The following is a 224,518-nucleotide window of genomic DNA, read 5'->3' as shown; positions in this document are numbered from 1 at the left end:
TCTCGGTAAAATCCGTCACAAGGATAAGATCTGGAACGGACAACACCCGGCGATCATCGATCAGGACGTTTGGGACTGCGTACAGGAGAAAATGCGACAGGCCTCGAACCGCTCCCGGGCACGCGGCCGCTCCGATGCGCACCAACACTCCAATGACCCCGGCGCCTGGCTCACGGGTCTTTTGAAGGATGAGACAGGTGATCGGTTGACGCCAACCCACACCACGCGCAAAGGCAGACGGTTGCGCTACTATGTGTCCAACAGATTGATCTCGGGTGGCATGGATATCTCCGGTTGGCGATTGCCCGGCCCTGCGCTGGAAAACGCAGTCATTGATGTCATCGTCAGATATCTGCAAGACGCCGCCGCCGCGCATCGGGTACTGGCGCAGCCGGAGGCCGGATCAGCCGAGGTGGTCCAGGCCTCGATTGCGGATCTGGTAAGCCGGCTTCGAGCCCAAGGCTGTCAGGTAGGCGATGACATTCTGGCCAGCGGCAGAATTGCACGAGGACAAATTGACCTCGAATTGAACCGCAAAACCCTGGCAAGCACGCTTGGCATCTCTGCCGATCATCTGCACCCGGATCTCACGCACATCACCGCACCCTTCGATCTGCGCCGCCGCGGCGTCGAGGCCAAGGTCATCGCCGGAGACATGGCACCCCAACCCGATCCCCACCTCCGGTCCATGCTGATCCGCGCCCATGGCTGGGCCCGAGATCTGAAAGCCGGGGTTCAACTGATGGAAATTGCGCGGCAGGAAAACCTCCCCGGCGCCTTCATCCGCACCCGCGCCCAGCTAGCCTTTCTCTCACCGAAGATTTAAACCGCGATTCTCGACGGCACACAGCCGCCCGAACTCACACTAAAGCGTCTGGTCAGCGTGACCCACCCACTTGATTGGTCCGAACAGGAACGCCTGTTCGGCTTCTGACATCTCCAGATCCTGCGTCCCTGATACGGGGTTCGCCCTCCCTGATCCGTCGGCACAATTCCCTGTTCCCGCGAGAAAATTCCCTGTTCCACTTTTTAGGGAATTTGCAACCTAAGCTATTGGAAAAAATAGAGTTGTGACATCTGAAATCTAGGGTTCCAGACTTGTTTTGCAGAAATTCCCTGTAAATTGCCGGGTATCAGGGAAATCCCGCCCAAAGCGACCCCGCCAAAATGCGGCACTGAGACTGGGGATTGGATTCTACTCAGAGCGTGCGATCCGCTCCGTCTCCGATTGAAAGCCCACGTGCCAACGCGCGGGAATTGCGGCACAATTCCGGATCAGAAAATACAACTGAAGTGAGACAGGTATGAGTGGCGGGGAGACAGGGATTCGAACCCTGGGAACGCTCTCACGTTCAACGGTTTTCAAGACCGCCGCATTCGACCACTCTGCCACCTCCCCGCGTGGAGCAGGGTCTAAGGCCATCTTGAAACGGTGGCAAGAGCAAATAGGGAAATCTCGCCTAAGCGGCCCTAGCGGTCTTTCCATGAGCCCCTGCGCGCGTTATGATTCCAGCGAGGACCGTAACAGACCGGCAAAATAGAACCGGCAATTAGCGGCGGGGTCTTGGAAACGAGTCCCCTTCAGGCAAGGGATGACAAAATGAAACGAGCGACTGAGACACGCGCAAAACCGCGATCGTTTGCGGTACTGGCCGTAGCGTTGGCAGTTCTGGCCGGTTGTGAAGAGACGTTGTCACCGGATGGGGCTTCGCCTGATGCTTCGACAGAGGACTCACTAGACAACAACCCAGTTGAATTGTTCCCATCTGCTTCGGCAGGATCTGGAAAAACCGTCGAAGCACCAGATGCCTTCAAGGTGACAGAGGCCGGCCTGTGGGATGGGCGCCCTTCTCTGGGGGGTATATGGGTGGCACATCCGGACGTGACTCAGCCTGAACGTGTGGTCATCAAGAACACGACGAACAACAAGTCCATCACTGGCGCTCTATTCCGGCGGGAGAGAAACCTTCCCGGACCGGCGTTGCAACTGTCATCCGCAGCCGCGGAAAAGCTTGGTATCCTAGCCGGCGCTCCGACAAAGGTCGAGGTCGTCGCCCTTCGGCGCAAACCAGTTGAGAAAGAAGAGCCTAAGCCGGAAGAGGCACCCGCGCCTCAGACCGCTGAAATTGAACCTGCAGATGAGGGCACAAAACAGCAGGACAACGAGGTCGAAACGGCATCCGCGGAAGCAGAAAAGCCTGCCAAGCGTAAGTGGTGGCAAAAGAAAGAAACGGTTGCAGCGGCCAGCGTAGCGGGAGCCGCGGCATCTGCGGCAAGCGATACAACAACCGAGGCGGCCACCGAAGCGGCAGAAGAGGTCGTTGCAACCACAGCCGAGATAACCCCGACTGCGACCCTGTCGGACCCCGAGGTCACTCCACCTGAAGAAAAGCCCGCGAAACGCAAGTGGTGGCAGAAGAAAAACTCCGACGAGATCACGGAAACGCCTCTGGACCCTATTGAAGGAGCCGCTGCCGCCATAGAAGCCTCTAACCCCACCCCGGTCAGTGCCAACACTGCCGCCACAGAAACGGCACCTCGCGGTTTGACCAAACCGTTTGTTCAGGTTGGAACTTTCAATGTAGAGGCCAACGCCAAAAGTGCGGCTAAAAAAATCGAACGAAACGGAATACCCGCGCGTGTTCGCGAGTTGAAGACAGGCGACAAAACGGTCTGGCGTGTGCTGGTTGGCCCCGCCGCTAACCGCGCAGAACGAAACGCACTGCAGAGCGACGTCAGAGACCTTGGCTTTAACGACGCGTTCACTGTCAAAAACTGAAACAAAGGAGGCCCCTCGTGCTGTCCTCACTGCGATCATCTGTTTTGACCCTCGGGCTGGCTATGTTTGCCCTGCCCGCCTATGCCTTTGATACAACGGCTCGCGCCGCATATGTGATGGATCAGACGACTGGTACGGTCCTGCTGTCCAAAGAGGCAGACCAACCGCTGCCCCCCGCGTCGATGTCCAAGCTGATGACGCTGTATGTGGCGTTCGAGGCACTGCGCGATGGTCGCCTGACCTTGGATGAAACCCTGCCAGTTTCAGAACACGCGATGAGCTATGGCGGTTCGACCATGTTCCTGAACACCCAGGATCGCGTCCGTGTCGAGGATTTGCTGCGCGGCATCATCGTGTTGTCTGGGAATGACGCCTGCGTGGTGATTGCCGAGGCGCTCAGCCCCGATGGGACCGAATCTGGATTTGCCCGCTATATGACCCAGCGCGCCAAGCAGATGGGTATGGACAACTCGAATTTCGCCAATTCCAACGGCTGGCCTGCGGCAGGGCATATGATGTCCGTCCATGATCTCGCCGTGCTGGCCAATCGGCTGATCATGGACTTCCCGGAATACTACCCCCTGTTCGCCGAGGAAGAGTTTGAATTTGACGGTCGCGCGCCCTCGAACAAACGCAACCGCAACCCACTGCTGAAACTTGGGATCGGTGCCGACGGTTTAAAAACCGGCCACACGCAAGAGGCCGGGTATGGCCTTGTCGGCTCGGCCAAGCAGGGCGATCGCCGGGTGATCTTCGTGCTCACCGGCCTCGACAGCACCGGCAAACGGGCAGAGGAGGCTGAGGCCGTAGTTAACTGGTCGTTTCGAAATTTTGTCGAGAGGACAGTTGCCAACGCGGACACGCCAATAGCCAACGCGCAGATTTGGATGGGCGCGCAAAAGACCGTGGGTCTGGTGCCCGAAGAGGACTTATCGCTATTATTCCCGGTATTAGGCGACAAGAATATCGAGGCCGAGGTGGTCTATGACGGCCCCATCAATGCCCCTGTTGAAAAAGGTCAGCAACTGGCCGAACTGGTGATCAAGCCCGAGGGCCTGCCGGAAATCCGGCGTCCACTGGTGGCGGCTGAAAGCGTTGCCACCGGAGGCTTCGTTGTGCGCATGATGGCCGTAGGCGGTATCGTCTTGACCGACGTGATCGGCAACCCTCTGGACGCGTTGTGACAGGATCTGGGTTGTTTCTGACCTTCGAAGGCATTGACGGATCGGGCAAATCCTCGCAGGCGCGCATGTTGGCCGAGCGTTTGCGCGATCTTGGTCATGACGTTGTTTTGACTCGCGAACCCGGTGGCTCTGCCGGGGCCGAGGAAATCCGGCGTCTGGTGCTGGAAGGTGATCCAGACCGTTGGTCGGCCGAGACTGAACTGCTTCTGTTTACCGCAGCCCGGCGAGATCATCTGGAGCGCACCATCGAACCAGCGCTGGCTGCGGGCAAAGTAGTGATTTGCGACCGGTTCGCCGATAGCACGCGCATGTATCAGGGCCTCTCGCGGGGTAACCTACGCGAACTGGTCGATCAGCTGCATAAAATCATGATCGGGCGCGAACCCGACTTGACCCTTCTGATCGACATGGATCCACAAACTGGTCTAAACCGCGCCAAGGGACGACAAGGCACCGAGGAGCGGTTCGAAGACTTCGGCATTGACCTGCAGCAAAAGATGCGTGCCGGCTTTCTGGCGCTGGCCAAGGAGTTCCCGGACCGCTTCCGGGTCATTGACGGCAACCGGGACATGGACAGAGTTGCACAGGATGTGACAGAAATCGTCCTGCAAGCCTTGTAACAGACGATAGATGAGCGACGAAACCCCAACCCCGGATCAGGCCCCCGGAGCCCCGCACCCGCGCGAAACCCAACAATTGTTTGGGCAGTCTGCGGCCGAACAGTCGTTTCTGAGCGCCTATACCTCGGAACGGTTGCACCACGGCTGGCTATTGACCGGTCCGCGTGGCGTGGGCAAAGCCACGCTTGCGTGGCGGATCGCACGGTTTCTGCTGGCGACGCCTCCGATCGAGGAGGAGGGGTTGTTCGGTGCACCTCCACCGCCTGAGACACTCGAGATTGATCCTGAGCACCCCGTCGCTCACCGTATTCAGGCAGGCGCGGAACCGGGACTTACCGCCATCACCCGTTCCCTGAACGACCAAGGACGACTGCGGAATGAAATCGTGGTCGATGACATCCGCAAACTGGGCAAGTTTTTTGGATTGTCCTCGGCCGACGGCGGGCGGCGGGTTGTGATCGTGGACTCGGCAGATGAGATGAATGTCAGCGCGGCCAACGCCTTGCTGAAAATGCTCGAGGAACCTCCTGCACGCACGACGCTCCTGCTGGTCTCGCACCAGCCTTCCCGCCTTTTGCCAACGATCCGGTCGCGCTGCCGAACCCTGCGCCTGTCGCCATTGGGCGCCGAGGATATGCAGGCCGCCCTGACACAAACCGGCGCGGAGCTACCCGGCAAGACCGACCACCTGGCCGCACTAGCCGCCGGGTCTGTAGGTGATGCGGTGCGGTTGATCAATCTGGGTGGGTTGGAGATTTACGCCGAACTGATCGCTATTCTGGGCACCCTGCCCCGGATGGATCGCCAACGCGCGCTGGCCTTGGCGGAAGCTGCCGCCCAACGTGGAGCGGCGGACCGCTTCGACCTGTTGCTCAACTTGATCGACGTCGCCCTGTCCCGCCTCGCTCTGACCGGCGCTACTGGTGCGTCACCCAGCCCCGAAGCCGCCCCAAATGAGGCGGAAACGCTGGCGCGCCTATCCTCTTCGCCGCAGCAAGCCCGCCTATGGGCCGAGGTCGCGACGACAATCACAGCCCGTGCGCGTCATGGTCAGGCGGTGAACCTTGACCCTGCCGCTCTGGTCCTAGATACGGTGTTCAAGATACAGGAAACCGCCGGTCAAAACAGATGAGCGACACGCCCCAGATCACCGACAGCCATTGCCATTTGGACTTCCCCGATTTCGAGGGGCAATTGGACCAGATTGTTGGCAACGCCGCCGATGCCGGCGTGACCCGCATGGTCACGATCTGCACCCGCCTGCGCAATGAACCCACTGTCCGCGCCATCGCCGAGGCCCACGCACCCGTTTTTTACGCCGCTGGAACGCATCCCATGAGTGCGGCGGACGAACCGATGGCGACTGTCGACGAACTGGTCGCACTGTCTCAGCACCCGAAATTCGTGGGCATCGGTGAATCCGGTCTGGATTACCACTACACGGCCGACAGCGCTGTGGTGCAAAAGCAATCGCTGCGTATCCATATTGAGGCCGCCCAGCGCACCGGCCTGCCGCTGATCATCCACGCTCGCGCGGCCGACGACGATATGGCCCGCATTTTGGCTGAAGAACATCGCAACGCACCTTATTCCTGCGTCATGCACTGCTTCTCCTCATCAGCGGAACTGGCCAAAGCCGCGCTGGACTTGGGTTTTTACCTGTCTATGTCCGGTATCGCCGCCTTTCCCAAAAGCCAGGAACTGCGCGACATCTTTGCGGCCGCGCCGGTCGAACGCATTCTGGTCGAAACTGACGCGCCTTACCTTGCCCCGCCGCCATACCGGGGCAAGCGTAATGAACCGGCATACACCGCCCACACAGCCCGTAAAGGCGCAGAAGTGTTCGGGATGGACTACGCCGGTTTCGCAGCCCAAACTCAGGCCAATTTCGATAGGCTATTCACCAAGGCCGCGACCTACAAGGCGGCTGCATGACCGAACTGCGTTGCACCATCCTTGGTTGCGGATCCTCTGGCGGCGTGCCCCGGCTTGGCGGCCATTGGGGAGACTGCGATCCGGAAAATCCCCGCAACATCCGCCGCCGCTGCTCGATGCTGGTTGAACGTGATGGCCCCGAAGGTACAACATCCGTTCTGATCGACACTACGCCCGACATGCGTAGCCAATTGCTGAGCACCGGTACGGGGCGGCTGGATGGCGTAGTTTACACGCACTCGCATGCCGACCACGTCCACGGGATCGATGATCTTCGGATGATCGTATTCAACATGCGCGAACGCGTCCCGGTCTGGGCCGATGGCGATACGCAAAATGCGCTGCTTGGACGGTTCGGGTATGCTTTCATTCAGCCTGAAGGCTCGCCTTACCCCCCCATCCTGGACCTAAAATCCATCGACGGCCCGTTCGAGATTGACGGCCCCGGTGGGCCGATCCCGTTTCATCCTTTCAAGGTCAATCACGGCTCAATCGACGCGTTGGGCTTCCGGATGGGCAAAATGGTCTATCTTCCGGATGTCGCTGAGATTTATGACGACGCCTGGCCGTTAATGGAGGGGCTGGACTGTCTGGTCATCGACGCCCTGCGGCGTTCGCCGCACCCGACACACGCACATCTTGAAAAAACCCTGGGATGGATTGAACAACTGCAACCTAAACGCGCGGTGCTGACCAACATGCATATCGACCTCGACTACGCAACAGTCGAGGCAGAAACCGCCGACCATATCACCCCTGCCTATGACGGCATGGTGATCCATCAGACTCTGTAGGTCCCTGGTAATGCGGGCTGCGCGATCACCCCGGATAGCAAGATGCTGCAAGGCCTGATCGACGTTATCCTACCCGTTTTCCTTGTGATCGGAGCCGGTTACGCTGCGACGTATCTTGGGTATTTCAAGGAAATCCATGTCGACGGGTTGATGAAGTTTACGCAGGGCTTTGCCATCCCTTGCCTGCTGTTTCTGGCCATTGCCCATCTGGATCTGAGCTCCAGCTTTGACCCTCGACTACTGGTCAGCTTTTACGCCGCCGCCGCGCTGTGCTTCACCGCTGGCCTGATTGGTGCCCGCCTGATCTTTAAGCGCGAGTGGGAGGACTGCATAGCCATCGGGTTCTGCTGCCTGTTTTCAAACTCGGTACTATTGGGCTTGCCGATGACTGAGCGTGCTTATGGTCCTGATAATCTAGCAGGGAACTATGCAATCATCGCCTTCCACGCCCCGTTTTGCTACTGCATCGGCATCACCGTGATGGAGGTTGTTCGAAACCGTGGCAATGGCGGCAGACACATGGCCCGGTCGGTTCTGTCCGCGGTCTTTCGCAACGCGCTGATCCTCGGTATTGCTCTTGGTTTTATCGTCAACCTGTCTGGCATCGGCATGCCGTTGGTCGTGGACGAAGCGCTTGGCCTAGTAACCGGTGCCGCCCTCCCCGGCGGCCTATTTGCGCTGGGGGGAGTACTGGTCAAATACAAACCCGAGGGAGACCTACGCGCGATTGCTTATGTCTGCGGTATCTCACTGTTGTTGCACCCCAGCCTCACTTGGCTGTTCGGATCGTTGGCGGGGCTGCCGCAGGATCTATTCCGCTCTGGCGTTCTGACATCTGCTATGGCACCCGGTTTCAACGCCTATATCTTTGCCAATATGTATGGTCGAGCCAAACGGGTCGCAGCTTCATCAGTCCTGATTGGAACGGCGGTTTCGATTCTTTCGGTTTGGTTTTGGCTGAGTCTTTTGGGCTAACGTTAGTTCTGTGCGGATTGACTTTAACGCAGCGGGAAACACCTATCGGAGAACCAGACAGGACATACGCATGCCCCAAGCCTTAATCGTTGCCCACGGCCAGCCGTCGGATCCGGAGCCAGCGGAACAATCTCTGGCCACCTATGCCGCTGAGGTACACGCCTTATGTGAAGGCGTCACTGTGCGATCGGCTACGCTTGCAGCACCGGACATGTTCGAACAGCGCGTATCTGAATTGACAGACACTGCCGTGATTTATCCCCTCTTCATGGCGAAAGGGTGGTTCGTCACCAGTGCCCTGCCTAAACGTCTTGCTGGGCGGGCCCTTCGCATTCTCGATCCGCTGGGCGTCGATCCTGACTTGCCCGTTCTAGTCGCCACGGCCCTGTATGGCAGGTTGCACGAAAACCAATGGAAGCCAGAGGAGACCGATCTGGTTTTGGCCGCCCACGGGTCTGGACGCAGCCGCAATCCGTCTGCCGTGGCCCGGTCCTTTGTCGCTGAATTGGAAAAGCAACTAACCTTCCGATCGATCCGCCCCGGATTTGTCGAAGAGCCTCCATCTATTGCCGACGCCGCATCCGGCTTGTCAACTCAAGCCCTGTGCCTTCCCTTTTTTGCCTGTAAGGGCGGCCATGTGCTGGATGACGTTCCACAAGAACTGGAAGCAGCTACATTCAAAGGCCAGGTCATGCCGGTTGTTGGAGAATTGCCCCAGATCAAGCAGCATATAGCAATCACTCTGACCCGCGCGTTTCATAGTGTTTGATTGCGCAGTCGGGAATAAAATAAAGGGTTAACCCGAAGAAACACCCGAAGTTGCATCACCCTGCTGAAGGTCCGCAAGCGTCGAGTAGAGACAGTGCCGAGATCTGCCTTTCCTTTTCGCTTCATACAGCGCCAGATCGGCAGCATTCAGAATTTCGGCGGCTTTGGGAGGGGTAAATTGTGTCGACAATGCAGTTCCGATGCTGGCTGAAATCTGGCAGCTATTATTTTCGAAAATCATTGGTTGCTGCAGCCGCTCAATTAAACGTTCGGCAATTGCCGCCAGGACACCCTCATCTGACAGCCCTTTAAAAATAATTACGAACTCATCTCCACCTATGCGGGCCACTGTGTCGTCATTGCGTGTTTCCTCAACCATAATGTGCGCAGCCTGTTGCAATACAAAATCACCGGAAGCGTGCCCGTATTGATCATTGACCGACTTGAAGAAATCCAGGTCCAGATGCATCAGTGCAAAAGGTGAATTTCCCGAGATCAAATGTCCCAAAAATACATCCATCGCCCGCCGGTTTTTTAGTCCGGTCAGCATGTCGGTAAAGGCTTGCTCCTCGGCCGCCAGCATCGCTCCCTGCAGCCGCAGGTTCAGCGACCGCGAAGCTTCCATTGCGGCAGATTTAGCCTCGACTAAATACAACAGTTCAATGGCCAGATCGGTACCTGAGAAATCCGCGCTGGTCAGAGAATAGTCACGCACCGCATCCAGAATCGAGATGCCGAACGACAGGTTAATGACCGCGCCCTTTCCCTGCGGCAGCGGCGCGATCAATCCCTTAAGCGCCGTACGCGGTGTGTGATGAAGTTTCAGATGCAGCTTGGTTCCGACCAATGACATCAGTGCCGAAAGGCTTGTGACAGTGCGCGGACGAACCAGTTCGAATACCTCCAGAAACTCTTTTCCCGCCATCGGTTGGTCAGGGCGCAGTTTCTGCAAGGTCGGGCCAACGCGTGTTATTCGGCCATCTTCGTTCACCAGAACGAACATCGGACAAAGCGTCTCTAGCAGCCCGGCCAGATCACTGGTATCCATCATGACTTCCGCGCCCCAAGGTCAAAATGACGTCCTTCAGCAAACGCGCTTTCCACAAGCATGACTGAAATCACTTCGGCCTCGCCGTCTTGTCCGTCATGTGACAGCATAGCCAAAGCGCCATAATCGTCGGCCATGGCACGTAGAACCCCGACCATCACACTGGAATATCCCGCCAGCCCTGAATGGCAAATCAACTGGTACTCAGTTGGGCTCAGTTCAATGAGTTCCAACGTCGGCAGGCAAAGGTCAGAAACTGCTAGCCGCACACGGTCTGACAAATCGTCCAGAGAATGTAGAAACTCCACATAGGTTACGCCGCCGAACCGTAGCAGGCGGCGCAGGTCTTCCATTTTGGGGTGCGAGACCAAATAGGTCCCCAAATCCTCAAGAACTTCGGCGCGCGGGCGCTTCAGATCGGCGCACAACGCATCCAGCACCCGCATTGTCATCTCGTCGTCGTAAACAAGCATGGCTTCGAACTCGACGAATCCCAGTTCAGCCACCTCGGTCACACGCAACCAGCATGACTGCCCGTAAGTCGCGCATACAAATGACTGTACCGCCCGATTGATCAGACCATGCATCAAATGCCCCAGATTGATTTCCACTCAATCTGGCATGAGATTCCTTAACAAAACCCCAAGATGGGCCGCGAGATGCAGTTAATTTGAACAAACATCACAGTGGAAACCATTGTTAGAAAACTAGAAATCCGTCGGCGCCCCACCCTCGGCCTTACGGCGCTCGACGAAGTCGGCCAATTCGTCTCGGATCGCATCATCCATCGCCGGAGGTTCAAAACTGGTGATGATTTCCTTGAACATGTGATGGGCGCGTTCCGCTGTCCAAATGCCACCTGCCACATTCCAACCTTCGAAGTTTTTCCAATCGCTGAGGAACGGTTGGTAAAACGCCGTCGTGTAGCGATCTTGCGTGTGCTGGATGCCGAAGAAATGGCCGTCATTACCCACCGCGCGGATCGCATCAAGCGCGATTTCATCAGGGCCGGTTGCTGTGATTTCTGGCTCCATATACCGCTGAATTTGCTGCAAAATCTCGCAATCCATGATGAACTTCTCGGGGCTGGCGATCAGGCCACCCTCAAGCCAACCGGCCGCGTGATAGACCATATTCGTGCCCGACTGAACGGCCGCCCAGAGTGAGTTCGATGTCTCCCAAACCGATTGCCCATCAGGCACATTTGCGGCACACACCCCCGATGACCGCATCGGCAGGCCATAGAATCGGGCCATCTGCCCCGTCATTTGGGTCGAGCGCATGTATTCCGGTGTCCCAAAAGCTGGGGCCCCGGATTTCATGTCTACATTGGACGTAAACGTACCGATAACGCAGGGAATACCCGGGCGCACGTATTGAAACAGAGCAATCGCACAGAGCGACTCGGCCAGAGATTGCGCCACGGCACCGGCCATCGTCACCGGCGCCATCGCACCGGCCAACGTGAACGGCGTTACTACGATTGCCTGTCCGCGCCGCGCCAAACGCAAGCACCCGTCGATCATCGGATGGTCGTGTTTTAACGGTGAGGTCGAGTTGATGTTAGAGTACATCCGAGGCGTTGCTTCGAATTCCTCATGGCTTAGCCCGCCGGCGATGCGGACCATCTCCATCACATCTTCGACGCGCTCTTTCCCGAGGCAATAGGCATGCATCGCCTTGTCAGTCAGGGTCAGCTTGTCATAGAGCACGTCCAGATGGCGTACGCTGGCATGGATGTCCACCGGCTCGACCGGATAGCCTCCTGCGAAGTGAATGCAATTGAAATACTGAGTCAGTTTCAACAGGTTGCGACACATGTCCCGGTTTCCCGGAACCTTGGTGCCGATCTCCATATCCCAGTAGTTCGGCGGAGAAGACACGTTGCCGAACACCATGTTTTTGCCGCCGATCTCAATCGTGCGGTCGGTGTTTCGCGGCGTGATCGTAAAACTTGATGGTGCTTTGCCCACCATCTCCATGACAAAATCCCGACCCATGCGGACGTTGTCACCTTCGACAGTACACCCTGCTTCGCGCAGAATGCCCTTGGCTTCTTCGTTGTAGAACTCAATCCCGATCTCTTCGAGGATGCGCATGGCCCCTTCGTGGATCGCCTCAACCCCGTCCTGATCCAGTGGCTCGGTCGGGCGGTCGATATTGACCGGAGGGTTGAACGGCATCTGATCGATCACCGCGCTGCCCCTGCGTTCGGCAGCTCCAGCCCGTCCGCCCCCACGACGTCTGCGAGTTTTTGTGTCAGCCATGTGATCCTCCGGAACTTGCTTAAACCTATGCAAGCCCCGAAGCCGGGCGTCTGGCCGCTCTGTCTGCGACAGGTTATGTCGGTTTTTTATTTCGAAGCGCCGAAATTGATCCGGGTGTGATCAGTTTTTTGCCAACCAGCCGGGGATGTGTCCGATATCCGGCAGCACAACATCCGCCATCGGCGCCAGTGCCTCGGCCCCTGCTATCCCCGTCAGAACGCCAATCGTGGTCATCCCGGCAGCGCGCCCGGCTTGCAAATCGTGCAGGCTGTCCCCGACCATAGCCACGTTCTCTGGCGCAACGCCAACATGAGTGGCAAACGCCAGCAACTGACCGGGACCCGGTTTAAATCCGTGGCCACTGTCATATCCGGCGACAAAATCGAAATGCTCGTGAACTCCGACCGAAGCCAGGTGCTGCAACGCGGGTGCCTCGCTGTCATTGGTCGCCACACCAAGCTTGAACCCTGCTTGCCGCAAACCTTCCAGAAAAGGCACCAACGGTATGGCTTGTGCCTGAGGTGCCGCCGCCGCTTCGGTGTTCAGCACATCGAGCATTTCCTCAAACGACATGCTTGGCACATGTTCAGCAAGAACCTCAGCGATTTCCTCAACCGTTTCAGCGATCACGATGCTGTCTTCAGCATAGGTTGCCGTTTCAAGATCAAATCCGATGACGCGCCCCAATTCAGCCGCCCGCGTATGATCTCCGTCCGCCAAGCGCAGCACCAAGTTGCGTCCGAAAGCACCCCAAGTGTTCGCAAAGTCAAACAGGGTTCCGTCCTTGTCGAACAGGATGGCGTCGATGGGCATGGTTTGCTCCTGCAGAGTTGTTGAATTAGGTCCAGTGGACGTCAGCGCCACCGGACAATACCGCGCGAGCCTGACCCGGCAGGTCATAGGGCACGGAACTCGCGTCACAGAAAGCGATCACCCACGAATCGTCAAGGATCAGAAACTCCAACACAGACCCGAGGAATTCAGGCTCTGCCGCTCGGTCCCGCAGGTCCTGCGCCGATGCTCCGGTAGAGCTTAAGAAAACAGGCAACAATTCCTCATTGCCGACCAGCCAACCTAGAACATTCAAAGCCAAGGTTTCGGCAGATTGGGCAGAGATTGACATAAAGTAGCCCCGGATCAGGTCTTGGAAAGGGTTTGTTAACCAGACTCATAAACACTTTAGCAACGCATGCAATCAATGGTGACCGAAATGTCCGCGCAAGGCACGATCCTTGTCCTCGACGGGACCGCAACCAATCGCATCATGCTGAAGGTTCAGCTGACCGCGGCGTGGTATCACGTCGTGCAAGGCGAACGTCTTCAGGGCTTGGCTGGGCTTTTGCGGCGCAGCAAGCCTGACCTCGTGCTGACCTCTCAGACATTACCAGATGGCACTGCTGCGGATGTCAAAAAATTGGTTATGGCCAATCCCGACCTGATTGACGTTCCAGTTGTCGCTGTCGCACCTCAAAACGACAAGGCAGCCCGTTTAAAAGCCTTATCTGACGGGTTGGATGATGTTCTGGCATATCCTTTCAAAGATACATTCCTATTGGCCCGGGTGCGTAGCCTACTACGCACACGGGCCGAGACGCAGGAACTTCAGGTTAGCAGCCCATCAGATCCCATTGGCTTTGCCGAGCCCACTGCAGCGCAAATCATGCCAGCAGAGGCAGCGCGCGTCGCCATTCTGACGCAATCGCCAAATACCGGGGCTTTATGGCGAAACGCCTTGTCACAACAAACTCAGTACAAATTGTCCGCACATACTCCGTCAAACCTTCATGGGTTTCTATTAGGACCCGTGCCGGATGCCATCTTGTTTGAGGTCAGTGCCTGCCCGTCAGGGCTGAACCTGCTGGCAGATCTGAAATCGCGCGGGATTACACGGCACACCGTATTGATCGGCGTTCTTGAGGACGACAATGCAGAGTTGGCTTCGGAAGCACTGGATCGTGGCGCAGATGCAATTTGCTTGACTGGTTTCTGTCCGGAAGAAACGCTTCTACGCTTGGAGAACCAGATTGCGCGTAAGACCCGGAGAGATCAGATGCGCGCCTCACTGCGGCGGGGGGTGGTCGAGTCCTGGGTCGACCCACTTACCGGGCTGCACAATCGCCGCTATGCGATGAGAGCGATGGATCAAATTGCCTATCAGTCGGCACAGGCCGGACAAGGCTTAGCTGTGATGCTAGCCGATCTTGATCATTTCAAAGCGATAAACGACACATTCGGCCACTCTGCCGGGGACTGCGTTCTGGCTGAGGCTGCAACACGAATGGCAAAGGTCGTTGGATCGGCCGGGTTCATTGCTCGGGTCGGGGGCGAGGAATTCATGATCGGCCTTTCCAACACGACACAGACCAAAGCGTTGGAGCTGGCGCGGCACCTGTGTGAGTGTATTCGAGAAAAATCGTTCGACCTGCCGGATACACTCGAACCAATCTCTGTCACCGTGAGCATCGGCTTGATTACCACCCACCCCAACGAATCTTCGCACCCACCCGAGCCTGTACAGCTGGAAGGGCTAATAAAGTCGGCCGACTCTGCGCTATATGCGGCAAAGTCGGGCGGCCGCGATCAGGTTCAGCAAAGCGCTGCCTGACCCAACTAGTCCTTGTGTTTGCGCCCATGTGGTTTGCGCTTCACCACCTCTTGTAGCCTATCTGCATAGACCTGACGTTCAGCATCTGTCATCTCTGTGATGCGCAGAAGCCATCTTTCTTGCAGCGCGCTTTGCAACTCTGCCATCGACTGCGCCTGTTGCTGCAACAAAGCCTGCACGACGGCCGGATCAAAAGGGTTAGCGCGCAAAGCAGCTTCTAACTTCGCAAAGTCCTCAGATCGCAGTTTTGCGCCCTTAACGTGCCGCTCGGACAATTCACCGCGCAGAGCCTTGCGATCCTCCTTAGGCAGTGCTCGATACAACGCCGGTCCGAAACCCGGCGGCGCCTTGCCATGATCCCCGCCCTTGACCCGGTAAACCGTGCCCAAGGCAACCCCGGCTACCAACAAGTTCAGCGCCAGCGATACGGTCAACAGAACCGTTACCCACCGTCTTTTGGGTTTGGGATTGTCGCTCATTCGGCGTCCTCCAAAAATGTTGTGTCCAGACCAAGGTCAGCAACCGCAAAGCTGGTATCCTGTGGATAGAGAATCGTAGCCGGGTCAGGCAGGAAGTCAGGTGCAGCAAAACCGATCCAGACACCTGCCGCGCTTGCAGCGACCAGTCCGCCCATACTTTGCCAGCCTCCGATCCCATCCAATATACGTGCCCAAACAGACCGTTGGGGCGCGGCAGGTTTCAACCGATCAAGGCGTACCGTTTCGGCATCCGTCAGGATGCGCACCGCGAGGTCATCGGACAAGTCCGGACGGGCGCTCCGAGCCTGAGCAAACAACTGATCCAGTTCCATATCGTCTTCAGCCATCATCATACCCCAGTTCATCTTGCCGTCCGGCCAGTATCGCCGCCAAGGCGCGTTTTCCGCGCGCAGTCAAACTTTCCACTGCTTCCGTCGAAATGCCCATGATCCCGGCGATCTCGGGGTTGGGCAATTCCTCGATATGCCGCAATATAACTGCTTGCCTCTGACGGTCCGGCAATTGCGACAAAGCCATCTGCAAGGCATCCTTGCGCGCTGCCTCCTGCAACCGGTCCGCCGCGCTGAGATCTTCATCCTCAGGCTCGGGCACATCATCCAGACGATCCGGCCGTTTCTTGCGCAAGACATCCACACACAGATTCAACGTAACGCGATACAACCAGGTGGATACCTTGGCCTGCCCTGCCACCCATTTCGGTGCCATCTGCCACAGCCGCATCATGGCGTCCTGCGTCACGTCCTCGGCCTCAGCCCGGTTTCCCAGCATCCGCTGAGCGACCGAAAAACACTTTGGACCCAGCCGATCCGTCAATGCGCGCGCCGCCGCGGCATCGCCTTCCGCGAATTGCCGTAGCAGCGCATCATCCGACGCGTCCGCGGCACAATCGGTGCCGCGAACATCCTGCAAGGGGGAGGTCAGATCCTCCATCCTTCATCAGCTGTCGTCGGAGTCCGCCTTGCCGTGCTTCCTATGCTTCCGGCCCATCCGCTCTTTCGCATCGCTATATTCCTGTTCCGAGATCGTCCCGCTGTTATCTGCGTCGATACGGTCAAACATCTTGCCAGCGCGGCGCGGCTTGGGCAACTCGTCCTCGCTCAGAAAACCGTCCTTATTGGCGTCGTGCTTTTCGAACATCTTGGTTACACGCTCATTGGCCTTTTGCTGAGCCGCGGCCTGCATTTCCTCGACGCTCAATTTACCGTCGCCATCGGCGTCGGCTTTCGAGAATCGCTGCGCGCGATGGGCTTCCATTTCTTCCTGTGTCAGTTGACCGTCGCCATTGGCGTCCAGTTCCTGAAAGCTCACAGGTTCGCGATCTTTCGGTCCAGCCGCCAGAACAGAGGTGCCTGTGATGGCCACGGCCGAGATCAAGATGGCCGGAATAAATTTGGCGCTTTTCATATCGTTTTCCCTTTGTTTTGCGGCCCCATCGCCGCTGCTCACATAGGTTCAAACGGTGACCTGCACGCGTTCCGTCGAAAAAATCGCAAAAAAGTTTGACAGCCTTTCTCAAACCCTTCACGTCACAAAGCGACGCACCCCCCTTTTCTAAGTGACAAAACAAGCGCAATATCCGGCGCTAACGAACGCGCGAGTTTCAATATGACAGATCAGACGATCGACACCACGACCGAGAGCGACCGCCCGACTTGGCCTGCCTTGGCCAAAGGCTTCCGTTGTCGTTGCCCGAAATGCGGCGAAGGCAAGATTCTGAAGGGCTACCTGAAAGTTCGGGACAATTGCGACAATTGCGGGCAAGAACTGTTTCACCACCGTGCAGATGATGGCCCGGCCTATTTGACCATCCTACTGGTTGGTCACTTGCTGGCCCCAGCGCTGCACGTGACATATGTGGAATTTCGCCCCGAGCCGCTGACCATGTTCCTGATTTTTGCCATCGGCTGTACCGCCCTGTCGCTGTTCCTACTGCCCCGGCTGAAAGGTGCTGTTGTCGCCTATCAATGGGCGCGGCGCATGCACGGCTTCGAAAAAGCTCAGTGACCTGACACAAAGTATGGCAGAAGACAAATCAGCGATACGGGATGCGGCGACAGTAATCGTGCTGCGAGACCGGTTGAGCGAACCGTCAATCCTGATGGGGCAACGGGGCGCGAAAGCTGTTTTCATGCCCAACAAGTTCGTCTTTCCCGGCGGCGCAGTGGACGCTGCGGACGCAGACGTGCCCTTGGCCACCGGACTGCCCAAACTGTGCAGCGAACGACTGGAAGAGAAGTCCGCACCGGGTATGCAAAATGCGCTGGCCGCAGCAGCGGTCCGGGAATTGTGGGAAGAAACGGGGTTGGTCCTCGGCGAACCAAACGCTTGGGACGGAGCGGTTCCAGATGACTGGCAGGAGTTTGCGGCCATGGGGTTCCGCCCTTCGGCCCGGGCACTTCAGTTTGTGTTCCGCGCAGTGACCCCACCGGGCCGTCCCCGCCGGTTCGATGCGCGGTTCTTTCTGGTCGATGCCCAGGTGATTCAGGGCGATTTGGACGACTTCAGCCGCGCCTCGGACGAGCTGTCCCATCTGCAATGGGTGCCGTTGAACCGCGCACGCGAACTAGACCTGCCATTCATTACCGAGGTCGTTCTGGCCGAGGTGGCAGCCCGGGTGACAAACCCCGAGCCGCCCGCCACCGTACCCATGTACCTGCATACCGAGGAACAAAGCCTGTTCCTGCAGCTTAAGGGCTACCCGATGCCCGATGTGGACTAAGCGTCACTTCATCCGACTGATGACTGTCGTCACCTCGGGCTTTTTGCCAATCTCTGCCTTGGCGGTCTGGCGCACGATGCGGCGCATCGCCTCTTCCAGCTTGTCATCGTCGCGCAAGGTCTTGGCGTCCGCCCGCATCAGAAATTGGTTCAGGTCCTCTTCCAAAACCTCGACCAGTGCAGCCCGGGATGTTCCAATCTCTGGCAGACCCATCGTGTCACACCATGGCTCGCCCAGTGGTTCATCTTCCTCGTCCAGAATGACCGTCACTGTCACATGTCCGTTCAAAGCCATGCGGATACGATCGCGTACGACACCGTCCAGCGCGCCAACCTTCACGGTTCCATCTAGGTAGGTCCGACCGGTTTCAATGTAATCCACCACCTGTGGCGTTTCACTGGTCAGGTCCAGCATAGTCCCGTTCACGGCCAGAATGCCTGTGCGGCCGCCCGCCTCGGCCAATTTGGCGTGTTCGCGCAAATGCCGGTGTTCACCATGCATCGGGATAACCATCTGCGGGTCGATCAGTGCATGCACCTTCTCAAGATCAGGCCGGTTAGCGTGACCCGAGACGTGATACAGACCCGAGCTGTCATCCACCACATCCACACCCTTTTCGCTGAGCTGGTTCATGATGAAGATCACACCACGTTCATTTCCGGGGATCGTCTTGGAGGAAAACAGGAACAAATCGCCCTCTTTCAACTCCAACCCGCGATACTTACCCCGCGCCAATTGAGCACTGGCAGCACGACGTTCGCCCTGACTTCCAGTGACGATCAGCATCAGGTTTTGACGCGGCAGATCAACGGCTTCTTCCGCGCTGATAACCTTTGGAAAGTCGAAAAGGATGCCCGTTTCCGTTGCAGCCTCAATCATCCGCCGCATAGCGCGACCCAGCAATACGACCGAACGTCCAGCACGCTGACCTGCCTCGGCCAGCGTCTTCACTCGCGCCACGTTCGAGGCGAAGGTGGTAGCCACGACCATGCCCTCGGCGTTTTCGACCAGTTTGGTGATCTCTGGACCCACTTCCGATTCCGAGCGGCCTGCATGGCTGGAAAACACGTTAGTGCTGTCACAGACCAGCGCCTTGACGCCTGGTTTAGCAACCTCTGCCCACAAATCGGGGTCGAATGGCTCTCCCACTACGGGGTTGGCATCCAGTTTAAAGTCACCGGAATGCACAATTCGTCCGGCGGGCGTATCAATCACCAGCCCCGCGCTTTCAGGGATCGAGTGGGAAACTGGCAAAAAGCCGACGGTGAAGGGACCTACCATTACCTGCTCGGGCCAGGCTGACACAGTCTGTACGGATTCCCGGGGATGACCGTGCTCTTCCATCTTGCGTCGCGCGATATTGGCGGTGAATGCCCGCGCGTAAACCGGCGCACCAAGCGCCTCATAGCAATGCGCCACAGCGCCCACGTGGTCCTCATGCGCGTGCGTGACGAACACCGCATCCAGCCGGTCTGCCCGCTCCTGAAGCCACGAAATATCGGCGTGGATCAGATCAACCCCCGGGGTCGTATCCATATCCGGGAAGGTTACCCCCAGATCGACGAGGATCAGACGCTCCTGCCCCGGCTTGCCGTAGCCATAAACATAAGCGTTCATGCCAATTTCGCCGGCACCACCCAGCGGCAGATAGATCAGTCGTTCACTGCTCATGTCGAGCCATTATCCTTGTTATAGCGATGTATCACGGTCAACCCGTGCATCGTCAGATCATCTTCGATCGCATCAAACCCGACATCCGCCTGATCGAACAAAGGCGCAAGCCCTCCGGTTCCAACGACTTTCATCGGCATTCCGTATTCCGCCTTGATGCGGGCAATCAGCCCCTCGATCAGACCGGAATAGCCCCAATACACGCCGGATTGGATACAGCCAACCGTATTCGTACCAATCACTTTTTCTGGGCGGGTGATGTCGATATGCGGCAATGCAGCCGCCCCCTGATGCAGCGCTTCGAGGCTGAGGTTCACGCCCGGTGCGATGATGCCGCCGACATAGGCCCCGTCCGAGGCCACAACGTCGAAATTAGTCGCCGTCCCGAAATCCACAACCACAACGTCACCGCCATGACGATCAAACGCGCCCACCGCGTTGGCCAGACGGTCCGGGCCGGGAATCGTGCCTTCGTCGATGCGCGGAGCCACGGGCAGAAGGCATTCTGGTTTACCCACCACCAGCGGTCGGCAGCCAAAGAACCGGTCGGCAAAGATACGCAGGTTGAACACCACGCGCGGCACGGTCGAGGCGATCACGACATCGGTGATATCTGCCTCGATCCCATAATGTTTCACCAGTGTTGAATACCAGGTGAAATATGCGTCCGCCGTACGAGAATGGTGGGTCGAGGTGCGCAGGGTACAAAGAAACTGTTCGCCGTCCCAAATCGAGAAAACGGTGTTTGTGTTGCCGCAGTCGATAGCCAGAAGCATCTGAGCCTCCTTCAGAAAAACACATCCGCCGCAGGAATGCTGACGCGGCCCTTGGCGGTCTTTAAGACAAGGTTGCCGTTGGAGTCCACGGTTTCAAAGGTTCCCACAGTCTCGGATGTCGAGGTTCGGGCGGTAATGACTTCCCCCAACCGGGCAGCTCGGGAAAGCCAGGCGGTCCGGATCGGCTCGAACCCGTATGTCACAAACTGGGTTTCATAGCGCGCATAAGCGGCGGCCAATTCCGTCAGAAAATCCTCGGGGATCACAGCGGCACCGGTTTCCGACAGCAAAGATACGGGCCTTACCGCGCTTTGCTCAACGGCATAGGCCGGAGGCGCTTCGGAGAGGTTTACACCGATCCCAATTGCCAGATGTGAAACGCCCCGCCCCTGCCCGGTGCTTTCCAGCAGAATGCCCGCCAGCTTGCCGCCGTTCAGCAGCACATCATTGGGCCATTTCAGAGACAGTCCCGACGCACGCCCGGTCACCGCGACACAGGCATCGAATAATGCAAGTGCTGCCACAAAACTACGCAGCGCCGATTGTTCCGGATTGCCTTGGGGTCTCATCAGTAAGGTTGCTGCCAGGTTACCCTTTGGGTTGGCCCATGCCCGACCTCGCCGGCCACGTGCGGCTGTCTGGTGATGAGCCATTATCCAAACCGGACCCGGCGCGGTCGGAGCCAACCGTGCGGCCTCGTTCAGTGTGCTGTCGACTTCCTGCACGATGTGCAAGCCGTATCCTGTAGGCCAGTCAATCATGTCAAAAAGGCTCGGTCCTTCGACCGAGCCCCCCGCAATTGTATGTTAAAGTCATCAGTTGACAAGCGTTGCCGCCGCCGCTGCCGCCGCACCTTCGACACCGAACTGATAGAACACTCCGACCAGCATCAGTGCAGCAGACCCCATCAGGGCCACCCATAGAACCGGTGTGGAGTGCGTTTCGATTGGATCTTCGTTCTCTTCCCCGAAATACATGTAAAACACGATCCGCAGGTAGTAGAAGGCACCGATGACCGAGGCGATGGCCGACACGACAACCAGCCCGGTCAGACCTGCGCTGACGCCAGCCTGCCAGACGCCGAACTTGGCGAAAAAGCCCAGCATCGGTGGCACACCGGCAAGCGAGAACATCAGGATCAGAACAGCCAGCGCCTTGCCCGGATCACGCTTGGAGTACTGGCGCAGCGCGTCGATATCAGTGACGGGCTTGCCGTCACGCTCCATCATCAGGATGAAGGCAAAGGTGCCGATATTCATGGTTACGTAGATCGCCAGATACATCAGCATCGCCTTGATGCCCATCTCGGTTCCTGCAGCCAGACCAATCAGCGCATAGCCCATATGGGCAATCGATGAAAATGCCATCAGCCGCTTGATATTGCGCTGACCAATCGCAGCCACCGCGCCCAGCAGCATCGACAGCACGGATAGCAGTACGATCACCTGCTGCCAGTCCTTGACCACGCCGCCAAAGGCATCGTGCATCAGGCGGGCAAACAGCGCCATCGCCGCCACTTTCGGTGCGGTGGCAAAGAAAGCAGTGATCGGTGTGGGCGATCCTTCGTAAACGTCCGGTGTCCACATGTGGAACGGAACGGCCGAAACCTTGAACGCCAGCCCCGAAATCAGGAAGATCAGGCCGAACAGCAGTCCAACCGAGACATCTCCGTGATGGACCGTCTGGATAATGCCCGAAAACAGCGTGGTGCCGGTAAAGCCATAAACCAGAGACGCACCATAGAGCAGCAGACCCGAGGAGAGCGCGCCCAGCACGAAGTACTTCAGACCGGCCTCGGTCGATTTCGCACTGTCACGGCGCAGAGCAGCCACGACGTAGAGCGACAGCGATTGCAGCTCCAGCCCCATATACAGAGACATCAAATCGCCTGCGCTGACCATCATCATCATACCCACGGCGGCCAATGCCACCAGCAATGGGTATTCAAACCGCAGCAGATCGCGGCGGGTCATATACTCCTGGCTCATCACCAGAACCGCAGCGGCAGAAAGCAGGATGGCAACCTTGGCAAAGCGTGAGAAGCCATCGTCCACGAACATGCCGTTGAAAGCCACGTTGGTGCCGTCTCCATTGGTGACAATCCAGAAGGACAGCAGCACCATCAGGCCCGCCGTGGCCCACACCAGAACCGGCGCAAGCGCGTCTTTCGTGGTGTAGACGGCCCCGATCAGAGCGGCCATCGCATACACGGCCAGTACAATCTCTGGCAGGATTATTGTCAGATCAGCCTGGATCATGTCTCCAAAGCTCCCTTAATGCGAGGCGGCCGTCTGGGTCGCAGCCTCAGCCGCGGCCAGAGCCGTGTCATAGTTCGAAATCAGCGCGGCGGTCGAGTTGCCGATTACATCTGTCACCAGCGAGGGGTAAACGCCCAGCAGGATGGTCATCACGATCAGCGGCGCAAAGATCAGCCGTTCGCGCGAACTCATGTCGGTCATCGCTTTCAGGCTTTCCTTGATCAGGTCACCGAATACGACCCGGCGATAGAGCCACAGCGCGTAAGCCGCCGAAAAGATCACACCCGAAGCCGCCACAGCCGTCACCCACGTATTCACCTGGAATGCGCCCATCAATGTCAGGAATTCCCCAATGAAGCCCGACGTACCCGGTAGGCCAACGTTGGCCATGGTGAACAGCATGAAGACCAACGCGTAGGCTGGCATGCGAATAACCAGGCCACCGTAAGCCTCGATATCGCGAGTGTGCATCCGGTCATAGATCACACCCACACACAAGAAGAGTGCCGCCGAGATGAACCCGTGGCTCAGCATCTGGAAGATCGCGCCGTCGATACCTTGCTGGTTCGCTGCGAATATGCCCATGGTCACAAAGCCCATATGCGCGACCGAGGAATATGCGATCAGCTTTTTCATATCCTCCTGCACCAGCGCCACCAGCGAGGTGTAGACGACCGCAATCGCCGACATCCACAGCACCAGATCGGTCATCACTGCCGAGCCCACAGGGAACATCGGAAGACTGAACCGCAGGAAACCGTAGCCACCCATCTTCAGCAGGATCGCCGCCAGCACAACCGAACCAGCGGTTGGCGCCTGTACGTGCGCGTCCGGCAACCAGGTGTGCACCGGCCACATCGGCATTTTTACGGCAAAGGACGCGAAGAAAGCGATGAACATCAAGGTCTGCATACCGCCAACGATGTAGATACCTAGAACGCTGAACCCTTCCGAGGAGAACTGATGGCTCATCAGCGCCTCGATATCCGTGGTGCCCGCATCCGCATACATCGCAACCATCGCCACCAGCATCAGCACCGAGCCGAGGAAGGTGTAGAGGAAGAACTTGAAGCTCGCGTAAATCCGATCTTTGCCACCCCAAATGCCGATAATCAGGAACATCGGGATCAGACCTGCCTCGAAGAACAAGTAGAACAGCACCAAATCCAGCGCCATGAACACGCCCAACATCAGCGTTTCCAGCAGCAGGAAAGCGATCATGTATTCTTTGACGCGATCCGTGACCTGCCAGCTGGCCAGAATGGTCAGCGGCATAATGAAGGTGGTCAGCAGCACGAACAGGACACTGATGCCGTCCACACCCATCTTGTATTTCAGACCCAGCAGCCACTCACCTTCTTCCACCATCTGGAAGCCGGTGTTGGACGGATCAAAGCTGGTATAAATACCGATCGAGACAAAGAAGGTCACCGTGGTCGCCACCAGCGCAACCCATTTCGCGTTGCGCTGCGCGGCCACGTCCTCACCGTGTAGGAACAGGGCCAGAATGCCTGCAGCCACGGCGGGGATAAAGGTGACGATGGAGAGGATATTGTCCATTAGTGTGCGCCTCCGCCAATCGACATCCAGGTGACAAGGGCCGCAATGCCCAGAACCATCCAGAAGGCGTAAGTAAATATGTACCCCGTCTGCGCTTTCCCAGCGAGGCGGGTAAAGAAGGGAACAACGCCCATGGCGACACCGTTCAGGAAGCCGTCGATGGTGTTGCCATCTCCGCGTTTCCACAGGAACCGGCCGAGCGCAATCGTGGGTTTGACGAAGACCGCGTCGTAGATTTCGTCAAAGTACCATTTGTTTAACAGGAACAGGTAAAGCGGACGCTGGTTCTGTGCCAGACGACCCGGCAGGGACGGGTTCACTATATAGAACCAGTAGGCCATGACAAAACCCAGCACCATCGCCACGAAGGGCGAGACCTTGACCCATTTTGGGGCTGCGTGCGCGTCGTCCAGAATGTGGTTGTCCGGCGCGATGTATATAGCACCCTCGCCGGGCTCACCTGCAAAGACATAGTGGTGATCGCCGCCATACGCAGCCTCGTCACCGTGCGCTGCCTCATCCCCATGACCTTCATCCGCGTGACTATCTTCCGCGTGGGCGGTATCAGCATGTGCTTCTTCTTCGCCATGCGCATCCGCCTGACCATGATCGCCCGCCTCAGCGTGCTCGGACGCCTCGGCAACTGGAATGCCATAGAATTTGCCGACCTTGTCCGCGTGACCAAAGAAGTTGCCGTACCAGATCATGCCGGCAAAGACCGCACCCAGAGACAGTACGCCCAGCGGCACCAGCATGCTCATCGGGCTTTCATGCGCGTGATCATGCGTGTGCTTGTTGCCACGCGGCTCTCCGTAGAAAGTCAGGAATATCAGACGCCAGCTGTAGAACGAGGTGAACGCAGCCGCGACCACCAGCAGCCAGAAACCGTAGGCAGAACCACCTGCATAGGCGCTCTCGATGATAGCATCCTTGGACAAGAAGCCCGCGAAGCCAATTGTCGTCAGCGGGATGCCGACACCGGTAATAGCCAGCGTCCCTATCATCATTGCCCAGAACGTATAGGGAATCTTCTTCCGCAGGCCGCCATATTCGGTCATCTCCTGCTCGTGATGCATGGCGTGGATCACAGAACCCGCCCCAAGGAACAGAAGCGCTTTGAAGAAAGCGTGGGTGAACAGGTGGAACATTGCAGCCGAGTACATGCCGACACCGGCAGCCACGAACATGTAGCCCAGTTGCGAACAGGTCGAATACGCGATGACGCGCTTGATGTCGGTCTGTACCAGACCAACGGTCGCAGCAAAGAACGCAGTCGAGGCACCCAGCACGGTAATGAAACCGGTTGCGCCCGGCGCGAACTCCATCAGCGGCGACATGCGGCAGACCAGGAACACGCCCGCTGTGACCATGGTCGCGGCGTGGATCAGTGCCGATACGGGCGTCGGGCCTTCCATCGCGTCCGGCAACCACGTGTGCAGGATCAGCTGCGCCGATTTACCCATCGCGCCGATAAACAGCAGAACGCAGATCACCTCAATGGCGGTCCATTCGCCCCACAAGAAATGCAACTGCGTTTCTGCCAATTCCGGAGCCGACGCGAATACATCCGAGAAGTTGATGCTGTCGGTCAGGAAGAACAGCGCAAAGATCCCCAGTGCAAAGCCAAAGTCACCCACGCGATTAACAACGAACGCTTTGATCGCCGCAGCGTTCGCAGACGGTTTGCGATAGTAGAAACCGATCAGCAAGTAGGACGCGACGCCCACACCTTCCCAGCCAAAGAACATCTGCACCAAGTTGTCTGCCGTCACCAGCGCCAACATCGCGAAGGTAAAGAAGGACAGGTAGGCGAAGAACCGTGGCTTGTAGCTTTCCCCTTCACGCCATTGTGGATCGTTGTCCATATAGCCGAAGGAATAGAGGTGCACGAAGGCCGAAACCGTTGTCACCACAATCAGCATGATCGCAGTCAGCCGGTCCAGACGGATCGCCCATTCGGTCGACAACGATCCGCTTTCGATGAACCGCAGAACAGGCACCGAGTAGGAGCCACCGGGATAAGCCGACGGATCGAAGCTGAAAAAGATGATCCAGCTGAGCAGACAGGCCAGAAACAGCAGGCCCGTTGCGGTCCACATGGCGGCCTTCTCGCCAATGAATCTCCAGCCGAACCCGCAGAGCAGCGCGCCCACCAGCGGGGCAAAGAGGATGGTAGTTTCCATGTTCTCTTACCCCTTCATCATATTGACGTCTTCAACCGCGATGGTGCCGCGGTTGCGGAAGAAGCAGACCAGAATGGCCAGACCAATCGCCGCCTCGGCCGCCGCTACGGTCAGCACGAACAGCGTGAACACCTGCCCGACCAGATCGCCGAGGAAGCTGGAAAACGCCACGAGGTTGATATTCACCGCCAGCAGCATCAGTTCGATGCTCATCAACAGGATGATGACGTTCTTGCGGTTCAGGAAGAGACCGAAGATGCCGATGACGAACAGCGTCGCCGCGACCGTAAGATAGTGTTCAAGTCCGATCATCGTCTCAAAGTCCCTGCCCCGGTTTCACGTCCTTCAATTCCATCGCCTTGGCGGGGTCGCGCATCATCTGGCCGACGATGTCCTGACGCTTGATGTCCTTACGGTGGCGCAGCGTCAGCACGATGGCCCCGATCATGGCCACCAGCAGGATCAGGCCCGCCAGTTGGAACAGAAGGAAGTATTGATCATAAAGGATGACGCCGAGCGCCTCGGTGTTGTGGCGGTCGGCCGGGACCGGTTGCGCTAGATTGGCCGCCGCGCCCTCGGCGCTGTCCCAGGCACCGATCGCCATGACGAACTGCATCAGAATCACCAGACCTATCAGCAAGGCCAGCGGCATATAGCGCGCCATCTCAGCCTTGAGTTCGGCAAAGTCCACGTCCAGCATCATCACCACGAAGAGGAACAAAACCGCGACCGCGCCGACGTAGACAATGATCAGCAGCATCGCCACGAATTCCGCCCCCAGCAGAACGAACAGCCCTGCCGAGGACAGGAACGCCAGGATCAGCCACAGCACCGAGTGCACCGGCTGGCGGCTGATCACCGTGAACAGCCCGCCGGTGATGACGCAGATGGCAAACAGATAGAAGGCAAAGACGGTCATTGATCCTCATCCTCGTTATCGCCCATGACCTCTTGCGCCAGATCCAGCGCGCGGGTCATGGCCGGGATGCCGGCAAAGACCGACATCTGACCGATCGTTTCCACGATCTCTTGTTTCTTTGCGCCCGCTTCCAGAGCATGACGCACGGTCTGACGTACCGCCGAGTCCGCTTGCGCGCCCTGGCAAGTCAGCCCTGCCAGCGTCAGCAGCAGGCGGGTCTTGGCATCCAGTCCGTCCTTGTTGACGGTATTGCCGAACATCATCTCCATGACCTCTTTGGGCATGGTTGGCCACAACGCCTCAAACCCTTTGGGCGAGAAGCTTTCCATCGCCGGGTTCATCGCCTTGGCCATGTCCTGAGCCTGCTTCATCATCAGTTCAAACGGATTTGTCGGGCTGTCACTCATCTGTACGGCGCGTCCATTTCCAGATTGCGGGCGATTTCGGCTTCCCAGCGTTCACCGTTATCCAGCAGTTTTTGCTTATCGTAGAACAGCTCTTCGCGGGTTTCCGTGGCGAATTCGAAGTTCGGACCTTCGACGATGGCGTCAACCGGGCAGGCCTCCTGACAGAAGCCGCAATAGATGCACTTGGTCATATCGATGTCATAGCGCGTGGTGCGGCGGCTGCCGTCTTCGCGCGGTTCGGCGTCGATGGTGATCGCCTGCGCCGGGCACACCGCCTCGCACAGTTTACAAGCAATGCAGCGTTCTTCTCCGTTCGGGTAGCGACGTAGGGCGTGCTCACCCCGGAAGCGTGGCGACAGAGGGCCCTTTTCGTGCGGGTAGTTCACGGTGGCCTTGGGGGCAAAGAAATACTTCAGCCCCAGCTTCATGCCGACCCAGAAGTCCTGCAGCAGAAAATACTTGGCGGCGCGGGTGTAATCGATTTGCGTCATGATCAGCCTCCTACGCTCCAACGGGCGAATGCACCCCAGAACCAGTCGAATTTCGCCGCAAAGGCCACGAAGACCACCCAGACCAACGAGAACGGCAGGAATACTTTCCAACCCAACCGCATCAGCTGGTCATAGCGGTAGCGGGGGGTGATCGCCTTGACCATCGCGAAGATGAAGAAGAAGAATGCCATCTTGGCGACCATCCACAGCACGCCATCGGGCAGGCCCGGGATCGGCGACAGCCAACCGCCGAAGAACAGTAGCGAGGTCAGCGCGCACATCAGGAAGATGGCGATGTATTCGCCCGCCATGAACAGCAGGAAGGGCGTGGCCGAGTATTCGACCTGATAACCGGCAACCAGTTCCGACTCCGCTTCCGGAAGGTCGAACGGTGGGCGGTTGGTCTCGGCCAGCGCGGAGATGAAGAAAAGGAACACCATCGGGAAGTGCGGCAGCCAGTACCAGCTGAAGAAGCCGAACGAGCCGTCCTGAGCGCGCACAATATCGCCAAAGTTCATCGACCCGGTCGAGATGATCACACCGATAATGATCAAACCGATGGAGACTTCGTAGGAAATCATCTGCGCCGCGGAGCGTAGAGAGCCAAGGAACGGGTACTTTGAGTTCGATGCCCAACCGCCCATAATCACGCCATAAACCTCCAACGAGGATACGGCGAAGACATAGAGGATCGCGACGTTGATATCCGACAGCACCCAGCCATCGTTGAACGGGATCACCGCCCAGGCAATCATCGCCAGAACGAAGCTGGTTAGCGGCGCGAGCATGAAAACGGTACGGTCGGCGCCCGCCGGGATCACAACCTCTTTCACTACATATTTCAGCGCGTCCGCTACAGATTGCAGCAGGCCGTAAACGCCTACCACGTTTGGTCCGCGGCGCATCTGAACCGCAGCCCAGATTTTGCGGTCGCCATAGACGAGGAACAATAGCGAGATCATCACAAAGGCAACGACAGCAAGCACTTGCGCCAGAATGATGACGGCTATTCCGCCTGGGGTGTTAAAGAAATCAGCCATTGGTCCTCACACCGTGGGTATTCCGTTTTCCGCGCGTGTTGCTAGGGCCAAATGCCTGCGCATACTGCGGCTGGGTCGGCGCGTTGGTGTAAACAGCATATGCCGCCATCACGCCACCCTTTTTGTTACGTTCCACACGCATTTCTCTGGCCACGCTATCGCAGGGCCCCGAGCGCGGTATGAAACAGGTCTGGTTCATTCCGCTGCGATCTTCTTTGCTTTGCGTGCTTGCGCCTGTGCCGAAAGCTCGGCCATCAGTTGCGAAGCGCGCGCAATCGGGTTTGTCAGGTAGAAATCCTTGACGGCGTTTCGGAAAGTGGCCTTGCCCAGAGGACCAGCCTCCAGCGCCTGAACCTCATTCTCGATCACCTCATCAACGCGGGCCAGATGCGGAACTGCCTCGATCAATGCGGTGCGCAGTTGCGCTAAAGAGTCATAAGGCAGCGTTGCGCCCAACTCGGACGACAAGGCCCGCAGGATCGCCCAGTTTTCCTTGGCGTCACCAGGAGCAAATCCGGCGCGCATGGCAAGTTGCGGGCGGCCTTCTGTATTCACGAACAGGCCATTTTCCTCGGTATAGGCCGCGCCCGGCAGGATTACGTCGGCGCGATGCGCGCCTCGGTCGCCATGGCTGCCCTGATAGATCACAAAAGCGCCTTCGCCAATTTCGACCTCATCCGCGCCGAGGTTATAGATCACGTCCGCAGCGCTGACTGCATCCATGCCACCTTCATTAGTGGCATCCACATCCATCGCTCCCACGCGTGAGGCGGCAGTGTTCAATACCATCAGGCCACTTTCGGTATTCGCAGCTATGGTTTGCGCCGCAGCCAGAACAGCAACGCCATCAGCCTCTTGCAGCGCACCCTGGCCAACGATCACCAGCGAGGACTTACCCTTAATGGTGTCATCGCCGCCCATGTCGACGACTTTTTGCAAAGCCGCGCGGTCATCACCAATATGGTGATAGTTGTATGTCAGATCGACGGCCGAACCGACCAGAGCAACCTCGGCCCCGTGCGCCCACGCCTTGCGGATGCGCGCGTTCAACACCGGCGCTTCTTCACGCGGGTTGGTGCCGATCAGGAGGATACGTTCGGCGCTGTCAATGTCCTCGATCGCAGCAGTTCCGGCGTAAGCACCACGATTGCCAGACGGCAGTTTCGCCCCATCGGTGCGGCATTCGACAATGCCGCCCTGCCCCTCGATCATCTGTTTCAGCGCAAAGGCCGCCTCAACCGGAACCAGATCTCCGACTATGCCCGCAGGTTTCTCGGCCCCTTTCAGCGCTTCAGCGGCTTTGGTCAAAGCCTCGGGCCAAGAAGCCGGGCGCAGTTTGCCGTTTTCGCGCACATAAGGCTTGTCCAAGCGTTGACGGCGCAAGCCATCCCAGACAAAGCGGGTCTTGTCGCTGATCCATTCCTCGTTCACGCCGTCATGGTTGCGCGGCAGGAAGCGCATGACTTCGCGCCCCTTGGTGTCCACGCGGATGTTCGAGCCCAGAGCGTCCATGACATCGATGCTCTCAGTCTTGGTCAGTTCCCAAGGCCGCGCGGTGAAGGCGTAAGGCTTGGACGTCAGCGCCCCAACCGGGCACAGATCAATGATGTTGCCCTGCAGGTTCGAGTCCAGCGTCTGGTTCAGATACGAGGTGATCTCGGCATCTTCGCCGCGCCCGGTTTGACCCATCTGTGTGATCCCGGCGACCTCGGTTGTAAACCGCACGCAGCGGGTGCAGCTGATGCAGCGCGTCATCGCAGTGCCAACCAGCGGGCCCAGATCCAGATCATCCACCGCACGCTTTGCTTCCTTGAAGCGCGAACCCGAAAGACCATAGGCCATCGCCTGATCCTGCAGGTCACACTCACCGCCCTGGTCACAGATCGGGCAATCCAGCGGGTGGTTGATGAGCAGGAACTCCATCACCCCTTCGCGGGCCTTCTTGACCATGGGTGAGTTCGTTTTGACCTCAGGCGGCTGACCTTCCGGTCCCGGGCGCAGATCGCGGACCTGCATCGCGCAGGAGGCCGCCGGTTTCGGCGGGCCGCCTACAACCTCAACCAGACACATCCGGCAATTGCCAGCAATCGACAGACGCTCATGATAGCAGAAGCGTGGCACCTCGACCCCGGCCTCTTCACAGGCCTGGATCAGGGTCATCGCACCATCGACTTCAATTTCCTGCCCGTCGATGTTTACTTTGCGGAGGTCAGACATGGTCTAGTTCGCCCTCAAATACACGCCAATGGCGCTGTTTCTTTCGATTTCCGACCGCCCCAACGTGCAGAAGGAATTCGGTTTGTCATACGAGACGCCATGCTGCGCCAGATACGCTTCGCCCTTGGCTCGCATCCGGTCTTTTTCGGCATCCGATTCCACATAGGCCCGGATTTCTTTGTCCGAGTACCCCAGTTTGTTTGCTTTGGACCGCAGGTCCCACATCACACCAATTGCCTTTAGGCGGCGCCCGCTGATCGACGGACAATATTCCGAAATTTCATTTGCGATGGCGATGTAATAGAGCTCGTTGTCGATTTCCTTGACTTCGCGCAAGGGCGGTTTGGCCTCAGCAACCGTCGGTAGAGCCAGCACAGACATCAGAGCAAGTATTTTCACACCAGACATGACCATTCCTTTCGTCTTGGGACTCCCAAGACGAGTGGCGAGCGAGGCGCTATGCAATATCACCTCCCGCTTCGCGGCCTGATATGGGTAAAAACGCGTCATGGTCGCTGGCAGGCCCCGGCAAATGTCAATTTGTCATCGCTGATGCGTAGGTTTTGAGGCTCAGTATCAGGGCCGACCTTCCATTCGATGCTGGAAGACCCGAAGTTCTTAATACAGAACTTTGTTCCTTCGTAACGCCCCGCCTCTCTCGCGCCATCTAACGAGGCCGAGACACCGGTTACTACTACGGTGAAGTCGGTGGGCATCGCTTTCTTGTCTACATGCTTTGCCTTGGCGCGAAAGAATTGACCGTCAAATAGGACACGGTCACTGGACGAAGAGACTGTGCACGCAGAAATAACCGATAGCGCGGCAGCTGCACCCAGAATGGGTCCACGGCAAATAAAATGCTTTAGCCCGACCACCCGCTTTTTCTCACTCGCCAACATCAAAACGCCGCCACCAACGCCATAAGCCCCATCACGAACATGCAGGCCCATGCAACAACATAAAAAACCGAACGCAGACCAGCACTGGGTTTGCCGATACCACGCAGGTGAACGACCAGCATCACCAGGCGCGCAACCAGCGCGATGGAAGCCAACAGGTTGACCCAGAACGGGCTAACGCCCATCAAAATGGCTGCCACCGTGACCGTTAGGTAGGCGGGCAGCGTCTCAGTCCCGTTCAGATAGGCCCGGTTCAGACGATAGGCCTTATCGTTATAGTCCTGATCCGGCGTTGCGCCCGGTGCCAGCCCTTTACCCTGCTTCGCGAGAGCGGTGAAAGGAGACATGAACAGAACCACGAGCGTGAAAAGCACCACCGAGGCAACTGCGTGACCATATTCAGCGAACATTTCCATGTCGATCACTCCGCTGCCATCGCACCCATACGGCCCGACTTCTGAGCCTTGATGCGGTCTTCGATCTCTTCCCGGAAGTTGCGGATCAGACCTTGGATCGGCCAGGCGGCAGCGTCACCAAGCGCACAGATCGTATGGCCTTCAACCTGCTTGGTCACGTCGAACAGCATGTCGATCTCTTCCAATTCGGCCTCACCGCGCACCAGACGATCCATGACGCGCATCATCCATCCGGTGCCTTCACGGCAGGGCGTGCACTGGCCACAGCTTTCATGTTTGTAGAATTTCGACAGGCGCCAGATCGCTTTGATGATGTCTGTGGATTTGTCCATCACAATCACAGCGGCCGTCCCCAGCCCCGAGCCCAGATCGTTGCGCAGGTGGTCGAAATCCATGATCGCATCACGCATGTTTTCACCGCGCACACATGGCACTGACGAGCCGCCGGGAATCACGGCCAGCAGGTTATCCCATCCGCCGCGGATACCACCGCAATGGATCTCGATCAGTTCTTCAAAGGGGATCGACATCGTCTCTTCGACGACACAAGGGTTGTTCACATGACCCGAGATCGCAAATAGCTTGGTGCCCGCGTTGTTCTGACGGCCAAAGCCCGCGAACCAATCGGCTCCACGGCGCAGGATGGTCGGTACCACAGCGATCGATTCTACGTTGTTTACCGTGGTCGGGCAGCCATAGAGCCCCGCGCCTGCCGGGAACGGAGGCTTCATCCGCGGCATGCCCTTCTTGCCCTCAAGGCTCTCGATCAGAGCCGTCTCTTCACCGCAAATATAAGCCCCGGCCCCGTGATGCAGGAACAGATCGAAATCCCAGCCCGAGCCAGCAGCGTTCTTGCCCAGCAGACCCGCATCATAAGCTTCATCAATCGCAGCCTGCAGTGCCTCGCGCTCGCGGATATATTCGCCGCGCAGGTAGATGTAGCAAGTGTGTGCGTTCATCGCGAAGGATGCGATCAGGCAACCCTCGATCAGAGTGTGCGGATCATGGCGCATGATCTCGCGGTCTTTGCAGGTGCCGGGCTCGGATTCATCTGCATTTACAACCAAGTAAGCCGGGCGACCGTCGCTTTCCTTGGGCATGAATGACCATTTCAGACCGGTCGGGAAACCCGCGCCACCACGACCACGCAAACCCGAGTCCTTCATCGTCTGGATGATCCAGTCGCGCCCCTTTTCGATCAGGCCAGCAGTGCCGTCCCAATGCCCCCGGGTCTGCGCGCCCTTCAACGTGCGCTCATGCATCCCGTAGATGTTGGTAAATATCCGGTCCTGATCCTTCAGCATCGCGTGTTACCTTCAGCTATCCTGACGCATGCGCCAGAGTTGAAATATGTTGACGCCCGCATAGATAAATCCCGCTAGAGCAGCGAAATCAAACAGCAGCGCATAGCGCCCCGGCATTCCCAGCGCGGGGCCGATGAACAGTGTCATGGCAAGCCAAAACAGCATGGTCACGGCGATGACCACCCCGATATGTCGGCCCTTGCGGGCTATGGCTTGTTCTTTGTCCTTGTCCATCTCACCCTGATGCCCCGGATGGGCACCGTCGTTTAGTCTTCGTAAGTGCCGTCTTCCTTGGCACGTTTGGCAAACTCGGTCTCTTCACCGGTCGCCAGTTTGGCTGCCTGTTCGATCCAGCCATCGCGTTCGATCCGGCCCTTGAACTTCAACCGCGCATCCACCCAGGCCACTTGCTCGGGCGTCCAGGCGGAAATCTGGTCGTAGTGGTAGAAACCCAGTTCGTTCAGCGTCTCTTCCAGCTTTGGCCCCACGCCTTTCAGCAGCTTGAGGTCATCCGGCTTGCCGTCCCGCGCTGCAGTCAGCGTCTCGGGCTGATCTTCCTTTACCTCTTCCGATTTGGGCTTGGCGTTCGCCTCCTCTGCCTGCTTCACAGCCGGCTTCGGCGTTTCAGGCGCTTTCGGAGGTTTCGCCGCGGCGGAAGCACCCGCCTGTTTGCCATCCTTGCCCAGCCAAGGGGTCAAGATAGGAACTTCGGTCCCGTCAATCCGCTTGACCGTGTCGCTTAGATCAGTCGCCAGTTCGACGCTCGCGTTGTACTTAGGTTTCCCGGCGTCATACTCGGCCAAACTGCTCAAACCCTTCAGCGGTTCCGCCGCATAGCGCCCGTTCTGCGGCCCCGGTGTCGGTACTTTCCCGGCAGCCAGATCGTCGATGATCTTGCCAAAGCTTTCGGCGGTCAGGTCCTCGTAGTAATCCTTGCCGATCTGCGCCATCGGCGCGTTGGTGCAGGACCCGAGGCACTCCACCTCTTCCCAGCTCAGTTTGCCATCGGAGGACAGTTCATGCGGTTTGGCCGCGATCTTTTCCTTGCAGACAGCAATTAGATCCTCGGCCCCGCAGATCATGCAGGAGGTCGTGCCGCAGACCTGAATATGCGCAACAGATCCAACCGGTTGCAGCTGGAACATGAAGTAGAAAGACGCAACCTCAAGCACGCGAATATAAGCCATACCCAGCATGTCGGCGACGGATTCAATCGCCGGGCGGCTCAGCCAGCCCTCTTGTTCCTGCGCACGCCACAGCAGCGGGATAACCGCACTAGCCTGGCGACCCTCGGGGTATTTGGTGATCTGCGCTTCGGCCCATTGCTGGTTGGCAGCAGTGAAGGCAAAGCTTTCGGGTTGTTCGGGATGAAGACGGCGGAGCATTAGCGGTCAATCTCTCCAAATACGACATCCATGGTGCCGATGATGGCGGCGACGTCGGCCAGTTGGTGGCCCTTGGCGACGTGGTCCATGGCTTGCAGGTGCAGATAGCCCGGCGCGCGCAGCTTGGCGCGGTAGGGTTTGTTGGTGCCATCGGCGACCAGATAGACGCCGAACTCGCCCTTGGGGGCCTCGACAGCGGCATAGACCTCGCCCGCGGGCACGTGGAAGCCTTCGGTATACAGTTTGAAGTGATGGATCAGGCTTTCCATCGAAGTCTTCATGTCCGAGCGTTTCGGGGGCGTGATTTTACCACGGGCCAGAACATCTCCGGGGCAGTCGCGGATTTTGGCGACGGCCTGACGGATGATGTGCAGCGACTGGCGCATCTCTTCCATGCGGACGAGATAGCGGTCATAGCAGTCGCCGTTCTTGCCAACTGGGATCTGGAATTCGAACTCATCATAGCATTCATAGGGCTGGGCGCGGCGCAGGTCCCATGCCAGCCCCGATCCGCGCACCATCACGCCCGAGAAGCCGTATTTCTGGATGTCATCCTCGGTCACGACGCCGATATCAGCGTTGCGCTGTTTGAAGATGCGGTTTTCGGTCAGCAACCCATCAATGTCGTCCAGAACGGCCGGGAATTCGTGGCTCCATGCCTCGATATCGTCCAGCAGTTCCGGCGGCAGGTCCTGATGCACACCGCCCGGGCGGAAATAGGCCGCGTGCAGGCGGGCACCGCAGGCACGCTCATAGAACACCATCAGCTTTTCACGCTCTTCAAAGCCCCACAGCGGCGGGGTCAGCGCGCCGACATCCATCGCCTGCGTCGTCACGTTCAGCAGGTGGTTCAGGATGCGCCCTATCTCGGAATACAGAACCCGGATCAGCGAGCCCCGGCGTGGCACCTCAACGCCCGTCAGCTTTTCGATGGCCAGACACCAGGCGTGTTCCTGGTTCATCGGCGCCACATAGTCCAGACGGTCGAAATACGGCAGGTTCTGCAGATAGGTCCGGCTTTCCATCAGCTTTTCGGTGCCACGGTGCAGAAGGCCGATATGCGGGTCGCATCGCTCGACGATCTCGCCGTCCAGCTCGAGCACCAAGCGCAAAACCCCGTGTGCCGCAGGGTGTTGCGGCCCGAAGTTAATGTTGAAATTGCGGATCTTCTGTTCTCCGCTCAGCGCGTCCGTGCTGCCGTCATCGTATCTTGAGCCGTCCATCAACGCCCTCGTTTGTTCTTTTTCGCCTCAGCCCTGACCCGGACTCTTTCGGCTTCGGCCGCTTTCGCTGCAGCCCCCGCAAGCAAGACGCCTAATGCGCCCAAAACAATCAGTTCACCCATCATGTCAGCGTCGCTCCATCTCTTGCAGCTTCATCGCCATCATCCACAGCAGGACAATCACGACCGGAGAGATGATGCATGCAAACGCCCAGTTCTTGTTGATCCCGAAATGCGGCAGCAGCTTGATCATCGGAACGACCGTTGCCACTACCAGAACAATCCAGATCAGGAACTCAAACATGATGGCTACTCCTGTTTCTCATCCCCCGGCAGAATGTAATTCGCGCCTTCCCACGGGGACATGAAATCAAACTGACGGTATTCCTGCACCAGGCTGACGGGTTCGTAGACCACGCGCTTCTGCGCCTCGTCATAGCGGACCTCGGTATAGCCGGTGGTCGGGAAATCCTTGCGCAGCGGATAGCCGCGGAACCCATAGTCGGTCAGGATGCGCCGCAGGTCCGGATGACCCGAGAAAAGTATGCCGAACATGTCAAACACTTCACGCTCGAACCAGTTGGCTGAGGGGTGAACATCCACTATCGAAGGCACCATATCTTCCTCACGGATCGACACCCGCAGGCGGATACGCTGGTTCTGGTACATCGAGAGGAAATGATAGACGACGTCGAACCGCTTGGCGCGTTCGGGGTAGTCCACACCGGTGATGTCCACCAAGGTCGAAAACTTGCAGTTCTGGTCAGACTTCAGGAACTCGACGAATTCCACGAGGCTAGACGGGGCCACGTCGACGTTCAACTCGCCATGAGTGACATCCCAAGACAGAACACAATCGACCCGCTTTAGTTCTAGCTGCGCGCCGAGTTCTTTGAGTGCATCGCTCATCAGCTCTCTCCTCAGCGTACAATAGTGCCAGTGCGGCGGATTTTACGTTGCAACTGCATCAGACCGTACAGCAGCGCCTCGGCCGTCGGAGGGCAGCCCGGCACGTAGATATCTACGGGAACGATGCGGTCACAACCGCGCACAACGGAGTAGGAATAATGGTAGTAGCCGCCGCCATTCGCGCAGGAGCCCATCGAGACCACGTAGCGCGGTTCGGGCATCTGATCGTATACTTTCCGCAGGGCCGGCGCCATCTTGTTGGTCAGCGTACCAGCAACGATCATCACATCGGACTGTCGCGGGGAAGCGCGAGGAGCAATCCCGAACCTTTCCGCATCATAGCGTGGCATCGAGGTGTGCATCATCTCAACCGCGCAGCAGGCCAGACCAAACGTCATCCAGTGCAACGAGCCGGTACGCGCCCAGTTGATGATGTCCTCAGTCGAGGTAAGCAGGAACCCTTTGTCCTGCAGCTCGGCATTCAGGGCCTGGGTGGCGACTTCTTTGTCGACGCCAGCGGTGTTTGCGCCCGTCATCACTCCCATTCCAAGGCCCCTTTCTTCCATTCATAGGCAAAGCCGATGGTCAACACCGCCAGGAACACCATCATGGACCAGAAACCCACATCGCTGATGTCCTTGAAGCCAACGGCCCATGGGAACAGGAACGCAATTTCGAGATCGAAGATGATGAAAAGAATCGAAACCAGATAGAATCGGACGTCGAATTTCATTCGCGCATCGTCGAAGGCGTTGAAGCCGCATTCATATGCGCTGACTTTTTCGGGGTCGGGGTTGCGAACTGCCAAAACCACAGCCGCTAGAATCAGGACGATTCCAAGGCCTACAGCAACGGCCAGAAACACCAGGATCGGGAGATACTCCCGCAACAGGTCTTCCACGAAAAGCTCCTTTCCTGCGCACCCCTGAACCGAGGGCGCCGTCAATTGGCGTGTCGACTGGACATTCTCTATCCGCGCGGGGTCAGAGGGTCAACCGAACACAAACGCGCAGGGGCTTAATATTCCTCTTGCTTTAGCAATCAGAAGGCTATGGGTTTTGGCGAATCTGCAACTTCAATGTCGTGCGCTAAACCTGACTATTCCATGCAGGTTTTCGCTTTTCAAAAAACGCGCCGATTCCCTCCTTTGCCTCTTCCGTTTCCCATCGTTCGACCAGCGCTCGGATCGTCTGGTCGATCACCGCGTCGTCGATCGTCGGACCCAGTTTCTGAACCAGCCCTTTTGCCGAGGCCACAGCGCCTGGTGCGCAGGACAAATAGGGTAGGATTTCCGCCTCAACTGCATCGTCCAGATCGGCAACCGGGACGGATTTGGCCAACAATCCAAGTGCCACTGCCTCGTCGGCCTCAAACACCCGGGCCGACATGAAAACCCGCCGTGCCCTCGCCTCGCCCATGCGGGCGACGACATAGGGGCCAATCGTGGCGGGGATCAGCCCCAGCCGGGTTTCCGTAAGGGCCATCTTCACGCCATCCACGCCGATGGCCGCATCACAGACCGCCGCCAAGCCTACCCCACCCCCGAAGGCATTACCCTGCACCGCTCCGATCAGTGGTTTAGGCATGGTGTTCAGCGCGTGCAGCATCTCGGCCAGCTTACGTGCTTCGGCGAAGCGTGTTTCGGGATCAGCGGCCATCTGGTCCTGCATCCAGCCCAGATCGCCGCCTGCACAGAAACTTTTGCCAGCCCCTGTCAGAACCACCACGCGCACTGCGTCATCCGTGCCCAGTTGATGGGCCACTTGGGTTAGTTCAGAGATCATAAGCGCTGACATCGCGTTGTGTTTCTCGGCGCGATCCAAGGTCAGCGTGGCCACCCCTCGCGCATCGATGCTGACCGAAATTGTTTCAAACATGCCAGCCCCTCACTCTGATCGCATAGACCGCGCCATCTGCGCGGCCTCTTCCACAATCGTCAGATCCAAACCGGTCTCATAGCCCAGACGCTCCAGATGGGCCGCGACGGCCTCAGTAGCGACATTTCCCGCGGCACCGGGGGCATAGGGGCAACCGCCCAACCCACCAACCGCTGCGTCAAAGCTACGCACGCCCAGCGCCAGCGCCGCGTCAATATTGTCGATGGCCCGCCCGTTCGTATCGTGGAAATGCCCCGCCAACCGGGTAACAGGCACGCGTTCGCGCACTGCCAACAGCATATGCGCGATAGTATCCGGCGTCCCCTGCCCGATGGTGTCGCCCAAAGATACCTCATAGCAGCCCAATGCAAACAGCCGATCGGCAACCTCAGCCACTTTCTCGGGCGGTGTCGGGCCGTCATAGGGGCAGTCGGTCACGCAGGAGACATAGCCGCGCACCGGCAGATCAATGTGCCGGGCAGCTTCAAGGATCGGCGTAAACCGTTCAATGGACTCGGCAATCGTGGCATTGATATTGGCCTTCGAGAACCCCTCGGAAGCCGAGGCAAACACCGCGATCTCATCCGCTTTTGCCGCCAGTGCATCATCATAACCGCGCATGTTCGGCGTCAGCGCGGCATAGCGCACCCCATCCGCCCGTTTGATCCCGGCCAACACTTCGGCGCTACCCGCCATCTGCGGCACCCATTTGGGTGAAACAAAACTGGCCACCTCGATCCGGTTGAACCCTGCTCGGCTGAGACAATCGACCAGAGCTATTTTCTCGGTCACCGGGATATCACGTTTTTCATTCTGCAGGCCGTCCCTCGGCCCTACCTCGAAAATCTCAACCCGCTCGCCCATTCCAGTGCTCCTTCCGGTTTTGTCTCGTTTTTTAAACGGATGACCCGACTGTGCCACGCAATGCGGCGCACGGATAGGTCACTCCTCTTCTAACCGAACCAGAGCAACCCCGGCTTCGACCTGTGCGCCGTCCTCGGCCAGTACCTCGGCCACCACGCCATCACGGGCAGCCAAAAGGGAATGCTCCATCTTCATGGCCTCCAATATGGCCAGCCGATCCCCCTCGCGAACGGTCTGACCCACTTGTGCAAATACGGCTTTGACCAATCCGGGCATCGGAGCCTCAATGACATTGGTATCCCCGGTCGCGCTCGTATCCCGATCCAGAGGGTCAATTATGTCAAACGACTGCCCGTAATCCTCAAACACTGTTATCTGCGTGCCCGCCTTCGCGACACGCGGCATCGCGCTCCCGGCAACTGACCAGCCCTCGGCAGTCCGCTCGGCAAGGATCGTGTCTTCACCAACCTGCCATACCTGACGATCCGGGCCTTCAACCTGCACGTCCAGATCAATGACATCCCCGGCCATCAACTGGACCGCCCGATGCAATGGCGACCAAAGGGAAAAACCGGTCTCTTCACCGGTCTCAACCAGATTCAGCGCGGTCATAGCAGCGGCCACACAGTTCGCAGAAGACACCGGAGCGTCCTGCGTCAACATCTCAAGATCCCGCCCGATCAGCCCGGTATCCACGTCGCCTGCGGCGAAACCCTTATGCCGGGTGAGCGCCCCCAGAAAGGCAAGGTTGGTGACCGTGCCCGCAACCTCGGTCTGTTGCAGCGCTCGGTGCAACTGCTCAAGTGCAATCGCGCGTGTGGGGCCGTGGACAATGACCTTGGCGATCATCGGGTCATACCACGGACTGATTGTGTCTCCCGCACGCACGCCGCTGTCAGAGCGGCAGGAAGGCGGGAATTTCAGATGCGTCAAGGTGCCGGTGGCAGGTAAGAACCCCTTGGGAACATCTTCGGCGTATAGCCGGGCCTCGAACGCGTGGCCGTTGATCGACAGATCTCCTTGCCGTTTCGGCAGCGCCTCACCCGAAGCGACCCGTAATTGCCATTCAACCAGATCGACGCCGGTGATGACCTCGGTCACCGGGTGCTCCACCTGCAGGCGTGTGTTCATCTCCATGAACCAGAACCGATCCGGGCGCAGGCCCTCCGAGGCATCAACGATAAACTCAACCGTCCCTGCCCCCTTGTAACCAATCGCCTCGGCCGCGCGCACGCCCGCCTGCCCCATCGCCTCGCGCATCTCATGCGTCATACTGGGGGCGGGAGCTTCTTCGATCACCTTTTGGTGGCGACGCTGCAGCGAACAGTCGCGTTCGAACAGGTGCACCGCATGAGTCCCGTCGCCAAAGACCTGCACCTCAATATGGCGCGGCTTGGCGACGAATTTCTCGACCAACACTGCGTCATTGCCAAATGCCGTCCGCGCTTCGCCACGGGCACTGTCTAGCGCGGCTGCGAAATCTTCGGGACGCTCAACCAGACGCATCCCCTTGCCACCACCACCTGCCACAGCCTTGATCAGTACCGGGTAACCTATGGTGTCCGCCGCCCCTGCTAAATGCTCGGGGTCCTGATTTTCGCCGTGATAGCCCGGAACAACGGGCACCCCAGCCTGTTCCATCAGTGCTTTGGCCGCATCCTTCAAACCCATTTTCCGGATCGCATCCGCCGAGGGGCCGATGAAGGTCAGCCCTGCGGCTTCAACCGCATCTACAAAATCCGGGTTCTCGGACAGAAACCCATAACCTGGATGGATTGCCTGCGCGCCTGTGTCGAGCGCAGCCTGAATGATCACATCGCCCTTCAGATAACTCTCCGCTGGGGCCGCGCCACCGATATGAACAGCCTGATCCGCCATCCGCACATGTTTGGCCAGAGCGTCCACCTCGGAATACACCGCAACACAAGACACTCCCATACTCTGAGCAGTTTCGATCACACGGCAGGCGATTTCACCGCGGTTGGCAATCAGGATTTTGTTAAACATTTCCACGATTCCAGTTTCTGATTGCGTTGTTTAGGTGTTGCTCGCTGCCCGCATCGAATGCGACGAGGCTTACCTCGAGATCGCTTTTGGCTACTGCTGCTACTGCAATCTGCGCAGCCCTATCCTGAGGAAAACCATATACACCCGTTGAGATTGCCGGAAAGGCAATGCTTTGGCAGTTGTTTGTTGCCGCCAAATGCAAGCAGTTGGCGTAACAGCGCGCCAGAAGATCATCTTCGCCCGACGTTCCATCCCGCCAAATTGGACCTACCGTGTGGATCACAATACGAGAGGGAAGATTGTAGGCACCGGTTACTTTGGCCTCGCCGGTCTCGCACCCTCCAAGCCCACGGCATTCTTCGAGCAATCCCGGCCCTGCCGCACGGTGAATGGCGCCATCTACGCCGCCTCCACCCAGCAATGACCGGTTTGCGGCGTTCACAATTGCATCCACCTGCAATCGTGTGATGTCGGACTTGACCACCAGAAATCCCATGATCACATCCTGAACACGCCGAAACGTGTCTCCTCTATCGGGGCGTTCAGCGCGGCTCTCAGTGATAATGCCAGCACATCGCGGCTTTTGCGCGGGTCGATGATACCGTCATCCCACAGCCGCGCCGAGGCGTAAAGCGGGTGCGATTGTTCCTCGAACGTCTCCAGCGTCGGGCGTTTGAATTCGGCTTCTTCCTCGGCGGACCATTTACCGCCCTGCCGTTCGATCCCGTCGCGTTTGACCGTGGCCAGAACACCTGCGGCCTGTTCTCCGCCCATCACCGAAATCCGTGAGTTCGGCCATGTCCAAAGGAAACGCGGCTGATAGGCCCGACCCGCCATGCCGTAGTTTCCGGCCCCGAAGGACCCTCCGACCAGCATGGTGATCTTCGGCACCGAGGTCGTTGCCACCGCCGTCACCATCTTGGCCCCATGCCGCGCGATGCCTTCGTTTTCATATTTGCGGCCAACCATAAAGCCGGTAATGTTTTGCAGAAATACCAGCGGGACACGACGCTGAGAGCACAGTTCCACGAAATGTGCACCCTTCTGCGCGGCCTCGGAAAACAGTACGCCGTTATTGGCGATGATCCCGACCGGGCAGCCTTTGACATGGGCGAAGCCGGTCACCAGCGTCTCGCCAAAGCGCGGTTTAAATTCGTCGAACCGAGAACCATCGACCAGCCGTGCGATTACCTCACGGATATCGTAGGGCGTGCGCAAGTCGGCCGGAACAACGCCGAGGATTTCTTCGGGATCGTAGGCCGGGTCTTCCGGGCTGGCCCAGTCCATGGTCTGCGGTTTGCGCAGGTTTAGAGACCCCACCGCGCGGCGCGCCAAGGCCAGCGCGTGGGCGTCGTCCTCGGCCAGATAGTCCGCCACACCTGACAGGCGGGTATGGACGTCTCCGCCTCCCAAGTCCTCGGCACTGACCACCTCACCCGTCGCGGCCTTGACCAGAGGCGGCCCGGCCAGAAAGATCGTGCCCTGCTCCTTCACAATAATCGTCACGTCCGACATCGCAGGCACGTAAGCCCCTCCCGCCGTGCATGAGCCCATCACCACGGCGATCTGAGCTACCCCCTTCGCACTCATCCGCGCCTGATTATAGAAGATACGGCCAAAGTGGTCGCGGTCGGGGAAAACCTCATCCTGATTGGGCAGGTTCGCACCGCCACTGTCGACCAGATAGATGCAGGGCAGATGGTTTTCCTCAGCAATCTCCTGCGCGCGGAGGTGTTTCTTGACTGTCATAGGATAATAAGTGCCGCCCTTCACGGTGGCGTCGTTGCACAGCACCATGACCTCGCGCCCCTGCACCCGACCAATCCCAGCGATCACACCGGCACAGGGCGCGGCGTCGCCATACATCCCATGCGCCGCCGTCGCTCCGATCTCCAGAAACGGAGACCCCGGGTCCAGCAGGTTCGCCACCCGACGACGCGGCAGCATCTTGCCCCGCGATTCATGCCGCGCGCGGGATTTCTCACCACCGCCCATCCGGGCCGCTTCGGCAGCGGCTGAGATTTGGGCCAGCGCGTCGAGATGCGCCGCGCGGTTTGTCTTAAAGCCCTCGGAGGTGGGCATGGCTTTGGATGTGAGTTTCATCTTATTTCGCCTTCTAAAAGCCGGTTAGCAAATCGCAAGTCCAGCCATTTCATAGTCACATCTAGTAATAGGCACTCTCTTTCTGACATGTCGGTGCCGCATTGTATTTGAGCAGCTTCCGACGCACGTCGCAGAGCATTTGTATAGGAGGAAAGCTTGAACCCTTTGAGGTCTGGTTTCGACGGCAACAAACGTGAAATTTCAGCGCTTCTGAGGACAATATGATCTATCAATATTTCATGACAAATGTCCTGGAAGGAGTTTGTCTGTTTTTGAGTGCAATAGTCCAATGCCAACGCAACGCAATCAGCATCCAGATTCATCTTTGAGACCGTCAATACCGTTTCTTGGCTGAGTTGCGCACAACCATCGAACCAATCTTCAACTCCAATGATCGGCTCCAAATTTTGACTAGGGCTCTCTTCAGCCCAAACTACAGCCGTCGAAATGAGCAATGCAACCAACACGAACCAGAGTATCCTGCTCATGACGTTGGTCTCTCCGCCGCCGCCCGCGCCTTCAATTCCTTCCGGATCACCTTCCCCGTCACCGTCATTGGCAGTTCCTCCAGAAACGCCACCTCGCGCGGATAGGAATACTGCGCCAGACGGTCCTTGACCCAATTCTGCAACTCCGCGCTCGTCGCCCCGGCCCCCGGTTTCAACACCACATAGGCCTTGACGATCTCGGTCCGCAGCGGGTCGGGCTTGCCGACCACGCCCACCGTCGCCACCGCCGGGTGGGTCAGCAGGCAATCCTCGATCTCTGCGGGGCCGATGCGATACCCAGCGGACGTAATCACATCATCATCGCGGCCAACGAAGCGCAGATAGTCGCCCTCCCACACGCCGCGGTCGCCGGTGATCAGCCAGTCGCCGCGGAATTTCTCGGCCGTTGCTTCGGGTCGGTCCCAGTATTTCAGAAGCATCGAGGCCGAGCCGCGCCGGATGGCCACGTCGCCCTCTTCGTTAGTCAGTTGGCCATTCTCATCAATCAACGCCACCTCATGCCCTGGCACCGGCTTGCCAATGCAGCCCGGCTGAACCGGGAAATCCTCGGCGCAGGAGGACACGACCATGTTGCATTCGGTCTGTCCGTAGAACTCGTTGATCGTCAGGCCAAACGCCTGCCGCCCCCAAGCCAGCATCTCGGCTCCCAGCGGTTCACCACCCGAGGCGACTGAACGCAGACCGGGGATTTCCTGACCCGCCGCCTTCAACATCCGCAGAGCGGTCGGCGGGAGGAACACATTGCGTGCCCCGCCGCGCGCCACCACGTCGGCGCAGGCTTCGGGTGTGAATTTATCCAGACGCGCGGCGACCACCGGAATACCCAGCGCCAATCCCGGCATCAACACATCGAACAGCCCTCCGATCCAGGCCCAGTCGGCGGGCGTCCACAGGCAATCACCTTCGCGCAGATGGTTGTGGCTGATCGAAACACCCGGCAGGTGGCCGGTCAGCACCCGGTGCCCGTGGAGTGCACCTTTAGGGCTACCTGTGGTGCCGGATGTGTAGATCAGCACCGCCGGATCCTCTGGCCCGGTATCGGCAAAGGGCACCGGATCATTCGACGGTTCAATCTGGTCGACCCGAATGGGTTGGGCCAGATCGCCAAGCAACGCGGCACCGTCTGCATCCGTCAGAACCAGTTGTGCGCCCGCGTCCCCGATCCGCGACGCCAGCGCGTCATGTTTGAACAGCTTAAACAGCGGAACCGAGATCGCCCCGAGCTTCCAGATCGCCAAATGCACCGCCGCACACCAGGGAGACTGGCTCAACAAAACACCAACACGGTCCCCCGGTTGTACCTGCGACCGCATTACCCGCGCGATCCCGTCGGTCAGACTTTCGAGCTGACCAAAGGTGATCTTGTCCCGGCCTTCCCCAGTTAGCTCGATAAGGGCAATGCGGTCACGGGGATGAGACAGACATTGCCGCGCCATGTTGAGGCGATCGGGCATCTCCCACCCTCCATCCTCCCGCATACCGGGTATGCGCCTAGCGGGACACATGCGCAATACCCCTTGTTTTCCTTACTCTTTCAGAAGGCAACACATCCGGTTCAATCACTGAAACTTGATGCAGATCAGAGTTCACGGCTTGCCCCTTCGGCAAAAAAGCTCCGTCAACAAACCCAAAGGCCATAAAATGACCAAAACACTCGCCGCTTTGACCCTTTCCACCGCGCTTGTTGCGCTTGCCGCCCCCGCGATGGCCCAGAACCAAGGTGACTGGACCGTCGGTATTGGTATTGGCTACCTTGACCCGAAATCCGACAACGGCACCTTGGCTGGCCTCGACGCCGAGGTGGATTCGGACACCCGCCCGATCTTTACCGCCGAATATTTCGTGCGCGACAACCTGGGCATCGAACTGCTGGCCGCAACGCCGTTTAGCCATGATGTTACTCTCGGTGGCAGCATCGATGCCGGCAGCGTCAAACAGCTGCCGCCTACCCTGTCGCTGAACTACCACTTCCCGACCAACAGCGCGTGGAAGCCTTATGTCGGCGCGGGTATCAACTACACTATCTTCTTTGACGAACAGTCCGATCTGGGCGATCTCGAGTTGGACAACTCGGTTGGCATCGCATTCCAAGCCGGTCTGGACTACATGGTTACCGAAAAAGGAGCGGTTCGTCTGAACGTTCGCTGGTTCGACATTGATTCGGACGTCACCCTGGACGGCGTTGATATCGGCACCGCAGAGATTGACCCCTGGCTTGTCGGCGTATCCTACGTCCATCGTTTCTGATCCTCCTCAACAACGCCTCGCCACCCTCTGGCGGGGCGTTTTTTCAGACCATTTCGCTCATCAATTCCCGCCCGATCAGCATTCGGCGGATTTCGCTGGTGCCCGCTCCAATCTCCATCAGTTTGGCGTCCCGGAAAATCCGGCTGACCGCCGAATCCGACAGGAACCCAGCCCCACCCATCGCTTGCACCGCCTGATGCGCCTGCGTCATTGCCTGCTCCGAGGCATAAAGGCAGCACGCCGCCGCATCCTGACGGGTCACGTCCCCCCGATCACAGGCCTTGGCGACCTCATAAACATAGGCGCGTGCTGAGTTCATCGCGGTGTACATGTCGGCGATCTTGCCCTGCATCAGTTGGAAGCTACCAATCGGTTTTCCGAACTGCTTGCGTTCGGCCAGATAGGGCATGACTTCGTCCAGACAGGCAGCCATGATGCCCGTTCCGATCCCGGCCAGAACCACGCGCTCATAGTCTAGGCCGGACATCAAAACTGCGACGCCTCTACCCTCTTCGCCCAGCACGTTTTCGAAGGGCACCTCGACATCTTCAAAGATCAACTCGGCGGTGTTCGATCCGCGCATACCCAGCTTGTCGAAATGCGGGGAGGTCGAAAATCCCTTCATCTCTTTCTCGATCAGAAAGGCAGTGATCCCCTTCGATCCCGCATCCGGATCCGTCTTGGCATAAACGACCAGAGTATCCGCATCCGGTCCGTTGGTAATCCAGTACTTGCTTCCGTTCAGGCGATAGTGGTCGTTGCGCTTTTCCGCGCGCAGCTTCATCGACACTACGTCAGAACCAGCCGACGCTTCGGACATTGCCAAGGCACCCACATGCTCCCCCGAAATCAGACGCGGCAGGTATTTTGCCTTCTGCTCATCCGTACCGTTCAGCTTGATTTGATTGACGCACAGATTGGAATGCGCCCCATACGACAATGAGACTGAGGCCGAGGCCCGCGCGACCTCCTCCACGGCAACGGTGTGGGCCAGATACGACATCCCTGCCCCACCATATTCTTCAGCCACTGTGATCCCGAGCAGACCAAGATCCCCCATCTCTTTCCACAAGTCATTGGGAAACGCGTTGGATTTGTCGACCTCGGCCGCCATTGGCTTGACCCGATCTTGCGCCCAGCGGTGCACCATCTCTCGCAGGGCATTCACGTCCTCACCCAGATCGAATTGCATTGTGGCTGTGAACACGGTGCGACCCTCCCGTCGAATTAATGAACACTTGTTCAATAACTAGGTAGCAGCGAATCCTCCGCGGGTCAATGACAAGGCACCGCAAAGAAAATGCCGCCCTGTTCAGGACGGCATTACTTAAGAACAAAGCGTGCGCCAAAGGCGCACTCAATTGGATTATGATTGGAATACAGACCCAACCTCTGACCGGATGATACGCGCGATTAGTCGGCAATCGTCCAGTGAGAAAGTCAGAGGAACGCGCATATCCATCACACCGGCAAGAATGCGGTCACTGGAGGGCAGCGGCTCACTGTCCGCATAACGCCAACTGTCATAGCGCGAGGTGAACCCGGTCGGCTCAGCACCGCCGAACCACTTCAGTTCAACACCCCGTGCTGCACAGCGTCGTATCACCTCGGCGATGTGTTCAGGTGACCAGTCAAGCAGCAGGAACTGAATCGATGAACCAACATAGGTTTCTTCCTCCGGGCGCTCCACGATGGTCAGCCCGGGGGTATCGCGCAGGCCGGCTTCGATCTCGTCATAGCGTTCGTTCCAGCGTTGCACCTGCCGGCCTAGATCTCGCAATTGCGGGCGAAGGATGGCCGCACGCAGATTGTCCATACGTCCGGATACGTTAGGGGTGGTGTACTTGATCTTCTCGAACGCCTCTGGCGCGGGTGCGGCAAGGTGGCGTTCATACAACATATACGAGCCCGACAGCATCGTCGCCTTGGCCGCCAACTCTTCGTCATCGGTGATCAGCAGACCGCCTTCACCGGAGTTCACATGCTTATATGTCTGGCAGGAATAACAACCAATCGCGCCCTGCCGACCGGACAGTTGCCCGCGCCACGCGGCTCCCATCGTATGGGCACAGTCCTCGATCACGACGACACCCGCCGCGTCGCACATCTGCATCAACCGATCCATGTCGCAGAGATGCCCGCGCATATGGCTCAGCATCAAAACACGCGCCTGGTTCAACTTGGCCTCAAGATCATCCAGATCAATCGTAAGGTTTTCAGTCACCCCCACGAAAACCGGCTTTGCCCCGACAGAGGCAATCGACCCCGGCACGGGCGCCAATGTGAAGGCGTTTGTCAATACCGGGTCACCCGGTTGCACGCCAACTGCCCGCAAAGCAGTCGCCAGCGCATAGCCGCCAGACGACACCGCCAGACAGTACCTTGCACCCATTTGCGCCGCAAACTCCTGTTCGAGCAGAGCGGTTTCGCCCGGTTCACCGGGCACAACATTATAGCGGTGCAGCCGTCCGTGGCGCAGCACGGCCAAAGCGGCCTCGACCGCCTCTTCGAGGATGGGTTCTTGCTGGGTGAAACTGCCGGTGAATATCTCGGTCATAAGCTTTTCTGATGTCGCAAAAGGTTCAGGTCAAGAGATCACGCCGCCGCACCGATCAGGCCGGTAACCAGATCGGGCAGGTCGTCGAAATGATGCAACAAGGCTTCGGGCTCCAGCGCGGCCATATCGCCACCGGACGGCCCAAAGGTTACCAACACCGAAGGCACCCCCGCTGCCCGCGCCGTGTTGCGGTCGGTATCCGAGTCTCCGATCAGCACGCATAGGTCCGGATGCCCACCGGCCCGGCGCGCTGCCTCTCGCAGCGGTTCGGGATCGGGTTTGCGCACCGGCAGAGTGTCCGCCCCAACCAGAGAGGCAAAATGATCGCGCACGCCCATCTGGCTCAGCAGTTGATCCGCCAGCGCCTCGGGTTTGTTGGTACAGATTCCAACGCCATAGCCAGCAGCCCTTAACCCTTCGACCGCTTCAAGCGCGCCGGGGTAGAATTTCGTGTGGGTGTCGATGGCCTGCGAATAAGCCTCAAGCAGCGTCGGGTAATAGGCGTGGACGGTATCCTCGTCATAAGCACCGACCCGCTTAAGCCCGTGGGTCAGCATCATCAGCCCACCGCGCAGTGCAACGGCTGCATCCTGCCCGTGAACCAACACATCCCCATGACCCATCTGGCGGAAACAATGGTTCGCGGCGGCTAGAAGATCGCCCGATGTATCGGCCAGCGTTCCGTCCAGATCGAAGATAACTGTGCGCATTGTGCCTCCTGCTTCGGCGGGTTTTTGCCGTGTCGTGTTGCAAACGGCAATCTAGTTTGATCCCCGAACCGCTTGCGCCTTTGCCCTCAGCGGATAAAACGGACCGCGACAAAACACAAAGAGAAATCGTCTTCATGAGCACCGCCTTAGTCATCCTTGCCGCCGGAATGGGCACCAGGATGCAATCGGATATCCCCAAAGTTCTGCATCCTATTGCACAGGCTCCGATGCTGGTTCACGCCATGCGCGCCGGAGCCGTATTATCGCCCGAGCGTACCGTGATCGTCACTGGTCACGGGGCCGAAGCCGTAGCCAAGGTTGCCACAGCCGAGGAAGGCTCGGCACAGATAGCTGTGCAGGAAGAGCAATTGGGCACTGCCCATGCTGTCGCGCAGGCCCAGCAGGCGTTGGACGGGTTCACAGGCGATGTGGTGGTTCTCTATGGCGACACTCCCTTTCTCCAGCCCGACACACTGGAACGCATGATTGCCGCACGCGCGGAAAATGATCTGGTCATTCTGGGTTTCGAAGCCGCCGATCCCGGTCGCTATGGCCGTCTGGTGATGGACGGTGAAACGCTGGAACGGATTGTGGAATTTAAGGACGCTTCTGATGAAGAGCGCGCGATAACCTTCTGCAACTCTGGGCTTTTGGCCTGTGACTCAAAAACACTGTTTTCACTGATCGACGCTGTAGGCAACGACAACGCGGCCGGTGAGTACTACCTGACGGATGTCGTCGAAATCGCCCGTGAACGCGGCTTGAAAGTAACAGCTGTAGCCTGTGACGAAGCACAGACTTTAGGCGTCAACTCCCGCGCAGATCTGGCCGCAGCGGATGCCGTTTTTCAGGCCAATGCCCGCGCCGAACTGTTGGACCTCGGCGTAACCCTTATGGCGCCGGAAACCGTCTATCTCGCCGCCGACACGATCATCGGCCGCGATACGACAATTGAACCCAACGTGGTCTTCGGCCCCGGTGTCACTGTCGAAAGCGGCGCGACAATCCGGGCGTTTTCGCATCTGGAAGGCTGCCATGTCAGCCGCGGTGCAATCGTCGGCCCCTATGTCCGCCTGCGCCCCGGTGCGGAACTGGCTGAAAACACCCGTATCGGCAACTTTGTCGAGATCAAGAATGCCGAGATCGCCGAAGGTGCCAAGGTCAATCATCTCAGTTACATCGGCGACGCTTCGGTCGGCGCAGCCTCGAATATCGGTGCAGGAACGATCACTTGTAACTACGACGGTGTAATGAAACACCGCACGACGATTGGTGAGAATGTCTTTGTTGGCTCGAACACTATGCTCGTCGCCCCGGTGACATTGGGCGATGGCGCGATGACCGCAACCGGCACAGTGGTAACGCGCGATGTGGAGCCTGACGCGCTGGCCGTGGCCCGTGCCAAGCAGGACAACAAGCCGGGATATGCGCGCAAATTGTTTGACATGTTGAAGGCGAAGAAGGCTCGCCGCGACAAAGGAGCCTGATCCATGTGTGGAATTGTAGGTGTTTTGGGCGAACACGAAGCCGCCCCCATTCTGGTCGAAGCGCTGAAGCGGTTGGAATATCGCGGTTATGACAGTGCGGGGATCGCCACGGTGAACGATGGTGCGCTAGGGCGGCGTCGAGCAGTGGGTAAGCTGGTCAACCTCAGCGATTTGCTGGTGCATGATCCGTTGCCCGGAAAGTCCGGTATCGGGCACACCCGCTGGGCAACCCACGGTGTGCCCTCGGTCACCAACGCCCACCCGCATCAGGCCGGGCCTGTGGCTGTCGTCCATAACGGTATCGTTGAAAACTACCGCGAATTGCGCGCCGAACTGGCAGAGCATGGCGTGGATTTCGTGACCGAGACCGACACCGAGACCGTGGCCCTGATGGCTGCTCATTACCTGAACACCGGTCTGTCACCGATCGAGGCTGCCTTCAAAACCATTGATCGACTCGAGGGTGCCTTTGCACTGGCTTTTCTTTTCGACGGTCAGGACGATCTGATCGTAGCCGCCCGCAAGGGCTCGCCTCTGGCTATTGGGCATGGCGACGGCGAGATGTATGTGGGCTCTGACGCCATTGCTCTGGCTCCACTGACCGACCGCATTACGTATCTTGAGGAAGGCGACCGGGCGATTCTGACCCGCACCTCGCTGGAAATCCGCAACGAGGCCGGAGAGCTGGCCAACCGCGAAACCCGACGGATAAAGATGGATGTGACGCGCGCTGACAAAGCAGGTCACAAACACTTCATGGCCAAGGAAATCGCCGAGCAACCCGTGGTGGTGGCCGAAGCGATCCGATCCTACCTGCCCACTGGCGGGGATGAGGTCATCTTGCCGGGCGATCTGGACTTCACCAAGCTGGACCGCCTAACCATGGTCGCCTGCGGCACGGCCTTCTATGCCTGCCTCACCGCCAAATACTGGTTCGAGCAACTGGCCAAAATGCCCGTCGAAGTCGATATCGCCAGCGAGTTCCGGTATCGCGAACCTCCGATCCCTGGCCGCACGGCTGCACTGTTCGTCAGTCAGTCGGGCGAAACGGCAGATACGCTGGCCGCGCTGCGATATTGCGAGGGCAAAGCCGACAAGATCGTGTCGGTGATCAACGTACCCGAAAGCTCGATCGCGCGGGAAAGCGACGTGGCCCTGCCAATCCATGCAGGGGTAGAAATAGGCGTGGCCTCGACCAAGGCGTTCACCTGCCAGCTAAGCGTATTGCTGATGTTGGCACTAAAAGCCGCAGCGGATCGCGGAACGCTGACCGATGAAGCAATCGCCGATCATGCCGCCGCCTTGCGCGGGTTGCCAACGGCTCTGAACACTGCTCTGGATCAAAACCATGCGATCAGGACATCCGCCCAGCGCCTGTCCGAAGCCCGCGACGTGCTGTTTCTAGGCCGGGGCCTGATGTACCCGCTGGCAATGGAAGGTGCGCTTAAGCTAAAGGAAATCAGCTACATCCACGCCGAAGGTTATGCGTCGGGTGAACTTAAGCACGGCCCCATTGCTCTGATCGACAAGCAAATGCCGGTTGTTGTTATGGCTCCGCGTGATGCGGTCTTCGACAAGACGGTGTCAAACATGCAGGAGGTCATGGCTCGCAAAGGCAAGGTTATTCTGGTTTCAGACGATGACGGAATTGCCGAGGCCGGAGATGGAGTCTGGAGCACAATCAGAATGCCCCATGTACACCCAAGCCTGGCTCCGATCCTGTATTCGGTTCCAGCGCAGCTGCTAGCCTATCATACGGCGGTCGCTAAGGGCACGGATGTGGATCAGCCGCGCAATCTGGCGAAATCCGTCACGGTGGAGTGATACATGGCCAAGCAATTCCCGGAACTGGACACCACTCAGCGCAAGTTTATCGGAGAGCAACACATCTTCTTCGTTGGAACTGCCGCGCCTGATGGGCGGGTGAACATCTCGCCCAAAGGGATGGACTCCCTCCGCGTTCTGGGACCCAACCGGATTGTTTGGATGAACCTGACCGGCAGCGGCAATGAAACCGCGGGGCATTTGCTGGAAACCAATCGCATGACGCTGATGTGGTGTTCCTTCACCACCCGCCCGCTGATCCTGCGCACATACGGGACCGCCCACACCTTGCATGTCGGCGACAACGGCTGGGACGAACTGGCGGATATGTTCCCTGACCATCGCAGCGCGCGGCAGATATACGATCTGAAGATTGATTTGGTTCAGACCTCCTGCGGCTATGCAGTCCCGTTTTTGGAGTACCAATCGGACCGGGATACGATGCAGAAATGGGTAGACGGCAAGTCGGATGACGATATCCGTGCCTATTGGGTGGAAAAGAACCACCAAACCATCGACGGCAAACCCACCCGACCTGCCGACTGAACGACAGATGCTGAATACCTTTCTCGACCAGATCAAAGCGCATGCTTGCCCCGAACGCGCGGAACAGATGTTGGCCTACCACAAGGTTGACCGCCCCTATCTGGGCGTTGCAAATCCTGTCCTGAACGATCTCACCAAAGCCTGGCGTCAGGAACTGGACATAGCCTCGCGCGTGGAATTGGCGGACGCCCTCTGGCAGACCAACATTCATGAGGGTCGTGTGGGGGCCGCAAAACTGCTGACACAGGCACGCATTCGGCCCGATGAGGACGTTTGGGAACTGCTGCAAAGCTGGCTGCCCGATTTCGACGGTTGGGCCGTGGCTGATCACGCCTGTATGGCGATGCAGAAACGCCTCTCGGCCGACCCGACCCGGCTGGATCAGGTGGAAAGTTGGACAACCTCAGACCATATGTGGACCCGCCGCGCGGCATTGGTTGCCACTCTGCCTTGGACCAAGCAGAACCACCCCAAACCTGACGATTTAGCGCGACGAGACCGTATTCTCGGATGGGCAGCGGTCTATGTGCCCGACCGAGACTGGTTCATACAGAAAGCTATCGCCTGGTGGCTGCGCGAACTGTCAAAGCACGACGCCCCGAGGGTTATTGCGTTTCTGGCTGCGCACGGCGACGCTATGAAACCCTTTGCCCGTCGCGAAGCCGGAAAATACCTGAAAAATCAGTTGGAATAGACCTCAAGTTCGACAAGCTCGTCGAACGGCAGCAACAAAGCCCGCATCGCGTCCAGCGACAAACGACTGCCTCCGCTTTCTGGTCCCGGCGCGGGCACCAAGGTTATATACGCCTGCGCGCCGGTTCTGGGCACGACCACGCGACCGGTGAACTCGGTATCGACCAACGGAGTCTCTAACCAGCGCCCCAGTGTACTCGGATCACCCAAGGATGCAATCGTTGTCTTTGCGCCAACCCAACTGGCAGCGGTGGCTGCCACGGGCTCAGGCTCAAACACCTCTTCTGCCACGATCTCTTCTGCCTCGGCAGGAGCGTCATCGCCGCCGAAGACACGGTCGTTTGCCGACCGCACAGAGTCGCACCCCGCAACCAAAACGCACATAGCAATAAGCGTATATCTCATATGGCCAGCCTATCCCCCTGTGCGCATCTGTACCAGCGCAAAGGAAAGTTCGCCCTTGTCGCAGGCAGGTCACGGCTTTACCTATGTCGCATGACTGCTCCTCTTATCGACCCATTCGCACGTGCGATCACCTATCTCCGCGTCTCCGTCACGGACCGCTGTGATTTCCGTTGTGTCTACTGCATGTCCGAGGACATGAAGTTCCTGCCCAAAAAGGACCTGCTGACGCTGGAAGAGCTGGACCGCATGTGTTCAACCTTCGTGAAGCTGGGGGTTGAAAAGCTACGAATTACCGGCGGTGAACCACTCGTGCGCCGTAATATCATGACGTTTTTCAACAGCATGACCCGGCATCTCGAGAGTGGCGCGCTGAAAGAGTTGACGCTAACCACCAATGGCTCGCAGTTACATCGCTTTGCCGAAGACCTTTATGCCGCTGGTGTACGTCGCGTGAATATCTCGTTGGACACTCTGGACGAGGACAAGTTTGCCCAGATTACCCGCTGGGGGCGCCTGAAACAGGTGCTGAACGGAATCGACGCGGCACAGAAGGCAGGTCTACGGATCAAGATCAACGCGGTCGCCCTGAAAGGTTTCAACGAAGTTGAGCTGCCCACGATCACAAAATGGTGTGCAGAGCGCGACATGGACCTGACCTGGATCGAGGTCATGCCCATGGGCGATATCGGCAACGAAGACCGCCTGGATCAGTACTGGTCGCTGAAAGACGTGCGCAAGGAATACGAAAACCACTACACCGTAACTGATCTGGCCGAACGCACCGGAGGACCGGCGCGCTATGTACGGCTTGAGGAAACGGGGCAAAAGATCGGCTTCATCACGCCGCTATCTCATAATTTCTGTGAAAGCTGCAATCGCGTGCGCCTGACCTGTACCGGCGAACTATATATGTGCCTCGGTCAGGAAGATATGGCCGATCTGCGCGGTGCCCTGCGCGATCACCCTGAAACCGAGCAACCGCTCGAAGACGCGATCCGCGCGGCAATCAATCTCAAGCCCAAGGGTCACGATTTCGACTATTCCCGCCAGGCGGTCGACGGCAAGATGAGCCGTCACATGAGCCACACAGGCGGCTGATATGCCAGATCAATCTGGCCGACCAACACTGCTTTACTATCTGTATTGCGGTCTGACCTCTGTTGCAGCCCCTCTGGTCTGGCGCACGGTGCGGAACAAACTGCAAGCTGCCAACGTCCCGGAACAACGCCAACAAGAGAGGCTGGGTCATGCCAGCCTGCCCCGCCCTGCAGGGCAACTGATCTGGTTTCACGCCGCCAGCGTTGGCGAGACCCTCTCGGTCATCAGCCTGATTAAACGATTGGGCGAACGCCTGCCCGAAGCCGAATTTCTGATCACTTCAGGAACACCTACCTCAGCCGCTCTGATCGAAAAACGCATGCCACCAAGGGCGCGCCATCAATACCCTCCTTTGGACACCGCAGGCCCCGTACGACGATTTCTGGACCACTGGCGTTCGGATGCGGGTATTTTCGTGGAAAGTGAAATCTGGCCCCGTCTGATTGTCGAGTGCGCTACACGTGGCACTCCCCTGGCGCTGCTCAACGCCCGCCTCTCAGATAAATCCGTCGATGGCTGGAAAAAGCGCCCGAAAACAGCGCGGTTCATTCTGGACCACTTCCGCCTGTTCCTGACCCAAAATGACAAGACGGCCCAGAACCTGATTTCGATGGGAGCGCACCCCGACCTTGTCCAACCTGGCACGAACCTCAAGGCTATGTCCGATCCTCTGCCGGTCGATCAGGCCACCCTGTCGGACATCCGCGCACAGATAGGAAACCGCCCTGTGTGGATCGCCAGTTCCACCCATGCAGGCGAAGAAGAAACTGTTCTTGCCGCACATGCCGCACTGATCAAACGTTGGCCTGATTTACTGTTGCTACTAATCCCACGTCACCCTGAACGCAGTGCCGACGTGGCGGCTTTGGTAAAGCAGGCTGGGTTCAACGCAGCCATTCGGTCAAAAGGTGACGAGATCACCGACCATGCACATGTTTATGTGGCCGACACCCTGGGTGAAACTGGCACATGGTATGCCCTTTGCCCCATCGTATTCCTGGGTGGCTCACTGAAGGAAATCGGCGGCCACAATCCGTTTGAACCTGCGCAGGCCGGTGCCGCTGTCATCACCGGGCCGGGCTATTTCAACTTCGCCGAAACCTTCGCGCCGCTGATCGAAACCGGCGGGGCCCTGCAAATCCAATCCGCCCCCGAACTGGCTGAGGCCGTGGCCACGTGGCTATCTGACCCGGCCGCGTTGGATACCGCTCGCACCGCCGCCAATTCCTGCGTGAACACCCAGAAATCTGCACTGGACGCGATCGTCGACACTCTTTGTATCAAACTTAACCTGACAATCCCGGATTCAACTTCCTCTGGCTAAAAATATCCCGGGGGTGCGGGGGCAGAGCCCTCGCCCAATTGGTTAAGCCGCAGGCATCCGCTGTTCAACAATTTCAGCCCACCAGCTGCACCCGGCCGGAATAGCTTCATCGTTGAAGTTGTACTCTGGATGATGCACCGCCGCCGTATCTCCATTGCCGACCAGAATATACGCCCCGGGGCGCTCTTCGAGCATAAAGGCAAAGTCCTCACCGCCCATGATCAACGGTGCTTCGTCGCACTTGCCGGACACGGACCGCGCAACATCTGCGGCAAAATCGGTCTGCTCATCGCTGTTCACCATAACCGGATAACCCCGGTAGTAGGTTACCTCGACCGCACCGCCAAACGTCACCGCGACACCGTTGCAGATCTCTTTGATACGCTTCTCCGCCAGGTCCCGCATCTCTGTGCTCATCGTGCGGACAGTGCCTCTGAGATGTACAGTCTGTGGGATCACGTTGAACGCCGTGGACGAGGTCTCAAAAGACGTGACCGAGACCACAACCTGATCCACCGGATCGGCGTTGCGCGCCGCAACCGTCTGCAACGCAAGAACCGCCTGCGCGGCCATCACGGTTGTATCCACCGTTTCATGCGGTTTGGCGGCGTGCCCGCCCTTGCCTTCGAAGGTGATGTCGAACTGATCTGTGGCAGCAAAAAACGCACCCGGACGAATGGCAAAGCTGCCCACGGGCCGACCGGGCCAGTTGTGCATTCCATAAACTTCCTGAATGCCCCAGCGGTCCATCATGCCGTCTTCGCACATCTCCCGACCGCCACCGCCGCCCTCTTCCGCCGGTTGGAAGATCACCACAACGGTCCCGTCGAAATTCCGGGTTTCCGAGAGGTACTTCGCCGCGCCCAACAACATCGCCGTATGCCCATCATGGCCACAGGCATGCATCGCACCGTCTGTCTTCGAGGCATAGTCCAGCCCCGTCGCCTCATGAATCGGTAGAGCGTCCATGTCTGCCCGCAGACCAATTACCTTGCCGCCGGTATCGACCTTTCCCTTGATCACCCCGACAACCCCGGTTCGACCAATGCCAGTCACGACCTCATCGCAACCGAACTCTTTGAGTTTCTCAGCCACCAGGGCGCTGGTGCGATGCGTTTCAAACAGAATTTCGGGGTTTTCGTGAATATCACGCCGCCATTCAGTGATTTCATTCTGCAATTCGGCAAAACGGTTTTTGATCGGCATAGTCTTCTCCCATCTTTCTCTCTTGGCCGGGATTCTGGCCCCAGAGGCATAGTCGTAAGGTCAGTCCAAAGAGGCAGGCCTAAGCGCGCCGGACAACAGGACAATCAGGACGGCCAAAGGCAACAAAGCCGCGAACGCCAAGCGTAATGTAAGCATCTCGGCCAGAAACCCAATAAGCGGCGGACCAATCAGTAACCCTCCGTACCCCAATGTCGCCACACTGGCGATGGCCTGCCCCGGCGGCACGTGCGGATCACTGGCAGCCCGACTAAAGGCCAGCGGCATGATCACGGCATAACCGACACCCATCAGGGCGAAACCCGCCAGCGCCAATCCTGCTTCGGCTGCGGAAACCACAGTGAACACACCCAGAGCGGCGCAGATACCCCCAAAACGTGCGGTCGAAACCGGACCGAACCGGGCGATGGCAAAACCACCCGCCAATCGAAAAGCAACCATTGTCACCGAAAACACCGCGTATCCCAGCGCCGCGACGCTCTCAGCGGCTTCGGTCACATCGCGCAGGAAGATTGCGCTCCAATCCGCCACTGCCCCTTCCCCCAACGCGCCGCACAATGCTGTAAACCCGACAAGAATCAGCGCACCGGACGGCAAGGCGAAGACAGCACCACCCTTGGAAGCGGCCTGGCGCGAGGTCCATCGCACCCACGACAGGGCCAACGCCAACGCCACGACGACGCCACCGGCCAGAAGAAAGTGCTGCATCACCGTCAGCCCCATCTGAACCGCCCCGTATCCGCTGAGGGCTCCCAGCCCAGCCCCAAGGCTCCACATGGCGTGGAACGAAGACATGACGGGTTTGCCATAGGCCTGTTCAACCTCAGCCGCCCAGGCATTCATGGCGACATCCATTGAACCATGAAAGGCACCGAACACGAACAGGAATGCCGCCAGTGCCCAAAACCCGTCAGCCATGGCCAGCAGGATCAGAGACAACGTGTAAAGCACGGCGATGACCCGAGTGATCGTCACGGCACCGAACCGGTCAGTCAGCCGCCCCGTCACCGGAAATGAGCACACGGCCCCCGCTGCCATGAACAGCAAACCATAGCCCAACGCTTCATGCGACAGGTCCAACCCATCTCGTACAGCGGGGATGCGCGACGCCCAGATGCCAAACAGCGCTCCATTCAGGATGAACATGGCCGAAACGGCCCGCCAAGCAGCCAACAGTCCAATCACCGGGAACCCTTCGCAGAATGCGTCAAACTCCCCTGTTCTACTGCCTTGATGCAGTTTGGCAATCGCTGATCATTCCAAGCGTTTGCGGATTTGGCGGATAGCGAACCAAACTGACAGGACGACCGGGATCGTCACAACTGCGGTCAGCATACCTTTGCTGATCCCAGCCTTTGTAAGCGGGTAAAGAAGATAGGCAACCAGCGACACGGCGTAATAACTGATGGCAACGACCGACAGCCCCTCGACCGTATGCTGCAAGCGCAGCGCCAGATCAGCTCGGCGATCCATGCTTTCCAGCAGCGCCTGGTTCTGAGCACTTCGCTCTACATCCACGCGGGTCCGCAGCAACTCCCCCGCACGAATGGCCCTATCAGACAACGCCTGTAGGCGGCGTTCGGTCGATTTTACCGTCCGAATGGCCGGGTCATAGCGGCGCATCATGAAATCGGCAAAACTCTGACCGCCGTGAAACCGCTCTTCTCGCAAGACCTCAATCCGCTGGTTTACGATCGCCTCATAAGCCCCTGTGGCGCCGAAGCGGAAAGAACATTGCGCTGAGAGGGTCTCAAGCTCGGTTGACGTAGACAACAGATCAGGCAGCAGCTCATCCGGAAGGGCTGCATTGTCGGTCATCTGTCCCATCAGCTCGGTCAGTTTCCCGTCCAGCTCACCAATCCTGGGGGTCAGTTGCTTCACGCGGGCAAAGCCCAGCATAGACATGGCCTTGTAGGTCTCGATCTCGCACAGGCGCTGGATAACGCGCCCTGTCCTGCGCCGCCCGGTGCCCTTGGTGACAAAAAGCGCGAACCGCATATGCCCGGCCGGATCGATGCGGAAATCACTGGCGCAGATTGCGGAATCGTCAAGTACGCGCGCAACCGCAAGGCTTTCGGGCTCGAACCAATCCCCCAGAGAAGACCTGATCACGTCATCCTCTTGCCGCTCGATCACACGGATCATAGCTGAGGTAACACGCTGACCTGGGCTGGCCATCAGCCAATCAGGAGGGAAGACCTCAAAATCCGCTGGGTTGAACGGGCGGTCGCTGACGTTCTGGGTAATCGCCGTATAGGTTACAAACTCCGTGTGTTGTTCCCACTTCAGCCAATGGCGCCCAATTTGCCCAGCATAGTGCGTGGCCTGAGGCTGCGGATGCTGAGCGCCGTGGCGATCCAGCAGGCTGATAAGATGCGCCAGATCCTCATCCCGATCCCGAGCTACTGCGGCCACCGGTTTTTTGATCGCCAGGAAAACCACAGTACAAGGCGTATCGGCCACCGGAAATGGACGTGCATGCAGCTCATTGGCCAGTGAATAGCGCAGGGGATGGTCGTCAATGGGCGTCATTATAGGCTCCGTTTCGTCCGGGGCACTATACGACACACCAAAAATACATCAATTCTCTTTTTATTTCATATACTTACAGGGATACATCGGTATACAAACCCGCTATCTCATTGATTTGGCTGCCACAGTTCGATGGGATTGCCCTCGGGGTCGTGAATGCGGGCGAACTTGCCGACCTCGCTATCCCATTCGGGATTGGTTTCCACGGCGATCCCGGCGGCCTCAAGTTGAGAGATTAACGCCGCCAGATCATCCACTCGGAAATTGATCATCCACTGCTGTTCGGGCCGTCCGAAATACGCAGTATCCTGTGCAAAAGGGGCAAAGACCGTATGCCCCTCGCGCTGCATCCAAGGCGCGCGGTCGAAGTGGATGACGCCCAAGTGTTCTTCGTACCACGCGCTCAACGCCTTTGGGTCACGGGCGCGAAAGAACACGCCACCTATACCATTCACTCTCTCCATGGGGCACCTCCTGAATAGCAGGATACAGCAAAACAAAAAAAGGCGCCCGGTGGGGCGCCTTTTGGTTACATTTATCCTGTCGCTCAGTCGATCATGGGCAGCAGCTTGTCGAGCGACTGTTTTGCGTCGCCGTAGAACATGCGGGTGTTCTCTTTGAAGAACAGCGGGTTTTCGATGCCCGAATAACCGGTGCCCTGACCACGCTTGGACACGAACACCTGCTTGGCCTTCCAGCATTCCAGAACCGGCATCCCGGCAATGGGGCTGTTAGGATCTTCCTGTGCCGCCGGGTTCACGATGTCGTTCGACCCGATCACGATAGCCACATCCGTATCCGGGAAGTCGTCGTTGATCTCGTCCATTTCCAGAACGATGTCGTAGGGGACCTTCGCCTCGGCCAGCAGAACGTTCATGTGGCCCGGCAGGCGACCGGCAACCGGGTGGATCGCAAAGCGCACCTCTTTGCCCTTGGCACGCAGTTTGCGGACCAGTTCACTGACCGACTGCTGCGCCTGCGCCACGGCCATCCCGTAGCCCGGGATGATGATCACGCTGTCAGCATCGTTCAAAGCGGCCGCAACTCCATCTGCGTCGATGGCCACCTGCTCGCCCTCAACCGCCATCTGCTCTCCCTGAGGACCACCAAAACCACCCAGGATCACGCTGACAAAATGCCGGTTCATCGCCTTACACATGATGTAAGACAGGATCGCACCTGACGAGCCGACCAGAGCTCCAACCACGATCAGCAGGTCGTTGCCCAGCGAGAAGCCGATAGCAGCAGCAGCCCAGCCCGAGTAGCTGTTCAGCATCGACACAACCACCGGCATGTCGGCGCCACCGATACCCATGATCAGGTGATAGCCGATGAACAGTGCCGCCAGCGTCATCAAGAACAGCGGGAAGAAACCGCCCGAGCTGGTGTACCAGATCAGACAGATGAACGACAAAGCTGCAGCACCCGCGTTCAGCGCATGGCCGCCGGGCAGCTTGGTTGCGGCAGAGGTCACCTTGCCCGCCAGCTTGCCATAGGCCACGACCGAGCCGGTAAAGGTGATCGCACCGATGAAGACGCCCAGGAACAGTTCCACATGCAGGATCGACAGTTCCGCCGGAGTTTTCTTGGCGATCAACTGCCCAAACCCACCGAGACCGGTGTACAGCACCTCTTTCGAGGCATCTGCAACGGCCATTACTTCGGCGACGTTCAGAACTTCGAAATGCGCGTTGAAGCCCACGAACACAGCCGCCAGACCGACCAGCGAGTGCATCGCGGCCACCAGTTGCGGCATCTCGGTCATCTGCACGCGCTGTGCAACATACTGGCCAATGAAACCGCCACCGGCGATCAGCAGCAGCGACAGCAGCCACAGGCCAGACCCGGGGCCAACCAGCGTGGCAAAAACCGCCAGCGCCATACCGACGATACCGTACCAGACGGCGCGCTTGGCGCTTTCCTGGTTCGACAAACCGCCGAGCGAAAGGATGAACAGAACAGCCGCAACGACATAGGCGGCAGTGGTGAAGCCAAATTCCATGTGCCCGGCCTCCTTAAGATTTCTGGAACATGGCGAGCATGCGCCGGGTTACGAGGAAGCCGCCGAAGATGTTGATCCCGGCCATGAAGACGGACAGCGCCGCCAGCAGAATGACGAGGAACGACCCCGATCCGATCTGCATCAAGGCCCCAACGATGATGATCGACGAGATCGCGTTGGTGATCGCCATCAGCGGCGTGTGCAGGCTGTGCGAGACGTTCCAGATCACCTGGAAGCCCACAAAGATGGCCAGCACGAAGACGATGAAGTGCTGCATGAAGCTGGCCGGAGCAATCAGCCCCACCAACAACATCAGCGCGCCACCGACACCCAGAAGGGTAAACTGCTGTTTGGTCTGCGCTTTGAAGGCTGCAATCTCTTGCGCCTTTTTCTCTTCCGGGGTCAGTTCCTTGACCTCGGGCTTTTTCTGCGCCGCGATCGCCTGCACCTTGGGCGGTGGCGGCGGGAAGGTGATCTCACCCTCATGGGTCACGGTTGCGCCGCGGATCACGTCATCTTCCATGTCGTGATTGATCTGACCGTCCTTCTCGGGCGTCAGGTCGGTCATCATGTGACGGATGTTGGTCGCGTACAGAGACGAGGACTGCGCCGCCATCCGGCTGGGGAAGTCGGTATAGCCGATGATGGTCACGCCATTGTCGGTCACGATCTTCTCATCCGCCACTGTCAGCTTGCAGTTGCCGCCCTTTTCCGCCGCCAGGTCTACAATGACCGAGCCCGGCTTCATCGCCTCGACCATATCCTTGGTCCACAGCTCGGGCGCTTCGCGGTTCGGGATCAGCGCCGTGGTGATGACGATGTCCATCTCCGGCGCCAGTTCGCGGAACTTGGCCAGCTGCGCTTCGCGGAACTCCTCAGACTGAACCGACGCATAGCCGCCAGTGGCCGCGCCGTCCTGCTGGTCTTCCTCGAAGTCCAGATAGACGAACTCGGCGCCCATGGACTCGACCTGCTCGGCGACTTCGGGGCGCACGTCGAACGCATAGGTGATCGCACCCAGCGAGGTCGAGGTCCCGATCGCCGCCAGACCGGCCACACCGGCACCGACAATCAGCACCTTGGCAGGTGGCACCTTACCGGCCGCCGTCACTTGGCCAGTGAAGAACCGGCCAAAGTTGTTGCCCGCCTCGATCACTGCGCGGTAACCGGCAATGTTGGCCATCGAGCTCAACGCATCCATCTTCTGTGCCCGGGAAATCCGTGGCACCATTTCCATTGCGATGACATTCGCGCCCTTGGACTTGGCAGCCTCCATCCCCTCTTCGTTGCCCGCAGGGTTGAAGAAGGAAATCAGCGTCTTGCCCTTAGTCAGACGCTTCAGCTCGGCCTCGGTGGGTTGCCGCACCTTGGCAACGATATCGGCCGCCTTCCACAGCGCCGCTGCGGTCTTGACCACCTCAACACCGGCAGCCTCATAGGCCGCATCCGAAAAACCGGCAGCAGCACCCGCCCCTTTTTCGATGGCGCAGTCATAGCCCAGTTTCTGCAATTGCACAGCAGAGTCCGGCGTCATCGCAACCCGGTTCTCTCCGTCCAATATCTCTCTCGGTGTGCCTATCTTCACTGGCAGTCCCCCTATTTCTCGCTCAATAAGAGCGCTGGTCGGTTATGTTCGTTAAGCAAACATGTATCTTGCGCAACATTATTTCGCAAGTGCAGCATTTATTACGTGGTGTCATTGGTGCGCGCATCTTAAACCCACCTGCGCGTCTTGCGTTCATAACGGGCGAAATCGGCACGGAATGTACGGCGCAGCCGGTCTTCTTCGGGCAGTATGAAGCGGCGTTCCAGCACCCAGACGAAGATTGGAACAAGGACCAGAGAAAGCACGGCGTCGAACCGCAATATCAATCCTGCCAGTATCAGAACATCGCCCACATAGATCGGGTTGCGGCTGCGCGTGTAGATACCCGACTGCACCAGCGCCGAAGGTGTTTCATGCGGGATGACGGTTGTTTTGTGACGGCGAAACTCGACGATCGCCAGAATCGCAACCAAAATTCCGCCCCCGATCAGAATTCCGCTCAGCAGGTCAGTCAAACCGCTGTCCAGTGACAGACCCAGAGGAAAATGTCGTGCCTGCAGCCATGCCAGCAGTGCAAATCCGACAAGCCATACGGGCGGTATGTCGATCCGGCGCATGCGTTTTCCTCGCAACTGACGACACACATGGACATGTCGTTTCTGATCGATGTCCTACCGCTTTCGAACCGAATTGGCAAAAGTTCAGTATGTCGCATCAATGGACACAGAAATTTGGATCGGGTAGGCCGAATGAAACCACCGGAACACAACACAAGGTAGTGAGCCACACATGACCGACTTTGCCGCAACCAAAGCCATGTTCGATCTGCCCGAAGGCGTTATCTATCTGGACGGGAATTCTCTGGGCCCCCTGCCACGGGCTGCAGGCAACCGGGTGGGTGAGATGATGGCCAAAGAGTGGGGTCAAATGCTGATCACCGGCTGGAACAAGGCCGGCTGGATGGCGCTTCCGACCGGGCTGGGGGATCGGATTGGGCGTCTGATCGGGGCCGAGCCCGGAACCGTCGTGACCGGCGACACCCTTTCAATCAAAGTGTATCAGGCCGTCGCTTCCGCCTTGGAACTTTGCCCGAACCGCAAGGTTGTCCTGTCGGACAGCGGCAACTTTCCGTCCGATCTGTATATGGTGGATGGGCTGCTTCGTTCGCTGGGGCCGGAATATGAATTACGCGTGGTAGCACCGGAAGACGTCGCCTCTCACATAACCGAGGATGTTGCCGTACTGATGCTGACCGAGGTCGACTATCGCAGCGGTCGTCTGCACGATATGAAAGCGCTGACTAAACTCGCGCACTCCAATGGCACCGTCACCGTTTGGGATCTGGCTCATTCGGCAGGCGCGATTCCGGTGGACCTGTCGGGTTGCAACGCCGATTTCGCTGTAGGCTGCACCTACAAGTACCTCAATGGCGGGCCCGGAGCGCCGGCCTTCATCTATGTCGCCCCGCGTCTGGCCGATCGCGCCCGCCCCGCCCTGTCGGGCTGGCTGGGACATGAAGCCCCCTTTGCCTTCGATCTGGATTACCGCCCCGGCAGCGGGATTGAGAGGATGCGGGTCGGTACTCCTCCTATCCTTCAGATGACCGCATTGTCCTCCGCGATGGATATCTGGGATAGGGCCGAAATTGCGGAAGTGCGCGCAAAATCGATTGAGCTGACCGAGTTGTTCATTGCTCGCGTCGAAGCCTCCTGCCCCGAGTTGGAACTGGCGAGCCCGCGGGATCCAAACCAGCGCGGCAGTCAGGTTTCGTTCCGCTTTTCCGAAGGCTACGCGGCCATGCAGGCCCTGATCGCCCGTGGTGTGATCGGAGACTTCCGCGCGCCCGATATCATGCGGTTCGGATTTACTCCGCTTTATATCGACGAACAGGATGTGGAAGGCGCAGTCGATATTCTATCCGACATTATGGGCAACCGCCTTTGGGATGCACCAGAATACAAGGTGCGCCAGAGGGTTACCTGACCTCAAGCCCAGCGCCAATCAACGCTGCAATCTGTGCAACTTGCTGTTCATAGACTTCAGCCCCTGCGCCAATCAGCTTGAGTCCCTTCAACGTGGCAGTGATGGTCCGCCCCGTCTCTGCAGCATCGGCCATCAGTCGTACCCGTCCAGCCTGTTCCTGTTGCGCCAGCCAGTCGGCATAGAGCCCTGCCAGCCTGGCCTCACCTTCCCGGATTATTTCTGAGGACAAGGACTTGGTGTTGTCCAACATCTCAAGCCCGTGGGGCGAGGCCAAAATTCTCGCCATTCCCTCCGTCTGCGCCCGAATTGCGCGGGTCAGAACCTCTGGCACCGAACCGGCCGTCGCAAGCGCCTCCGCAACGGCCGCACTTTTTTCGACGTAGTAAGCTTCGGTCAGTTTGCTGACGATGGCTTCCTTGTTCCTGAAATGCAGATAGACAGCAGGTCGCGACATTCCCGCCCCGCGCGCAATGTCATCCATCGAGGTTTTGCGAAACCCATAAGTAGCAAAGGCCTGAAAAGCTGAATTCAGAATCGCCTTTTGCCGTGAATCGTCAACTGTTTCCGTCATAACTGAACTCGTGACATTTTTTGTTTATTTTGTCAATTGACATACTGACACTTTACGATAATTATGTCAGAAACCAGCCACAGCTACGAGAGGTCCCCATGGCGACCGCCCTTAAGATCAACGGAAAGCAACATCAGGTTGACCTGCCCGATGACGTCCCCCTGCTTTGGGTTTTGCGGGATGAGGTCGGCCTGACCGGAACCAAATTCGGCTGCGGAGTCGCCGCCTGCGGTGCATGCACCGTGCATATTGATGGTGAAGCCGTGCGCTCCTGCCAAGTGGCGCTGTCGGATGTGTGGGGAGACGTCACAACGATCGAAGGGATCGGCTCGCCGGATGCGATGAATGCGCTTCAGCAAGCATGGGTCGATCATCAGGTGGCACAGTGTGGTTACTGCCAGTCAGGCCAGATCATGCAGGCCGCCGCTCTGCTGGCAGAAAACCCCACCCCCTCAGACGCCGATATTGATGAGGCGATGCAAGGCAACCTGTGTCGTTGCGGCACCTACCCCCGTATTCGCGCCGCGATCCATGATGCGGCTGACAAACTGAAGGAGGCGTGACCGATGGCTTCTGTTGGAAAAATCCTGCGCCGTACTTTCTTGATCGGCTCGGCTGCAATTGTGGGCGGTGTGGCGTTCGGCGCCTACTATGTGAGCCGTCCTGCCGCGAACCCGTTGAAACCCGGCGAGGGTCAGGCGGCGCTGAACCCGTTTGTTCTGATCGACCAGAACGGCGTCACCCTTTTCGCGCCTCGCGCCGAGATGGGCCAGGGTGTCAAAACCACATGGGCCGCGCTGATTGCCGAGGAACTGGACGTGGATTTGGATCAGATCACCGTTCTGCACGGCCCGGCGGCAGCGGCCTATTACAACTCGGCCCTGATGGGAGAGAGCCTGCCCAACAAGGGGTACGATATCTCTGACTTCCAACACAATTTGGGCGAGGCATTGGGTGTGCTTGGCAAAGCACTTAGCCTACAGGTCACCGGTGGATCGACCTCGATGAAAGACGGGTTCGAGCGGATGCGCCAGGCCGGAGCCTCGGCGCGTGAGACGCTGAAGCGCGCGGCAGCCAGCCGTTTGGGTGTTGATCCGTCTGAACTGAAAACCGCCTCGGGACATGTGATCGCGCCAAATGGCGACAAGATCGCCTATTCAGATCTGGCTGTTGATGCGGCAGAGCTTGAGCCGGTCGACGTTCCCCTGCGCGATCCATCCGAGTGGCGCTATCTGGGCCAGACCCAACCGCGTCTGGACATGGTCGAAAAGGCAACCGGCACTGCCGAGTTCGGCGTTGACGTCCGCCTGCCCGGCATGAAATTCGCGGCCGTGCGCATGAATCCCAAGTTGGGTGGTGCAATGAACGGCTTTGATGACAGCGCCGCGAAAACCATGCCCGGAGTGGAGAAAATCGTCGATCTGGGCACCGGCGTTGCGGTCATCGCCAATAACACATGGCTCGCCAATCAGGCCGTTGAGGCCATCGACGTAGACTGGGGCGATGCCCCCTACCCACCGGAGACCGATGGTATCTTTGCTAAGATTGCCGAGGCGTTCGGCGACGCTCCGAATTCGACCATGCGCGACGATGGCAATGTCAGCATCACACCCGTAGGCGCAACCGAGATTGCCGCAGAGTACCAAGTGCCCTATTTGGCCCATGCCACGATGGAGCCGATGAACGCCACCGCGCTATATACCGGCAATGCGTTGGAACTGTGGTGCGGCAACCAAGCCCCGACGCTGATCCGCTTCCGCGCGGCCAACACGGCCAATCTTGATACTGAAGCGGTGCAAATCCACACCACCTATCTTGGCGGTGGCTTTGGCCGCCGGGGAGAACTGGACTTCGGCGAGATCGCCACCAAGGTCGCCATGGCCATGCCTGGCACTCCGGTTCAGACCACATGGAGCCGCGAAGAAGACATGCGCCATGACTACTTCCGCCCCGGCGCCATAGCCCGGATGCGCGGCGCGGTTCAGGACGGCAAAGCGGTTCTGATCGACGGTAAAGTTGCCGCCCAGTCTTGCACCCAGCAAGCGGTGACGCGTTACACTGGCATGCCCGGAGCCGGGCCGGACAAGGTGTTGGTCGAAGGCTTTTTCAACCAGCCTTACGCGGTGCCGAATTACCGGATGAGCGGCCACATCGCCAAGCTCGACGTCCCCGTCGGGTTCTGGCGCTCAGTCGGCAACAGCCACAATGGGTTCTTCCACGAGACCTTCATGGATGAGATGGCCCATGCCGCTGGTCGCGACCCGCTGGAATTTCGGCTGGAGTTGATGAAGAACGAGCACGCGCCCTCCGCAGGTTGCCTTGAAGCTGTGAAAGAGATGTCGGGCTGGACAGGTCAGACACCCGACGGTGTTGGGCGCGGCGTGGCCTTTACCTACAGCTTCGGTACTCCGGTCGCTCAGGTGATCGAAGTGGTCGACGAAGACGGCACCATCCGCATCAACAAGGCTTGGATCGCCTGCGATATGGGGCTGGCGCTAGACCCCGAAAACGTCAAGGCACAGATGTTCGGCGGCATGATGTACGGTCTGTCTGCAGCCTGCTACGGCGAGATCACCTTTGCCGAGGGCGAGGTCGAGCAGTTCAACTTTCCCGACTATGACGCGCTGCGTATGCACACAGCGCCACAGGTCGAAGTCCGCGTGCTGGAAACCAACCGTCATATGGGTGGCGCGGGTGAGCCCGGCACGCCACCATCCATGCCCGCACTTGGCAATGCGCTGTTTGACCTGACCGGAAAACGCGCCCGCACCCTACCGCTGGTCAGTCAGTTCAACCTTCTGGTCTGATCGCGTTGCGCCGGTCCGGTCCCTCTCTTACGGGCCGGCGCGAAATTCACGCCGTTTGCTGAATCAATCCGGCATCCGATCCTGTTGCCCATGCGCGGACGGCCGCGCCGAACGCCTCGAAAAGCGGCCGAGAGACCGGGTCATTGATCGCATCCCATTCCGGGTGCCACTGCACGGACAAAGTAAATCCGGGGGCATCCTTGATATAGATCGCCTCGGGTGTGCCATCTGGCGCGTGCCCTTCGATAACAACCCGTTGCCCGATGGTCTTAATGCCCTGACCGTGAAGCGTGTTAGTCATCACCTCGGGTGCTCCGAACAGATTGTGGAACACGCCCCCTTCATTCAGTGTCACCACATGGCGCAGAGCAAATTTCTCTTCCAATGTGCCATCCGGCGGCATCCGGTGGTTCATCCGCCCCGGCAAATCGCGGATTTCGGGATAGAGCGTTCCGCCCATCGCCACGTTGACTTCTTGGAACCCCCGACAGATTCCCATGAATGGCTGCCCCCGTTCAACGCAGGCCCGGACCAGAGGCAGGGTGATCGCGTCACGCGCCCGGTCGAACTCGCCATGCGCATCGGTGGCGTCTTCGCCATATTCCTCAGGGTGAACATTCGGGCGCCCGCCGGTCAGCAGGAAACCGTCGCACACCTCTAACAATTCCTCGACAGTTACATAGCGAGGGTCGGCGGGAATAAGCAGAGGCAAACAATGTGAAACATTTGCCACGGCTTCAGAGTTCATCGTTCCACCCGCATGGGTCGGATACTCATCGTTCATGAGATAAGAGTTGCCGATGATACCGACGACAGGTCGAGACATTCCGCTTTCCTTGCTGTTTCTTTGATTAACAAGAAAGCTATCCGCAGCAGAAGAAACGTGCAACAGAACACGCCCTGCATGACAGCGCAAGGACGTGTTCAGCTGCGCACATAAAGCCCCAGATTCCCCGAAAAACTCGAAACAACATCCCCGCAAAGCTCATATCAACGGGAAATTTTCCCGCAATACGGCGAGAACGGCCGTTTAATGAAATGGCAGGGTCAGATCTCGCCGATCAGGCCTGCTGCTTCGATACCAGCCATACCTGCGACCGCATCGTTGTCCGAAGTATCACCTGTCACGCCGATCGCACCGACAACCGAACCCTTCCGATCCCGCAATAGAATTCCGCCTGGAACTGGCACGACTTGCCCGCCATAGACACCGTTCACCGCAGCCATGAAATAAGCCTGGCCCTCCGCACGCTGCATCTGGGCAGTGCCCGCCATACCAAGCATGACCGAGCCATACGCCTTACCATGCGCGATTGAAAACCGACCCGGAGCCGCGCCATCTTCACGCTCGAACGCGATAACGTGGCCACCGGCGTCCAGCACGACGACTGACAACGGCTTCAGTTCCAGTTCTCGCCCTTTTTCCAGCGTTTTGCGAATGATCGTCCGGGCCTTACGCAGAGAAACCGCCATGATATGTCCTTGCTTGCTTGAGTGTAAAAGGGCGGAGGGTTTGTACCCTCCGCCCGTAGTGATGATTTATGCTTAAGCGGCTTTGAATTCTAGGCGCCGCGCGTGCAAGACCGGCTCTGTATAGCCCGAAGGCTGCAGTCGGCCTTTAAAAACCAGATCGCAAGCGGCTTGGAAGGAAACACCGTCAAAGCCCGGCGCCATCGGAATATAGGCCGCATCGTCCGCGTTCTGACGGTCGACCACCGCGGCCATTTTCTGCATCGCGGCCATCACCTGCTCTTCGCTCACCACATCATGGTGCAGCCAATTGGCCAACGCCTGACTGGAAATCCGGCAGGTCGCGCGGTCCTCCATCAGGCCAATATCATTGATATCCGGCACTTTCGAACAACCCACGCCCTGATCGACCCAGCGAACCACGTAGCCCAGAATACCCTGCGCGTTGTTCTCAATCTCGCGGGTGATTTCTTCGTCGCTCAGGTTACGGCCGCCCAGCAGCGGAACGGTCAGCAGGTCCTCAAGCGTGCCACGTGCGCCACCGGCGGCAATTTCGTCCTGACGGTCCAGCACATTGACTTTGTGATAATGCGTGGCGTGCAGGGTCGCGGCGGTCGGCGACGGCACCCAGGCGCAGGTGGCACCCGATTGCGGGTGGCCGATCTTGGCCTCCAGCATATCGCCCATCCGGTCGGGCATGGCCCACATGCCTTTACCGATCTGCGCCTTGCCCTTCAGGCCGCAGGCCAGACCGATATCAACGTTGCGGTCCTCGTAGGACGCAATCCACGGCGTGTTCTTGATGTCACCCTTCGGCAACATCGGACCTGCCTCCATCGAGGTATGAATCTCATCCCCCGTCCGATCCAGGAACCCGGTGTTGATAAAGGCCACACGCGATTTCGCGGCACGGATACACTCCTTGAGGTTCGCCGAGGTGCGGCGCTCCTCATCCATGATGCCCAGCTTCACGGTGTTGCGCGGCAGGCCGAGGATGTCTTCAACCATGTCAAAGATTTCAACCGCGAAGGCGACCTCTTCCGGCCCGTGCATCTTGGGCTTCACCACATAGACCGAGCCTTCGACCGAGTTGCCGCCCTCGCGCTTCAGGTCATGAATGGCGATCAGCGTGGTGCAGAGCGCATCCATAAGGCCCTCGCCGATCTCATTGCCGTCGCCGTCCAGAACGGCGGGGTTGGTCATCAGGTGGCCCACGTTCCGCACCAGCATCAGCGAGCGGCCTTTCAACGTGGCCTGCTCTCCGCCAGCGGTGGTGTATGCCACGTCGCCTGCCAGCTTGCGGGTGAAGGTCTTGCCGCCTTTGGAAACCTCTTCCGTCAGGTCGCCTTTCATAAGACCCAGCCAGTTGCCGTAAGCTATGACCTTGTCGGCTGCGTCGACGCAAGCGACCGAGTCTTCGCAGTCCATGATCGTGGACAGCGCCGACTCCAGCCGGACATCCGCGATGCCAGCCGGATCGGAGGACCCAATATTGCTGCTTGGGTCGATCATGATCTGCACATGCAGACCGTTATTCTTCAGCAGTACAAACTCCGGCTTTTCCGCCGCGCCACCAAAACCAACGAAGCCCGTGGGATCAGCCAAAGCCGGAACCATTGCATCGCCTTCGACGCTCAGGCCGGTGACGTCCGCCCACGACCCCTCGGCCAACGGCGCGGTGTCGTCCAGAAATGCTTTGGCCCAAGCGATCACGCGTGCGCCGCGCTCAGTGTTATACGCGCCTGCCGGGGGCAGATCACCCATCGCATCGGTGCCGTAGAGCGCGTCATACAGGCTGCCCCAGCGTGCATTGGCGGCGTTCAATGCAAAGCGGGCGTTTGTGATCGGCACCACCAACTGTGGGCCGGGAGTCAGCGCAATCTCAGGGTCGACATTGGCGGTTTCAATCTGGAACGCCTCGCCTGCTTCGACAAGGTAGCCGATCTCGCGCAGGAAAACCTGATAAGCGGCAGCGTCATGGTCCTGACCCTTGTTGGCCAGATGCCAACCGTCAACCTGGCCCTGTATCTCAGTGCGTTTGGCTAGCAGAGCTTTGTTCTTTGGTCCCAGTTCCTCGACCATGCGGGACAGGCCTGACCAGAAGGTTTGGGACGAAACGCCCGTTCCCGGCAGCGCCTGATTCTCGATGAAATCCGCCAGTTCAACGGCAATCTGCAAGCCGTTCCGGGTTTCTCTGCTGCTCATTTTCGACATCTCCCGCATTGTACGCCACTGTATGCAGCATCCAATTAGGGTGGTTGTTTCCGATAGGCAACTCTTCTTGGCTCATTTCACTGCCAATCCACGCGCCACAACGGAAATCATCACGTACCCGATGCCGCGCCCCTGCTTGCAGGCCGGCGCTGCACCCCATAACGTCGCGCCAGACATCTACCGTTACGAGGCCCCCGATGCGCGACGCTGCCCCTACCACGATCTACCTGAAAGACTACACGCCCTTTGGCTATCTCGTGGATAGCGTGCACCTGACCTTTGATCTGGCCGATCACGCCACCCGCGTAACCTCACGCATTGCTTTCCGCCCGAACCCCGATGCCACGGACCATACATTTTTCTTGCACGGTGAAGAATTGACCCTGATCCGCGCGGTCATCGACGGGCTCGAGATCACACCCGAAGTCACCAACAAGGGCCTGACCGCAGATGTTCCCAGCGCGCCCTTCATCTGGGAAGCCGTGGTCGAAATCGATCCCGGCAACAACACTGCCCTTGAGGGGCTCTATATGTCGAATGGCATGTACTGCACCCAATGCGAGGCCGAAGGGTTCCGCAAGATCACTTATTACCCTGACCGTCCCGACGTGATGTCCACCTTCACCGTGCGTATCAATGGCGACCTCCCCGTTCTGCTGTCCAACGGCAACCCTACGGGCGAAGGCGAAGGCTGGGCGGAATGGACCGATCCCTGGCCCAAACCCGCCTATCTGTTCGCGCTGGTCGCAGGCGATCTGGTCGCCCATCCTGACCAGTTCACCACCTTGTCGGGCCGCGATGTTGAGCTGAACCTTTGGGTTCGTCCCGGTGACGAGGGTAAATGTGCTTTCGGCATGGAAGCTCTTAAAAAGTCGATGAAATGGGACGAAGACGTCTACGGCCGTGAATACGATCTAGACGTGTTCAACATCGTGGCGGTGGACGATTTCAACATGGGCGCGATGGAGAACAAGGGCCTCAACATCTTTAACTCCTCTGCTGTTCTGGCCAGCCCCGAAACATCGACCGACGCCAATTTCGAACGAATCGAGGCGATCATCGCGCACGAATATTTTCACAACTGGACCGGCAACCGCATCACCTGCCGCGATTGGTTCCAGTTGTGCCTTAAGGAAGGTCTGACGGTGTTCCGCGATGCGCAGTTCACTTCGGACATGCGCTCGGCACCGGTGAAACGTATCCAAGACGCCATCGACCTGCGTGCGCGGCAGTTCCCCGAAGACAATGGGCCGTTGTCACACCCAGTCCGGCCCGAGAGTTTTCAGGAAATCAACAACTTCTACACCGCCACAGTTTATGAAAAAGGCGCCGAAGTAATCGGCATGCTCAAGCGGCTGGTCGGAGATGAGGCCTACTCCAAGGCGCTGGATCTGTATTTCGAGCGCCACGACGGGCAAGCTTGCACCATCGAAGACTGGATCAAGGTGTTCGAGGATACGACAGACCGCGATCTGACCCAATTCAAACGCTGGTACAGCCAGTCTGGTACACCGCGCGTATCGGTTTCCGAAGATTGGCAAGACGGCACCTACACCCTAACCCTTTCACAACGTACCGAACCAACCCCCGGCCAACCTGAAAAACTTCCGCAGGTGATCCCGGTGGCCGTCGGTCTGTTGGGACCAAACGGGGATGAGGTGCGTGCGACCGAAGTACTGGAGTTGACTGAAGCAGAACAGAGCTTCGAGTTCTCCGATCTTTCCGCCAAACCTGTGGCTTCAATCCTGCGCGATTTCTCGGCTCCGGTCATTCTCGAGCACGATCAGACGGACGCAGAACGCGCGTTCCTGCTGGCCCACGATACCGATCCGTTCAACCGTTCGCAGGCCGGGCGATCTTTGGCGCAAGACACGCTGCTGCGCATGATCCGTGAAGACAAATCGCCCAGCACCGACTATCTGGACGGTATTCTGGCCGTACTGCGCGACGCCGAATTGGATCCGGCTTATCGTTCGTTGATGCTTGGCCTTCCAACGCAATCCGAACTTGCTGCGGCCCTGTTTGACGGCGGCGACACCCCCGATCCTATGGCAATCTGGACCGCGGTCGAGACTCTGCGGCAAGCCACGGCGCAGCATGTTCAGGATCTGCTGCCCAGATTGCACAGCGAAGCGCTGATCGAAGCTCCGTTCAGACCGGATGCTGAGCAGGCGGGCAAACGCGCACTTGGCGGCGCGGCATTGTCTCTGACATCTCGGCTGGATGGCGGTGCCAAAGCAGCCGAGGAATATGCCTCCGCCGACAACATGACCCTGCAGCTGACTGCCCTGTCCTGCCTGCTCCGTGCAGGGAAAGGGCAAGCTGAACTGTCCGCCTTCTATGACCAGTGGCGGCATGATCGTTTGGTGATGGATAAGTGGTTTGGTCTGCAAGTCTCGATGTTTTCACCCCAGGTCACAGCGGACACGGCTCGCACCCTAACCGAACACGCTGATTTCAATTGGAAAAACCCTAACAGGTTCCGTGCAGTGATGGGGACACTTGCGATGAACCATGCCGGTTTCCATCGCGCGGACGGGGCCGGTTATGCGCTATTGGCCGATTGGCTAATCCAACTGGATCCTGTGAACCCGCAGACCACGGCGCGGATGTGTTCGGCCTTTCAGACGTGGAAACGCTATGACGCGGACAGGCAGGATCTGATCCGGACACAACTGACCCGGATCGCTGAAACGCCAAATCTGTCACGAGATACCACGGAAATGGTGTCACGCATTCTCAACGCATGACCCCGTACAGCTATACGCGCCACAATCGGACGCCGCGTACAGTTCTGATACTGGTTTTCGTCTACGCGGCTCTGATCGCGCTAATCATCCTGTTCGATGCAGCTTGGTGGTTGATTGGCTTGCTGGCGCTGGCCACTCTACCCGCGCTTTGGGACATTGCGCGCGGCACCCGTGCTGGGATCTCCCTAGACCATGACGGGATACGGTGGTTCTCGGGCAATCGCGAGGGGCAGGTCGCTTTGGCTGATATAGACTACGTTAGGCTAGACACGCGTTGGGACTTTTCAGTGCGCGCGTCGCTGGTGCTGCAGTCTGGCAAGCGGATTCGGTTGCCGGATGAATCCACGCCGCCCCACAGGGATTTGGAAACGGTTCTGGAGCAGGCTGCACTGCGCGTTGAACGCCACCATTTTAACGTTTTTTGAAACTATCTAGCGAAATATGATTCATTGACCCCAAAATGACACTCAATCTCCCATGAAAAGCTTGAGTTTGAGGTGCCTTTGGGTAAAAATTTAAATCAGCCACCTGTTTGTTACGGTTTCGAGTTTTACCATGTTTCGTTTTTTCAGGGCACGTCATGCCCGATCTTCATTGTCCTCTAGTCAATCAACGCAAGAAATGCGCGTGCTGAATTGCCCCGTGAACGCGGCAATGCCGGACAAAGGGCAGCTGAATATTCCACTTGCTGATATCCAGGCTGAAGATTTCGGTGCGCATGAAACCATTGAGCGCGGTCGCAGCCTGGCCAGACAGGATCGCTGGTCAGAACTGTCCCGGCAGATGCGCGAGGCTGATGAAGCGCGCACCTGTACGCCAGATGGTACGCCGGTCGCAGAATTGCTGGCCTTTGGCGCTCGGTCCGACGTTGTTCTGGCGGTTGAGCACGCCCTGACGGACATGAACGCCCTGTGTGAGTACGACGTGCTGTGCGGCATTTCCGAGCTTGAAGACGAAATGCGCGCGCATCCGGATGACTCTATGATCGCTTTGGTGGTCGCCTTAGCACATATCGATCTGGCTTGGGCATGGCGAGGAACCGCAGCGGACGCAACATTGCCGCCGCTACACCGGTCGCGCTGCGCGGCACATTTCGACAGGGCAGCGGCGCTTTTGCCGAAGTGCCGTGCCGCCGCTCCGAACAGCCCCATGATCGCGGCAGCGGGCTGCGCCCTGCTGGTTGGTCAGCGGAATACAAACCTACGTGTAGCGGACGAATATGAACGGCTGATCACATTGGACCCGCACAATCAACGCCACATGCGAGCCATGGGCACCCACCTGCTGCCTCGGTATTTCGGAAGCTATGATGAGCTCGAGGTTCAAGCGCTGCGCAATGCGGCGCGCACCCAGGAGATCTGGGGCGCCGGAGGATATACGTGGGTGCAATTTGATGCCATTGCACTGGACGAAGAGGCCTGCGCACGGCTGGATGTGGAGTACTTTCTGGAAGGTCTGCAAGACATCCTGCGCCGTCGACCAGACCAGCCGACCGTAAATATGCTGTCGGCTTATTGCGCGATCACAATCCAAAACGGATTGGGTTTGAATGAAAATGCCGATCTGGTGCGCGCACAGATTCATGATGCAGCCAATTGGTTGATCCGTGATCATTTAACTGAACTACACCCTCTGATCTGGGCTCATGCCGCGAACGGGTTCAACAACAGCGCCCGCGTCAACTCGGCCGAGCGGTTCGCGGCCCGGGGTCAGCGCGATGCGCTGCGCGCCATCAGAGATCTGTTCCGCGAAGAACTGCGCAGCGGCATGGACGTGACCTTCACCCCGTCGGGATTGCGCCTGTCTCAGCACTGAATTCCCCCTTGCCCCTAGATCGCGCCGGGCCTAATACGCTGGCTTAGACTTCTGCGGATATGAGGCGCGCCATGCTCGACCTGACATACGAAATGCCCAAACCCAAAACCATTGCCGGGGCCAAGCACGATTGGGAACTGGTGATCGGGATGGAGGTGCACGCTCAGGTCTCATCCAATGCCAAGCTGTTTTCGGGTGCGTCAACACAGTTTGGGGCCGAGCCGAACTCGAACGTGGCCTTCGTGGACGCGGCGATGCCGGGAATGCTGCCGGTGATCAACGAATACTGTGTTGAACAGGCCGTACGTACCGGTCTTGGCCTGAAGGCGGATATCAACCTGAAATCGGCCTTTGACCGCAAGAACTACTTCTACCCTGACCTGCCGCAGGGCTATCAGATTTCGCAGCTCTACCACCCCATTGTGGGCGAAGGCGAAGTGCTGGTCGAGATGGGTGACGGCACCGCACGCATGGTCCGCATCGAACGCATCCACATGGAACAGGACGCGGGCAAATCCATCCACGACATGGACCCGCATATGTCCTTCGTCGACCTGAACCGGACCGGCGTTTGCCTGATGGAGATCGTCAGCCGCCCTGACATTCGTGGCCCCGAAGAGGCCGCCGCCTATATCGCCAAGCTGCGTCAGATCATGCGCTATCTGGGCACCTGCGACGGCAACATGCAGAACGGCAATCTGCGGGCGGACGTGAACGTTTCGATCTGCTTGCCCGGTGCCTATGAGAAGTATCAGGAAACTCAGGATTTCTCGCATCTGGGCACCCGCTGCGAGATCAAGAACATGAACTCGATGCGCTTTATCCAGCAAGCGATCGAGGTCGAAGCCCGCCGCCAGATCGCCATCGTTGAAGCCGGTGGCGAGGTCGAGCAGGAAACCCGCCTGTACGATCCGGACAAGGGCGAGACCCGCTCAATGCGGTCCAAAGAAGAGGCGCACGACTACCGCTATTTCCCTGACCCCGATCTGCTGCCGCTGGAGATTGAGCAAGCGTGGGTGGACGATATCGCCGCCAACCTGCCTGAACTGCCCGACGACAAGAAGGCGCGCTTCATCAGCGAATTCGGCCTGACCGACTATGACGCCTCGGTTCTGACCGCCGAGGTGGAATCCGCAGCTTATTTTGAAGAAGTCGCCAAAAGCCGGAGCGGTAAGCTGGCCGCGAATTGGGTTATCAACGAGTTGTTCGGCCGTCTGAAAAAAGAAGATCACGACATCACCGAGTCGCCCGTTTCGCCCACGCAGCTGGGCGGCATCATCGACTTGATCTCGTCGGACGCCATCTCGGGCAAGATCGCCAAGGATCTGTTCGAAATCGTCTATACCGAAGGCGGTGACCCGGCGCAGATCGTCGAAGAGCGGGGCATGAAGCAAGTGACGGACACTGGTGCGATTGAGGCCGCTCTGGATGAGATCATTGCCGCCAACCCGGCACAGGTTGAAAAGGCCAAGGTGAACCCGAAACTGGCGGGCTGGTTCGTCGGTCAGGTGATGAAAGCCACCGGCGGCAAGGCCAACCCGAAGGCGGTGAATGAGCTGGTCAGCCAAAAGCTAGGATCGTAATCCGGTCCGAGATTGACACGCTGACGGCGGGGTTTGCGCAAAACCCCGCCGTTTTTCTTTTCCGCCTCTTTCCGCGCGATGATGACTTTCCCAAAATCGCCAGCATGTTAGATTGCCGGGAACCGACAACCAGGAAAAACCGATGCAGCGCTACGAATACAAAGTTGTCCCCGCCCCGCAAAAAGGCATCAAGGCCAAGGGTGAGAAAACCGCTGAAGGCCGGTTTGCCGCATCGGTCGAACAGGTGCTGAACCAGATGGGCCAGGACGGTTGGGAATACCAGCGCGCTGAACTTCTCCCCAGCGAGGAACGCGCGGGTTTGACCAGTTCGACCGTAAACTGGCGCAATGTTCTGGTATTCCGACGGGCGGTTGAGGCCAGCGTAACACCAGATCCGGAGGAAGTGTCCGAGGACGTGGCACAGGCGCGCCCGATTGCAGGTCCGGATACGGTTGTCGCACCTGCACCGATTTCTGAGGAAGTCAAAGAGCCACCACTGTCTTTGAAAGGCAGTGAAGCCAAAGCGGAGCCGCTGATAATTGACCCTCAGGACAAAACCTGACCCTCAGAAACCAACGCATAGCCTTCACAGGAAGGCGCACGGTCATTGACAGCAGGATTTACCCTCTTGTTTTGGCGGGCATGGCGCTGTGCCAAAAGAACAGTACACACAGCAATCGCCCTCCAAAGGCTTTAGAAGCTCATTGCACGACTTGCATTCGTAAAACCACTGACACGCGTCCGTAGGCATCATTTCAGATTCAACGTGTCCGCACAGTGGGCATGTCAATGTGGTTTCGAGTGTGATGTCGGCCATCTGAAAAGTCCTTTTTCATCCTCGGCCCTCAGCGAAATTCCATTGGCGAGCAGAATTCAGACTCCGATATCCAGCGCCAAGGCGTGAATGCGCGGCACGATATCGCCCAGCGCCTTGTGGACCGCGCGATGGCGGGCGACGCGAGATTGGCCCTCGAACGCACTGGCGCGGATGCGGATGTTGAAATGGCTTTCACCACCCTCCTGATACCCGGCGTGACCACGGTGGCTTTCGCTGTCATCGACAACTTCCAGCTCGCGCGGGTCAAACGCTGCCTGCAGGCGGGTTCGGATTTCATCGGTAACAGTCATTTTTTCGCTCAGCGGTAAAAATTTTACCGCCTCCCCTCTTCTACTTTCGGCTGCTTAGACTAAACTGCTGCCTCCGAGTCGAAAAGATGTGTTCGTAAGGATCAGAGCATGACGAAATCAGACCCCTTTGGATTCGATATGTCCGTTTCCAGCGCCAAGAAAAAGAACCCGCGCGGGCGTCGGGGTATGTCCGGCGCGTCTGAAACCTCGACGCGTATCTGCGATCACGAGGGATGCAACGAACCCGGCAAGTTCCGTGCACCCAAAGCACCTGATGTACTGGACGACTTTTTCTGGTTCTGCCAGCAGCACGTCCGCGAATACAACAACAAGTGGAACTTCTTCGACGGCACCACCGAAGCCGAGCTGAACGCGCAGCGCTCCAAGGACAAAGTGTGGGAGCGAGAGACCAAACCCATGGGCGACCCCGAGGCGCGCGCCTGGGCTCGCTTGGGCATCGAGGACCCGCATCAGGTGCTTGGTGCGAACAGCACACAGAACAAGGGCCGCACCTCTGGCGGCGGCGGTCGTCGCCTGCCCCCCACCGAGCGCCGCGCGATTGAGATTCTGGAGGCCAACGACAGCTGGACCAAAGCCGAGGTGCGCAAGGCCTACAAGAAGCTGATCAAGGTCTTGCACCCGGACATGAACGGCGGCGACCGCTCGCAGGAAGAGCAGTTGCAAGAGGTCGTCTGGGCCTGGGATCAGATCAAGGACAGCCGGAACTTTAAATAAACTCCGCGCTACTCTGAGAACATGCCCCTTAGCGCTTGCGCTTCGGGGCGTTTCAGGCAGCGTAGTCTGGTTCTCTGTGTTGCCACTCCTTCGGTCAATTCCGGAAAAAGCGCGCGGAGTTCATCTAGGTCTTTCTTACCAAAAGAACTTGAGACCCTGTCACCAAGATACAGACTCTCACTACGCAATCCATGTGAGGTCAGAATGGTGTGTCGTTCACAAGCTATATGAAAGTAGGTCACAGGGCCATCAACCTGAATCTGGCGAATTGTATCATCATTGACCAGATGGATCGCGGCAGAGAAGACCATCGGCTCGCCGAACAGCAACTCGGCCCGCCATCCTTCAATTACGATCCGATGCTGCGGCGACACGTACAGATCACGGTCAGGCAAGCCTTTGCCCAGTGCGTTGCGCTTGATGAGTACAGGCCGGAACTTTGGTTGGAGGCGCAAAGTCTGCGCGCTGAGTGTTCGTTTCCCGATCCACATTATCGGCAGTGTTTGGCCATTGGACACGCAAACCCTGTCGCCAACTGACAATTCTTCGACCGGTCGCGGGCCTGCCTCAGTTTCGATCAGAGTACCGGCTACAAAACACGGTGGACTATCCGGGTTGAGATCGCCCTCGGTAATTTTCCAGTTGCCTGTAGACATCGAGCCTGTTGGGTTGTCGGTATCCCAAGCGTAAATTTGTCCATTGACCTGAATGAACTCCCCGGATTCTCCCGAACCATCCCTGAAACCTTGCCCAAGGTAGGTATAGGTCTGAAACGTAAGGCCTCCGTCAAACGAGATCGTGTCTCCATCAACAATTGCCGCCTGAGTCGTGTCCTGAACGACCAAGTTGCCCGGACCGGTTGTGTGCACGGTATGGAGAAGAACATCAAACGCCATCGAACGCGCCCTCTTTACGAACTGATGTCAGAAAAGGCGCGCCAATTTGCACGAACGGGGCGAACATGCCTCCACGGCTGGTTCTTTTACTCATTAACTCTCGCACAAAAAATTCCCAGTCAGACCCGTTTCGGGCAGCCTACAAAACTTCAAATTAACCCAAATTTAACATTTTGGTTTTCTCATCTAACAACTCAAAAAAATTTTGCTCGTAACGCGCTTAAGATTACTTTGACCGCGCTCGTTCTGCAGCTGTTCACTAAATTTGTTACAAATACCCGTTACGGCTTGTCACATGGGCCAAACCATTGCCCCATATCAGATAGTAACCTGCCCCGAGCGGAACGCGATATGTAACACGCCATTTACCCTGTACACGCGATTGCTTTGTTATCAGCCATGAGCACAGCCCTGTTGCTGAGCACCTATCTAACTCTGAACCTGCGCCTGCCCCAACTATGCCTGTGGCCCAGCGCCCACAGTTGGCGGCATCACACGGCCTTTGGTCAATTCCGGCTGTTTTGCGGGGCCACGGTTGTCTTCGCGCTGTCCGCGGTTTGAATGAACGGCTGGAGCCACTGGATGCGGTATGCAATCGGCATGCCGGTCATGCTTTTTTCTTTTGGGATAATCGTTTCCCTGGCATCGACAACACCTATTGTGAAAGCGATGGGCTGATAGCAAGTGGGATGAACGCCTATTCGCGCAACCCGCAATGCGTAACCTCGGTTCTCGCCGCGATAGGGTTGGGCATTGCGAGTGGATCGTTGGTAACGTTGGGCCTCGCTGCGACCCTCTTCGTGACTTACTTCCTATTTGTTCTCAACGAGGAACGCTGGCTGTTGCAGGCTATGGCCGGATGCTTCAAGACTACATGCAATCCACCCCATGCTTTTTGATGAACGAAGCCTGATACGGGTACGCGATGCGCTTCTTGACTGATCAGAGCGCGCGCCGATAAGGCCAGTTTCAAAGAAAGACTTGCCGACTTTATGGCGCGGGCGGCTTTCCCTTGCCCTTGCCCGCAATATGTTGCACCACACACGGGTTCAGACCCGGCAATACGGGCCAAAGGATAAGGACAAGACGAATGGCTGACGGATCGATTGATATCAACGCAAAACCCACCGAAGAGATCTCGGTCCGTGACGTGTTCGGTATTGATACCGACATGAGCGTCAAAGGCTTTGCTGAAGCCAGTGATCGCGTGCCGGCCATCGACCACACCTACAAGTTTGACCCTGAAACCACGTTGGCGATTCTGGCAGGCTTTGCCCATAACCGCCGCGTAATGATTCAGGGTTATCACGGCACTGGTAAGTCGACCCATATTGAACAGGTCGCGGCCCGTCTGAACTGGCCCGCTGTACGTGTGAACCTGGATAGCCACATCAGCCGGATCGACCTGATCGGTAAGGATGCAATCAAACTGCGTGACGGCAAGCAGGTGACCGAGTTCCACGAAGGCATCCTGCCCTGGGCTCTGCGCAACCCTGTCGCTATTGTATTCGACGAGTACGACGCGGGCCGCGCCGACGTGATGTTCGTGATTCAGCGCGTGCTGGAGCACGACGGCAAGCTCACCCTGCTGGACCAGAATGAGATCATCACGCCAAACCCGAACTTCCGCCTGTTTGCGACCGCCAACACCGTCGGTCTGGGCGACACCACCGGCCTCTATCACGGCACGCAGCAGATCAACCAAGCGCAGATGGACCGCTGGTCGCTGGTGTCGACGCTGAACTACCTCAGCCATGACGCCGAGACGATGATCGTGCTGTCAAAGGCACCGCACTATAACACCGAAAAGGGCCGCAAAACCGTCAGCCAAATGGTCACCGTAGCCGATCTGACCCGAACCGCCTTCATGAACGGCGATCTGTCCACCGTGATGAGCCCGCGGACCGTGATCAACTGGGCCCAGAACGCCGAGATCTTCCGCGATGTCGGCTATGCCTTCCGCCTGTCCTTCCTGAACAAATGTGACGAGTTGGAACGCCAGACCGTGGCCGAGTTCTATCAGCGTTGCTTTGATGAGGAACTGCCGGAAAGCGCGGCAAGCGCAAGTTTGGGGTGAAAAATCTCTTTGTCATAGCTTCCAGTTGGGTCGCTCTTGATTCAATTTGGCTTTTTGACAAAGTAGATTGGAAGAAGACATCACCGGCGGACATGACAGCGTCTCAATATGTCCACCTGACACGGCTGCGCTGGGAGTACCTTACACTCTTTATTGCAGCAATGATCTGGAGCACGTTCATTGTCTAAACCAAACGACAACCCCGCTGATCCGTTCAAGAAAGCTTTGGCCGAAGCCACCAAAGTGATGGCCGATGATCCCGAACTGAACGTTTCCTACACAGTCGATCCGTCGGGCTTGTCGGGCGAGTCCATGCGGTTGCCTCAGGTTTCGCGTCGGATGACACGAGAAGAGGTTCTGCTGGCCCGTGGCACGGCTGATGCCCTTGCTTTGCAACGCAAGTACCATGATGACGCGACACATGCGCGCTATGCTCCTCCGGGCGATATGGCGCGCGATTTGTATGAAGCGATGGAAGTAGCCCGGTGCGAAGCGATGGGCGCGCGGGATATGCCCGGCACAGCCTCGAATATCGACGTCAAGATCGGGCACGAGGCGCTGCGACGTGGGTATGACCAGTGCAAACAGCCAGCAGATGCACCTCTGTCGGTTGCTGCGGGCTTTTTGATCCGTCATCTGGCGACAGGGCGCGATTTGCCGCCTGCGGCAGAGAACATCATGAACCTTTGGCGTGGGTTTATCGAAGAACAGGCTGGCGGAACGCTGGAGAACCTCGACGAAATCCTCTCGGATCAGGCAGAATTCGCCAAGTTTGCGCGCCAGATGATCAAGGATCTGGGCTATGGCGATCAGCTGGGCGATGACCCAGATGAGCTTGACGACGAGCAGGAAGATCAGGCTGAAGAAAACGCCGAAGAGCAGCAGGATCCCGACAGCACCGGTCAGGACGATCAGGACGAACAGGACGCCGACGCGACACCTGAGCAAACTCAGGAAGAGCAGCAGGATCAGTCTCAGGCTCAGGTTTCAATGGACGATATGTCCGAAGAAGAGCTGACGGATGAGGCCGAGATGCCGGATGGCGAGGCCCCGATGGAACCGCCTGCCCCGCCGCCGGCCTCTGAAGCCGACCCGGATTACAAGGTTTACCTGAACAGTTTCGACGAAGAGATCGCGGCCGAAGACTTGGCGGAAGCCGCCGAACTGGAACGGCTGCGCGCCTATCTGGATCAACAGCTGGATCAATTGAAGGGTGCCGTCAGCCGCCTCGCCAACAAACTGCAACGCCGATTGCAGGCACAACAGAACCGCAGCTGGGAGTTCGACCGTGAGGAAGGAATTCTGGATGCTGGCCGTTTGGCTCGTGTTGTCGCAAACCCGACCACTCCGCTGAGCTTCAAGGTCGAGAAAGACACCGAGTTCCGCGATACGGTGGTGACCCTTCTGCTGGACAACTCCGGGTCGATGCGCGGGCGCCCGATCTCGATTGCAGCGGTCTGCGCCGATGTTCTGGCGCGGACGCTGGAACGCTGCAATGTGAAGGTTGAGATTTTGGGCTTTACCACGCGGGCGTGGAAAGGTGGTCAAGCGCGTGAGGCTTGGTTGAATGACGGCCGCCCGCAACAGCCGGGGCGCCTGAACGATCTGCGCCACATCATCTATAAGGGCGCGGATGCGCCATGGCGGCGGGCGCGGGCCAATCTGGGCCTGATGATGAAAGAGGGGTTGCTGAAGGAAAACATCGACGGTGAGGCACTGGAATGGGCGCACCGCAGGATGCTGGCGCGGCGCGAGCAGCGCAAGATCCTGATGGTGATTTCTGATGGCGCGCCAGTCGATGACTCAACGCTCAGCGTCAACCCAGCGAACTATCTGGAAAAACATCTTCGCGATGTGATTGCGATGGTGGAAAAGCGCAAGATGGTGGAACTGTTGGCCATTGGTATCGGCCACGATGTGACCCGTTACTACGACCGCGCGGTGACGATCACCGATGTCGAACAGTTGGCTGGCGCGATGACCGAGCAACTGGCAGCTCTATTCGACAGTGACCCCCGTGCGCGGGCGCGGGTGATGGGGATGAAAAAGGCCAGCTAAAGCTGGCCTTGCCTCCGGCGGGAGTATTTTCCAAAAGATGAAGGGGTGAAGCCCCACTTGGGAGAGGTATGTGATGTTTCAGTCCTTTGAGGTGACGGCGCGCCCGGAACAGGGTCCACCAAGGCTGGCTGCTCTGCGGGGCGTCATGGCAAGAGAAGGACTGGATGGTTTCCTGATCCCTCGCGCGGATGCCCATCAGGGTGAATACGTGGCACCTCGGGATGAGCGGTTGGCATGGTTGACGGGATTTACCGGCTCGGCAGGTTTTTGTGCGGTATTGACTGATGTGGCCGGTGTGTTCGTTGATGGACGCTATCGAACACAGGTCAAGGCTCAGGTCGCGACCGAATTTACTCCCGTACCGTGGCCCGAAATCAGCCTGAGCACTTGGCTGAATGAACAACTGCCTGACGGCGGCAAGATCGGCTTTGACCCTTGGTTGCACGCTGCAAGTCAGATCACGAGCGCACAAAAAGACCTCGCGGACAGCAGTATCCAGTTGGTGCGCTGCGAAAACCTTGTGGATCGGGTATGGGAGGATCAGCCAGCCCCTCCGATGAACCCGGTCAAGTCGCATCCGATTGAATTTGCAGGTGAAACTGCGGACAGCAAGATTTCGCGCCTAGCCGAAGGTCTACGCGAGGCAGGGTGTTCAGCAGCCGTGATTACCCTGCCGGATTCGATCATGTGGCTGCTGAACATTCGTGGCTCGGACATAGGGTACAACCCGGTGGCGCATGGGTTTGCCATTCTGCACGCCGACGGCCGAATCGATTTGTTCATGGCCAAGGAAAAGCTGACCGTGAACTTGGGAAATCAGGTTTCTCTGTACGAACCGGAGTCTTTTCTAGACGCTGTCGCGGCGCTGGAGGGGAAAGTTCAGGTCGATCTTGGAATACTGCCCCAGGCGGTTGCGGATGTGCTTTCGGGTCGGATGGTCGATGGCGGGGACCCTTGCGCTCTGCCCAAGGCCTGTAAGAACCAAGCAGAAATCGCTGGCAGCGCCGAGGCGCATCTGCGAGACGCCGTAGCAGTCGTGGAAACGCTCTGCTGGCTGGATGCACAAGCCCCTGGCACCCTGACTGAGACGCGGGTGGTCACCCGGCTTGAAGAGAACCGCCGCAAGGATAACGCGCTGCAGGATATCTCATTCGACACCATCGCTGGCACTGGCCCGAACGGCGCGATCATGCATTACCGCGTGACCGAAGAGACCGACAGCATCCTGGAAGATGGGCACATTTTGGTCCTGGACAGCGGCGGACAGTATCTGGACGGCACCACTGACATTACGCGTACCATTGCCATCGGCGACGTGGGGGATGAGGAAAAAGCCTGTTTCACCCGGGTTTTGAAGGGCATGATCAACATGTCCATGCTGCGCTGGCCGGTCGGGTTGGCTGGGCGTGACATCGAAGGAGTAGCGCGGGCACCGCTTTGGGCCGCGGGGCAGGATTTCAACCACGGCGTCGGGCACGGTGTTGGCGCATACCTAAGCGTTCACGAAGGCCCCCAGCGCCTTTCCAAAACCAGTCATGTGCCCTTACAGCCCGGCATGATCCTGTCCAACGAACCGGGATATTACCGCGAGGGTGCCTTTGGCATCCGCATCGAGAACCTCGTGGTTGTACAAGAGGCCCCTGCCCTGCCGGGTGGTGACGACGAACGCGCCATGCTGAACTGGCGCACGCTGACCTCTGTTCCGATTGATCGGCGCCTGATCGTGGTCGAGATGCTCACGTCGGCAGAACGTGATTGGTTGAATAACTACCATCGCGACGTTACGGAAAAAATCAGGCCAAGGCTGGGCGATGACGCACAACTGTGGTTGGATGCCGCAACCGCTCCGATCTGACACCGATCTGTTACATATACCGGGCAGAGGAGAGGCCCAAAGAAGACGAGGTAAGAAAAATGACTGAGATCACGATCCGCAAGGCTCCGGGTAAATGGAGCGTCCGTTCAGGCGGCGCCGTACTGGGCGAAAGCAATGACGCGCTGGAGCTGGCCGAGGGCGATCTGCCCCCCGTGATCTATTTCCCCCGTTCAGACATTGCCATGGCATTTCTGGACTCAAGCGACAAGGTCACCCATTGCCCTCATAAAGGGGACGCTACGCACTTCTCGATCGTCAATAAGTCGTCGGTGACTGAAAACGCTGCGTGGAGCTACGAAAATCCGGTCGCCGCTATGGCCGAGATCAAAGGCTATGTGGCGTTCTATCCAGTGGAGTCGGTTAAGGTCGAGCAAATCTAGACCCTTGCCTCAACCGACATTGATTTTCTGACAACCGTTGTACCGAAGGTTCTTAGCCGCGGCGGCGATTAGGTGTGCAGCCCGAGCGGTGAAAGAGGGTCTACAATTTGCCGCCGCAAGCTTCAAAAATGAGATTTGTCGGGCAGCGCCGTAAAAGCTAGGAATGCTCCTCAGCCGCCGTCGCTGCCAGCGCTCGGTTATACGCTTTGAGCGCATCAATGTGATATAAAGCACCGACAGGATTTTCATTGCCTTCGCCATCGATCACCACGACCGGGATGCACGGTATCTCATCATGATCGAAATAGGGCATCGCGGCCTCCAGCGTGGCGCTGGCCTGCACGCAGAGGCCTTGTTCGATCAGTTCATTTGCCTGCTCTCTTGTGATCGACCGCGCATCTCCGATGGGCCGCATCACTGCCCCGGCGCGCAACATCGCGAGCAAGTAAGCCTGCGGACCTGCTGCCAGATGCACATTGCGTCGTTCCAGCTGAGTCAGGAAGAAAGACCGATCCACCAGGCGCGAGGACAGCGCCGTGGACATTGAAACAGAGACCATCACCGCGATACCGATCTGCCAATCTCCGGTCAGTTCGAAAACGATCATGGTGGTGGAGATCGGTGCGCCCAAGACGGCGGCGGCCACAGCGCCCATACCGGCAAAGGCATAGAGCGTATGCGTGCCCGACACATCCGGCAGCAGTCCGGTAGCGATGAGGCCGAAAGCCAACCCGGTCAACGCTCCGATCATCAGCGAGGGCGAAAACACCCCGCCACCCATGCGACCTCCCATGGTAATGGCAAGGGCCACTGTCTTGATCACTGCAAACAGAATTGCAACGGTTAGCGTAAGGTCGCCTGCCAAGGCGCGGGTGGTCGTTTCATACCCCACGCCGATGATGTGCGGGAACCAGATCGCCAGCAGGCCCAGCATCGCCCCGGACACTGCCGGACGCAACCAGCGTGGTAGGGACAATCGGTTTTGGATATGGGAACCAATATCCTCGGCAAAGAAAATCGAACGCATCAGCAGCAGAGAGACTAGCCCGCATATCAGGCCGAGGATCAGAAACGCAGGAAGTTCGACATAGAATTGCAGTGACCCAGGGGTTTCCAGAACGAATTCGGTCACATCGCCATATTCCAGCCGGTTGATCACCGTCCCCGCGACCGAAGCGATGACGATGGGGGCAAAGGCGTGCACGGCAAAGTGGCGCAACACGACCTCAAGCGCGAACAGTGCGCCCGCGATGGGTGAGTTGAAGCTGGCCGACACAGCCGCCGCCACGGCACACCCCAATAGATCGCGTCCCGTAATACCATCCGCATGGATACGTTCGCTGACCCAGGTCGAGATTACACCGGCCATATGCACCACCGGGCCCTCTCGCCCACTCGATCCACCAGTGCTGAGTGTGATCAGCGAAGCGAAGAACGAGGCAATCCCTGCCTTCCCCTCGACCCGGCCATTTGTCAGCGCGGCACCTTCGATCACGTCCGCAACTGAGCGTACACGCCCGTCATCGGTAAATTTGTGCAAGATGATGCCAACGACGAGGCCACCAATTATCGGTGTTATCAGGATCAGGAACCACGGCAGTTTCTCAGCGTGGCTGTGCAGCAGCAGGATGTCATCAGTATCGTAGACATAAGCTTGCAGCGCGCTGATCGCCTTGCGAAACCCCAGCGCCATGAAGCCCGCCGCGATTCCGATGGCCAGCGCAATGAACCAAAATTGAATCTGGCTGGGTCCACGCCGCAACATCACCCGCCACGCATCCTTCATCGCGGCCAGAGCCTGATTGAGTTGGTTGCGCAAAACGGTGCGGGTCGATTGGGTCATTGGCCCTCGGGGATCAATACATAACCCTTAGTAAGCCACGGAGCGCCCTTATAAAAGTGGGATCGCGACGGATTGCGAACTGGAAAGCGGCAGAATGGCGTCAGGCATCCAACAGGGCCCGGGCGGCGGCACGGGCTTCGTCGGTGATTGTGTCACCGGCGACCATGCGTGCGATTTCGTCCACCCGGTCGGGATCGGCCAGCGGAATCACCGTCGACAGCGTCTGCCCGTCACTCACCTGTTTCTGCACCCTCCAGTGGTGCGCTGCACGAGCAGCGACCTGCGGTGAATGCGTGACCACCAGAACCTGTCCGCCCTGCGCCAGCGACGCGAGACGGCGACCCACCGCATCGGCAGTGGCTCCACCGACGCCCCGGTCGATCTCGTCGAAAATCATGGTACGAGCGCTATCGTCACCGGTCAGACAGACCTTGAGCGCCAGCAGGAAGCGGCTTAGCTCGCCGCCCGAGGCGATCTTGTTCAGCGGCCCGGACGGCGCACCCGGATTGGTAGCAACGGTGAAAGCAACCGCATCCTTGCCTTCTGGGCCAGCATCTGAGGCAGTGATTTCAGTCTGAAACACCGCACGTTCCATTTTCAGCGGTGCGAGTTCGGCCATTACGGCCGCGTCCAGTTGTCCGGCCGCCTGCTGGCGCGCGGCGCTGAGTTCAGCGGCGGCCTTATCATAAGCAAACTGAGCGGCGTCAACCGCTGCACGTTGGTCAGCCAGGTCGGCGTCTCCCGCGTCCAACCGGTTCAGACGGTCGCGCAGCGTGTCGGCAAATGCCCCAAGATCGTCCGGGGCCACATCATGCTTGCGTGCCAACGCGCGAATGGCGAACAGGCGCTCTTCAGCCGCCTCAAGCTCTGCCGGGTTAAAATCCAGCGCCTGAAGGCACGCATTCACACCGTCCTGCGCCTCACCTAATTCGATCAAAGCACGACCGAGCGCGGCGATCGGACTCTCAAGTTGCCCACCTGCATTTTCAGAGACACCTTCCAGCCAACGCACGGCATCGGACATTGCGCCTTCGGCCCCCTCGCCACCCAGCAACTCAAAGGCGCGCGCTACATCATCACGGATGCGTTCTGCCCCTTGCATCATCCGACGGCGGGCGTCGAGTTCCGCGTCCTCACCCGGCTGTGGGTCCAGCTTGTCAAGTTCGGCTACGGCATGACGCAGGAATTCCTCCTCGGCCCGCATCGCCGCAAGAGTTGCCTCGGTCTCGGCCAGAGCCTTGCGCACGCGGGACATTTCGGCCCATGCAGCACGCACGGTGGCAATGTGCTCCCCCGCCCCAGCATAGTCATCCAGCATGGCACGGTGGCCGCGCGGATTTAGCAATCCGCGATCATCGTGCTGGCCGTGTAATTCGATTAGCGTCTCGGACAGAGCTCGCAGCACCTCGCCGGAACAGCGGCGGTCATTCACCCAAGCCGTTTTGCGCCCTTCAGCCGTGTTTATCCGACGCAGGATCAGTTCCTCGCCACCGGGCAGACCGGCCTCCGCCAGAACCGCGTGGGCGGGGTGATCGGGATCCAGTTCAAACTCGGCGACTACCTCACCCTGCGCTGCCCCCTGGCGGACCAGTTCAGCCCGCCCACGCCAGCCCAGTACAAAACCCAGTGAATCCAGCAGGATCGACTTGCCCGCGCCGGTTTCGCCGGTCAACGCATTCAAGCCCGGCTGAAACGTCAATTCCAGCCGGTCAATAATCAGCATGTCGCGAATATCAAGGGCACGCAGCATCGGGTCTTAGCGTCCCACGCCTTTAGTCATGGCGATTACAACCATTCACCTTTGACCGTCTGGCGGTAGATCTGGCTGAGCCAGTTATTGCCCCGACTCTTAAGCTCCAACCCACGTGAGGTCAGCAGCTTATAACCCGCGTCGTACCACTCGGACGATTGGTAGTTATAGCCGAGAATGGCACCAGCCGACTGCGCTTCATCCACCAACCCCAGAGACAGATAGGCCTCGATCAGACGATAGAGCGCCTCAGCCGTGTGCGAGGTGGTCTGGAAATCCTCAACCACTACGCGGAAGCGGTTGATGGCCGCAGTGTAATGGTCCTGACGCAAGTAATAACGGCCGATCTCCATCTCTTTTCCGGCCAGATGGTCAAACGCAAGATCGAACTTCAGCACAGCCGAGGTCGCGTATTCACTGTCGGGATAGACCTCAATGACCGTGCGCAGCGATTGTAGCGCCTGAAAAGTCAGACCCTGGTCGCGTCCGACCTCATCAATCTGGTCATAATAGCTGAGTGCAAGAAGATATTGCGCATAAGCCGCGTCTTCATCCGTCGGATAGAAGTCGATATAGCGCTGTGCAGCAGCCCGGCTTTCCTCGTAATTCTTGTCTGTGTGATACGAGAACGCTTGCATGATCAGCGCCCGTTTCGCCCAATCGGAATAGGGATACAGACGCTCGACCTCTGAGAAGTACCACGCTGCATCGTCCGAGCGATTCTGCGACAGCTCGTATTCACCGCGCGTGTAAATCTGTTCGGGGGTGAACCCTTCCAGGTTCTGATCGCGGTCTGCGCCTTTGTCGCCGCATGCCGTCAAAACTGCTGCCAGAAGAATCGCGCCTGCGAATCTGACTGCCGCTTTGGTGCCAACCATTCCGCCTATCCTTGTCGTCTTGCTTAGCGGGGCAAACCCCGGATTGGCCCTTGGTCTAGCATATATAATTCCGGGGCAAAACGCCTTAGTAAGCCCACTAGCGGAATTGTCGGCCGAGTTGATCTACTTAAGCAACTTCGGGGATTTCGTTCCAGACAAGACCCTGCCCCGGCAACCGCGCAGCCATTTCGGGGGTGCACAGAACCGGACGCACAGCGCCGGGTGTTTCAAACAGCTTACGCAGCAGCGTGTTGGTCATCGCGTGGCCCGATTTATCACCGGTGAAATGACCAAGAATAGGACCACCTGCCAAATACAGGTCACCCAAGGCATCCAACATTTTGTGACGAACAGCTTCATCCGCATGGCGGAACCCGCCCGGAGTCAAAACTTCGTCGCCTTGAACAACAACCGCGTTTTCCAACGTGCCACCCAAGGCCAAACCGTTTTCGCGCATCGCTTCAACATCGGTGCGACGGCAGAACGTGCGGCAATCGCTGAGTTCACGCGCGAACGAGCCATTGCGCATATCCAGAGTCTTGGTCTGCGTCCCGATGGCGCCGTCATCAAAGTCGATATGGAAGTCGATGATTAGCCCATCCGCTGGTGCGATTGACGCTCTGGCCCCCTCGCGCGAGGCAGTCACAGGCTTAAGCACTTCAAACGCCAGAACCGGGCTGGCCTGGCGGCGCACACCCTTTGCCATAATACCACGCACAAAATCGATCGAGGAGCCGTCCATGATCGGAACTTCAGGGCCGTCGATCTCGATCAGCGCGTTGTGCACGCCGCATCCTGCAAGGGCGGCCATGATATGCTCGACAGTCGACACCGATACGTTTGCATCATTCACCAGACGGGTGCAAAGCGGGGTGCGCTCCACAACATCATAGATCGCGGGGATCAACGCATTGCCCAGCTCGATATCCGTCCGTTTGAACCAGATGCCGTGACCGGCAGCTGCCGGTTTCAGGATCATTGTCGCAGGCTTACCGCTGTGCAGCCCGACGCCTTTAAACGTGATCGGAGATTTGAGCGTATGTTGCAAGGTGAACCTCGGTGAGTGGTGTCCGGCCTATACGGTCCGTGTTGGACACTCAGTTAAGGAAGCAAGCGTCAAGGCTCAACTCACTCTTTGCAACTGAATGAAACATGAATGTAACAGATCGGCAAAAGCCTGCTTACAATCAGTTAAAGCCAAGTAATTAAAAAGAAAAGGGTCGCCAGATGGCGACCCTAAATCGCTAATTTGTTACCGCGATCAGTTAGCCTGACGGCGCAGGAAGGCGGGAATTTCGATCCGATCCTGCTCAGGGTCAGCCTCATCATGCGCAGGTGCCGTAGCGTCAGCTTGGCGCATTGGAGGCTGCTGACGAACCGGCTGAGCCGGAGTATCGGCGGCATGACCGGTCATGCGATCAATCAGGCGGTTAAAGCCGAAACGTGGGCGATCCTGCGCATCAGCATGCGGAGTAGGAGCCGGCTGCGGAGCCTGCGGACGGGGCGCGGTATGGCCACGTTCGGACGCAGGAACGTTCTGTACAGCTGCTTGCAGTCGCTGAAGCGCCTCCGGTGACGGCGTACCCGCGGCAGACTGAGGTTGCGGCGCAACAAAGCTTTCCGGAGCAGGCTCGACAGGCTCGGGTGTAGGCTCAAACTCGGCGACGCGCGGCTGATAGGCTGGCGGTGGCAGGCCATCGTCATCCTGTTCAACTTGTCGTTGGAATTGCGCCGGTTCTTCTGCTGTTTCGAACAGCGAGGGCTCACGATTTTCCTCGATCTGGGAGGGCGGTGAAACCTCTTCAGCCGCGACAGCGGGGGTCTCATCCTGCTGCGGCTCTTCTGCGGAAACGGTGCGTGTCAGCGGAGCCGACATGGTGCGGCGCGCAACAGGGACATCTTCGCTCTTTTCGCTGGCATCGATTCCTGTGGCAACAACCGAAACGCGCATACCACCTTCCATTGCGGTATCCAGCGTCGAGCCTACGATGATGTTGGCTTCGGGGTCCACTTCCTCACGGATGCGATTGGCGGCCTCGTCCAGTTCGAACAAGGTCAGATCGTGCGAGCCGGTGATGTTGATCAGCACGCCCTTTGCACCCTTGAGGCTGATTTCGTCCAGCAGCGGGTTGGCAATGGCCTTCTCGGCCGCCTGAACTGCACGGTCTTCACCAGTGGCCTCGCCAGTGCCCATCATCGCCTTGCCCATCTCGTCCATCACGGCCCGAACGTCAGCAAAGTCGAGGTTGATCAGGCCAGGACGAACCATCAGGTCAGTCACACCCTTAACGCCCTGATACAGAACGTCATCCGCCATCGAGAACGCCTCGGTGAAGGTGGTTTTTTCGTTCGCCAGACGGAACAGGTTCTGGTTCGGAATGATGATCAGCGTGTCGACAACTTTTTGAAGCGCATCAACACCGTCTTCGGCCTGACGCATCCGCTTGGCACCTTCAAACTGGAAGGGCTTGGTCACGACGCCGACGGTCAGCACACCCAGCTCACGGGCGGCTTGCGCGATGATCGGAGCCGCACCGGTACCGGTGCCACCACCCATACCGGCGGTGATGAAACACATATGCGCGCCAGCCAGGTGATCGACAATCTGTTCGATGCTTTCTTCGGCAGCTGCGGCACCAACGGTCGGACGGGCCCCTGCCCCCAGACCTTCGGTGACTTTCACGCCCAGCTGCACCCGCGCCGAGGACTGGCTTTGCTGCAGTGCCTGCGCGTCTGTGTTGGCGACCACGAAATCGACGCCGTCCAGCTGTTTCTCAATCATGTTGTTGACAGCGTTGCCGCCTGCACCGCCAACGCCAAATACTGTAATCCGAGGCTTCAGTTCGTCGTGCCCGGGCATCGAAAGATTCAATGTCATGCTCTGTCCGCCTGTTTTATTGACCCGCCAAAGCGGTGTTTTTCTTACCTATCCGCCTACAATCCTACCGCTCGAAACCTAAAAGGTCACGCCAAAAATGGTCAGATTCCACAAAATATGGAGGAATTAAGGCAGTCGTTACCAGTATTTTGCATTGATAGCGACATGTTGCGGAAAGAACTCAATCCACCACAATTGGTGCGACGCATGTGCCGCAGCTGACATGCTTGTCACTTGAGGATTCTACAGTTTTAAAATGCGGAAAACTGCTCAGGTCCTGCCGCAAGGCCTCTGACGGGCCTTGTGGATATCTTGATGGAAACTGCAGCCAGCTGCAACCCATTTCTTTAGCTAATTGGGGCACTTGGGCAGTTTAAACCGTCTTCGGTGATGCTTCGAACTTCCTGAATTTCACGCCGATTGAAACTGGCTAATCGTACCATCAGTCGACCTTCGTGCTCGAAGGTCCACCAGCATACTGGTACGCCATCCGGATCATCGTCGTACAAAAAGCAGATTTGACCGTCCGGAGTTGTGATCTGACCATAAACGCAACCTCGCCCCTCCATCCGCCAGACCGAGAGCGTCGGGCTAAGAAATTCCTCAGTGCCTACGAGAAGCCCGCTGGGATAGTCATGAAACATGACCGTCTTGCCCTGAACGGCATCGAGAAAGGCTTCGGGCGTAATTCGGGTTTGGGCATCAACGGCAAATGGGGCGAAGACGGTAATCGCCCCAAGCCCTATCTCCTTACCAATTGTCACGGAACCAGCGCATCGCACGCTTGAAAGGCCGCGCGGCGTAGGTGTCGACCGGGATTTCGAAATCCCACCATTCGTCCTGCGGATGCGCCGCGAACAAGCTGAGACCGACCGCGGACGAGAAACCAGGCCCGGTCGCAGATTGCGGCAGGCCATGCACGCGCAGCGGGCGACCCAGACGGACGCGTTGACCTAGAATGCGGGTAGCAAGGCCATCCAGCCCCATGATCTGACTACCGCCTCCGGTCAGCACGATCTGCTGGCTGGGCATATGCTCAAACCCCGCAGCATCCAGGCGGACGCGTACTTCTTCCAGAATCTCTTCGACGCGGGGGCGCATGATACCGATCAATTCGGCGCGGCTAACGGTGCGGCGGTCGTGTTCCCAATCGCCGGTATCGCCACCGATATCAATCAGATCGCGATCGTCCGCACCGGTTGCGTGAACCCCACCGTTGAAGGTCTTGATCCGTTCAGCCACCGAGGCCGGAACGCCCAGCCCCATCGAGATATCGGCGGTCACGTGATCGCCGCCCATTCGCACACAGTCGGCGTAGATCATGTGTTTCTTCATGAAGATCGAGACGCTGGTGGTACCACCACCCATATCAATACAGGCCGCGCCCAGTTCCTGCTCATCCTCGACCAGTGCGGAAATCCCCGACACGTATGCCGAGTTCGCAATCCCTGCCAGTTCCAGATCGCAGCGCTTGATGCAGCGCACGATGTTTTGGATCGCCACCGCATCGACAGTCAGCATATGCATATCCACGGCGAGGCTCTGCCCCATCTGCCCGCGCGGATCGATAAGACCCGAGCGGTTATCCAATGCAAAGTTCACCGGCTGGGCGTGCAAAACTTCGCGACCCACTCCGTAATCGGGCACATCGCAAGCGTTCAGGACACGGCCGACTTCGGCCTCGGTGACCTCTTGTCCATCAAGATCGACTTGCGCATCCAACCCATATGAACGTGGGTTCGCCCCCGAAAAGCAAGCAATTACGTGATCGACCCGAATATCTGCCATCTTCTGCGCAGCTTGCAGAGCGGTGCGAATGGCTCGTTCGGTTTCCTGCATGGCGGTAACTTCACCAAACTGTACGCCGCGAGACCGCGTAGTGGCCGCACCAATGACCCGAAACCCGGTCTGACCAGCCAGCGATCCGATACTGTTATCCTCGCTCAGCCGATCTGTACCATCGAACCGCAGCACAAGGCAGGCAATCTTGGAACTGCCCACATCAAGAATAGCGACGACACCGCGTTGCATCGCCTGTCTGCGCATCTGCCGCATGGCCCGTTGGGACTGATAAAGATCGGTCATCATGGTCGTTATTGCCCGTTACCCACTGTCACTTTTGTATTCCACCAGTCTTCGCTGGCGGCTTTGGTCATTCTGATGGTCGGTCGCTGACCGAGGCGCATGTCCACCACGGCCACATCACGTTCCAAAAGGTCCTGCACTTCGTTCACGGCCAAAACGCGCTCTAACGCGCGCACCGGACGTTCGGTCGGCAGCATGATGCGCTGGCCTCGGTCTAGAACCAGATCCCAGCGCCGCTCGCCAATCCGCACCAAGCCTCGCACCCGAGCGCCCAAACTGCGGGCGGTGGTCAACAAAGCCAATGCCTCGGTCACGTGCTCATCCGCCCCCCTGCCCGCGATCAGAGGTAGGTTCGGATGATCTTTACGAGAGGCAATCCGCTCAACATGCGAGCCGGTATCGTCCAGCAACTCAATCCCGCGCCGTGTACGCCAGACGATAACCGGCTGGCGCTCCACCACGTCCACTTGAAGGATACCACCCGGGCGCACGCGTACGGTGGCGGATTTGACCGGATTTAGTCCGGTGATTGTGTCACGGATCTGCTCAACATCCAGATCCCAAGAACTGATCGGGAAATCCAGTGGTACAACTTCGCGGATGTCTTCAGACAGGTTCGTGCCAGCACCATCAATGGCCATCAGGTTGACCATGAATTCCGGCCGCTGCTGGATCGAAGTCTTGATGCCCGTAGCGTAAGCCAACACCGCTTCGCGCCGCTCTTGCGAGCCGAAATAGATGCTGGCGGCGGCACACACCGCCAGAACCGGCAATCCGATCTTCAAGCCCCGCCGCACACCTGGCGTAAGCATCCAGCGTTGCAAACGGTAATTCAGCCGTGACGGTGCCGGATCGAAGTGCCGCGCCTTACGACCGAACAGCTTCACACCGCTCAGACGCAGTTTGGGTTCGGCCTCGTGCCGCGTGCCCGAGGCGAAATCCGCATCCGGACCGGCCAGCGGTTTGGAACGGTGGATCACCGGTGCACGGGTGGCTCTCAGCGGTTGCACGAGGCGTCCTCCACCATCCACGCGCAGAGTTGGCCGAACGTCATACCGAAATGCTCAGCCTGCTCAGGCACTAGAGAAGTCGGCGTCATACCGGGCTGAGTGTTGGTCTCCAATAGGAACAACCCGTCTGCGCCTTTACTGTCGTCCCAGCGGAAATCCGTACGAGTCACTCCTTTGCACCCCAACGCAGCGTGCGCACGCAAGGCGTAGTCCATGCAGCGATCAAAGATATCCTGCGGGATATCGGCTGGCAAAACATGCCACGACCCACCGGGCTTGTACTTGGCGTCATAGTCGTACCAGCCGCCATCAGTCATGATCTCGGTTACGGTCAGGGCACGGTCACCCATCACGGTCACAGTCAGTTCGCGGCCCGCCACGTATTTCTCTACCATGACGAACTCGGGCATCTCATCCGACAACTGCGGAGGACCGTTGGAGCCTTCGTGCACGATATAGATACCGACGCTGGAGCCCTCGTTGTTGGGCTTGGCCACGTATGGGGGCTCCATCACGTGGGCTTCAATTACTTCGACCTTGGCTACGATCACGCTTGGCACAACCGGCAGGCCCTCGGCCTGATACACTTCTTTGCTGCGCTGCTTGTCCATTGCCAGGGCCGAGGCCAGCACACCGGAATGCGTGTAGGGAATACGCATCCACTCAAGTAAGCCTTGCACGCATCCATCCTCGCCCCAGCGGCCATGCAGGGCGTTGAAAACCACATTCGGCTTGATGTCCAAAAGGCGCGCGTAGAGGTCGGGACCTGCGTCCAGCTCAACCACTTCAAAGCCTTCTCCCCTGAGGGCGGCTGCGCATTCGCGCCCAGAGCTGAGAGACACCTCGCGTTCCGCCGAGGGGCCACCCATCAATACCGCCACTTTGGGGTTTGTCCTGCTCGACTTACCCACTTCGTGCGCCTCAATATCTTCGGACCTTATGTGGTGGTCCGTACTGCGTTATGCCTTTGATCCGTCGCCTGAATTTTTATGTTTTGGTCTGACGGCTGGGGCATTATTCTTTCAGCGGATCACCGACCCGCATGATTTCCCACTCTAGCGTGATGCCGCTTGTTTCGTAAACCTTTTTTCGCACCTCTTCGCCCAGACCTTCGAGGTCAGCAGCCGTGGCAGTACCCGTATTTATCAGGAAATTCGAGTGTTTTGGACTCATCTGCGCCCCGCCAAGCGTCGCGCCGCGCATCCCCGCATTATCGATCACTTTCCATGCCTTTAGGTCGTGCACATCGTCTGCACGCCCGGTCGAGGAATACCCCGCAGGATTGCGGAAGGTTGAGCCTGCACTGCGGTCCTTGGTGGGTTGGGTTTCGTCGCGTTTTTGCAACTGCGCCGCCATGCGTGCATGCAGTTTCTCGGGGTCACCGACAGGGCCTTCGAACGAGGCCGAGATCAACACCGCGCCTTCAGGCAGGTCGGATTGGCGATAGCGGAAATTCAACTCTTCAGGGCTGAGGTCCACAACCTCTCCCTGCCGGGTAACTATAGTGGCCTTGCGCAGTACATCCGCCGTGTAGCTGCCGTAGCAGCCCGCATTCATCCGCACCGCACCACCGACAGAACCAGGGATTGTGCGCAGAAAAGTCAGGTCTACCCCCGCATCGGCTGCCTTACGCGCCACATGGGCGTCCAGCGCCGCCGCGCCCGCGGTTACGATATTGCCGTCAACCTCAATACCGTTGAACCCCCGACCCAATCGGATCACCACAGCGCGCAGGCCACCGTCCCGGACGATCAGGTTCGAGCCAACGCCCATTGGGAAAACCAAGACATCGCCGGGTAATCCTTTTAGGAAACCTTGCAAATCCTCGATATCAGCGGGCTGAAACAAATAGTCTGCAGGTCCTCCGACGCGCAGCCAGGTGAGATCGTTCAAGGGGCGGGCCTGCGTAAGACGCCCCCTGACCACTGGCAGATCGGTCATGTGTTTGCTCTTCCGGCCATGCTGCGTCCACCGACGCCGCCCATGATGACTGCGAACAGGAAAGGCAAAACCGCTCCGGTGAGCCAGACGAAGGGGCCAAAGGCCTGTTCTTCTTCGCCGGTCCCGACCCCTGTCAACAGCACGATCAGCACCAGCGCAAGGACTGAGGTCAAACCGATCAGCCACAGCAGACCCCTGGTGCCGATCCAGCGCCCGGCAACAAAGCCGGCAAAGGCGCCAAAGATGAGGGATATCAGCGGCAGATAGGCGAAGGTAGCGATGTCGACCATAGGGGCCTCCTGAATATGGCCATTACTTGTTGGTCGCCTTCATGCCCTGCATTTTCGACTTTGTCCAACGGGTGAGGTAAATCACCGGCCAGCGCAGCACAGACATGCCAGCCACCAATACGATTAAGCCGACCCAAGGACCATTCTGCAAAGTGACATAGCCCAAAATCGGGATACCGGCTGCGATCAGGAAATAGGCGCGCGTCCAGTGGCTGTCTTTGCTCGGGATCATTGCCAGCACATTTGCCGCAATTCCCCAAAGGGCGGCAAGGGCGATGGACCAGTTCATTCCCTAACCTCCCGGCCCGTCCAGCGGCGCCAGTAATGACGGATCGGATTACGGAACATGGACGCAAACGCCGCGGATGCCAGCAGAGAGACGAACCAGCCAAAATCATGACCCAGCCAAACGATCAACGCAGGCGCTGACACGAACAGCACAATACCCGGCGGGAACTGCAGACGCATCGGCAGCATGGCCACGATAGTAGCGGCCACCACCCACAAGGCAGCGAACAGCACCGAATCTTCCAATTTCCCCTCCGAGGACGCAATTCCGTACGTGCAGCGTCACACTTTATAGTTGCAACGCACGAATGTCTATTGACTCAAACCGCCTGTTTTTGTTGCAGCCGCGCAGGCAGCCCGTTGGCCCAAGCGCTGATTGTACCGGCCCCTAGACAGACAACCATATCCCCGGGGCGGGCCTGCTCGCGGACCAGCCGCTCCAGATCGTTCTCATCCAGCAGAGCGCGGGCGTGGCGGTGACCGTGGCGGATCAAGCCCTGCACCAGATCATCGCGCGAGGCTCCCTCGATCGGGTCTTCCCCAGCGGCGAAGATTTCAGCGATCGCGACCACATCGGCGTCGTTGAAACAGGTGCAGAAATCGTCAAACAAGTTGGACAGGCGAGAGTAACGGTGCGGCTGATGCACGGCGATGACGCGTCCTTCGGTCGCCTGACGAGCGGCTTTCAGAACGGCAGCGATTTCTACGGGGTGGTGGCCGTAATCGTCGATGATTGTAACGCCATCGACTTCTCCGACCTTGGTGAAGCGGCGATTGACCCCTCCGAAGTTCGCCAGCGCATCGCGGATTTCCGAAGCTTTCATTCCAAGATGGCGCGCCACAGCAGCAGCAGACAACGCGTTCGAAACGTTGTGATCTCCCGGCATCGGCAGAGTACACCCTTCGATCACCGAGTCCTCGTATTGCAGGTGAATATCGAAATGCGCGATGCCACCTTTGTAGGTCAGGTTCACCGCCCGTACGTCGGCCTGGGCGTTGAACCCGTAGGTACGCACACGACGGTCGGTGATGCGTCCTACCAGCGTCTGCACCTCGGCGTGGTCGGTGCAGCACACGGCGAGACCATAGAACGGCAGGTTTGACACGAACTCGTAGAATCCGTCGCGCAGTTTATCGAAGTCGCCCCAATGCTCCATATGCTCGGGGTCGATATTGGTGACGATTGCGATGGTCGCAGGCAAACGGTTGAACGAACCATCGGATTCGTCAGCCTCAACCACCATCCATTCGCCCTGCCCCATCCGAGCGTTTGAACCATAGGCGTGGATGATGCCACCATTGATCACGGTCGGGTCGAAATCACCCGCCACCATCAGCTCTGCCATCATTGTGGTGGTTGTGGTCTTGCCGTGCGTCCCGGCGATGGCGATGTTCGAGCGCAACCGCATCAGTTCAGCCAGCATGTCCGCGCGGCGTACCACCGGCAGGCCTCGTGCGCGGGCACCGTCCAGCTCTGGGTTGCCCGGTTTGATCGCGGTGGAAACCACCACAACGGTTGCATTTTCCAAATTTTCAGCGCGCTGGCCAACAAAAATCTCAGCCCCCAAACCAGCCAAGCGTTCAGTGATCTTGGACGCCTTCAGGTCAGATCCCTGCACCCGGTACCCCAGGTTCAGCAGCACCTCGGCGATGCCCGACATCCCGATCCCACCGATACCAACAAAATGGATCGGCCCTACGTCTTGCGGCAGTTTGGTTGCGGGATTCATGCGGTCTCCTTCTGCGCCAGGTCTTCGACAAGGTGCACCAGACGCTCGGTCGCGTCGGGGGCACCGGTCGAGAGGGCGGCATGGGCCATCTTTTGCGCGGCTTCGGGGTTGGTCAGAACCGTGGTGATTTGCTCGGTCAGCGAAGAAACGTCAAGGGCGTTTTCGGGGATCATGATTGCCCCGCCCGCCTGCACCAACCCGCGAGCATTGGCGGTTTGGTGATCGCCAGCGGCGGCGGCGAAGGGGATCAGGATCGAGGGCCGTCCGATCACCGAGATATCGGCAACACTGGAAGCCCCCGAGCGCGAGATGACCAACTGGGCGTCGGACATGCGGCGGGGGACGTCCTGAAAGAATGGCTTAACCTCGGCCCGAATTCCGTGATCGGCGTAGAACGCCGTGACACGCTCGCCATCCTCATCGCGTGCCTGATGGGCCACGCGGATATGAGTGCGCAGATTGTCAGGCAAAGCCGCAATCGCGCCAGGCACCATGTCACTGAGAATGCGCGCACCCTGGCTGCCACCCATAACAAGGATCGACATCGGATAGTTGCCGGGGGGGATATAGCCAGCAGCGGCGCGCTCTAACACGGCGGCGCGAACCGGATTACCAGTGTGAATGCCTTTTGCCCCTTCGGGTAAGTCCGTGGGCCAGATACCACAAGCCACCTGAGACACTCGGGTTGCGAACAGTTGGTTCACCCGGCCCAAAATACCGTTCTGTTCATGGATCATGCGTGGGATTTTCAGCATTGTTGCCGCACCCAGCGCCGGGATCGACGGGTAACCGCCAAAACCCACAACCACATCCGGACGATCGCGCATCATCTGCATCACCATGCTGGTGACACCGCCTGCAATCTTAGGCCCGACCATCGCCTTGGCAGCCAGACCACCGCGGGCGAACGTGGCCGAAGACGCCTCGACAATCTCAGTCGAGTGCGGGAAGCCACTGGTATAACGCGCGCCACGTGGATCCGTGGACAGGCGCACGCGCCAGCCTTTGTGCAGCATCGCCTCGGCCAGCGCCTGCGCCGGGAACATGTGGCCCCCGGTGCCGCCAGCCGCAATCAGAAGGTAGGGTTTCTTCATTAACCTCGTCCGCGAAGAATATCACCAAGCTCGCCTTGTGGGCGCGTTCGGGTAAAGGCCAACAACATACCGACCGCAATCCCGCCCGCGATCAGCGACGACCCGCCATAGCTAACAAAAGGCAATGTCATGCCCTTGGCGGGCAGTAGGCGCACTGCGACGCCCATATTGATCATCGCCTGAACGCCGAACATGCAGGCCAGCCCGGTTCCGGCCAGACGAATGAACATATCCCGCTCACGCATCAGGCGCAGCAGCGACCGCACCACAATCAGCGAATACAGCGCAATGATAATCAGCACGAGGATAAGCCCGTATTCCTCGGCCGCCACAGCGATAATGAAATCGGTATGGGCGTCAGGCAAAGACCATTTCACCTGCCCTTCTCCCACGCCGACGCCAAATAACCCGCCTTCGCGGATCGCGTTGGTAGCATAGCCAAGCTGGGTGGTGGGATCGACCTCTTGATTGAGAAAACCGTCGATGCGACGGGCGAAGTGTTCCGAGTTGGAGTAGGCAAACATGCCGCCCAAAACAACGGCCCCTGCCATACCGACCAGCAGAAACATCGGGGCTCCGGCGACGAAATACATCACACCCCAACCGAACAGGATCAGACAAGCCTGACCAAAGTCAGGTTGCAACACCAACATACCAACGATGGCCATACACAGTGCGAACGACCATAACCGCCCCGGAGGGCCGTTGATTTCCTGCGACGCGGCCAGCAACCATGCCGCCACAACGATAAAGCCCGGTTTCAGAAATTCTGACGGTTGCAGCGAAGCGAACCCAAGTGAATACCAACGCACTGCCCCCTTGCCGAAATCGGTGCCAAAGACAGGTAAAAAGGCCAGCGCTACAAACGCGCCCAAAAACCCCAGCACCGCGAGACGGCGCACCAGCGTCGGCGACATCATCGAGGTCAGCAGCATCGCGATCAGCGCCAATCCGCCGAAAAGCGCCTGACGCTCGACATAGTGGAACGGATCAAACCCGTTGCGCCCGGCCAGCGGCGGCGATGAGGCCAGTCCCAGCAACAGCCCGATGACAAACAGAATCAGCACGCAGGACATCGTCCAGCGATCAATTGTTCGCCACCACTTTGGTAGAATCGGTTCACCGCGCTGGTCCTGGACCGCGCCATACACCATCTCAGTCATGAGATACCGCCACTATCTGCCTCGTTAACGCCCCGTTTTCGGGGTCTGATTGAGACTCTACAGGGATTTTGGCGTTTGGGCTAGCAGAATGACGGGTCGACCGGCGATATCGGCGCGATGGAGCAGTTCCTCTGACTTAAAGCGCAGTCTTTGAACTTTCGGTCTACTTAAGCAACTAGGTCATAGTGCTTGATCAGTCGCGCTTCGACCAGCTCAGCCTCGGCCGGATCGATGTGCGGGCTATTGTAGTCTTCACCGACAAAAGCTTTCAGCGCATCGAGGCTTTCCCAAATCATCACGAAGCTGAATTCTCGCGGTGTGTCAGGACGCGGTGCGCCTGGCAGGACCTGTACGATGCCCTCTGTGTTCTGCATCAAAGGGATTGCAGTTTCATGGAAGAATTTCGAAAACTCTGCCTCTTTGCCGGGCCGCACTGTCACTTGGAAAATCCGCATAATCATTGGGGCGCCCTCCTTTGCAATGAAGAATGAGGTTCCTTAACGGCAGTAGTTTACCACAAGGCTTACAAGTCCGTTGCCCCACCTCCCGGATCGGCATGTCACTCCCCCTTGCCATCTCTGCCAATTCACGCCATGCGCAGCAAATGACTTTTGACACGATCATCCTTGGTGCCGGTGCAGCCGGTATGATGTGCGCTGCCCATTGCGGCGGACGCGTTCTGGTGATCGATCACGCAAAAGCTCCGGGTGAGAAAATTCGCATCTCGGGCGGCGGGCGCTGCAATTTCACCAATATGTATGCGGGACCGGGTAACTTCCTGTCACAGAACCCGCATTTCTGTAAATCCGCACTGGCACGTTACACACAGTGGGATTTCGTCGATCTGATCGGGCGCCACGGCATCGCATGGCATGAGAAAACGCTGGGGCAGCTTTTCTGCGACGGGTCGTCGAAACAGATCATCCAGATGCTGCTAGCCGAGATGGACCGCACAGGGGCCGAGCTGTGGGTGCGGACCGAGGTGAAGGACCTGCGCAAGACCGAGGCCGGGTTCGTACTGGAGGTTGACCGCGAAGGGCAGCGGGTCAGCCTCTCTTGCGCCAATCTGGTTCTGGCCACAGGCGGCAAGTCGATCCCCAAGATGGGCGCGACCGGGCTGGCCTACGATATCGCCCGTCAGTTCGGGCTGCGTTTGACCGAAACCCGCGCCGCTCTTGTGCCATTCACCTTCTCGGACGGGAAATTCAAGGACTTGTCCGGCGTTTCTCTGCCCGCGCGCGTATCAAACGACCGTACCCGCTTTGATGAAGCACTGCTGTTCACCCATCGCGGCCTCAGCGGGCCGTCGGTGCTGCAACTGTCGTCATACTGGCGCGAGGGCGAGGCGATCCGGGTCAACCTGATCCCTGACATACCCCTATTCGATCTGTTGCGGGATCAGAGGCAAAACGGTGGACGGAAAGCGCTGACCACGGAACTGGCTCGGCACCTGCCCGCACGACTGGTGGACTACCTCAGCCAGCGGATCCCCATGATCGGCAATCTGGCCGACCAGTCCGACGCCGCGCTGAGCGACCTGACCGCAGCGCTGTCCCACTGGCACCTGACCCCTTCGGGCACCGAAGGTTATCGCACCGCCGAGGTCACTCTGGGCGGGATAGACACCGATGATCTGTCGTCGAAAACAATGGAGGCCAGGGACGTCCCCGGCCTCTATGCAATTGGTGAAGCGGTGGATGTCACCGGCTGGCTAGGCGGCTACAACTTCCAATGGGCGTGGTCCTCGGGCCACGCCGCAGGAAGTGCAATCGCAGGCCGTTAACCTACGACGTTGTAGCCGCGATTGCGCATGCAGTTGCGAACAATCACTTCCTTGTTCTGGTTCTTGGCTACGACATCCGCACCGGCGCCCAGCAGCGCACCAGCAGCGGCCGCGCGACCCAGGTTGTCGCTGCTGTCCTGAATGATCGCAGTCGTCGCAGCTGTACCCGCAGCCGCGAGCGCCGCATTACCAGCAGTACTTCCGTCCACAGCAGGTTGAGATGCCGCAAGTTGTTGGCACTGCTGCAGATCGAAGTTGTAGTTCGGACCGACCGGACCATCGACCACAGGCTGATAGTTTGCACCGGTATTTGCACAGGCACCAACCAATGCAATTGCAGGAAGGATCAGAAAACATTTACGGTTAAGCATATCCGTGACCTCACGTTGAATTTCCGGACACCAAAACAATTTCTTAGGGCGCGTCAAGCCGATAACTCCGGACTGCCGTCCAAGCGGCAGTTATTCGCAAACACCACTGTCAGCTAGCCGTTTTTCCACTTCCGCCACGAAGTCGTCCCCGCGCTGCTCGAAATTGTCGTATTGGTCAAAACTGGCGGCAGCTGGGGCTAGCAGCACAGTTTCTCCCGGTTGGGCATCTTCCATGGCCTGCGCGACAGCGGCATCCATGGTGGTGCAGACCTGCGCCTCAGCCTCAAGCTGCATTGCAAAACCAGCCGCCTCGCGCCCGATTACGTATGCTTTGAGCACCCGATCCGCTGCACCGTTCAATGCCGCCAAACCGCCCTCTTTCTCAAGCCCCCCGCAAATCCACCGGATCTTTTTAAAAGCAGTCAGCGCCTTCAGTGCGCTGTCCACATTGGTGGCCTTGGAATCGTTCACATATGTCACGCCGCCCGCCTCGGCGATAATCTGGCTGCGGTGCGGAAGGCCGGGGTAACTGTGCAACGCGTCTTCGATAACGCGCGGCGCCAACCCCAGTGCACGGCAGGCCGCATATGCGGCGCACGCGTTTTGATGGTTATGCGCACCGGGGAGCCCTTTAATCTCGCGCAGGTCAATGGAGCCAGCCTGACGCCCCTTGCGGTACTCTGCCAAGAACCCCTTGCGCGCGAATACCTGCCAGCCCGGTCCGGTCAACTTTCGCGCCACAGAGACACGGATCACCCGGTCATCCGTAGGCCCTTCGGACAGTTGTCCGGCCAAAAACGCACCTTCATTCTCGTCCACGCCAATCACCGCGCGATCCGGTCCGCCCTCGGCGAACAACCGGCGCTTGGCTGCAAAGTACCCTCCCATGCCGCCATGTCGATCCAAATGATCTGGAGACAAGTTCGTAAACACAGCCACATCAGGCGTCAAAGCCCGCGCGAGTTCGGTCTGATAACTGGACAGTTCCAGCACCACCACTGAACCATCTTGGCCGGGATCAATGTCCAACACACCGCGCCCTATATTCCCGGCCAATTGCACCTCGCGCCCGGCCTCGGTTAGGACGTGATGAATAAGGGCCGCCGTGGTCGATTTACCGTTCGATCCGGTCACTGCTATCACGCGCGGGGGGGTGTCGTAGTGGCTCCACTCAGGTCCTGCAAACGACCGAAAGAATAGCCCAATATCATTGTCGACCGGCACCCCCGCCTCTAGCGCCGCGGCCACAACCGGATTTGGTTCCGGATAGAGGTGCGGGATGCCGGGCGACACGATCAGCGAGGCAATTGCATCAAACGCCCCATGGCGGCGCAAGTCGGTACAGTTGAATCCCTCAGCTTCGGCCTTTTCCCGTGCGGCAGGGTTGTCATCCCAGCACACCGGCTCAGCCTTGCCCGCCCGCAGCGCGCGCGCCGTTGCCAGACCCGACCGGCCAAGCCCCAGAACCGCAACTTTCTGCCCTGAAAACCCTTTGACCGGGATCATGTCGCCCACCTTCTTCTGACGCCCAATTGGCCGCCACACTGCGCAGAAGAACCCACTGATGGCAAGGGTGGCAAAAGGCTCGCGCGCAAGCGCGAGCCGGGCCCAACAGGTGGCAGGTGGGCCGCAGGTTCACCGAACCTGGCGGGAGCGTTACCGGACCTTCAACGTCGCCAGACCGATCATCGCCAGGATCAGAGAGATGATCCAGAAACGGATGACAATGGTCGGCTCTGCCCAGCCTTTTTTCTCATAGTGGTGATGGATCGGCGCCATCAGGAACACGCGGCGTCCGGTACGTTTGAAGTATAGAACCTGAATGATCACGCTCAGTGCCTCGACCACGAACAATCCGCCAACCACGGCCAGTACCAACTCGTGCTTGGTCGCCACAGCAATCGCGCCCAGCGCACCACCCAGAGCCAGAGATCCGGTGTCGCCCATGAACACCGCCGCAGGCGGCGCGTTGTACCAAAGGAACCCAAGTCCTGCGCCAAACAGCGCTGAGGTGAAGATGAAAATCTCCCCGGTCCCCGGCACATAATGCACGTCCAGATATTCGGTGAAGTCGACTCGTCCAACCGCATAGGCAATCACGCCCAGTGTTGAGGCCGCAATCATCGCCGGCATGATCGCCAGCCCGTCTAGACCATCAGTCAGGTTCACCGCATTCGCGGCGCCTACGATCACGACAATCGCAAACGGAATGTAGAAAATCCCGAGATTAACCAACGTGTCCTTGAACACCGGAACCGCCAGTTGGTTCTGCAAAGCTTCGGGATGGTGCAGCGTTGCCCATAGCGAAGCCAGCACCGCAATAATCACACCCAGCGCCAACCGCATCTTGCTAGACACGCCCTTGGTGTTCTGTTTCGAGACCTTGGCAAAATCATCCGCAAAGCCAATCGCCGCATAGGCCAGCGTCACGAACAGCACCATCCAGACATAAGGGTTGTCCCACCGCGCCCAGACCAGTGTCGACGTCACCAGCGCGCCAACGATCAGCAACCCGCCCATGGTCGGGGTTCCCGCCTTCGAGAAATGCCCCTCTGGCCCGTCATCCCGGATCGGCTGGCCCTTGCCCTGTTTGCGGCGCAGCACGTTGATCAGAGGTTTACCAAAGATGAAACCAAAAATCAGTGCCGTCAGAAAGGCTCCGCCCGCACGGAAAGTGATGTAGCGGAAGAGGTTGAAGAAATCCCCTCCATCCGACAGGGCGGTCAACCAATAGAGCATTTCAAAACCTTTCTCGTGCGGCGATCATGGGTCAAGCGCGCTCCCTTGCCCCATTTTCCGCAAACCGTCAACAATCTGCGCCAGTGCCATGCTGAGCGAACCCTTGGCCAGCACCGTATCCCCCGCTCGGATCAATTCCGGCAGGTGTTTGACCATCTCGGCGCTTGTCTCACTCCATAGCCCGCGTTTTTCCTCGGGCAGCGCCTCGTGCAGCGCTTTCATCAGCGGTCCGATGCAGTGAACCTGATCCACCTGCGCCATCGCGGGCACATCCGCCATACCGGCGTGCATCGGAACTTCCTGCGCACCCAACTCTTTCATATCGCCCAGAAAAGCGACGCGGCGTGTGCCTTGAGTGGCGGCAAGCACGTCAAGCGCGGCCTCCATCGAAGTGGGATTGGCATTATAGCTGTCGTCCAACAACTCGATCTGCCCACCTAAGGCGAGCGGTAGCACCTCGCGCACGCCTCGACCTTTGACCGGAGACCATTGACGCAGCCCGGCGATGGCTTCATCCAGATCGACGCCCATCTCAACACAGGCCGCCAGAGCACCCAACGCATTCATAGCGAAATGAGTACCGGCCGACTTCACGTCATAAGTGATGGATGCATCACCCACTGTGGCCCTCGCGTGGACCGAGTCGCCCCCTTGCGTCACCTCACTCAGACTGTAATCCACCGCTTCACGCCCGAAATCGACGATCCCGGCTCCGTGGTCCAACGCTGTTTGGCACAGGATGTCCGCGTGTTCGATGTCGGCATTCACAATGGCTGCGCCGCCGACCTCTAATCCCTCGAAAATCGCGGCCTTTTCATGGGCGATACCCGCTACAGATTCAAAAGCCTCGAGGTGCACAGCCGCCACGGTTGTCACCAGCGCCACATGCGGGCGGGCCTGGCGGGCCAATGGAGCGATCTCACCGGGGTGATTCATGCCAATCTCGATCACCGCGAATTCTGTGTCGCGCGGCATCCGGGCCAGTGTCAGAGGTACTCCCCAATGATTATTGTAGCTGGCCACACTTGCGTGGGTTTTGCCTTGTCTTTCCAGGATGGTCGCCAACATTTCCTTGGTCGAAGTCTTGCCGACGCTGCCCGTTACGCCGATCACGCGCGCGTCCGTGCGCGCGCGGCCTGCCTGGCCCAAAGCCTCCAGCCCGGCTTGAACGTCGTCTACAATCAACAACGGAGCATCTTCGGAGACTCCTTCTGGGACATGCGACACCAACGCGGCACCTGCGCCCTTTTCCAAGGCTTGTGCCACGAAATCATGCCCGTCCCGTGCGGCCTTGAGGGCAACGAACAGATCTCCGGGCTGGAGGGTTCTTGTGTCGATCGACACCCCATTCACCACCCAATCGGTCGTGGCGCGCCCACCGGTAGCTTCGGCAGCCTCGGCTGCGGTCCAGAGCGTCATGCCACTCTCCCATCCAGCGCGGCCACGCTGATACTGGCTTGCTCCACGTCATCAAACGGCAAGACCTGATCGCCGACAATCTGGCCTGTTTCATGCCCCTTCCCTGCAATCAACAGCGCGTCGCCAGGTTGCAACGCATCAATTCCGCGCAAGATGGCTTCGGCCCTGTCGCCCACTTCAGTGGCCTCCGGTGCACCCAGCAGGACGGCAGCGCGGATTGTAGCCGGGTCCTCGCTACGCGGGTTGTCGTCGGTGACAAAGACCACGTCCGCATTGTCTGCTGCAGCTTTGCCCATCAAAGGTCGCTTGGTGGCGTCCCGATCCCCCCCCGCACCGACGATAGCGATCAGTCGCCCCATTACATGCGGGCGCATCGCCTTGAGCGCGGTGGCCACTGCATCCGGTGTATGAGCGTAGTCGACAAACACCGCCGCGCCGTTTTCCCGCGTGGCGGCCAACTGCATACGGCCGCGAACGGTTGTCAGATGAGGCAGAGTTTCGAAAACGCGCTCGGGCTCTTCCCCAGCCGCGATGACCAGACCGCAGGCGAGCAGGATGTTCTCGGCCTGAAACCCCCCGATCAGGTTTAGGCGGGTTTGAAACACTTTACCCTTCCAGGAAAAGCGCAAATCCTGCCCGGTTGCGTCAAAGCGTTGGCTTAATAGGCAAAGGTCAGTGTCATCCTGCCCAACCGTCGACACCGACTGCCCCCTGGCTTCGGCGATTCTAAGAACTTCAACTCCCTTAGGGTCGCTCATGTTGATCACGGCCGAGCCGTCCTGAGGCAGAACCCGGTCGAACAATCCGGCCTTGGCGGCAAAGTAAGCCTCGAAAGTTTCGTGATAGTCCAGATGGTCCTGCGTGAAGTTTGAAAACCCAGCGGCTGTCAGATGTACCCCATCCAGACGACGTTGTTCGAGGCCGTGTGAGGACGCTTCCATCGCCGCGTGAGTCACACCGTTCTCGGCGGCCTTGGCCAGACAACGATGCAAGGTGATCGGTTCCGGTGTGGTGTGGGCCAACGGCGCGGTCCAGGCACCTTCAACACCCGTGGTGCCAAGGTTCACTGCAGCGTGGCCGAGTTCCATCCAGATCTGACGCACGAACGTCGCGACCGAGGTTTTGCCATTGGTGCCGGTGACGGCAACGATGGTTTGGGGCTGCGTGCCGAACCACAACGCGGCGGCGCCAGCCAGCGCTTGACGCGGGTCCTCGACCACGATCAGCGCAGCGTCCGATGACGCCAGTTCCTCAGAGGCGATTTCAGCACCTTCGGCATCTGTCAGAATAGCCGCTGCGCCCATGCGCAAAGCGAACTGAATAAACTCTCCGCCGTGAACGCGCGTTCCGGGAAGCGCTGCAAAGAGGTAACCGTCCTTCACCTCGCGACTATCAACCGCCAGACCGGTGATGTCGGGATTCGCGCCGCCTCTTGCGGTAAGGGCCAGTTGGCTAAGTGTTTTCGTCCTTGCGCCCATGACCCACCTCTTTCCGGACAGCCTAATTCGAGGTCAGGGTTATAGCAGCGCTCGCCTCAGGCTCAAGCCGGGGACGCAGCCCTAGCAGCGGCGCGATCCGGGCGATCAGCTCTGACGCGACCGGAACTGCCGTCCATCCCGCCGTCCGGCGCTTTTCGCCATAAGCGACAATGGAAGGCTCATCCAGAGTGACAATCAGCACATATTTCGGATCATATGCCGGGAAGATCGTCGCAAAGGTCGCAATGACCTTGTCATCATAGTATCCGCCGCGCGGTTTAGGCTTATCGGCTGTTCCAGTTTTACCGGCCACATCATACCCCGCCACATCGCCGAAGCTGGCCGTACCGTCCGTCACCACCTTGCGCAGCATCTTCTGCGCCTGCGTCGCCGCACTGTTCGACATCACCCGGGGTCCGTATTGAGGCCCATTTTTGCGTAGAATAGTTGGGCTGACATAGTGCCCGCCATTGGCAATCGCCGCATAGCCTGCGGCCAGATGCATCGGGCTGGTCGACAGACCGTGACCATAGGAAATCGTCACCGTGCTCAACTCGCCCCATTTCTTGGGCTTCAGCGGAGCGCCGCCTGCCGCCTCGACAATCTCGAACGGCGTGGCTTCGAACATGCCCAGCGCCTCAAGGAAATCCTGCTGCCGTTTTGCACCGATCTGCAGTGCCAGTCGCCCGGTGCCCCGGTTCGAGCTGTGGACGATCACATCCGCAACACTGATCTTGCCGTAATTCTTGCCGTTGAACTCACCGATCGGGAACCGCCCGATCTTCATCGGGCCGGAGGTATCGATGATGGTCTCGGAGTTCACTAGCCCCAGTTGCACGGCCTGCGCTGCGGTGAAGATTTTGAACACCGAGCCCAGCTCATATACGCCCTGCACATAGCGATTGAACAAGGGGCTGTCCGACGGGTCGAACCCCGAGGTCGGCGGGCGCGGGCGGTCATTGGGGTCGAACGAAGGCAGCGACGCGGCCGAGATCACCTCACCCGTATGCGCGTTCATCAGAACCGCCGAGGCACCCTTGGCGTTCATGATCTTCATACCGCCATACAGCACTTGTTCCACCGCGGCCTGAACGGTCAGGTCAAGCGACAGTTGCAGCGGTTTGTTGCCATTGGCCGGGTCGCGCAGATAGTCGTCGAACTGTTTCTCGACACCAGCCACACCAATGACTTCGGCGGCGCTTACGCCCTCACGACCGAAACCGGAACCGCCCAGAATATGCGCGGCGAGGCGACCATTCGGGTAGAGCCGCATCTCACGCGGGCCAAACAGAATGCCGGGATCGCCGATATCATGCACCGCCTGTTTCTGTTCGGGCGAGATGCGCTTCTTGATCCACAAGAACTTGCGCTTTCCGGTGAAATCCTTGACCAGACGCTCTTTGTCCAGATCGGGGAAGATCGCCACCAGTTGATCCGCCGCGGCAATCGGGTCGATCATCAAAGGTGGCTGGGCGTAAACGGAATAAGTATCCAGGTTGGTCGCCAAAATGCGCCCCTCACGGTCCACGATATTGGCCCGCTGCATGGCAATGGCGGCACCAGGGGCACTGGCCAGCGGCTCCTGCGCCTCGGACGTGGCCAACATGCCCATACGGACACCCACCACCGAGAAAGCGCAGAAAAAGAACAGGCCCAAAACCAAAAGGCGCCCTTCGGCGCGGGCGCGGGCACGGTCCTTCATATCTTCGTGACGTTGTCGGATGTTTTCCCGTTCAATCGCCTTTGGGTTCTCGCCCCGGGCGCGGGCGTCGAGGATTCGGGCCAGAGGGCGCAGGGGCGTGCGGGTCATGGAATCTGCACCTCGCCCAGCGCCTGAGTACTGTTGATGGCCTGCAACTCAATCGGGTCGACGATGGGCAGGTCCGGGTCCTCGGCATATGAAATCTGGTCGGCGCGTCCGAATTGTTCCGCGCGCAGGGGTAGCAGCCCCAAACGTTCGAAATTCAGATCCGCCAGTTCGCGCAATCGGTCGGGCCGGTTTAAATAGGCCCATTCCGCGTTCAGAACGGCCAGCCGAACCTGCGCCATACCGATCTCGCGCTGAAGCTTCTGCGTTTCTTTCACGACCTGTTGGGTGCGGTAATTCTCCTGATACGCCCAAAGCGCCAGCCCGAATACGGCCAGAGCGGTCAATACATACAAAACACTCTTCATTTCGCTCTACCCCCAAGTTGCGGCATCCCAATAGCGCGGGCATCAATTTCCCCCGCTGGAGCATCAGTCCGCACCGCAACGCGCAGCTTGGCCGAGCGCGCGCGTGGGTTTTCCTGCAATTCCTGATCGTCCGGACCCACGGCCTTGCGGGTCTTTAGCGTGAATTGCGGCTGCTCTTGCTCCAACTCAGGCGCGTATCGGTTGGCACGACCGGTCTTGCCCGCCCGGGACTGAAAGAACCGTTTGACCATCCGGTCCTCGATAGAATGAAAGGTTACAACTGCCAGTTGGCCGCCCGGTTTCAGTGCACGCTCAGCGGCCATAAGCCCTTCAAACAACTCTTCGTATTCCGCATTTACGGCAATCCGCAGACCCTGAAAGCTACGCGTCGCTGGATGCGATTGGCCGGGCTTTGGGCGCGGCAGGCAGGACTCAATGATCGCAACCAGCCGAAGCGTCGTGGTGATCGGTTCCTCGGCCCGCGCTTTCACAATGGCCTTGGCGATGCGGCGGCTGGCACGCTCCTCACCGTAGTGAAACAGGATGTCCGCCAGTTGTGCCTCGGTCGCGGTGTTGACCAGATCGGCGGCGCTTTCACCCTCCTGGCTCATGCGCATGTCCAGCGGGCCGTCCTTCATGAAGGAAAAACCGCGCTCGGCCTGATCCAGCTGCATCGAAGACACACCGAGGTCCAACACGACGCCATCCAAGTCCTGCGCATATTCATCCATGCGCGAGAACACACCGGGCTGCATCACCAGCCGGTCGCCGTAGTCACCTGCCCAATCTGCCGCCATCTCAAAGGCCAGAGGATCGCGATCGACACCGATGACCTTGTCGGCTCCAGCATCCAGCAAACTACGGGTGTATCCACCCGCCCCAAAGGTGCCATCCAGCCAAACGCCCGACACCGGAGCCACGGCTGCCAGCAGTGGGCGCAGCAAAACGGGAATATGAGGTTTGTCGGAAGGAGTTTCAGCGCCGGCCATGCCGTTACGCGTCCCCGACGCCATCTAGGAACTCCAGAGGATCGAAGTCCTCGGGCTGTTCGTCCAGCCATTCCTCAGCTGCGGCTAACTCTTCGGATTCGTACGTCTCGGGTTTCCAGATCTGGAACGTGTCACCAGCGGCGATAAAGAACGCCTCGTTTTCAAGTCCGACCTTATTGCGCAGCTTGGCCGGCAACACCAGACGCCCGGTCTCATCAACAGTGGTCGGGAAGGACTGACCATGGAACATACGCTGCAGCATCTTCCGCTGCATCGAGCCGCGCGGCAGCGCATCAATCTTGTCATCGACCTCGTCGATCGCTTGCATGGTATAGCATTCTAGGAATTTGCGGCGGTGATCGCCATAGACGATTACCAGTTCAGGAGTATCTCCGGGCTGCCAGTTAGGATCAGAAGCCTCAAGCACACGGCGAAACGAGGCCGGGATCGACACCCTGCCCTTCGCATCCACCTTGTGGTGGCTTTCACCTCTAAACCTGCGCGCCAAGACGATTGTCCCTTTCGCTTGCGCCCCACCAAGAAATTCCGTTCCCCCCGGATGAAAAACGGCGGGTTGATCTGCTGCCACCGATCAACCCGCCGCATTGACCCGCTGAGCGGGATGTCCAGCTGCGCGCGCCACCTGGGGGGATGTCTGCTCGCCCGCGCGCCGGATCTCTAGAGTGATGAAAGCGAGATGCCTGTATGAAACCTGTTTTTGTTGGTTCGGGGTCGTTTGGCGCCCCATGTGCCTCGTCCTCATCGGATAAACAAGGGATGACATGGGAAATCATGGAAATCAACAGGAAATTTCACAACCTGACCCACGGAGTCGCAACATACCCAAACACAATTTAAAAGAAAACCACCTTACCCACACATCAATTAGACTAAATGAAATTTTTATACACCATATATTGTGCCCCCGACGCACCACCCAGCATGTCCCATGTTTTCCCAATATTTTTCACGGAATCACAATATCCCCTCTCAACGCACGAAAATATGCGGCCTTCTGCGCCGAATCACCCAAAGCCAGAAGGCTTGAGGAGGCTTCGCAGATCCCGTTCCCACCCCAAGCCCATGAATTCCCATACGCTGAAAGCCCCAATCAGAGGCATCATGCATTCCTCTCCGATCTCGAAGCGCACAAATTCAAATCAATGGGCGTAAAGAAGTAGCAGCTCCAAGCATGTTGCTACTTCGAGACTGGCGCCGAAATGGAAAGAAGGCCGCCAAAACCCATGTTTTCAAGGCCTTTGGGCGACGAGATACCCAACAGCTTGATATCTATGCAATTGCTGCATAGCGGCATTGACGACGCAGGCTATTGTGCAAGCGCAGCATTTCCTTATTTTCATCCTCAAGCAAACGCCGAAACGCTTCGGCAACAACGAAAACTATCGAGTATCGCAGATGGCTGCAGCAACACATCAGACCGCTCTGAAGAGCGCACCGGCAACCGGCCTGGCTTCGCTGATCGAAGCTGCAAAGACTCGGTTCGTTCGCTACCGAGTTTACCGCCAGACAGTAACCGAACTGTCCGAGCTGTCGAACCGCGAACTGGCTGATCTGGGCTTGCACCGTTCGATGATCCGTCGCCTGGCAATGCAAGCGGCCGAAGAGCACACCGCGTAAAAAAGCGCGAGACGACATACCGAGATCAGGTTCTTCCTCCTCCCTTAGAACCTGTATTTCAGCGGCGATATCTCTCCTCCTCCCTGATATCGCCGCGATCTATACCGGCTCTAAGTGCCGGACACAGACACACCGGGTACTCCTCCTCCCTTTCCTGGTGTTGAAAGCGCGCGGCGACGTCTTCCTCCTCCCTGACGTCGCCGCGACTTACAAATACCGGGATCAGACCCGGGTTCGGATACATCGGGGCTCTCCTCCTCCCTGCCCTGATGTTGAAAAGAACGGCGGTTCCCTCTCCTCCTCCCTGGGAACCGCCGTTTTTCATTTCCCCAGCATGAAAAAAGGCGCCGCAGTCATGGCCGGGCGCCGATAAAGAATCGAGTATGTGCCGTCAGGCACATTCCATTTGATTAAAACGGGACGTCATCCTTGGCGGACAGAAACCGCGAGACGACCTTTTTGGTCCCCGCCTTGTCGAAATCCACTTCGACCTTGTCCCCTTCGATACCAATGACTGCGCCATAGCCGAACTTTTGGTGAAACACGCGTTCACCCAAGGTAAAACTGGCCACAGCAGTTGCGTCGATCACCGTGTTGCGGCTTTCGCGTGGTTGCGACATTCCGTATTGCCCCTGCCGTGCCTGCATCCGTTTCCAGCCCGGAGAGTTATAGACATTCGCCTCGGCCGCACGGGTTTCGATCCCCGCCGCTGGCTGACCGCCGCCATAGAGGCCCGGAGGCGTCAACACCTCCACATGATCCTCGGGCAGTTCGTCGATGAAACGTGACGGCATCGCATTCTGCCATTGCCCGAATACCCGCCGGTTGGCTGCAAAGGAAATGGTACAGACCTCTTCGGCACGCGTGATGCCCACATAGGCCAGTCGCCGCTCTTCCTCGAGCCCCTTGATCCCAGACTCATCCATCGACCGCTGCGAGGGGAACAGACCGTCCTCCCACCCCGGCAGGAACACGGCAGGAAACTCCAACCCTTTCGCCGCGTGCAGTGTCATGATCGAGACCTTGGCTCCGTCGCCCTCCTGCTCGTTGTCCATGACGAGGCTGACATGCTCCAGAAAACCCTGAAGGTTTTCGAAATTGTCCAGCTGGTTGACCAATTCCTTGAGGTTTTCCAGCCGCCCCGGAGCCTCGGGCGTCTTTTCGTTCTGCCAATGGGCGGTATAGCCAGACTCATCCAGTATGATCTGAGCCAGTTCTATATGTGACACTTCGGGTTCGCCGAACCGCATTGGGGCGCCGTCATCAATGACCGACTCGTCATCGACCTCGATCCGAGGCCCACGCGTCATCGCATTCCACCGCGCCAGCCCGTCGATCAACTCGCGCAGCGCCTTTCCGCCTTTACTCTTGATCAACCCGTTATCAACCGCAATCCGCGCCCCATCGACCAAGGACACGCCATTTTCCCGCGCTGTCATCTGGATCGTCTGTTGGGCTTTGTCGCCTAACCCGCGTTTCGGTGTATTTACGATCCGCTCGAACGCCAGATCGTCGCCGGGGCTGACCACCAGCCGGAAATAGGCCATGGCATCGCGGATTTCCATCCGCTCATAGAACCGAGGGCCGCCAATCACCTTATACGGCAAGCCAATGGTCAAAAACCGATCCTCGAACGCGCGCATCTGATGAGATGCGCGAACAAGAATGGCGATTTCATCGAGATTCATCGGGCGCACACCACGGGTGCCACCCTGCATCGCGTCAATTTCCTCGCCGATCCAGCGCGCCTCTTCCTCGCCATCCCAATGACCGATCAGGCGGACCTTCTCGCCCTCTTCCGCGTCGGTCCAAAGCTCTTTACCAAGACGGCTTTCATTCCCGCGAATGACGTTCGAAGCAGCGGCCAGAATATGCGGTGTCGAGCGGTAGTTCTGCTCCAGCCGCACCACGAAAGCTCCGGGGAAGTCTTTCTCGAACCGAAGGATGTTGCCCACTTCGGCCCCGCGCCAGCCATAGATCGACTGATCATCATCCCCCACGCAGCAGATATTCTTATGCGCCCCGGCCAGCAGACGCAGCCAGAGGTATTGAGCGACGTTGGTATCCTGATACTCGTCCACCAAGATGTAGCGGAACCAACTCTGGTATTGTTCCAGAACGTCCTGATGAGTCTGAAAGATCGTGACCATGTGCAGGAGCAGGTCACCAAAATCCACCGCGTTCAGTTCGCGCAGTCGGGTCTGATACTGGGCGTAAAGCTCAATACCTTTGTTGTTATAGGCAGCGGCATCCGCAGCGGACACCTTGTCCGGCGTCAGCGCGCGGTTCTTCCAATCATCAATGATCCCGGCCAGCATGCGCGCAGGCCAGCGTTTGTCGTCGATATTCGCCGCCTGAACCAACTGCTTGAGCAGGCGCAGTTGATCATCCGTATCGAGAATGGTGAAGTTCGATTTCAGGTCGACTAGTTCAGCATGACGACGCAGCAACTTGACGCAAACTGAGTGGAACGTACCCATCCATTGCATCCCGCGCTCAACATTAACAGGATACTGCTGAACCCGATCTTTCATTTCCTTTGCAGCCTTGTTTGTAAACGTTACCGCAAGAATTTCGTTCGACCTTGCTCTCCCTGTGTGGAGAATTTCAGCAATTCGCGAAATAAGTGCTCTAGTCTTGCCCGTACCAGCCCCAGCAAGAACAAGCACCGGACCGTCGAGCGTCTTTACTGCCTTCATCTGTTCGCTATTCAACCATTCAAGATGAGGCGTGGGCCGCGCGGCCATAGCCCGCGCGGACAGCGATGCGCCCTCAAAGGCGTCCATATCGTCGAAACTGCTCATCCCCCCAAACTACGCCGGATATGCGCCAAGGGAAAGAGTTTGTTCACGGCTTGTTCGCGTAAAATTTTCAAAGGCGTCACACCCAATCTGGTCCATTCGATGGATATAGTCTGCGGGGCGGCGCAGGCATGACGCTCCGCCTGAGATTTGCGATTTTGTTATAACAAAGAGGGACACTGGCGGCCCCGTATGGCAGAGACTCCCCGCGATTCCTGCTCCTGTGGCCGTCAGGATGCTTGAGTCCGACCGCCCTACGCGGCGACGCAATTGTCCGCAAGCTGTGTCTTATCTCGAATACGTTGGTGCTCCCCGTCCGACGCATTGGCCCATGCACGCCTCGGATGACGTGTTGCACAGGCCCAATGACAAGGGTCGGTCCAGCAACCTGAAAACCTTGCAGAATCGCCCGACAGGTCGGATCAATTCATATGGACCTGCACAGCACCTTTCCCGGCCTTGCCGATCTGAAACGCCGCGGACGGCGCAGGGTGCCACATTTCGTCTGGGAGTATCTGGACAGCGGGACAGGATCCGAGGTCACATTGCGCCGGAACCGCACCGCTCTGGACAGGGTCACGTTTCTGCCCTCAATCCTGCATGGTCCGATTGAATTTGACACCGGCACGCGGTTTCTGGGTCATGACTATCCCCTGCCGTTCGGGATTGCGCCTATTGGCATGTCGGGGCTGATCTGGCCCGATGCGGAAAGGCTGCTGGCGCGCGCAGCCGCAGAGGCCGGGCTACCCTATACGCTGTCGACCGTAGCGAGTCAGAGCCCTGAAGACCTGGCCACAGATATCGGACAAAACGCCTGGTTTCAGCTTTACCCGCCGAAAGACCCGGAAATTCGCGCCGACTTGCTGAACCGCGCCCGATCAGCGGGGTTCTCGACGCTTGTGCTAACCGTTGATGTCCCGGTCGCCTCGCGGCGAGAACGGCAGGTCCGTTCCGGCCTGACACATCCGCCCAAGCTGACCCCCCGCCTGTTGGCCCAGATCATCCGGCGCCCGATTTGGGCTCTGGGTATGGCTCAAACCGGGATGCCGCGGATGAGAACGTTGGACAAATACATCGACGATAACAGCGCCCTATCGCCGACGGCTCACGTGGGATATTTGCTGCGCACATCCCCGGACATGGAATACGTCAATTGGCTACGAGACGCATGGCACGGGCCGTTCATCGTGAAAGGTGTAATGCGAGCAGAAGACGCTGACCGGCTACAGCGGGCCGGAGTTGATGCTATCTGGGTTTCGAATCACGGCGGTCGACAGTTTGATGGTGCTCCAGCCAGTATTGAGGTTCTTCGCGCCATTCGGGCGTCTACAACCTTGCCGTTGATCTTCGACAGCGGGGTAGAAAGCGGTTTGGATATTCTGCGTGCCATGGCACTGGGTGCGAATTTTGTCATGCTGGGACGCGGATTCTTGTATGGTCTCAGCGCCTTGGGTGCGCGAGGGCCAGCTCATGTCATAGACATCCTATGCCAGGACATGATCGCCAATATGGGACAAATGGGGCTCCCGAATCTGCAAAAAATCCCATCTGCGATTACAAACGTTGATGCTGCAGTGCAGCGTGTGTAAGACAATCATGCCAAAAGGCGGCGTTTGCGAGCGATAACATGCCGGTTCTACCCAGAACGACTGATATACGTGCGCGTATTGTCCGCCTATTAACACGGCCACACAAATAAGACCGGGACCTGACATGACCGACTTCAACAAGATCCTGATTGCCAATCGCGGCGAGATTGCCATTCGCGTGATGCGCGCAGCAAACGAGATGGGCAAACGCACCGTCGCGGTGTTCGCTGAGGAAGATAAGCTGGGGCTGCACCGCTTCAAGGCGGATGAGGCCTATCGCATTGGCGAAGGGATGGGGCCGGTTGCGGCGTATCTGTCGATTGACGAGATTATCCGCGTTGCCAAGGAATGTGGCGCGGATGCGATCCATCCCGGCTATGGCCTGCTGTCCGAGAATCCTGATTTCGTGGACGCATGTGTTCAGAACGGCATCACTTTCATCGGTCCCAAGGCAGAAACCATGCGCGCGCTGGGTGACAAGGCGAGCGCGCGGCGTGTTGCCATCGCGGCCGGTGTCCCGGTCATCCCTGCGACCGAAGTGCTAGGCGATGACATGGACGCCATCCGGGCCGAGGCCAAGGAAATCGGCTATCCATTGATGCTGAAGGCCAGTTGGGGCGGCGGCGGTCGTGGTATGCGCCCGATCAACTCAGAAGATGAGCTGGAAGAAAAGGTACTGGAAGGCCGTCGTGAGGCCGAAGCCGCATTCGGCAACGGCGAGGGTTATCTGGAAAAGATGATCACCCGCGCCCGCCACGTCGAAGTCCAAATTCTGGGCGACAAGCATGGTGAGATTTACCACCTCTACGAACGCGACTGCTCGGTCCAGCGCCGGAACCAGAAGGTCGTGGAACGCGCCCCTGCCCCGTATCTGTCGGAAGAACAGCGGGCCGAGATTTGTGAGCTTGGCCGCAAGATTTGCGCCCATGTGAACTATGAATGCGCGGGCACGGTTGAATTCCTGATGGATATGGAAACCGGCAAGTTCTACTTCATCGAAGTGAATCCCCGCGTGCAGGTGGAACACACCGTCACTGAGGAAGTCACCGGAATCGACATCGTTCAGGCTCAGATTCTGATCGCTGAAGGTAAAACTCTGGCCGAGGCCACCGGTGCGGCCAGCCAGGCAGATGTGCATCTGACCGGCCACGCGCTGCAGACCCGGATCACCACAGAGGACCCACAGAACAACTTCATCCCCGATTATGGCCGCATCACAGCCTATCGCTCGGCCACTGGTATGGGCATTCGTCTGGACGGCGGCACGGCCTACGCAGGTGGAGTGATCACTCGGTATTACGACTCGCTGCTGACCAAGGTGACCGCCAAAGCGCCGACGCCCGAGGCTGCGATCGCCCGGATGGACCGCGCCCTGCGCGAGTTCCGTATTCGCGGCGTCAGCACCAATATCGACTTTGTCATCAACCTGCTGAAACACCCGACCTTCCTGTCAAACGAATACACCACCAAGTTCATCGACACGACGCCGGACCTGTTCACCTTCAAGCGCCGCCGCGACCGGGGCACCAAGGTTCTGACCTATATCGCGGACATCACCGTGAACGGTCACCCTGAGACCGCAGACCGCCCCGAGCCGCGCGCCGACCTGAAAGAGGCCAAGCCGCCCGCGCTGAAGGGTGAACCCAAAATGGGCACCCGCAATCTGCTGGAACAAAAAGGTCCGCAGGCCGTCGCCGACTGGATGAAGGCCCAACGGCAGCTGTTGATCACCGACACAACCATGCGCGATGGCCACCAATCTCTGCTGGCGACCCGAATGCGCTCGATCGACATGATCAAGGTGGCACCGACCTATGCGGCCAACCTGCCGCAGCTGTTCTCGGTTGAATGCTGGGGCGGAGCGACCTTCGACGTCGCCTACCGCTTCCTGCAGGAATGCCCGTGGCAGCGTCTGCGCGACCTGCGCGAGGCGATGCCGAACCTCATGACACAGATGCTGCTGCGCGGTGCGAACGGGGTTGGCTACACCAACTACCCGGACAACGTGGTGCAGGAGTTCGTCCGTCAGGCCTCGAAGAACATCGATGTGTTCCGCGTCTTCGACTCGCTGAACTGGGTCGAGAATATGCGCGTGGCGATGGATGCGGTCGTCGAGAACGGCAAGATCTGTGAGGGCACCGTCTGCTACACCGGCGACATCCTTGACCCGGATCGGTCGAAGTACGACCTGAAATATTATGTCGGCATGGCGAAAGAACTGCGCGACGCAGGCGCGCATGTTCTGGGACTGAAGGACATGGCGGGCCTGCTGAAACCGGCCTCGGCCAAGATCCTGATCCGTGCTCTGAAGGAAGAAGTCGGTCTGCCGATCCACTTCCACACGCATGACACCGCCGGTATCGCCAGCGCGACCATCCTTGCGGCCTCTGAGGCTGGCGTGGACGCGGTAGACTGCGCGATGGACAGCTTCTCGGGCAATACCTCGCAGGCGACGCTGGGCACTGTGGTCGAGGCGCTGCGCCATACCGAGCGCGACACCGGTCTGGACATTAAGGCAATCCGCGAGATCAGCGATTACTTCGAGGCCGTCCGCGGCCAGTACGCGGCCTTCGAATCCAGCCTGCAGGCTCCGGCGTCCGAGGTCTATCTGCACGAGATGCCCGGCGGTCAGTTCACCAACCTTAAGGCGCAGGCGCGCTCCTTGGGTCTGGAAGAGCGCTGGCACGAGGTCGCTCAGATGTATGCCGACGTGAACCAGATGTTCGGCGATATCGTCAAAGTGACGCCGTCCTCCAAAGTGGTTGGTGACATGGCGCTGATGATGGTCAGCCAGGGGCTGACACGCGCCGATGTGGAAAGCCCCTCGACCGATGTGGCCTTCCCCGACTCGGTCGTCGACATGATGCGCGGCAATCTGGGCCAGCCTCCGGGCGGGTTCCCTGACACCATCATCAAGAAAGTACTGAAGGACGAGGCCCCCAACACCGAGCGCCCCGGCAAGGATGTGCCCGCTGTCGATCTGGAAGCCACCCGAGCCGAGCTGTCAAAGCAGTTGGAAGGCAAAGAGGTCGATGATGAAGACCTGAACGGCTACCTGATGTATCCCAAGGTGTTTCTGGACTACATGGGCCGCCACCGGGTTTACGGTCCAGTCCGTACTCTGCCTACGCGCACCTTCTTCTACGGCATGGAGCCGGGTGAGGAGATCACCGCTGAGATCGACCCGGGCAAGACGCTGGAAATCCGCTGTCAGGCCATCGGTGAAACCGATGACAAGGGTGAGGTCAAAGTGTTCTTTGAACTCAACGGCCAGCCCCGCGTGATCCGCGTGCCGAACCGTATGGTCACCTCGACCACGCAGGCGCGACCCAAAGCCGAGCCGGGCAACCACGATCATGTCGGCGCGCCGATGCCGGGTGTGGTGGCCACCGTGGCGGTTACGGCTGGCCAAGAAGTCAAGGAAGGCGACATGCTGCTGACCATCGAAGCGATGAAGATGGAGACCGGCATCCACGCCGAGCGGGACGCCACAGTCAAAGCCGTCCACGTGCAGCCGGGCGGCCAGATCGACGCCAAAGACCTGCTGGTCGAACTGGAATAACAAAAAAAGGCGCGCAGATTGCGCGCCTTTTTTCTTTTGGGCGAGTGGACGTTTTAGCCGTCAACGACCTCATCGACTTCCACCTCGTCTGTCTCAGCTTCCACCGCGACTTCGTCGAGTTCTTCCGGCTCAGGAAGGCCCAGAAGATCATGCAACTCATCCATCGCATCCGGCGACAACTCGCGGCCATCAGTCAGCGTATCCAAGGCCTCTTGCGGATCGGCCGCGTCGGCCAACGTGGTTTCGGCATCCTGAACAGCCTGCTCAGCATCGGCCACGGCATCACTGTACTTATCTTCCGCAGTGATGCCCTGCTCCGCCTCTTCCTCTGTGGGCGCGAATTGCTCTTGGATTTGCTCGTCAGTCAAATCTTGCAGGTCCGATAGTTCTGTTTGTTTCTCTTCCAGATCCGCTGTCGCGCCCGAGTAGCCTAGAACGCTTTGCTGATACGAATAAAGCTTACCTGGCATACTATTCGGTGCAGCATTCCTTAGCGCCGTTTGGCTGGCATGCGCTGCGTTGAGTTCCTTCAACTCTGATGCGATCTTTCCGTGCTTGTTAGGAGGCACGGCTTCTTCATCAAGCGTGACCACCGCTTTGGGGGTCGCACGCGTCACAGCTTTGGTCTTATTTTTATTGCCTTTAACCATGTTTTCCAGCTTGGTCACAAAAGCTGGCTTGTTCTTATTTGTCGAACGGGATTTCGTAGATTTTTGCCGGTCGGTTTTGTTGATGCCCAATTTGCCCAGCAGCCCCTTGCCTTTACCGGCCGATTTATTGCCCGAGCCACTGTTACCCTTGGCATTGTTTTCGCCGGATTTGTTGCTGGCTTGGCTGCTATTGCCTTTGTCGCCGCTATTACCTTTGCCTCCGCCGTTACCACCACCGTTACCACCGCCATTGCCGCCACCGTTTCCACCGCCATTGCCATTCTTGGCAATGGCCATGTCCGGCGCAGCGACAACCGCAACAAAACTGGCCGCCCCAGCCAGCATCAAAGAGGTCGCAAACACGCGCGATATCAATAGTACACGTTTCATTTAATTCACCTTTTCCTTTCGCCATTGGCAGCACCAGCCAAGGAATTGCATGTGCAAAACATAGTATTTGAATAGTTTTAAACTGAATTTTGGCAAAACTGCGGCAAAAAACAACCCGCGCCAGATTCCGCCGATACCCCCGAGCACCCGAAATCATACGCTCCCAACTGGAACAACTTGAGAAACTGCGTAGTGTCTCAGGCAATGTGCGGGCAATTGCACGGCGTTTTATTTGATCAAAGTGAGGGCTTTATGCTGACCACCACCCCCATCTATGCCGCTTTGCTGGCGATCCTGTATGTCGCTCTCAGCTTCAAGGTCATTGGCCAACGTCGCACCGACAAGATTTCTTATGGGGATGGCGGCAACCAGAACATGCTCAAAGTTATGCGGACGCATTCTAACTTTGTTGAATACACGCCGTTTGCCCTGCTGCTGATCATAATAGTTGAGCTGCAGGGCGCGGGTGGTCTGCTGCTGAACCTGCTGGGGCTGACTTTGCTGGGTGGACGGCTGCTGCACGCCTATGGCTTTGGGCGCAGTCCTCAGATTGTGATTCTGCGCCAGATCGGAATGCTGCTTACTTTCACAGCCATTCTGGTGGCTGCGGTTGCGATTCTGGTGCTGGCGTTCTGATCTGGTTAGCGGGCTTATCCCGCTAAAATCTGCGTCTGAATCGTCGGAGCATGCATTAGAACAGGCTCAACTTCGACAACCCTGCCCTCATCACGTGCGCAGATAACCGTGGTCAATACGATGAGCACCGCCAAAAGTGCCATTTTAATGTCTGCAATACGTGCCATTTCGTCACCTCGAACCTTATTATTTTGTAGTGCTCTGTTTCTTGAACGCGCCGCCTTTGGATTTCCGTCGAAAGATTTTTCATCTTTTTTGTGTTTTTCCGCTTGCAGCCCTGCGTGGGAATTTATAAATCCCTCCTCACTCAACGGCGCGGGCGTAGCTCAGGGGTAGAGCATAACCTTGCCAAGGTTAGGGTCGGGCGTTCGAATCGCCTCGCCCGCTCCATTGAGAGGTCTTCGGACCAACATATGTATCTGATGCGGGCGTAGCTCAGGGGTAGAGCATAACCTTGCCAAGGTTAGGGTCGGGCGTTCGAATCGCCTCGCCCGCTCCAGATACCAAACTCTCCGAACATGCTGGTTCTTCGTGACGCATTGCGTCATTCTGGTTGTGCTGCGCAACACAGGGTTCACTCATGTCTGAATACGTTATCCGCCCTCTCACCGCTGACGAGTTGCAGCAGGCCGTGGATTGGGCCGCACACGAAGGGTGGAATCCGGGCCATCATGATGCCGCGTGTTTCCACAGTACGGATACTGACGGGTTTCTGGGCGGATTCATGGATGGTGAGATGATCGCCTCAATCTCGGTGGTCCATTACGACGATGGGTTTGCTTTCCTCGGGTTCTACATCGTGCACCCCGAGCATCGTGGCGCGGGACACGGGCTGAAGCTTTGGCAGGGTGCATTAGCCAACTGCACTGCCCGCAACGTCGGGCTGGATGGGGTCGTCGATCAGCAGCACAATTACCGCAAATCGGGCTTTGCCTTCGCGTACAACAACTATCGATTCACCGGGACTGTAGCGGATATTCAGCGGGCGTTGCCACCGTCAGCCGGCACCGAAGCTTTGACTACGGTTTCTGATGAATTACAGGCGTATGATCGCCAACTGTTCCCAACCCCGCGTGACACGTTCCTGCAGGGCTGGATCAGCGCACCAACTCATGTCTCACGTGTGTATTCCGAGGACGGACAGATCAAAGGCTATGCCACGTTGCGCCCATGCAAAAACGGCTACAAGATCGGGCCGCTATTCGCGGACCGCGCCGACATTGCCGAAACCTTGCTGGCCAGCTTGCTGGAAACGTTACCGGAAGATCAAAGCGCGCAAGAGGTCTTCATCGACATGCCACAACCCAACCAGGCCGCATTTGATTTGGCAGCAAAGCTTGGGTTGGAAAAGGTTTTCGAAACGGCTCGGATGTATTCCAGCCATCAACCGGACATAGACCTGAACCGTATCTTTGGCGTGACGACGTTTGAGCTTGGTTAAAACGCTTTGAACGTCATTGTGGTCAGCGACCGCTCGATATTGGGAATCACCAGCAGGTTTTCGTTGATGAAATGCCCCACATCCTCGGTTTCGGGGATGTAGAGTTTCAATAGCAGGTCATATTCACCACTGGTCGAGTAGAGTTCGGAGTGGATTTCGCGAAGAGCGATTTCCTCGGCCACCTTATAGGTGGTGCCGGGTTTACAGCGGATCTGGATGAAAACGCAGGTGGACATGGGCCGGACCTTGTTGATTGAGTTGTCCGCAGGCTGGCATGGGCTGCGCCCGGGTGCAATCCCCCGCAACACTTTGCATTGAATGCCACGTGTGGACTGGATAAGCCGCCCCAACCCCGTCTATAAGCGCGCCTGTAGCAAAAGGAATTCGCCCATGCGCAGCGCAAAGATCAGCCGTCAGACCGCCGAGACCGAGATCTCGGTCGAGGTCAATCTGGACGGCACTGGCACTTACGACAACCAGACCGGCGTTGGCTTCTTTGACCACATGCTGGACCAGCTGGCGCGGCACTCGCTGATCGATTTGACGATCCGCGCCAAGGGCGATTATCACATCGACGACCACCACACGGTTGAGGACACCGGCATCGCGCTGGGTCAAGCGCTGACACGGGCCTTAGGCGACAAAAAGGGCATTCGACGCTATGGCGAATGTCACCTGCCCATGGATGACGCTCAGGTGCGCTGTGCTCTGGACCTGTCGGGGCGTCCATTCCTGATCTGGAACGTGGACCTTCCGACCCCCAAGATCGGCAATTTCGACACCGAGTTGGTGCGCGAATTCTTTCAGGCGCTCAGCACCCACGGTGGCATCACGTTGCATATCGACCAGTTGCACGGTTTCAACAGCCACCACATCGCCGAAGCCGCCTTCAAAGCGGTCGCCCGTGCGTTGCGTCTGGCGGTTGAAACCGACCCGCGCAAAGCTGATGCGATACCCTCCACCAAGGGTGCGCTGTAAATGCTGACTGCCATCATTGACTACGAGAGCGGCAACCTCCACTCGGCCGAAAAAGCGTTCCAGCGCATGGCGCGCGAAATGGATGCGGGTACGGTCGTTGTGACCTCGGACGCGGAAGTTGTAGCGCGCGCCGACCGGCTCGTGCTGCCCGGCGATGGCGCGTTTCCCGCCTGTGCAGCTGAACTGCGCGGGCACAAAGGCATCTATGACGCGATGGTTGAGGCGGTCGAACAGAAAGGCCGCCCCTTTCTAGGAATCTGCGTTGGGATGCAGTTGATGGCCTCGAAAGGCCATGAGTACAGCGAAACGGACGGGCTGGACTGGGTGGCCGGCGATGTGGTTCGGATCGAGCCGTCAGACACATCGCTGAAAGTGCCGCATATGGGCTGGAACGATCTGGTGCTGGAAAGCGATCACCCGGTGTTCGAAGGTGTTAAGTCAGGCGATCACACCTATTTCGTTCATTCCTACCATTTCCGTGTCAAAGACCCGGCGCAACGACTGGCCTATGTCGATTATGGGCAAGAGGTCACGGCCGTGATTGGCCGCGACACGATGGTCGGCATGCAGTTCCACCCCGAGAAAAGCCAGGATGTGGGTCTGCGCATGATCGGGAACTTCCTGACCTGGGCCCCTTAACGGCTACTGAACCCGTGTCCAGGTCTGCCCACGGCAGACCAGACCTCCAACCGCACACCCTTTGACAGTCAGCTTGTTCTGGCTGTCCAAGGTCATCTTCGAATTGTAGGTCTTGTCCCGGTCCGGCGCCCAGATTTTACCGCTGTCGTACTGACCATCACCCTCGGGCACCATGTCCCAGATGATCTGTTTTCCTAAGTTTTCATATTCCAACTGCTGATTGCCATCGCCGTCAAAGGCGCTGTCGATGGTGCCGCAAATTGCGCTGCCGCATTCCGCGATGGAAACGTGCAAATAACCCCCGGTATCGCCTGGCTGGGTCTTCCATAGCCCGTCCACCGGATCGGCGGCAAACGCCGTCGTTGCCATGCCGGCAAATCCTGCTGCGAGTAGAAATTTCTTCATAATGCTCTCCCTGTTTTGCCCTCACTCTGGCCCGCTGACGAGCTTCGGGCAAGAATGACTTTGCGTCGCGTTGCATCCCCTGCCCTGACTGTGCGATATCCCGCGCGACTGACCAAGATATAGGGCCGCCTGACATGATCCTCTACCCCGCCATCGACCTCAAAGACGGCAACGCTGTGCGCCTGCTGCGTGGTGAAATGGACAAGGCCACCGTGTTCAATGAGGACCCTGCAGCGCAAGCCCGCGCCTTTGTCGAAGCCGGGTGCGAGTGGTTGCATTTGGTGGACCTGAACGGAGCTTTTGCGGGTGAGCCGGTTAACGCCGCGCCTGTCGAGGCGATCCTCAAAGCCTGCAGCGTACCCGCCCAATTGGGCGGCGGCATTCGTGACATGGCAACGATCGAGACCTGGATCAACAAAGGGCTGGCCCGGGTCATTCTGGGCACCGTGGCGGTCGAGAACCCCGATCTGGTTCGCGAGGCGGCGAAGGCCTTCCCTGGCAAGGTCGCCGTAGGCATCGACGCTCGCAACGGCATGGTCGCAACCAAAGGCTGGGCCGAAGAAACCGACGTACAGGTGACGGACCTCGCCCGCAGTTTCGAAGACGCAGGCGTGGCAGCAATCATCTACACCGACATCAACCGAGATGGCGCGATGCAAGGTCCGAATATCGAAGCGACCGCAGATCTGGCGCGCGCCGTGTCGATCCCCGTGATCGCCTCGGGCGGCGTAAGCTCTCTGGACGACCTGATCGCCCTGCGTGATTGCGGTGTGGAACTGAACGGCGCCATTTCAGGCCGCGCGCTCTATGATGGCGCGATTGACCTGAATGCGGCCATTCGCGCCCTTTCGTAACAAGCTTACTGCGCGGCGACCGAGGTCAATTTGGCCAGCGCGCCGCGCATCTTCTCGATGACCGGAGAGTTCTCGACATCGTCGAGCTCGTCCATGGTCTCTTTCGGGTCCTCATAGGCCAGCCAGACCTGACCGTTCTCATCTTCATACGCCTGCACTTTCAGCGGCAGAAATAGCCCTGCGCGCGGATCGATCTGCATGGCGGGCGTGCCCAGCGCCGGGTTCCCGAAGATCAACACCTGGTTGGCCGGAATGGTCAGCCCAACCTTTTCCGCGCCCGCCGCATGGTCGATCCGTGCAAAGACAGTTGCGCCCGAATTCCCAACGGCCGCTTCCAGCGCGTCCAGTGCCTCGGACACTGATTTGTCGGTGTTTACCTTGATGATATCGTCAGCCATTGCGGCAACTGCTCCTGCAAAAATGAAGGTGGTTGTCAAAAAGAGGTTTCGCATCTCATTGATCTCCTGATGAATTTGGGAACAGATTTCACAGGTTTGAAAGCAGTGACAATCACAAGTCTGGCATCGGCGAGGCTTTGCCGGTACAGGTGCGGACAACAAAGGAAAGCCCATGCTGAAAACCCGCATCATTCCCTGTTTGGATGTCGCCGATGGCCGTGTGGTCAAGGGCGTGAATTTCGTTGGCCTGCGCGATGCGGGCGACCCGGTGGAATCGGCCAAGGCCTATGACGCCGCCGGTGCGGATGAGATTTGTTTTCTGGACATTCACGCCACCCACGAAAACCGTGGCACCATGTTTGACGTGGTCCAGCGCACGGCAGAACAGTGCTTTGTCCCTCTGACCGTGGGTGGAGGCGTCCGCACCAAGGACGACGTGCGCGCGCTGTTGCTGGCAGGTGCCGACAAGGTCAGCTTCAATTCAGCTGCGGTGGCGAATCCCGATGTGATCGCGGAGTCGGCGGATCAATTCGGCAGCCAGTGCATTGTCTGCGCGATTGACGCCAAGACCGTGAGCCCCGGCAAATGGGAAATCTTTACTCACGGTGGCCGCAAACCCACCGGCATCGATGCGGTGGAATTCGCCAAGACCGTGGTTGCCAAGGGCGCAGGGGAAATCCTGCTAACCTCGATGGACCGCGACGGGACCAAGGCGGGGTTCAACCTGCCCCTGACGCGTGCGATTTCCGACGCGGTGGATGTGCCGGTGATCGCCTCGGGCGGTGTCGGCAATCTCGACCATCTGGTCGAAGGCGTGACCGAGGGCGGGGCCAGCGCCGTACTTGCTGCCTCGATCTTCCATTTCGGTGAATACACCATCCGCGAGGCCAAAGAGCACATGGCCGCCGCAGGCATTCCGATGAGGCTGACATGAGCATTCTCCACGATCTGGCCGCCACCATCGAGGCCCGCAAAGGTGCTGATCCTGAAAGCAGCTGGACTGCCAAGCTGTTGGCCAAAGGCCCCGAAAAATGTGCCGAGAAATTCGGGGAAGAAGCCGTAGAGGCCATCATCGAAGCGGTCAAGGACGACAAGGCTGGGCTGACAGCCGAGGCTGCAGATGTGCTCTATCACCTGCTGGTCATGCTGGCCGCACGTGACGTGGCGCTTGAGGATGTTCTGGCGGAACTGGCCCGGCGTCAGGGCATCAGTGGGATCTCTGAAAAAGCCGCGCGCCCCAAGGGGTAAGCGCAGGGTTTCTTCGCAGCGCTCTGCCCTTTATGATCGGCCTTCATGGTCCACAGATCGAAGGGCATTAGGATGATCAGAGCTTTGGCCTGCGTGCTGGCCCTTGTGACAATGTCGGCCTGCGCTACCCCGCCAGCGTCGACCGGAGACGAGGTACAACGGCTTGCGACGGAAATCCGCAGCCTAGGCCCCGATATCGACCCCGAAGAGGCCGACCGCGCCGCCCGTATCGCCTATTCCTATACCGCGCAGCTGGTGCAGGAATATGAGATTACCGATCCCCCCCTGATCCACAACGCCAAGGTCAACAAGGGCCTGCGCCCGCGCGGGCTGTGCTGGCACTGGGCCGAGGATATCGAGCGCCGTCTGAAGCAGGAGAACTTCCAGACGCTTGATCTGCACCGCGCCATCGCCAATGCGGACAACCCGTTTCGAATTGACCACAGCACCGCCATCATCAGCCGCAAGGGTGAAACAATGTATGACGGCGTGGTGCTGGACCCGTGGCGGTACGGTGGAGTGCTTTTCTGGTCGCCCCTGATCGACGACACTAAGTACGAGTGGGTGCCGCGCGAAGTTGTTTTGGAAAAGCGCCGTGTGGAACAGTATGGCGAACTTTTACCCTATGTCAGCAGCTAGAGTTTAGAGCTTCGACGAGATCACTCCGGTCGCAAACCCACCCATGCGCAACTCACCGAACAAGCGCTGAAACTCGATCTTGGGGCAGCGGTTCATTACCACATCGACCTCACGCGCCTGAGCGGCAGCAGCGGCATCAGTGTGTTCGACGCCGATCTGCATCCAGATCGTACGCAGGTTCGGGAATGCAGCCAGGGCCTCGTCCACAATCGGCGGCACAGTTTCGGATCGGCGGAAGATATCGACCATATCCACCGGCTCGGAAATCTCTGACAACGACGCCCGGACCGACTGCCCAAACATCTCTTTGCCCGCGTGGCCCGGGTTGACCGGGATCACCGTGTACCCTTTCAACGAAAGATACCGCGCCACATAATAACTGGGCCGCACCGGGTTCATCGAAACACCCACCACTGCAATCACTTTAGTGCGTTGCAGGACCTTTTTCAGAAATGCGTCAGAGTAGTCAGTCATGGCCGCACCCTATTCTGGACGCCCCAAAGAAAAAAGCGCTCAGGTCGAACCTGAGCGCCAGTTGTTGGAACGAGGGACAGTGAAATGACCCGCGGCAGTTCCGTTCCGCGGTCACTGTGACATTTAGGCATAAGTTGAGAGAAAAAAAGAGGGGGTGCGCATTTTTGTGATGACAGATCACGAAAAGCGGAAAGCCGCCTATTGTTCGTAGAGGATTACCGGCCAATGCGCCTCTGCCATGCGGATATATTCGGCACTGGCTTCGCGCCACATTTCTTCGATTTCCAACGAATGGGTCAGATACAGGCGGCCATCCACCACCTGCCAGGCCAAGGGATCCGTGCTGATCAGAACGCCTTGCGCCATAGCATAGGCGCAATACCCACCGAACTGAGGCGCAAAGGACCGCGGGTCACGTTCGAACGCGTCACGGTTTTCAGCCGAGGCGAAATGCCACTCAGCCCCTTTCCAGACAACCGAGTATTCTGGTTGACCACGCACAGGTGATTCACCGTCGAAATAGGAGACCACATCGTACCCCGCCATCGCGGCGCCGTCGGTCGCGAAATACACAGGCATCTCCTGCGCTTTCACAGCAGGAGTGATGAAGGAGGCGACCATTGCGCCCAGCAGAAAACGTCGAGTCAGCATCTCGGACTTCAGATCAAAAAACATCAGGGTCTCAAGATGCAATATTTCGGCCCAAGTTGAACCCCAATTAACGGGGTTGTGATCACCTGTGTCGCCCGGACACCATGTCAATCAAAGATGTCTTCGATTGCGTCCCACGCTTCGTCCAGAACGCGCGAGAACATAGTTTTTTTCTTTTTCGGCTTCTTTTTCTTGTACGAGCTGGCAGATTTCCTGCTGTCATGCCTGACCTTGCTCTCGGTCAGTTTGCGCTTAGGCACCATCTTGAGGTCGTGCAGCGGCGCACCGCAGCTTGAACAGCTCAACTCATGACGTTGCTGCCCTTTCAGAACCAGCGCAGCGCGGGTCCCGCAATAGCAGCAGGTGGCGATTTTGGACGGGCTGGGAATGGGTGCCTCCTGTCTATCTGTGCCTTGAGGCATATAGGGCAATTGCAGCCGCATTTGAGACGTTGAGCGACCCGAACCCGCCAGCTGCGTCGATTTTCACCAACCGGTCAACAGTCTCTTTGGTTTTCTGCCGCAATCCGGGTCCTTCGGCTCCAAGCACCAGCGCAACCGGCCGATCCAGCTTGGCCCCCAGAGCCGTTTCGATCGTCTCATCAGCTTCACCATCCAAGCCCAGAACCAAGAAACCCATATTCTGCAACTCAACAATGGCATCAGCCAAATTGCGTACGCGCAAATAGGGCTGACGCTCCAGCGCACCGCTGGCCGTTTTTGCCAGGGCACCGGTTTCGGGCGCCGAGTGGTGCCGTGTGCCGATTACTGCGCTTGCGCCAAGAACTTCTGCCGAACGCAGAATCGCCCCAACATTATGCGGGTCGGTCACGCGGTCCAACAGAATCACGCGGGGATGTTCGCGACCGATACAGGTCTCGGCCAGCCCACCCCAGTCCAGAGGCTTCACCTCAAGCGCCGCCCCCTGATGAACCGAGCCCGGGTCAATTGGCGCTGTGAATTTGCGCGGGTCAACCATTTCGGCCTCAATCCCTGCAAATTCAATCGCTTCGGCCAGTTTATCGCGCGCGTTCCGCGTTACGATCAGGCGCAGTTTTTGCCGCTTCGGGTTCATCAATGCGTCCCGCACAGCGTGCAGGCCGAACAGCCAGACGGTTTCCGCGGCAGCCGCTTTGCGCGCCTGCTCCTTCTCAACGACCCACTTGGGTTTCTTCATTTTCTTGGGCCTCCGGACCGGGAATTCGGTTTCCTGCGCCAAAGCGGAATTTTCCTGTTGACGCTCCTTTAAGGCGCTAGTAATCACGCCTCCACGTCAGGTGCAACGCCTGACAGTGGGCGACAGGCCGCAAGGTGTGGCAGGGGACTGTAACTCCCTCGCGGAGACGCACGCCTGGTTCGATTCCAGGGTCGCCCACCATTTCTCTGACAGATTAAAGAGTTATGGTGCAGAAATCGCAGTAAGCGGTTATGCTAGTTTGTGCTGATTTCAATGGATGCAATCACGCCTGAGATTCCGAGAACTCTAGTACAACAAATTGAGCATCACCAAAGAAACGATGAGGAACAGCACCGTCATCACTCCACCCGAACGCACGAAATCCATCACCTTGTACCCGGCCGGCCCCATGATCAGGGCGTTTACCTGGTGCGTCGGGATGATGAAGCTGTTGGACGTCGATATTGCGACGGTCAGTGCAAAGACAGCGGGATTAGCCCCGGCTGCGACTGCGATGGACACGGCAAGTGGCACGAGCAACACTGTGGCCCCAACATTTGACATCACAAGCGAAAAGGCTGTCGCCAGAATCGCGACTCCGGCCTGCAGCGACCAGATCGGCCAGCCGTCGAGGATGATCATGATCTGCTGCGCGATCCAGGCCGCTGTGCCCGTGTTTTGCACCGCCTGCCCTAAGGGTATCAGGCAGGCCAGCAGGAAAACAGTGTTCCACCCCACGGCCCGATACGCCTCATCCACACTCAGCACACGACTCAGCATCATTCCAGCCGCGCCAGTCAGCAGGCAGAGCGACAGACGCACATCCGTAAACAGGATCAGAGACAGCGAAATGGCGAAAAACGCCAACGCCCAGCCAACTTTCTTTGGTCGCAATTCGTCCTGCGGGAAATCAGTTGTGACCACCACAAAATCTGGATCGCGCTTGATGCGCATCAGGTTGTCCCAGCGGGTATGAGCTACCAGCATGTCGCCTGCCTGGAAATTCTCGAGCCCGATTTGCGTGGATTCGTGATCCTCGGTTTCCACATGGCTTAGCGTTTCTTCTCCCCGGTGAATGGCCAGCAGCGACATGCCATAGGTCTTGCGAAACAACAGCTCGCGCGGACATTTGCCGATCAGCTTGCTGTCGGGCGTGACGACCACCTCGGCGATCCCGGCATTGGTTGGGGCAAATTCTTCCACGAAGACATCCAGATCCGGCAGAATCTTTAAACCGAATTTCTTGGCGAATTCTTCGATATCCCAGCGCCGTCCGATGATGGCCAACCTGCACGGTGCTGCGATCTCGGCTGTCAGCACTTGAACCATCGAGGTCTTGCCCCGATAAAAGGTCGAGATAATGTAAAGGTGGTTCTCTTGGTTGATGTCGGCCAGAATCTGCCCGACCAGCGGGCTGTCGGCTGGCACGACAACCTCAAAAACATCGGCCTTGAGCCCGTAAACCCGCTGAAGATATTCCTGCGTCCCCTGACTAGACCCCGTGTTCTCCGAACCCGCATCCCCGGGCAGAACCCAGCGACCAAGCAGAAGGAAGTAGGCAATGCCGGTAAGAATCAAAGCCAGACCAATGGGCGTGACCGAGAACAGGCCATAGGCCTGCATTTTCTGCCCCTCAGGCAAACCAGCGTTCGCGGTCTGGATCAGATCATTCAGTAGGATCAGTGGAGACGATCCGACCATGGTCATCGTGCCACCCAGAATGGCGCAAAATCCCATCGGCATCAGTAGGCGCGACAGTGGAATGCCCGATCTTGTCGAGATACGACTGACCACCGGCAGGAAAAGGGCAGCGGCTCCTACGTTCTGCATGAAAGACGAGATTACACCAACTGTCCCAGAAACGATGGGTAAAACCCGGTTTTCCGCAGTACCGCCGTATTTCAGAATGATCGCCGCGACCTTGTTCATAATGCCAGTCTTGTCCAGGCCGGCTCCGACTATCATGACGGCTATAATCGAGATCACAGCATTGGATGCAAAGCCATCGAACAAATGCGGCACGTCGGCGAGATTCTCAAGCCCCGGCGCATAACTAAGCAATCCGATCAAAACCAGAACCAAAATGGCAGAGAGGTCTATTCGGACAACTTCAGAAACAAACAGAAAAACGGTGAAAGCCAAAAGCGCGCAAACGACGCCCATCTCGAAAGTAAAGGCCAGTTGCTCCAATATGCCCACCCGCGTCTTGTATTATCAGTTTAATAAGTGACTTTAGGCGATTGACCTTCGATTGTCATGAACTTTCATTTTGGGGCATGAAAACGAAACAATGTTGCGCTTCAAATATTTTTGTGATGCCAAAGTATCACGCCCGGCGCCTTCTCCTGAACGCCAGAATGAATTGCAGCACAGCTTTCTTGAAACACCTTAATTCACGGATCCACACGTCAGGCAGCAGCCGCGCGCTGCGAACTGACGCGCTCGAACCACGCTATGATGGCCTCAAGATCGGGTTCGATCTGTTCGGCGGCACCGTCCGTGAAAGTCTGAAACTTGTCGTTGTTCAGACCATTCACACCAACCAGAACCGGGATGTCATGAGCCAGTGCCTCGGCGATCACGGGACGAAAACCCCGGCCGTCGGATTCATGCTTACCAAACTTGTTGATGATCAAAAGTTCCGGTGAATCTTTCAGCGAACTGGTAACCAGCCCCACCGCTTGTTCCAGAGCTGCCGGGTCCAGACGGCACCCTCGCGCATGTTCACCCAGCGATTGGGATATGCGGATGGTCTCTCCGTCGGGCAGAACGCGAACATCCATGTCGCACTTGCTGCTGTCGGCGCATTCAGTGTTCGTCTGCACCACACCGGCCAGCCTGGCACCTTTGGCCAGCAAGTGTTCGGCAACCGTGCTCAGCAAGCGATCAGTCGCACCGCGATCGGTGGTGGTGACATAGGCCAGATACATTTAAAGACCCTCATAGTCTAAAGTGTGACATTCCAGATAGCACGCATGGCCCAGTCCGACCACTCCTTGCGTTACGGCAGGGGCGAAAGGCCGATCACAGGTGCGTGCAGGTGAAGCAGAACGACAAAGACAGCAAGCGCTAATATACCGATCCAAAGGCTGGGCCAAGGGGCCGGAGCGCGCAGGGAAAATCGCGAAGTGTTCCGGGACAGGCGCGTCCATTCGATCCCCATGTCGCGCGCCTTGCGCCGGTCGATCAAAGCCATACCCCAGGCTGCAAATCCCGCAAACAGGCCAAACAGAATGACGTGAGACAGACTGCCATTGGCCAAAAGATGCGCCAGCGCCCACAGCATCAAGGCAGCTAAAAGCGGGTGGCGTGTCGTCCGCAGAATGCCCGGCTTTTCAGGGTCGAATCGTTGATGTCCCAGCCCGCCGAAGGAAAACGGATTTTGGATCGTTAGCCCAGCCACGGCCAGCCAGCAAACAACCGGCATAACCAGCAGCGGCACCCAGCGCAGGACGGCGAGCGGCGGAATCACCTCGACATAAGGCGCTTGTGCCGCGGCCACGATCAGCCAGCCCAACACCAATAGAGATAAAGCGGAATAGGCTGCAAAATACCTCTTACGGCCCATCATCTCGATCAGACGCCCACGCATGGCGGGCCGCGCCGGGATGGCGTGGGTTAGCAGAAAGGTGATCAGTGCGGCAAGAAATAGGGCCCAACCCAGCATTGTAGTCTCCATTAGCGTTGATCCCGATTTAAGCCCGACATTCAGTATGGTCTTTGTCCAAAATCAAGTGGAACACGACGTTGGATTGTTCCCTGCAAGCCGAGGGCTCCTTGCAACCCGACGAGGAACACGCAACTCTGCGGGCGGAGGACCCCGATGCACCATTTCGATGAGATATTCTCTATGGCCGCCAACCGGCACGGCGGGCCAGACGCTCTGGAAGCGAAGCTGACCAAACCCAGAAGCGTTGCAGAGCTTGCCGCCCTGCCCGATGATCGTTGGCTTTCGATCATCACCAAGTGTATCTTCCAGGCCGGGTTCAATTGGAAGGTTATTGAAAACAAGTGGGGCGGATTCGAAACCGCCTTTGACGGGTTCGATGTTGGGCGTTGCGCGTTCATGGATGATGAGAAGTTCGACGCCCTGCTTCAGGACAAACGCATCGTACGCAACGGCACCAAGATCGCCACTGTTCGGGACAACGCGGCCTTTCTGCTAGAGCTGCGTCAGGAAGGTGGTGTGGGTCATGTTCTGGGAGGCTGGCCTTCGACCGATTACATTGGTCTGCTCGCGATGTTGGCCAAACGCGGGTCACGTCTTGGCGGGGCTTCTGCCCAGTACGCAATGCGGTTCGCAGGGCGCGACAGTTTCATCCTTTCGCAGGATGTAACCGCACGCCTGATTGCCGAAGGCGTAGTCGATAAGTCTCCGAGTTCAAAAAAAGCGATGGCAGCCGTGCAAGACGCCTTCAACACATGGATGGACCAGTCCGGGCGGTCACTGACGGAAATAAGCCGCGTATTGGCGATGAGCCTGTGAAAACCAGTTGCAGAGCGGATGCATCGGATTAGGCTTCAAGTATGGCTTGGCGCATTTTGATGACGTTTTTTTTGCTGTTAGCCTCCTGCGGTCGTCCGCTGACGGATCAGGAGCGCGCCTTTGCGGGCACCGTTCAGGGTGACACACTGAATCTGGACCGAGTACGCCTTGTCGAGGGCGCACCGGTCGCGCCGATTACCTATTACCGCAAGTCTCGTCCGCGCCTTGCATGCCGCGAACGTATCCTGCCGCCCCCGAAAGAGGGAATTGTGACGGGAAAGCCTGCCGCTGTGGCGCTGTTCAACAAGGTCTATTTCACGCAAGAGTGGTACCTTGAGGACTATATGTCCGACTTCCCCGAACAGATGAACCTAATCGGGGCCATGTTGCTGGCGCATGAGCTAACCCATGTTTGGCAATGGCAGAACCGAAAAGTCACCGGCTACCACCCCTTGCGGGCTGCGGCCGAGCATAGCGGCAACAAAGACCCTTACCTATTCGATCTGGACACATCGCCCGACTTTCTGTCCTACGGCTTTGAACAACAAGGCGCGATAGTCGAGGAATATATCTGTTGCCGGGCTTTGGATCCGCAGGCCCCTCGAACCCAGCGCCTGCACGACATGCTGGGTGTACATTTCGATCTGTCGCCACTGCCGGACCGGCCGCGCGAGCGCGATATCGTGATCCCGTGGGGCGGCGCCGAGATCGAAGGCATTTGCCGCTAGGACCTACTGCCCCTGAAGGGTCTCCAGATAAGCAACCAGATCCACTATCGGCTGGCTGGTCAGGATAGGCTGCCCTTCGGGTGTTTTCATTGAGGTATCCTGCCCATCAAAGTACGGCCCATAGACCGGCATCGGGCTGCCGTGGCTCACCAGCGGGTCGCGCCCGTCTATCCGCGCCACAACGCGGGCAACGGGGAAAACGCCGTTCTCATCTGCCAGCTTGGTCAGGTCAACCGGTTGAATGACCAGCACACCCGCCATCGGACCATGCCCGGTCGCCTCGAGCCCGTGACAGGTGGCACAGTAGTGCTGATACAATTCGGCCCCGGTATCCACGTCTTGCGTTGCGGCTTGTGAGGCCGCCATGAGCACCCCGATTGAAACTACGCCAAGTAGTGGTCTGATCATCGCATCCTCCTGTCAAGATTGACATTTGCAGCTTGCCCGACGGTCGGCTTGGCGCAATGATCCAGATCAACGAAGCGGGAGGATACAGGCGATGACACAATACGCAGCCATCATGCTGGCAGCCGGGATAGGTGTGCCGATCCTTGCCGCGCTGAACGCAGCCCTCGGCAGACTTATCGGTTCACCGACCGCCGCCGCCGTCGTGCTTTTCGCCATCGCGTTCGGAGCTTCCGCGCTGGTGATGATCCTGTTTCCTGGAATGAGCGCTCTGTCCAAAGTCGCGCAGGCCCCCAAACACCTGTTACTTGCGGGTGTCCTGATTGCCTTTTACGTGCTGTCGATCACCCATGTCGCGCCTCATTTCGGCGTCGGCAATGCGGTGTTCTTTGTGCTGCTGGGTCAGTTGATCAGTACGGCAGCCATTGACCATTTCGGCCTGTTCGGCGCGCAGGTCACGCCGCTGACATGGGTGCGCGCTGGAGGAATCGCCGTGATGGCCGCAGGCGTAGCCATCACTCAACTGGCTTGAGCGCACCGCCCTCCAACCGCAGCTTTCGATCCATCCGTGCCGCCAGATCCATGTTGTGCGTGGCGATCAGCGCCGAGAGCCCCTCGTCCCGAACCAGCGCCATCAGTGCGTCAAACACCTGATCCGAAGTTTCGGGGTCAAGGTTCCCCGTCGGCTCATCCGCCAGCAACACGCGCGGTTTGTTAGCCAGTGCCCGGCAGAAGGCGACACGCTGTTGCTCACCTCCCGACAGAGCGGCGGGGCGGTGATCCGCGCGCGGCGCAACGCCGACGCGGTCCAGCAATGACATGGCTCTGTCTTGCGCAGCCTTCTCGGAAACGCCATTAGCCAGTTGCGGCAGAGTGATGTTTTCCAGCGCTGTAAATTCCGGCAGCAAATGGTGAAACTGATACACAAACCCCACATCTCGCCGCCGCAGAGCGGTACGGGTACGATCCCCCTTACCAGTTGCGTTTTGTCCCGCAATCTCGACCGAGCCATCATCGGGTGTGTCTAGCAGACCAGCAATGTGCAAAAGGGTCGACTTACCCGCGCCGGAGGGCGCAACCAGCGCCACCGCCTCGCCCGCGCGCAGTTCCAGATCGGCGCCGCGCAGCACCTGTACCTCGCCCGGCGTACCCTTCAGATAGGTCTTGGTAAGACCGTTCAACCGCATCGTCACATCATTCATAGCGCAGCGCCTCAACCGGGTTCAGCCGCGCCGCGCGGCGGGCGGGGAAATATGTGACAAAGAAGGATAGACCCAACGACAGCCCAATCGCCTTGAGCACGTCCGACAGGTGCAACTCAGCGGGCAGCGCATAGATGCCGCGAATGGACGGGTCCCAGACGCCGCCTCCCATGACGTAATTCACGAACGAGAAGATCGGGTCGATATAGATTGCGAACAGACAGCCCAGAACCACACCCATCACGGTGCCGATGATCCCTGTGAATGCGCCACAAATGAAGAACACGCGCAGGACCGAGCCTTCACTGAGGCCGATGGTCCGCAGGATACCAATATCGCGCCCCTTGTTCTTCACCAGCATGATCAGACCCGAAACGATATTCATCGCCGCAATCAGCACGAGGATCGACAGGATGATGAACATCACGTTGTCCTCGACTTCCAGCGCACGCAGGAATCCGCCCGAGGCGTCCTGCCACGTCCAGATCTGGCTGCGCTCTCCCGCGGCCTCAAGGATGGGGATCAGGATCGGTGTAAGTTCCTCGGGGCGATCAACCATCACTTCGATCTCATCGGCCACACCCTCGCGGTTGAAAAAGCTCTGCGCCTGATTGAACGGCATGTAGACGCGCGTGCGGTCGATATCATAGCGCCCGGCCGAGAACACATAGACCACCCGATACGCATTCACCCGCGGTGAGGTGCCAAAGGCCGTCTTCACCCCGTTAGGCGATGTCAGCTTAACCGTATCTCCGACCGTTGCCCCGATACTACGCGCCACGCCCGAGCCTATGGCGATCACGTCCTCTCCATTTTGGAACAGCGACAGGTCACCGATTGCTTGCTCGCTTTCAGCAACCCCCGGCAAGTCCTTCAGATCGTCGGGCCGGATACCGAATACTTCGACCCCGCTACTGCGCTCTCGATTGGTGATCAGCACTTGTCCTTTGATCAAGGGCGCAGCGCGCTGCACGCCCGGTACCTGCGCTATGCGGTCGGCGACGCTGTCGTAATCCTCGATAGTGCGATCCAATTGCCCCTGCGCATCGAAATTGCCGGCCGAATAGACGGTAACATGCGCGTTGGCTCCAAGAATTGTACCCACGAATTCTGACCGAAAGCCAGACCGCACCGCCAGCGTCGCGATCAAGGCAAACACGGCCAGTGTGATCCCGATCAGTGAGATCCAGGTCATAACGCTGACGCCGCCCTCAGCCCGGCGTGCGCGCAGGTATCGCCAGGCGATCTTCCATTCGAAGGGGGCAAAGGGCGGGGGCGTCTTGGCCATATCTGCTCCGGGCTTTTTTGGTTTGAGGCGACCCTTTCGGCATTTCGCCGGATGGTCAAGCAGGTTATGCGAGCTGCTCATTCTGACAAGCAACGCTGTGAGCAACACTCGAATCACTCACCAAGTCGGACGAATGCTCTGGCACAGGGAGATGGAGAAATTTCGGGATACACTATTGGTTGTGACGCCCTTCACAGACAAATCCAGATTGTTTCAGATATGTTGCCAATAAGGTTATTGCGTGAGTGACTGAACTCGAAATGCAACAGTATATAAGTAATTATATTTCGCCCCTTACTTATTTTTGGTAACATTGTCACCCTATCATTAAGGGGGATACAATTTTTAGAGCGGGAGACGCTCATGTTTGTAAAGAGTAGTACAGAAATACTGGACCCGATTTTGGTCCGAAACGCATCAACAGATCTGGATTGTGAGACCGCAGCGCTTTTGCGTGCAACAATCCGCCCCGTCTTCGACAAAGCAGCAAGCTGGGCCAGTTTGGCCGACATCCTAAAAGACAAAGGATACCGACTGGTTTTCCGTCAGGGGCGGTTGTGCATCACGGATCGCGCAACCGACGAAAGGGTCTGTGGGATACGTTTTCTGGGCTTCGAACTCAGGGATCTGGTCAGACGCCTAGGACGTCCGATTGTAGTGGCACGAGGCAACAGTGCGGATGGCGACATTCTTGCGGAACGACCAGAATCGCAAAGGACCTGATAGCTCTCCCTGAACTGGACCTTGCGTTGCAAAGTCTTTGTCTGTCGGCGGAGGTGACCGCGGTTACTTTCTTCATCTAAAAAGACAGTCTCGCCTAATACAAAGTCGAACTTGTTGGGCTCGGTAATCTTTTTGACGTTCAGTTGTCTATCGGCGTCTGCAACCAAGACATTCGAGTTGAGAAACAGAAAATACTCGCTGGCACAGCGCTCAACCGCTTGGTTCATTCCGTCCTTATGAAATTCCTGAGAACCGTGGTCGGACTGGCCGGTGCAGACAACGTGCTCGACGTCACGAAACCTCTGAATCTGATCTCTGTCGAGGGCCGCTAAGACTTGCTCTCCACGCCCCTACTTCAATCAGTTTCCGGTTACCGTGACGACCGAGGTCTGCGGAAATCCGCCTTGCTCAGACGGTGCGCTCATAGATTTCGGCGACTTTCGTGACTGCGGCCTCGGGGCTCAGTTCTTCGCTTTCGCCAGTGCGGCGGCAGGTCAGTTCAACCACACCATTTTTCAGACCGCGCGGACCAACGGTGATGCGCCACGGCAAACCGATCAGGTCCATGGTAGCGAACTTACCCCCTGCCCGTTCGTTACGGTCGTCATACAGCGGCTCCAGCCCCAGCGCTGTCAGCGCGCCGTAGAGCTTCTCACAGGCAACATCCGCTTCGTCGTCGCCTTGCTTGAGGTTGACGATACCGCAATGGAACGGCGTCACACCCTCTGGCCAGATGATGCCTTTGTCGTCATGGCTGGCCTCGATGATCGCGCCGATCAGGCGGCTGACACCGATGCCGTGGCTGCCCATATGGACCGGTGTTGGTTTGCCATCGGGGCCTTGCACGGTCGCGCCCATCGCCTCGGAATACTTGGTGCCGAAGTAGAAAATCTGACCAACCTCGATCCCACGGGCCACGCGGCGGCGCTCTTCGGGGACCTGGTTGAACAGAGCCTCATCGTGTGTTTCGTCCGTGCGGGCATATTTCGAGGTGAACTCTTCCAGAATGGCCTGGCACTGTTCGCGATTGTCATAATCAATCTGACGGTCACCGAAGGTCAGGTCAGTGACGGCGCTGTCGTAAAACACCTCTGACTCACCGGTATCTGCCAACACCAGGAATTCGTGTGTGTCATCACCACCGATGGGGCCGGAATCGGCGCGCATCGGGATGGCTTGCAGGCCCATGCGCTCGTAGGTGCGCAGATAGCTGACCAGATGGCGATTGTACGCGTGCAGCGCGTCCTCTTTGGTCAGGTCGAAGTTGTAGCCGTCCTTCATGTAGAACTCGCGCCCCCGCATCACACCAAAACGCGGGCGGATTTCGTCACGGAATTTCCACTGGATTTGGTAGAGCGTCAGCGGCAGGTCTTTGTAGCTGCTGACATGGCCGCGGAAGATGTCGGTCACCAACTCCTCGGCTGTGGGCGTATACAGCATGTCTCGACCGTGACGGTCCTGCATCCGCAGCATTTCCTGACCGTAATCGTCATAACGACCGGACTCGCGCCACAGGTCCGCCGATTGCAGGATTGGCATCTGGATCGCGATATGACCTGCCTTGGCCTGCTCCTCATGCACGATGTTTTCCAGCTTGCGCAGGACTTTGAAGCCCAGCGGCAGCCATGAATAAATCCCGGCAGACGCCTGCTTGATCATCCCCGCGCGCAGCATCAGCCGGTGGCTGACAATCTGAGCCTCGGAGGGGTTTTCCTTGAGAACGGGCAGAAAGTAACGGCTGAGGCGCATTGGTGAACCTTTAAAGGTGAATTTGGACTTCAAGGGTCCTTATTCCAAAGCCCCGCCGGGGGCAATCGGCCATTGGCGATTTTGCGACCTCAGGTCAGTCGGTTTTTTGATTGACCCGCCAGTCAGGGTTTTCAATTGTGACAGGAATGTAAATTCCAAGAGGCGCCGATGGAGACCATTCAGGAACCCGCCCGTCAGATCCCTGTTGTTCACCAAACCGACGTTCTGGTCGTTGGCTCCGGTCCCGCCGGGCTGTCCGCTGCGCTGGCGGCAGCGCGTGCCGGGGCCGAGGTGTCTCTGGTCGACCGCTTCGGATGCATGGGTGGCAACATCACCGCCGTGGGCGTCGAAGGGTTCGCCTGGTATCGCCACGAACAGACAGTTGAGGCCGGCGGCATCGGAATGGAGTTCGAAACCCGCGCCAAAGAGATGGGCGCAGCCGTGCCCGAAAGCCAGTCGCTGAGCTATGAGTTGGACAGCGAAGGGTTCAAATTGGTGGCCGACAAACTGGTCGAAGAGGCGGGTGTTCACCCGATGCTGCACCGACAGTTCGTTGCCCCGATCCTTGAAGGCGACCGGATCACTGGCATCATCACCGAATCCAAGGCCGGGCGCGAAGCGATCCTGGCCAAGGTGGTGATCGACGCAACTGGCGACGCCGACGTGGCCCATCGAGCGGGGGCTCCAACGCACAAAACTCCGCGGGAAGAAATGATGGCGGCCTCAGTCATGTTCCATCTGGCTGGTGTCGATAAGCGTGCGTTTATGGAGGGCGTGAAGGCCGACCCACAGACCTACAAAGACTGGGGTGGCGGCGGTGAGTGGAACATCGAAACCTCGGGGAAAGAGGACGACATGTTCTCGCCCTTCGTCAAGAAACCCTTCGCACAAGCCATCGAAGAGGGTCTGATCCCGCCGCATCTGAACACCATCGCAGGCACTTGGGGCGCTATGCATGATACTGGTGAGCTGACCTATATGAACCTCATCCACCTCGCCGAGATCGACGGTACTGATCCCGACAGCCTGACACGGGGAGAAATCGAGGGCCGACGCCAGACCATGCTGGCGATCGAAGCGCTGCGTCGGTTCATGCCCGGCTGTGAAAACGCCCGGCTGCGAAACTTTGGCATGACCATCGGCATCCGCGACACCCGCAAGATCAACGCGATCTACAACATGACCGAGAACGACGCCCGCCATCAGGGGCGGTTCGAGGATACGATCGGCATCTACCCCGAGTTCATCGACGGCTATGGCATACTGATCCTGCCGACCACCGGGCGGTATATGCAGGTGCCCTATCGCTCGATGCTGCCGAAGGGGATCAAGGGCTTGCTGGTCGCAGGTCGCTCGCATGGAGCGGACAAGGTGGCCCATGCCGCGACGCGAAACATGGCCTGCTGCGCGGTCATGGGTCAGGGTGCCGGGATAGCGGCGGCGCTATCTCTGAAAAGCAATCAGGAGTTGGATGAGCTGAACCTGGCCGCAGTCCATGCCGAACTCGACCGTCAAGGCGTTAGGATTCACTGATGCAACGTATACCCACCATCGACATCACTCCGCTGCACGATACGGCGCATGTGGACTATGATCAGACTGTTCAGAAGGTGATGAATGCCTGCACCGAAATCGGGTTTCTGTCGATCACTGGAACGGGCATTTCGACCGAAACCGTTCAGGAAATGCGATCTTGCGTTCAGGCGATCTTCAGCATTGAGGAAGACGTTAAGTGGCAACAGGCGATAACCCGCGAGAACTATCGCGGGTTCATTCCCATGGGGTTCTTCACGCCTAATGACGGATCAGGCAACGCGGATAAATACGAAGGCTACAAGCTGCATTACGATGTGGCTGAAGACGCTTCTATCCGCAGCGATTGCGCACTTTACGGCCCGAATGTCTGGCCACCACAGGTGCCGGACGCACGCGATGCCATTCTTCACTATTGGTCCCAATTGGATCGCGTTGCCGACATGCTATTTGGCGCACTTGAAATCGGCCTCGGGTTAGCGACCCGCCAGTTGCGCGACGCCTTCCGCGACCCGATGACCAATATGACCCTGTTGCACTATCCCCCTCAGGCGCCGGATGAGGGCGGCTACGGCATCCACCCGCACAAGGACACCGACGCGTTGACCATCATCTCACCGGACCCTGTTGGCGGGCTTGAGGTGCAAACCCGCGATGGAGGCTGGATCACCCCTGATTGCCCGCCGGGCGGCTTTATCGTCAATATTGGCGACATGCTGGAGCTTTGGTCCGGCGGGAGGTTGAAATCCACGCCACATCGGGTGGTCAACCGCTCGGGCAAGGAACGTTATTCCTTTCCTTATTTTGCAGTCCCACGCCACGATGTGGTGGTCGAACCCCTCTTGCCGCCTCTGCCCGGCTTTGACCGCCCGTCCGTACATTGCGGACACTGGTCGGCTGAGATCTGGCGCACAAACTGGCCGGACGAGGCGGCCGATAACAGCACCCCTGAACTGGGCACGCTCAGCGACTAGCGGCGGGAATTCGTCCGAGGCATGAAGCGCTTGCATCGCCGGGCCGCATACGCCAAGAACATCAGCAAGAGCCGAAAACAAGAGGACAGCCATGGCTTTGCCGGTGAAGGATCAGCTCAGGTACTGGGGGATTGCTGCTGCGGTCTTTGTGCTGCTTCTGTGGGCCCTTGGCGATGTTCTGCTACCCTTCGTGATCGGTGGAGCCATTGCCTATTTCCTTGACCCGATTGCGGACCGGCTGGAAAATATGGGGCTGTCGCGAATGGCCGCCACGGCGATCATTACCGTTGTCGGTGTGCTGGGTTTTGTACTGGCGATCCTGATGGTCGTACCAGCGCTGATCACTCAGTTGATCGATCTGGTTGAGTTCATGCCGAGCCTTGTCAAGCAACTGCGAGGCTTCATCGAACAACAGTTCCCGTCCCTTCTGGACCGTGAATCCAACTCGCACCAGTTCCTCGTTTCGCTCGGTGAAACACTTCAATCCAAGACCGGAGACGTGCTGCAATCGGTTGCCGCTTCTCTGGGCTCAGCCATCAACGTCGTGGTGCTGATGGTGATCGTGCCCGTTGTGGCTGTGTACCTGCTGCTGGATTGGGACCGGATGATCGCCCGCATCGGAGAGCTGTTACCACGCGATCACGCGCCCACGATCAAGCGTCTTGCGAGCGAGATTGATGACGTTCTTGCCTCGTTCGTTCGCGGTATGGGGACTGTGTGTCTGATCCTCGGCACCTACTATGCCGTGGCGCTGATGATTGTTGGCTTGCAGTTCGGCCTGATCGTAGGCTTCATTGCCGGGCTGGTCACTTTCATCCCCTATCTCGGTGCACTGATCGGTGGCACACTGGCCATTGGCCTCGCCCTTTTTCAGTTCTGGGGAGATTGGGTTCACATTGCGCTGGTTGCGGGCATCTTTGCGCTGGGTCAGGTCACCGAAGGCAATTTCCTGACCCCCAAACTGGTCGGCCACTCAGTCGGCCTGCACCCTGTCTGGCTGCTGCTGGCCCTGTCGGTCTTTGGCGCATTGTTCGGCTTTGTGGGCATGCTGGTCGCAGTGCCCGTTGCCGCCGCGCTGGGAGTGGTGGCTCGGTTCCTCACCTCAATTTATCTGGACAGCCGTTTGTACACCGGCTTAGACGGGCTGAAACAGGAAGACGAATAAATGGCCCAACAGCTGAGCTTTGATCTCCCGGCCAAAACTGCGTTGGGTCGCGAGGATTTTTTTGTCTCCCCAGCCAACGCATTGGCCGTTGCGATGATCTCGGCCAATTCATGGCCCGGTAACAAACTGGTGCTCAGCGGCCCTGCCGGGGCGGGCAAGACGCACTTGGCCCATGTTTGGGCAGCCGAAACCGGTGGCCGGATCATCCAAGCCAGAGACGTCCAGTATGAAGACGTACCCAATCTGGCCCGCACACCGATTGCGATCGAAGACGTCCCCATGGTCGCGGGAGACCTCGATCAGCAGAAGACCTTGTTCCATCTGCACAATCTCGTGTTGGCGGAAGGTCATGCGCTGTTGATGACCGGGAGGTTGGCACCGAAGCTGTGGGAATTGCCGCTACCCGATCTGCAAAGCCGTATCGAAGGCGCGCACCACGTGGCCCTTGATCCGCCCGATGACGCTTTGTTGGGGGCCGTTCTGGCCAAGCTGTTCGTTGACCGCCAATTGAACCCCGGCCCGGACGTGATTGCCTATCTGGTCAAACATATGGACCGACGTTTTGAAACCGCGGCCGACGTGGTGGCGCGGCTGGACCATCTCGCCTTATCGGAAAAGCGCGAAATCACCCGCGCGCTGGCCATTCGGGTGCTGAACACGGACACAGCGGATGATGAATCCGACAATTGACCGACACCCGACGATTTCGCATTCTGGCACCGGAATACCAGGAAGAGATATGGATCAGACTGCCGAACCCAACATCCCGGACTGGGGGCCTTTCGGAAAACCGTTGTTCGACAACCCAGAGGCCCGCGCCCTCTCGCGGGTGGGTGTGGTCGACGTCGGATCAAACTCGGTCCGGATGGTGATCTTTGACGGCGCAGCGCGGTCCCCCGCCTATTTCTACAATGAAAAGGTCATGTGCGAATTGGGTGCAGGGCTTTCGGAAACCGGACGCCTCAACCCGCGCGGGCGCGAACGTGCGCTGGCTGCGCTGCGCCGTTTCCAGCGCTTGTCTGACGACCTTGGCCTGCCGGGATTACATGTTGTTGCCACTGCTGCCGTACGCGAAGCTGAGGATGGTCCGGATTTTTGTGAAGAGGTCCATTCCGAAACCGGTCTGACTGTTGAAGTCATCGACGGTGGGGAAGAGGCCCGCCTGTCCGCGCAGGGCGTTTTGCTGGGCTGGCCCGGAGCATATGGACTGATCTGCGACATCGGCGGCTCGTCCATGGAACTCGCCGAGATCGGCGACGGAGAGGTCGGGCGCTGCCTGACATCCCCGCTAGGTCCGTTGAAACTGCGCGATATCAAAGGCGGGCGGCGTGCCCGCAAGAAACATATCAAAGCTACGATGGAAGATCTGCGCGCCCAGATGGGACCGCAGCGCGACCGTCTGTTCCTTGTGGGCGGTAGCTGGCGGGCCTTTGCCCGTTTGGACATGCTGCGCCGGGGCTACCCCCTGAACGTGCTGCATGAATACCGCATGACTAGAAAACAGGTTCACCAAACCATCAAGTTTATTGAAAAGGGTGATCCGGACAAACTGCGCAGCCTGGCTGGTGTTTCCAGCTCTCGCATGTCGCTGATCCCCTATGCCATGGATGTTCTTGCGCGGCTGATCCGAACCTTCAAACCCAAGGATATCGCCATCTCAAGCTATGGCATCCGTGAAGGCTTGCTCTACGAACAAATGCCGCAAAACCTGCGCGACTGCGATCCCCTGATCGAGGCCAGCCGGTTTTCCGAGGCGAAAGATGCCCGTCTGCCTGGCTTTGGCAAGCATTTGTACGACTTTGTCATGCCGCTATTCAAATCGGCCCCAGAGACACGTGTGCGCCTCGTCAAAGCAGCCTGCCTGCTACACGACGTCAGTTGGCGCGCTCATCCTGATTACCGCGCCGAAGTCTGTTTCGACTATGTCACCCGCGCCAATTTAGGCGGTTTGAAACACTCCGAGCGAGTCTTCATCGGCCTCGCACTGCAACACCGATACCGCAACAAACGCGAAGGCAACCGGTTTGCGCCCTTGTACGAGCTACTGGACGAAAAAGATCAGAAACAAGCTGAGATCCTGGGTAAAGCCATGCGGTTCGGCGCCATGCTCTGGATGCAAAACGATGCGACTATGGGCACCCTGCGGTTCTACCCCAAAAAGCGCGAGCTTGAGCTGCTGCTGCCAGAAGCTGGTCGTCCACTGTTTAACGAAGTTGCGGAGGCCCGTCTGAACTCTCTGGCAAACGCGCTGAATTCTGAAATCCGTGTGATCGTAAGGGGTTAAACGTCAAATTTCCGTCGCGCCGTCATCGTCATCCGTTTGTTCAGGCGTCTCCGGCTGATCCTGCGGTGGTTTCTTGCGGATGATGATGTCACCATTGGGCAGCATCTCGGGCGCTTCATAGGCGCTCCAATCCTCGATCTCACCCGCCAGTTCTGCAAGGGCTGGCCCCATCTCCTCAAAGAAGGACTGCATTGCTGGGCCAAACTGGCTGACCAATCCCTGCAGATCCTCTAGCGCGGGTTCCATTTCCTGCCGTAGCCCCTCAAAGAACAGCTCGGTCCCCTGCTCCATCAGAGATTTACCGGTGTCTTCTTCGGCATAGGCTGGCAGCGCCAACGCAACCGATAACGCACAGATCGGAATGAAATGTTTCATAACAGGAAATATAGGCCGAGCTGCGCGTTGATGAAAGGTCACAGATCTATATCCAGTGTGACGGGAAAATGGTCAGATGCGGTCAACAAGGCCTGATGCAGGTCCGCCGAATCCCGGCACCCGGCATCTTTGAACGGGTGCCAGATACGCCAGACAGGACGCCGGGCGCACAGGTTTTCGCTGATCATGATGTAATCCAGCAAGGCCTCAAGATATTGCCCACCCTCGCGGGCAAATCGGGCCGTTGACGGGTTCGTGTCAGAGCCGGCACCATGCGGGTCGAACAATCCGGCCTGCAGCAGAATCTCAACCGAGGATCGACCAAACAGATTTTCGAACTCATCCAGCCCCGGCCCGTCATTCAGATCGCCCAAAAGGATGACTTGTTCTCCGGCAGCCATATGCTCGGCAGCCCGTCGAGACAACCACACCGCCTGCGCCAGCTGCTTACGGCGGTTCGCAATTGATATGCGGATCGCTTCGTCCCGAGAGCCAGCTCCGTGTGGCGCCTTGGACTTCAGATGCGCGCCGATCAGACGGAACCGCGCTCCGGTTCGGGTCTGCACGGCCAGTTCCATCGGAGGCTTGGAAAAGCGCACATGATCTTCGGTGGCATCGATATCGAGATCAATGTGAAACGCATCGTCGAACCGCGGGGCCGATCTGTCACCCGCGACCGGATCGTGCCGTGCTGTCAGCGCATCGGGATCGTAGAGCAGGGCCAGTTCCTGATGGGTATCGTTAGGGAATCCCATCACCGCGTGCGTTGTGCGCAGATCGAACGCCTCGGCAAAGTTCTGCAACGCGCGGATGGAGTCCTGTGATTTACCGGTATTTGGGGCCTCGACGATCAGGATTGCATCGGCGTCGACCGCTGTTAGCACTTTGGCGATGGCCTCAACCTGCTGCGCTTTGGTGACGTTGTGGCGACCCGACCAGCTGTCGTCGACGACCAAATTGTCGTTGCGGTCGAAAAGATTGGCGAACCATTCAATGTTGTAAGTCGCCAACCGCATCCCATCAGGCTCGCGCGCCGTTGATCTCATCCCATGCGCGGTTGATGTCGATCATCTTTTTCTCGGCCAGACGAATGGCTTCCTCGGGCACGCCGCGCGCCATCATTGCATCGGGGTGCGTTTCACGCACCAGCCGCCGCCAGACCTTGCGGATATCGGGCAGAGGCATGTCATGCGGCACGCCCAGCACCGTGTACGGATCTTTGGGCGCATCCGGAACAAAGCGTTCGCGTAGGGCCATAAACTGCGCTTCGGACTGGCCGAAAATCCGACTGACTTCTTCCAGAAACTCGTTTTCGTTGGGGTGATAGAACCCGTCAGCCATTGCAATGTGAAACAGCCCCTCCATCAAATCGCAGAGGGTAGTGCTGTCGTCGGCAAACATTCGGGCGATCTTGCGTGCATAGTCCTGATAGCCGGCCACATCCGTCCGGGCCATGTCGAACACGCGGGCCGCCCCGGCCTCGTCCTCACGAGCGATTTGGAATACGTCGCGGAAGGCCGTGACCTCATCCCGTGTCACTTGCCCGTCGGCCTTGGCCATCTTCGCGCCCAGCGCGATTACGGCAATCGCAAACGCAACCGAGCGTTCTGGCGGCGTACGCAGTTTCTCAAAAACAGCCGTCAGGCTTTCGCCTTGGGCAAGTGCGCTCAGCGCATCGGATATACGGGTCCAGATCGACATGTGGGCACCCTAACGCCCCAAATCGCAACTGTCAGGTGCGACAGATCACTCCGAAGAAAGAATTTTCTGCATCAGCACAAGATCCAGCCTTTTGCCCCATTTGAAACCGACCTCGGGCATGTGCCCGACTTGCACAAACCCAAGCGCGGCATGAAAGGCTATCGCATCTGGATTGGCAGAGGATATCCCGGCCACCAACACGTGAACACCGTCTGCGCGTGCGGCACCTTCGAGCGCTGCCATCAGAGCCCGCCCTGTACCCTGCCCACGTGCTTCGGATGCCAGCTGGATTGTGTGTTCGCGGCAGTGGGCATAGCCCGGGCCGGTGCGAAACGGGCCATAGGTTGCGAACCCTTGCACTTGTCCGTCACTTTCCGCCACGAGAAAACCAGGGCCACGGGTTTCGATGTCCGCGGCGATGCTCTGTACGGTGCGTTCGTCGGTTGTGAAGGTGACAAGCGTATCGCGAATGATCGCGTTGGTGATGGCCGCGATTGCGGCAGCGTCCCCCAACTCAGCCCGCCGGACAATCATTCCAGCACGCGCGGTCCATGCGGCGTTTCGAACTCAGCCCGAAGCGCGGCGGGCCCGGTATCAAACACCACGATTTCCAGATCGCCCAGCAGCCGCGCCAACTCCAAAGCGTCAGGGTGATAGACTACTAGGCGTTGCAAGCGGCAACCACTGCCCCGCAACATCCGTGCCGGGTGCAAATCGCCATGCCATTGGATGAGCGCCGGGAACAGGTTGTCGAAGGGCAGCCGTCCATTGGGAGGAACTGCCATTTGCCACCTCAGCGCGCCCCGGCTCAGTTCAATCGGCTGTCCCACGCCACCGGGGAAAACGGACAGCGCAGCCTCGATGTCTGAAACTCGGCAAATCCAGTTGGTCAGACGAGGTTGACCTGAAAACCGGTCGAGGTCGAACCACCGCGTGCGCTCCACATTCTGCGCCTGCGGATCGATTGCGATAGCCTCAAGATACAACCCATCCCGCAACCCCAATAGCCGGTTGTGCGTGCCAAAGGCGTCGTGTTTGCCGCCGTCTTGCAGCGGCATCCCCAAGGCCTGTTCAATGTGGGCAGAGGCTTCCTCCAATGTTTCGCCAGCAACGGCCAAATGATCCAGTAACACGTGCGCCCTCCAAACTATTCGACCAGACCCTTACGGATCTGGTCGCATGTTTTCGCCAATGATACGGGATCACAAGATTTTTTGTCGAAAAATCTTGGCAGACCTCAGCTTTTGGCTTCGCGGATCAGACGCAAAATATCCTGCGCCGCGTCCGGGATATTGGTGCCCGGACCAAAGATCGCTTTGACGCCATGATCATAAAGGAACTGGTAATCCTGCTGAGGGATCACGCCACCGCAGATAACGATGATATCCTCGGCACCAGCTTTCTTCAGTTCCTCCACCAGTTGCGGAGCCAGCGTCTTGTGACCCGCCGCCTGTGATGAGATACCAACCACGTGAACATCATTGTCCACCGCATCCTGCGCGGCCTCGGCGGGTGTCTGAAACAGCGGGCCAACGTCTACATCGAATCCGATATCCGCAAAGGCGGTGGCAATCACCTTGGCGCCCCGGTCGTGACCATCCTGCCCCATCTTGACGACCAGCAGACGCGGGCGGCGACCCTCGGCCTCGGCGAATTCCTCGATGGATTTCTGAATGGCGGCAAAGCCTTCGTCACCTTCGTATGCTGCACCGTAGACGCCGGCCAGCGTTTTCACCTCGGCGCGGTGGCGACCGAATTCCTTCTCCATTGCCATGCTGATCTCTCCTACGGATGCGCGGGCGCGGGCGGCCTCGACCGCGGCAGCCAGCAGGTTGCCACCCTCGCGGGCGGTGGTGGTCAGGGCGTCCAGCGCAGCCTGACAGGCGGCCTCGTCACGGGTTGCTCGGATACGTTCCAGACGCGCGACCTGAGCTTCACGCACGGCGACGTTGTCGACGTCAAGAATGTCGATCGGGTCTTCCTGTTCCTTGCGGTACTTGTTGACGCCGACGATCACTTCGTCGCCCCGATCGATCATCGCCTGACGACGAGCGGCGCTTTCCTCGATCCGGAGTTTGGGCATGCCCGAGGCGACGGCCTTGGTCATACCGCCCATCTCCTCGACCTCTTCCATCAGCGCCCAAGCCTTTTCAACCAACTCGTTAGTCAGGCTTTCGACATAATAGGAACCGGCCAGCGGATCGACCACATCGGTCACGCCGGTCTCTTCCTGCAACACCAGCTGCGTGTTCCGCGCGATGCGGGCCGAGAAATCGGTGGGCAGCGCGATCGCCTCGTCCAGAGCGTTGGTGTGTAGCGACTGGGTCCCGCCCAGAACCGCACTCATCGCCTCATAGGCAGTACGGATCACGTTGTTGTAGGGGTCCTGTTCCTGCAACGAAACGCCCGACGTTTGGCAGTGGGTCCGCAGCATTTTGGAACGCTCGGATTTTGCACCAAAGTCAGTCATCACCCGGTGCCACAGCGTACGGGCGGCGCGCAGTTTGGCGATCTCCATGAAGAAGTTCATGCCGATGGCAAAGAAGAACGACAGACGGCCCGCAAACTTGTCCACATCCATCCCGGCCTCAGTCGCGGCGCGGACGTATTCACGTCCGTCGGCCAGCGTATAGGCCAGTTCCTGCACCAGGTTCGCCCCGGCCTCTTGCATGTGGTAGCCCGAGATCGAGATCGAGTTGAACTTGGGCATCTCGTTCGAAGTGTATTCGATGATGTCCGAGATGATCTTCATCGACGGTTCAGGCGGGTAGATATAAGTGTTTCGCACCATGAACTCTTTCAGAATGTCGTTCTGAATGGTTCCCGCCAGCAACGATTTGTCATGCCCCTGCTCTTCACCCGCAACGATGAAGCTTGCCAAAATCGGTACTACCGCGCCGTTCATGGTCATCGAGACCGAGACCTTGTCCAGTGGGATGCCGTCGAACAGGATTTTCATATCCTCAACGCTGTCGATGGCCACACCGGCCTTACCAACGTCGCCCACCACGCGCGGGTGATCACTGTCATAGCCGCGGTGTGTCGCCAGATCGAAAGCAACCGAGACACCCTGCTGACCGGCAGCCAGATTGCGGCGGTAGAAGGCGTTTGATTCCTCGGCAGTCGAAAATCCCGCGTATTGACGGATCGTCCACGGACGCCCTGCATACATCGTTGCCTTCACGCCGCGCGTAAACGGGCCAATCCCGGGCAGAGAGCCCATATGCGGCAGGTCAGCGGTGTCTTCCTGCGTATAGAGCGGTTTGACGTCGATACCTTCCAGCGTTTCCTTGGTCAGATCTTCCAGTGGTCGACCACGCAGCTCTTTTACAGCCAGCGCCTGCCATTCCTTCTTATCGGTCATAGCGTATTCCTCTCGTCCATCTTTACAGCGGGTGTGTCGACACCACGCTCTGTTTCCTGTCGAAGGCACAGCCGGGCCAGCCCATCTGCCCCCGATTCCAGCCACGACAAATCATCTGCAAACTTCATCATCAGGCTCATTTCCTGAGCACTGTTAGGCCCTTGAATGTCTTCGTTTCCGTCCTTGTTGATCCACAACTGCACCGCATCGGACGGCACTGGGACATCAAGCACAGTCGCCAGTTGCCAATCAGGCCGACCGGCGAATTCTTCGAAAGGAAGCACCAAAAGTGGCACTTGCGGGAAAGCCGCGTTTAGATCGGTGATCACGTCCCGCCAGCTACGAGGGTGCTGCGCGACCTTTGGCCAGCGCATGTTTCCGCCAAATCTTTTCTTGTTGCGAACCGCATAGCTAGCGACTGAGGTCCAATAGGTGTTCAGCGCCCGGATATTCAGGACAAGCTTGGTCACACGCCCGCCAAAGGCCTCTGACACCAGCCGGGCGCGTGCTCCGGCATTGGGATAAAGCTCACCCTTGCTGAAGTTCTCGGGCATCATGCCCAAAAAATTCTCTTCGGTGACAAGCAAGTGTTTGACGCCCTGGTCCTGGTGTCGGTCCAAATCCCGCTGCAGCGCGGTACAGATATCTGGCGTCACGGACCTGAGCGCGTTCAAACCCGTTTCCTGTATTTTTTCACGCCCCCAGACCGCTATATCTTGTCGCGCCAGTATTGCTGCATTGTGGCGCAAATACTCCTGAAAACTGGTGGTCGCGCAACGATGAGCCCCGAAATGAATGGTGATGTCCATGCGTCTAGCCCACCATACAGACGTGCGAACGACCGCGCGCAGCCAATTTGAACATTTTTTTGAATGTCAGCTGCATTCCAATGGTCGCATTACCCGACACAGAGGCTATATTCGATTCAACAGGAGGCCCTATGACACGAACGCTTGCCTTTGTTTTTTCGGCACTATTCCCGCTGGCTGCCTTGGCCGCTGACGGGACTGCACCAGTGGGAGACGAATTTGTCCGGCCTGTCGGTGACAGCGACCTCAACGAGTTTTTGTGGGTCAACCGGCCCATCGTCGTCTTTGCCGACACGCCCGCCGACCCTCGGTTCCAGCAACAGATCGACATGCTGGTCGAGGGCGAAGCGGCGATGCGCGACCGTGATGTCATTGTACTGACCGACACCGATCCTTCCGCCCGGTCCCCAATCCGCTCGCAGCTACGACCACGCGGGTTCCAGATGGTGTTCGTTGACAAGGACGGCGTGGTCAAACTGCGCAAACCGTCCCCGTGGAGCGTGCGCGAAATCGGCCGCTCGATCGACAAGACGCCCCTGCGCGAACGCGAGATTCGTGAACGACGCGAGGGCGGCTGAGCGCTTTCGCCACGCACAAAGGCCCCGGCGCGGAACGCCGGAAACCTTGTGTGATATAACAAAAGCGCCGTCATGATCACTCGAACTCGATGATCACATCGTCCACGGCGAGACTGTCGCCGGGGCCTGCGTTGATCTTGGCAACGGTGCCCTTCTTCTCGGCGCGCAGGATGTTTTCCATCTTCATCGCCTCGATCGTGCACAGCGCCTGACCTTCCTGCACCTCCTGTCCCACTTCAACGTCGATCTTCACGATCAGGCCCGGCATCGGGCAAAGCAGCATTTTCGAGGTATCGGGCGGCAGCTTCTCGGGCATCAGCTTGGCCAGTTTGGCCTGATGCGGGCGACGCACATGCACTTTCAGGTCGGCACCCCGATTACGAATGCGGAACCCGCCCGAGATTTTGTCAACCTTCAGAACCAGCGGGCTGCCGTTCACATCCAAAACCGCCAATTGGTCACCCGGCGTCCATTCAGAAGCGACACGGAGGGTTTCGCCGTCCGCGAACTGTACAGTCGCGCCCTCTTTATCAGCCTCAATCGTTACATCGAACTCCTGCCCTTGCAGCGCGACGTTCCAACGTTTGCCGACTTTGCGCTCATGGTTGTCCATCCGGCCAGAGACACGTGTGCGACGGATTTCTGCAACGCGATACATAGCAGCACAGGACGCCGCGATGCGCCGCAGGTCGGTCTCGGGCAGTTCAACCCCTTCGAACCCATCGGGGTATTCCTCGGCGATGAAGGCGGTGGTCATGTCGCCGCTGACGAATTTCGGATGATCCATCACCGCCGACAGGAACGGCAGATTGTGACCGATGCCTTCGACCTCAAAGCTGTCCAGCGCCACACGCATCGCCTCAATCGCCGCCTCGCGGGTCGGAGCCCATGTGCAGAGCTTGGCGATCATCGGGTCGTAATACATGCTGATCTCGCCGCCCTCATAAACGCCGGTATCGTTGCGCACGGCAGCGTCACCATTGGGCGCGTCGCCCTGCCATTTACCGTTGACCAGCATTGGGCCTGCCGCTGTTTCCTGCGGCGGGCGATAACGGGTCAGACGGCCAATCGAGGGCAGAAAGCCTCGATACGGGTCTTCAGCATAAAGACGGTTCTCGATGGCCCAGCCGGTGAGCGTCACATCATCCTGTGTAATGGTCAGTTGCTCACCCGCTGCGACGCGGATCATCTGTTCCACCAGATCGACACCGGTGATCAGTTCTGTGACCGGGTGCTCCACCTGAAGGCGAGTGTTCATCTCAAGGAAGTAGAAGTTCTTTTCACCGTCGACGATGAATTCCACAGTACCCGCGCTGGAATAACCCACGGCCTTGGCCAGAGCTACGGCCTGCTCGCCCATCGCCTTGCGCGTTTCGGGGTCGAGGAACGGCGACGGTGCCTCTTCCACAACTTTCTGGTTCCGGCGCTGGATCGAGCATTCGCGCTCACCCAGATAGATGCCGTTGCCGTGGCTGTCGCACAGGACCTGAATTTCGATGTGACGCGGTTGGGTCACGAATTTTTCGATGAAAATCCGGTCGTCGCCGAAAGAATTCGCGGCCTCGTTCTTGGACGACTGGAACCCTTCGCGCGCTTCTTCGTCATTCCAAGCGATCCGCATCCCCTTGCCACCGCCACCGGCACTGGCCTTGATCATGACGGGATAGCCTATTTCCTGGCTAATCTTTACTGCTTCGTCGGCATCCTCAATCAGACCCATGTAACCGGGAACGGTTGAAACACCTGCTTCCTGAGCGATTTTCTTAGAGGTGATCTTGTCACCCATACTTTCAATCGCACCGACCGGGGGGCCGACAAACGCGACGCCAGCTGCATCAAGTGCTTCTGCGAATTTCGCGTTTTCGGACAAGAAGCCATAACCGGGGTGAACTGCCTGCGCGCCGCTCTGGCGGATCGCGTCCATCACTTTGTCGATCACAATATAGGACTGGTTCGCGGGCGGTGGGCCGATATGCACGGCTTCATCCGCCATCGACACATGCAACGCCTGCCTGTCTGCGTCCGAGTAGATGGCGACCGTGCCGATACCCATCTTGCGCGCAGTCTTGATGACCCGGCAGGCGATCTCGCCCCGGTTTGCGATCAGGATCTTATTGAACATGGAACGTCCTTTGTCTTGATGTTCTGGGAACGCAAAACGCCGCCACGGGGCCTAAGCCCAGTGACGGCGTTTCGCGCGATGACGGTTGGGACGGCGAACGCCCCGGAATTTACGTTAGTAGCAGTTTCTCTGCGTCTTGCAGAACAGCACGTTGCCCGCAGCCCCGACCGCTGCCCCGACAAACGGATCAGCGCTGAGGACCGCCGCGCCCAATGCCCCCGCGCCGCCGCCAAGCAGCGCTTGCTCACCCAAGGTATCGCCGCAAGCGGTAAGGCCTGCGCAGGTCGCCGCGACCAGGAAGAGTTTAGAGATTCGCATGTTTTCTGCCCCAATTTGATTCTTATTGCGTCGGCAGGCAGATGTAGGAATAAGTGACTGTTATTCAATAACAGACGCTGCAAACCAACGTTTTGCGCAGAATTATGCCGTATCAAGCATTGTTTATGCGAAAAGAAAAACGCGGGCAGGATTTTGTGGGTTTCACAAACCTGCCCGCGGAAGGAAGGGGTACGGAATAGTAGGTGCTTGTGCGGCGCAGGCAAAGTAGAGCCGCACGGCCCGTTCAGATTGCACGGTGCAATCGACGTCGCAAACACAGTATTGTTTCCAACCAATATTCCGGCTGGAAACCGCCCATCCGGCAAATTCCCGCGCAGGATCGTGCCGAAACGTTGCTCAACCACCGGGGTAGATTCAGCGCACATGCCCGTCACGTTGTTGTTACAATTTCCTAGGCCGACACAGGTTTCTGCGTGAGCAACATCACGGTCCGACATTGTGACTGTCAGTAAATTTTTCTTCCCAAATCTATGGTTAACCGATCTGTTCACCCAGCCGTGAAAAACGCCGGACTTTTGCGCACATTTGCTTGAGAAAATCGGCAATTCATCTGCCGTTCTCGTGATTTCCCCCGCTGACATTTGAGTGAAAACCTGCCCGTGCACACTCGCACACAAGGAAACACCCATATGATTATAAAGAGAAAAAAGGCATTTCTGCTTGCTGCCTCGACGCTGAGTGCGACCAGCACGCTTGCATTTGCCCAAGATGCCCAGACCCAGGCCGAGCTGGACGCGTTGCGCGCCCGGATCGAAGCACTTGAATCCGTGGACCCCGGTTCGACGCCCGGCGATTTCAGGATCGGCAACACCACTCTGGACGTCTATGGCTACGTCAAAGCCGACTTCTTTTATGACTTCGAATTCGACCAGGGCGACACAGCTTTCGTGAACGTGATTGGTGAACCTTCGACTGCCACCAGTGGAACATTCGGCGCCACGGCCCGCCAATCGCGGATCGGGTTGTTGACAACCACTCCCAGTGCACTTGGCGACATCGGAGGCCAGCTGGAACTGGACCTGTTTGGCTCGGGCGGAACCGCGGAACTTCGTCTGCGACACGCGAACATCCGCATCGGAGACAATTGGCTGATCGGTCAGTACTGGACCAACTTCCAGCCACTGGACACTTACCCCACCTCGGTCGAGTTCAACGGCCCGGTTGGTATCGCCTTCGCCCGTGTTCCGCAGGTACGGTACACGAACAGCTTTGGCACCAATACGTCCTTCGCTGTCTCTATCGAGGAGAACGTCGGAGATTCGAACTCGCGCGATCCGGTGGTGACGGCTTCGGCCGAATACAATGACGGCACCTATATCGCCCGCGGCGCCCTTTTGTACGGCACGGCCGAGGACGGCGGTGTCGAGGTCGACCAGACCGGCCTTACTCTCTCTGGCTCGGCCCGTCCTTGGGCGGGTGGTCTGTTCCAGGTCAACTACACAACTGGCGAAGCGCTTGGCCCCTACCTGATCGGTCTCGGTGCCCCGGTCGTAGGGGGTGAGGCCAATGACGTGGACGGGTACACAATCGAGTTCCGCCAGGACTTGGGTGAGAAGTGGAATGTCGGCATTTCCTACGGCAAGGAAGATTACGACTTGCCGACCTCGACTGGAACGTTGGCCTTCACCGAACTCGAGACGATCCACGTCAACGCCTTCTATCAGGCGACTGAAACCCTGACGCTGAGCGCCGAATACATCTATGGCGAACGAAACGACGCGACCACCGGCGACACGTTCGACGGCAACCGCGTTCAGTTTGCTGCCCAGCTGAATTTCTGACAGCACATCCCTACCCTGCCCGACCTCGGGCAGGGTTTTTTCCGAAGTTCCCTCCGGATGGAAATGTGCGACAGTGGCCATCACAGGTCAGCGCCCCCCATCGAAAATATCGGGGAAGGACATCCGCGCCGCATCCGGATCAATCACCAGCAACGAGTCATAGCTGGCTGGGTCAAACGGGTCTTCGGCCGGAAGCACCTCACGCTCGAACAGCCAACTCAGGCGGCCTGCATCCAAGTTTCCACGCTCAAAGGGCTGATCGCCAAAGTGTTGCCACAGCGCTTCCATAAAGGCCGCATCCGCACGCCGATCTGCTGGCTTGCGATCACGGAACCGCTCGCGCCGCGTAATCGGCGTGACGCCCTTGGGGTTGGCCCGGCGAATGGTGAATTGAAAATCGGTTCCAGGCAAACGCCCGGGAAATCCACGGTGCTTCAGCATGCCAGCACCTCATTCATTGTTGAGTTCCGAGAGGAAAACTCCCACCCAGAAGCAAATGGGATCATGTCGCGCACCTCCAAAGCCGCATTGGTGTCCAGAAATGCTCTGAGGTCGTGAAAGTATTTCATGGTCAGAGCCCCTCCCAGATACATTGGGATTGCTCCAGCCGGTAGGCTTCAAAGAACTGTGTTGCGTCGGGCGATGATCGCCCGAATTCGATGGGCCGGTCGGAGAGTGAAATCACCACTCGAGCCGGCTCCAGTTCGTGTTTCGCGACATAGGCCACAGCGAGTGTCTGACACAGATGCTCCATATCCGCCGAGGCCACATCATAGCCGATCCGTCCGGCGGTATATCCGATCTTGGGCGCGATAAAGCGGAAGCGTACCCACAGCTCACCCGGGTTGTTGTCCAATAGCACATCGCTCAGATGCACGGGCTGGCCCGAGGGGACAGGCAACAGGTTTTCGGGTTGAGCAAATACGGGCGATGACCAAGCCAACAAGCCCAAGATAAAGGCGCGACCCCAGACCTGCGAGACGCAGGCTCCTCTCTCCGGAGTCGCGCGCGCATGGCTTTCGGCCCGCGCTTGTCTATATCTCGTAAGGCATGTCATCTAACAGTTTTGGCCTCAAAGTCAAACACACCGAAAGTTACCCGGCGATCTCCCGCCCTCGGCGCGCTTCCCAAGAAGAAAAAGCTCCCCCATCACGCTTACAGCGGGATGTTGTCGTGCTTCTTCCACGGATTCTTCAGTTGCTTGTTACGCAGACTGGCAAAAGCGCGTGAGACACGACGGCGGGTGGATTGCGGCATGATCACCTCGTCGATGAAGCCACGTTCCGCGGCCACAAACGGATTTGCGAAACGATCTTCGTAATCCTTGGTGTGCTGCGCAATCTTCTCGGAGTCTCCCAGATCGGCGCGGTGAATGATCTCGGTCGCGCCCTTGGCCCCCATCACCGCGATTTCGGCGGAAGGCCAGGCATAGTTGAAGTCCCCGCGCAGGTGTTTTGACGCCATCACGTCATACGCACCACCATAGGCCTTACGGGTGATCACCGTGACTTTTGGTACCGTGGCTTCGCCATACGCAAACAGCAGTTTGGCGCCATGCTTGATCACACCACCATATTCTTGAGACGTTCCCGGCAGGAAGCCTGGCACGTCGACCAGTGTCAGGATCGGAATTTCAAAACAATCACAGAACCGCACGAAACGCGCCGCCTTGCGGGAGCTGTCGATATCCAGACATCCGGCCAGAACCATCGGCTGGTTGGCTACGACTCCAACGGTCTGTCCCTCCAGTCGAATGAACCCGGTGATGATGTTCTTGGCGAAATCTTCTTGAATTTCGTAGAAATCGCCCTCATCCGCCACTTTGGTAATGAGCTCCTTCATATCGTAAGGCGTGTTCGGGTTGTCGGGAATCAGCGTGTCCAGCGAGGTCTCGATCCGCTCCGGGCTGTCAAAGAACGGACGCACCGGAGGTTTCTCGCGGTTGTTGAGCGGCAGGAAGTCGACCAGACGGCGCACTTCGGCCATCGCCTCAACATCGTTTTCAAACGCACCATCAGCAACCGAGGACTTCTTGGTGTGGGTCGAGGCTCCGCCCAATTCCTCGGCCGTAACAACCTCGTTGGTGACGGTTTTCACAACATCAGGACCGGTCACGAACATGTAGGACGTGTCTTTAACCATAAAGATAAAGTCCGTCATCGCCGGGCTATATACCGCGCCACCGGCACAGGGGCCCATGATCACGCTGATCTGCGGCACCACGCCCGAGGCCATGATGTTGCGCTGGAACACCTCGGCATAGCCCGCCAGCGAGGCCACACCCTCCTGGATTCGCGCGCCGCCCGAGTCGTTGATTCCAATCACTGGCGCACCGTTCTGGATCGCCATATCCATAATCTTGCAGATCTTCTGCGCGTGGGTTTCCGACAGCGAGCCACCGAATACAGTGAAATCCTGACTAAACACATAGACCATCCGGCCATTGATCGTGCCCCACCCGGTAACCACGCCATCACCCGCAGTCTTTTGTTTATCCATCCCGAAATCGGTACAGCGATGGGTGACGAACATGTCGAACTCTTCGAAGCTACCTTCGTCTACCAGCAACTCGATCCGCTCCCGCGCGGTCAACTTGCCACGGCCGTGCTGCGCGTCGATACGCTTTTGGCCACCCCCTAGCCGGGCGTCATTGCGGCGGTCTTCAAGCTCGGTCAGGATGTCTTTCATGGCGCTAATCCCCTGTCAAATTTCACGCGACATTATACGCAGAGGCGCCGAGACCAAAGCATCTTTCGGCTAATTTGCAAATCATTGGCAACAAACTTATGGAAAACTGTAAATTTGCTAAGTTTCATTTTGAGATACGTTCTTGGATAGCATTCCCTGAAACGACCATTATACCTGCGAACTATGCAGTTCAGTTCATCCCCGGCGCGCCGATCGCCCCCTACAATTTCTACGTTGGTATTGCTGTCCGGGCTTGCGGCCCTCAGCATGAACCTGTTCCTGCCCAGCCTACCCAACATGGCCGTGTATTTTCAGACCGACTACAAGGTCATGCAGTTGTCGATCGCGCTGTATCTGCTGGTCAACGCCGTACTACAGATTCTTATTGGCCCGATTGCGGATAAGGCTGGGCGTCGGCCGGTTCTACTGTGGGGCTTAACCCTGTTCCTACTCGCCACACTGGGGTGCATCTATGCTCCCACCGCCGAAATATTTCTCGCCTTTCGCATGTGTCAGGCAGTCGTTGTCGTAGGCATGGTGCTGAGCCGGGCAGCCGTACGTGATCTTTATGATCAGGATCAGGCCGCCTCAATGATTGGCTACGTCACGATGGGCATGGCCGTTGTCCCCATGATTGGCCCGGCCATCGGCGGCCTACTTGAAGAGAGCTTTGGCTGGAAGGCAAATTTCTGGCTACCCTTCGTACTGGGCGCAATGACACTAGCACTGACCTTCCTCGACTTTGGCGAGACCTCCGCCAAAAGCGGCAAAACACTGGTGCAACAGTTCCGCGAATACCCGGAACTGCTTCGCTCGCCGCGGTTTTGGGGGTATTCGCTGTCCTCAGCCCTGTCTTCGGGCGCGTTCTTTGCATATCTGGGCGGCGCTCCCTTCATCGGCACGGAACTGTTCGGCCTCAGTGCCGCGCAGGTCGGCATTTATTTCGGCGCACCTGCTGTCGGGTATTTTGTCGGCAACTTCCTCAGCGGCCGGTTTTCAGTGGAGTTCGGCGTTAATCGGATGGTGTTCTGGGGATGCTGGCTGAACGCGATTGGCGTTGCCCTGTCAGCCATACTCTTTCTTGCCGGCTTCGGAACCGCACTCAGCTTTTTTGGATTCATGACCTTTGTCGGCATAGGCAACGGCATGACAATTCCCAACGCCACCTCGGGCGCCCTGTCTGTACGCCCCCATCTGGCCGCCACCGCCTCGGGCCTGAGCGGGGCGATCATGTTGGGCGGCGGCGCCGGACTAAGCGCTCTGGCTGGGGCTCTACTGACTCACGAAACCGGTGCTATGCCGCTGCTGTGGCTGATGCTGGCGACGTCCGTTCTGGCGATCTGCGCTATCGTGTCGGTCATCCGACGCGAAAGGAAACTGGGGCTCTGACACGGCTTGCGTCGGAGGGTTTGCAAAGTTAGCTTGCGGCAACGGAAAAGTTGCAAAGGCACGCCATGGCCACCCAAAAGCTTTATGCCGGTGCAAAACTGCGCGAAATGCGCACGCGCCTGACCCTGACACAAAAAGAATTCGCCACCAAGCTGGGCGTCTCGCTGCCCTATCTGAACCAAATGGAGAACAACAACCGGCCGATCTCGACCACGGTTGTTCTGGCGCTGGCGCAGGAATTCGGCATGGATGTGACCGAGTTGAGCACGGGCGACAGTGAGCGTTTGGTTTCGGATATGCGCGAAGCATTGGCTGATCCGGTCTTTGACGACGCCATGCCGCCATTGGCCGACCTGCGCCTGACAGCGTCAAATGCGCCTGCGCTGGCCCGCGCTTTTATCGCACTGCACCGCACTTACCGGCAAACGCACGAACGGCTCGCTTCGCTGGACGAAGCACTGGGCCGTGAGGACGCGCAAATTCAAGCCAGCCCGTGGGAAGAAGTGCGCGATTTCTTCCACTATTGTGACAACTACATTGACGCGGTCGACCGCGCAGCAGAGCGGTTCTCGACCCGTGCCGAAGATTCCGGTGGCATCCGAGCCGCAGCCATCAACAGCCTAGGTGAACGGGGAATTCGTGTTCAATTCGTCGACATCCCTGAAACACGGAAATACGACGCCGACAGCAAAACTTTGCAGCTTTCATCGCGCATTGCACCACAAACGCAAGTGTTCCAATTACTTCTGCAAGTTGCCTTGATCAGCCAGGACAAGCTGCTTGAGGCCACTCTGGATTTCGCCAAATTTCAAAGTGACGAGGCCCGCGCCATCGCCAAGATCGGACTGGCAAACTACTTCGCGGGGGCATCCCTGATGCCCTACGACACATTTCTGACTGCGGCGCAGGAATATCGCCATGACCTTGAACTTCTCAGCAATCGGTTCGGCGCATCGATTGAGCAGATCGCGCACCGCCTTTCGACGCTGCAGCGCCCCGGTGCCAAAGGCATCCCGTTCTTTTTTGTCCGCGTCGATCAGGCTGGCACCATCACCAAGCGCCACTCGGCCACCCGCCTGCAATTCGCGCGGTTCGGCGGCGCCTGCCCCTTGTGGAACGTCCACCGCGCCTTTGAGACCCCAGGTCATTTCCTGCGTCAGCTGGCAGAAACGCCGGACGGCGTCCGCTATATCTCACTGGCGCGAGACGTGTCGAAATCGGGCGGCTCCTACGGCGCACCTGTGCGCCGCTATGCCATCGCCCTTGGATGCGAAATCCGTCATGCCGAGGCATTGGTCTACGCCGACAACCTCGATATCAACAACGCGAGCGCCTATGAACCGATCGGCATTTCCTGCCGTATTTGCGAGCGCCCAAACTGCCACCAACGTTCGGTTCCGCCACTGGAACGACGCCTCTCAATCGACGCCCATACCCGCGGCACCCTTCCCTATGAAGTCACCTAACTTTCATTTGGCCTGAAAAGACCCCGGAGCCGTCGCGGCCTGTTGTGACGGGGGCAGCGCCCCCGCCTGGGAGTTTATGCTTTCGACAAAATCGCCCAGATCTCATCCTTAAGCGCAGCGCGTTTCTTGCGCATCTCGCCCTCGGCAAGATCTTCCATCGGCTCGATGTTGGTTTCCGCACGATGCACGACGCGGTTGATCTCGTGATACTCATCCGCCAGCCGGGCAAAATGCGCATCCGTCTGCTTGAGCTGGCTCATAAGTTCGACTTTGTCCGGAAACTCTTCGGCCAGTTCATGCGGGGTGTGGGACATTCCTGTTCGCTCCTGAAATATGTCGTTGCGAGTCAGGTCTATACGCTATGCAAACCCCCCGCTTTGACGCGGATCAAATCATCGCTGAGCCGTTGCCCATGCCGGGTGAATCCATGGATGATCATTTGCCTTTGGCAAGGTGTCCTTGCCCAACAGATGATCCGACATCTTCTCACCCACCATGATCGATGGCGCATTCAGGTTGCCGTTGGTAATCTGCGGGAAAATCGAACTGTCAGCCACGCGTAGCCCGTCCACACCGATCACACGGCCTTCCGGGTCCACAACCGCGTTTTTGTCATCAGCCCGACCCATCCGGCAGGTGCCGCAGGGGTGATAGGCGCTTTCGGCATGTTCGGCGATAAAACCATTGAGTTCCTCATCGGACTGCACATCCGCGCCCGGCTGGATTTCCTTACCCGAATAGGGTTTGAACGCGTCCTGCCCGAAAATCTCGCGGGTCAGACGGATACATTTGCGGAAATCTTCCCAATCCTTTTCGTGACTCATGTAGTTGAACCGGATAACCGGTGCGTCCTCGGGTTTATCCGAGCGCAGCGTCACCGCCCCGCGGGACGGAGACCGCATCGGCCCCACATGCGCTTGGAACCCATGTCCTTCCGCCGCAGCTTGGCCATCGTAACGCACGGCAATGGGTAGGAAGTGGTACTGGATGTCGGGATATTCGACACCCGGGTTCGAACGGATGAAGGCCGCACTTTCGAACTGGTTTGACGCCCCCAAACCGGTTTTGGTGAACAGCCACTGTGCCCCGATCAAGCCTTTGCTGAACACGTTCCAGTGCTTATAGAGCGTGATCGGCTGCAACGAGGCCTGCTGGATATATAGCTCTAGATGGTCCTGCAGGTTCGCGCCCACGCCGGGACGGTCGGCCACGACCTCAATCCCGTGCTCGGCCAGATGCGCCGCGGGACCGACTCCCGACAACATCAGCAGCTTGGGCGAGTTGATCGAAGACGCGGCCAGCACCACCTCGCGCCGGGCTCGGATGATTTCCTTTTTCCCACCGCGCACAAGTTCAACTCCGGTCGCGCGACCGTTTTCCATAACCACGCGCGATGCCAGCCCGCGTACGATATCGCAGTTCTCTCGCTTCAGCGCAGGCTTCAGATACGCATTCGCCGCCGACCAGCGCCGCCCTTTCCAGACGGTCTGCTCCATTGGGCCGAAGCCTTCCTGCTTTTCACCATTGTAGTCGCCGGTAATCTCATAGCCTGCCTGCTGCCCCGCATCGACAAATGCCTGGAACAGCGGGTTCTCACGCGGCCCGCGCGAAACGTGCAGCGGGCCATCCTTGCCGCGCCATTCGGGATCGCCGCCATGGCCACCATCGTGCCATGTTTCCATCCGTTTGTAGTAGGGCAGCACATCCGCGTAAGACCAACCATCGGCCCCCTTTTCAGCCCATGTATCGAAATCGCGCGCATGACCACGCACGTACACCATCCCGTTGATCGAAGACGACCCACCGATCACCTTGCCACGGGGGCAGGCCAGACGGCGGTTGTTCAGATGCGGTTCTGGCTCAGATTTATAGCCCCAATCGTACATCGGCATGTTCATCGGATAGCTGAGCGCCGCCGGCATCTGGATGAACGGGCCGGCATCGGTGCCGCCATGTTCGATTACCAGAACCGAGGCCCCGGCCTCGCTCAGCCGGTAAGCCATCGCGCAACCGGCGGATCCGGCACCCACAATGACGAAATCTGCTTCCATTTTTTACGACTCCTTGATCCGCCGCGCCAATTTCAGAAGTCTACGGCGGAGTACTTTCGTTGAGTGAAGAGGTTATTCGCCGCGTGGGAAACGGGCGTTTTCCTCTACGACATTCAGATCCATGTGATTACGCATGTACCGCTCGGACGCTTTTTGCAGAGGCTGGTAGTCCCACGGGTAGTAGCCGCCTTGCCGCAACGCCTCGTAAACCACCCAGCGGCGTGCTTGGCTGGCGCGCACATCAGCGTCGAACTGATCCAAGTCCCAACGGGCCTCGGATTTCGCTCGCAGCGTTTCCAGCGTTCCGGCATGGGCGGGGTCGTCGGCCAGGTTAACCTGTTCATGAGGGTCGGCCTCAAGGTCGAACAACTGATCGGGATCCAGCGCACAGCGGTTGTATTTCCACTTGCCATAGCGGAGCGAGACCAGCGGTGCATAAGACGCCTCGGCAGCGTATTCCATGGCGACCGGAGCGGTGCGTTCCGTCCCATTCGCCAAGGGCACAAGGTCTTCGCCATCTGTCCATGGGGCGATCTCGGCCATATCCACGCCGGCCAGCGCCCCAAGTGTCGGAGTAACGTCAATGGTCGACACCGGTGTATCAATCCGTCCCGCAGGCATCCCCGGCGCAGAGATCATCAGCGGTACACGCGCCGAGCCTTCGTAGAAGTTCATTTTGAACCACAGGCCACGTTCTCCCAGCATGTCGCCGTGATCGGAAACGAACATGATGATCGCCTCTTGCCGGGTGCTTTCCAGTACTTCCAGAATTTCGCCGATCTTGTCATCCAGATACGAGATATTGGCGAAGTATGCCCGGCGGGATTTGCGGACATCCTCCTCGGTGATGTCAAAGCTACGCCAGTCATTAGCATCGAAAATGCGCTTGGAATGCGGATCTTGATTCTCGTAGCCCAGGTCGGAGACCTCGGGCAGCAGATGCTCGCAATCTTCGTAGAGATCCCAGTACTTACGACGCGCCACATAGGGATCATGCGGGTGGGTGAAGCTGACGGTCACGCACCAAGGGCGGTCATCCTTGCCACGCGCCAGATCATAGAGCTTGGCCTTGGCGTTGTAGGCAACTTCGTCATCATATTCCATCTGATTGGAAATCTCGGCCACGCCCGCTCCCGTCACCGAACCCATGTTGTGGTACCACCACTCGATCCGCTCGCCCGGCTTTCGATAATCCGGCGTCCAGCCGAAATCGGCCGGGTAGATATCGGTGGTCAAACGGTCCTCGAACCCATGCAACTGGTCGGGACCGACAAAGTGCATCTTGCCCGACAGACAGGTGTAGTAGCCAGCACGGCGCAAGTGGTGCGCGTATGTAGGAATGTCACTGCTGAATTCAGCCGCGTTGTCATAGACCCCGGTGCGTGAGGGTAGTTGACCCGACATAAAGCTGGCCCGGCCCGGCGCGCAAAGCGGCGATGCCGTGTACGCATTGGCAAACCGGCTCGACCGCTGGGCCAGCTTCTTCAAGTTTGGCGCATGCAGCCAGTCTTCGGGACCATCGGGAAAGAGGGTTCCGTTGAGCTGATCCACCATCAGGATCAGAATGTTCGGTTTTGTCATTTTTCAGCCTCGAGCAGAGTGTTGAGGACACGCATTGCGTGGTTTACCGCCAGTTGCGGTTCTTCCGGAGCGCTGAGCGCCGCACGGATATAAAGACCGTCGATCAGAGCAGTCATGTTCTCGGCCGCCTCGACCGGATCGCTGATCAACGGGCGCAGGGCGTCGATCAAGTTCGAGCGGATACGCGCCTGATAAATCTGCCACAGACGCAGAGCGTCCTCATTGGTCTGGGCCAGAACATAGAACGTCATCCACGCCGCGATGACGTCGGGCGTAAAGCAGGACGGCGCAAAGCAGGCCCGGATGATGGCCTGCGCCCGTTCCTGCGGAGCGGCGGCTTTCAACTCGCCCCGCGCCTCAGCTCCGAAATCGGACAGGATGCGCCGCATGGCAGCCAGAAAGATTTGATCTTTGCCGCCAAAATAGTGATGCGCCAGCGCACTGGACATACCTGCCCGCTTGGCAATCTGGCTGACGGTCACATCGAGGGACTTCTTCGACCCAAGCTCGGCAATCGTCGCGCGAACGATCGCGTCGCGACGAATTGGCTCCATTCCGAGTTTCGGCATAGCTGTCCCCTCCCAACAATGAGTGGAAAAACGCTACGAGGTTTTTATTGACCCGTCAATCAATAACCATTTTGGCGCGCTGAATGTTTCTAAAGCTTGGCTCCGATACTGGGGGTGGTCAGGTTGCCACGATTCAAAACTGCCTCGCGCCAGGCGATAAAACTAACGGCGGTCAATATCAGCGTACCACCCGCGACAACCCAGACATCGACGCTTTCGTGAAAGACCAGCGCACCCAGCAACGTGGCCCAGATCAATTGCAGGAAGGTCACCGGTTGCGTGACCGCCACTGGTGCTGCCTTCAGCGCGATCGTCATGAAATAGTGTGCCGCCGTAGCAAAGCTGGCGACCAGAAACAGAACGCCTAGATCGCGAAGGCTGGGCGGAGTCCAAACGACCACCGCAAAGGGGATCAGGGCAATAGTCACCCAGATTGACATATGTGCCACGACAACAGAAGGCGGCAGATCTCGCACAAGCGCCTTGGCGATCAGGTAAGACGCCCCGAGCCCCAGAGATGTTCCCAGCATCGTCAAGTGGCCTACCGAGACTTCGCGGAATCCGGGCCGCAGAATGATGATGACACCGATCACCGCAACAAAGATCGCGGCAATTCGGCGAAAGGCCAGCTTCTCTCCCAGAAACAAGGCCGCGCCCAAAGTCACGTAGACAGGCGTCATGTAGTTCATCGCTGTAACCTCGGCCAAGGGGATCTGCGTCATCGAGAAAAACCACAGCATCACGGCCACGGCATGCACAATCCCGCGCACTCCGAACAATGTCAGGTGTCGCCGTGTCAGATGCGTTTTTAGGATAAGTTTCAGGGCTGGCAGCAGAAACACCAAACCAAAGACAAACCTAATGAAAGCCGCCTGAATCGGGTCCATCGTTGAGCCCAGCGACTTGACCAGCGCGGTCATGACAACAAAAGACACCCCGGCGGCAAACATCCAGAACATGCCCACCAATGGACGGTAAGTGACGGCAAGAGTTGTCATGTTAACTGTTGAACACCGAAACCCCATCTGGGGCAACCCGTCACATCGCAACAAGTTTGAGAGCAATCCCCAGCATGACCACTCCGATCACAACGTCCAAAACCTGCCAGGCACGCGGTCGGGCAAAAATTGGGGACAGCACCCCTGCTCCATAACCCAGCGAAAAGAAAAAGACGAAACTGGACATCATTGCGCCCATGGCAAAGGCCATTCGGTCATCATATTGGGCCGAGATCGACCCGATAAGCACAACCGTATCCAGATAGACATGCGGGTTGAGCCAGGTGAAGGCCAGCACGGTCAACAGAACCGACCTCAGACTAGCGCGCTGACCTTTTCCAACATCCATCACAGCCCCTCCGCGCCAAGCTGAGTTTAGGCTGCGCAACCCGTACCACGTCAAAAAGATCGCTCCGCCATACCGCATGACCGTTTCAAACCACGGTGCCGCCTCGGCCAGAGCGCCAAACCCCGCGACACCCGCTGCAATCAAAATGGCGTCTGAGACCGCGCAGGTCAGGCACAGGGGAAACACATGCTCGCGCCGCAATCCTTGACGCAAAACAAATGCGTTCTGCGCCCCGATGGCGAGGATCAGGCTGAAGCCCAATGCGAAACCGGCGATAAGGGGTGCGGACATGTAACCTCCTGTGCTCTGAGACGTTGACTAAAGGCATTGAGGAGCTCTATCAAATTAAAGATACTGACTTCAGTTAAGCCTAGCTAATGATCCTTGATCCCAATCACCTGTCGGCGTTGTCTTCGATTCTGCGGCACGGCAGCTTTGAAGCTGCTGCTGCAGAGCTTGCGGTGACCCCTTCGGCCATTTCGCAGCGGATCAAAGCATTGGAGGACCGTGTAGGCGCAGCCCTGATCAATCGCGGCACGCCCTGTACAGGAACCCCGGCTGGGCTGCGTATTGCCCAACACGCCGAGGATATCGGGCTGCTAGAAGCCAAGCTGGCAAGCGAGCTGACGCTGGATCAGGCAAGCGGTCCCGCGCGCGTGCGTGTGGCGGTGCCCGCAGATGTACTGGCAACATGGTTCATCGACGCCATGGCGCAGGTCGATGGTCTGCTGTTCGATTTGGTGGTCGACGATCAGGATCATTCGGCAGAATGGCTGCGGCGCGGAGAGGTCAGCGCTGCCATCACTGTCGGCGGGCAGTTGGTCGCGGGGTGCGATTCCACGGCACTAGGCTCTTTGCGCTATATCGCGACCGCCAGTCCGGCTTTCATTGACAAGTGGTTTTCCGAGGGCGTGAACGAACACAGTCTAGCCCGTGCCCCTAGCCTGACGTTCAATCGCAAGGATGGCCTTCAAAAATCATGGATGTTCGAACAAACCCGCCGGCGGATATCTCCGCCCTCACATTTTCTGCCGTCCCCCCAAGGTTTTGTAGAGGCCGCCATCGCTGGAATGGGTTGGGGCATGAATCCGATCGGGTTGGCGCGGAGCGCTTTGGACGATGGTCGGCTTTGTCCGCTGCTGCCTGATGCACCCTTGGACGTGCCCCTCACATGGCAGGTGGGCCGCGTTTTGGGCACAGCGCTCGCACCACTGACCAGCGCGGTCAAAAAGACGGCTACAAAGGCACTGCTTCCCGCTTAGCCCGCAGGATCAGGATGCCGCGGCCTTCTGCGACTTTGGCAAAACCACGCGATAGCAGGTGACAGCGGCGAACAGGCTGACCAAAACAATGAAGATAATGGCCCAGGCGACCTCATGCATGTGGGCAACGCCCGCCAAAACGGCTGACAGGATCACCGCCGTGATCCGACAGATACTTTTAACCGCTGCTGCCCCTTTGACCCTTTGATCTTTTGGCGCAACGTCCAGAAAATATAACTGCCGCGCGCCACTGATGCCGGTCACGGCGACGGTTACGATGAACAGGGCAATTGCGTGCAAATGCACCGCATGATCAACCCCAAGAAAATGCACCGTCACGAGCACGGCACCGGTCGCGGCAACCATCAAGTTGCCGATCACCATCACAGCACGGTGCGATTTCATGTTCACCAATTGCCACAGAGGTGCCGATACCAGATAGCCCGACGCTGAAGAGATAATCATGGCCGTCAAGCCCTTGGCTGACGCGTGATGTGCCTCGGCCGCGATCAAGGCGAAGAACGGAACCGACAGAGACACCACGACCAAAGGCAGCCGCATGACCATGTATCGGCGAAACCAAGCCTCGTCGAACATCGCGACAATATCGGTGAAATTCTCTGAAAACTTCCGTTTCCCTGCTGGGTGCGGCGTGTCTTTGGCCTCGGTGTCGCGCGCAATTTCCGAAAGCGCCAGAATGGACAGGCCAGACAAAACGAAGAAGGCCACAGAAACCGCGATCACGGCGGTATGGCGGGAAAAAGGCGGGTTCTCCTTGGTGATTTCATGCACCAACAGCGCCAATCCGATAGCCCCTAGCCCACCAACGCCGAGTTGAAGGTAATGCATAATCATCCGGGATTTGGATTGCACATGATCGCCCAGCAGATCAGTATACATCAGCGACTGAATCTCTTCGATCAGACCGATCATGAAGAAGGCCGCAACAAAGGCCATGGCAATCGCAGGCACAACTCCAGTCGCAGCCACGATCACCGCCAAAACGAGGCAGGCACCAATCCCGACCTCGGTCAGGGCAATTCCGCGTTTCTTCTGCTGCCGCGCCGAAATCGGCTGCGCAAGAAAAACGTCCGAGATCATGCTGCCCAGCATCCGTATGGACACCAACGCGCCAGCAATGAACATGGGCAATTCCAGTGAAACCGCCAGAAACGGCAACACGATCGACGGGCTGCCAAGCGTCCACGCGACCTGCGACAGGATGCTCTGACCGGTTAGAACCGGAAAGTTTCTTTTTGGCGCACTGGCTGGGCTATCCGTCATCTGCTCAAGTGAAATTTAGGCTCGATAGGTAAAGTGTTTCTATTTCAAGCCTACCGGGTTCTGGCCAACCGGCCAAGAACTCTTAGGCCACAAAAGAAAAACCCGACCAGAGGCCGGGTTTTCTACGATTGAATTATGGCGCAGATCAGAGCTGGGCCATAACCTCATCCGTCGCTTCGAAATTGGTCGTGACGCGCTGCACGTCATCGTCATCTTCCAGCGCATCAACCAGCTTCATCAGCTTTTGCATATCTTCCAGACCCAACTCGGTCGTTGTAGTCGGTTTCCAGACCAGCTTGGTCGATTCAGACTCGCCCAGCGCGCTTTCCAGAGCGTTCGACACGTCGTTCAGATCGGTATCCGCACACCAGATGATGTGACCGTCTTCCGAGCTTTCGACATCCTCAGCCCCGGCTTCGATGGCGGCTTCGAAAATCATGTCTGCATCGCCAGCGCCCGCCGGGTAGATCACCTCACCTTTACGGTCGAACATGAACCCAACGGAGCCGGTCTCACCCAGATTGCCGCCGTTCTTCGAGAAGGTCGAGCGCACAGTCGAGGCTGTCCGATTGCGGTTGTCGGTCATCGTTTCGACGATCACGGCCACCCCGTTGGGGCCGTAGCCTTCATAGCGGATTTCTTCGTAATCGTCGCCTTCGCCCGCAACCGACTTCTTGATGGCGCGGTCGATCACGTCCTTGGGGACCGAGTTCGACTTGGCCTCTTTCACCGCCAGACGCAGGCGCGGGTTCTTGTCGGGATCGGGGTCGCCCATCTTGGCGGCGACGGTGATCTCTTTCGAAAGTTTGGAAAACAGCTTGGACCGCGCGGCGTCCTGACGTCCCTTGCGGTGCTGGATGTTGGCCCATTTGGAATGGCCTGCCATGGTGCGTCCTCGTGATAGTGATTGCGTATTCGGCGCTCATATAGACGTTTGCAGGGCCAAGGATCAAGAGAGCGGCTTGCGAGACGCCCCCTCGCGGGTATGGTGGCGGCATGACGACAGATCAGATTATTCTTTTTGCCCTTTTTGCCACCGTATTTGGAATGCTGCTGTGGGGGCGCTTTCGCTATGATCTCGTGGCTTTTTCCGCGCTGCTCATCGGGGTGGTACTTGGGGTCGTGCCGGTAGACAACGCCTTCGCAGGGTTTGGCCATCCAGCAACTATAATCGTTGCCTTGGTCCTTGTGGTCTCGGCCGGGTTGGTCCGTTCTGGCGCCGTATTCCTGATCACGCGCACCTTGGTCGACGCATCGCGTGGCTTGGGCGCGCATATTGCGCTGATGGGCGGGATTGGAGCAGTGCTGTCTGCCTTTATGAATAACGTCGCCGCACTGGCCCTGCTGATGCCCGTGGACATCCAGACCGCGCGCAAAGCGGGTCGATCGGTGGGTCTGACCCTGATGCCGCTTAGCTTTGCCACCATTCTGGGCGGCATGGCAACGCTGATTGGCACGCCGCCAAACATCATTATCGCCTCGATTAGGCAGGAAACGCTGGGTGAACCTTTCAAGATGTTCGACTTTGCCCCCGTGGGTGGATTGGCTGCGATTGCCGGGCTGGCCTTCGTATCGCTGATCGGCTGGCGCTTGATCCCGAACCGAGGCCCGCAGGAGGAAACGTCCGAAGCGCTGGCCGAATACATCGCCGAACTCACCATCCCGCCGGACTCTGCGCATATTGGCAAGCGGGTCAGTGAACTCTATGAAGCAGCCGAGAAGTCAGACGTCGCCATTATCGGCCTGATCCGCGACGGCAAGCGGCGCTATGGCCGATCCGCCCATGCCACGATTAAGGAAGGCGATGCGCTAGTCCTGGAAGCTCGGCCCGAGGCTCTGGATGAGTTTCGTGCTGCACTAAGCCTCGATTTCTCGGACACGCGGCGGCAGGAATTGCTGACCGCTGAAGGCGACGGACTTGAAGTGATCGAGGTCGTCGCCCCCGAAAGCGCCCGTATAACCGGGCGCACCGCGCAAGGATTGGGCTTAGCCTGGCGTCAGAGCACCGTGCTGATGGGCATCTCACGCCAAGGTCGCCGCATCACCGAACAGGTCCGCAAGACCGAGGTCGAGGCGGGTGACATTCTGTTGCTGCTCTGTCCCCGTGACCGCAGCGCCGATGTGACTGAATGGTTAGGGTGTCTGCCGTTGGCCGAGCGTGGGCTGAACGTCACTGCCAATGACAAGGCATGGCTGGCCATAGGCCTGTTCGCTGCTGCTGTGCTGGCGGCGAGTGTCGGGCTAATCTACCTGCCAATCGCGCTGGGACTGGTCGTGGTGGCCTATGTTCTGACCAAGATCATGCCGATCGCCGACATCTACAATCACATCGAATGGCCAGTCGTAGTTCTGCTGGGATCAATGATTCCCCTGGGCAGCGCTTTGGAGACCTCTGGCGGCACCGAACTGATCGCGAACGCTCTGGTGCAACTGACCGATGGCCTGCCAGCCTGGGCCATTCTGACGGTTCTGATGGTCGTCACGATGACCCTGTCGGATGTGCTGAACAACACGGCCACAGCCATCGTCGCCGCGCCGGTCGGCATCCAGATGGCCCGGACGCTTGAAGTCTCGCCTGATCCGTTCCTGATGACGGTCGCCGTTGCGGCCTCGGCCGCGTTCCTGACCCCCATCGGGCACAAGAACAACACGCTGGTGCTGGGACCGGGCGGCTATCGCTTCGGCGACTACTGGCGCATGGGACTGCCGCTGGAAATCCTCATCGTTGCGGTTTCCGTCCCGGCCATCCTTGTCTTCTGGCCGCTTTGACGGGTAAGGGCATCGCATGAAACGATTTCTGATCCTGCAATTGCGCCCCGAGACCGAAGCGTCGGACGCCGAGTACGCCTCAATCCTGGACAAAACCGGCCTGTCGCCGGACCAGACCCACCGCATCCGGCTGGATTGCGAGGACCTGCCAAATGCCCTGGATGTGACAGATTACGCTGGCGTAATCGTCGGCGGCGGCCCCGGCTGTGTCAGTGACGATCCGGCGACGAAATCCGAGATCGACGCGCACGTCGAAGCCGCCATCATGGGCCTGATGCCGCAGATCACTGCGCAGGATCACCCTTTCATGGGCTGCTGCTATGGGCTTGGTATTCTGGCCGCGCATTTGGGTGGGGACGTCAGCAAAGACCAGTTCGGAGAACCCGTCGGCCCCTCGACCTGCCATATGACTGAAGAGGGCGCGCGCGACCCGCTTACTTCAGGACTGGGCGAGAGGTTCGACGCATTTGTCGGCCACAAAGAAGCCGTACAAGCCCTGCCCGATGGATGTGTTCACCTGCTGGCCTCGGACCCCTGCCCGTTCCAGATGATCCGCTGGGGTCAGAACGTCTATGCCACGCAGTTCCATCCCGAGGCCAATGCGCAAGACTTTGAGCAGCGTATCAATATCTACAAAGACTTCGGCTATTTCCCACCCGAAGACGCGCAACGCCTGATTGATATCTGCCACGCGGCAGATGTCACCCAACCGGGCGAAATCCTGCGTCGCTTTGTCGAACGCTACAAGTGACCCAACGGAGCGGTTGCCTGAATCTTCCACCCTCGCATAGGCTGATCCGAACGGCTTTGGGAGGAGTTGTTCTTGGATCTGCTTATTAATGTCGGCTTGCCGCTGTCGCTGGCCATTATCATGCTGTCTCTGGGCGTCGGGCTGCACGTTGCTGATTTCAAGCGTGTGCTCAGCCGCGGCTACCCGTTTGCCATCGGTGCGCTGAGTCAGGTGGTCCTGCTGCCCATCGCAGCCTTCATCACCGTCACACTGTTCGCCTTGCCGTCCGAGATCGCGGTCGGGTTCATGCTGCTCAGCTTTTGCCCTGGTGGGGTTACCAGCAATATCCTGTCCAAACTGGCCAAAGCGGATGTTGCCCTGTCGGTCAGCCTGACCGCGGTCATCAGCCTGTTGTCGATGTTAACGGTTCCCGTTCTGGCTGCATGGTCGATCAATCATTTCATGGGTGAAGACGCGCCCGAAGTGTCAATTACCGGGCTGGCCATCGCCATGTTTCTGATCACCACCCTGCCCGTAGCCATCGGTGTCAGCCTGCGCCATTTCGCAACCAAATTTGCGGAACGGATTGACGCACCTTTGTCCAAACTGGCGACCGGCCTATTCGTCCTGATCGTTATCGCGGCGCTGGCCGGGAACTGGCAACTGTTTGTCGACAACCTCGGAATTATGGGTGCGGGGCTGGTATCCCTGAACATCGCGCTGCTGGCGATCGGGCTAGGGATCGCACGTGCCGCGAAACTGTCGTGGAGTGAGAGTAAGACAATCTCAATCGAAACCGGCATCCAGAACTCGACACTGGGGATCACGCTGGCGGCACTGATCACAGGAACCGAAAGCGGATTCAGCCCGTTGGCCCTGCCCTCGGCCGTTTACGGGATCATGATGTATGTCGTGGCCTTGCCCTATATCGCCTGGCTCCGCAGTCGCTGAAAGGACAAGACATGACCAACAACACTGCTGACGCCATCATCGTGGGCGCGGGTCTGGCCGGTCTGACAGCTGCAGCCGAGCTTGGGGATCGCGGTAAAAAGGTGATCGTTCTGGATCAGGAGCCCGAGCGTTTTCTGGGCGGGCAAGCGTTCTGGAGCCTCGGCGGGTTGTTTATGGTCGATACTCCAGAGCAGCGCCGGATGGGCATCAAAGACAGCCACGAGCTCGCCTTGCGCGACTGGATGGGGAGCGCGCAGTTCGATCGTGACGAGGACGCCTGGCCTCGGAAATGGGCCGAAGCGTATGTAGAATTCGCCGCTGGTGAGATGCGTCCCTGGCTGTACGAAATGGGCTTGCGCTGGTTCCCTATCGTCGGATGGGCCGAGCGCGGCGGGTCGTATGCGGATGGTCATGGCAACTCGGTACCGCGGTTTCACATTACTTGGGGCACCGGTCCGGGCGTATTGACGAACTTCATCCGCCGGGTGCGCGAGCACGTCAGCGCCGGGCTTATCGAGTTAAAATTCCGGCATCAGGTCAGCCATATCATCATGCAGAACGGCTGCACCAAGGGGGTCTCGGGCGAGATTCTGGCCGATGACACTGCCCCTCATGGCGCCAAGACCAACCGCGATGAGGTGGGCGAGTTCGAAGTCTATGCCCCCTCGGTCATCGTCACCTCAGGCGGGATCGGTGGTAACTTCGAGATGGTGCGCAAGAACTGGCCGCGCGACCGGCTTGGCGAACCGCCCAAGGACATGGTTGCGGGCGTCCCGTTCCACGTTGATGGCCGAATGATTGGCATCAGCGAAAAAGCCGGAGGACATGTGATCAACAGTGATCGGATGTGGCATTACACCGAAGGCGTACGCAATTGGAATCCAATCTGGCCATCTCACGGCATCCGCATCCTACCCGGCCCCAGTTCAATGTGGTTCGACGCGCGCGGCAATCGCTTAAAACCACCCTGCATGCCAGGGTTCGACACGCTGGGCACACTGCAGGAAATTCTGAAAACCGGGTATGAATACAGCTGGTTCGTGTTGACCCAAAAGGTGATCAAAAAGGAATTTGCTCTGTCCGGATCGGAACAGAACCCGGATATGACTGATGGCGGCTGGCGCGAAGTACTGTTCCAGCGCGTCCTGACCGGATCAAAAGCCACCGCACCTGTCGAGGCGTTCAAGGAGCACGGCGAGGATTTCATCGTCGCCAACACCCTGACTGAGCTGGTCAGCGGGATGAACCAATTGGGCGGAGGCCTGATCGACGAAACCCATCTGCGCGCCCAGATCGAGGCGCGAGATTCTCAGGTGGACAATCCCTTCACCAAAGACGCGCAGATTGCGGCCATACTTGCGGCACGCAACTATCGCGGCGACAAACTGATCCGCACCGCCAAACCGCACAAGTTCCTCGACCCGGCCAACGGCCCACTGATCGCGGTCAAGCTGCATGTACTGACACGCAAGACTCTGGGTGGATTGCAAACCAATCTGGACAGCCAGATGATCGGCGCGGATGGTCAAGTCGTCCCCGGCCTGTTTGCGGCCGGGGAAGTCGCCGGGTTCGGCGGCGGTGGCTATCACGGCTATAACGCGCTCGAAGGCTCATTTCTCGGCGGCTGCATTTTCTCAGGCCGCAATGCTGGACGATCCAGGGCCGTCGCCTGACGGCCCTACGTTACTGAGTACGCGCGAATTTAATGACTGGCTCACCAGCGGCGTCCAAAAAGGCGAGTGCATCACCTTCCATCGCATAGGTGGTAACGTTCTGCAGCGCTGCAAAGAACTGCCGCTCAACCTCTTCCAACTCCGGAGGGCAAGCCATCAGAGTGGCGGCCATGTTGTCGGGGAATGAAATAGATGCGCCCGTAATCTCTGCCTGACCGTTGAACCGGTTACACCCTCCGCTGCCGGAGAAAGCGCCGCCTTGGGCAAACGAAATCTCCGGGCGGCGTTCCGTCTCAATTGGCGCGCCATTCAGAACTGCGGCCGTCCATTGCGTGTTTTCTAGCATGGCACCCCCTTGCGCCTGCACCAACATCAGATCAGCGGAATTCCCCGCTCCGTCGGTCAAAACCGGATAGGCGGTGTCAGTCGTAAACAGCAGGTCCTGCCCTTGATTGATGGTAGCGCGCACCACATAGCGATGACCTTCCTTGATCAGAGCATCGTCGAAAGTCAGCTCAAACTGCGTCGGCACGCTCGTCACGGCATAGCGTTTCGCGGCCAGCGGTACAGCTGGCGCGTCAGCGAGTGACACGTCCTGAAGCTCGACGTACAGCGTTGCGTCTGGCGGCACGGCGATCCGTTCGCGATAAGTAGCGGTTCCGGTCACCATTCCGGCATGGCTTTGAGTGCCCAGAACAGTCAGCACAATTGCGCAGGCGACGATGGCCTGACCGAGTTTTGGAAATGGCATGATCCAATCCTTTCACTTCCGCGTTGGTGAAAAGATCGTGACCAGATCAGTATTTACAAGACCCACAGCCTCAAATCGGCGATTCCGCGCCTGACTTACAGCGGCCAGATCAGCGGGATCAGCAGCGACGCCAGCAGACCAACGGTCAGGTTCAGCGGTATTCCGACCTTCATGAAATCGACAAATCGATAGCCGCCCGGACCGTAAACCATCATGTTGGTCTGATACCCGATCGGTGTGGCAAACGAGGCAGAGGCTGCCACCATTACCGCCACGACCAGAGGGCGCGGGTCGATCCCCACCGCCTGCGCCAGTCCGATAGCAATCGGCGTCACCACGACAGCAACCGCGTTGTTTGACACCAGTTCGGTCAGCACCGAAGTCAGCAGGTAAACGGCCCAAATGATCAGGAAGGGCGGTAAGGCGCTTAGTCCGGGCGCAATCGCCTCGACTATCAGCGAAACGGCTCCGGATTTATCCAGCGCCGCACCGATGGCCAGCATGGAAAAGATAAGGGCCAGCAGACGGCCTTCGACAAAGGAAAACGCCTCATCCGCGTCTATACATCGGGTGAGCAGCACTACGGCGACCGCCAGAACTGACAGCAGCAGGATCGGTGCCACACCCAACGCGGCCAAAGCGACGATGCCCACAAGTGAGCCAATTGCAATCGGTGCATGGCTACGCCGGAACGCACGCGCCGAAGGCTGCGTAACGTCAACCATATCCATATCGGCCGCCAATTTCTGAATATCCGCCGGAGCGCCCTCCAACAGCAGCGTATCCCCGACCCGCACTACTAGGTCATCCAACTGGCGCCCGATATTCTGGTTACGCCGATGTACCGCCAATACGTAAACACCATACCGACGCCGCAGGCGCATATTGCCTAGTGTCCGCCCAACCATTCGACAACCCGGAGTGATCAGCACCTCGACCGTCTTGGTCTCAACAGCCGAGACCTGATCGACACGCTTCAATTCCTTGTTGCTTTGCAGGCTCAGCAACTCGGTCATCTCGGTCCGCAAAACCACACGGTCGCCGACCTTCAGTTCAACGCCTTTCAGGTTCCGCCGCAGCGATTCATCACCCCGGATCACGTCTATCAGGCGCACACCGGGGCGTTTGAACAACTGAACCCCGGTCACCTCTCGCCCGATCAAGTTACTGTCGGGAGGGATAACGGCCTCTGTGAAGAATTTCATCTTTGAGCGGTCGCTGAGCATCGAAGCCATGCTGTCCCGGTCCGGCAGCAGGCGCGGCGCGATAAACCGCAGGTAAACCATGCCATAGATCACCAGCGCGATGCCCAGCGGCGTAACCTCAAAAATCGTAAAGGCCGTCATGCCCTGCGACCGGGCCACACCATCCACCAGCAGGTTGGTCGACGTTCCGATCAGGGTCAGCGTCCCGCCCAAAATCGCTGCGTAGCTGAGCGGGATCAGCAGTTTCGAAGCCGGTACATTCAATGTGCGCGCAATCTGCACGAAGACTGGAATCATCACGACCACCACCGGTGTATTCGACACCACCGCAGAGGCAATAACCACAAAGGCCATCAGCAACCCGATGGCGAAACGCGGATTCACCTGCGCCTGTTTTTGCGCGGTCGAGGTGAACGCGTCCAGTGCTCCGGTGCGGACCAAAGCGCCCATGATGATGAACATCGCCGCAATCGTCCACGGCGCGGGGTTGGATAGGACTGCCAGCGCGCTTTGATAGGGCAAAATGCCTGTCACCAGCATGATGGCGACACCGCCAATGGCGACTACCTCAGTCGGATAGGCCTCGCGCAGGAACATGACGAACATGCCCGCGACAACCAAAAGCGCCAGTATCGCGCTGCCCGTTTCTGTCAGTTGAAGGAAATGCATTCTTGGTATTCTGTCCGAACCCTGGCCTGGCTTACGCGCCCATCGGGCAGTTTCACGCATTGCGCGCGACAGAGCAAGCCTGTCATGGCCTTATTGCGGCCCGGCTTGCTGCAGACACCCACCAACGCGCACCATTTGCACAGATTTTGCCTGACCGTCGCGGTCATCTGTCTCGACGAACACACCGCTGAGCGTCGCCTCACCATTCGCCGGGGTGAATCGCGTTTTGGGCATACCGGTGATAAAGCGGCGCATCGGTTCGACCTTGTCCATGCCGATCACCGAGTCATAATCCCCGCACATACCCGCATCTGTCAGGTAGGCCGTGCCGCCCGGCAAGATCTGAGCATCCGCGGTTGGTACATGGGTATGCGTCCCGACTACAAGGCTGGCGCGTTTGTTGCAATAGTGCCCCATTGCCATCTTCTCGGACGTCGCCTCGCAGTGCATATCAACGATGATGGCGTTTGCCTGCCCGCCCCGTGGATGAGATTTCAGGATCGGTTCAATGGCCGAGAATGGGTCATCAAAGGGCCGTTTCATGAACACCTGCCCCAGCACCTGCGCCACCAGCACCTTTCGGCCTCCGGGTGCGTTGAACAAGCGATGCCCCCGCCCCGGCGCACCCTTGGCGAAATTCACCGGGCGCACAATGCGCGGCTCTTTATCAATGAACTGCAACATGTCTTTCTGGTCGAACGCGTGATCGCCCAATGTCAGGCAATCGGCACCGGCATCCAGCAGCAGCTTGGCGTGATCGCCGGTCAGGCCCATCCCGTTCGACGCGTTCTCGCCATTGACCACAACGAAATCCAGCCGCCATTCGTCGCGCAGTCGCGGCAAATGTTGTTGAATGGCCGTGCGTCCCGCGCGGCCCATGACATCACCCAGAAAAAGTATCCTCATCCGACTTCTCCTAAGAGTGGTAATAGCCAAGCACAAGTGGTTAAGCTGCCGACATAAACCGACAAAGCCTTTTAAACAGGAGAATCTAGATGTCGCGCATCCTTTTGACAGCCCTCGGCCTAACCACACTTACAGCTTGCGATGACGTGCCATCCGCAAATTCGACCACGGAGCTTGCAAACCCAGCCGCTACATTTTGCGTGGAAAGCGGTGCCCAGTATGAAATTCGAGATGGCGACAATGGGCAAACGGGTGTCTGCATCCTTCCAGACGGGCGTGAAGTCGACGCTTGGGAGTACTTCCGCGAAAACAGCCCGACCTAAGACGTGCAGGTCGAAAAGGTCAGGACTCGGCTTTCGGTGATCACCATGTCCAGCTGCTGATCGGTGGGCTCCAACGGCAGCCCTTCGGCCTCTTGCGCGTCAAAGGCAAAACCGATGGCCAGCGTCGGGCGTTTAGCGCGGAGTCCCTCCAGGGTGCGGTCATAGAAGCCGCCGCCATACCCCAACCGCCCGCCTTGCGCATCGAAAGCAACCAGCGGGACGATCAGAATCTCGGGGTCAAAGTAATCGTCGACCTCGGGCACTTTTGCCCCGAAAGGTCCGTCTTTCAGTGCGCCCTCGGGCGTCCAGCGGGAAAACTTCAGCGGCTGACCGGCGGCCTGAATCACCGGCACTCCGACCGGGCCATAGGCCGAGGCCTCGGCCATCGCAGCCAGCGGGTCAATCTCTGTGCGGATCGGCATATATCCCGACAGAGGTACGCCGCGGTGACCGGCCAGAACCTCAGACAAGCGCCCTGCCACTCCGGGCAGGCGGGTGTCGAATGCCGCTTTACGGCGAGCAAAAGCCGCCTTACGCGCGGCGGCTTTGATTTCGGTCAAATCGGTCACAGTAGCACCACGCTGGCAAGCCCAAGGAACAGGAAAAACCCCATGACGTCCGTTGTGGTTGTCACAAAGGTGCCGGACGCAAGCGCCGGGTCAGCGCCCAGTCGGTCTAGCACCACAGGTACTACCGTACCGACAAACCCCGCGATGATCATGTTCACGACCAAGGCGCAGCCAATCACGACACCCAGCAACGGAGAATCGAACCACATCATCCCCACCGTCCCCAGAACGATGGCAAAACACAGACCGTTCAGCAGCCCGACCAGAAGTTCCCGTCGGATGACCCGCATAACGTTCGACCCGGTCAGGTCTCGCGTCGCCAAAGCCCGCACCGCAACCGTCAGCGATTGAGTCCCTGCATTGCCCCCCATCGACGCCACGATCGGCATCAGAATCGCCAGCGCCACCAGCTGATCAATCGCCGCCTCGAATTGCGAAATCACCAGCGAGGCACAGATTGCCGTACACAGGTTCACGGCCAGCCACGGCAGACGTCTGCGGCTGGTCGCTGCCACACTGTCTGAGATCGAGCTTTCGTCACTCACACCAGCAAGGCGCAGGATGTCCTCTTCATGCTCTTCGTCCAGAACGACCATCGCGTCGTCGATGGTGATCACACCGACCAGTCGCCCATCTGCGTCAACGACGGGGGACGAAATCAAGTGATACTGGTTGAAGGCATAGGCCACGTCTTCCTCGTCCTGATCGACGGGAATGGTGTGGAATTCTTCATCGGCGATATCGTGCAGCGGCACCTCGCGGCGCGTGGCCATCAGCTTACCCAATGTGACCTGCGCCACCGGCTTTAGCCGCGGATCAACCAGCACGACGTGATAGAACTGTTCCGGAAGATCGTCATTGGCGCGCATGAAGTCGATGGCCTGCCCCACTGTCCAATGCTCGGGCGCCATGACCACTTCGCGCTGCATGAGACGGCCGGCCGAGTTTTCCGGGTAGGACAGCGCTTGTTCGGCCGCGATCCGCTCGGAATCCTCCAGAGCATCAAGGATGGCCTCTTGCTGAGGCTCCTCAAGATCTTCCAGCAGGTCAACGACATCGTCGCTTTCCATCTCTCGCACCGCGTCGGCCAGAACGTCGGGCTTCAGGATACCGATGATCTCTTCACGGACAGCCTCATCAAGCTCCGACAGGATATCGCCGTCGAATTCCTTGTCGTACAGACGGATCAGGCGCGCGCGGTCGTAGGGATTGATTTGCTCCAGAAGGTCGGCGATGTCGGCCGGGTGCAGCGGCTCCATCAACTCGACCAGTTTGTCGCGGTCGTCTACATCGACCGCATAGAGGATGGCCGCCACGGTTCTGCGATCCAGCGCATAGACGTCCTCATCACTGGTCGCCTCGGTTACGGGTTCATCAAAGCCTGTTGTCATATCTGCCCCCGTTTGCTCGGTCATTGACCCCTAATTAGAAGAAGCAGCTACCGGAAAACAATGACAATGCACCGATTTACCCACAAGTTTCACGCGCCTATGCTGTTTCACAGTCCCATACAGGCGGAGATGAAGTGAAATGGCGCAAAAAACGCTGCTGAAAGGACGCGTCCTGAGTTTTAACGGCTCTCCGTTCGAGGGTGAGCCGACCGAAGCCGTCACAATCAGCGAGGCTGTTCTAATCGAAGACGGTCGCATTTCCGCCGTGGCGGATGCCGACAGTCTGCGCTCCGCTCACCCAGATGCCAGCGTTGTGGATCACGGTCAGCATGTCATCATGGCCGGGTTCATAGATGCGCATGTGCACTATCCTCAGACTGCAATGATCGCCAGTTGGGGCAAGCGCCTGATCGACTGGCTGAATACCTATACCTTCCCCGAGGAGATGAAGTTCGGGGACATCGCCTATGCCTCTGAGATTGCAAATCGCTATCTGGATTTGACGGCGGCGCATGGCACGACGACAATGTGCAGTTTTTGTACCATCCACCCCGAAAGCGTCGATGCGTTCTTTTCTGCCGCGCAAAAGCGCAATCAGCGCGTAGTTGCGGGAAAGACTTGCATGGACCGCAACGCCCCCGAAGGGCTGCGCGACACGGCACAAACGGCATATGACCAGTCCCAAGCCTTGCTGGAAAAATGGCATGGCGTCGATCGGCTGTCTTATGCCATCACCCCGCGCTTTTCCCCCACCTCTACACCCGAACAGCTTGAGGCGATGGGTGCCCTCTGGGCCGAGCATCCGCATTGCCTGATGCAAACTCACCTGAGCGAGCAAACCGATGAGATCGCCTGGGTCCGAGAACTGTTCCCCGACGCACGCGATTACTTGGACACCTACGAAAAGTTCGGTCTGCTGGGGTCACATGGCGTCTACGGCCACGTCATTCACTTGGAATCGCGCGAGCGCGACCGATTGCGGGAGGTCGATGCGTCGTTGATCCACTGCCCGACCTCGAACACTTTCATCGGGTCTGGCCTGTTCGACATGGACGGGTTGATGCGTGGCGGTCATCGGATCGGGCTGGCCACCGACACAGGTGGCGGGTCCAGTTTCTCGATGCTGCATACGATGGCCTCGGCCTACGAGATTGGGCAACTGCGCGGTACACCGCTGCACGCCGCGCAACTGTTGTGGCTGGGCACTGTCGGGTCTGCGCGATCCCTACGGCTGGACGACTGCATTGGCAACGTCGCGCCGGGGATGGAAGCCGATCTGATCGTACTCGACCTTGCTTCAACCCCGGCCATCGCCCAGCGCGAGGCTTGCGCGGAGGATTTGTGGGAAGCTATTTTTCCCACCATCGTGATGGGCGACGACCGGGCGATCACCGAGGTATGGATCGCCGGTCGGCGCGTTACCTCCTAGGTCTGCAAAGCACGTGCCAACTGGTGCTGTCGCTCGATCACGCGGGGCATGTCCAACGTGGTGACATGTCCGTCGCGCACGATCTGGCGGCCTTCAACGAATAGATGTTTGACCTTCATAGGCCCGGCCAGCAGCAACGCCGCCGGGTCCCAACTGCCCGCGCTTTCGACGCAACATGTGTCCCAGATGGCAACATCCGCGCGTTTGCCGGGTTCAAGTCGCCCACAGTCCGGACGGTTCAGCACATCCGCGCCGCCACGGGTCGCAATTTCTAGCGCCTCACGCGACGACATGGCGTCTGCACCGTTGGCGACCCGTTGCAGCAACATGGCCTGACGTGCCTCAAGGATCAGGTTGCCAATGTCGTTGCTTGCAGACCCATCCGCCCCCAGCCCAACTGGCACGCCCTGATCCCGCATGGCACGTACCGGCGCAATGCCAGATCCCAAACGGCAATTGGAACAGGGGCAATGCGCGACACCGGTTTGGGTTCTGGAGAACAAATCAATCTCGGCCCCGTCCAGCTTGACGCAATGGGCATGCCAGACGTCAGAGCCTGTCCATCCCAGTTCCTCGGCATACTGCCCCGGACGACACCCGAACTGTGCCTGAGAATAGGCGATATCCTCGTCATTTTCTGCCAGATGGGTGTGCAACATCACACCTTTGTCTCGCGCCAAAAGAGCCGCATCGCGCATCAGGTCTCGGCTGACCGAGAAAGGTGAACACGGTGCCAAACCAACGCGGCACATCGCGCCTTCGCTAGGATCGTGAAACGCGTCCACAACACGGATCATATCGTCGAGAATCGCATGTTCCTCTTCGACCAGAGCATCCGGCGGCAGGCCTCCATCGCTTTCCCCGATACTCATCGCGCCGCGCGTTGGATGGAAGCGCAGGCCAATCTCGGCTGCTGCGGCAACCGTATCATCCAGACGCGCGCCATTAGGGTACAGATACAAATGATCGGAACTGAGCGTGCACCCGGACAAGGCCAATTCGGCTAGCCCAATTTGGGCCGAGACAAACATCTCCTCCGGCCCAAAGCGCGACCAGATGGGATAGAGCGCCTTGAGCCAGCCGAACAACAGCGCATCCTGACCGCCGGGCACCCCACGGGTCAGGGTTTGAAAAAGGTGGTGATGGGTGTTCACCAAACCCGGCGTCACAACACAACCAGAGGCATCGTGGACCTCTCCGTTAGTTTGCAAGCCTTGGCCTATCTGTTCGATCCGTCCCGCACGGATCAGAATATCTGCACCGGATAGCTCACTGCGCGTATCATCCATCGTCAGGATGGTGTCTGCGTTTTTGATCAGGATTTCGGTCATTCCGCCCCCTTGCATGCGCCCGTTTCGTGCAAGAAGGTATAGGCTGGCGGAAAACGGGCATAAGAACCAGCCGGGCAAGCGTACCTGACCAGCCGTACTCCGACAACCGATTTTAGTGGTTGCGCAGGATCTCCAGAGCCGCCGTGTGCAAATCCGCGTTCGCAGCTGCCAGAACCCGTCCGCCCTCATGGGCCGGGTCGCCCTGCCAATTGGTAACGATACCCCCGGCGGCTTCGATCACAGCAATCGGCGCCTGAATATCATAGGCGTTCAAGCCCGCTTCGATCACCAGATCAACCTGCCCTGCCGCCAGCAGAGCATAGGCGTAGCAGTCCATACCGTAGCGGGTCAGTTGCACGTGCTTGGCCACGGCTTCAAACCCCGCCCTTTCCTCGAGAGTACCAACCTCGGGGAAAGTGGTGAACAAAACCGCCTGAGCCAGACTGGAGGTGGAACGTGTCTTCAGTGGCATCGAGCCGGTTGGGCCAGTTGATCTAGAAATTTCCGCCGATCCTACAAAACGCTCACCTATATAGGGCTGATCGATAACACCCATAATTGGGCCATCCTGATCACTTAGGGCGATCAAAACACCCCAGGTGGGCGTGCCGCTGATGAACCCACGCGTGCCGTCAATCGGGTCCAGCACCCATGTCCGGCCACTGACACCCTGAACCTGACCGAATTCCTCGCCGAAGATACCATCCTCAGGCCGATGTCTGGCCAAGACATCTCGCATGGCTTTTTCGGCGTTCCGGTCGGCGACCGTAACCGGATCAAAACCCTCGTTCAGCTTGTTCGATGTCTCAAGGTTCGATTGTCTAAAAAAAGGAAGAATAGCCGTCCGCGCCGCGTCGGCCATTTCTTCTGCTACTTCCAGATCGCTTAAAGAAGTCTCTTGCATGCGCTACCCGTGCGGTTCGCGCGTGCCAGAGTCAACCCTGTTCGCTCAGGCGACGTCACTCAGTACGCGGGCGAGTTCAAACAGGCGGCGGCGTTGGTTCTCAGGAATTGCGTAATAGGACCGCACCAGATCCAAGGCTTCCTTGTCCCCCATCAAATCAGCAGGCACCGATTTCTTACCGGTCGTTTCCTTCTCGGCCTCTTCCAGACCTTCGAAGAAAAAGCTGACGGGCACGTCCAATGCCTCGGCGATGTCCCAAAGGCGCGACGCACTAATCCGGTTGGCCCCCGTTTCGTACTTTTGAATCTGTTGAAATTTAATACCAACCTGTTGCGCCAACTGCTGTTGGGTCATGCCAATCAGCCAGCGGCGATGCCTGACGCGCTTTCCCACATGGACATCGACGTGATGGGTCATTGGAATTCTCCTCTACTACACACAACCAATTCGGGTGTGCGACGTACAATTTCTACCGCAACACTAGCGAGACGCCCTTAACCACTCCCTAATCAGGACGAAACCCCCAAATTAGCACCTCGGACAATATTGCGCTTTTTTGGCTTTTTTTCAAGAAGGTTGAATCTGTTTTGCCGAATTAATGGCTAAGGTTGTGCCCTTTCGATCCAGTACACGTGCCTGCCGTAAGGGAAGCCTCAAACGCAAGCCACTACGTCTTTCCTGCGCCATTAGGTAAGAGATTGACAATCCCCACTCAGCGCGAACCTATACGATAAAACCACCGGAGAGCGCCCATGCTGGCCTACAGAATTCAAACCGAAGGCGCCACCGCCCGGATTTGCGATATCGACTTGCCTCACCCCACCGAGGGACAGGTTCGAGTTGCCATAAAAGCCTGCGGTTTGAATTTCGCCGATCTGCTGATGCAAAAAGGGACTTATCAGGACACGCCCCCTGCCCCGTTCACGCAAGGCATGGAAATCGCCGGCATAGTCGATGAGATTGGACCCGGTGTATCGCACCTGAAACGGGGTGACCGGATCGCTGTATATTCGGGTCAGGGTGGTTTGGCCGAATATGGCGTCTTTGATGCCGAGCGTGCAATTCCTCTGCCTGATACCGTCAGCTTCGAAGCTGCCGCCGCTATACAGATCGCCTATGGCACCAGCCACATTGCGCTGGATCACCGCGCCCGCCTGCAGCCCGGAGAGACCCTGCTGGTCACCGGCGCTGCGGGCGGCGTCGGGCTGACGGCGGTCGAGATCGGAAAATTGATGGGCGCGACTGTGATTGCGCAGGCCCGGGGCGCGGACAAATTGGCCGTTGCCCAGGCCGCAGGTGCGGATCATCTGATAGACGCGTCCGAAGATTTGCGGACAAGCGTCAAGGAGTTGGGTGGAGCCGACGTCGTATATGACGCAATCGGCGGCGATGTGTTCAAAGCCGCCTTCCGCGCAACCAACCCCGAGGGGCGCCTGTTGCCCATCGGCTTTGCAGGCGGAGACGTACCACAGATTCCCGCCAATCATCTACTGGTCAAAAACCTGACCGTGATCGGCTTTTATATCGGCGGCTACCTGAGCTTTCGCCCTCAGATCGTTCAAGACAGTTTTAACACGCTGTTCCGTTGGTGCGCCGAGGGGCGGATCAAGCCTCATATCAGCCACGTGCTGCCCCTGTCGGACGCCGAGAAAGGTCTGCAACTGCTGCGAGACCGAACGGCGACCGGCAAGGTTGTCATTACGCCTTAACCGACCACTGCCTTCAAGGGCGCACTGCCGAGCATTCGGAAGTTCTGACGCACCAAGGCAGCCAGCGCCTCGATAAGCGGACCACGTCCGGATTCACCGCCATACAGGTTGATCATATGCGCGGGCAACTCGGGCAATATGCCGCCATCGTCGATTTGCACCAAATGCGCGGCCTCGGTTCCGTCAAGCATGGCGTGAACGGCCAAGTCGGCGGCGACGGTCGCCTCGATTGTGCGATCATTTTCGGTTTCAACCGACAGCTCCCACGGAATGCCTGCCTCGTCCAACGCCGCTATGACCTGCGGGCGGAACATGCAGCGACGGCCAAGAGCAATGGGAATCGGCCGCTTGCGCCACGCGGACCCGCCCGGCGCCCCGATCCAGCGTAACGGCAATTCGGCGATGGTTTCGGCCCCCCCGTCCGCGTTTGCCTCGGTCGTGAGGATCAAATCACACTCGCCGCGCTTGAACATTTCCTTAAGCTGCATCGTGTACGAGGACACCAGTTGCACCCGGACCCGCGGGAAATCCACGTTGAACCGCTGCAGGACACGCGGGATCGCCGGATAGACGATGTCATGTGGAACGCCCAGAACGACCTCGCCTTCGAAAGCCTGATCGGTAAGTTTCGAAATCACCTCGTCATTCAGCGCGATCATGCGACGAGCGTAGGCCAACAACTGCTCGCCGGACGCGGTCAGCGCAATGGTTCGGCCGCTGCGGTCCAGCAGTTCCAACCCCAGCAACTCCTCAAGGCGTTTTAGCTGCATCGAAACGGCGGATTGGGTCAGGTGCAGAAAACCGGCAGCACGCGTGACACCACCCTGATCCGCCACCGCCACAAACGACCGCAAGGTCGTAATGTCCAAATTGCGCATCTTCACGATTCCTTATGGATCACTTCAAAAACATTCATTTTTAAAATGTGTCATAGTGCGCCATATAAATCAAGGAAGTTGATGAGAGACACGAAACTCATCGAGGATCGAAGAAAGGACAAAAACTATGACCCAATTAGCCATTCATAGACCCTGCCCGCCACGCCGCCGCATTGGCCTGACGATGTTTTGGGACGCGTTGTCTCTGCGCCGCCAGCGCCGCACCCTCGCTCGTCTGGACGCCCGAGCACTGGAGGATATCGGAATCACCCGCGAACAGGCCGAAGCCGAGGCCGCCCGCCCCCTTTGGGATGCACCGGAATTCTGGCAAAAGTGACTTTCAGATGAACCTTTACTCACCGAATGGCGACCCGCTGCCGCAGGTCGCCATTTTTGTTGCGAGTTTTAACCGGTTTCCAACGCTAAAACCTTGAAACACGGCTCGTAGTTGCCGATATTTGCGGGGAACGGGGTCCGATTTTCGGACCACGACTAGAATTATGTGAAGGGAGACCCTTAATGGCACAATTTGACACGATCCGGACGGCGGCCGGCGCGCGCGCTGCCCAGATCCATGAGGGCCTGCGCGCCCATATGAATAAAGTCTACGGCACAATGTCCGTGGGTATGCTGATCACGGCGCTGGCTGCTTGGGCGATTGCCGGTCTTGCGGTGACGTCTGACCCGACCAACGCCGTGGCTCAGATCGGTGCTGATCGTTACCTGACCAGCCTGGGTGGCGCACTGTTCATGTCGCCGCTGAAATGGGTCGTGATGTTCGCACCGCTGGGCTTCCTGCTGTTTGGCTGGGGTGCACTGATGCGGCGCGGCTCCGCAGCCGCGGTCCAATTGGGCTTTTTCATCTTCGCCGCGGTGATGGGCGTGTCGATGAGCTCGATCTTCATGATCTTCACCCCCTACTCGATCACGCAGACCTTCCTGGTGACGGCTATCGCGTTTGCGGGCCTGAGCCTGTTCGGCTACACCACCAAGCGTGACCTGAGCGGCATGGGCACTTTCCTGATCATGGGTGTGATCGGCCTGCTGGTCGCTATGGTCATCAACCTGTTCCTGCAATCGGGACCGATGATGCTGGCGATCTCGGCCATTGGTCTGCTGATCTTTGCTGGTCTGACCGCGTTCTACACCCAGGACATCAAGAACACGTATGTTGCTCACGCGACCCACGGTGATCAGGAATGGCTGGACAAAGCGGCGATTGACGGCGCGCTGAGCCTGTACATCTCGTTCCTGAATATGTTCCAGTTCCTACTGATGTTCATGGGGCAACAAGAGTAACGCGTCACCAAAATACAGAACAAACAGGGCGGGTCTGAAAAGACCCGCCCTTTTCTTTTTCAGTCCGTCTAGAGTCGGAGGCCACTTCGCGCGCAACGCCGCAGAAGGACCCCCGCATATAGAAAGGCCCCGTCCAGATGGCGGGGCCTGAGAAAATTGATACTGAGGAGCCTTAGCTGCAATCAAGCGCCACGGCAAACCCCGAGCTTTTGCTGGAAGAACCCTTGCGATACACGTCACCCGCTGGCAGGCAACCAGTGAACTGCTCGGCATTACGGCCAAAGCTGGCACCGATCGAATTATCGACCTTACCGCCGTTGCTTGCAGTCCGCAGTACACCATACAAGGTGCCGTTCACGTTGACCGTACTCAGGTACATATTGGTTTCGGCCCCGGATACAGGCACGGCACTGGTATCGCTGCTACCACCATTGTCGATGGCGACACGGGCGACTTTCTCAGCCTCGGTCTGATCGGTCGTTACAACCACTGGCGGCAGCACAGCCAATTCGGCCGGTACGTTCGTCGCAGGTGGAAGGAAAGCCGCCGCACCCTGAACATCAGAGATGGTGCGGGGCTCACCATCGATTCCGGTGAACCCAACGCCTTCGCGATCATACGGGTCTTCACAGGCCGCAAGGGCCAGAACGGTCATTGTGGAAAACAAGATTTTTTTCATGGCGGCCAACATTTTGGAACAGTTTGTTCAAGCGTAGAGGCAAGCTAATCCAAAAAGCAACCCGGTACAGGACCGATTGCCTTGCGCGCTGATGCTTCGTTGCAACGGCCTTGCACCATCCTGTGGCTTCTACCTTGCAGACAGGATCGAAACGAAAAAGGGCCCTGCCGCGGCAGAACCCTTTGAACTTATCCAAGTCAGACGGCAGATTACTTAATCTTGCCTTCCTTGTACTCGACATGCTTCCGAACGACCGGGTCGTATTTACGAATGGTCATTTTCTCGGTCATGGTGCGAGCGTTTTTCTTGGTCACGTAGAAGTGGCCCGTGCCCGCGGTCGAGTTCAGACGGATCTTGATTGTCGTCGGCTTCGCCATGGTTATCTCCTGCGTCCGGAAAGGCAGGGGCCTTTCGGTTGAATTCCTATGAGCGTGCGCTTTTACCCGGTCGCGCAGCCGAGTCAACTAGATTCCTGTCGCAAAGCGCACAAAACCTGCCCTCGACACCTGTCGTCAATTTGGAGTGCTCACGGTTCTGTGATAAGGTCGCGCCATTGCATCCAGAAAAGAAGCCGGTGTCAGGCTCGCACTCCGAGGCTCAGGAACAGGCAAAACTCTCTGTCAGCAGGGTTTTACTGCATGTTTTTTTGGGGGCTATCATGACAGAATGGACAATTCAGGGCGAAGAGCTGGCCAATTGCAACTGCAACTTCGGATGCCCTTGCCAGTTCAGCGTTCTTCCAACACATGGAAATTGCGAAGCGCTGATTGTGTATGACATTGAGTCTGGGCACTTTGGCGACACCAATCTTGCGGGCGTGCGCGCAGCGGGCGTTTACCATTGGCCGGGCCCGATTCACGAAGGCAACGGCCAGATGCAATTGATCATCGACGAAAGCGCGGATGCCGATCAGAGAGTCGCCGTTGAAGCCATCATGATGGGTGAAAACACCGACGAGATGGCGACGGTTTGGTATGTTTACAGTGCGATGGCCCCAAGAAAACATGAAACCCTTTACATCCCAATCGACTTGGCCTGGGACCGGGAAGAACGCAAAGGTTATGCTAGGGCCTCCGGAATTTTCGACATGGAAGTGAGCCCGATCCCACATATCGTTTCAGGAGCGCCCCATAGGGCCTCGATACAGCTCCCGAATGGATTTGAATACCGACACGCAGAAGCCGCGTCGGGATCTGCCAAGACGACTGGTGGCGCGATAAGCCTGACCTTCAATGCGACTCACGCCCATCTGGCGCATCTCAACATCTCGTGCCACGGTGTCCTAGGCGCGTAGCCGGAGGTTAAAGTGGCTATGACCCCACCCCGCCCGGGCATCTTGGATCGGGTGCTACGACGCGACAGCGGTATCGTTCTGTTTTGCGTTCTGCTGATCGTACTTGCTGCATCCTGGTATACGGTTGCCGGCATCGGCATGAACATGTCCGCTATCGACATGACCCGAATGGCCGGGCCGATCGGCGAACCGATGCGCATGGCGGGCGAAACTCGCTGGACCCCAACTTACGCCGCGCTGATTTTCCTGATGTGGTGGGTCATGATGATAGCGATGATGACTCCCAGCGCCGCGCCCATCGTTTTGCTCTTCAACGCCATCAAAAGGATAGGGCCGGATAAGGAACATGCGTCTAGGTTCAGCCTATATTTCCTGGTCGGTTATCTGGTTGCATGGGCTGTGTTCAGCGCCATTGCAACAGGAGCGCAATGGGGGCTTGAACTGATCGGATTGTCGGATGGGCCTATGATGACGATCAGATCCAAAGCGTTAGCGGGAAGCGTTTTGATTGCGGCCGGGCTTTATCAACTGTCCAGCCTGAAATCCGCCTGCCTGCGCCATTGCCGAAGCCCTGCGCAGTTCCTGGCCGAGCATATCCGGCCCGGCGCCTATGGCGCATTTCGCGTCGGTGCGGTTCATGGCGCATTTTGCCTAGGCTGCTGCTGGGCTCTGATGCTGTTGCTCTTCGTCGGCGGAGTGATGAACCTTTATTGGATAGTCGGCATCGCCATCTATGTCGCGCTGGAAAAGCTGTTGCCCAGGGCAAAGTGGCTTGTTCCTCTCACCGGCATTGCACTGATTTTCATAGGCGTTTGGCTGGTCGCAGCCCCTTAGGTTGCGCAGAGCTGATACGCACAGGAAGGCCAAAGGACCGGCCGAATTACGGGTCCTGCATCAACTTCGTTATCAGGAGGTACTCATGCCTATTTTCATTACCTATGCGTCCTATTCGCAGGCTGGCGTCAAGGGTATGCTGAAGAAACCTGCAGACCGCTCAGGCGCCGTCAGGGCACTGCTGAAAAAGGTCGGCGGCAAGCTGTTGGCGTTTTACATGACCACAGGTGAAAATGATGTGGTTGTCATTAGCGAACTGCCGGACGGAACGGATGCCGTTGCAATTGGCATGGCCGTCGCTGCCTCGGGCGCAGTGTCCAAGGTCGAAACGGTGCGCGCCTGGAAGGCCAAAGACTTTGTCGGCGTCTCCAAAAAGGCCGCCAAACTGACCGGGGCTTATGCACCACCAGGTAGCTAATGGAAAACGCGCGGAGGGCCTATAAGCCGGATCTTGTTCCAGGGTTGCCCCCTTCGATGACCATTCCTCTAGGCCGTGCATTGCTGCGCGGCTCAAGCTGCCAACCCGGTCCCTCTCGGCCAAGACGCGCTTAGCGGCGGTATCGGCTTGCGCCGACCGGCCCGCGCGGGGACCCTATTTGGCATTGCTCCCGGTGGGGCTTGCCGTGCCGCCGCTGTTGCCAGCGGCGCGGTGGGCTCTTACCCCACCGTTTCACCCTTACCACACGCATGTGGCGGTCTGATTTCTGTGGCGCTTTCCGTCGGGTTGCCCCGCCCGGGCGTTACCCGGCACCGTTGTCTTGTGGAGTCCGGACTTTCCTCTCGGGCTTACGCCCCAGCGGCCATCCGGCCCTCCGCGCATTCGGGTGGGTATGCTTTGAGCCGTACGGCGTCAAGGGTGGATGGGATGGAGAATGGGCCAGCCCCTTATTGGCCTGCGGCCAATTTAACTCCGAGATATATTGGGCAGATGAAACGCGGATCGGGTTTATTCAGCCAATGGCGCAAAATCGGCCGGTTCCAGAGGACCTTTACCCCAAGGGCGGTATCTGAGGCGAACGGCTGCAAGAAGCGTGTCGTCATTGGCGTCGGCCGTGTAGCCTGCGGACTGTGCCAGGGCTCGAAAGCTATCCATGCGCACGCTCTGCGGGGCGCTTTGACCGCGCTGACCTGCAAGGTTCAGGTGCTCCAACCGTTGCCAAGGGAACCGGGGACCTGGATCGGATTTGCGGCCCGGCGCCATATCGGAGTGACCGATCACGTGCTCAGGGCGGATCGACCACCGCTCTGACATTTGGCGCAGCAACGCTTCCAGCACAGTTAATTGTGGCTCGGAAAAGGGATGAAAGCCTGTGTTGTCCAGCTCGATCCCGATCGAGCGCGAATTTATGTCGGCTTGACCATGCCACTCCCCCGCCCCGGCGTGCCATGCGCGGTTTTCTTCGCTGACCATCTGCCAAAGTGTACCGTCAGAGCCAATCAGGTAGTGGGCGGAGACTTCGCAGGTCGGATCGCAAAGCCGCTCCAGCGCTGCCTGGGCGCTGGTCATCGCAGTATAGTGCAAGACGATCAGAGACGGAGTCAGCCCATCTCTGCGCGCGCCAAAATTGGGAGACGGATGCCAGATCGGCGTCAGCGGTTCAGTTGTTAACGACACTGCGGAATGCGCTTGGGTCCCAGCCGCAAGCGTACCCATCGCCGTCCGGGTCAAGCCCTTTGCGGTCGCGTTGAGGGCCACCATTCGCAAGAAACTCGATCTGGGCTTGATCGGGCGAAGGGAACCGGGCGCAATTACGCTGTGCCTTGGCCTGCAGATTGAAACCGGCCCGACTGTATAGCTGGGTTCCGACCGGATTTGATGTGTCCAGCGCGTATTGCACGATATTGGGCTGACCGTTCGTTCCGCGCTGCGGAACTATTGTGGGCGTGACCACTTCGTAGGTTTGGCGATTCTGCTCGACCAACGCGGCATCATCTTCAATACTACGGCGGCCAGAGACAGCTCCGAAATCCTGTTCGTCGGAAATCGCTGTGCTTACGGGGTCTTCGACGGGTGATGGCGCCGGTACGTATGTGGGTTGCCCCGACGTGCTGGCCAGCGCTGCCGCTGTCGCCGAAGCGAGATCAGCATTGTCTCCGGTCGGCACAGGAGCAACCTCACCCGGTTCTCCAAGCTGTTGCTCGGTCACTTCAGTTGGGCCAAGCAAGGGGTTTCCAGTGTACCCCTGCCCCGCCAACTGCGCCTCACGCTGTGCCTGATAGCTCGGCGTGTTGAATTCCGTGCCACCTATCGGGGCCACCGTATTGCAGGCGGCCACCAAGCCGATTGCGGGGATCAGAAGCGTAAAGCGCATCTAACTGCTCCGTCTGTCGTTATCTTGCCTGACTTGAGGATTACCACCATTTCCCGGGTTTGGCTACAAACCCAGCGGCGTTTTCCAAAGCGTAAGCAGTGTTGAGCAGATCGCCCTCTTCCCACGGGCGTCCGATCAATTGCAGACCAAGCGGCAACCCTTGCTTGTCCAGACCGGCGGGCACCGAAACGCCCGGCAGGCCGGCAAGGTTCACAGTAACTGTAAAGACGTCGTTCAGGTACATTTGAACCGGATCGGCCTCGGTCATCTCGCCCAGACCGAAAGACGCTGACGGAGTCGCAGGAGTCAGGATCGCGTCAACACCTGCGGCAAAGACGTCTTCGAAGTCTTTCTTGATCAGGGTACGAACGCGGCGTGCGCGGTTGTAATAGGCGTCATAGAAACCTGCGGACAAAACGTAAGTACCAACCATGACCCGGCGCTGCACCTCATGACCGAAGCCTTCGGCGCGGGTTTTCTCATACATCTCGGTGATGCCGTCACCCTGTGCCAACTGCGCGCGGCGGCCATAGCGGACACCGTCATAGCGGGCGAGGTTCGAGGATGCCTCGGCCGGGGCAATCACGTAATACGCAGGCAGCGCGTATTTGGTGTGCGGCAGCGAGATGTCGACGATCTCGGCACCCGCGGCTTTCAGCATCTCGGCACCGTCAGCCCAGAGCTTTTCGATCTCGGCGGGCATACCGTCCATGCGGTATTCCTTGGGGATACCGATCTTTTTGCCCTTGATGTCGCCGGTCAGCATCGCCTCAAAGTTCGGCACGGCCAATTCGGCGCTGGTCGAATCCTTGGGGTCGTGACCGCACATCGTCTCCAGCATGATCGCCGCATCGCGCACGTTCTTGGTCATCGGACCGGCCTGATCCAGCGAGGAGGCAAAGGCCACGATACCCCAGCGCGAGCAACGGCCATAGGTCGGCTTGATGCCGGTGATGCCGGTGAAGGCGGCAGGTTGGCGGATCGAGCCGCCGGTGTCAGTACCGGTTGCGGCCAGGCACAGGTCAGCGGCGACAGCCGAAGCCGAACCACCGGACGAGCCGCCCGGGGTCAGCTGAGCGTCGTCATTGCCGCGACGCCACGGGCTGACCGCGTTGCCATAGACGGATGTTTCGTTGGACGAGCCCATGGCGAATTCGTCCATGTTCAGCTTGCCCAGCATCACGGCCCCGGCATCCGCCAGTTGCTGCGACACAGTGGATTCGTATTCGGGTTTGAAGCCTTCCAGAATCTTCGAGGCCGCCTGCGAGGGCACACCCTTGGTGCAGAACAGGTCCTTGATGCCGATCGGCAGACCACACATGGCAGGCGCGTCGCCACCCTTGATCCGCTCATCCGCTGCCTTGGCGCGCTCCAGCGCGATTTCAGGCGTCTTGTGGACAAAAGCGTTCAGCGCGTCGGCCTCATCAATGGCCTTCAGGCAGGATTCGGTCAGCTCGACCGAGGTCACATCACCCTTGCGCAGCGCGTCGCGGGCCTCGGCCAGGCCCAGTTTGTTCAGATCGCTCATGTCTTACTCCACCACTTTGGGGACTGCGAAAAAGCCTTCGCGCGCGTCGGGGGCGTTGGCCAGAACCTTGTCCTGCTGGTTTCCGTCGGTGACGAGATCCTCACGACGCTTCAGGCGCATCGGCTCGACCGAGACCATCGGTTCGACGCCTTCGACATCCACTTCGTTCAGTTGCTCGATGAACCCAAGGATGGTGTTGAACTCGGACGCCAGCGCGGGCAGCGCGTCATCCTCGACCTTGATCCGGGCCAGTTTGGCCACCTTGGCGGCGGTGCTTTGGTCAATCGACATCGGAAAACCTCATATGCGTTAGGGGGCATTTACCTGTCTGATGCCCGGGTCGCAAGACCACCGAGGGATGGATATGAGCCCGTACTGCCCCGCAGGTGCAGGCACCCATTCAAATCTGAATATGCCATATGCGCAAAAGTAAACCGATTAGTTCATTACTTGCCTTGAAAAACTAAACTGTACTGTTCATTTCATACTCACGGCACAGCCTCAAACCGGAGAAAGAAAATGAAAACCTTCATCACCGCAGCTCTTTTGACCGCAACCGTTCTGAGCGCCCCGGCCATGGCCTTCAGCGTCTCCACAAACAACCTAATCCCCAACCTGTCATTCCCCGAGCCAGTTCAGGAACCGGTAACACAGAGCCAAACCAAGCCGGGCAAATAACATGAAAGATGTCGCCGGGCCGAATACCCCCTCCGGCCCGGCCGGGATGCAAAAGGCTACTGCATCTCTGGCGACCACCCGCTACGATGGCGCAAAATAACCCGCCGGACTGCATTGCAAATCCGGCAAGCCAACGGAGCGGAAGATGAGCGCACGCAAGCAAGCGGTTCTGGACGCAATTGATGCGGCCAACAGGCAAGACCCCAACCTCGATGACGGCCAACCGGTCGAATTGCTGTACGGCCAGCGGATGAGCGCCGAGATGGATCGCCTGTTTCCCAACGCCTCAGAGATTTTGCAGATTGCCGCACGCGGTCAGCATGTTGAACGCTGGAAGCTGGCGCGCAACGAATACCCCGAGGGCCGCGCGGGATACTTGGCCTGGCGCAAGGCGCAGGGTGTGCATCACGCCGAGGTCGTCATGGGAATGATGACAAACGCGGGCTACGATGCGTATGACATTGACACGGCCGGGCGCATGTTGCGCAAGCAGGGTATAAAACGCGATGACGAAGTTCAGGCGCTAGAGGACGTTATCTGCTTCGTGTTCCTAAAGTGGTACTTCGCGCCTTTCGCCGAAAAGCACTCCGCCGAGAAAATCCAGAGCATCGTTGAGAAGACCGCACGCAAAATGTCCGCCGACGGCCGGGCGCGGGTCTTGTCAGAGTTTGACCTGCCGGACCATCTGGCCGCCGCGTTTCAGGACTGAGGTGCGTGGGCCATGTGCCTGCGATAGACCTCAATCATCCAACCCAGCATGGTGGCGTTCAGGATGTGCCACATGAAATGTGTCCCCAACGGCACTTGCATGCACAAGGGTTCATCCAGCGCGCGAAAGGTAATCGAAGCCATCAGGATCACCGCCCCAATGGCCAGGCCACGGGCGGTGTCCGACACTCGGTGGCGCAGTAGAAACGCGTAGATCAGAATCAGCAGCGGCACTGGAGCATAAGCTGCTGATCCGCCCAAGCCCGGAAAGAATTGAAACAGAGGCACTGTTGCGGCTGCGTAAGGAATGAACAGCACGGTCAGGAGCACAGCAGGCAAAAGCTTCATATGCCAGACATCGCGATTGATCGCGAAGATATAGACCAGAATAAAGAGCAGAATAGGCACGACGTCCGCCATCGCCGACCAAACCTGCGCGTGGGTGTGAAACAAAAAACTGCCGACCCCGATTGCGGTCAGAATTACCACCAACGCCATCGCCAGTGGCATCCCCTGCCCGCGCACCCGCCGCCACATAATGAACGCTGCTACCAAAAACGCCGCGTTAGTCACGGCGTTGATCGGCTCGGCCCAATAGGCGGGCGTCAGACGCTCGCAATAGCTATCAATTTCCTGAAACCAGTCCATGAACTTTTACATAGCCGATGCTAAGTTGATGCCAACAGTTTGTTTCGGGAGGACGATTCATGAATATCATTTGGCTGGGGCACGGCAGTTTCCGCATCGAAACCGGCGGGCAAGTTCTGCTGGTCGACCCGTGGCTGACCGGCAACCCGGTGCTGTCTGAAGACCACCATGACAATGCTCTGGATGGGGCGACGCATATCCTTCTGACCCACACCCATTTCGATCACGTGGCCGACGTAGTGTCTCTGGCCAAGCACCTGAAGGTGCCCGTGGTCGGCCAATATGACCTGATGGGATTTTGGAGCGAGACCGAAGGGTTGGAAACCGTCGGTTTCAACAAGGGCGGTACAGTGGATCTGAACGGGGTCATGGTATCAATGGTGCCTGCCTCGCACAGCTCGACCTTTTCAACGCCGGACGGTCTGCGGACCGGAGGCAGTGAGGTTGGTTTCATGATCGCATCAGAGGGCCACATGCTCTACGTTTCCGGCGATACCGATATCATGGCTGATATGGAGTGGATGGGCGATTATTATAATCCCGATATCGGCATCCTGTCGGCGGGTGGGCATTTCACCATGGATATGAAAGCGTCGGCCTATGCGGCCAAACGGTATTTCAACTTCAAGACGGTGATTCCGTGTCACTACAAAACCTTCCCGATTCTGGAACAGTCCGCTCAGGCACTGATCGATGGGTTGCCGGGGGTTGACGTGATCGAGCCAGAACTGATGAAACCCATCACTCTCTAGGATCACGCCGCGCGGCGAAGAAGGCTTTCAACAACTCGGCGGCCTCTTGCCCTGCGATACCGTCGTATACTTCGGGAACATGGTGCGCCTGTTTGTGGGTAAAGACCCGCGCACCATGCGCCACACCACCGGATTTCGGGTCGGCAGCACCATAATAGATGCGCCGGATACGCGCCGCTGCCAATGCCGCCGCGCACATCGCGCAGGGTTCCAGCGTAACATAGAGATCATGGTCCGGCAGGCGTTCAGAACCTGCCTCGACACAGGCGGCGCGCAGGGCAAGTATCTCGGCATGAGCGGTCGGGTCGTTCAGCTCACGCGTTCGGTTGCCCGCCGCGGCCACGATGCGCCCGTCAGGCGCAACGATGACGGCGCCCACAGGAACCTCTCCGCGGTCTGCCGCTGCGCGCGCCTCAACCAGCGCTTTGTCCATATGCGATCTGAACTCCATGCCTCTGACTGCATCAGAAACCCGTCTTTCGCAAGGCGACGGGATGCGCTATGGGCTGCGGATGACCAAAACCCCTCCTCCCGGCGACCGGATCGCCAAAGTCCTTGCCCGCGCGGGCGTTGCTTCGCGCCGTGAAGCCGAACGCATGATCGAAGCCGGTCGTGTGAGTGTGAATGGCAAGACCATCTCCAGCCCCGCACTGAACGTCACCGGCAAAGACAAGATCACCGTTGACGGCAAGCCGGTGTCCGAGCCCGAACCCTCGCGCCTGTGGCTGTATCACAAGCCGCCCGGTCTGGTGACAACGACTCGCGACGAAAAGGGCCGCGCGACCATCTTTGACAACCTGCCCGAAGACATGCCGCGCGTCATGAGCGTTGGACGGCTGGACCTGAATTCGGAAGGTTTGCTCCTGCTGACTAACGATGGCGGCATCAAGCGCACGCTCGAATTGCCCTCGACCGGGTGGCTGCGCAAATACCGCGTGCGGGTGAACGGACGCCCCAAAGAGGAAGACTTTGCACCGCTGCGCAAGGGGTTGGTGATCGAGGGCGAACGGTTCCTACCGATGGACGTTTCGCTGGATCGCCAGCAGGGTGCAAACGCCTGGCTGACCATCGGCCTCCGCGAGGGCAAGAACCGCGAGATTCGCCGCGCGATGGAAGATATCGGCTTTGCCGTGAACCGCCTGCTACGGGTGTCCTACGGCCCCTTCCAACTGGGCAGTCTGAAACCCGGCGAGGTTGAAGAGATCCGCCGCCGCGTGATGCGGGATCAGCTGGGGCTGGACGCGGAACCCGATGACAAACCCAAACGCCCGGCGCGACCGCAACGAAAACGGGCACCGATCGGCAAGAAAACTCGCAAGTGACGCGGGTTTAGCAACCTTCCCCCTAGCGCCAAGCCCTCGCATCGCCTAAATTTTCCGTAAGTTATTCCACGGGGGAACGCCATGTCAGGGACCGGAGTGCAAAAACTGGCCTATGCGGCCCTTTTGGTGCTGATGCTCGGTGTTTGCACCGGCGTGCTTGGGGGCCTGTAGCGCATGGCTAAACGGTATGGCGGAAAATTCAGCCCCGAAGGTGACAGGTCTAACGACGGCCAGCCGCCGCGCGGGCAATTCCATGGCGCGCGGGTCGAACCGGCAGGCGCACGGGCCAATATCCTGTTTCTGCCTGCCATACCTTTGGTGTTTTTGTCGCTGAACGACGGTGCGATCGGGATGACGATCGGGCTGGTCGCTGCTGGTCTGTTGACTGCCGCTGCATTCCTGCTGCGCGAAGGATTGCGCGCCGAGGCGGCTTTTAACGCGCGCCGCACGGCGCGGCGCCCGGTCTTTCCCCGCAAGATTTTTGCAAGCGCGCTGACCGGGGTTGGCGTCGCTCTGGCCGCGTATCGGACAGAATATCTGGATGCCGAGACCGCCGCACAGACCAGCGTGCTGGCCCCGATACTATTCGGGGTGGTGGCAACGGCTCTGCATTCCGTGTCCTTCGGTCTAGACCCGATGAAAGACAAGGGCATGGAAGGGATCGACACCTTTCAGCAAGACCGTGTGGCCCGTGTGGTTGAGGACGCCGAAACCCACCTCTCCGAGATAACAGACGCCATCAAACGCGCGGGTGACCGCCGGATCGAAGCGCGGGTTGAGCGGTTTCAGGACACTGCCCGCGATCTGTTCCGCACGGTCGAAGAAGACCCGCGCGATCTGGCCGGGGCACGCAAGTACCTGACAGTCTATTTACAGGGCGCTCGTGACGCGACGGTGAAGTTTGCCGATGTCTATGCGCGCACCCGGGATGCGCAGGCCTTGGCTGACTATTCAGCCCTGCTGGACGATCTGGAACAGAATTTCGCGGCTCGCACCCGCAAGATGCTATTGGACGACCGCAGTGATCTGGCGGTTGAAATTGACGTGTTGCGCGAACGGCTGCAACGCGAAGGCGTCCGGTTGGATTGACCGGCCATTTTTTTGAGAAAGGATTACCCAATGTCCGATGAGATCAAGAACAAGGCGGTCGAAACAGAAACGCTTGTACAAGAAGTGACGGCCGTTGCGTTGCCTGAACCCACGGCCCAGATCATCTCGCTGGAAGAAGCAGACGACCCTGTCGGCGCTGAAATCCGCAAACGCATGGATGAGCTGGACATGGGCAACACCAATTCGATCGTGTCTTTCGGTTCGTCCGCGCAGGCGGAATTGCAGGAAATCAGCCAGGCCATGCTGGCGGATGTGCGCAACAAGGATGTGGGCCCCGCCGGAGACAGCCTGCGCAACATCGTCACCACGATCCGCGGCTTTTCTGTCAGCGAGTTGGATGTGCGCCGCGAGCGTAGCTGGTGGGAGAAGCTACTGGGCAAAGCCGCGCCTTTTGCCAAGTTCACAGCTCAATATGAAGAGGTTCAGGGCCAGATCGACAGGATCACTGACGACCTGCTTGGCCACGAGCACACGTTGCTGAAAGACATCAAATCACTGGACTTGCTCTACGAAAAGACACTGGGCTTCTACGACGAACTGGCGCTCTATATCGCGGCGGGTGAAGAAAAGCTGACCGAGTTGGACAGCCATGACATTCCCGAAAAGGAAGCCGAGGTTGAGGCGGCAGCCGAAGACGAACAAGTGATGAAAGCGCAGGAACTGCGCGACATGCGCGCCGCTCGGGATGATTTGGAACGCCGGGTGCATGACCTGAAACTGACCCGGCAAGTCACGATGCAGTCGCTACCCTCGATCCGCTTGGTGCAGGAGAACGACAAGTCTCTGGTAACCAAGATAAATTCGACTTTGGTCAACACTGTGCCGCTGTGGGAAACCCAGTTGGCGCAGGCCGTCACGATCCAGCGCAGTGCCGAAGCGGCTACAGCCGTGCGTGACGCCAACGATCTGACCAATGAGTTGCTGACCTCGAACGCAGCTAACCTGCGTGAGTCCAACAAAATGATTCGCCAGGAAATGGAGCGCGGGGTTTTCGATATCGAAGCCGTGAAACAGGCCAATGCCGACTTGATTGGCACCATCAACGAAAGCCTGGCCATTGCGGATGAAGGCAAGGCCAAACGAGCTGCCGCAGAACAGGAATTGCAGAAGATGGAAGCCGAACTGCGCGATACCCTTGCTGCTGCCAAGGCGCGTAAAGACGGGATCGGCGACAATTCCGGGACAGCGGTACCAGGCTGACGGTGGGCTGGGCGTGCGGCTTAAGGGATATCTGAAACCCGTTTTGGGCTTATTCTCGCTTTTGGTTTTGGCCAATTGCGATGAAACGCTGACGTCTTCAGTTGTGCCGCAACCTCGCCCAGCAGCACTCGCGCCTGCGCCAAATGCCTATGTTCCTCCGTCTGCAGCTAGTCAGGATCTGGCCCGGTTCTATCAGCGGGTTGAACGAGACCTGCTGACCCGCGGTTTGTTACGGGTGGACGGTGGCGGCCCGGACACGCCTTACGATGCCGACGATTTGGCCCGCAACTTCGAGGCCATCGCTTTTTACAGCGAATACCCTGACCACGCAGTTACCGCCTCATCCCGCCCAACGGACGGGCAGCTCAGCCGGTGGTCCAGCCCGGTGCGCGTGCAGACAGAATTTGCCCCATCGGTTGCTCCGGCTGCGCGCGAAAAGGATACGGCGCAAGTTGAGGCCTATACCGCCCGGCTCGCGAAATTGACCGATCACCCGATATCGGTCGTCAACCGGAAGGCCAATTTTCATGTCTTCTTTGCGGGCAAGGACGACAGCAGCTATGTGGTCACGCGCCTCAAACAACTGATCCCGAATATCAGTCAAGCATCGCTGGATCTGGCCGCCAACCCTCGCTCCAATATTGACTGTTTCGTTTTTGCCTCGGCCACCAGCAATGCACCGAACCGCTATGTGCGTGCTGTAACGCTGATCCGGACTGAATTGCCCGACCTGCTGCGGCGCAGTTGCATTCACGAAGAGATCGCTCAGGGCCTCGGCCTGTCCAATGACAGCCCCGCTGCAAGGCCGTCGATTTTCAACGATGATGATGAGTTTGCGCTGTTGACCAGCCATGACGAGAAATTGCTGACAATGCTGTACGATCCACGTCTGGAACCCGGCGTGACAGTAGAAGACGCCCGCCCAGTGGTGCGGATCATTGCTCGCGAATTGATGGGCCAGCAACTCTGAGCCCAAGGAAAGGAGACCCCAATGGGTATTTTCGATTTTCTGACCGGAGAATTTATTGACGTCATTCACTGGGTCGACGACACCCGTGACACCATGGTCTGGCGGTTCGAACGCGAAGGCCATGAGATCAAATACGGCGCCAAGCTAACCGTACGCGAAGGTCAGGCGGCCGTGTTTGTTCATGAAGGGCAGCTGGCCGATGTGTTCACACCGGGTCTCTATATGCTTGAGACCAACAATATGCCGATCATGACGACCCTACAGCATTGGGATCACGGCTTTCAGTCTCCGTTCAAGTCCGAGATCTATTTCGTCAACACGACACGGTTCAATGATCTGAAATGGGGCACCAAGAACCCGATCATGCTGCGTGACCCGGAATTTGGTCCAACCCGCATTCGGGCCTTCGGCACATATACGGTGCGCGTGAAGGATGCGGCGAAGTTCCTGATCGAGATCGTGGGCACCGATGGTGAATTCACCATGGACGAGATCAGCTTTCAGATCCGCAACATCATCGTGCAGGAGTTCAGCCGTGTGATCGCAGGTTCTGGCATCCCGGTTCTGGACATGGCCGCCAACACTGCCGATCTGGGCAAGCTGATTGCAGCTGAAGTCTCGCCCGTGCTGGATGGTTATGGCCTGGAGATGCCCGAGTTCTACATCGAGAACATATCGCTGCCCCCAGCGGTCGAGGCAGCGCTGGACAAACGGACCTCGATGGGGTTGGCGGGCGATCTAGGTAAGTTCACCCAATATTCCGCAGCCGAAGCGATGACGGCAGCCGCCAACAATCCCGGTCAGAGTGGCGGTATGGGTGCCGGTCTTGGCATGGGGATGGGTATGGCAATGGCTAACCAGATGGCGAACATGGCAGCGGGTCAACCGAGCGGCCCGTGGGGCAGTTCCGCTCCCGCTGCCCCGCAACCGTCATCGCATGCGACGCCGCCACCTCCTCCGCCGGTTGAGCATGTTTGGCATATCGCGGTGGATGGTCAGACCAGCGGTCCATTCTCGAAGGCCAAAATGGGACGCATGGCGACAGACGGAGAGATCACTCGAGACACACACGTCTGGACCGCCGGTCAGGATGGTTGGAAGAAGGCCGGGGAGGTACAGGAACTGGCCCAGCTATTCACCATTCTACCGCCGCCACCGCCCGGAGCGTGAGCTTCAAACGCCGGTGCATAAGTAAGGCTGCCTGATGACCGAAGAACACAGATTCCCCTGCGAACAATGTGGCGCGGATTACAGGTTCAACCCCAGTGATGGTAGTCTGACCTGCGACCATTGCGGGCATTCCGAATCTATTGGCACCGGTCCTTGGGGCGGTGCCAGCCTGAAAGAGTTGGATTTCGACGCGGCCCTAGCCAACCGTCTGCCCGACAGCGAGATCGAGGAGACCCGCGTTCTGTCGTGCCCCAACTGCGCGGCTCAGGTCGAGTTTGACCCCGCCACCCACGCCGCAGAATGCCCGTTCTGTGCCACTCCTGTAGTGACGGACACCGGAATCAACCGTCATATCAAACCACGGGGTGTGCTGCCTTTTGCCCTGGACGAACGCGCAGCGCATAAGGCGATGGGGGATTGGCTGGGGCGGCTTTGGTTTGCGCCCAACGGCTTGAAGGATTACGCCCGCAAAGGCCGCAAGATGCAGGGCATCTATGTGCCCTACTGGACATTTGATGCGGACACGCAGTCCAGCTATCGCGGCGAACGTGGCACGGTTTACTATGAAACCCGTACCGTTATGCGGGATGGCAAACGCGTTCAGCAGCAGGTGCCCAAGGTGCGGTGGTCTCCGAAATCCGGGCGCGTGAAGCGGTTTTTTGACGATGTACTGGTGCTGGCGTCACAATCTCTGCCCAAAAGCTACACTGACGCGCTGGAACCCTGGGATTTGCCAGCGTTGGAACCCTATCAACCGGAGTACCTGGCCGGTTTCCGGGCCGAGGCCTATACGGTCGAATTGCAGGACGGCTACACCGAGGCCCGAGGGTACATGGCGCGGGTAATCGAACGGGATGTGCGTTTCGATATCGGCGGGGATCGTCAGCGCATCCACGCAATTGATACGGATGTGCGGGATGTGACGTTCAAGCATATCCTGCTGCCGGTCTGGATGGCGGCCTACAAATATCGCAGCCAGACCTATCGTTTTGTGGTGAATGGACGCACCGGCCGCGTTCAGGGGGAGCGCCCTTGGTCGGCAATCAAAGTCACGATCGCCGTGGTTTTCGGTCTGCTAGTGGCCGCTGGCATCGGGTATCTGATGGCGACCGGCCAGCAAGGATGAGATAGACAGAATACGCACAAAACAGGCGCTGGTAGCGCTTGAACTTCCATCTATCAGACGCCATTGTGCGCCGCGTCAACGCCGGGGCGGGAGGCCAGAGTGACGCTAGCCGATTTGAACCAATTGCTGACCGCACGACATTCCTGTCGGGCGTTTCTTCCCGACGTGGTACCGAAGGAACAGATTGAACAAATCCTGACAAGTGCCGCGCGTGCGCCCAGTTGGTGCAACGCCCAGCCCTGGCATGTCGTCATCACCAGTGGCGAAGAGACCAACCTATTTCGCACGGCAATGCAGGCCGAGGCCACAACCGGCACGCCTACCCCAGACCTGCCCTTTCCGACCTCTTATACCGGTGTGTATCAGGACCGCCGCCGAGCGTGCGGTTGGGCTCTGTACGAAGCCGTGGGAGTCGAACGCGGCGACCGTGCGGGCTCGGCCCGACAGATGATGGAGAACTTCTCTCTGTTCGGCGCGCCGCACTGCGCTATCCTCACCAGCCCGGCAGAGCTTGGAGCATATGGCGCGATGGATTGTGGCGGCTTCGTCACCGCCTTTTCGCTGGCCGCGCAGGCGCTTGGCATAGCCACGATCCCGCAGGCAGCGCTGGCGTCCTACAGCCCATTTCTGCGCCGCTATTTCGATATCCCCGAGGATAGGATGGTTCTGTGCGCGATCTCGTTTGGATATGCCGAGAACAATCACCCTGCCAACAGCTTTCGCACCGACCGCGCCGACCTGGATGAGATCGTCGACTGGGTCGGATAACACAAAACGCGGAGAAAGAGATTGCGCGCAGTTCTGCAAAGAGTTTCCCAGGCCAGTGTCTCGGTCGACGGTGAGGTAATCGGCCAGACCGGACCGGGACTGATGATCCTTGTCTGCGCGATGCAGGGCGATGATGAGGCCAAGGCCGATCAACTGGCCGCCAAGGTTTCCAAACTGCGTATCTTTAAAGATGATGCCGGTAAAATGAACCGCTCGGTGAAGGATATTGAGGGCTCGGCGCTGGTGATCAGCCAGTTCACGCTGGCGGCGGATACGTCTCGCGGCAACAGACCGGGTTTTTCCGAAGCAGCTCCACCGGATAGGGGCGAACATCTGTACATGGTCTTCGCCCAGCGACTTCGAGATTACGGAGTGCCCGTCGAAACCGGGCAATTCGGCGCGGATATGGCGGTTGAGCTGGTCAATGACGGGCCGGTCACGATTTGGATGGAAAGCTGATGGACAGAAAAGAACAGGCAACTCGCATCTGGCAGGCCGGTGTAGACGCCGTCGGTGGTCACGCTGCAACGAGCAAGGTGCTGAGCGCTATCTCCGCACCCGACCAGATTTTGGCCGTCGGCAAACCCGCCGCAGCCATGGCCCGCGCCGCACTGGAACATTTCGGGCCGCGGCCGACGCTGGTCGTGACCAAGGATGACCACGGGCGTGACCTACCAGAGCATGTGAAGGTTATTGAAGCTTCACACCCGGTTCCGGATGCGCGGAGTCTTCAAGGTGGCCAAGCTCTGCGGGAAGCGGTCGAGGCCATGGATCCGGACTCACATCTTCTGTTGTTAGTGTCGGGCGGCGCGTCCTCTTTGGCCGAAGATCTACTGCCGGGTAAAACGCTGGACGATCTGGAGCAGCTGAACAAAAAGCTCCTGTCGGAAGGATTGGACATCACCGCGATGAACGCAGAACGGCGCAAGCTGTCGCGCATCAAGGGCGGCGGGTTATTGTCCCATTTCAATGGCGATAAAGCGACCATTCTGGCAATTTCCGATGTACCCGGTGATGACCTGAAGGTGGTTGGTTCGGGGATCGGTGCGCTGCCTGCTTCGGTCAGTTTTCAAGCAAACACGCAGATTGTCGCTTCCAACGCCCATGCCCGGGAAGCCGCAATGGAACAAGCCCGAGACGAAGGTTTCACCGTGCATGCCAACGAAGAGTGCCTACACGACAATTTCCTGAATGTCGCCAAAACCCTAGGCGAACGCATTCGCAACATGCCCACCGGCGTCATGGTGTTTGGTGGAGAACCGACAGTGGTTTTGCCAGAGAATCCTGGGCGTGGAGGTCGCAACCAAGCTCTTGCTTTGGCACTGGCTCAAGAGATTGCCGGAAAACAAGGTATAACGGTGGTTGTGGGTGGAACCGACGGCACGGATGGGCCCACTCAGGCCGCCGGAGCAGTTGTGGACGGTACAACATGGGGTGACGGCGCTGACTTGGCTTTACAGAATGCGGACAGCGGCAGTTATTTGGAACGCGCAGGGGCCTTGCTGGTGACGGGACCGACTGGAACTAACGTGATGGACCTGGTTGTCGCAATCCGCGCATGATTTGACGATTTCGGGGGCGCCCGGGTTACAAAACCCCCGGACAGTATCGCAATGACGCCGCCTGAAATCGAGCTACGTAAAATCGAAATTCCTACCGACATTGGCATCAAATTGCCCAATGGCTACCGCCTTTCTGCTCGGATCGGGCGTCCCGAGAACGCGGCAGAGGACCCAATTCCTGCTATTCTGGAGCTTCCGTCCTATCGCGGGCGCGACAGCGAAGAGCTGATAGAGAACAGATACGCCTGCCCACACACCTCAGCCAGGCAGCCGCTGAACCACGTTATGACACGCGAGTTGTACAATCCGCTGCGCGTGGAACCGGGCATGGTTTCAAGCGAAACACGCCCGCTATTCGAAGATGATTGCGGTCTGACCACAAAAAACAACCACGATTCATCTCACAGCGGCACAGCTTTCGAAAGCTGGGCGATATCCCCTACGGATCCGCTGTCCGCGCGGTTTTATTGTATAAGGACGCAGGAGATCAGTCGGAATGACATTGCTCTTCGTACTGATGAAAATTGCGAAATATGGCAAGACAAGGCCACCTGCATCCCGATGGCAAAAATGAATGCCTTTGAGGATAAAAGCTTGATATCATCGAGCGAACTTGAGGAATCCGCGCCACGGGATCAAATGTGGTTTTTGGGCACGCGGAGGCGAGACATTTGCCCTTGCCCGTCCGACAGAATTCCGCCTAACTTGACTCACGCGTCAATAAAAAGCCCACCAAGGGCTGACAATACACTCAACTGGGAGATCTTTGAATGAATGAACAACTCACTCACATGACCAAACAGGTCACAGCTGGCAAGCTGACCCGCCGTGATTTCATGGGGAAAGCGGCTGCTTTGGGTGTGTCTGCGGCAATGGCAAGCACCATGTTCGCCGACGCTGCACGTGCGGCGGACCCGAAAAAGGGCGGCGATTTGAAGATTGGCTCCATTGGTGGCGAATCGACGAACTCTCTCGATCCGGCGTCTTATGCGAGCCAAGTGCCTGCGCTCAACGGACGCCAGTTCGGTGACACCCTGGTCGTGGTATCGCCGGACGGTTCGATCGAGTCGCGCCTAGCCGAAAGTGTTGAAGCCAGCGCAGACGCCAAGACGTGGAACTTCAAGATCCGCCCAGGTGTCGAATTTCACAACGGCAAGACTCTGACGAGCGAAGACGTCTTGAAAACAATGCAGCGTCATTCGGACGAAAACTCAAAATCTGGTGCCCTGGGCATCATGAAAGAAATTGAGTCGATGAAAGCCGATGGCGACGTGTTCTCTGTCACATTGAACAACCCAAACGCCGACTTGCCATACCTCATGGCGGACTATCACCTGATCATCCAACCGGACGGTGGTATGGACAATCCGGCTGCGGGCATCGGCACTGGCCCCTACAAGCTTGAGGTGGACGAGCCGGGCGTGCGCCACGCCTTTACGAAGTTCGAGAACTACTGGGCCGACGATGGCCATTTCGACAGCGTCGAAATTATCGCCATCAATGACTCCACGGCGCGTACAGCTGCGCTTCAGTCCGGTCAGGTGCACCTGATAAACCGGGTTGAGCCCAAGGTTGCAGGGCTTTTGGGCCGCGCACCGGGCCTGTCCGTACAGCCGACAACGGGTCGCGGGCACTATGTCTTCATCATGCATGTTGACACGGCACCGTTCGACAATCTCGAACTCCGGCTTGCTCTTAAACACGCGATCAACCGCGAGGAACTGGTCGAAAAAATCCTTCAGGGTTATGGCAGCGTCGGCAACGACATCCCGATCAACGCCGCCTACCCTCTCTTTGACGATACAATCCCGCAGCGTACGTTCGACCTCGAAAAAGCAGCCGAGCACTATAAAAAGTCCGGCCATGATGGGTCGCCGATCGTGCTGCGCACTTCCGAGGTTGCCTTCCCGGGCGCTGTGGATGCAGCTCAGCTCTTCCAGCAAAGTGCCGCCGCGGCCGGTATTCCACTCGTGATCGAGCGCGAACCGGGCGATGGTTACTGGTCCGAAGTCTGGAACGTCCAACCATTCTGCGCATCCTACTGGACCGGTCGTCCGGTGCAGGACCAGATGTACTCCACCGCGTATCTCTCGACTGCAGACTGGAACGACACGCGCTGGAAGCGTTCGGAGTTCGACGACATGCTGAACAAAGCCAAGGGCGAGCTCGACACCGCTAAGCGGAAAGAACTCTATTCCCAGATGGGCCGTTTGCTGAACGAAGAGGGCGGCCTGATCTGCCCGATGTTCAATCAGTTCATCGACGGTGTCAGCGATCAGCTTGCCGGTTGGGAACCTGACCCATACGACGAGCTGATGGGTGGCCAGGCCACGCGCAAGATGTGGTTCGCGTAAATCGGGCTACGGTTAATGCATCCCATCATCAAACTGGTTTCCCAGCGCCTTGCGCTGGGAGTCCTGCTTCTCTTCGGTGCATCGGCTCTGATTTTCGGCCTCACTGAAGCCCTGCCGGGGGACGCTGCGCAAGCGGTCCTTGGCCAAGCCGCAACCCCCGAATCCCTTGCCAACCTGCGCGAGGAAATGGGCCTCAACCGCCCCGCCCTGACCCGCTATTTCGAATGGCTGGGTGGCATTGTGCAGGGCGATCTTGGTCAATCCCTGACAAACAAGCTCGACATCGCAGACAGTATCGGCAAACGCTTGGGCAACACTCTGTTCCTCGCCTGCGCCGCGGCGATCGTGTCAGTTCCGCTTGCTATTTTTCTGGGCCTTCTGGCCGTCCGGTTCCGCAACCGCTGGCCGGATAAACTGATCTCTGCCGTCACGCTTACGACAGTGTCGATCCCGGAATTTCTGATCGGCTATGTGGTGGTCTATTTCATCTCGGTAAAATTGGGGTGGTTTTCTTCGCTGGCGATGATCAATGACTCCATGTCCTTCGGTCAAAAGCTTTACGCGATCGCTCTGCCCGCTTTCGTGCTGACACTGGTGGTGTTGGCGCAGATGATGCGAATGACGCGCGCGGCGATTTTGAACCTGATGCAATCGGCCTATATCGAGACGGCTGAATTGAAAGGGCTGACCACCTTTCAGGTTATCGCGCGGCACGCCTTTCCCAACGCGATTTCACCCATCGTCAACGTCGTTATGCTGAACTTGGCCTATCTGGTGGTCGGCGTGGTCGTCGTCGAGGTGGTGTTCGTCTATCCCGGAATGGGTCAATACTTGGTGGACTCGGTGACCAAGCGTGACGTACCGGTTGTTCTGGCCTGCGGTGTCGTGTTCGCCGCCGTCTATATAGGCCTGAACATGGTTGCCGATATCGTGTCGATCCTCGCCAATCCAAGACTGAGGCATCCGAAATGATCAAGAATATCCCTATTTCGGCATTGATCGGTCTGTTTTTTACTGGCCTCTACTTCATCGTGGCTTTCACTGCCCCTTTGATTGCGCCCTACGGTATGGCCGAGGTCGTTGGCGACGTTTGGGAACCTTCGAGCGCTGAACACCTGCTGGGCACCGACAACATCGGACGCGACCTGCTGACCCGTATGATCTATGGCGGGCGCACGACCATCTTCATTGCGGCGGCGGCCACGATTCTCAGTTTTGTCACCGGCACGTCCTTGGGTCTGCTGGCAGCAGTTCTGGGCGGATGGGCTGATCAGGTGCTTAGCCGAGCGGTTGACCTGATCATGTCGATCCCGACCCTGATTTTGGCGCTGGTCATTCTGGCGATTGTTCCGGTGACCATCCCGATCCTGATACTAGTGATGGGTCTGCTTGATGCCACACGCCCGTATCGCCTTTCGCGTTCTGTCGCCGTCGACATCAACGTAATGGACTACGTCGAGGCCGCCAAGTTGCGCGGCGAGGGGCGGGTTTGGATCATCTTCCGGGAAATCCTGCCGAATGCTCTGTCTCCACTGGTGGCCGAGTTCGGTCTGCGGTTCATCTTCATGGTCCTTTTCATCTCGACCCTGTCCTTCCTGGGTCTGGGTGTGCAGCCGCCACTGGCGGACTGGGGCGGCATCGTGAAGGAGAACAAGGACGGCATCGTTTACGGTATCGGCGCGGCACTGTACCCCGCCGTCGCTATCGCGACGCTGGCAATATCGGTCAACCTTGTGGCTGACTGGGTCCTGAACCGCACCACATCGCTGAAAGGAGGTCGGGGATGAGTGATACCCTTCTCAAGGTCCGCGACCTCAAAATCGGCGCGACCGTCTATCCGCCGGGAGAAAAACCCCATGACATCGAAATCGTGCACGGGGTCAGCTTTGACCTCGAGCGTGGCAAAGTGCTGGGCCTGATCGGTGAATCCGGTGCTGGTAAGTCCACCATTGGTCTAGCCTCGATGGCCTATGGCCGGGGTGGCGTGAAGATCACCGGCGGCGAGGTTTGGGTTAACGGACGCGATATCCTGAAGACCTCACAGGGCGATATTCGCAAGCTGCGCGGGGGGGAAGTCACCTATGTCTCGCAATCCGCTGCGGCGTCCTTCAACCCTGCCAAGAAGATCATGGATCAGGTGGTCGAGGCCGCGGTCGAACAGAAAAAGTTCAGCCGCAAAGAAGCCGAGGGCCGCGCGCGGGAGCTGTTCGCCAAACTAGGTCTGCCCGACCCGGATAATATCGGCGACCGTTACCCGCACCAGGTTTCGGGTGGTCAGTTGCAACGCTGCATGACCGCGCTGGCGCTGTGCCCCGAACCTGATCTGGTTGTGTTCGACGAGCCGACCACGGCACTTGATGTGACCACGCAGATTGATGTTCTGATGGCGATCAAAGAAGCCATCGCTGACACCGGCGTTGCCGCGCTCTACATCACGCACGACCTTGCGGTTGTTGCGCAGGTGAGCGACGACATCATGGTTCTGCGCATGGGCAACACGGTCGAGTACGGCCACACCGACCAGATCATCAACAACCCACAGGAAGAGTATACCAAGGCTCTGGTCTCGGTCCGCTCGATCGAACATGAAGAGAAACAGCCCACACCTGAACCGGTGCTGAGCGTAGACGGCATCACCGCGCGCTACAAAGGGCTGAATTTCGACGTGTTGCACAACGTCAATGTCGAGCTTCATCCGGGGCAGACGCTGGCGGTTGTGGGTGAGTCCGGCTCGGGTAAATCCACGCTGGCGCGGGTAATCACCGGTCTGCTGCCTCCGCGTGACGGTGAGATCACCTTTGCTGGTCGAAAGCTTTCGCCAGACCTCAAGGGCCGCACCCGAGAAGACCTGCGCGAATTGCAGATGATCTACCAGATGGCCGACGTGGCAATGAACCCGCGTCAGACCGTCGGCACGATCATCGGGCGCCCGCTGGAGTTCTACTTCAATATGCGCGGCGCCGAGAAACGCAAGCGGATCGTCGAACTGCTGGATGAGATCGAACTGGGCGAGAAGTTCATCGACCGCTATCCGGCCGAACTCTCAGGTGGTCAGAAACAGCGTGTCTGTATCGCGCGCTCTCTGGCGGCAAAGCCCAAGATGATTATCTGCGATGAGGTCACGTCGGCTCTTGATCCTCTGGTGGCGGATGGCATCCTGAAACTGCTGCTCGATCTGCAGAAGATCGAGGATGTGGCCTATCTGTTCATCACTCACGATCTGGCAACGGTCCGCGCGATCAGCGACAGCATTGCGGTAATGTATCAGGGTCGGGTCGTGCGCTACGGCCCGAAATCACAGGTACTGAGCCCACCGTTTGACGACTATACCGACCTTCTGCTCAGCTCAGTGCCTGAGATGCATCTGGGATGGTTGGAAGAGGTTGTCGCCCATCGCAAAATGGAAAGCGCGGGGAACTGATCGCGCCTGAGACAGTCCTTTGAAAAGGAAAATCCCGGCATTTGTCTGATGACAGGTGTCGGGATTTTGCTATTGGGGGCGCGAACAGGCGACCCCATCGCAGTAAATCCCCTACGGTCGCCAGCAGGAATTAAAGAAAGGGTCAGGGAATGGACCGCAAACTCCTCCTCATCATTCTGGACGGTGTTCCATGGCGTAACTTCCGCCGCCTGTTCGGCAACCTTGAAGGCTGGGTCGACAGCGGCGAGGCGCAGGTCTGGAAACTGCGCGCGGTGCTGCCATCGACCTCGGCAAGCTGTTATGCCTCGATCCACACCGGCGTCACACCGCAGGAACATGGTTGCACCGGTAACGGCAATGTCTTCAGATTGAGCCATAAAGACGTGTTCAGCCAAGTACGTGAGGCAGAAGGCGTCACCGGTGCCGTTACTCACAGCTATTGGTCGCAATTCTTCAACCGTCACCCCTTCGATTACGTCCGTGACATCGAATATGACGAACCAGAGAGCAAGACGATCAACCACGGCCGTTTCCACAGCATGACCGGTTATGGCAAGGCCAATCAAATGACGCCTTCCGATGTTGATCTTTTTGGGACTCTGACCAACCTGTGCCTGCGGTTTGGGTTGGACTATGGCATCCTACACACCTGCACACTGGACAGCATGGGCCATCGTTTCTTCCACGATTGCGAGGAAATGGACCACGCCTGTTTCGTCGCAGACGAAATGCTGGCCCCCTTCATCCCCCGCTGGCGGCAGTTGGGCTATGAGGTCATTGTCACCGCCGACCACGGTCAGGATGAGCGCGGCCACCATGGCGGGCGCGGACCGTTGCAGCAGGAAACGGCCTTGTATTACTTCGGCGACGCCAAAGGGCCCGAGGCCGATGCAGTGATTGACCAGCTACAATTGGCACCCACGATCCTGGATCGCATGGGTGCGCCGATTGCAGAGACGATGAAGGCCAAACCGTTCCTGATTTAATCAGTCGTAGGACCAAATTCCCTGCCCCAATGCCTCAACGGCAATTGAGATTCGCTCAAAACTGTCTGCGGCGCGTTTCACCGATGTACGCGCCCGCAGATAGCCGTGCACGAGCCCCGGTTCATTGATCCAGTGCGCCCGGCCTCCTGCGGCAGTGATCTTGTCACAATAAGCCGCACCATCGTCGCGCAGTGGGTCGCAGTCGGCGGTCACCACCACGGTGGGCGGCAGGCCCGAGAAATCACCATCCTGTAAAGGCGCAAATGTCGGATCATTCTTCGGAACGGAGCCACCACAGCGCACTTTTTCGTAGAAATGGATTTCATCCAACGTCAAAAGCGGTGCTTGGGCGTGTTCAATATACGACCCTGCTGTGGGATCGCCGCCAAGGCCAGGATAAATTAGAACCTGCCCCAGCACGTTCACCAACTTCCCGCGACCATGCTGTGCAACGGCAGCCGCAAGATTGCCACCCGCGCTGTCGCCAGCCAGCACCAGAGGATCACCAAATTCCTCTGCCACCCAGTTCGTGGCGGCCCAACTG

230 protein-coding genes, 4 tRNA genes and 1 other RNA gene (2 of these 235 only partly in view) are annotated in these 224,518 nt (G+C 58.4%); 93 read left to right on the top strand and 142 right to left on the bottom strand.

Annotated elements, in window-relative coordinates; all coding sequences use genetic code 11:
• On the top strand, positions 1–826 hold the 3' portion of the coding sequence (locus ABLN94_RS05325) for a recombinase family protein (protein WP_352990016.1). Its footprint begins 746 nt before the window's first position; the window shows 826 of its 1,572 coding nt (coding positions 747–1,572); its start codon lies off the left edge, out of view; the stop codon is at positions 824–826.
• Positions 827–1,309: 483 nt separating this feature from the next.
• Here the strand turns inward: ABLN94_RS05325 and ABLN94_RS05320 are convergent.
• Positions 1,310–1,399, bottom strand: a tRNA-Ser gene (locus ABLN94_RS05320).
• 201 nt (positions 1,400–1,600) lie between these two features.
• Here ABLN94_RS05320 and ABLN94_RS05315 point away from each other — a divergent pair.
• From ABLN94_RS05315 to ABLN94_RS05280, 8 genes are all read left to right on the top strand, one after another.
• Entirely contained in the window at positions 1,601–2,779 is a 1,179-nt protein-coding gene (locus ABLN94_RS05315) for an SPOR domain-containing protein (RefSeq protein WP_352990015.1), read from the top strand.
• Between the two features lie 62 nt (positions 2,780–2,841).
• Complete coding sequence (locus ABLN94_RS05310) at positions 2,842–3,963, top strand: D-alanyl-D-alanine carboxypeptidase family protein (protein ID WP_417750503.1); 1,122 nt, start codon at positions 2,842–2,844, stop codon at positions 3,961–3,963.
• Positions 3,960–4,583: a dTMP kinase gene (gene tmk / locus ABLN94_RS05305; protein ID WP_352990011.1), complete on the top strand. Its 624-nt coding sequence runs from the start codon at positions 3,960–3,962 to the stop codon at positions 4,581–4,583. The genes ABLN94_RS05310 and tmk overlap by 4 nt, the downstream gene beginning before the upstream one ends.
• Positions 4,584–4,593: 10 nt before the next feature.
• A complete protein-coding gene (locus ABLN94_RS05300) occupies positions 4,594–5,715 on the top strand; it encodes a DNA polymerase III subunit delta' (protein ID WP_352990008.1) in 1,122 nt (373 codons plus the stop codon).
• On the top strand, positions 5,712–6,518 hold the full coding sequence (locus tag ABLN94_RS05295) for a TatD family hydrolase (RefSeq protein ID WP_352990005.1): 807 nt from the start codon (positions 5,712–5,714) through the stop codon (positions 6,516–6,518). The genes ABLN94_RS05300 and ABLN94_RS05295 overlap by 4 nt, the downstream gene beginning before the upstream one ends.
• Positions 6,515–7,312 (top strand): MBL fold metallo-hydrolase, encoded by a 798-nt coding sequence (locus ABLN94_RS05290; RefSeq protein WP_352990003.1) that lies wholly within the window; start codon positions 6,515–6,517, stop codon positions 7,310–7,312. Before ABLN94_RS05295 ends, ABLN94_RS05290 begins: the two co-directional genes overlap by 4 nt.
• A 42-nt stretch (positions 7,313–7,354) precedes the next feature.
• On the top strand, positions 7,355–8,287 hold the full coding sequence (locus ABLN94_RS05285; RefSeq protein WP_352990000.1) for an AEC family transporter: 933 nt from the start codon (positions 7,355–7,357) through the stop codon (positions 8,285–8,287).
• 70 nt (positions 8,288–8,357) lie between these two features.
• Positions 8,358–9,056, top strand: a complete 699-nt coding sequence (locus ABLN94_RS05280; RefSeq protein WP_352989997.1) for a CbiX/SirB N-terminal domain-containing protein — start codon at positions 8,358–8,360, stop codon at positions 9,054–9,056.
• 27 nt (positions 9,057–9,083) lie between these two features.
• Here the strand turns inward: ABLN94_RS05280 and ABLN94_RS05275 are convergent, their stop codons facing one another.
• The 5 genes from ABLN94_RS05275 to ABLN94_RS05255 all read right to left on the bottom strand — a co-directional run bounded on the left by ABLN94_RS05275 (position 9,084) and on the right by ABLN94_RS05255 (position 13,493).
• Complete coding sequence (locus ABLN94_RS05275; RefSeq protein WP_352989994.1) at positions 9,084–10,106, bottom strand: diguanylate cyclase domain-containing protein; 1,023 nt, start codon at positions 10,104–10,106, stop codon at positions 9,084–9,086.
• Positions 10,103–10,690, bottom strand: a complete 588-nt coding sequence (locus ABLN94_RS05270; RefSeq protein ID WP_352989992.1) for a heme NO-binding domain-containing protein — start codon at positions 10,688–10,690, stop codon at positions 10,103–10,105. The genes ABLN94_RS05275 and ABLN94_RS05270 overlap by 4 nt, the downstream gene beginning before the upstream one ends.
• Before the next feature lie 120 nt (positions 10,691–10,810).
• Entirely contained in the window at positions 10,811–12,370 is a 1,560-nt protein-coding gene (locus ABLN94_RS05265) for a trimethylamine methyltransferase family protein (RefSeq protein WP_352989989.1), read from the bottom strand.
• A 120-nt stretch (positions 12,371–12,490) separates the two neighbouring features.
• Positions 12,491–13,183 carry an HAD family hydrolase gene (locus tag ABLN94_RS05260; protein WP_352989986.1) on the bottom strand — a complete coding sequence of 231 codons (693 nt, stop codon included), beginning with the start codon at positions 13,181–13,183 and terminating at the stop codon, positions 12,491–12,493.
• A gap of 25 nt (positions 13,184–13,208) precedes the next feature.
• Positions 13,209–13,493, bottom strand: a complete 285-nt coding sequence (locus ABLN94_RS05255) for a DUF3572 domain-containing protein (RefSeq protein WP_352989984.1) — start codon at positions 13,491–13,493, stop codon at positions 13,209–13,211.
• An 87-nt stretch (positions 13,494–13,580) separates the two neighbouring features.
• Here ABLN94_RS05255 and ABLN94_RS05250 point away from each other — a divergent pair, with 87 nt between their 5' ends.
• Positions 13,581–14,975, top strand: a complete 1,395-nt coding sequence (locus tag ABLN94_RS05250) for a diguanylate cyclase (protein ID WP_352989981.1) — start codon at positions 13,581–13,583, stop codon at positions 14,973–14,975.
• A 5-nt stretch (positions 14,976–14,980) separates the two neighbouring features.
• Here ABLN94_RS05250 and ABLN94_RS05245 read toward each other — a convergent pair whose 3' ends face one another.
• The 4 genes from ABLN94_RS05245 to ABLN94_RS05230 are packed head-to-tail and all read right to left on the bottom strand — an operon-like array spanning position 14,981 to position 16,879.
• Positions 14,981–15,454, bottom strand: a complete 474-nt coding sequence (locus tag ABLN94_RS05245; RefSeq protein WP_352989978.1) for a periplasmic heavy metal sensor — start codon at positions 15,452–15,454, stop codon at positions 14,981–14,983.
• A complete protein-coding gene (locus tag ABLN94_RS05240) occupies positions 15,451–15,819 on the bottom strand; it encodes a hypothetical protein (protein WP_352989976.1) in 369 nt (122 codons plus the stop codon). The genes ABLN94_RS05245 and ABLN94_RS05240 overlap by 4 nt, the downstream gene beginning before the upstream one ends.
• Positions 15,794–16,405: an RNA polymerase sigma factor gene (locus ABLN94_RS05235; RefSeq protein ID WP_352989974.1), complete on the bottom strand. Its 612-nt coding sequence runs from the start codon at positions 16,403–16,405 to the stop codon at positions 15,794–15,796. Before ABLN94_RS05235 ends, ABLN94_RS05240 begins: the two co-directional genes overlap by 26 nt.
• A 6-nt stretch (positions 16,406–16,411) precedes the next feature.
• Entirely contained in the window at positions 16,412–16,879 is a 468-nt protein-coding gene (locus tag ABLN94_RS05230) for an EF-hand domain-containing protein (RefSeq protein ID WP_352989972.1), read from the bottom strand.
• 201 nt (positions 16,880–17,080) lie between these two features.
• Between ABLN94_RS05230 and ABLN94_RS05225 the strand changes: the two genes are divergently transcribed.
• Complete coding sequence (locus ABLN94_RS05225; RefSeq protein WP_170494129.1) at positions 17,081–17,479, top strand: DUF983 domain-containing protein; 399 nt, start codon at positions 17,081–17,083, stop codon at positions 17,477–17,479.
• A 13-nt stretch (positions 17,480–17,492) separates the two neighbouring features.
• A complete protein-coding gene (locus ABLN94_RS05220; protein ID WP_352989970.1) occupies positions 17,493–18,194 on the top strand; it encodes an NUDIX hydrolase in 702 nt (233 codons plus the stop codon).
• Positions 18,195–18,197: 3 nt separating this feature from the next.
• Here the strand turns inward: ABLN94_RS05220 and ABLN94_RS05215 are convergent, their stop codons facing one another.
• The 30 genes from ABLN94_RS05215 to ABLN94_RS05070 form a co-directional block, all read right to left on the bottom strand.
• Positions 18,198–19,865 carry a ribonuclease J gene (locus ABLN94_RS05215; RefSeq protein WP_352989968.1) on the bottom strand — a complete coding sequence of 556 codons (1,668 nt, stop codon included), beginning with the start codon at positions 19,863–19,865 and terminating at the stop codon, positions 18,198–18,200.
• Positions 19,862–20,641, bottom strand: a complete 780-nt coding sequence (locus tag ABLN94_RS05210) for a type III pantothenate kinase (RefSeq protein ID WP_170494138.1) — start codon at positions 20,639–20,641, stop codon at positions 19,862–19,864. Before ABLN94_RS05210 ends, ABLN94_RS05215 begins: the two co-directional genes overlap by 4 nt.
• Before the next feature lie 11 nt (positions 20,642–20,652).
• The gene (locus ABLN94_RS05205; RefSeq protein WP_352989965.1) at positions 20,653–21,402 is read right to left on the bottom strand and encodes a biotin--[acetyl-CoA-carboxylase] ligase; all 750 of its coding nucleotides are present in this window, start codon (positions 21,400–21,402) and stop codon (positions 20,653–20,655) included.
• A 54-nt stretch (positions 21,403–21,456) separates the two neighbouring features.
• The gene (gene nuoN / locus ABLN94_RS05200) at positions 21,457–22,899 is read right to left on the bottom strand and encodes an NADH-quinone oxidoreductase subunit NuoN (RefSeq protein ID WP_352989962.1); all 1,443 of its coding nucleotides are present in this window, start codon (positions 22,897–22,899) and stop codon (positions 21,457–21,459) included.
• A 15-nt stretch (positions 22,900–22,914) separates the two neighbouring features.
• Entirely contained in the window at positions 22,915–24,459 is a 1,545-nt protein-coding gene (locus tag ABLN94_RS05195; protein WP_352989959.1) for an NADH-quinone oxidoreductase subunit M, read from the bottom strand.
• On the bottom strand, positions 24,459–26,642 hold the full coding sequence (gene nuoL / locus ABLN94_RS05190) for an NADH-quinone oxidoreductase subunit L (RefSeq protein WP_352989956.1): 2,184 nt from the start codon (positions 26,640–26,642) through the stop codon (positions 24,459–24,461). The genes ABLN94_RS05195 and nuoL overlap by 1 nt, the downstream gene beginning before the upstream one ends.
• Before the next feature lie 6 nt (positions 26,643–26,648).
• Entirely contained in the window at positions 26,649–26,954 is a 306-nt protein-coding gene (nuoK, locus tag ABLN94_RS05185; protein ID WP_005984024.1) for an NADH-quinone oxidoreductase subunit NuoK, read from the bottom strand.
• Positions 26,955–26,958: 4 nt separating this feature from the next.
• Positions 26,959–27,561: an NADH-quinone oxidoreductase subunit J gene (locus tag ABLN94_RS05180; protein WP_170494152.1), complete on the bottom strand. Its 603-nt coding sequence runs from the start codon at positions 27,559–27,561 to the stop codon at positions 26,959–26,961.
• Complete coding sequence (locus ABLN94_RS05175) at positions 27,558–27,968, bottom strand: carboxymuconolactone decarboxylase family protein (RefSeq protein WP_170476531.1); 411 nt, start codon at positions 27,966–27,968, stop codon at positions 27,558–27,560. Before ABLN94_RS05175 ends, ABLN94_RS05180 begins: the two co-directional genes overlap by 4 nt.
• On the bottom strand, positions 27,965–28,459 hold the full coding sequence (gene nuoI / locus ABLN94_RS05170; RefSeq protein ID WP_170395751.1) for an NADH-quinone oxidoreductase subunit NuoI: 495 nt from the start codon (positions 28,457–28,459) through the stop codon (positions 27,965–27,967). The genes ABLN94_RS05175 and nuoI overlap by 4 nt, the downstream gene beginning before the upstream one ends.
• A 2-nt stretch (positions 28,460–28,461) precedes the next feature.
• On the bottom strand, positions 28,462–29,499 hold the full coding sequence (gene nuoH, locus ABLN94_RS05165) for an NADH-quinone oxidoreductase subunit NuoH (RefSeq protein WP_170494157.1): 1,038 nt from the start codon (positions 29,497–29,499) through the stop codon (positions 28,462–28,464).
• A gap of 195 nt (positions 29,500–29,694) precedes the next feature.
• Complete coding sequence (gene nuoG, locus ABLN94_RS05160) at positions 29,695–31,716, bottom strand: NADH-quinone oxidoreductase subunit NuoG (RefSeq protein ID WP_352989949.1); 2,022 nt, start codon at positions 31,714–31,716, stop codon at positions 29,695–29,697.
• Between the two features lie 3 nt (positions 31,717–31,719).
• Positions 31,720–32,124 (bottom strand): DUF5333 domain-containing protein, encoded by a 405-nt coding sequence (locus ABLN94_RS05155; RefSeq protein WP_352989946.1) that lies wholly within the window; start codon positions 32,122–32,124, stop codon positions 31,720–31,722.
• Between the two features lie 98 nt (positions 32,125–32,222).
• Positions 32,223–32,666, bottom strand: coding sequence for a hypothetical protein (locus ABLN94_RS05150; protein WP_352989943.1), 444 nt, complete (start codon positions 32,664–32,666; stop codon positions 32,223–32,225).
• Positions 32,615–33,031 (bottom strand): MAPEG family protein, encoded by a 417-nt coding sequence (locus ABLN94_RS05145; RefSeq protein WP_352989940.1) that lies wholly within the window; start codon positions 33,029–33,031, stop codon positions 32,615–32,617. The genes ABLN94_RS05150 and ABLN94_RS05145 overlap by 52 nt, the downstream gene beginning before the upstream one ends.
• A gap of 5 nt (positions 33,032–33,036) precedes the next feature.
• The gene (nuoF, locus tag ABLN94_RS05140; RefSeq protein WP_352989937.1) at positions 33,037–34,335 is read right to left on the bottom strand and encodes an NADH-quinone oxidoreductase subunit NuoF; all 1,299 of its coding nucleotides are present in this window, start codon (positions 34,333–34,335) and stop codon (positions 33,037–33,039) included.
• A 12-nt stretch (positions 34,336–34,347) separates the two neighbouring features.
• A complete protein-coding gene (locus ABLN94_RS05135) occupies positions 34,348–34,569 on the bottom strand; it encodes a DUF5337 domain-containing protein (RefSeq protein ID WP_352989934.1) in 222 nt (73 codons plus the stop codon).
• A 32-nt stretch (positions 34,570–34,601) separates the two neighbouring features.
• Positions 34,602–35,720, bottom strand: coding sequence for an NADH-quinone oxidoreductase subunit NuoE (nuoE, locus tag ABLN94_RS05130; RefSeq protein WP_352989931.1), 1,119 nt, complete (start codon positions 35,718–35,720; stop codon positions 34,602–34,604).
• The gene (locus ABLN94_RS05125; protein ID WP_352989929.1) at positions 35,720–36,943 is read right to left on the bottom strand and encodes an NADH-quinone oxidoreductase subunit D; all 1,224 of its coding nucleotides are present in this window, start codon (positions 36,941–36,943) and stop codon (positions 35,720–35,722) included. The genes nuoE and ABLN94_RS05125 overlap by 1 nt, the downstream gene beginning before the upstream one ends.
• Before the next feature lie 126 nt (positions 36,944–37,069).
• A complete protein-coding gene (locus ABLN94_RS05120; RefSeq protein WP_170422563.1) occupies positions 37,070–37,246 on the bottom strand; it encodes a hypothetical protein in 177 nt (58 codons plus the stop codon).
• Between the two features lie 5 nt (positions 37,247–37,251).
• Positions 37,252–37,851: an NADH-quinone oxidoreductase subunit C gene (locus ABLN94_RS05115; RefSeq protein ID WP_352989926.1), complete on the bottom strand. Its 600-nt coding sequence runs from the start codon at positions 37,849–37,851 to the stop codon at positions 37,252–37,254.
• Positions 37,852–37,862: 11 nt separating this feature from the next.
• Entirely contained in the window at positions 37,863–38,396 is a 534-nt protein-coding gene (locus ABLN94_RS05110; RefSeq protein WP_170494185.1) for a NuoB/complex I 20 kDa subunit family protein, read from the bottom strand.
• Complete coding sequence (locus ABLN94_RS05105; RefSeq protein ID WP_170325678.1) at positions 38,387–38,752, bottom strand: NADH-quinone oxidoreductase subunit A; 366 nt, start codon at positions 38,750–38,752, stop codon at positions 38,387–38,389. The genes ABLN94_RS05110 and ABLN94_RS05105 overlap by 10 nt, the downstream gene beginning before the upstream one ends.
• Before the next feature lie 187 nt (positions 38,753–38,939).
• Entirely contained in the window at positions 38,940–39,728 is a 789-nt protein-coding gene (locus ABLN94_RS05100) for a crotonase/enoyl-CoA hydratase family protein (RefSeq protein ID WP_352989923.1), read from the bottom strand.
• A 9-nt stretch (positions 39,729–39,737) separates the two neighbouring features.
• Positions 39,738–40,592 carry a hydroxymethylglutaryl-CoA lyase gene (locus tag ABLN94_RS05095; protein ID WP_352989920.1) on the bottom strand — a complete coding sequence of 285 codons (855 nt, stop codon included), beginning with the start codon at positions 40,590–40,592 and terminating at the stop codon, positions 39,738–39,740.
• 78 nt (positions 40,593–40,670) lie between these two features.
• Positions 40,671–42,599 (bottom strand): acetyl/propionyl/methylcrotonyl-CoA carboxylase subunit alpha, encoded by a 1,929-nt coding sequence (locus ABLN94_RS05090; protein ID WP_352989919.1) that lies wholly within the window; start codon positions 42,597–42,599, stop codon positions 40,671–40,673.
• Positions 42,592–43,095, bottom strand: a complete 504-nt coding sequence (locus tag ABLN94_RS05085) for an O-acetyl-ADP-ribose deacetylase (protein ID WP_352989916.1) — start codon at positions 43,093–43,095, stop codon at positions 42,592–42,594. Before ABLN94_RS05085 ends, ABLN94_RS05090 begins: the two co-directional genes overlap by 8 nt.
• Positions 43,096–43,097: 2 nt before the next feature.
• Complete coding sequence (locus tag ABLN94_RS05080) at positions 43,098–44,702, bottom strand: carboxyl transferase domain-containing protein (RefSeq protein ID WP_352989913.1); 1,605 nt, start codon at positions 44,700–44,702, stop codon at positions 43,098–43,100.
• Positions 44,699–45,190, bottom strand: a complete 492-nt coding sequence (locus ABLN94_RS05075) for a hypothetical protein (RefSeq protein WP_352989911.1) — start codon at positions 45,188–45,190, stop codon at positions 44,699–44,701. The genes ABLN94_RS05080 and ABLN94_RS05075 overlap by 4 nt, the downstream gene beginning before the upstream one ends.
• Positions 45,187–46,716, bottom strand: coding sequence for an AMP-binding protein (locus tag ABLN94_RS05070; RefSeq protein WP_352989908.1), 1,530 nt, complete (start codon positions 46,714–46,716; stop codon positions 45,187–45,189). Before ABLN94_RS05070 ends, ABLN94_RS05075 begins: the two co-directional genes overlap by 4 nt.
• A gap of 136 nt (positions 46,717–46,852) precedes the next feature.
• On the opposite strand from ABLN94_RS05070, the gene ABLN94_RS05065 reads away from it, so the two are divergent.
• Positions 46,853–47,458, top strand: a complete 606-nt coding sequence (locus ABLN94_RS05065) for an OmpW/AlkL family protein (protein ID WP_352989906.1) — start codon at positions 46,853–46,855, stop codon at positions 47,456–47,458.
• Between the two features lie 43 nt (positions 47,459–47,501).
• Here the strand turns inward: ABLN94_RS05065 and ABLN94_RS05060 are convergent, their stop codons facing one another.
• The 3 genes from ABLN94_RS05060 to ABLN94_RS05050 all read right to left on the bottom strand — a co-directional run bounded on the left by ABLN94_RS05060 (position 47,502) and on the right by ABLN94_RS05050 (position 50,725).
• The gene (locus tag ABLN94_RS05060) at positions 47,502–48,665 is read right to left on the bottom strand and encodes an isovaleryl-CoA dehydrogenase (RefSeq protein WP_352989904.1); all 1,164 of its coding nucleotides are present in this window, start codon (positions 48,663–48,665) and stop codon (positions 47,502–47,504) included.
• A gap of 159 nt (positions 48,666–48,824) precedes the next feature.
• Positions 48,825–50,015 carry a DegT/DnrJ/EryC1/StrS family aminotransferase gene (locus ABLN94_RS05055; RefSeq protein WP_352989901.1) on the bottom strand — a complete coding sequence of 397 codons (1,191 nt, stop codon included), beginning with the start codon at positions 50,013–50,015 and terminating at the stop codon, positions 48,825–48,827.
• Positions 50,016–50,053: 38 nt separating this feature from the next.
• Entirely contained in the window at positions 50,054–50,725 is a 672-nt protein-coding gene (locus tag ABLN94_RS05050; protein ID WP_352989898.1) for an HAD-IA family hydrolase, read from the bottom strand.
• Between the two features lie 134 nt (positions 50,726–50,859).
• Between ABLN94_RS05050 and glmU the strand changes: the two genes are divergently transcribed.
• From glmU to ABLN94_RS05030, 4 genes are read left to right on the top strand one after another with little or no spacing between them, the layout of a single operon-like run.
• Positions 50,860–52,212 (top strand): bifunctional UDP-N-acetylglucosamine diphosphorylase/glucosamine-1-phosphate N-acetyltransferase GlmU, encoded by a 1,353-nt coding sequence (gene glmU, locus ABLN94_RS05045; protein ID WP_352989896.1) that lies wholly within the window; start codon positions 50,860–50,862, stop codon positions 52,210–52,212.
• Between the two features lie 3 nt (positions 52,213–52,215).
• Positions 52,216–54,036, top strand: coding sequence for a glutamine--fructose-6-phosphate transaminase (isomerizing) (glmS, locus tag ABLN94_RS05040; RefSeq protein ID WP_352989893.1), 1,821 nt, complete (start codon positions 52,216–52,218; stop codon positions 54,034–54,036).
• 3 nt (positions 54,037–54,039) lie between these two features.
• Positions 54,040–54,582 carry a pyridoxamine 5'-phosphate oxidase family protein gene (locus tag ABLN94_RS05035; protein ID WP_352989890.1) on the top strand — a complete coding sequence of 181 codons (543 nt, stop codon included), beginning with the start codon at positions 54,040–54,042 and terminating at the stop codon, positions 54,580–54,582.
• 7 nt (positions 54,583–54,589) lie between these two features.
• Positions 54,590–55,276, top strand: coding sequence for a DNA alkylation repair protein (locus tag ABLN94_RS05030; protein ID WP_352989887.1), 687 nt, complete (start codon positions 54,590–54,592; stop codon positions 55,274–55,276).
• Here the strand turns inward: ABLN94_RS05030 and ABLN94_RS05025 are convergent.
• Positions 55,264–55,680, bottom strand: a complete 417-nt coding sequence (locus tag ABLN94_RS05025) for a hypothetical protein (RefSeq protein ID WP_352989884.1) — start codon at positions 55,678–55,680, stop codon at positions 55,264–55,266. The genes ABLN94_RS05030 and ABLN94_RS05025 overlap by 13 nt on opposite strands.
• A gap of 90 nt (positions 55,681–55,770) precedes the next feature.
• Between ABLN94_RS05025 and moaA the strand changes: the two genes are divergently transcribed.
• On the top strand, positions 55,771–56,778 hold the full coding sequence (moaA, locus tag ABLN94_RS05020) for a GTP 3',8-cyclase MoaA (RefSeq protein WP_352989881.1): 1,008 nt from the start codon (positions 55,771–55,773) through the stop codon (positions 56,776–56,778).
• Between the two features lies 1 nt (position 56,779).
• Positions 56,780–58,102 (top strand): 3-deoxy-D-manno-octulosonic acid transferase, encoded by a 1,323-nt coding sequence (locus ABLN94_RS05015; protein ID WP_352989878.1) that lies wholly within the window; start codon positions 56,780–56,782, stop codon positions 58,100–58,102.
• A 42-nt stretch (positions 58,103–58,144) separates the two neighbouring features.
• On the opposite strand, the gene ABLN94_RS05010 is transcribed toward ABLN94_RS05015, so the two are convergent.
• The 7 genes from ABLN94_RS05010 to ABLN94_RS04980 form a co-directional block, all read right to left on the bottom strand.
• Complete coding sequence (locus ABLN94_RS05010) at positions 58,145–59,308, bottom strand: M20 aminoacylase family protein (RefSeq protein ID WP_352989876.1); 1,164 nt, start codon at positions 59,306–59,308, stop codon at positions 58,145–58,147.
• Between the two features lie 60 nt (positions 59,309–59,368).
• Entirely contained in the window at positions 59,369–60,511 is a 1,143-nt protein-coding gene (locus ABLN94_RS05005) for an MFS transporter (protein WP_352989874.1), read from the bottom strand.
• Positions 60,512–60,580: 69 nt separating this feature from the next.
• Positions 60,581–61,858: a DUF3422 family protein gene (locus tag ABLN94_RS05000; protein ID WP_352989872.1), complete on the bottom strand. Its 1,278-nt coding sequence runs from the start codon at positions 61,856–61,858 to the stop codon at positions 60,581–60,583.
• 107 nt (positions 61,859–61,965) lie between these two features.
• A complete protein-coding gene (locus ABLN94_RS04995) occupies positions 61,966–62,322 on the bottom strand; it encodes a VOC family protein (protein WP_352989870.1) in 357 nt (118 codons plus the stop codon).
• 83 nt (positions 62,323–62,405) lie between these two features.
• Positions 62,406–63,860, bottom strand: a complete 1,455-nt coding sequence (locus ABLN94_RS04990) for an NAD(P)(+) transhydrogenase (Re/Si-specific) subunit beta (protein WP_352989869.1) — start codon at positions 63,858–63,860, stop codon at positions 62,406–62,408.
• 13 nt (positions 63,861–63,873) lie between these two features.
• Positions 63,874–65,445 (bottom strand): Re/Si-specific NAD(P)(+) transhydrogenase subunit alpha, encoded by a 1,572-nt coding sequence (locus ABLN94_RS04985; protein WP_352989867.1) that lies wholly within the window; start codon positions 65,443–65,445, stop codon positions 63,874–63,876.
• A gap of 128 nt (positions 65,446–65,573) precedes the next feature.
• Positions 65,574–66,023, bottom strand: a complete 450-nt coding sequence (locus ABLN94_RS04980) for a methyltransferase family protein (protein WP_170489738.1) — start codon at positions 66,021–66,023, stop codon at positions 65,574–65,576.
• A gap of 172 nt (positions 66,024–66,195) precedes the next feature.
• Between ABLN94_RS04980 and kynU the strand changes: the two genes are divergently transcribed.
• Positions 66,196–67,389: a kynureninase gene (kynU, locus tag ABLN94_RS04975; protein ID WP_352989864.1), complete on the top strand. Its 1,194-nt coding sequence runs from the start codon at positions 66,196–66,198 to the stop codon at positions 67,387–67,389.
• On the opposite strand, the gene ABLN94_RS04970 is transcribed toward kynU, so the two are convergent.
• Positions 67,382–67,960 (bottom strand): TetR/AcrR family transcriptional regulator, encoded by a 579-nt coding sequence (locus ABLN94_RS04970; protein ID WP_352989862.1) that lies wholly within the window; start codon positions 67,958–67,960, stop codon positions 67,382–67,384. The genes kynU and ABLN94_RS04970 overlap by 8 nt on opposite strands.
• Positions 67,961–68,058: 98 nt before the next feature.
• On the opposite strand from ABLN94_RS04970, the gene ABLN94_RS04965 reads away from it, so the two are divergent.
• Positions 68,059–68,523 (top strand): (2Fe-2S)-binding protein, encoded by a 465-nt coding sequence (locus tag ABLN94_RS04965; RefSeq protein WP_352989859.1) that lies wholly within the window; start codon positions 68,059–68,061, stop codon positions 68,521–68,523.
• A 3-nt stretch (positions 68,524–68,526) separates the two neighbouring features.
• Positions 68,527–70,767, top strand: coding sequence for a xanthine dehydrogenase family protein molybdopterin-binding subunit (locus tag ABLN94_RS04960; protein WP_352989856.1), 2,241 nt, complete (start codon positions 68,527–68,529; stop codon positions 70,765–70,767).
• Positions 70,768–70,813: 46 nt separating this feature from the next.
• Here the strand turns inward: ABLN94_RS04960 and ABLN94_RS04955 are convergent, their stop codons facing one another.
• The 3 genes from ABLN94_RS04955 to ABLN94_RS04945 form a co-directional block, all read right to left on the bottom strand.
• Positions 70,814–71,593: a gamma-glutamyl-gamma-aminobutyrate hydrolase family protein gene (locus ABLN94_RS04955; protein ID WP_352989853.1), complete on the bottom strand. Its 780-nt coding sequence runs from the start codon at positions 71,591–71,593 to the stop codon at positions 70,814–70,816.
• A gap of 221 nt (positions 71,594–71,814) precedes the next feature.
• The gene (locus ABLN94_RS04950) at positions 71,815–72,240 is read right to left on the bottom strand and encodes a GlcG/HbpS family heme-binding protein (protein WP_352989851.1); all 426 of its coding nucleotides are present in this window, start codon (positions 72,238–72,240) and stop codon (positions 71,815–71,817) included.
• Between the two features lie 72 nt (positions 72,241–72,312).
• Entirely contained in the window at positions 72,313–74,442 is a 2,130-nt protein-coding gene (locus ABLN94_RS04945) for a malate synthase G (RefSeq protein ID WP_352989849.1), read from the bottom strand.
• 206 nt (positions 74,443–74,648) lie between these two features.
• Here ABLN94_RS04945 and pepN point away from each other — a divergent pair, with 206 nt between their 5' ends.
• The 5 genes from pepN (at position 74,649) to ABLN94_RS04920 (ending at position 81,161) form a co-directional block, all read left to right on the top strand.
• Positions 74,649–77,201, top strand: a complete 2,553-nt coding sequence (gene pepN, locus ABLN94_RS04940; protein ID WP_352989847.1) for an aminopeptidase N — start codon at positions 74,649–74,651, stop codon at positions 77,199–77,201.
• Complete coding sequence (locus ABLN94_RS04935; protein ID WP_352989844.1) at positions 77,198–77,626, top strand: hypothetical protein; 429 nt, start codon at positions 77,198–77,200, stop codon at positions 77,624–77,626. Before pepN ends, ABLN94_RS04935 begins: the two co-directional genes overlap by 4 nt.
• Before the next feature lie 196 nt (positions 77,627–77,822).
• Complete coding sequence (locus tag ABLN94_RS04930) at positions 77,823–79,016, top strand: hypothetical protein (RefSeq protein ID WP_352989842.1); 1,194 nt, start codon at positions 77,823–77,825, stop codon at positions 79,014–79,016.
• A 71-nt stretch (positions 79,017–79,087) separates the two neighbouring features.
• A complete protein-coding gene (gene gatB, locus ABLN94_RS04925) occupies positions 79,088–80,599 on the top strand; it encodes an Asp-tRNA(Asn)/Glu-tRNA(Gln) amidotransferase subunit GatB (protein ID WP_352989839.1) in 1,512 nt (503 codons plus the stop codon).
• 142 nt (positions 80,600–80,741) lie between these two features.
• The gene (locus tag ABLN94_RS04920) at positions 80,742–81,161 is read left to right on the top strand and encodes a DUF4177 domain-containing protein (protein ID WP_352989837.1); all 420 of its coding nucleotides are present in this window, start codon (positions 80,742–80,744) and stop codon (positions 81,159–81,161) included.
• A gap of 42 nt (positions 81,162–81,203) precedes the next feature.
• Here ABLN94_RS04920 and ABLN94_RS04915 read toward each other — a convergent pair whose 3' ends face one another.
• Together ABLN94_RS04915 and ABLN94_RS04910 are read right to left on the bottom strand one after the other, a co-directional pair.
• Positions 81,204–81,416 (bottom strand): GDCCVxC domain-containing (seleno)protein, encoded by a 213-nt coding sequence (locus tag ABLN94_RS04915; RefSeq protein WP_352989834.1) that lies wholly within the window; start codon positions 81,414–81,416, stop codon positions 81,204–81,206.
• 56 nt (positions 81,417–81,472) lie between these two features.
• Positions 81,473–81,727, bottom strand: coding sequence for a BolA family protein (locus ABLN94_RS04910; protein WP_352989831.1), 255 nt, complete (start codon positions 81,725–81,727; stop codon positions 81,473–81,475).
• Between the two features lie 108 nt (positions 81,728–81,835).
• Between ABLN94_RS04910 and ABLN94_RS04905 the strand changes: the two genes are divergently transcribed.
• Complete coding sequence (locus ABLN94_RS04905; protein WP_170422646.1) at positions 81,836–82,462, top strand: J domain-containing protein; 627 nt, start codon at positions 81,836–81,838, stop codon at positions 82,460–82,462.
• A gap of 8 nt (positions 82,463–82,470) precedes the next feature.
• Here ABLN94_RS04905 and ABLN94_RS04900 read toward each other — a convergent pair whose 3' ends face one another.
• On the bottom strand, positions 82,471–83,358 hold the full coding sequence (locus tag ABLN94_RS04900; protein ID WP_352989828.1) for a Hint domain-containing protein: 888 nt from the start codon (positions 83,356–83,358) through the stop codon (positions 82,471–82,473).
• 399 nt (positions 83,359–83,757) lie between these two features.
• On the opposite strand from ABLN94_RS04900, the gene ABLN94_RS04895 reads away from it, so the two are divergent.
• From ABLN94_RS04895 to ABLN94_RS04870, 6 genes are all read left to right on the top strand, one after another.
• Positions 83,758–83,919 (top strand): hypothetical protein, encoded by a 162-nt coding sequence (locus ABLN94_RS04895; RefSeq protein WP_352989826.1) that lies wholly within the window; start codon positions 83,758–83,760, stop codon positions 83,917–83,919.
• 128 nt (positions 83,920–84,047) lie between these two features.
• Positions 84,048–84,257 (top strand): methyltransferase family protein, encoded by a 210-nt coding sequence (locus tag ABLN94_RS04890; RefSeq protein ID WP_352989823.1) that lies wholly within the window; start codon positions 84,048–84,050, stop codon positions 84,255–84,257.
• A 191-nt stretch (positions 84,258–84,448) separates the two neighbouring features.
• Positions 84,449–85,435, top strand: a complete 987-nt coding sequence (cobS, locus tag ABLN94_RS04885; protein ID WP_170489780.1) for a cobaltochelatase subunit CobS — start codon at positions 84,449–84,451, stop codon at positions 85,433–85,435.
• A gap of 180 nt (positions 85,436–85,615) precedes the next feature.
• Positions 85,616–87,493 carry a cobaltochelatase subunit CobT gene (gene cobT / locus ABLN94_RS04880; protein WP_352989821.1) on the top strand — a complete coding sequence of 626 codons (1,878 nt, stop codon included), beginning with the start codon at positions 85,616–85,618 and terminating at the stop codon, positions 87,491–87,493.
• 73 nt (positions 87,494–87,566) lie between these two features.
• Positions 87,567–89,348 carry an aminopeptidase P family protein gene (locus tag ABLN94_RS04875; RefSeq protein WP_352989819.1) on the top strand — a complete coding sequence of 594 codons (1,782 nt, stop codon included), beginning with the start codon at positions 87,567–87,569 and terminating at the stop codon, positions 89,346–89,348.
• A gap of 59 nt (positions 89,349–89,407) precedes the next feature.
• A complete protein-coding gene (locus ABLN94_RS04870; RefSeq protein ID WP_170489789.1) occupies positions 89,408–89,749 on the top strand; it encodes a DUF427 domain-containing protein in 342 nt (113 codons plus the stop codon).
• A gap of 157 nt (positions 89,750–89,906) precedes the next feature.
• On the opposite strand, the gene ABLN94_RS04865 is transcribed toward ABLN94_RS04870, so the two are convergent.
• From ABLN94_RS04865 to ABLN94_RS04785, 17 genes are all read right to left on the bottom strand, one after another.
• Positions 89,907–91,592: a chloride channel protein gene (locus tag ABLN94_RS04865; protein WP_352989815.1), complete on the bottom strand. Its 1,686-nt coding sequence runs from the start codon at positions 91,590–91,592 to the stop codon at positions 89,907–89,909.
• Between the two features lie 100 nt (positions 91,593–91,692).
• On the bottom strand, positions 91,693–93,342 hold the full coding sequence (gene recN / locus ABLN94_RS04860; RefSeq protein WP_352989812.1) for a DNA repair protein RecN: 1,650 nt from the start codon (positions 93,340–93,342) through the stop codon (positions 91,693–91,695).
• Between the two features lie 35 nt (positions 93,343–93,377).
• Complete coding sequence (locus ABLN94_RS04855) at positions 93,378–94,220, bottom strand: outer membrane protein assembly factor BamD (protein WP_352989810.1); 843 nt, start codon at positions 94,218–94,220, stop codon at positions 93,378–93,380.
• Between the two features lie 127 nt (positions 94,221–94,347).
• The gene (lpxC, locus tag ABLN94_RS04850) at positions 94,348–95,268 is read right to left on the bottom strand and encodes a UDP-3-O-acyl-N-acetylglucosamine deacetylase (protein ID WP_352989807.1); all 921 of its coding nucleotides are present in this window, start codon (positions 95,266–95,268) and stop codon (positions 94,348–94,350) included.
• A 213-nt stretch (positions 95,269–95,481) separates the two neighbouring features.
• A complete protein-coding gene (gene ftsZ, locus ABLN94_RS04845) occupies positions 95,482–97,098 on the bottom strand; it encodes a cell division protein FtsZ (RefSeq protein ID WP_352989804.1) in 1,617 nt (538 codons plus the stop codon).
• Positions 97,099–97,445: 347 nt separating this feature from the next.
• Positions 97,446–97,862 carry a hypothetical protein gene (locus tag ABLN94_RS04840; RefSeq protein ID WP_352989803.1) on the bottom strand — a complete coding sequence of 139 codons (417 nt, stop codon included), beginning with the start codon at positions 97,860–97,862 and terminating at the stop codon, positions 97,446–97,448.
• A complete protein-coding gene (ftsA, locus tag ABLN94_RS04835; protein ID WP_170490351.1) occupies positions 97,849–99,183 on the bottom strand; it encodes a cell division protein FtsA in 1,335 nt (444 codons plus the stop codon). Before ftsA ends, ABLN94_RS04840 begins: the two co-directional genes overlap by 14 nt.
• Before the next feature lie 8 nt (positions 99,184–99,191).
• On the bottom strand, positions 99,192–100,193 hold the full coding sequence (locus tag ABLN94_RS04830) for a cell division protein FtsQ/DivIB (RefSeq protein ID WP_352989801.1): 1,002 nt from the start codon (positions 100,191–100,193) through the stop codon (positions 99,192–99,194).
• Positions 100,181–101,104 (bottom strand): D-alanine--D-alanine ligase, encoded by a 924-nt coding sequence (locus ABLN94_RS04825; protein ID WP_352989800.1) that lies wholly within the window; start codon positions 101,102–101,104, stop codon positions 100,181–100,183. The genes ABLN94_RS04830 and ABLN94_RS04825 overlap by 13 nt, the downstream gene beginning before the upstream one ends.
• A 103-nt stretch (positions 101,105–101,207) precedes the next feature.
• Positions 101,208–102,134, bottom strand: a complete 927-nt coding sequence (gene murB / locus ABLN94_RS04820; protein WP_352989798.1) for a UDP-N-acetylmuramate dehydrogenase — start codon at positions 102,132–102,134, stop codon at positions 101,208–101,210.
• A complete protein-coding gene (locus ABLN94_RS04815) occupies positions 102,131–102,424 on the bottom strand; it encodes a hypothetical protein (RefSeq protein ID WP_352989797.1) in 294 nt (97 codons plus the stop codon). Before ABLN94_RS04815 ends, murB begins: the two co-directional genes overlap by 4 nt.
• A 22-nt stretch (positions 102,425–102,446) precedes the next feature.
• Positions 102,447–102,713: a DUF2484 family protein gene (locus tag ABLN94_RS04810; protein ID WP_170489823.1), complete on the bottom strand. Its 267-nt coding sequence runs from the start codon at positions 102,711–102,713 to the stop codon at positions 102,447–102,449.
• Positions 102,710–102,958 carry a DUF2484 family protein gene (locus tag ABLN94_RS04805; RefSeq protein ID WP_352989795.1) on the bottom strand — a complete coding sequence of 83 codons (249 nt, stop codon included), beginning with the start codon at positions 102,956–102,958 and terminating at the stop codon, positions 102,710–102,712. Before ABLN94_RS04805 ends, ABLN94_RS04810 begins: the two co-directional genes overlap by 4 nt.
• A gap of 74 nt (positions 102,959–103,032) precedes the next feature.
• Complete coding sequence (gene murC, locus ABLN94_RS04800; RefSeq protein ID WP_352989792.1) at positions 103,033–104,442, bottom strand: UDP-N-acetylmuramate--L-alanine ligase; 1,410 nt, start codon at positions 104,440–104,442, stop codon at positions 103,033–103,035.
• Positions 104,439–105,536, bottom strand: coding sequence for a UDP-N-acetylglucosamine--N-acetylmuramyl-(pentapeptide) pyrophosphoryl-undecaprenol N-acetylglucosamine transferase (locus tag ABLN94_RS04795; RefSeq protein WP_352989790.1), 1,098 nt, complete (start codon positions 105,534–105,536; stop codon positions 104,439–104,441). The genes murC and ABLN94_RS04795 overlap by 4 nt, the downstream gene beginning before the upstream one ends.
• Positions 105,536–106,699: a putative lipid II flippase FtsW gene (ftsW, locus tag ABLN94_RS04790; RefSeq protein WP_352989788.1), complete on the bottom strand. Its 1,164-nt coding sequence runs from the start codon at positions 106,697–106,699 to the stop codon at positions 105,536–105,538. Before ftsW ends, ABLN94_RS04795 begins: the two co-directional genes overlap by 1 nt.
• Positions 106,700–106,866: 167 nt before the next feature.
• Complete coding sequence (locus ABLN94_RS04785) at positions 106,867–107,160, bottom strand: antibiotic biosynthesis monooxygenase family protein (RefSeq protein WP_352989786.1); 294 nt, start codon at positions 107,158–107,160, stop codon at positions 106,867–106,869.
• 143 nt (positions 107,161–107,303) lie between these two features.
• Here ABLN94_RS04785 and ABLN94_RS04780 point away from each other — a divergent pair, with 143 nt between their 5' ends.
• Entirely contained in the window at positions 107,304–108,482 is a 1,179-nt protein-coding gene (locus tag ABLN94_RS04780) for an NAD(P)/FAD-dependent oxidoreductase (RefSeq protein ID WP_352990165.1), read from the top strand.
• Here the strand turns inward: ABLN94_RS04780 and ABLN94_RS04775 are convergent.
• The 9 genes from ABLN94_RS04775 to mraZ all read right to left on the bottom strand — a co-directional run bounded on the left by ABLN94_RS04775 (position 108,479) and on the right by mraZ (position 118,161).
• Entirely contained in the window at positions 108,479–108,853 is a 375-nt protein-coding gene (locus ABLN94_RS04775; protein ID WP_352989784.1) for a glycine zipper family protein, read from the bottom strand. The genes ABLN94_RS04780 and ABLN94_RS04775 overlap by 4 nt on opposite strands.
• A 90-nt stretch (positions 108,854–108,943) precedes the next feature.
• The gene (murD, locus tag ABLN94_RS04770) at positions 108,944–110,359 is read right to left on the bottom strand and encodes a UDP-N-acetylmuramoyl-L-alanine--D-glutamate ligase (protein WP_352989782.1); all 1,416 of its coding nucleotides are present in this window, start codon (positions 110,357–110,359) and stop codon (positions 108,944–108,946) included.
• A 150-nt stretch (positions 110,360–110,509) separates the two neighbouring features.
• On the bottom strand, positions 110,510–111,592 hold the full coding sequence (gene mraY / locus ABLN94_RS04765) for a phospho-N-acetylmuramoyl-pentapeptide-transferase (protein WP_170489850.1): 1,083 nt from the start codon (positions 111,590–111,592) through the stop codon (positions 110,510–110,512).
• A gap of 24 nt (positions 111,593–111,616) precedes the next feature.
• Positions 111,617–113,011, bottom strand: a complete 1,395-nt coding sequence (locus ABLN94_RS04760) for a UDP-N-acetylmuramoyl-tripeptide--D-alanyl-D-alanine ligase (RefSeq protein WP_352989778.1) — start codon at positions 113,009–113,011, stop codon at positions 111,617–111,619.
• Positions 113,008–114,489 carry a UDP-N-acetylmuramoyl-L-alanyl-D-glutamate--2,6-diaminopimelate ligase gene (locus ABLN94_RS04755; protein ID WP_352989775.1) on the bottom strand — a complete coding sequence of 494 codons (1,482 nt, stop codon included), beginning with the start codon at positions 114,487–114,489 and terminating at the stop codon, positions 113,008–113,010. Before ABLN94_RS04755 ends, ABLN94_RS04760 begins: the two co-directional genes overlap by 4 nt.
• 22 nt (positions 114,490–114,511) lie before the next feature.
• Positions 114,512–116,299: a peptidoglycan D,D-transpeptidase FtsI family protein gene (locus ABLN94_RS04750; RefSeq protein ID WP_352989772.1), complete on the bottom strand. Its 1,788-nt coding sequence runs from the start codon at positions 116,297–116,299 to the stop codon at positions 114,512–114,514.
• The gene (gene ftsL / locus ABLN94_RS04745) at positions 116,296–116,664 is read right to left on the bottom strand and encodes a cell division protein FtsL (RefSeq protein ID WP_352989770.1); all 369 of its coding nucleotides are present in this window, start codon (positions 116,662–116,664) and stop codon (positions 116,296–116,298) included. Before ftsL ends, ABLN94_RS04750 begins: the two co-directional genes overlap by 4 nt.
• Positions 116,661–117,653 carry a 16S rRNA (cytosine(1402)-N(4))-methyltransferase RsmH gene (gene rsmH, locus ABLN94_RS04740; RefSeq protein WP_352990163.1) on the bottom strand — a complete coding sequence of 331 codons (993 nt, stop codon included), beginning with the start codon at positions 117,651–117,653 and terminating at the stop codon, positions 116,661–116,663. The genes ftsL and rsmH overlap by 4 nt, the downstream gene beginning before the upstream one ends.
• 4 nt (positions 117,654–117,657) lie before the next feature.
• Positions 117,658–118,161, bottom strand: coding sequence for a division/cell wall cluster transcriptional repressor MraZ (gene mraZ / locus ABLN94_RS04735; RefSeq protein WP_352989767.1), 504 nt, complete (start codon positions 118,159–118,161; stop codon positions 117,658–117,660).
• A 908-nt stretch (positions 118,162–119,069) separates the two neighbouring features.
• Between mraZ and ABLN94_RS04730 the strand changes: the two genes are divergently transcribed.
• Positions 119,070–119,291: a DUF1127 domain-containing protein gene (locus ABLN94_RS04730; RefSeq protein ID WP_170490357.1), complete on the top strand. Its 222-nt coding sequence runs from the start codon at positions 119,070–119,072 to the stop codon at positions 119,289–119,291.
• Positions 119,292–119,349: 58 nt separating this feature from the next.
• On the opposite strand, the gene ABLN94_RS04725 is transcribed toward ABLN94_RS04730, so the two are convergent.
• Together ABLN94_RS04725 and ABLN94_RS04720 are read right to left on the bottom strand one after the other, a co-directional pair.
• Positions 119,350–119,616 carry a hypothetical protein gene (locus ABLN94_RS04725; RefSeq protein ID WP_352989764.1) on the bottom strand — a complete coding sequence of 89 codons (267 nt, stop codon included), beginning with the start codon at positions 119,614–119,616 and terminating at the stop codon, positions 119,350–119,352.
• Positions 119,617–119,701: 85 nt separating this feature from the next.
• Positions 119,702–122,095, bottom strand: coding sequence for an ATP-dependent helicase (locus tag ABLN94_RS04720; protein WP_352989762.1), 2,394 nt, complete (start codon positions 122,093–122,095; stop codon positions 119,702–119,704).
• Positions 122,096–122,523: 428 nt separating this feature from the next.
• On the opposite strand from ABLN94_RS04720, the gene ABLN94_RS04715 reads away from it, so the two are divergent.
• Together ABLN94_RS04715 and ABLN94_RS04710 are read left to right on the top strand one after the other, a co-directional pair.
• Complete coding sequence (locus tag ABLN94_RS04715) at positions 122,524–123,681, top strand: alpha-hydroxy acid oxidase (protein WP_352989759.1); 1,158 nt, start codon at positions 122,524–122,526, stop codon at positions 123,679–123,681.
• 124 nt (positions 123,682–123,805) lie between these two features.
• Positions 123,806–127,243, top strand: a complete 3,438-nt coding sequence (locus tag ABLN94_RS04710) for a pyruvate carboxylase (protein WP_352989756.1) — start codon at positions 123,806–123,808, stop codon at positions 127,241–127,243.
• Positions 127,244–127,296: 53 nt separating this feature from the next.
• On the opposite strand, the gene ABLN94_RS04705 is transcribed toward ABLN94_RS04710, so the two are convergent.
• Entirely contained in the window at positions 127,297–128,283 is a 987-nt protein-coding gene (locus ABLN94_RS04705) for a hypothetical protein (RefSeq protein ID WP_352989753.1), read from the bottom strand.
• Between the two features lie 252 nt (positions 128,284–128,535).
• On the opposite strand from ABLN94_RS04705, the gene ABLN94_RS04700 reads away from it, so the two are divergent.
• Positions 128,536–128,919: an MAPEG family protein gene (locus tag ABLN94_RS04700; RefSeq protein ID WP_352989752.1), complete on the top strand. Its 384-nt coding sequence runs from the start codon at positions 128,536–128,538 to the stop codon at positions 128,917–128,919.
• Between the two features lie 14 nt (positions 128,920–128,933).
• On the opposite strand, the gene ABLN94_RS04695 is transcribed toward ABLN94_RS04700, so the two are convergent.
• Positions 128,934–129,230 (bottom strand): hypothetical protein, encoded by a 297-nt coding sequence (locus ABLN94_RS04695; RefSeq protein ID WP_352989750.1) that lies wholly within the window; start codon positions 129,228–129,230, stop codon positions 128,934–128,936.
• 4 nt (positions 129,231–129,234) lie between these two features.
• On the opposite strand from ABLN94_RS04695, the gene ABLN94_RS04690 reads away from it, so the two are divergent.
• The 3 genes from ABLN94_RS04690 to ABLN94_RS04680 all read left to right on the top strand — a co-directional run bounded on the left by ABLN94_RS04690 (position 129,235) and on the right by ABLN94_RS04680 (position 130,360).
• Positions 129,235–129,309, top strand: a tRNA-Gly gene (locus tag ABLN94_RS04690).
• Positions 129,310–129,343: 34 nt separating this feature from the next.
• A tRNA-Gly gene (locus tag ABLN94_RS04685) sits at positions 129,344–129,418 on the top strand.
• A gap of 81 nt (positions 129,419–129,499) precedes the next feature.
• Positions 129,500–130,360: a GNAT family N-acetyltransferase gene (locus ABLN94_RS04680; protein WP_352989747.1), complete on the top strand. Its 861-nt coding sequence runs from the start codon at positions 129,500–129,502 to the stop codon at positions 130,358–130,360.
• On the opposite strand, the gene ABLN94_RS04675 is transcribed toward ABLN94_RS04680, so the two are convergent.
• Complete coding sequence (locus ABLN94_RS04675; RefSeq protein WP_170325761.1) at positions 130,357–130,596, bottom strand: Lrp/AsnC family transcriptional regulator; 240 nt, start codon at positions 130,594–130,596, stop codon at positions 130,357–130,359. The two genes, ABLN94_RS04680 and ABLN94_RS04675, sit on opposite strands and share 4 nt — an antisense overlap.
• A gap of 154 nt (positions 130,597–130,750) precedes the next feature.
• Here ABLN94_RS04675 and hisB point away from each other — a divergent pair, with 154 nt between their 5' ends.
• Both hisB and hisH read left to right on the top strand, forming a co-directional pair.
• Positions 130,751–131,338 (top strand): imidazoleglycerol-phosphate dehydratase HisB, encoded by a 588-nt coding sequence (gene hisB / locus ABLN94_RS04670; protein WP_352989744.1) that lies wholly within the window; start codon positions 130,751–130,753, stop codon positions 131,336–131,338.
• The gene (hisH, locus tag ABLN94_RS04665) at positions 131,339–131,977 is read left to right on the top strand and encodes an imidazole glycerol phosphate synthase subunit HisH (RefSeq protein ID WP_352989742.1); all 639 of its coding nucleotides are present in this window, start codon (positions 131,339–131,341) and stop codon (positions 131,975–131,977) included.
• A 3-nt stretch (positions 131,978–131,980) separates the two neighbouring features.
• Here the strand turns inward: hisH and ABLN94_RS04660 are convergent, their stop codons facing one another.
• The gene (locus ABLN94_RS04660) at positions 131,981–132,382 is read right to left on the bottom strand and encodes a DUF2147 domain-containing protein (RefSeq protein WP_170489892.1); all 402 of its coding nucleotides are present in this window, start codon (positions 132,380–132,382) and stop codon (positions 131,981–131,983) included.
• 134 nt (positions 132,383–132,516) lie between these two features.
• Here ABLN94_RS04660 and hisA point away from each other — a divergent pair, with 134 nt between their 5' ends.
• Positions 132,517–133,236, top strand: a complete 720-nt coding sequence (gene hisA, locus ABLN94_RS04655) for a 1-(5-phosphoribosyl)-5-[(5-phosphoribosylamino)methylideneamino]imidazole-4-carboxamide isomerase (protein ID WP_352989739.1) — start codon at positions 132,517–132,519, stop codon at positions 133,234–133,236.
• A 5-nt stretch (positions 133,237–133,241) separates the two neighbouring features.
• On the opposite strand, the gene ABLN94_RS04650 is transcribed toward hisA, so the two are convergent.
• Positions 133,242–133,634 carry a DUF302 domain-containing protein gene (locus tag ABLN94_RS04650; RefSeq protein ID WP_352989736.1) on the bottom strand — a complete coding sequence of 131 codons (393 nt, stop codon included), beginning with the start codon at positions 133,632–133,634 and terminating at the stop codon, positions 133,242–133,244.
• A gap of 172 nt (positions 133,635–133,806) precedes the next feature.
• On the opposite strand from ABLN94_RS04650, the gene hisF reads away from it, so the two are divergent.
• From hisF to ABLN94_RS04635, 3 genes are all read left to right on the top strand, one after another.
• Entirely contained in the window at positions 133,807–134,568 is a 762-nt protein-coding gene (gene hisF / locus ABLN94_RS04645; RefSeq protein WP_117872606.1) for an imidazole glycerol phosphate synthase subunit HisF, read from the top strand.
• A complete protein-coding gene (locus ABLN94_RS04640) occupies positions 134,565–134,882 on the top strand; it encodes a phosphoribosyl-ATP diphosphatase (RefSeq protein ID WP_352989733.1) in 318 nt (105 codons plus the stop codon). The genes hisF and ABLN94_RS04640 overlap by 4 nt, the downstream gene beginning before the upstream one ends.
• Positions 134,883–134,954: 72 nt before the next feature.
• Positions 134,955–135,521, top strand: a complete 567-nt coding sequence (locus ABLN94_RS04635; RefSeq protein WP_352989731.1) for a hypothetical protein — start codon at positions 134,955–134,957, stop codon at positions 135,519–135,521.
• Positions 135,522–135,524: 3 nt separating this feature from the next.
• Here ABLN94_RS04635 and ABLN94_RS04630 read toward each other — a convergent pair whose 3' ends face one another.
• From ABLN94_RS04630 to rlmB, 4 genes are all read right to left on the bottom strand, one after another.
• The gene (locus tag ABLN94_RS04630; RefSeq protein WP_352989728.1) at positions 135,525–135,995 is read right to left on the bottom strand and encodes a CoA-binding protein; all 471 of its coding nucleotides are present in this window, start codon (positions 135,993–135,995) and stop codon (positions 135,525–135,527) included.
• Between the two features lie 198 nt (positions 135,996–136,193).
• Positions 136,194–136,670: a YHS domain-containing (seleno)protein gene (locus tag ABLN94_RS04625; protein ID WP_352989725.1), complete on the bottom strand. Its 477-nt coding sequence runs from the start codon at positions 136,668–136,670 to the stop codon at positions 136,194–136,196.
• Positions 136,671–136,753: 83 nt separating this feature from the next.
• Positions 136,754–137,068, bottom strand: a complete 315-nt coding sequence (locus tag ABLN94_RS04620; RefSeq protein WP_352989723.1) for a hypothetical protein — start codon at positions 137,066–137,068, stop codon at positions 136,754–136,756.
• The gene (gene rlmB / locus ABLN94_RS04615) at positions 137,049–137,822 is read right to left on the bottom strand and encodes a 23S rRNA (guanosine(2251)-2'-O)-methyltransferase RlmB (protein ID WP_352989720.1); all 774 of its coding nucleotides are present in this window, start codon (positions 137,820–137,822) and stop codon (positions 137,049–137,051) included. The genes ABLN94_RS04620 and rlmB overlap by 20 nt, the downstream gene beginning before the upstream one ends.
• A gap of 117 nt (positions 137,823–137,939) precedes the next feature.
• On the opposite strand from rlmB, the gene ABLN94_RS04610 reads away from it, so the two are divergent.
• A tRNA-Tyr gene (locus ABLN94_RS04610) sits at positions 137,940–138,023 on the top strand.
• 105 nt (positions 138,024–138,128) lie between these two features.
• On the opposite strand, the gene ABLN94_RS04605 is transcribed toward ABLN94_RS04610, so the two are convergent.
• The 3 genes from ABLN94_RS04605 to ABLN94_RS04595 all read right to left on the bottom strand — a co-directional run bounded on the left by ABLN94_RS04605 (position 138,129) and on the right by ABLN94_RS04595 (position 141,489).
• Positions 138,129–139,985, bottom strand: coding sequence for an SLC13 family permease (locus ABLN94_RS04605; RefSeq protein ID WP_352990161.1), 1,857 nt, complete (start codon positions 139,983–139,985; stop codon positions 138,129–138,131).
• Between the two features lie 245 nt (positions 139,986–140,230).
• Positions 140,231–140,752, bottom strand: coding sequence for a DUF2478 domain-containing protein (locus ABLN94_RS04600; protein ID WP_352989718.1), 522 nt, complete (start codon positions 140,750–140,752; stop codon positions 140,231–140,233).
• Between the two features lie 71 nt (positions 140,753–140,823).
• On the bottom strand, positions 140,824–141,489 hold the full coding sequence (locus ABLN94_RS04595) for an NnrU family protein (RefSeq protein WP_352989715.1): 666 nt from the start codon (positions 141,487–141,489) through the stop codon (positions 140,824–140,826).
• 156 nt (positions 141,490–141,645) lie between these two features.
• On the opposite strand from ABLN94_RS04595, the gene ABLN94_RS04590 reads away from it, so the two are divergent.
• Both ABLN94_RS04590 and ABLN94_RS04585 read left to right on the top strand, forming a co-directional pair.
• A complete protein-coding gene (locus ABLN94_RS04590) occupies positions 141,646–142,308 on the top strand; it encodes a DNA-3-methyladenine glycosylase I (protein ID WP_352989712.1) in 663 nt (220 codons plus the stop codon).
• Between the two features lie 41 nt (positions 142,309–142,349).
• A complete protein-coding gene (locus ABLN94_RS04585; RefSeq protein ID WP_352989710.1) occupies positions 142,350–143,036 on the top strand; it encodes a hypothetical protein in 687 nt (228 codons plus the stop codon).
• Positions 143,037–143,039: 3 nt separating this feature from the next.
• On the opposite strand, the gene ABLN94_RS04580 is transcribed toward ABLN94_RS04585, so the two are convergent.
• Positions 143,040–143,444 carry a cytochrome c gene (locus ABLN94_RS04580; RefSeq protein ID WP_352989707.1) on the bottom strand — a complete coding sequence of 135 codons (405 nt, stop codon included), beginning with the start codon at positions 143,442–143,444 and terminating at the stop codon, positions 143,040–143,042.
• A 91-nt stretch (positions 143,445–143,535) separates the two neighbouring features.
• Between ABLN94_RS04580 and ABLN94_RS04575 the strand changes: the two genes are divergently transcribed.
• The gene (locus ABLN94_RS04575; protein ID WP_352989705.1) at positions 143,536–143,973 is read left to right on the top strand and encodes a DMT family transporter; all 438 of its coding nucleotides are present in this window, start codon (positions 143,536–143,538) and stop codon (positions 143,971–143,973) included.
• Here ABLN94_RS04575 and ABLN94_RS04570 read toward each other — a convergent pair.
• Complete coding sequence (locus ABLN94_RS04570) at positions 143,957–144,643, bottom strand: ABC transporter ATP-binding protein (protein WP_352989702.1); 687 nt, start codon at positions 144,641–144,643, stop codon at positions 143,957–143,959. The two genes, ABLN94_RS04575 and ABLN94_RS04570, sit on opposite strands and share 17 nt — an antisense overlap.
• Complete coding sequence (locus tag ABLN94_RS04565; RefSeq protein ID WP_352989699.1) at positions 144,636–145,931, bottom strand: lipoprotein-releasing ABC transporter permease subunit; 1,296 nt, start codon at positions 145,929–145,931, stop codon at positions 144,636–144,638. The genes ABLN94_RS04570 and ABLN94_RS04565 overlap by 8 nt, the downstream gene beginning before the upstream one ends.
• Positions 145,932–146,294: 363 nt before the next feature.
• Between ABLN94_RS04565 and ABLN94_RS04560 the strand changes: the two genes are divergently transcribed.
• Positions 146,295–146,654 carry a hypothetical protein gene (locus ABLN94_RS04560; protein WP_352989696.1) on the top strand — a complete coding sequence of 120 codons (360 nt, stop codon included), beginning with the start codon at positions 146,295–146,297 and terminating at the stop codon, positions 146,652–146,654.
• Positions 146,655–147,062: 408 nt separating this feature from the next.
• Here the strand turns inward: ABLN94_RS04560 and proS are convergent, their stop codons facing one another.
• Positions 147,063–148,403 carry a proline--tRNA ligase gene (gene proS / locus ABLN94_RS04555; protein WP_352989693.1) on the bottom strand — a complete coding sequence of 447 codons (1,341 nt, stop codon included), beginning with the start codon at positions 148,401–148,403 and terminating at the stop codon, positions 147,063–147,065.
• 168 nt (positions 148,404–148,571) lie between these two features.
• On the opposite strand from proS, the gene ABLN94_RS04550 reads away from it, so the two are divergent.
• The 5 genes from ABLN94_RS04550 to ABLN94_RS04530 all read left to right on the top strand — a co-directional run bounded on the left by ABLN94_RS04550 (position 148,572) and on the right by ABLN94_RS04530 (position 154,359).
• Positions 148,572–149,936 carry an FAD-dependent oxidoreductase gene (locus tag ABLN94_RS04550; protein ID WP_352989690.1) on the top strand — a complete coding sequence of 455 codons (1,365 nt, stop codon included), beginning with the start codon at positions 148,572–148,574 and terminating at the stop codon, positions 149,934–149,936.
• The gene (locus ABLN94_RS04545) at positions 149,936–150,910 is read left to right on the top strand and encodes an isopenicillin N synthase family dioxygenase (protein WP_352989688.1); all 975 of its coding nucleotides are present in this window, start codon (positions 149,936–149,938) and stop codon (positions 150,908–150,910) included. The genes ABLN94_RS04550 and ABLN94_RS04545 overlap by 1 nt, the downstream gene beginning before the upstream one ends.
• Positions 150,911–151,001: 91 nt before the next feature.
• Positions 151,002–152,075 carry an AI-2E family transporter gene (locus ABLN94_RS04540; RefSeq protein WP_170489957.1) on the top strand — a complete coding sequence of 358 codons (1,074 nt, stop codon included), beginning with the start codon at positions 151,002–151,004 and terminating at the stop codon, positions 152,073–152,075.
• On the top strand, positions 152,076–152,765 hold the full coding sequence (locus ABLN94_RS04535) for an HdaA/DnaA family protein (RefSeq protein ID WP_352989684.1): 690 nt from the start codon (positions 152,076–152,078) through the stop codon (positions 152,763–152,765).
• A 49-nt stretch (positions 152,766–152,814) separates the two neighbouring features.
• Complete coding sequence (locus ABLN94_RS04530; protein ID WP_352989682.1) at positions 152,815–154,359, top strand: Ppx/GppA family phosphatase; 1,545 nt, start codon at positions 152,815–152,817, stop codon at positions 154,357–154,359.
• A 3-nt stretch (positions 154,360–154,362) separates the two neighbouring features.
• Here ABLN94_RS04530 and ABLN94_RS04525 read toward each other — a convergent pair whose 3' ends face one another.
• From ABLN94_RS04525 to ABLN94_RS04495, 7 genes are all read right to left on the bottom strand, one after another.
• A complete protein-coding gene (locus tag ABLN94_RS04525) occupies positions 154,363–154,734 on the bottom strand; it encodes a hypothetical protein (RefSeq protein ID WP_352989679.1) in 372 nt (123 codons plus the stop codon).
• Positions 154,735–154,772: 38 nt separating this feature from the next.
• Positions 154,773–155,750 (bottom strand): endonuclease/exonuclease/phosphatase family protein, encoded by a 978-nt coding sequence (locus ABLN94_RS04520; protein ID WP_352989677.1) that lies wholly within the window; start codon positions 155,748–155,750, stop codon positions 154,773–154,775.
• Positions 155,751–155,754: 4 nt separating this feature from the next.
• Entirely contained in the window at positions 155,755–156,435 is a 681-nt protein-coding gene (locus ABLN94_RS04515; protein WP_170489973.1) for a TerB family tellurite resistance protein, read from the bottom strand.
• Positions 156,436–156,480: 45 nt separating this feature from the next.
• Positions 156,481–156,969: a GNAT family N-acetyltransferase gene (locus tag ABLN94_RS04510; RefSeq protein WP_352989674.1), complete on the bottom strand. Its 489-nt coding sequence runs from the start codon at positions 156,967–156,969 to the stop codon at positions 156,481–156,483.
• Complete coding sequence (locus ABLN94_RS04505) at positions 156,966–157,568, bottom strand: VOC family protein (protein WP_352989671.1); 603 nt, start codon at positions 157,566–157,568, stop codon at positions 156,966–156,968. Before ABLN94_RS04505 ends, ABLN94_RS04510 begins: the two co-directional genes overlap by 4 nt.
• 104 nt (positions 157,569–157,672) lie before the next feature.
• Positions 157,673–159,799 (bottom strand): methylmalonyl-CoA mutase, encoded by a 2,127-nt coding sequence (gene scpA / locus ABLN94_RS04500; protein ID WP_352989668.1) that lies wholly within the window; start codon positions 159,797–159,799, stop codon positions 157,673–157,675.
• Complete coding sequence (locus tag ABLN94_RS04495; protein WP_352989666.1) at positions 159,796–160,608, bottom strand: hypothetical protein; 813 nt, start codon at positions 160,606–160,608, stop codon at positions 159,796–159,798. The genes scpA and ABLN94_RS04495 overlap by 4 nt, the downstream gene beginning before the upstream one ends.
• A 131-nt stretch (positions 160,609–160,739) precedes the next feature.
• Here ABLN94_RS04495 and ABLN94_RS04490 point away from each other — a divergent pair, with 131 nt between their 5' ends.
• Positions 160,740–161,186 (top strand): DUF4174 domain-containing protein, encoded by a 447-nt coding sequence (locus ABLN94_RS04490; protein WP_352989663.1) that lies wholly within the window; start codon positions 160,740–160,742, stop codon positions 161,184–161,186.
• A gap of 76 nt (positions 161,187–161,262) precedes the next feature.
• Here ABLN94_RS04490 and ABLN94_RS04485 read toward each other — a convergent pair whose 3' ends face one another.
• Positions 161,263–163,308: an acetyl/propionyl/methylcrotonyl-CoA carboxylase subunit alpha gene (locus ABLN94_RS04485; RefSeq protein WP_352989660.1), complete on the bottom strand. Its 2,046-nt coding sequence runs from the start codon at positions 163,306–163,308 to the stop codon at positions 161,263–161,265.
• A 114-nt stretch (positions 163,309–163,422) separates the two neighbouring features.
• Entirely contained in the window at positions 163,423–163,626 is a 204-nt protein-coding gene (locus ABLN94_RS04480) for a hypothetical protein (protein WP_352989658.1), read from the bottom strand.
• A 650-nt stretch (positions 163,627–164,276) separates the two neighbouring features.
• Here ABLN94_RS04480 and ABLN94_RS04475 point away from each other — a divergent pair.
• Positions 164,277–165,428, top strand: coding sequence for a DcaP family trimeric outer membrane transporter (locus tag ABLN94_RS04475; RefSeq protein WP_170489997.1), 1,152 nt, complete (start codon positions 164,277–164,279; stop codon positions 165,426–165,428).
• Between the two features lie 87 nt (positions 165,429–165,515).
• Here ABLN94_RS04475 and ABLN94_RS04470 read toward each other — a convergent pair whose 3' ends face one another.
• The 4 genes from ABLN94_RS04470 to ABLN94_RS04455 all read right to left on the bottom strand — a co-directional run bounded on the left by ABLN94_RS04470 (position 165,516) and on the right by ABLN94_RS04455 (position 168,116).
• Complete coding sequence (locus ABLN94_RS04470) at positions 165,516–165,869, bottom strand: hypothetical protein (RefSeq protein ID WP_352989655.1); 354 nt, start codon at positions 165,867–165,869, stop codon at positions 165,516–165,518.
• Positions 165,863–165,997 carry a hypothetical protein gene (locus ABLN94_RS04465; RefSeq protein ID WP_352989652.1) on the bottom strand — a complete coding sequence of 45 codons (135 nt, stop codon included), beginning with the start codon at positions 165,995–165,997 and terminating at the stop codon, positions 165,863–165,865. Before ABLN94_RS04465 ends, ABLN94_RS04470 begins: the two co-directional genes overlap by 7 nt.
• Positions 165,998–165,999: 2 nt before the next feature.
• Positions 166,000–166,485 (bottom strand): DUF6497 family protein, encoded by a 486-nt coding sequence (locus ABLN94_RS04460; protein ID WP_352989649.1) that lies wholly within the window; start codon positions 166,483–166,485, stop codon positions 166,000–166,002.
• A gap of 98 nt (positions 166,486–166,583) precedes the next feature.
• Positions 166,584–168,116 carry an acyl-CoA carboxylase subunit beta gene (locus ABLN94_RS04455; protein ID WP_352989646.1) on the bottom strand — a complete coding sequence of 511 codons (1,533 nt, stop codon included), beginning with the start codon at positions 168,114–168,116 and terminating at the stop codon, positions 166,584–166,586.
• A 183-nt stretch (positions 168,117–168,299) separates the two neighbouring features.
• On the opposite strand from ABLN94_RS04455, the gene ABLN94_RS04450 reads away from it, so the two are divergent.
• Both ABLN94_RS04450 and ABLN94_RS04445 read left to right on the top strand, forming a co-directional pair.
• Positions 168,300–169,505: a multidrug effflux MFS transporter gene (locus ABLN94_RS04450; RefSeq protein WP_352989643.1), complete on the top strand. Its 1,206-nt coding sequence runs from the start codon at positions 168,300–168,302 to the stop codon at positions 169,503–169,505.
• A 65-nt stretch (positions 169,506–169,570) separates the two neighbouring features.
• The gene (locus ABLN94_RS04445) at positions 169,571–170,971 is read left to right on the top strand and encodes a helix-turn-helix domain-containing protein (protein ID WP_170490009.1); all 1,401 of its coding nucleotides are present in this window, start codon (positions 169,571–169,573) and stop codon (positions 170,969–170,971) included.
• 74 nt (positions 170,972–171,045) lie between these two features.
• Here ABLN94_RS04445 and ABLN94_RS04440 read toward each other — a convergent pair whose 3' ends face one another.
• From ABLN94_RS04440 to ABLN94_RS04415, 6 genes are all read right to left on the bottom strand, one after another.
• A complete protein-coding gene (locus ABLN94_RS04440) occupies positions 171,046–171,285 on the bottom strand; it encodes a YdcH family protein (protein WP_170490012.1) in 240 nt (79 codons plus the stop codon).
• Between the two features lie 78 nt (positions 171,286–171,363).
• On the bottom strand, positions 171,364–173,022 hold the full coding sequence (betA, locus tag ABLN94_RS04435; RefSeq protein ID WP_352989640.1) for a choline dehydrogenase: 1,659 nt from the start codon (positions 173,020–173,022) through the stop codon (positions 171,364–171,366).
• Positions 173,023–173,094: 72 nt separating this feature from the next.
• Complete coding sequence (gene betC, locus ABLN94_RS04430) at positions 173,095–174,603, bottom strand: choline-sulfatase (protein WP_352989637.1); 1,509 nt, start codon at positions 174,601–174,603, stop codon at positions 173,095–173,097.
• Positions 174,600–175,172 carry a choline-binding transcriptional repressor BetI gene (gene betI, locus ABLN94_RS04425; protein ID WP_352989634.1) on the bottom strand — a complete coding sequence of 191 codons (573 nt, stop codon included), beginning with the start codon at positions 175,170–175,172 and terminating at the stop codon, positions 174,600–174,602. Before betI ends, betC begins: the two co-directional genes overlap by 4 nt.
• Positions 175,173–175,261: 89 nt before the next feature.
• Entirely contained in the window at positions 175,262–176,170 is a 909-nt protein-coding gene (locus ABLN94_RS04420; protein WP_352989633.1) for a DMT family transporter, read from the bottom strand.
• Between the two features lie 40 nt (positions 176,171–176,210).
• Positions 176,211–176,810 carry a LysE/ArgO family amino acid transporter gene (locus ABLN94_RS04415; RefSeq protein WP_352989630.1) on the bottom strand — a complete coding sequence of 200 codons (600 nt, stop codon included), beginning with the start codon at positions 176,808–176,810 and terminating at the stop codon, positions 176,211–176,213.
• Between the two features lie 86 nt (positions 176,811–176,896).
• Between ABLN94_RS04415 and ABLN94_RS04410 the strand changes: the two genes are divergently transcribed.
• The gene (locus tag ABLN94_RS04410) at positions 176,897–177,781 is read left to right on the top strand and encodes a LysR family transcriptional regulator ArgP (protein WP_352989627.1); all 885 of its coding nucleotides are present in this window, start codon (positions 176,897–176,899) and stop codon (positions 177,779–177,781) included.
• Positions 177,782–177,790: 9 nt separating this feature from the next.
• On the opposite strand, the gene ABLN94_RS04405 is transcribed toward ABLN94_RS04410, so the two are convergent.
• Together ABLN94_RS04405 and ABLN94_RS04400 are read right to left on the bottom strand one after the other, a co-directional pair.
• On the bottom strand, positions 177,791–179,065 hold the full coding sequence (locus ABLN94_RS04405) for a permease (protein ID WP_352989624.1): 1,275 nt from the start codon (positions 179,063–179,065) through the stop codon (positions 177,791–177,793).
• Between the two features lie 145 nt (positions 179,066–179,210).
• Positions 179,211–179,951, bottom strand: coding sequence for a YebC/PmpR family DNA-binding transcriptional regulator (locus tag ABLN94_RS04400; protein ID WP_352989621.1), 741 nt, complete (start codon positions 179,949–179,951; stop codon positions 179,211–179,213).
• A gap of 110 nt (positions 179,952–180,061) precedes the next feature.
• Between ABLN94_RS04400 and ABLN94_RS04395 the strand changes: the two genes are divergently transcribed.
• The 4 genes from ABLN94_RS04395 (at position 180,062) to ABLN94_RS04380 (ending at position 185,188) form a co-directional block, all read left to right on the top strand.
• A complete protein-coding gene (locus ABLN94_RS04395) occupies positions 180,062–181,834 on the top strand; it encodes an SLC13 family permease (protein ID WP_352989619.1) in 1,773 nt (590 codons plus the stop codon).
• 16 nt (positions 181,835–181,850) lie between these two features.
• Positions 181,851–182,585, top strand: coding sequence for a glutamine amidotransferase (locus tag ABLN94_RS04390; protein ID WP_352989616.1), 735 nt, complete (start codon positions 181,851–181,853; stop codon positions 182,583–182,585).
• Positions 182,586–182,657: 72 nt separating this feature from the next.
• Entirely contained in the window at positions 182,658–183,515 is an 858-nt protein-coding gene (locus tag ABLN94_RS04385) for a bile acid:sodium symporter family protein (protein ID WP_352989613.1), read from the top strand.
• Positions 183,516–183,526: 11 nt separating this feature from the next.
• Positions 183,527–185,188 carry an FAD-binding dehydrogenase gene (locus tag ABLN94_RS04380; protein WP_352989610.1) on the top strand — a complete coding sequence of 554 codons (1,662 nt, stop codon included), beginning with the start codon at positions 183,527–183,529 and terminating at the stop codon, positions 185,186–185,188.
• A gap of 10 nt (positions 185,189–185,198) precedes the next feature.
• Here ABLN94_RS04380 and ABLN94_RS04375 read toward each other — a convergent pair whose 3' ends face one another.
• From ABLN94_RS04375 to ABLN94_RS04365, 3 genes are all read right to left on the bottom strand, one after another.
• Positions 185,199–185,939, bottom strand: coding sequence for a YbaY family lipoprotein (locus ABLN94_RS04375; RefSeq protein ID WP_352989607.1), 741 nt, complete (start codon positions 185,937–185,939; stop codon positions 185,199–185,201).
• A 95-nt stretch (positions 185,940–186,034) separates the two neighbouring features.
• A complete protein-coding gene (locus ABLN94_RS04370; protein WP_170490050.1) occupies positions 186,035–187,813 on the bottom strand; it encodes an SLC13 family permease in 1,779 nt (592 codons plus the stop codon).
• A 90-nt stretch (positions 187,814–187,903) separates the two neighbouring features.
• Positions 187,904–188,719 carry a TIGR00282 family metallophosphoesterase gene (locus tag ABLN94_RS04365; protein WP_352989604.1) on the bottom strand — a complete coding sequence of 272 codons (816 nt, stop codon included), beginning with the start codon at positions 188,717–188,719 and terminating at the stop codon, positions 187,904–187,906.
• 89 nt (positions 188,720–188,808) lie between these two features.
• Here ABLN94_RS04365 and ABLN94_RS04360 point away from each other — a divergent pair, with 89 nt between their 5' ends.
• On the top strand, positions 188,809–189,042 hold the full coding sequence (locus ABLN94_RS04360) for a putative hemolysin (protein ID WP_352989601.1): 234 nt from the start codon (positions 188,809–188,811) through the stop codon (positions 189,040–189,042).
• On the opposite strand, the gene ABLN94_RS04355 is transcribed toward ABLN94_RS04360, so the two are convergent.
• Together ABLN94_RS04355 and mgtE are read right to left on the bottom strand one after the other, a co-directional pair.
• A complete protein-coding gene (locus ABLN94_RS04355; RefSeq protein WP_352989598.1) occupies positions 189,039–189,611 on the bottom strand; it encodes a 5-formyltetrahydrofolate cyclo-ligase in 573 nt (190 codons plus the stop codon). The two genes, ABLN94_RS04360 and ABLN94_RS04355, sit on opposite strands and share 4 nt — an antisense overlap.
• Positions 189,608–191,002: a magnesium transporter gene (gene mgtE / locus ABLN94_RS04350; RefSeq protein WP_352989595.1), complete on the bottom strand. Its 1,395-nt coding sequence runs from the start codon at positions 191,000–191,002 to the stop codon at positions 189,608–189,610. Before mgtE ends, ABLN94_RS04355 begins: the two co-directional genes overlap by 4 nt.
• A gap of 139 nt (positions 191,003–191,141) precedes the next feature.
• Here mgtE and guaD point away from each other — a divergent pair, with 139 nt between their 5' ends.
• Positions 191,142–192,431, top strand: a complete 1,290-nt coding sequence (gene guaD / locus ABLN94_RS04345; protein ID WP_352989593.1) for a guanine deaminase — start codon at positions 191,142–191,144, stop codon at positions 192,429–192,431.
• Here the strand turns inward: guaD and ABLN94_RS04340 are convergent.
• From ABLN94_RS04340 to ABLN94_RS04330, 3 genes are all read right to left on the bottom strand, one after another.
• On the bottom strand, positions 192,428–193,762 hold the full coding sequence (locus tag ABLN94_RS04340; protein WP_352989591.1) for an 8-oxoguanine deaminase: 1,335 nt from the start codon (positions 193,760–193,762) through the stop codon (positions 192,428–192,430). The genes guaD and ABLN94_RS04340 overlap by 4 nt on opposite strands.
• Before the next feature lie 112 nt (positions 193,763–193,874).
• Positions 193,875–194,666, bottom strand: a complete 792-nt coding sequence (hisN, locus tag ABLN94_RS04335) for a histidinol-phosphatase (RefSeq protein ID WP_352989588.1) — start codon at positions 194,664–194,666, stop codon at positions 193,875–193,877.
• A gap of 45 nt (positions 194,667–194,711) precedes the next feature.
• Positions 194,712–195,083: a helix-turn-helix domain-containing protein gene (locus ABLN94_RS04330; RefSeq protein WP_170490074.1), complete on the bottom strand. Its 372-nt coding sequence runs from the start codon at positions 195,081–195,083 to the stop codon at positions 194,712–194,714.
• Positions 195,084–195,418: 335 nt separating this feature from the next.
• On the opposite strand from ABLN94_RS04330, the gene ABLN94_RS04325 reads away from it, so the two are divergent.
• Positions 195,419–196,375 carry an NADPH:quinone oxidoreductase family protein gene (locus ABLN94_RS04325; RefSeq protein ID WP_352989585.1) on the top strand — a complete coding sequence of 319 codons (957 nt, stop codon included), beginning with the start codon at positions 195,419–195,421 and terminating at the stop codon, positions 196,373–196,375.
• On the opposite strand, the gene ABLN94_RS04320 is transcribed toward ABLN94_RS04325, so the two are convergent.
• A complete protein-coding gene (locus ABLN94_RS04320; protein WP_352989582.1) occupies positions 196,372–197,253 on the bottom strand; it encodes a LysR family transcriptional regulator in 882 nt (293 codons plus the stop codon). The genes ABLN94_RS04325 and ABLN94_RS04320 overlap by 4 nt on opposite strands.
• A 127-nt stretch (positions 197,254–197,380) precedes the next feature.
• Here ABLN94_RS04320 and ABLN94_RS04315 point away from each other — a divergent pair, with 127 nt between their 5' ends.
• Positions 197,381–197,590: a DUF1127 domain-containing protein gene (locus ABLN94_RS04315; RefSeq protein ID WP_352989579.1), complete on the top strand. Its 210-nt coding sequence runs from the start codon at positions 197,381–197,383 to the stop codon at positions 197,588–197,590.
• Between the two features lie 182 nt (positions 197,591–197,772).
• Positions 197,773–198,552 carry a Bax inhibitor-1/YccA family protein gene (locus ABLN94_RS04310; protein WP_170490086.1) on the top strand — a complete coding sequence of 260 codons (780 nt, stop codon included), beginning with the start codon at positions 197,773–197,775 and terminating at the stop codon, positions 198,550–198,552.
• A 172-nt stretch (positions 198,553–198,724) separates the two neighbouring features.
• On the opposite strand, the gene ABLN94_RS04305 is transcribed toward ABLN94_RS04310, so the two are convergent.
• Positions 198,725–199,231 carry a hypothetical protein gene (locus ABLN94_RS04305; RefSeq protein ID WP_352989576.1) on the bottom strand — a complete coding sequence of 169 codons (507 nt, stop codon included), beginning with the start codon at positions 199,229–199,231 and terminating at the stop codon, positions 198,725–198,727.
• 209 nt (positions 199,232–199,440) lie between these two features.
• The gene (gene rpmG / locus ABLN94_RS04300) at positions 199,441–199,608 is read right to left on the bottom strand and encodes a 50S ribosomal protein L33 (RefSeq protein ID WP_037309480.1); all 168 of its coding nucleotides are present in this window, start codon (positions 199,606–199,608) and stop codon (positions 199,441–199,443) included.
• Positions 199,609–199,889: 281 nt separating this feature from the next.
• Here rpmG and ABLN94_RS04295 point away from each other — a divergent pair, with 281 nt between their 5' ends.
• The 3 genes from ABLN94_RS04295 (at position 199,890) to ABLN94_RS04285 (ending at position 201,777) form a co-directional block, all read left to right on the top strand.
• Entirely contained in the window at positions 199,890–200,525 is a 636-nt protein-coding gene (locus ABLN94_RS04295; protein ID WP_352989572.1) for a DUF1326 domain-containing protein, read from the top strand.
• Between the two features lie 18 nt (positions 200,526–200,543).
• Positions 200,544–201,359 carry a DUF2182 domain-containing protein gene (locus ABLN94_RS04290; RefSeq protein ID WP_352989569.1) on the top strand — a complete coding sequence of 272 codons (816 nt, stop codon included), beginning with the start codon at positions 200,544–200,546 and terminating at the stop codon, positions 201,357–201,359.
• 85 nt (positions 201,360–201,444) lie between these two features.
• Positions 201,445–201,777 carry a GYD domain-containing protein gene (locus ABLN94_RS04285; protein ID WP_352989566.1) on the top strand — a complete coding sequence of 111 codons (333 nt, stop codon included), beginning with the start codon at positions 201,445–201,447 and terminating at the stop codon, positions 201,775–201,777.
• 6 nt (positions 201,778–201,783) lie between these two features.
• On the opposite strand, the gene rnpB is transcribed toward ABLN94_RS04285, so the two are convergent.
• The 5 genes from rnpB to gatC form a co-directional block, all read right to left on the bottom strand.
• Positions 201,784–202,175: RNase P RNA component class A (gene rnpB, locus ABLN94_RS04280), an RNA gene on the bottom strand.
• A gap of 130 nt (positions 202,176–202,305) precedes the next feature.
• Positions 202,306–203,013: an N-acetylmuramoyl-L-alanine amidase gene (locus tag ABLN94_RS04275; protein ID WP_417750502.1), complete on the bottom strand. Its 708-nt coding sequence runs from the start codon at positions 203,011–203,013 to the stop codon at positions 202,306–202,308.
• Positions 202,958–203,671, bottom strand: a complete 714-nt coding sequence (locus ABLN94_RS04270) for a hypothetical protein (protein WP_352989560.1) — start codon at positions 203,669–203,671, stop codon at positions 202,958–202,960. The genes ABLN94_RS04275 and ABLN94_RS04270 overlap by 56 nt, the downstream gene beginning before the upstream one ends.
• A gap of 40 nt (positions 203,672–203,711) precedes the next feature.
• Positions 203,712–205,199, bottom strand: coding sequence for an Asp-tRNA(Asn)/Glu-tRNA(Gln) amidotransferase subunit GatA (gene gatA / locus ABLN94_RS04265; protein WP_352989557.1), 1,488 nt, complete (start codon positions 205,197–205,199; stop codon positions 203,712–203,714).
• 3 nt (positions 205,200–205,202) lie between these two features.
• Positions 205,203–205,490, bottom strand: a complete 288-nt coding sequence (gene gatC, locus ABLN94_RS04260) for an Asp-tRNA(Asn)/Glu-tRNA(Gln) amidotransferase subunit GatC (protein WP_352989554.1) — start codon at positions 205,488–205,490, stop codon at positions 205,203–205,205.
• A gap of 228 nt (positions 205,491–205,718) precedes the next feature.
• On the opposite strand from gatC, the gene ABLN94_RS04255 reads away from it, so the two are divergent.
• Both ABLN94_RS04255 and ABLN94_RS04250 read left to right on the top strand, forming a co-directional pair.
• On the top strand, positions 205,719–205,877 hold the full coding sequence (locus tag ABLN94_RS04255; protein ID WP_352989551.1) for a hypothetical protein: 159 nt from the start codon (positions 205,719–205,721) through the stop codon (positions 205,875–205,877).
• Between the two features lie 145 nt (positions 205,878–206,022).
• On the top strand, positions 206,023–206,586 hold the full coding sequence (locus ABLN94_RS04250; RefSeq protein WP_352989548.1) for a DUF4202 domain-containing protein: 564 nt from the start codon (positions 206,023–206,025) through the stop codon (positions 206,584–206,586).
• On the opposite strand, the gene ABLN94_RS04245 is transcribed toward ABLN94_RS04250, so the two are convergent.
• Positions 206,577–207,233, bottom strand: a complete 657-nt coding sequence (locus ABLN94_RS04245; protein WP_352989545.1) for a ceramidase domain-containing protein — start codon at positions 207,231–207,233, stop codon at positions 206,577–206,579. The genes ABLN94_RS04250 and ABLN94_RS04245 overlap by 10 nt on opposite strands.
• Before the next feature lie 59 nt (positions 207,234–207,292).
• On the opposite strand from ABLN94_RS04245, the gene ABLN94_RS04240 reads away from it, so the two are divergent.
• Positions 207,293–207,985 carry a metal-dependent hydrolase gene (locus ABLN94_RS04240; RefSeq protein WP_352989543.1) on the top strand — a complete coding sequence of 231 codons (693 nt, stop codon included), beginning with the start codon at positions 207,293–207,295 and terminating at the stop codon, positions 207,983–207,985.
• Here the strand turns inward: ABLN94_RS04240 and ABLN94_RS04235 are convergent.
• Positions 207,975–208,436: a nucleoside deaminase gene (locus ABLN94_RS04235; protein ID WP_352989540.1), complete on the bottom strand. Its 462-nt coding sequence runs from the start codon at positions 208,434–208,436 to the stop codon at positions 207,975–207,977. The two genes, ABLN94_RS04240 and ABLN94_RS04235, sit on opposite strands and share 11 nt — an antisense overlap.
• Between ABLN94_RS04235 and ABLN94_RS04230 the strand changes: the two genes are divergently transcribed.
• The 15 genes from ABLN94_RS04230 (at position 208,435) to ABLN94_RS04160 (ending at position 223,974) form a co-directional block, all read left to right on the top strand.
• Positions 208,435–209,307 carry a pseudouridine synthase gene (locus ABLN94_RS04230; RefSeq protein WP_352989538.1) on the top strand — a complete coding sequence of 291 codons (873 nt, stop codon included), beginning with the start codon at positions 208,435–208,437 and terminating at the stop codon, positions 209,305–209,307. The two genes, ABLN94_RS04235 and ABLN94_RS04230, sit on opposite strands and share 2 nt — an antisense overlap.
• 174 nt (positions 209,308–209,481) lie before the next feature.
• The gene (locus ABLN94_RS04225) at positions 209,482–210,396 is read left to right on the top strand and encodes a 5-bromo-4-chloroindolyl phosphate hydrolysis family protein (RefSeq protein ID WP_352989535.1); all 915 of its coding nucleotides are present in this window, start codon (positions 209,482–209,484) and stop codon (positions 210,394–210,396) included.
• Positions 210,397–210,426: 30 nt separating this feature from the next.
• Positions 210,427–211,617, top strand: a complete 1,191-nt coding sequence (locus tag ABLN94_RS04220; RefSeq protein WP_352989532.1) for a toxic anion resistance protein — start codon at positions 210,427–210,429, stop codon at positions 211,615–211,617.
• Positions 211,618–211,630: 13 nt separating this feature from the next.
• Positions 211,631–212,587, top strand: coding sequence for a DUF2927 domain-containing protein (locus ABLN94_RS04215; protein WP_352989530.1), 957 nt, complete (start codon positions 211,631–211,633; stop codon positions 212,585–212,587).
• A 21-nt stretch (positions 212,588–212,608) separates the two neighbouring features.
• The gene (locus tag ABLN94_RS04210; RefSeq protein ID WP_352989528.1) at positions 212,609–213,757 is read left to right on the top strand and encodes an SPFH domain-containing protein; all 1,149 of its coding nucleotides are present in this window, start codon (positions 212,609–212,611) and stop codon (positions 213,755–213,757) included.
• A gap of 34 nt (positions 213,758–213,791) precedes the next feature.
• A complete protein-coding gene (locus ABLN94_RS04205) occupies positions 213,792–214,883 on the top strand; it encodes a TFIIB-type zinc finger domain-containing protein (RefSeq protein ID WP_352989525.1) in 1,092 nt (363 codons plus the stop codon).
• 99 nt (positions 214,884–214,982) lie between these two features.
• Complete coding sequence (locus ABLN94_RS04200; protein WP_352989522.1) at positions 214,983–215,651, top strand: nitroreductase; 669 nt, start codon at positions 214,983–214,985, stop codon at positions 215,649–215,651.
• Between the two features lie 21 nt (positions 215,652–215,672).
• Complete coding sequence (gene dtd, locus ABLN94_RS04195) at positions 215,673–216,110, top strand: D-aminoacyl-tRNA deacylase (protein WP_352989519.1); 438 nt, start codon at positions 215,673–215,675, stop codon at positions 216,108–216,110.
• Entirely contained in the window at positions 216,110–217,213 is a 1,104-nt protein-coding gene (locus ABLN94_RS04190; RefSeq protein ID WP_352989516.1) for a glycerate kinase type-2 family protein, read from the top strand. Before dtd ends, ABLN94_RS04190 begins: the two co-directional genes overlap by 1 nt.
• 51 nt (positions 217,214–217,264) lie before the next feature.
• The gene (locus tag ABLN94_RS04185; protein WP_352989513.1) at positions 217,265–217,987 is read left to right on the top strand and encodes a hypothetical protein; all 723 of its coding nucleotides are present in this window, start codon (positions 217,265–217,267) and stop codon (positions 217,985–217,987) included.
• The gene (locus ABLN94_RS04180; protein WP_170490144.1) at positions 217,984–219,567 is read left to right on the top strand and encodes an ABC transporter substrate-binding protein; all 1,584 of its coding nucleotides are present in this window, start codon (positions 217,984–217,986) and stop codon (positions 219,565–219,567) included. The genes ABLN94_RS04185 and ABLN94_RS04180 overlap by 4 nt, the downstream gene beginning before the upstream one ends.
• 15 nt (positions 219,568–219,582) lie before the next feature.
• Positions 219,583–220,539, top strand: a complete 957-nt coding sequence (locus ABLN94_RS04175; RefSeq protein ID WP_170490147.1) for an ABC transporter permease — start codon at positions 219,583–219,585, stop codon at positions 220,537–220,539.
• Positions 220,539–221,354, top strand: a complete 816-nt coding sequence (locus tag ABLN94_RS04170; RefSeq protein WP_170490371.1) for an ABC transporter permease — start codon at positions 220,539–220,541, stop codon at positions 221,352–221,354. Before ABLN94_RS04175 ends, ABLN94_RS04170 begins: the two co-directional genes overlap by 1 nt.
• The gene (locus ABLN94_RS04165) at positions 221,351–222,988 is read left to right on the top strand and encodes an ABC transporter ATP-binding protein (RefSeq protein ID WP_352989510.1); all 1,638 of its coding nucleotides are present in this window, start codon (positions 221,351–221,353) and stop codon (positions 222,986–222,988) included. Before ABLN94_RS04170 ends, ABLN94_RS04165 begins: the two co-directional genes overlap by 4 nt.
• Before the next feature lie 149 nt (positions 222,989–223,137).
• Complete coding sequence (locus ABLN94_RS04160) at positions 223,138–223,974, top strand: alkaline phosphatase family protein (RefSeq protein ID WP_352989507.1); 837 nt, start codon at positions 223,138–223,140, stop codon at positions 223,972–223,974.
• Here the strand turns inward: ABLN94_RS04160 and ABLN94_RS04155 are convergent, their stop codons facing one another.
• On the bottom strand, positions 223,975–224,518 hold the 3' portion of the coding sequence (locus tag ABLN94_RS04155) for an alpha/beta hydrolase (protein ID WP_352989504.1). Its footprint extends 380 nt past the window's final position; the window shows 544 of its 924 coding nt (coding positions 381–924); its start codon lies off the right edge, out of view; it ends in the stop codon at positions 223,975–223,977.

Origin of the sequence: Ruegeria sp. SCP11, from assembly GCF_040329455.1 — a bacterium.
Classification (GTDB): domain Bacteria; phylum Pseudomonadota; class Alphaproteobacteria; order Rhodobacterales; family Rhodobacteraceae; genus Ruegeria; species Ruegeria atlantica_E.
The sequence above is the reverse complement of the archived record's forward strand: the minus strand, read 5'-3'. Positions and strand labels throughout refer to the sequence as shown.

Bases quoted from the DNA above. Each gene is read 5' to 3' on its own strand.
- ABLN94_RS04725 (WP_352989764.1), bottom strand. From the start codon at position 119,616: ATGAAAAACGGCGGTTCCCAGGGAGGAGGAGAGGGAACCGCCGTTCTT.
- ABLN94_RS04540 (WP_170489957.1), top strand. From the start codon at position 151,002: ATGGCTTTGCCGGTGAAGGATCAGCTCAGGTACTGGGGGATTGCTGCT.
- ABLN94_RS04905 (WP_170422646.1), top strand. From the start codon at position 81,836: ATGACGAAATCAGACCCCTTTGGATTCGATATGTCCGTTTCCAGCGCC.
- rpmG (WP_037309480.1), bottom strand. From the start codon at position 199,608: ATGGCGAAGCCGACGACAATCAAGATCCGTCTGAACTCGACCGCGGGC.
- ABLN94_RS04330 (WP_170490074.1), bottom strand. From the start codon at position 195,083: ATGACCCATCACGTCGATGTCCATGTGGGAAAGCGCGTCAGGCATCGC.
- ABLN94_RS04930 (WP_352989842.1), top strand. From the start codon at position 77,823: ATGCGCGTGCTGAATTGCCCCGTGAACGCGGCAATGCCGGACAAAGGG.
- ABLN94_RS04250 (WP_352989548.1), top strand. From the start codon at position 206,023: ATGAGCGCACGCAAGCAAGCGGTTCTGGACGCAATTGATGCGGCCAAC.
- murD (WP_352989782.1), bottom strand. From the start codon at position 110,359: ATGATCCCGGTCAAAGGGTTTTCAGGGCAGAAAGTTGCGGTTCTGGGG.
- ABLN94_RS05210 (WP_170494138.1), bottom strand. From the start codon at position 20,641: ATGCTTCTGGCTATCGACTGCGGCAACACAAACACCGTTTTCTCGATT.
- ABLN94_RS05205 (WP_352989965.1), bottom strand. From the start codon at position 21,402: ATGATTGACTGGCCTACAGGATACGGCTTGCACATCGTGCAGGAAGTC.
- ABLN94_RS04380 (WP_352989610.1), top strand. From the start codon at position 183,527: ATGACCAACAACACTGCTGACGCCATCATCGTGGGCGCGGGTCTGGCC.
- rsmH (WP_352990163.1), bottom strand. From the start codon at position 117,653: ATGGCCGGCGCTGAAACTCCTTCCGACAAACCTCATATTCCCGTTTTG.
- hisN (WP_352989588.1), bottom strand. From the start codon at position 194,666: ATGCAAGAGACTTCTTTAAGCGATCTGGAAGTAGCAGAAGAAATGGCC.
- ABLN94_RS04285 (WP_352989566.1), top strand. From the start codon at position 201,445: ATGCCTATTTTCATTACCTATGCGTCCTATTCGCAGGCTGGCGTCAAG.
- ABLN94_RS04910 (WP_352989831.1), bottom strand. From the start codon at position 81,727: ATGACTGTTACCGATGAAATCCGAACCCGCCTGCAGGCAGCGTTTGAC.
- ABLN94_RS04470 (WP_352989655.1), bottom strand. From the start codon at position 165,869: ATGCTGAAGCACCGTGGATTTCCCGGGCGTTTGCCTGGAACCGATTTT.
- cobS (WP_170489780.1), top strand. From the start codon at position 84,449: ATGGCTGACGGATCGATTGATATCAACGCAAAACCCACCGAAGAGATC.
- ABLN94_RS04955 (WP_352989853.1), bottom strand. From the start codon at position 71,593: ATGTCTCGACCTGTCGTCGGTATCATCGGCAACTCTTATCTCATGAAC.
- ABLN94_RS04980 (WP_170489738.1), bottom strand. From the start codon at position 66,023: ATGCGCCGGATCGACATACCGCCCGTATGGCTTGTCGGATTTGCACTG.
- ABLN94_RS04450 (WP_352989643.1), top strand. From the start codon at position 168,300: ATGCAGTTCAGTTCATCCCCGGCGCGCCGATCGCCCCCTACAATTTCT.
- nuoF (WP_352989937.1), bottom strand. From the start codon at position 34,335: ATGCTGAAGGATCAGGACCGGATATTTACCAACATCTACGGGATGCAT.
- ABLN94_RS04570 (WP_352989702.1), bottom strand. From the start codon at position 144,643: ATGAATGATGTGACGATGCGGTTGAACGGTCTTACCAAGACCTATCTG.
- ABLN94_RS04390 (WP_352989616.1), top strand. From the start codon at position 181,851: ATGAAACGATTTCTGATCCTGCAATTGCGCCCCGAGACCGAAGCGTCG.
- ABLN94_RS04970 (WP_352989862.1), bottom strand. From the start codon at position 67,960: ATGACGGAAACAGTTGACGATTCACGGCAAAAGGCGATTCTGAATTCA.
- ABLN94_RS05145 (WP_352989940.1), bottom strand. From the start codon at position 33,031: ATGGAAATGTTCGCTGAATATGGTCACGCAGTTGCCTCGGTGGTGCTT.
- ABLN94_RS05035 (WP_352989890.1), top strand. From the start codon at position 54,040: ATGGCCAAGCAATTCCCGGAACTGGACACCACTCAGCGCAAGTTTATC.
- ABLN94_RS04310 (WP_170490086.1), top strand. From the start codon at position 197,773: ATGGCACAATTTGACACGATCCGGACGGCGGCCGGCGCGCGCGCTGCC.
- betI (WP_352989634.1), bottom strand. From the start codon at position 175,172: ATGCCGAAACTCGGAATGGAGCCAATTCGTCGCGACGCGATCGTTCGC.
- ABLN94_RS04520 (WP_352989677.1), bottom strand. From the start codon at position 155,750: ATGCGGTTGGCGACTTACAACATTGAATGGTTCGCCAATCTTTTCGAC.
- ABLN94_RS04480 (WP_352989658.1), bottom strand. From the start codon at position 163,626: ATGCGAATCTCTAAACTCTTCCTGGTCGCGGCGACCTGCGCAGGCCTT.
- ABLN94_RS04815 (WP_352989797.1), bottom strand. From the start codon at position 102,424: ATGGTCGACATCGCTACCTTCGCCTATCTGCCGCTGATATCCCTCATC.
- ABLN94_RS04600 (WP_352989718.1), bottom strand. From the start codon at position 140,752: ATGTATCTGGCCTATGTCACCACCACCGATCGCGGTGCGACTGATCGC.
- ABLN94_RS04950 (WP_352989851.1), bottom strand. From the start codon at position 72,240: ATGGCGGTTTCTCTGCGTAAGGCCCGGACGATCATTCGCAAAACGCTG.
- ABLN94_RS04340 (WP_352989591.1), bottom strand. From the start codon at position 193,762: ATGACCGAAATCCTGATCAAAAACGCAGACACCATCCTGACGATGGAT.
- ABLN94_RS04650 (WP_352989736.1), bottom strand. From the start codon at position 133,634: ATGGCTGACGATATCATCAAGGTAAACACCGACAAATCAGTGTCCGAG.
- ftsW (WP_352989788.1), bottom strand. From the start codon at position 106,699: ATGACTGAGATGGTGTATGGCGCGGTCCAGGACCAGCGCGGTGAACCG.
- ABLN94_RS04185 (WP_352989513.1), top strand. From the start codon at position 217,265: ATGACGCCGCCTGAAATCGAGCTACGTAAAATCGAAATTCCTACCGAC.
- ABLN94_RS04965 (WP_352989859.1), top strand. From the start codon at position 68,059: ATGGCGACCGCCCTTAAGATCAACGGAAAGCAACATCAGGTTGACCTG.
- ABLN94_RS04585 (WP_352989710.1), top strand. From the start codon at position 142,350: ATGGCTTGGCGCATTTTGATGACGTTTTTTTTGCTGTTAGCCTCCTGC.
- hisF (WP_117872606.1), top strand. From the start codon at position 133,807: ATGCTGAAAACCCGCATCATTCCCTGTTTGGATGTCGCCGATGGCCGT.
- ABLN94_RS04565 (WP_352989699.1), bottom strand. From the start codon at position 145,931: ATGGCCAAGACGCCCCCGCCCTTTGCCCCCTTCGAATGGAAGATCGCC.
- murC (WP_352989792.1), bottom strand. From the start codon at position 104,442: ATGAATCCCGCAACCAAACTGCCGCAAGACGTAGGGCCGATCCATTTT.
- gatB (WP_352989839.1), top strand. From the start codon at position 79,088: ATGCTCGACCTGACATACGAAATGCCCAAACCCAAAACCATTGCCGGG.
- ftsL (WP_352989770.1), bottom strand. From the start codon at position 116,664: ATGAAGAGTGTTTTGTATGTATTGACCGCTCTGGCCGTATTCGGGCTG.
- hisA (WP_352989739.1), top strand. From the start codon at position 132,517: ATGATCCTCTACCCCGCCATCGACCTCAAAGACGGCAACGCTGTGCGC.
- ABLN94_RS04630 (WP_352989728.1), bottom strand. From the start codon at position 135,995: ATGACTGACTACTCTGACGCATTTCTGAAAAAGGTCCTGCAACGCACT.
- moaA (WP_352989881.1), top strand. From the start codon at position 55,771: ATGACTGCTCCTCTTATCGACCCATTCGCACGTGCGATCACCTATCTC.
- ABLN94_RS04560 (WP_352989696.1), top strand. From the start codon at position 146,295: ATGTTTGTAAAGAGTAGTACAGAAATACTGGACCCGATTTTGGTCCGA.
- ABLN94_RS04475 (WP_170489997.1), top strand. From the start codon at position 164,277: ATGATTATAAAGAGAAAAAAGGCATTTCTGCTTGCTGCCTCGACGCTG.
- ABLN94_RS04620 (WP_352989723.1), bottom strand. From the start codon at position 137,068: ATGCCTCAAGGCACAGATAGACAGGAGGCACCCATTCCCAGCCCGTCC.
- ABLN94_RS04530 (WP_352989682.1), top strand. From the start codon at position 152,815: ATGGATCAGACTGCCGAACCCAACATCCCGGACTGGGGGCCTTTCGGA.
- ABLN94_RS04230 (WP_352989538.1), top strand. From the start codon at position 208,435: ATGCCTCTGACTGCATCAGAAACCCGTCTTTCGCAAGGCGACGGGATG.
- ABLN94_RS05100 (WP_352989923.1), bottom strand. From the start codon at position 39,728: ATGTTTGAAACAATTTCGGTCAGCATCGATGCGCGAGGGGTGGCCACG.
- ABLN94_RS04290 (WP_352989569.1), top strand. From the start codon at position 200,544: ATGACCCCACCCCGCCCGGGCATCTTGGATCGGGTGCTACGACGCGAC.
- ABLN94_RS04915 (WP_352989834.1), bottom strand. From the start codon at position 81,416: ATGGCCGACATCACACTCGAAACCACATTGACATGCCCACTGTGCGGA.
- ABLN94_RS05010 (WP_352989876.1), bottom strand. From the start codon at position 59,308: ATGCCGATCAAAAACCGTTTTGCCGAATTGCAGAATGAAATCACTGAA.
- ABLN94_RS05195 (WP_352989959.1), bottom strand. From the start codon at position 24,459: ATGGACAATATCCTCTCCATCGTCACCTTTATCCCCGCCGTGGCTGCA.
- ABLN94_RS04440 (WP_170490012.1), bottom strand. From the start codon at position 171,285: ATGTCCCACACCCCGCATGAACTGGCCGAAGAGTTTCCGGACAAAGTC.
- ABLN94_RS04945 (WP_352989849.1), bottom strand. From the start codon at position 74,442: ATGAGCAGCAGAGAAACCCGGAACGGCTTGCAGATTGCCGTTGAACTG.
- ABLN94_RS04495 (WP_352989666.1), bottom strand. From the start codon at position 160,608: ATGGACATCACCATTCATTTCGGGGCTCATCGTTGCGCGACCACCAGT.
- ABLN94_RS04700 (WP_352989752.1), top strand. From the start codon at position 128,536: ATGCTGACCACCACCCCCATCTATGCCGCTTTGCTGGCGATCCTGTAT.
- ABLN94_RS04305 (WP_352989576.1), bottom strand. From the start codon at position 199,231: ATGAAAAAAATCTTGTTTTCCACAATGACCGTTCTGGCCCTTGCGGCC.
- ABLN94_RS05015 (WP_352989878.1), top strand. From the start codon at position 56,780: ATGCCAGATCAATCTGGCCGACCAACACTGCTTTACTATCTGTATTGC.
- ABLN94_RS05050 (WP_352989898.1), bottom strand. From the start codon at position 50,725: ATGCGCACAGTTATCTTCGATCTGGACGGAACGCTGGCCGATACATCG.
- ABLN94_RS04635 (WP_352989731.1), top strand. From the start codon at position 134,955: ATGATCAGAGCTTTGGCCTGCGTGCTGGCCCTTGTGACAATGTCGGCC.
- ABLN94_RS05220 (WP_352989970.1), top strand. From the start codon at position 17,493: ATGGCAGAAGACAAATCAGCGATACGGGATGCGGCGACAGTAATCGTG.
- hisB (WP_352989744.1), top strand. From the start codon at position 130,751: ATGCGCAGCGCAAAGATCAGCCGTCAGACCGCCGAGACCGAGATCTCG.
- ABLN94_RS04780 (WP_352990165.1), top strand. From the start codon at position 107,304: ATGACTTTTGACACGATCATCCTTGGTGCCGGTGCAGCCGGTATGATG.
- ABLN94_RS04365 (WP_352989604.1), bottom strand. From the start codon at position 188,719: ATGAGGATACTTTTTCTGGGTGATGTCATGGGCCGCGCGGGACGCACG.
- ABLN94_RS05255 (WP_352989984.1), bottom strand. From the start codon at position 13,493: ATGTCAATCTCTGCCCAATCTGCCGAAACCTTGGCTTTGAATGTTCTA.
- ABLN94_RS04210 (WP_352989528.1), top strand. From the start codon at position 212,609: ATGGGTATTTTCGATTTTCTGACCGGAGAATTTATTGACGTCATTCAC.
- ABLN94_RS04680 (WP_352989747.1), top strand. From the start codon at position 129,500: ATGTCTGAATACGTTATCCGCCCTCTCACCGCTGACGAGTTGCAGCAG.
- ABLN94_RS04410 (WP_352989627.1), top strand. From the start codon at position 176,897: ATGATCCTTGATCCCAATCACCTGTCGGCGTTGTCTTCGATTCTGCGG.
- ABLN94_RS04575 (WP_352989705.1), top strand. From the start codon at position 143,536: ATGACACAATACGCAGCCATCATGCTGGCAGCCGGGATAGGTGTGCCG.
- ABLN94_RS04205 (WP_352989525.1), top strand. From the start codon at position 213,792: ATGACCGAAGAACACAGATTCCCCTGCGAACAATGTGGCGCGGATTAC.
- ABLN94_RS04320 (WP_352989582.1), bottom strand. From the start codon at position 197,253: ATGCGCAATTTGGACATTACGACCTTGCGGTCGTTTGTGGCGGTGGCG.
- ABLN94_RS04220 (WP_352989532.1), top strand. From the start codon at position 210,427: ATGTCCGATGAGATCAAGAACAAGGCGGTCGAAACAGAAACGCTTGTA.
- ABLN94_RS04605 (WP_352990161.1), bottom strand. From the start codon at position 139,985: ATGGGCGTCGTTTGCGCGCTTTTGGCTTTCACCGTTTTTCTGTTTGTT.
- ABLN94_RS04455 (WP_352989646.1), bottom strand. From the start codon at position 168,116: ATGAAAGACATCCTGACCGAGCTTGAAGACCGCCGCAATGACGCCCGG.
- ABLN94_RS05245 (WP_352989978.1), bottom strand. From the start codon at position 15,454: ATGAGCGACAATCCCAAACCCAAAAGACGGTGGGTAACGGTTCTGTTG.
- ABLN94_RS05090 (WP_352989919.1), bottom strand. From the start codon at position 42,599: ATGTTTAACAAAATCCTGATTGCCAACCGCGGTGAAATCGCCTGCCGT.
- ABLN94_RS05110 (WP_170494185.1), bottom strand. From the start codon at position 38,396: ATGGGAGTGATGACGGGCGCAAACACCGCTGGCGTCGACAAAGAAGTC.
- ABLN94_RS04370 (WP_170490050.1), bottom strand. From the start codon at position 187,813: ATGCATTTCCTTCAACTGACAGAAACGGGCAGCGCGATACTGGCGCTT.
- ABLN94_RS04870 (WP_170489789.1), top strand. From the start codon at position 89,408: ATGACTGAGATCACGATCCGCAAGGCTCCGGGTAAATGGAGCGTCCGT.
- guaD (WP_352989593.1), top strand. From the start codon at position 191,142: ATGGCGCAAAAAACGCTGCTGAAAGGACGCGTCCTGAGTTTTAACGGC.
- ABLN94_RS04855 (WP_352989810.1), bottom strand. From the start codon at position 94,220: ATGGTTGGCACCAAAGCGGCAGTCAGATTCGCAGGCGCGATTCTTCTG.
- betC (WP_352989637.1), bottom strand. From the start codon at position 174,603: ATGACAAAACCGAACATTCTGATCCTGATGGTGGATCAGCTCAACGGA.
- ABLN94_RS05155 (WP_352989946.1), bottom strand. From the start codon at position 32,124: ATGTCTGGTGTGAAAATACTTGCTCTGATGTCTGTGCTGGCTCTACCG.
- ABLN94_RS05300 (WP_352990008.1), top strand. From the start codon at position 4,594: ATGAGCGACGAAACCCCAACCCCGGATCAGGCCCCCGGAGCCCCGCAC.
- ABLN94_RS04710 (WP_352989756.1), top strand. From the start codon at position 123,806: ATGACCGACTTCAACAAGATCCTGATTGCCAATCGCGGCGAGATTGCC.
- ABLN94_RS05310 (WP_417750503.1), top strand. From the start codon at position 2,842: ATGTTTGCCCTGCCCGCCTATGCCTTTGATACAACGGCTCGCGCCGCA.
- ABLN94_RS04245 (WP_352989545.1), bottom strand. From the start codon at position 207,233: ATGGACTGGTTTCAGGAAATTGATAGCTATTGCGAGCGTCTGACGCCC.
- ftsZ (WP_352989804.1), bottom strand. From the start codon at position 97,098: ATGACATTGAATCTTTCGATGCCCGGGCACGACGAACTGAAGCCTCGG.
- gatC (WP_352989554.1), bottom strand. From the start codon at position 205,490: ATGTCGATTGACCAAAGCACCGCCGCCAAGGTGGCCAAACTGGCCCGG.
- ABLN94_RS05125 (WP_352989929.1), bottom strand. From the start codon at position 36,943: ATGGACGGCTCAAGATACGATGACGGCAGCACGGACGCGCTGAGCGGA.
- ABLN94_RS04895 (WP_352989826.1), top strand. From the start codon at position 83,758: ATGAGCACAGCCCTGTTGCTGAGCACCTATCTAACTCTGAACCTGCGC.
- ABLN94_RS04550 (WP_352989690.1), top strand. From the start codon at position 148,572: ATGGAGACCATTCAGGAACCCGCCCGTCAGATCCCTGTTGTTCACCAA.
- nuoH (WP_170494157.1), bottom strand. From the start codon at position 29,499: ATGGCTGATTTCTTTAACACCCCAGGCGGAATAGCCGTCATCATTCTG.
- kynU (WP_352989864.1), top strand. From the start codon at position 66,196: ATGACCGACTTTGCCGCAACCAAAGCCATGTTCGATCTGCCCGAAGGC.
- ABLN94_RS04730 (WP_170490357.1), top strand. From the start codon at position 119,070: ATGGCTGCAGCAACACATCAGACCGCTCTGAAGAGCGCACCGGCAACC.
- ABLN94_RS04445 (WP_170490009.1), top strand. From the start codon at position 169,571: ATGGCCACCCAAAAGCTTTATGCCGGTGCAAAACTGCGCGAAATGCGC.
- nuoI (WP_170395751.1), bottom strand. From the start codon at position 28,459: ATGACGCAAATCGATTACACCCGCGCCGCCAAGTATTTTCTGCTGCAG.
- ABLN94_RS05030 (WP_352989887.1), top strand. From the start codon at position 54,590: ATGCTGAATACCTTTCTCGACCAGATCAAAGCGCATGCTTGCCCCGAA.
- ABLN94_RS05290 (WP_352990003.1), top strand. From the start codon at position 6,515: ATGACCGAACTGCGTTGCACCATCCTTGGTTGCGGATCCTCTGGCGGC.
- ABLN94_RS05225 (WP_170494129.1), top strand. From the start codon at position 17,081: ATGACAGATCAGACGATCGACACCACGACCGAGAGCGACCGCCCGACT.
- ABLN94_RS04750 (WP_352989772.1), bottom strand. From the start codon at position 116,299: ATGACCCGCACGCCCCTGCGCCCTCTGGCCCGAATCCTCGACGCCCGC.
- ABLN94_RS04865 (WP_352989815.1), bottom strand. From the start codon at position 91,592: ATGACCCAATCGACCCGCACCGTTTTGCGCAACCAACTCAATCAGGCT.
- ABLN94_RS04160 (WP_352989507.1), top strand. From the start codon at position 223,138: ATGGACCGCAAACTCCTCCTCATCATTCTGGACGGTGTTCCATGGCGT.
- ABLN94_RS04960 (WP_352989856.1), top strand. From the start codon at position 68,527: ATGGCTTCTGTTGGAAAAATCCTGCGCCGTACTTTCTTGATCGGCTCG.
- ABLN94_RS04625 (WP_352989725.1), bottom strand. From the start codon at position 136,670: ATGTTTTTTGATCTGAAGTCCGAGATGCTGACTCGACGTTTTCTGCTG.
- ABLN94_RS05265 (WP_352989989.1), bottom strand. From the start codon at position 12,370: ATGGCTGACACAAAAACTCGCAGACGTCGTGGGGGCGGACGGGCTGGA.
- ABLN94_RS04935 (WP_352989844.1), top strand. From the start codon at position 77,198: ATGACCCCGTACAGCTATACGCGCCACAATCGGACGCCGCGTACAGTT.
- ABLN94_RS05175 (WP_170476531.1), bottom strand. From the start codon at position 27,968: ATGAGTGACAGCCCGACAAATCCGTTTGAACTGATGATGAAGCAGGCT.
- ABLN94_RS04990 (WP_352989869.1), bottom strand. From the start codon at position 63,860: ATGGAATTTGGCTTCACCACTGCCGCCTATGTCGTTGCGGCTGTTCTG.
- betA (WP_352989640.1), bottom strand. From the start codon at position 173,022: ATGGAAGCAGATTTCGTCATTGTGGGTGCCGGATCCGCCGGTTGCGCG.
- mgtE (WP_352989595.1), bottom strand. From the start codon at position 191,002: ATGACAACAGGCTTTGATGAACCCGTAACCGAGGCGACCAGTGATGAG.
- ABLN94_RS05025 (WP_352989884.1), bottom strand. From the start codon at position 55,680: ATGAGATATACGCTTATTGCTATGTGCGTTTTGGTTGCGGGGTGCGAC.
- ABLN94_RS04240 (WP_352989543.1), top strand. From the start codon at position 207,293: ATGAATATCATTTGGCTGGGGCACGGCAGTTTCCGCATCGAAACCGGC.
- ABLN94_RS04315 (WP_352989579.1), top strand. From the start codon at position 197,381: ATGACCCAATTAGCCATTCATAGACCCTGCCCGCCACGCCGCCGCATT.
- ABLN94_RS04775 (WP_352989784.1), bottom strand. From the start codon at position 108,853: ATGCTTAACCGTAAATGTTTTCTGATCCTTCCTGCAATTGCATTGGTT.
- ABLN94_RS05235 (WP_352989974.1), bottom strand. From the start codon at position 16,405: ATGGAGGATCTGACCTCCCCCTTGCAGGATGTTCGCGGCACCGATTGT.
- ABLN94_RS05270 (WP_352989992.1), bottom strand. From the start codon at position 10,690: ATGCATGGTCTGATCAATCGGGCGGTACAGTCATTTGTATGCGCGACT.
- ABLN94_RS05075 (WP_352989911.1), bottom strand. From the start codon at position 45,190: ATGAGCAGGATACTCTGGTTCGTGTTGGTTGCATTGCTCATTTCGACG.
- ABLN94_RS05080 (WP_352989913.1), bottom strand. From the start codon at position 44,702: ATGAAACTCACATCCAAAGCCATGCCCACCTCCGAGGGCTTTAAGACA.
- ABLN94_RS04675 (WP_170325761.1), bottom strand. From the start codon at position 130,596: ATGTCCACCTGCGTTTTCATCCAGATCCGCTGTAAACCCGGCACCACC.
- ABLN94_RS04525 (WP_352989679.1), bottom strand. From the start codon at position 154,734: ATGAAACATTTCATTCCGATCTGTGCGTTATCGGTTGCGTTGGCGCTG.
- ABLN94_RS04395 (WP_352989619.1), top strand. From the start codon at position 180,062: ATGACGACAGATCAGATTATTCTTTTTGCCCTTTTTGCCACCGTATTT.
- ABLN94_RS05055 (WP_352989901.1), bottom strand. From the start codon at position 50,015: ATGACCGAGATATTCACCGGCAGTTTCACCCAGCAAGAACCCATCCTC.
- ABLN94_RS04580 (WP_352989707.1), bottom strand. From the start codon at position 143,444: ATGATCAGACCACTACTTGGCGTAGTTTCAATCGGGGTGCTCATGGCG.
- nuoE (WP_352989931.1), bottom strand. From the start codon at position 35,720: ATGCTCCGCCGTCTTCATCCCGAACAACCCGAAAGCTTTGCCTTCACT.
- ABLN94_RS04875 (WP_352989819.1), top strand. From the start codon at position 87,567: ATGTTTCAGTCCTTTGAGGTGACGGCGCGCCCGGAACAGGGTCCACCA.
- ABLN94_RS04375 (WP_352989607.1), bottom strand. From the start codon at position 185,939: ATGCCATTTCCAAAACTCGGTCAGGCCATCGTCGCCTGCGCAATTGTG.
- ABLN94_RS05085 (WP_352989916.1), bottom strand. From the start codon at position 43,095: ATGGGATTTCTGGTGGTCAAGTCCGACATCACACGATTGCAGGTGGAT.
- ABLN94_RS04235 (WP_352989540.1), bottom strand. From the start codon at position 208,436: ATGGAGTTCAGATCGCATATGGACAAAGCGCTGGTTGAGGCGCGCGCA.
- ABLN94_RS04785 (WP_352989786.1), bottom strand. From the start codon at position 107,160: ATGATTATGCGGATTTTCCAAGTGACAGTGCGGCCCGGCAAAGAGGCA.
- ABLN94_RS05260 (WP_352989986.1), bottom strand. From the start codon at position 13,183: ATGCCCATCGACGCCATCCTGTTCGACAAGGACGGAACCCTGTTTGAC.
- ABLN94_RS04270 (WP_352989560.1), bottom strand. From the start codon at position 203,671: ATGCGCTTTACGCTTCTGATCCCCGCAATCGGCTTGGTGGCCGCCTGC.
- ABLN94_RS04190 (WP_352989516.1), top strand. From the start codon at position 216,110: ATGGACAGAAAAGAACAGGCAACTCGCATCTGGCAGGCCGGTGTAGAC.
- ABLN94_RS04795 (WP_352989790.1), bottom strand. From the start codon at position 105,536: ATGAAGAAACCCTACCTTCTGATTGCGGCTGGCGGCACCGGGGGCCAC.
- ABLN94_RS04640 (WP_352989733.1), top strand. From the start codon at position 134,565: ATGAGCATTCTCCACGATCTGGCCGCCACCATCGAGGCCCGCAAAGGT.
- ABLN94_RS05315 (WP_352990015.1), top strand. From the start codon at position 1,601: ATGAAACGAGCGACTGAGACACGCGCAAAACCGCGATCGTTTGCGGTA.
- ABLN94_RS05275 (WP_352989994.1), bottom strand. From the start codon at position 10,106: ATGATGGATACCAGTGATCTGGCCGGGCTGCTAGAGACGCTTTGTCCG.
- ABLN94_RS05000 (WP_352989872.1), bottom strand. From the start codon at position 61,858: ATGACGCCCATTGACGACCATCCCCTGCGCTATTCACTGGCCAATGAG.
- ABLN94_RS04485 (WP_352989660.1), bottom strand. From the start codon at position 163,308: ATGTTCAATAAGATCCTGATCGCAAACCGGGGCGAGATCGCCTGCCGG.
- ABLN94_RS05065 (WP_352989906.1), top strand. From the start codon at position 46,853: ATGACCAAAACACTCGCCGCTTTGACCCTTTCCACCGCGCTTGTTGCG.
- murB (WP_352989798.1), bottom strand. From the start codon at position 102,134: ATGACCGATCTGCCAGTGGTCAGGGGGCGTCTTACGCAGGCCCGCCCC.
- nuoK (WP_005984024.1), bottom strand. From the start codon at position 26,954: ATGATCGGACTTGAACACTATCTTACGGTCGCGGCGACGCTGTTCGTC.
- ABLN94_RS05180 (WP_170494152.1), bottom strand. From the start codon at position 27,561: ATGACCGTCTTTGCCTTCTATCTGTTTGCCATCTGCGTCATCACCGGC.
- ABLN94_RS04405 (WP_352989624.1), bottom strand. From the start codon at position 179,065: ATGACGGATAGCCCAGCCAGTGCGCCAAAAAGAAACTTTCCGGTTCTA.
- ABLN94_RS04660 (WP_170489892.1), bottom strand. From the start codon at position 132,382: ATGAAGAAATTTCTACTCGCAGCAGGATTTGCCGGCATGGCAACGACG.
- ABLN94_RS05095 (WP_352989920.1), bottom strand. From the start codon at position 40,592: ATGGGCGAGCGGGTTGAGATTTTCGAGGTAGGGCCGAGGGACGGCCTG.
- ABLN94_RS04465 (WP_352989652.1), bottom strand. From the start codon at position 165,997: ATGAAATACTTTCACGACCTCAGAGCATTTCTGGACACCAATGCGGCT.
- ABLN94_RS05280 (WP_352989997.1), top strand. From the start codon at position 8,358: ATGCCCCAAGCCTTAATCGTTGCCCACGGCCAGCCGTCGGATCCGGAG.
- recN (WP_352989812.1), bottom strand. From the start codon at position 93,342: ATGCTGCGTGCCCTTGATATTCGCGACATGCTGATTATTGACCGGCTG.
- ABLN94_RS04360 (WP_352989601.1), top strand. From the start codon at position 188,809: ATGTCGCGCATCCTTTTGACAGCCCTCGGCCTAACCACACTTACAGCT.
- ABLN94_RS04325 (WP_352989585.1), top strand. From the start codon at position 195,419: ATGCTGGCCTACAGAATTCAAACCGAAGGCGCCACCGCCCGGATTTGC.
- ABLN94_RS04810 (WP_170489823.1), bottom strand. From the start codon at position 102,713: ATGAACTGGTCCATCGCCCTTGCCGCCCTTTGGGGAATTGCGGCAAAT.
- ABLN94_RS04295 (WP_352989572.1), top strand. From the start codon at position 199,890: ATGACAGAATGGACAATTCAGGGCGAAGAGCTGGCCAATTGCAACTGC.
- nuoL (WP_352989956.1), bottom strand. From the start codon at position 26,642: ATGGAAACTACCATCCTCTTTGCCCCGCTGGTGGGCGCGCTGCTCTGC.
- ABLN94_RS05240 (WP_352989976.1), bottom strand. From the start codon at position 15,819: ATGAACTGGGGTATGATGATGGCTGAAGACGATATGGAACTGGATCAG.
- ABLN94_RS05250 (WP_352989981.1), top strand. From the start codon at position 13,581: ATGTCCGCGCAAGGCACGATCCTTGTCCTCGACGGGACCGCAACCAAT.
- scpA (WP_352989668.1), bottom strand. From the start codon at position 159,799: ATGACCGATAAGAAGGAATGGCAGGCGCTGGCTGTAAAAGAGCTGCGT.
- ABLN94_RS05120 (WP_170422563.1), bottom strand. From the start codon at position 37,246: ATGTTTGAGTTCCTGATCTGGATTGTTCTGGTAGTGGCAACGGTCGTT.
- ABLN94_RS04180 (WP_170490144.1), top strand. From the start codon at position 217,984: ATGAATGAACAACTCACTCACATGACCAAACAGGTCACAGCTGGCAAG.
- ABLN94_RS05150 (WP_352989943.1), bottom strand. From the start codon at position 32,666: ATGGGCCTGCATGTTCGTGATGGGGCTTATGGCGTTGGTGGCGGCGTT.
- ABLN94_RS04715 (WP_352989759.1), top strand. From the start codon at position 122,524: ATGGACCTGCACAGCACCTTTCCCGGCCTTGCCGATCTGAAACGCCGC.
- nuoG (WP_352989949.1), bottom strand. From the start codon at position 31,716: ATGTCTGACCTCCGCAAAGTAAACATCGACGGGCAGGAAATTGAAGTC.
- ABLN94_RS04515 (WP_170489973.1), bottom strand. From the start codon at position 156,435: ATGTCGATCTGGACCCGTATATCCGATGCGCTGAGCGCACTTGCCCAA.
- ftsA (WP_170490351.1), bottom strand. From the start codon at position 99,183: ATGACCGATCTTTATCAGTCCCAACGGGCCATGCGGCAGATGCGCAGA.
- ABLN94_RS04920 (WP_352989837.1), top strand. From the start codon at position 80,742: ATGCAGCGCTACGAATACAAAGTTGTCCCCGCCCCGCAAAAAGGCATC.
- ABLN94_RS04705 (WP_352989753.1), bottom strand. From the start codon at position 128,283: ATGAAACGTGTACTATTGATATCGCGCGTGTTTGCGACCTCTTTGATG.
- ABLN94_RS04165 (WP_352989510.1), top strand. From the start codon at position 221,351: ATGAGTGATACCCTTCTCAAGGTCCGCGACCTCAAAATCGGCGCGACC.
- ABLN94_RS05285 (WP_352990000.1), top strand. From the start codon at position 7,355: ATGCTGCAAGGCCTGATCGACGTTATCCTACCCGTTTTCCTTGTGATC.
- ABLN94_RS04595 (WP_352989715.1), bottom strand. From the start codon at position 141,489: ATGCTGGGTTGGGCCCTATTTCTTGCCGCACTGATCACCTTTCTGCTA.
- ABLN94_RS04415 (WP_352989630.1), bottom strand. From the start codon at position 176,810: ATGTCCGCACCCCTTATCGCCGGTTTCGCATTGGGCTTCAGCCTGATC.
- glmS (WP_352989893.1), top strand. From the start codon at position 52,216: ATGTGTGGAATTGTAGGTGTTTTGGGCGAACACGAAGCCGCCCCCATT.
- ABLN94_RS04760 (WP_352989778.1), bottom strand. From the start codon at position 113,011: ATGACGCTCTGGACCGCAGCCGAGGCTGCCGAAGCTACCGGTGGGCGC.
- ABLN94_RS04755 (WP_352989775.1), bottom strand. From the start codon at position 114,489: ATGGGCGCAAGGACGAAAACACTTAGCCAACTGGCCCTTACCGCAAGA.
- ABLN94_RS05135 (WP_352989934.1), bottom strand. From the start codon at position 34,569: ATGGACAAGGACAAAGAACAAGCCATAGCCCGCAAGGGCCGACATATC.
- ABLN94_RS04590 (WP_352989712.1), top strand. From the start codon at position 141,646: ATGCACCATTTCGATGAGATATTCTCTATGGCCGCCAACCGGCACGGC.
- glmU (WP_352989896.1), top strand. From the start codon at position 50,860: ATGAGCACCGCCTTAGTCATCCTTGCCGCCGGAATGGGCACCAGGATG.
- ABLN94_RS05230 (WP_352989972.1), bottom strand. From the start codon at position 16,879: ATGAAAAGCGCCAAATTTATTCCGGCCATCTTGATCTCGGCCGTGGCC.
- ABLN94_RS05215 (WP_352989968.1), bottom strand. From the start codon at position 19,865: ATGAGCAGTGAACGACTGATCTATCTGCCGCTGGGTGGTGCCGGCGAA.
- ABLN94_RS04275 (WP_417750502.1), bottom strand. From the start codon at position 203,013: ATGGGTACGCTTGCGGCTGGGACCCAAGCGCATTCCGCAGTGTCGTTA.
- ABLN94_RS04545 (WP_352989688.1), top strand. From the start codon at position 149,936: ATGCAACGTATACCCACCATCGACATCACTCCGCTGCACGATACGGCG.
- ABLN94_RS05070 (WP_352989908.1), bottom strand. From the start codon at position 46,716: ATGTGTCCCGCTAGGCGCATACCCGGTATGCGGGAGGATGGAGGGTGG.
- ABLN94_RS04490 (WP_352989663.1), top strand. From the start codon at position 160,740: ATGACACGAACGCTTGCCTTTGTTTTTTCGGCACTATTCCCGCTGGCT.
- mraY (WP_170489850.1), bottom strand. From the start codon at position 111,592: ATGCTCTATTGGTTGACCGCCCTGTCGGATGGAGGGGATTTCTTCAAC.
- ABLN94_RS04225 (WP_352989535.1), top strand. From the start codon at position 209,482: ATGGCTAAACGGTATGGCGGAAAATTCAGCCCCGAAGGTGACAGGTCT.
- ABLN94_RS04460 (WP_352989649.1), bottom strand. From the start codon at position 166,485: ATGACATGCCTTACGAGATATAGACAAGCGCGGGCCGAAAGCCATGCG.
- proS (WP_352989693.1), bottom strand. From the start codon at position 148,403: ATGCGCCTCAGCCGTTACTTTCTGCCCGTTCTCAAGGAAAACCCCTCC.
- ABLN94_RS04255 (WP_352989551.1), top strand. From the start codon at position 205,719: ATGAAAACCTTCATCACCGCAGCTCTTTTGACCGCAACCGTTCTGAGC.
- ABLN94_RS04890 (WP_352989823.1), top strand. From the start codon at position 84,048: ATGAACGCCTATTCGCGCAACCCGCAATGCGTAACCTCGGTTCTCGCC.
- ABLN94_RS04900 (WP_352989828.1), bottom strand. From the start codon at position 83,358: ATGGCGTTTGATGTTCTTCTCCATACCGTGCACACAACCGGTCCGGGC.
- ABLN94_RS04720 (WP_352989762.1), bottom strand. From the start codon at position 122,095: ATGAGCAGTTTCGACGATATGGACGCCTTTGAGGGCGCATCGCTGTCC.
- ABLN94_RS04400 (WP_352989621.1), bottom strand. From the start codon at position 179,951: ATGGCAGGCCATTCCAAATGGGCCAACATCCAGCACCGCAAGGGACGT.
- rlmB (WP_352989720.1), bottom strand. From the start codon at position 137,822: ATGAAGAAACCCAAGTGGGTCGTTGAGAAGGAGCAGGCGCGCAAAGCG.
- ABLN94_RS04175 (WP_170490147.1), top strand. From the start codon at position 219,583: ATGCATCCCATCATCAAACTGGTTTCCCAGCGCCTTGCGCTGGGAGTC.
- ABLN94_RS04510 (WP_352989674.1), bottom strand. From the start codon at position 156,969: ATGATTGTCCGGCGGGCTGAGTTGGGGGACGCTGCCGCAATCGCGGCC.
- ABLN94_RS04420 (WP_352989633.1), bottom strand. From the start codon at position 176,170: ATGACAACTCTTGCCGTCACTTACCGTCCATTGGTGGGCATGTTCTGG.
- ABLN94_RS04995 (WP_352989870.1), bottom strand. From the start codon at position 62,322: ATGGAGAGAGTGAATGGTATAGGTGGCGTGTTCTTTCGCGCCCGTGAC.
- ABLN94_RS05115 (WP_352989926.1), bottom strand. From the start codon at position 37,851: ATGAGCGATGCACTCAAAGAACTCGGCGCGCAGCTAGAACTAAAGCGG.
- nuoN (WP_352989962.1), bottom strand. From the start codon at position 22,899: ATGATCCAGGCTGATCTGACAATAATCCTGCCAGAGATTGTACTGGCC.
- ABLN94_RS04535 (WP_352989684.1), top strand. From the start codon at position 152,076: ATGGCCCAACAGCTGAGCTTTGATCTCCCGGCCAAAACTGCGTTGGGT.
- pepN (WP_352989847.1), top strand. From the start codon at position 74,649: ATGCGCGACGCTGCCCCTACCACGATCTACCTGAAAGACTACACGCCC.
- ABLN94_RS05295 (WP_352990005.1), top strand. From the start codon at position 5,712: ATGAGCGACACGCCCCAGATCACCGACAGCCATTGCCATTTGGACTTC.
- hisH (WP_352989742.1), top strand. From the start codon at position 131,339: ATGCTGACTGCCATCATTGACTACGAGAGCGGCAACCTCCACTCGGCC.
- gatA (WP_352989557.1), bottom strand. From the start codon at position 205,199: ATGAGCGATCTGAACAAACTGGGCCTGGCCGAGGCCCGCGACGCGCTG.